216 protein-coding genes, 5 tRNA genes, 5 pseudogenes and 1 riboswitch (2 of these 227 only partly in view) are annotated in these 225,262 nt (G+C 71.0%); of the genes and pseudogenes, 121 read left to right on the forward strand and 105 right to left on the reverse strand.

Features of this window, described 5'->3' with window-relative positions; genetic code table 11:
- Window positions 1-235 carry the end of a GntR family transcriptional regulator gene (locus G6N10_RS17155; RefSeq protein WP_085099560.1) on the forward strand. Its footprint begins 440 nt before the window's first position, so 235 of the gene's 675 nt are visible here — the last part of the coding sequence; the start codon falls outside the window, past its left edge; it ends in the stop codon at window positions 233-235.
- Window positions 232-1,419 (forward strand): CaiB/BaiF CoA transferase family protein, encoded by a 1,188-nt coding sequence (locus G6N10_RS17160; RefSeq protein ID WP_085099564.1) that lies wholly within the window; start codon window positions 232-234, stop codon window positions 1,417-1,419. The genes G6N10_RS17155 and G6N10_RS17160 overlap by 4 nt, the downstream gene beginning before the upstream one ends.
- Before the next feature lie 2 nt (window positions 1,420-1,421).
- On the opposite strand, the gene G6N10_RS17165 is transcribed toward G6N10_RS17160, so the two are convergent.
- The 9 genes from G6N10_RS17165 to G6N10_RS17205 are packed head-to-tail and all read right to left on the reverse strand — an operon-like array spanning window position 1,422 to window position 10,020.
- Window positions 1,422-1,916, reverse strand: a complete 495-nt coding sequence (locus G6N10_RS17165) for a nuclear transport factor 2 family protein (RefSeq protein WP_085099568.1) — start codon at window positions 1,914-1,916, stop codon at window positions 1,422-1,424.
- Window positions 1,913-2,740: a TIGR03619 family F420-dependent LLM class oxidoreductase gene (locus tag G6N10_RS17170; RefSeq protein WP_085099572.1), complete on the reverse strand. Its 828-nt coding sequence runs from the start codon at window positions 2,738-2,740 to the stop codon at window positions 1,913-1,915. The genes G6N10_RS17165 and G6N10_RS17170 overlap by 4 nt, the downstream gene beginning before the upstream one ends.
- Window positions 2,737-3,567 carry an SDR family NAD(P)-dependent oxidoreductase gene (locus tag G6N10_RS17175; RefSeq protein WP_085099575.1) on the reverse strand — a complete coding sequence of 277 codons (831 nt, stop codon included), beginning with the start codon at window positions 3,565-3,567 and terminating at the stop codon, window positions 2,737-2,739. The genes G6N10_RS17170 and G6N10_RS17175 overlap by 4 nt, the downstream gene beginning before the upstream one ends.
- Window positions 3,568-3,569: 2 nt before the next feature.
- Entirely contained in the window at window positions 3,570-4,571 is a 1,002-nt protein-coding gene (locus G6N10_RS17180; protein ID WP_085099580.1) for a LacI family DNA-binding transcriptional regulator, read from the reverse strand.
- 22 nt (window positions 4,572-4,593) lie between these two features.
- Window positions 4,594-6,111, reverse strand: a complete 1,518-nt coding sequence (locus G6N10_RS17185; protein ID WP_085099583.1) for a class I adenylate-forming enzyme family protein — start codon at window positions 6,109-6,111, stop codon at window positions 4,594-4,596.
- The gene (locus tag G6N10_RS17190; RefSeq protein WP_085099586.1) at window positions 6,101-7,564 is read right to left on the reverse strand and encodes a class I adenylate-forming enzyme family protein; all 1,464 of its coding nucleotides are present in this window, start codon (window positions 7,562-7,564) and stop codon (window positions 6,101-6,103) included. Before G6N10_RS17190 ends, G6N10_RS17185 begins: the two co-directional genes overlap by 11 nt.
- 1 nt (window position 7,565) lies before the next feature.
- Window positions 7,566-8,351, reverse strand: a complete 786-nt coding sequence (locus G6N10_RS17195; RefSeq protein ID WP_085099884.1) for an enoyl-CoA hydratase/isomerase family protein — start codon at window positions 8,349-8,351, stop codon at window positions 7,566-7,568.
- Entirely contained in the window at window positions 8,348-9,163 is an 816-nt protein-coding gene (locus G6N10_RS17200; RefSeq protein ID WP_085099589.1) for an enoyl-CoA hydratase/isomerase family protein, read from the reverse strand. The genes G6N10_RS17195 and G6N10_RS17200 overlap by 4 nt, the downstream gene beginning before the upstream one ends.
- Window positions 9,164-9,189: 26 nt before the next feature.
- Window positions 9,190-10,020 carry an enoyl-CoA hydratase/isomerase family protein gene (locus G6N10_RS17205; RefSeq protein ID WP_234810658.1) on the reverse strand — a complete coding sequence of 277 codons (831 nt, stop codon included), beginning with the start codon at window positions 10,018-10,020 and terminating at the stop codon, window positions 9,190-9,192.
- Window positions 10,021-10,105: 85 nt separating this feature from the next.
- Here G6N10_RS17205 and G6N10_RS17210 point away from each other — a divergent pair, with 85 nt between their 5' ends.
- Window positions 10,106-10,996, forward strand: coding sequence for an enoyl-CoA hydratase/isomerase family protein (locus G6N10_RS17210; RefSeq protein ID WP_085099595.1), 891 nt, complete (start codon window positions 10,106-10,108; stop codon window positions 10,994-10,996).
- On the opposite strand, the gene G6N10_RS17215 is transcribed toward G6N10_RS17210, so the two are convergent.
- A complete protein-coding gene (locus G6N10_RS17215) occupies window positions 10,993-11,682 on the reverse strand; it encodes a TetR/AcrR family transcriptional regulator (protein ID WP_085099887.1) in 690 nt (229 codons plus the stop codon). The two genes, G6N10_RS17210 and G6N10_RS17215, sit on opposite strands and share 4 nt — an antisense overlap.
- A gap of 125 nt (window positions 11,683-11,807) precedes the next feature.
- Between G6N10_RS17215 and G6N10_RS17220 the strand changes: the two genes are divergently transcribed.
- From G6N10_RS17220 to G6N10_RS17255, 8 genes are all read left to right on the forward strand, one after another.
- Window positions 11,808-12,809 (forward strand): dihydrodipicolinate synthase family protein, encoded by a 1,002-nt coding sequence (locus G6N10_RS17220; protein ID WP_085099598.1) that lies wholly within the window; start codon window positions 11,808-11,810, stop codon window positions 12,807-12,809.
- Window positions 12,810-12,891: 82 nt separating this feature from the next.
- Window positions 12,892-13,752, forward strand: a complete 861-nt coding sequence (locus G6N10_RS17225; protein WP_234810659.1) for an enoyl-CoA hydratase — start codon at window positions 12,892-12,894, stop codon at window positions 13,750-13,752.
- Between the two features lie 20 nt (window positions 13,753-13,772).
- Window positions 13,773-15,002, forward strand: a complete 1,230-nt coding sequence (locus G6N10_RS17230; RefSeq protein WP_085099604.1) for an amidohydrolase family protein — start codon at window positions 13,773-13,775, stop codon at window positions 15,000-15,002.
- 7 nt (window positions 15,003-15,009) lie between these two features.
- A complete protein-coding gene (locus G6N10_RS17235) occupies window positions 15,010-16,632 on the forward strand; it encodes an AMP-binding protein (RefSeq protein ID WP_085099607.1) in 1,623 nt (540 codons plus the stop codon).
- A complete protein-coding gene (locus G6N10_RS17240) occupies window positions 16,629-17,468 on the forward strand; it encodes an amidohydrolase family protein (RefSeq protein WP_085099610.1) in 840 nt (279 codons plus the stop codon). The genes G6N10_RS17235 and G6N10_RS17240 overlap by 4 nt, the downstream gene beginning before the upstream one ends.
- Window positions 17,469-17,473: 5 nt before the next feature.
- Entirely contained in the window at window positions 17,474-18,526 is a 1,053-nt protein-coding gene (locus tag G6N10_RS17245) for an acyl-CoA dehydrogenase family protein (RefSeq protein WP_085099613.1), read from the forward strand.
- Between the two features lie 6 nt (window positions 18,527-18,532).
- Window positions 18,533-19,723, forward strand: coding sequence for an acyl-CoA dehydrogenase family protein (locus tag G6N10_RS17250; protein ID WP_085099616.1), 1,191 nt, complete (start codon window positions 18,533-18,535; stop codon window positions 19,721-19,723).
- Between the two features lie 52 nt (window positions 19,724-19,775).
- Complete coding sequence (locus G6N10_RS17255) at window positions 19,776-21,362, forward strand: PPE domain-containing protein (RefSeq protein WP_109750617.1); 1,587 nt, start codon at window positions 19,776-19,778, stop codon at window positions 21,360-21,362.
- Window positions 21,363-21,383: 21 nt separating this feature from the next.
- On the opposite strand, the gene G6N10_RS17260 is transcribed toward G6N10_RS17255, so the two are convergent.
- The 4 genes from G6N10_RS17260 to G6N10_RS17275 all read right to left on the reverse strand — a co-directional run bounded on the left by G6N10_RS17260 (window position 21,384) and on the right by G6N10_RS17275 (window position 26,568).
- Window positions 21,384-22,595 (reverse strand): CaiB/BaiF CoA transferase family protein, encoded by a 1,212-nt coding sequence (locus G6N10_RS17260; protein WP_085099893.1) that lies wholly within the window; start codon window positions 22,593-22,595, stop codon window positions 21,384-21,386.
- 23 nt (window positions 22,596-22,618) lie between these two features.
- Window positions 22,619-24,076, reverse strand: coding sequence for an aldehyde dehydrogenase family protein (locus G6N10_RS17265; protein ID WP_085099897.1), 1,458 nt, complete (start codon window positions 24,074-24,076; stop codon window positions 22,619-22,621).
- A 67-nt stretch (window positions 24,077-24,143) separates the two neighbouring features.
- Entirely contained in the window at window positions 24,144-25,382 is a 1,239-nt protein-coding gene (locus G6N10_RS17270) for an amidohydrolase family protein (RefSeq protein ID WP_085099618.1), read from the reverse strand.
- A gap of 40 nt (window positions 25,383-25,422) precedes the next feature.
- A complete protein-coding gene (locus tag G6N10_RS17275; RefSeq protein WP_085099620.1) occupies window positions 25,423-26,568 on the reverse strand; it encodes a thiolase family protein in 1,146 nt (381 codons plus the stop codon).
- Window positions 26,569-26,624: 56 nt separating this feature from the next.
- On the opposite strand from G6N10_RS17275, the gene G6N10_RS17280 reads away from it, so the two are divergent.
- The 3 genes from G6N10_RS17280 (at window position 26,625) to G6N10_RS17290 (ending at window position 31,633) form a co-directional block, all read left to right on the forward strand.
- A complete protein-coding gene (locus G6N10_RS17280; protein WP_109750610.1) occupies window positions 26,625-28,865 on the forward strand; it encodes a molybdopterin-dependent oxidoreductase in 2,241 nt (746 codons plus the stop codon).
- A gap of 63 nt (window positions 28,866-28,928) precedes the next feature.
- Window positions 28,929-30,431, forward strand: a complete 1,503-nt coding sequence (locus tag G6N10_RS17285) for an aldehyde dehydrogenase family protein (RefSeq protein ID WP_109750611.1) — start codon at window positions 28,929-28,931, stop codon at window positions 30,429-30,431.
- On the forward strand, window positions 30,428-31,633 hold the full coding sequence (locus G6N10_RS17290) for a cytochrome P450 (RefSeq protein WP_085099626.1): 1,206 nt from the start codon (window positions 30,428-30,430) through the stop codon (window positions 31,631-31,633). The genes G6N10_RS17285 and G6N10_RS17290 overlap by 4 nt, the downstream gene beginning before the upstream one ends.
- Here G6N10_RS17290 and G6N10_RS17295 read toward each other — a convergent pair.
- Both G6N10_RS17295 and G6N10_RS17300 read right to left on the reverse strand, forming a co-directional pair.
- Window positions 31,630-32,238: a cysteine hydrolase family protein gene (locus G6N10_RS17295; protein WP_085099628.1), complete on the reverse strand. Its 609-nt coding sequence runs from the start codon at window positions 32,236-32,238 to the stop codon at window positions 31,630-31,632. The two genes, G6N10_RS17290 and G6N10_RS17295, sit on opposite strands and share 4 nt — an antisense overlap.
- A complete protein-coding gene (locus tag G6N10_RS17300; protein WP_085099630.1) occupies window positions 32,235-33,233 on the reverse strand; it encodes an aromatic ring-hydroxylating oxygenase subunit alpha in 999 nt (332 codons plus the stop codon). Before G6N10_RS17300 ends, G6N10_RS17295 begins: the two co-directional genes overlap by 4 nt.
- A gap of 88 nt (window positions 33,234-33,321) precedes the next feature.
- Between G6N10_RS17300 and G6N10_RS17305 the strand changes: the two genes are divergently transcribed.
- The 4 genes from G6N10_RS17305 to G6N10_RS17320 are packed head-to-tail and all read left to right on the forward strand — an operon-like array spanning window position 33,322 to window position 37,464.
- Complete coding sequence (locus tag G6N10_RS17305; protein WP_085099632.1) at window positions 33,322-34,932, forward strand: flavin-containing monooxygenase; 1,611 nt, start codon at window positions 33,322-33,324, stop codon at window positions 34,930-34,932.
- Window positions 34,933-34,937: 5 nt separating this feature from the next.
- On the forward strand, window positions 34,938-36,035 hold the full coding sequence (locus tag G6N10_RS17310) for an alpha/beta hydrolase (RefSeq protein ID WP_085099902.1): 1,098 nt from the start codon (window positions 34,938-34,940) through the stop codon (window positions 36,033-36,035).
- Window positions 36,032-36,421 carry an ester cyclase gene (locus G6N10_RS17315; RefSeq protein ID WP_085099634.1) on the forward strand — a complete coding sequence of 130 codons (390 nt, stop codon included), beginning with the start codon at window positions 36,032-36,034 and terminating at the stop codon, window positions 36,419-36,421. The genes G6N10_RS17310 and G6N10_RS17315 overlap by 4 nt, the downstream gene beginning before the upstream one ends.
- Window positions 36,418-37,464, forward strand: a complete 1,047-nt coding sequence (locus G6N10_RS17320; protein WP_085099637.1) for a TIGR03857 family LLM class F420-dependent oxidoreductase — start codon at window positions 36,418-36,420, stop codon at window positions 37,462-37,464. Before G6N10_RS17315 ends, G6N10_RS17320 begins: the two co-directional genes overlap by 4 nt.
- Before the next feature lie 24 nt (window positions 37,465-37,488).
- On the opposite strand, the gene G6N10_RS17325 is transcribed toward G6N10_RS17320, so the two are convergent.
- From G6N10_RS17325 to G6N10_RS17340, 4 genes are read right to left on the reverse strand one after another with little or no spacing between them, the layout of a single operon-like run.
- Window positions 37,489-38,292 carry an SDR family NAD(P)-dependent oxidoreductase gene (locus G6N10_RS17325; RefSeq protein ID WP_085099640.1) on the reverse strand — a complete coding sequence of 268 codons (804 nt, stop codon included), beginning with the start codon at window positions 38,290-38,292 and terminating at the stop codon, window positions 37,489-37,491.
- Between the two features lie 8 nt (window positions 38,293-38,300).
- Window positions 38,301-39,170 (reverse strand): hypothetical protein, encoded by an 870-nt coding sequence (locus tag G6N10_RS17330; RefSeq protein ID WP_234810660.1) that lies wholly within the window; start codon window positions 39,168-39,170, stop codon window positions 38,301-38,303.
- Entirely contained in the window at window positions 39,167-39,517 is a 351-nt protein-coding gene (locus G6N10_RS17335; protein WP_085099643.1) for a lipocalin-like domain-containing protein, read from the reverse strand. Before G6N10_RS17335 ends, G6N10_RS17330 begins: the two co-directional genes overlap by 4 nt.
- Window positions 39,518-39,534: 17 nt before the next feature.
- On the reverse strand, window positions 39,535-41,022 hold the full coding sequence (locus G6N10_RS17340; protein WP_085099646.1) for an acyl-CoA carboxylase subunit beta: 1,488 nt from the start codon (window positions 41,020-41,022) through the stop codon (window positions 39,535-39,537).
- Window positions 41,023-41,079: 57 nt separating this feature from the next.
- On the opposite strand from G6N10_RS17340, the gene G6N10_RS17345 reads away from it, so the two are divergent.
- The 3 genes from G6N10_RS17345 to G6N10_RS17355 are packed head-to-tail and all read left to right on the forward strand — an operon-like array spanning window position 41,080 to window position 44,206.
- Window positions 41,080-42,105 carry a TIGR03617 family F420-dependent LLM class oxidoreductase gene (locus tag G6N10_RS17345; RefSeq protein WP_085099649.1) on the forward strand — a complete coding sequence of 342 codons (1,026 nt, stop codon included), beginning with the start codon at window positions 41,080-41,082 and terminating at the stop codon, window positions 42,103-42,105.
- The gene (locus G6N10_RS17350) at window positions 42,102-42,977 is read left to right on the forward strand and encodes an SDR family oxidoreductase (RefSeq protein WP_085099651.1); all 876 of its coding nucleotides are present in this window, start codon (window positions 42,102-42,104) and stop codon (window positions 42,975-42,977) included. The genes G6N10_RS17345 and G6N10_RS17350 overlap by 4 nt, the downstream gene beginning before the upstream one ends.
- Entirely contained in the window at window positions 42,974-44,206 is a 1,233-nt protein-coding gene (locus tag G6N10_RS17355) for a cytochrome P450 (RefSeq protein WP_085099653.1), read from the forward strand. The genes G6N10_RS17350 and G6N10_RS17355 overlap by 4 nt, the downstream gene beginning before the upstream one ends.
- 7 nt (window positions 44,207-44,213) lie before the next feature.
- Here the strand turns inward: G6N10_RS17355 and G6N10_RS17360 are convergent, their stop codons facing one another.
- A complete protein-coding gene (locus G6N10_RS17360) occupies window positions 44,214-45,512 on the reverse strand; it encodes an amidohydrolase family protein (RefSeq protein WP_085099655.1) in 1,299 nt (432 codons plus the stop codon).
- 100 nt (window positions 45,513-45,612) lie between these two features.
- Window positions 45,613-46,431: an alpha/beta hydrolase-fold protein gene (locus G6N10_RS17365; RefSeq protein ID WP_085099658.1), complete on the reverse strand. Its 819-nt coding sequence runs from the start codon at window positions 46,429-46,431 to the stop codon at window positions 45,613-45,615.
- Between the two features lie 101 nt (window positions 46,432-46,532).
- Between G6N10_RS17365 and G6N10_RS17370 the strand changes: the two genes are divergently transcribed.
- The 3 genes from G6N10_RS17370 to G6N10_RS17380 are packed head-to-tail and all read left to right on the forward strand — an operon-like array spanning window position 46,533 to window position 49,380.
- Window positions 46,533-47,162, forward strand: coding sequence for a TetR/AcrR family transcriptional regulator (locus G6N10_RS17370; RefSeq protein WP_085099660.1), 630 nt, complete (start codon window positions 46,533-46,535; stop codon window positions 47,160-47,162).
- A gap of 11 nt (window positions 47,163-47,173) precedes the next feature.
- Complete coding sequence (gene purB / locus G6N10_RS17375) at window positions 47,174-48,592, forward strand: adenylosuccinate lyase (protein WP_085099663.1); 1,419 nt, start codon at window positions 47,174-47,176, stop codon at window positions 48,590-48,592.
- Window positions 48,589-49,380: a phosphatidylethanolamine N-methyltransferase family domain-containing protein gene (locus G6N10_RS17380; protein WP_085099666.1), complete on the forward strand. Its 792-nt coding sequence runs from the start codon at window positions 48,589-48,591 to the stop codon at window positions 49,378-49,380. Before purB ends, G6N10_RS17380 begins: the two co-directional genes overlap by 4 nt.
- A 177-nt stretch (window positions 49,381-49,557) precedes the next feature.
- On the opposite strand, the gene G6N10_RS17385 is transcribed toward G6N10_RS17380, so the two are convergent.
- Window positions 49,558-50,187 (reverse strand): hypothetical protein, encoded by a 630-nt coding sequence (locus tag G6N10_RS17385; RefSeq protein ID WP_085099669.1) that lies wholly within the window; start codon window positions 50,185-50,187, stop codon window positions 49,558-49,560.
- Between the two features lie 52 nt (window positions 50,188-50,239).
- Between G6N10_RS17385 and G6N10_RS17390 the strand changes: the two genes are divergently transcribed.
- From G6N10_RS17390 to G6N10_RS17400, 3 genes are read left to right on the forward strand one after another with little or no spacing between them, the layout of a single operon-like run.
- Window positions 50,240-51,133 (forward strand): phosphoribosylaminoimidazolesuccinocarboxamide synthase, encoded by an 894-nt coding sequence (locus tag G6N10_RS17390; protein ID WP_085099672.1) that lies wholly within the window; start codon window positions 50,240-50,242, stop codon window positions 51,131-51,133.
- Window positions 51,130-53,256, forward strand: a complete 2,127-nt coding sequence (locus tag G6N10_RS17395; RefSeq protein ID WP_085099675.1) for a S9 family peptidase — start codon at window positions 51,130-51,132, stop codon at window positions 53,254-53,256. Before G6N10_RS17390 ends, G6N10_RS17395 begins: the two co-directional genes overlap by 4 nt.
- A gap of 4 nt (window positions 53,257-53,260) precedes the next feature.
- Window positions 53,261-54,898 (forward strand): FAD-binding dehydrogenase, encoded by a 1,638-nt coding sequence (locus G6N10_RS17400; protein WP_085099678.1) that lies wholly within the window; start codon window positions 53,261-53,263, stop codon window positions 54,896-54,898.
- On the opposite strand, the gene G6N10_RS17405 is transcribed toward G6N10_RS17400, so the two are convergent.
- The gene (locus tag G6N10_RS17405) at window positions 54,895-55,551 is read right to left on the reverse strand and encodes an MBL fold metallo-hydrolase (protein WP_085099681.1); all 657 of its coding nucleotides are present in this window, start codon (window positions 55,549-55,551) and stop codon (window positions 54,895-54,897) included. The two genes, G6N10_RS17400 and G6N10_RS17405, sit on opposite strands and share 4 nt — an antisense overlap.
- Window positions 55,552-55,614: 63 nt before the next feature.
- On the opposite strand from G6N10_RS17405, the gene purS reads away from it, so the two are divergent.
- From purS to G6N10_RS17420, 3 genes are all read left to right on the forward strand, one after another.
- Window positions 55,615-55,857 carry a phosphoribosylformylglycinamidine synthase subunit PurS gene (purS, locus tag G6N10_RS17410; protein ID WP_085099684.1) on the forward strand — a complete coding sequence of 81 codons (243 nt, stop codon included), beginning with the start codon at window positions 55,615-55,617 and terminating at the stop codon, window positions 55,855-55,857.
- Complete coding sequence (purQ, locus tag G6N10_RS17415; protein ID WP_085099687.1) at window positions 55,854-56,531, forward strand: phosphoribosylformylglycinamidine synthase subunit PurQ; 678 nt, start codon at window positions 55,854-55,856, stop codon at window positions 56,529-56,531. Before purS ends, purQ begins: the two co-directional genes overlap by 4 nt.
- Before the next feature lie 70 nt (window positions 56,532-56,601).
- Window positions 56,602-57,861, forward strand: a complete 1,260-nt coding sequence (locus G6N10_RS17420; RefSeq protein WP_085099690.1) for a M18 family aminopeptidase — start codon at window positions 56,602-56,604, stop codon at window positions 57,859-57,861.
- On the opposite strand, the gene G6N10_RS20080 is transcribed toward G6N10_RS17420, so the two are convergent.
- The gene (locus G6N10_RS20080; protein WP_165757682.1) at window positions 57,858-58,454 is read right to left on the reverse strand and encodes an LGFP repeat-containing protein; all 597 of its coding nucleotides are present in this window, start codon (window positions 58,452-58,454) and stop codon (window positions 57,858-57,860) included. The genes G6N10_RS17420 and G6N10_RS20080 overlap by 4 nt on opposite strands.
- 157 nt (window positions 58,455-58,611) lie before the next feature.
- Between G6N10_RS20080 and purL the strand changes: the two genes are divergently transcribed.
- The 5 genes from purL (at window position 58,612) to G6N10_RS17450 (ending at window position 62,624) form a co-directional block, all read left to right on the forward strand.
- A complete protein-coding gene (purL, locus tag G6N10_RS17430) occupies window positions 58,612-60,906 on the forward strand; it encodes a phosphoribosylformylglycinamidine synthase subunit PurL (RefSeq protein ID WP_407664033.1) in 2,295 nt (764 codons plus the stop codon).
- Between the two features lie 112 nt (window positions 60,907-61,018).
- The gene (locus G6N10_RS17435) at window positions 61,019-61,225 is read left to right on the forward strand and encodes a DUF2191 domain-containing protein (RefSeq protein WP_085099911.1); all 207 of its coding nucleotides are present in this window, start codon (window positions 61,019-61,021) and stop codon (window positions 61,223-61,225) included.
- Window positions 61,216-61,641 (forward strand): PIN domain-containing protein, encoded by a 426-nt coding sequence (locus tag G6N10_RS17440; protein ID WP_085099696.1) that lies wholly within the window; start codon window positions 61,216-61,218, stop codon window positions 61,639-61,641. The genes G6N10_RS17435 and G6N10_RS17440 overlap by 10 nt, the downstream gene beginning before the upstream one ends.
- A gap of 4 nt (window positions 61,642-61,645) precedes the next feature.
- Window positions 61,646-62,233, forward strand: a complete 588-nt coding sequence (locus tag G6N10_RS17445) for an Rv0804 family intramembrane glutamic endopeptidase (RefSeq protein WP_085099699.1) — start codon at window positions 61,646-61,648, stop codon at window positions 62,231-62,233.
- A 4-nt stretch (window positions 62,234-62,237) separates the two neighbouring features.
- Window positions 62,238-62,624 carry a sterol carrier family protein gene (locus G6N10_RS17450; RefSeq protein WP_085099703.1) on the forward strand — a complete coding sequence of 129 codons (387 nt, stop codon included), beginning with the start codon at window positions 62,238-62,240 and terminating at the stop codon, window positions 62,622-62,624.
- A 5-nt stretch (window positions 62,625-62,629) separates the two neighbouring features.
- Here G6N10_RS17450 and G6N10_RS17455 read toward each other — a convergent pair whose 3' ends face one another.
- Window positions 62,630-63,127, reverse strand: coding sequence for a hypothetical protein (locus G6N10_RS17455; protein WP_085099706.1), 498 nt, complete (start codon window positions 63,125-63,127; stop codon window positions 62,630-62,632).
- Window positions 63,128-63,308: 181 nt separating this feature from the next.
- On the opposite strand from G6N10_RS17455, the gene purF reads away from it, so the two are divergent.
- Window positions 63,309-64,856 (forward strand): amidophosphoribosyltransferase, encoded by a 1,548-nt coding sequence (gene purF, locus G6N10_RS17460; protein ID WP_085099709.1) that lies wholly within the window; start codon window positions 63,309-63,311, stop codon window positions 64,854-64,856.
- A gap of 67 nt (window positions 64,857-64,923) precedes the next feature.
- A complete protein-coding gene (purM, locus tag G6N10_RS17465) occupies window positions 64,924-65,997 on the forward strand; it encodes a phosphoribosylformylglycinamidine cyclo-ligase (RefSeq protein ID WP_085099712.1) in 1,074 nt (357 codons plus the stop codon).
- Between the two features lie 24 nt (window positions 65,998-66,021).
- On the opposite strand, the gene G6N10_RS17470 is transcribed toward purM, so the two are convergent.
- Window positions 66,022-66,198 carry a DUF3073 domain-containing protein gene (locus G6N10_RS17470; RefSeq protein WP_085099715.1) on the reverse strand — a complete coding sequence of 59 codons (177 nt, stop codon included), beginning with the start codon at window positions 66,196-66,198 and terminating at the stop codon, window positions 66,022-66,024.
- Window positions 66,199-66,337: 139 nt separating this feature from the next.
- The gene (gene ygfZ, locus G6N10_RS17475; RefSeq protein WP_085099718.1) at window positions 66,338-67,450 is read right to left on the reverse strand and encodes a CAF17-like 4Fe-4S cluster assembly/insertion protein YgfZ; all 1,113 of its coding nucleotides are present in this window, start codon (window positions 67,448-67,450) and stop codon (window positions 66,338-66,340) included.
- A 55-nt stretch (window positions 67,451-67,505) separates the two neighbouring features.
- Here ygfZ and G6N10_RS17480 point away from each other — a divergent pair, with 55 nt between their 5' ends.
- Together G6N10_RS17480 and G6N10_RS17485 are read left to right on the forward strand one after the other, a co-directional pair.
- Window positions 67,506-68,360 (forward strand): aminodeoxychorismate lyase, encoded by an 855-nt coding sequence (locus G6N10_RS17480; RefSeq protein ID WP_179962905.1) that lies wholly within the window; start codon window positions 67,506-67,508, stop codon window positions 68,358-68,360.
- Window positions 68,361-68,596: 236 nt separating this feature from the next.
- The gene (locus G6N10_RS17485; RefSeq protein WP_109750612.1) at window positions 68,597-69,436 is read left to right on the forward strand and encodes an ABC transporter substrate-binding protein; all 840 of its coding nucleotides are present in this window, start codon (window positions 68,597-68,599) and stop codon (window positions 69,434-69,436) included.
- Here G6N10_RS17485 and G6N10_RS17490 read toward each other — a convergent pair.
- The 6 genes from G6N10_RS17490 to lmeA form a co-directional block, all read right to left on the reverse strand.
- A complete protein-coding gene (locus tag G6N10_RS17490; RefSeq protein WP_085099727.1) occupies window positions 69,433-70,089 on the reverse strand; it encodes a heme-binding beta-barrel domain-containing protein in 657 nt (218 codons plus the stop codon). The genes G6N10_RS17485 and G6N10_RS17490 overlap by 4 nt on opposite strands.
- Window positions 70,090-70,204: 115 nt before the next feature.
- Window positions 70,205-70,495: a DUF1416 domain-containing protein gene (locus G6N10_RS17495; protein ID WP_085099730.1), complete on the reverse strand. Its 291-nt coding sequence runs from the start codon at window positions 70,493-70,495 to the stop codon at window positions 70,205-70,207.
- Between the two features lie 20 nt (window positions 70,496-70,515).
- Window positions 70,516-70,977 (reverse strand): DUF4395 domain-containing protein, encoded by a 462-nt coding sequence (locus G6N10_RS17500; protein WP_085099733.1) that lies wholly within the window; start codon window positions 70,975-70,977, stop codon window positions 70,516-70,518.
- Window positions 70,978-71,103: 126 nt separating this feature from the next.
- Entirely contained in the window at window positions 71,104-71,196 is a 93-nt protein-coding gene (locus G6N10_RS20765) for a putative leader peptide (protein ID WP_407663995.1), read from the reverse strand.
- 36 nt (window positions 71,197-71,232) lie between these two features.
- Complete coding sequence (locus G6N10_RS17505) at window positions 71,233-71,658, reverse strand: thioredoxin family protein (protein WP_085099736.1); 426 nt, start codon at window positions 71,656-71,658, stop codon at window positions 71,233-71,235.
- Between the two features lie 30 nt (window positions 71,659-71,688).
- Window positions 71,689-72,504 carry a mannan chain length control protein LmeA gene (gene lmeA, locus G6N10_RS17510; RefSeq protein WP_085099739.1) on the reverse strand — a complete coding sequence of 272 codons (816 nt, stop codon included), beginning with the start codon at window positions 72,502-72,504 and terminating at the stop codon, window positions 71,689-71,691.
- Between the two features lie 90 nt (window positions 72,505-72,594).
- On the opposite strand from lmeA, the gene G6N10_RS17515 reads away from it, so the two are divergent.
- The 6 genes from G6N10_RS17515 (at window position 72,595) to pstB (ending at window position 78,236) form a co-directional block, all read left to right on the forward strand.
- Window positions 72,595-73,338, forward strand: a complete 744-nt coding sequence (locus G6N10_RS17515; protein ID WP_085099742.1) for a winged helix-turn-helix domain-containing protein — start codon at window positions 72,595-72,597, stop codon at window positions 73,336-73,338.
- Window positions 73,335-74,207, forward strand: coding sequence for a mycothiol synthase (mshD, locus tag G6N10_RS17520; RefSeq protein ID WP_085099745.1), 873 nt, complete (start codon window positions 73,335-73,337; stop codon window positions 74,205-74,207). The genes G6N10_RS17515 and mshD overlap by 4 nt, the downstream gene beginning before the upstream one ends.
- A 116-nt stretch (window positions 74,208-74,323) precedes the next feature.
- A complete protein-coding gene (gene pstS / locus G6N10_RS17525) occupies window positions 74,324-75,433 on the forward strand; it encodes a phosphate ABC transporter substrate-binding protein PstS (protein WP_085099914.1) in 1,110 nt (369 codons plus the stop codon).
- 81 nt (window positions 75,434-75,514) lie between these two features.
- Window positions 75,515-76,540, forward strand: a complete 1,026-nt coding sequence (gene pstC / locus G6N10_RS17530) for a phosphate ABC transporter permease subunit PstC (RefSeq protein WP_109750613.1) — start codon at window positions 75,515-75,517, stop codon at window positions 76,538-76,540.
- Window positions 76,537-77,451, forward strand: a complete 915-nt coding sequence (gene pstA / locus G6N10_RS17535; protein WP_085099751.1) for a phosphate ABC transporter permease PstA — start codon at window positions 76,537-76,539, stop codon at window positions 77,449-77,451. The genes pstC and pstA overlap by 4 nt, the downstream gene beginning before the upstream one ends.
- Before the next feature lie 8 nt (window positions 77,452-77,459).
- The gene (gene pstB / locus G6N10_RS17540; protein ID WP_085099754.1) at window positions 77,460-78,236 is read left to right on the forward strand and encodes a phosphate ABC transporter ATP-binding protein PstB; all 777 of its coding nucleotides are present in this window, start codon (window positions 77,460-77,462) and stop codon (window positions 78,234-78,236) included.
- A 71-nt stretch (window positions 78,237-78,307) separates the two neighbouring features.
- On the opposite strand, the gene phoU is transcribed toward pstB, so the two are convergent.
- The 5 genes from phoU to G6N10_RS17565 all read right to left on the reverse strand — a co-directional run bounded on the left by phoU (window position 78,308) and on the right by G6N10_RS17565 (window position 84,046).
- Window positions 78,308-78,979 carry a phosphate signaling complex protein PhoU gene (gene phoU / locus G6N10_RS17545; protein WP_085099757.1) on the reverse strand — a complete coding sequence of 224 codons (672 nt, stop codon included), beginning with the start codon at window positions 78,977-78,979 and terminating at the stop codon, window positions 78,308-78,310.
- 67 nt (window positions 78,980-79,046) lie between these two features.
- Window positions 79,047-81,077 carry an LCP family protein gene (locus G6N10_RS17550; protein ID WP_085099760.1) on the reverse strand — a complete coding sequence of 677 codons (2,031 nt, stop codon included), beginning with the start codon at window positions 81,075-81,077 and terminating at the stop codon, window positions 79,047-79,049.
- Between the two features lie 96 nt (window positions 81,078-81,173).
- Window positions 81,174-82,343 carry a tRNA dihydrouridine synthase DusB gene (gene dusB, locus G6N10_RS17555; protein WP_109750614.1) on the reverse strand — a complete coding sequence of 390 codons (1,170 nt, stop codon included), beginning with the start codon at window positions 82,341-82,343 and terminating at the stop codon, window positions 81,174-81,176.
- 14 nt (window positions 82,344-82,357) lie between these two features.
- Entirely contained in the window at window positions 82,358-83,356 is a 999-nt protein-coding gene (locus G6N10_RS17560; protein WP_085099763.1) for an acyl-ACP desaturase, read from the reverse strand.
- A gap of 99 nt (window positions 83,357-83,455) precedes the next feature.
- Window positions 83,456-84,046, reverse strand: a complete 591-nt coding sequence (locus G6N10_RS17565) for a TetR/AcrR family transcriptional regulator (protein ID WP_085099766.1) — start codon at window positions 84,044-84,046, stop codon at window positions 83,456-83,458.
- A 64-nt stretch (window positions 84,047-84,110) separates the two neighbouring features.
- Here G6N10_RS17565 and G6N10_RS17570 point away from each other — a divergent pair, with 64 nt between their 5' ends.
- Both G6N10_RS17570 and G6N10_RS17575 read left to right on the forward strand, forming a co-directional pair.
- A complete protein-coding gene (locus tag G6N10_RS17570) occupies window positions 84,111-85,100 on the forward strand; it encodes an oxygenase MpaB family protein (protein WP_085099769.1) in 990 nt (329 codons plus the stop codon).
- Between the two features lie 65 nt (window positions 85,101-85,165).
- Entirely contained in the window at window positions 85,166-86,287 is a 1,122-nt protein-coding gene (locus tag G6N10_RS17575) for a serine/threonine-protein kinase (RefSeq protein ID WP_085099772.1), read from the forward strand.
- Here the strand turns inward: G6N10_RS17575 and G6N10_RS17580 are convergent.
- The gene (locus tag G6N10_RS17580; protein ID WP_085099775.1) at window positions 86,278-87,957 is read right to left on the reverse strand and encodes a SulP family inorganic anion transporter; all 1,680 of its coding nucleotides are present in this window, start codon (window positions 87,955-87,957) and stop codon (window positions 86,278-86,280) included. The genes G6N10_RS17575 and G6N10_RS17580 overlap by 10 nt on opposite strands.
- A gap of 102 nt (window positions 87,958-88,059) precedes the next feature.
- Here G6N10_RS17580 and G6N10_RS17585 point away from each other — a divergent pair.
- The 4 genes from G6N10_RS17585 to G6N10_RS17600 all read left to right on the forward strand — a co-directional run bounded on the left by G6N10_RS17585 (window position 88,060) and on the right by G6N10_RS17600 (window position 88,660).
- Window positions 88,060-88,132: transfer RNA gene (locus G6N10_RS17585), tRNA-Lys, on the forward strand.
- A gap of 229 nt (window positions 88,133-88,361) precedes the next feature.
- A tRNA-Glu gene (locus G6N10_RS17590) sits at window positions 88,362-88,434 on the forward strand.
- Window positions 88,435-88,475: 41 nt separating this feature from the next.
- Window positions 88,476-88,552, forward strand: a tRNA-Asp gene (locus G6N10_RS17595).
- A 31-nt stretch (window positions 88,553-88,583) separates the two neighbouring features.
- Window positions 88,584-88,660, forward strand: a tRNA-Phe gene (locus G6N10_RS17600).
- A 38-nt stretch (window positions 88,661-88,698) separates the two neighbouring features.
- Here G6N10_RS17600 and G6N10_RS17605 read toward each other — a convergent pair.
- A pseudogene (locus G6N10_RS17605) lies at window positions 88,699-89,582 on the reverse strand (tyrosine-type recombinase/integrase); the annotation flags it as partial.
- A 33-nt stretch (window positions 89,583-89,615) separates the two neighbouring features.
- Here G6N10_RS17605 and G6N10_RS17615 point away from each other — a divergent pair.
- Window positions 89,616-90,785 carry a hypothetical protein gene (locus tag G6N10_RS17615; protein ID WP_234810661.1) on the forward strand — a complete coding sequence of 390 codons (1,170 nt, stop codon included), beginning with the start codon at window positions 89,616-89,618 and terminating at the stop codon, window positions 90,783-90,785.
- A 152-nt stretch (window positions 90,786-90,937) separates the two neighbouring features.
- Here the strand turns inward: G6N10_RS17615 and G6N10_RS17620 are convergent, their stop codons facing one another.
- Together G6N10_RS17620 and G6N10_RS17625 are read right to left on the reverse strand one after the other, a co-directional pair.
- Window positions 90,938-91,162: a hypothetical protein gene (locus G6N10_RS17620; protein WP_085099777.1), complete on the reverse strand. Its 225-nt coding sequence runs from the start codon at window positions 91,160-91,162 to the stop codon at window positions 90,938-90,940.
- A gap of 57 nt (window positions 91,163-91,219) precedes the next feature.
- Window positions 91,220-91,576 (reverse strand): VOC family protein, encoded by a 357-nt coding sequence (locus G6N10_RS17625; protein ID WP_085099780.1) that lies wholly within the window; start codon window positions 91,574-91,576, stop codon window positions 91,220-91,222.
- A 391-nt stretch (window positions 91,577-91,967) separates the two neighbouring features.
- Here G6N10_RS17625 and G6N10_RS17630 point away from each other — a divergent pair, with 391 nt between their 5' ends.
- The 5 genes and pseudogenes from G6N10_RS17630 to G6N10_RS17650 all read left to right on the forward strand — a co-directional run bounded on the left by G6N10_RS17630 (window position 91,968) and on the right by G6N10_RS17650 (window position 96,734).
- Window positions 91,968-92,237 carry a hypothetical protein gene (locus G6N10_RS17630; RefSeq protein WP_085099783.1) on the forward strand — a complete coding sequence of 90 codons (270 nt, stop codon included), beginning with the start codon at window positions 91,968-91,970 and terminating at the stop codon, window positions 92,235-92,237.
- Between the two features lie 113 nt (window positions 92,238-92,350).
- A pseudogene (locus tag G6N10_RS17635) lies at window positions 92,351-93,091 on the forward strand (mesocentin); the annotation flags it as partial.
- A 252-nt stretch (window positions 93,092-93,343) separates the two neighbouring features.
- A complete protein-coding gene (locus G6N10_RS17640; RefSeq protein WP_234810662.1) occupies window positions 93,344-94,162 on the forward strand; it encodes a chymotrypsin family serine protease in 819 nt (272 codons plus the stop codon).
- 203 nt (window positions 94,163-94,365) lie between these two features.
- Window positions 94,366-95,166, forward strand: coding sequence for a helix-turn-helix transcriptional regulator (locus G6N10_RS17645; RefSeq protein WP_085099791.1), 801 nt, complete (start codon window positions 94,366-94,368; stop codon window positions 95,164-95,166).
- A 434-nt stretch (window positions 95,167-95,600) separates the two neighbouring features.
- On the forward strand, window positions 95,601-96,734 hold the full coding sequence (locus G6N10_RS17650) for a site-specific integrase (RefSeq protein WP_085099794.1): 1,134 nt from the start codon (window positions 95,601-95,603) through the stop codon (window positions 96,732-96,734).
- Here G6N10_RS17650 and G6N10_RS17655 read toward each other — a convergent pair whose 3' ends face one another.
- Window positions 96,735-97,046: a hypothetical protein gene (locus tag G6N10_RS17655; protein WP_085099797.1), complete on the reverse strand. Its 312-nt coding sequence runs from the start codon at window positions 97,044-97,046 to the stop codon at window positions 96,735-96,737. It lies immediately after the preceding gene.
- Window positions 97,043-97,228, reverse strand: a complete 186-nt coding sequence (locus G6N10_RS17660; RefSeq protein WP_085099800.1) for a hypothetical protein — start codon at window positions 97,226-97,228, stop codon at window positions 97,043-97,045. The genes G6N10_RS17655 and G6N10_RS17660 overlap by 4 nt, the downstream gene beginning before the upstream one ends.
- 196 nt (window positions 97,229-97,424) lie before the next feature.
- Between G6N10_RS17660 and G6N10_RS17665 the strand changes: the two genes are divergently transcribed.
- On the forward strand, window positions 97,425-97,784 hold the full coding sequence (locus G6N10_RS17665; RefSeq protein WP_234810663.1) for a hypothetical protein: 360 nt from the start codon (window positions 97,425-97,427) through the stop codon (window positions 97,782-97,784).
- Window positions 97,785-97,810: 26 nt separating this feature from the next.
- Here the strand turns inward: G6N10_RS17665 and G6N10_RS17670 are convergent.
- Window positions 97,811-98,152: pseudogene (locus G6N10_RS17670) on the reverse strand (integrase core domain-containing protein); the annotation flags it as partial.
- Window positions 98,153-98,160: 8 nt separating this feature from the next.
- On the opposite strand from G6N10_RS17670, the gene G6N10_RS17675 reads away from it, so the two are divergent.
- Window positions 98,161-98,460 carry a hypothetical protein gene (locus G6N10_RS17675; RefSeq protein WP_234810664.1) on the forward strand — a complete coding sequence of 100 codons (300 nt, stop codon included), beginning with the start codon at window positions 98,161-98,163 and terminating at the stop codon, window positions 98,458-98,460.
- A 2-nt stretch (window positions 98,461-98,462) separates the two neighbouring features.
- Window positions 98,463-98,807: a hypothetical protein gene (locus tag G6N10_RS17680; protein ID WP_085099805.1), complete on the forward strand. Its 345-nt coding sequence runs from the start codon at window positions 98,463-98,465 to the stop codon at window positions 98,805-98,807.
- A gap of 209 nt (window positions 98,808-99,016) precedes the next feature.
- On the opposite strand, the gene G6N10_RS17685 is transcribed toward G6N10_RS17680, so the two are convergent.
- The 4 genes from G6N10_RS17685 to G6N10_RS17700 all read right to left on the reverse strand — a co-directional run bounded on the left by G6N10_RS17685 (window position 99,017) and on the right by G6N10_RS17700 (window position 104,687).
- Window positions 99,017-102,010 (reverse strand): alpha-mannosidase, encoded by a 2,994-nt coding sequence (locus G6N10_RS17685; RefSeq protein WP_085099808.1) that lies wholly within the window; start codon window positions 102,008-102,010, stop codon window positions 99,017-99,019.
- 9 nt (window positions 102,011-102,019) lie between these two features.
- A complete protein-coding gene (locus G6N10_RS17690; protein ID WP_085099811.1) occupies window positions 102,020-102,514 on the reverse strand; it encodes a nitroreductase family deazaflavin-dependent oxidoreductase in 495 nt (164 codons plus the stop codon).
- Between the two features lie 64 nt (window positions 102,515-102,578).
- Entirely contained in the window at window positions 102,579-103,799 is a 1,221-nt protein-coding gene (locus G6N10_RS17695) for an NADH:flavin oxidoreductase/NADH oxidase family protein (RefSeq protein WP_085099814.1), read from the reverse strand.
- 87 nt (window positions 103,800-103,886) lie between these two features.
- Complete coding sequence (locus G6N10_RS17700) at window positions 103,887-104,687, reverse strand: SDR family NAD(P)-dependent oxidoreductase (RefSeq protein WP_085099817.1); 801 nt, start codon at window positions 104,685-104,687, stop codon at window positions 103,887-103,889.
- Window positions 104,688-104,897: 210 nt separating this feature from the next.
- On the opposite strand from G6N10_RS17700, the gene G6N10_RS17705 reads away from it, so the two are divergent.
- The 3 genes and pseudogenes from G6N10_RS17705 to G6N10_RS17715 all read left to right on the forward strand — a co-directional run bounded on the left by G6N10_RS17705 (window position 104,898) and on the right by G6N10_RS17715 (window position 107,313).
- Window positions 104,898-105,548 (forward strand): TetR/AcrR family transcriptional regulator, encoded by a 651-nt coding sequence (locus tag G6N10_RS17705; protein ID WP_234810665.1) that lies wholly within the window; start codon window positions 104,898-104,900, stop codon window positions 105,546-105,548.
- A gap of 59 nt (window positions 105,549-105,607) precedes the next feature.
- A pseudogene (locus tag G6N10_RS17710) lies at window positions 105,608-105,822 on the forward strand (DUF2200 family protein).
- A gap of 513 nt (window positions 105,823-106,335) precedes the next feature.
- Window positions 106,336-107,313: a hypothetical protein gene (locus tag G6N10_RS17715; protein ID WP_085099820.1), complete on the forward strand. Its 978-nt coding sequence runs from the start codon at window positions 106,336-106,338 to the stop codon at window positions 107,311-107,313.
- Here the strand turns inward: G6N10_RS17715 and G6N10_RS17720 are convergent.
- Window positions 107,271-108,068, reverse strand: coding sequence for an amidohydrolase family protein (locus G6N10_RS17720; RefSeq protein ID WP_085099823.1), 798 nt, complete (start codon window positions 108,066-108,068; stop codon window positions 107,271-107,273). The genes G6N10_RS17715 and G6N10_RS17720 overlap by 43 nt on opposite strands.
- A gap of 189 nt (window positions 108,069-108,257) precedes the next feature.
- Here G6N10_RS17720 and G6N10_RS17725 point away from each other — a divergent pair, with 189 nt between their 5' ends.
- Window positions 108,258-108,557, forward strand: coding sequence for a hypothetical protein (locus tag G6N10_RS17725; RefSeq protein ID WP_133055182.1), 300 nt, complete (start codon window positions 108,258-108,260; stop codon window positions 108,555-108,557).
- A gap of 18 nt (window positions 108,558-108,575) precedes the next feature.
- Here the strand turns inward: G6N10_RS17725 and G6N10_RS17730 are convergent, their stop codons facing one another.
- The 8 genes from G6N10_RS17730 to G6N10_RS17765 all read right to left on the reverse strand — a co-directional run bounded on the left by G6N10_RS17730 (window position 108,576) and on the right by G6N10_RS17765 (window position 116,134).
- Window positions 108,576-109,331, reverse strand: a complete 756-nt coding sequence (locus G6N10_RS17730) for a MerR family transcriptional regulator (protein WP_085099829.1) — start codon at window positions 109,329-109,331, stop codon at window positions 108,576-108,578.
- Window positions 109,332-109,340: 9 nt separating this feature from the next.
- Entirely contained in the window at window positions 109,341-110,825 is a 1,485-nt protein-coding gene (locus G6N10_RS17735; protein ID WP_085099832.1) for a flavin-containing monooxygenase, read from the reverse strand.
- A 14-nt stretch (window positions 110,826-110,839) separates the two neighbouring features.
- The gene (locus tag G6N10_RS17740) at window positions 110,840-111,760 is read right to left on the reverse strand and encodes a reductase (RefSeq protein WP_085099835.1); all 921 of its coding nucleotides are present in this window, start codon (window positions 111,758-111,760) and stop codon (window positions 110,840-110,842) included.
- A gap of 23 nt (window positions 111,761-111,783) precedes the next feature.
- Window positions 111,784-112,641: an SDR family NAD(P)-dependent oxidoreductase gene (locus G6N10_RS17745; protein ID WP_109750619.1), complete on the reverse strand. Its 858-nt coding sequence runs from the start codon at window positions 112,639-112,641 to the stop codon at window positions 111,784-111,786.
- On the reverse strand, window positions 112,641-113,597 hold the full coding sequence (locus G6N10_RS17750) for an alpha/beta hydrolase fold domain-containing protein (RefSeq protein ID WP_407663997.1): 957 nt from the start codon (window positions 113,595-113,597) through the stop codon (window positions 112,641-112,643). The genes G6N10_RS17745 and G6N10_RS17750 overlap by 1 nt, the downstream gene beginning before the upstream one ends.
- A gap of 96 nt (window positions 113,598-113,693) precedes the next feature.
- Window positions 113,694-115,391 (reverse strand): redoxin domain-containing protein, encoded by a 1,698-nt coding sequence (locus G6N10_RS17755; RefSeq protein ID WP_085099840.1) that lies wholly within the window; start codon window positions 115,389-115,391, stop codon window positions 113,694-113,696.
- Window positions 115,392-115,400: 9 nt separating this feature from the next.
- Window positions 115,401-115,649, reverse strand: coding sequence for a hypothetical protein (locus tag G6N10_RS17760; protein ID WP_109750615.1), 249 nt, complete (start codon window positions 115,647-115,649; stop codon window positions 115,401-115,403).
- 128 nt (window positions 115,650-115,777) lie between these two features.
- Window positions 115,778-116,134: a carboxymuconolactone decarboxylase family protein gene (locus tag G6N10_RS17765; protein WP_085099844.1), complete on the reverse strand. Its 357-nt coding sequence runs from the start codon at window positions 116,132-116,134 to the stop codon at window positions 115,778-115,780.
- 89 nt (window positions 116,135-116,223) lie between these two features.
- Between G6N10_RS17765 and G6N10_RS17770 the strand changes: the two genes are divergently transcribed.
- Window positions 116,224-116,664 (forward strand): SRPBCC family protein, encoded by a 441-nt coding sequence (locus G6N10_RS17770; protein WP_085099847.1) that lies wholly within the window; start codon window positions 116,224-116,226, stop codon window positions 116,662-116,664.
- Window positions 116,665-116,667: 3 nt separating this feature from the next.
- Window positions 116,668-117,750: a CaiB/BaiF CoA transferase family protein gene (locus G6N10_RS17775; protein WP_085099850.1), complete on the forward strand. Its 1,083-nt coding sequence runs from the start codon at window positions 116,668-116,670 to the stop codon at window positions 117,748-117,750.
- 66 nt (window positions 117,751-117,816) lie between these two features.
- On the opposite strand, the gene G6N10_RS17780 is transcribed toward G6N10_RS17775, so the two are convergent.
- A complete protein-coding gene (locus tag G6N10_RS17780) occupies window positions 117,817-118,986 on the reverse strand; it encodes a pyridoxal phosphate-dependent aminotransferase (protein ID WP_085099853.1) in 1,170 nt (389 codons plus the stop codon).
- A 143-nt stretch (window positions 118,987-119,129) separates the two neighbouring features.
- Between G6N10_RS17780 and G6N10_RS17785 the strand changes: the two genes are divergently transcribed.
- The 4 genes from G6N10_RS17785 to G6N10_RS17800 all read left to right on the forward strand — a co-directional run bounded on the left by G6N10_RS17785 (window position 119,130) and on the right by G6N10_RS17800 (window position 124,686).
- The gene (locus G6N10_RS17785; protein ID WP_085099855.1) at window positions 119,130-120,341 is read left to right on the forward strand and encodes an acetyl-CoA C-acetyltransferase; all 1,212 of its coding nucleotides are present in this window, start codon (window positions 119,130-119,132) and stop codon (window positions 120,339-120,341) included.
- A gap of 29 nt (window positions 120,342-120,370) precedes the next feature.
- Window positions 120,371-122,518: a 3-hydroxyacyl-CoA dehydrogenase NAD-binding domain-containing protein gene (locus G6N10_RS17790; RefSeq protein ID WP_085099858.1), complete on the forward strand. Its 2,148-nt coding sequence runs from the start codon at window positions 120,371-120,373 to the stop codon at window positions 122,516-122,518.
- Between the two features lie 135 nt (window positions 122,519-122,653).
- A complete protein-coding gene (locus tag G6N10_RS17795; RefSeq protein ID WP_234810666.1) occupies window positions 122,654-123,685 on the forward strand; it encodes a DUF8017 domain-containing protein in 1,032 nt (343 codons plus the stop codon).
- An 11-nt stretch (window positions 123,686-123,696) separates the two neighbouring features.
- Window positions 123,697-124,686 carry an LLM class F420-dependent oxidoreductase gene (locus G6N10_RS17800; protein ID WP_085099861.1) on the forward strand — a complete coding sequence of 330 codons (990 nt, stop codon included), beginning with the start codon at window positions 123,697-123,699 and terminating at the stop codon, window positions 124,684-124,686.
- Window positions 124,687-124,696: 10 nt separating this feature from the next.
- On the opposite strand, the gene G6N10_RS17805 is transcribed toward G6N10_RS17800, so the two are convergent.
- The gene (locus G6N10_RS17805; RefSeq protein ID WP_085099864.1) at window positions 124,697-125,725 is read right to left on the reverse strand and encodes an NAD(P)H-dependent flavin oxidoreductase; all 1,029 of its coding nucleotides are present in this window, start codon (window positions 125,723-125,725) and stop codon (window positions 124,697-124,699) included.
- Between the two features lie 34 nt (window positions 125,726-125,759).
- Between G6N10_RS17805 and G6N10_RS17810 the strand changes: the two genes are divergently transcribed.
- On the forward strand, window positions 125,760-126,185 hold the full coding sequence (locus G6N10_RS17810) for a pyridoxamine 5'-phosphate oxidase family protein (RefSeq protein WP_085099867.1): 426 nt from the start codon (window positions 125,760-125,762) through the stop codon (window positions 126,183-126,185).
- 7 nt (window positions 126,186-126,192) lie between these two features.
- Here G6N10_RS17810 and G6N10_RS17815 read toward each other — a convergent pair whose 3' ends face one another.
- Both G6N10_RS17815 and G6N10_RS17820 read right to left on the reverse strand, forming a co-directional pair.
- Window positions 126,193-127,842, reverse strand: coding sequence for a DNA repair helicase XPB (locus G6N10_RS17815; RefSeq protein WP_085099870.1), 1,650 nt, complete (start codon window positions 127,840-127,842; stop codon window positions 126,193-126,195).
- 7 nt (window positions 127,843-127,849) lie between these two features.
- Window positions 127,850-130,105, reverse strand: a complete 2,256-nt coding sequence (locus tag G6N10_RS17820) for a helicase-associated domain-containing protein (RefSeq protein WP_085099872.1) — start codon at window positions 130,103-130,105, stop codon at window positions 127,850-127,852.
- A 54-nt stretch (window positions 130,106-130,159) separates the two neighbouring features.
- Here G6N10_RS17820 and G6N10_RS17825 point away from each other — a divergent pair, with 54 nt between their 5' ends.
- A complete protein-coding gene (locus G6N10_RS17825; RefSeq protein ID WP_085099875.1) occupies window positions 130,160-130,360 on the forward strand; it encodes a hypothetical protein in 201 nt (66 codons plus the stop codon).
- Between the two features lie 149 nt (window positions 130,361-130,509).
- Here the strand turns inward: G6N10_RS17825 and G6N10_RS17830 are convergent, their stop codons facing one another.
- Together G6N10_RS17830 and G6N10_RS17835 are read right to left on the reverse strand one after the other, a co-directional pair.
- Complete coding sequence (locus G6N10_RS17830; RefSeq protein ID WP_163742566.1) at window positions 130,510-131,982, reverse strand: transglycosylase family protein; 1,473 nt, start codon at window positions 131,980-131,982, stop codon at window positions 130,510-130,512.
- Between the two features lie 11 nt (window positions 131,983-131,993).
- A riboswitch (cyclic di-AMP (ydaO/yuaA leader) is annotated at window positions 131,994-132,173 on the reverse strand.
- A gap of 257 nt (window positions 132,174-132,430) precedes the next feature.
- A complete protein-coding gene (locus G6N10_RS17835; protein ID WP_085098868.1) occupies window positions 132,431-132,835 on the reverse strand; it encodes a YccF domain-containing protein in 405 nt (134 codons plus the stop codon).
- 179 nt (window positions 132,836-133,014) lie between these two features.
- Between G6N10_RS17835 and G6N10_RS17840 the strand changes: the two genes are divergently transcribed.
- A complete protein-coding gene (locus tag G6N10_RS17840) occupies window positions 133,015-133,428 on the forward strand; it encodes a cold-shock protein (RefSeq protein WP_085098871.1) in 414 nt (137 codons plus the stop codon).
- A gap of 30 nt (window positions 133,429-133,458) precedes the next feature.
- On the opposite strand, the gene G6N10_RS17845 is transcribed toward G6N10_RS17840, so the two are convergent.
- Complete coding sequence (locus G6N10_RS17845) at window positions 133,459-133,947, reverse strand: DUF2771 domain-containing protein (RefSeq protein WP_085098874.1); 489 nt, start codon at window positions 133,945-133,947, stop codon at window positions 133,459-133,461.
- Entirely contained in the window at window positions 133,944-135,542 is a 1,599-nt protein-coding gene (locus G6N10_RS17850) for an MFS transporter (RefSeq protein ID WP_085098877.1), read from the reverse strand. The genes G6N10_RS17845 and G6N10_RS17850 overlap by 4 nt, the downstream gene beginning before the upstream one ends.
- 528 nt (window positions 135,543-136,070) lie before the next feature.
- On the opposite strand from G6N10_RS17850, the gene G6N10_RS17855 reads away from it, so the two are divergent.
- The gene (locus G6N10_RS17855; protein ID WP_234810637.1) at window positions 136,071-136,811 is read left to right on the forward strand and encodes a DUF3027 domain-containing protein; all 741 of its coding nucleotides are present in this window, start codon (window positions 136,071-136,073) and stop codon (window positions 136,809-136,811) included.
- Between the two features lie 73 nt (window positions 136,812-136,884).
- Here the strand turns inward: G6N10_RS17855 and G6N10_RS17860 are convergent, their stop codons facing one another.
- The gene (locus G6N10_RS17860; RefSeq protein ID WP_085098880.1) at window positions 136,885-137,340 is read right to left on the reverse strand and encodes an SRPBCC family protein; all 456 of its coding nucleotides are present in this window, start codon (window positions 137,338-137,340) and stop codon (window positions 136,885-136,887) included.
- 38 nt (window positions 137,341-137,378) lie between these two features.
- On the reverse strand, window positions 137,379-137,657 hold the full coding sequence (locus G6N10_RS17865) for a DUF2530 domain-containing protein (protein ID WP_085098882.1): 279 nt from the start codon (window positions 137,655-137,657) through the stop codon (window positions 137,379-137,381).
- A gap of 34 nt (window positions 137,658-137,691) precedes the next feature.
- Here G6N10_RS17865 and G6N10_RS17870 point away from each other — a divergent pair, with 34 nt between their 5' ends.
- Together G6N10_RS17870 and G6N10_RS17875 are read left to right on the forward strand one after the other, a co-directional pair.
- Entirely contained in the window at window positions 137,692-138,555 is an 864-nt protein-coding gene (locus tag G6N10_RS17870; protein ID WP_085098885.1) for a TrmH family RNA methyltransferase, read from the forward strand.
- Window positions 138,552-138,833: a DUF2537 domain-containing protein gene (locus tag G6N10_RS17875; RefSeq protein WP_085098888.1), complete on the forward strand. Its 282-nt coding sequence runs from the start codon at window positions 138,552-138,554 to the stop codon at window positions 138,831-138,833. Before G6N10_RS17870 ends, G6N10_RS17875 begins: the two co-directional genes overlap by 4 nt.
- Window positions 138,834-138,957: 124 nt before the next feature.
- On the opposite strand, the gene sepH is transcribed toward G6N10_RS17875, so the two are convergent.
- Entirely contained in the window at window positions 138,958-139,830 is an 873-nt protein-coding gene (gene sepH / locus G6N10_RS17880; RefSeq protein WP_085099118.1) for a septation protein SepH, read from the reverse strand.
- A gap of 91 nt (window positions 139,831-139,921) precedes the next feature.
- Entirely contained in the window at window positions 139,922-141,037 is a 1,116-nt protein-coding gene (gene serC, locus G6N10_RS17885) for a phosphoserine transaminase (RefSeq protein WP_085098891.1), read from the reverse strand.
- Between the two features lie 207 nt (window positions 141,038-141,244).
- Here serC and G6N10_RS17890 point away from each other — a divergent pair, with 207 nt between their 5' ends.
- From G6N10_RS17890 to G6N10_RS17915, 6 genes are all read left to right on the forward strand, one after another.
- Window positions 141,245-142,303, forward strand: a complete 1,059-nt coding sequence (locus G6N10_RS17890; RefSeq protein WP_085098894.1) for an AurF N-oxygenase family protein — start codon at window positions 141,245-141,247, stop codon at window positions 142,301-142,303.
- A 15-nt stretch (window positions 142,304-142,318) separates the two neighbouring features.
- Complete coding sequence (locus G6N10_RS17895; protein ID WP_085098897.1) at window positions 142,319-143,986, forward strand: 4Fe-4S binding protein; 1,668 nt, start codon at window positions 142,319-142,321, stop codon at window positions 143,984-143,986.
- Window positions 143,987-144,104: 118 nt separating this feature from the next.
- A complete protein-coding gene (gene pdxH / locus G6N10_RS17900) occupies window positions 144,105-144,734 on the forward strand; it encodes a pyridoxamine 5'-phosphate oxidase (RefSeq protein WP_085099123.1) in 630 nt (209 codons plus the stop codon).
- A 23-nt stretch (window positions 144,735-144,757) separates the two neighbouring features.
- Window positions 144,758-145,390, forward strand: a complete 633-nt coding sequence (locus tag G6N10_RS17905; protein WP_085098900.1) for a TetR family transcriptional regulator — start codon at window positions 144,758-144,760, stop codon at window positions 145,388-145,390.
- A gap of 120 nt (window positions 145,391-145,510) precedes the next feature.
- Window positions 145,511-146,812: a citrate synthase gene (locus G6N10_RS17910; RefSeq protein ID WP_085098903.1), complete on the forward strand. Its 1,302-nt coding sequence runs from the start codon at window positions 145,511-145,513 to the stop codon at window positions 146,810-146,812.
- A gap of 36 nt (window positions 146,813-146,848) precedes the next feature.
- A complete protein-coding gene (locus tag G6N10_RS17915) occupies window positions 146,849-147,211 on the forward strand; it encodes an FKBP-type peptidyl-prolyl cis-trans isomerase (protein ID WP_085098906.1) in 363 nt (120 codons plus the stop codon).
- On the opposite strand, the gene G6N10_RS17920 is transcribed toward G6N10_RS17915, so the two are convergent.
- From G6N10_RS17920 to G6N10_RS17940, 5 genes are all read right to left on the reverse strand, one after another.
- On the reverse strand, window positions 147,208-148,578 hold the full coding sequence (locus tag G6N10_RS17920; protein WP_109750584.1) for a sensor histidine kinase: 1,371 nt from the start codon (window positions 148,576-148,578) through the stop codon (window positions 147,208-147,210). The genes G6N10_RS17915 and G6N10_RS17920 overlap by 4 nt on opposite strands.
- Window positions 148,578-149,288: a two-component system response regulator PrrA gene (prrA, locus tag G6N10_RS17925; protein WP_407663998.1), complete on the reverse strand. Its 711-nt coding sequence runs from the start codon at window positions 149,286-149,288 to the stop codon at window positions 148,578-148,580. Before prrA ends, G6N10_RS17920 begins: the two co-directional genes overlap by 1 nt.
- Before the next feature lie 87 nt (window positions 149,289-149,375).
- On the reverse strand, window positions 149,376-150,431 hold the full coding sequence (locus G6N10_RS17930; RefSeq protein WP_085098909.1) for an ABC transporter permease: 1,056 nt from the start codon (window positions 150,429-150,431) through the stop codon (window positions 149,376-149,378).
- Between the two features lie 2 nt (window positions 150,432-150,433).
- Window positions 150,434-151,273, reverse strand: a complete 840-nt coding sequence (locus tag G6N10_RS17935; protein ID WP_085098912.1) for an ABC transporter ATP-binding protein — start codon at window positions 151,271-151,273, stop codon at window positions 150,434-150,436.
- Between the two features lie 53 nt (window positions 151,274-151,326).
- A complete protein-coding gene (locus tag G6N10_RS17940) occupies window positions 151,327-152,802 on the reverse strand; it encodes a carboxyl transferase domain-containing protein (protein ID WP_085098915.1) in 1,476 nt (491 codons plus the stop codon).
- Window positions 152,803-152,828: 26 nt separating this feature from the next.
- Here G6N10_RS17940 and G6N10_RS17945 point away from each other — a divergent pair, with 26 nt between their 5' ends.
- From G6N10_RS17945 to G6N10_RS17965, 5 genes are read left to right on the forward strand one after another with little or no spacing between them, the layout of a single operon-like run.
- Entirely contained in the window at window positions 152,829-153,563 is a 735-nt protein-coding gene (locus tag G6N10_RS17945; protein WP_085098917.1) for an enoyl-CoA hydratase, read from the forward strand.
- Window positions 153,564-153,568: 5 nt separating this feature from the next.
- Window positions 153,569-154,675 carry an MBL fold metallo-hydrolase gene (locus G6N10_RS17950; protein WP_085099132.1) on the forward strand — a complete coding sequence of 369 codons (1,107 nt, stop codon included), beginning with the start codon at window positions 153,569-153,571 and terminating at the stop codon, window positions 154,673-154,675.
- Between the two features lie 38 nt (window positions 154,676-154,713).
- Window positions 154,714-157,119: a cation-translocating P-type ATPase gene (locus G6N10_RS17955; protein WP_085098920.1), complete on the forward strand. Its 2,406-nt coding sequence runs from the start codon at window positions 154,714-154,716 to the stop codon at window positions 157,117-157,119.
- A 52-nt stretch (window positions 157,120-157,171) separates the two neighbouring features.
- Complete coding sequence (locus tag G6N10_RS17960) at window positions 157,172-157,363, forward strand: antitoxin (RefSeq protein ID WP_085098923.1); 192 nt, start codon at window positions 157,172-157,174, stop codon at window positions 157,361-157,363.
- Window positions 157,364-157,420: 57 nt separating this feature from the next.
- Window positions 157,421-157,858, forward strand: coding sequence for a type II toxin-antitoxin system Rv0910 family toxin (locus G6N10_RS17965; RefSeq protein WP_085098926.1), 438 nt, complete (start codon window positions 157,421-157,423; stop codon window positions 157,856-157,858).
- Between the two features lie 13 nt (window positions 157,859-157,871).
- On the opposite strand, the gene G6N10_RS17970 is transcribed toward G6N10_RS17965, so the two are convergent.
- Both G6N10_RS17970 and G6N10_RS17975 read right to left on the reverse strand, forming a co-directional pair.
- On the reverse strand, window positions 157,872-158,978 hold the full coding sequence (locus G6N10_RS17970; RefSeq protein WP_085098929.1) for a GAF domain-containing sensor histidine kinase: 1,107 nt from the start codon (window positions 158,976-158,978) through the stop codon (window positions 157,872-157,874).
- Window positions 158,971-159,621 carry a response regulator transcription factor gene (locus G6N10_RS17975; protein ID WP_085099135.1) on the reverse strand — a complete coding sequence of 217 codons (651 nt, stop codon included), beginning with the start codon at window positions 159,619-159,621 and terminating at the stop codon, window positions 158,971-158,973. The genes G6N10_RS17970 and G6N10_RS17975 overlap by 8 nt, the downstream gene beginning before the upstream one ends.
- A gap of 199 nt (window positions 159,622-159,820) precedes the next feature.
- Here G6N10_RS17975 and G6N10_RS17980 point away from each other — a divergent pair, with 199 nt between their 5' ends.
- Both G6N10_RS17980 and G6N10_RS17985 read left to right on the forward strand, forming a co-directional pair.
- Entirely contained in the window at window positions 159,821-160,207 is a 387-nt protein-coding gene (locus G6N10_RS17980) for a phage holin family protein (protein ID WP_085099138.1), read from the forward strand.
- An 87-nt stretch (window positions 160,208-160,294) separates the two neighbouring features.
- Window positions 160,295-160,663 carry a hypothetical protein gene (locus G6N10_RS17985; protein ID WP_085099142.1) on the forward strand — a complete coding sequence of 123 codons (369 nt, stop codon included), beginning with the start codon at window positions 160,295-160,297 and terminating at the stop codon, window positions 160,661-160,663.
- 11 nt (window positions 160,664-160,674) lie between these two features.
- Here G6N10_RS17985 and G6N10_RS20770 read toward each other — a convergent pair whose 3' ends face one another.
- Window positions 160,675-162,201 (reverse strand): PTS transporter subunit EIIC, encoded by a 1,527-nt coding sequence (locus G6N10_RS20770; protein ID WP_085098932.1) that lies wholly within the window; start codon window positions 162,199-162,201, stop codon window positions 160,675-160,677.
- Between the two features lie 97 nt (window positions 162,202-162,298).
- On the opposite strand from G6N10_RS20770, the gene G6N10_RS17995 reads away from it, so the two are divergent.
- Window positions 162,299-162,769 carry a PTS sugar transporter subunit IIA gene (locus G6N10_RS17995; RefSeq protein WP_085098935.1) on the forward strand — a complete coding sequence of 157 codons (471 nt, stop codon included), beginning with the start codon at window positions 162,299-162,301 and terminating at the stop codon, window positions 162,767-162,769.
- A 3-nt stretch (window positions 162,770-162,772) separates the two neighbouring features.
- Window positions 162,773-163,213: pseudogene (locus G6N10_RS20520) on the forward strand (6-phosphogluconolactonase); the annotation flags it as partial.
- Between the two features lie 120 nt (window positions 163,214-163,333).
- Here G6N10_RS20520 and G6N10_RS20525 read toward each other — a convergent pair.
- Window positions 163,334-163,666 (reverse strand): hypothetical protein, encoded by a 333-nt coding sequence (locus tag G6N10_RS20525; protein ID WP_085098947.1) that lies wholly within the window; start codon window positions 163,664-163,666, stop codon window positions 163,334-163,336.
- A gap of 520 nt (window positions 163,667-164,186) precedes the next feature.
- On the opposite strand from G6N10_RS20525, the gene G6N10_RS18005 reads away from it, so the two are divergent.
- Complete coding sequence (locus tag G6N10_RS18005; RefSeq protein ID WP_163742572.1) at window positions 164,187-164,333, forward strand: hypothetical protein; 147 nt, start codon at window positions 164,187-164,189, stop codon at window positions 164,331-164,333.
- A gap of 62 nt (window positions 164,334-164,395) precedes the next feature.
- On the forward strand, window positions 164,396-165,781 hold the full coding sequence (locus tag G6N10_RS18010) for an amino acid permease (RefSeq protein ID WP_085098950.1): 1,386 nt from the start codon (window positions 164,396-164,398) through the stop codon (window positions 165,779-165,781).
- Window positions 165,782-165,793: 12 nt separating this feature from the next.
- Here G6N10_RS18010 and G6N10_RS18015 read toward each other — a convergent pair whose 3' ends face one another.
- Both G6N10_RS18015 and G6N10_RS18020 read right to left on the reverse strand, forming a co-directional pair.
- Window positions 165,794-166,144, reverse strand: coding sequence for a hypothetical protein (locus tag G6N10_RS18015; protein ID WP_085098953.1), 351 nt, complete (start codon window positions 166,142-166,144; stop codon window positions 165,794-165,796).
- 40 nt (window positions 166,145-166,184) lie between these two features.
- Window positions 166,185-166,260: transfer RNA gene (locus G6N10_RS18020), tRNA-Arg, on the reverse strand.
- Between the two features lie 132 nt (window positions 166,261-166,392).
- On the opposite strand from G6N10_RS18020, the gene G6N10_RS18025 reads away from it, so the two are divergent.
- Window positions 166,393-167,193 carry an SDR family NAD(P)-dependent oxidoreductase gene (locus G6N10_RS18025; RefSeq protein WP_179962852.1) on the forward strand — a complete coding sequence of 267 codons (801 nt, stop codon included), beginning with the start codon at window positions 166,393-166,395 and terminating at the stop codon, window positions 167,191-167,193.
- 310 nt (window positions 167,194-167,503) lie between these two features.
- Here G6N10_RS18025 and G6N10_RS18035 read toward each other — a convergent pair whose 3' ends face one another.
- The 4 genes from G6N10_RS18035 to G6N10_RS18050 form a co-directional block, all read right to left on the reverse strand.
- Window positions 167,504-168,322: a TIGR03621 family F420-dependent LLM class oxidoreductase gene (locus G6N10_RS18035; protein ID WP_085098956.1), complete on the reverse strand. Its 819-nt coding sequence runs from the start codon at window positions 168,320-168,322 to the stop codon at window positions 167,504-167,506.
- Window positions 168,323-168,347: 25 nt separating this feature from the next.
- Window positions 168,348-169,586, reverse strand: coding sequence for an Nramp family divalent metal transporter (locus tag G6N10_RS18040; RefSeq protein ID WP_234810635.1), 1,239 nt, complete (start codon window positions 169,584-169,586; stop codon window positions 168,348-168,350).
- Between the two features lie 66 nt (window positions 169,587-169,652).
- Window positions 169,653-169,916, reverse strand: coding sequence for a hypothetical protein (locus tag G6N10_RS18045; protein WP_085099151.1), 264 nt, complete (start codon window positions 169,914-169,916; stop codon window positions 169,653-169,655).
- An 88-nt stretch (window positions 169,917-170,004) separates the two neighbouring features.
- Window positions 170,005-170,796 carry an SDR family oxidoreductase gene (locus G6N10_RS18050; protein WP_085098959.1) on the reverse strand — a complete coding sequence of 264 codons (792 nt, stop codon included), beginning with the start codon at window positions 170,794-170,796 and terminating at the stop codon, window positions 170,005-170,007.
- A 173-nt stretch (window positions 170,797-170,969) separates the two neighbouring features.
- Here G6N10_RS18050 and G6N10_RS18055 point away from each other — a divergent pair, with 173 nt between their 5' ends.
- Window positions 170,970-171,962, forward strand: coding sequence for a phosphotransferase enzyme family protein (locus tag G6N10_RS18055; protein ID WP_085098962.1), 993 nt, complete (start codon window positions 170,970-170,972; stop codon window positions 171,960-171,962).
- A gap of 6 nt (window positions 171,963-171,968) precedes the next feature.
- On the opposite strand, the gene G6N10_RS18060 is transcribed toward G6N10_RS18055, so the two are convergent.
- From G6N10_RS18060 to G6N10_RS18075, 4 genes are read right to left on the reverse strand one after another with little or no spacing between them, the layout of a single operon-like run.
- Window positions 171,969-173,843: a propionyl-CoA synthetase gene (locus G6N10_RS18060; protein WP_085098965.1), complete on the reverse strand. Its 1,875-nt coding sequence runs from the start codon at window positions 173,841-173,843 to the stop codon at window positions 171,969-171,971.
- A gap of 32 nt (window positions 173,844-173,875) precedes the next feature.
- Window positions 173,876-174,742: a TIGR03619 family F420-dependent LLM class oxidoreductase gene (locus tag G6N10_RS18065; RefSeq protein ID WP_085098968.1), complete on the reverse strand. Its 867-nt coding sequence runs from the start codon at window positions 174,740-174,742 to the stop codon at window positions 173,876-173,878.
- 21 nt (window positions 174,743-174,763) lie between these two features.
- The gene (locus G6N10_RS18070; protein ID WP_085098971.1) at window positions 174,764-175,426 is read right to left on the reverse strand and encodes a DUF4873 domain-containing protein; all 663 of its coding nucleotides are present in this window, start codon (window positions 175,424-175,426) and stop codon (window positions 174,764-174,766) included.
- Window positions 175,423-176,358, reverse strand: coding sequence for an AurF N-oxygenase family protein (locus tag G6N10_RS18075; RefSeq protein WP_085098974.1), 936 nt, complete (start codon window positions 176,356-176,358; stop codon window positions 175,423-175,425). Before G6N10_RS18075 ends, G6N10_RS18070 begins: the two co-directional genes overlap by 4 nt.
- Before the next feature lie 134 nt (window positions 176,359-176,492).
- Between G6N10_RS18075 and cobF the strand changes: the two genes are divergently transcribed.
- The 3 genes from cobF to G6N10_RS18090 are packed head-to-tail and all read left to right on the forward strand — an operon-like array spanning window position 176,493 to window position 178,884.
- A complete protein-coding gene (gene cobF / locus G6N10_RS18080) occupies window positions 176,493-177,236 on the forward strand; it encodes a precorrin-6A synthase (deacetylating) (protein ID WP_085099154.1) in 744 nt (247 codons plus the stop codon).
- Between the two features lie 18 nt (window positions 177,237-177,254).
- Entirely contained in the window at window positions 177,255-178,118 is an 864-nt protein-coding gene (locus G6N10_RS18085; protein ID WP_085098977.1) for a DNA-formamidopyrimidine glycosylase family protein, read from the forward strand.
- Between the two features lie 19 nt (window positions 178,119-178,137).
- A complete protein-coding gene (locus G6N10_RS18090; RefSeq protein ID WP_085098980.1) occupies window positions 178,138-178,884 on the forward strand; it encodes an SDR family oxidoreductase in 747 nt (248 codons plus the stop codon).
- Between the two features lies 1 nt (window position 178,885).
- On the opposite strand, the gene pgi is transcribed toward G6N10_RS18090, so the two are convergent.
- Window positions 178,886-180,553, reverse strand: coding sequence for a glucose-6-phosphate isomerase (gene pgi, locus G6N10_RS18095; protein WP_085098983.1), 1,668 nt, complete (start codon window positions 180,551-180,553; stop codon window positions 178,886-178,888).
- A 52-nt stretch (window positions 180,554-180,605) separates the two neighbouring features.
- Here pgi and G6N10_RS18100 point away from each other — a divergent pair, with 52 nt between their 5' ends.
- Window positions 180,606-182,054 (forward strand): NAD-dependent succinate-semialdehyde dehydrogenase, encoded by a 1,449-nt coding sequence (locus tag G6N10_RS18100; RefSeq protein ID WP_085098986.1) that lies wholly within the window; start codon window positions 180,606-180,608, stop codon window positions 182,052-182,054.
- A 141-nt stretch (window positions 182,055-182,195) separates the two neighbouring features.
- Here G6N10_RS18100 and G6N10_RS18105 read toward each other — a convergent pair whose 3' ends face one another.
- The gene (locus G6N10_RS18105) at window positions 182,196-182,453 is read right to left on the reverse strand and encodes a chorismate mutase (RefSeq protein WP_085098988.1); all 258 of its coding nucleotides are present in this window, start codon (window positions 182,451-182,453) and stop codon (window positions 182,196-182,198) included.
- Window positions 182,454-182,812: 359 nt separating this feature from the next.
- On the opposite strand from G6N10_RS18105, the gene G6N10_RS18110 reads away from it, so the two are divergent.
- Window positions 182,813-185,179 carry a UvrD-helicase domain-containing protein gene (locus G6N10_RS18110; RefSeq protein ID WP_085098991.1) on the forward strand — a complete coding sequence of 789 codons (2,367 nt, stop codon included), beginning with the start codon at window positions 182,813-182,815 and terminating at the stop codon, window positions 185,177-185,179.
- On the opposite strand, the gene G6N10_RS20775 is transcribed toward G6N10_RS18110, so the two are convergent.
- The 3 genes from G6N10_RS20775 to G6N10_RS18125 are packed head-to-tail and all read right to left on the reverse strand — an operon-like array spanning window position 185,174 to window position 187,480.
- Entirely contained in the window at window positions 185,174-185,818 is a 645-nt protein-coding gene (locus G6N10_RS20775) for a sulfur globule family protein (protein WP_133055175.1), read from the reverse strand. The genes G6N10_RS18110 and G6N10_RS20775 overlap by 6 nt on opposite strands.
- A gap of 9 nt (window positions 185,819-185,827) precedes the next feature.
- Window positions 185,828-186,460: a hypothetical protein gene (locus tag G6N10_RS18120; RefSeq protein WP_179962853.1), complete on the reverse strand. Its 633-nt coding sequence runs from the start codon at window positions 186,458-186,460 to the stop codon at window positions 185,828-185,830.
- Window positions 186,461-186,463: 3 nt separating this feature from the next.
- The gene (locus tag G6N10_RS18125; protein WP_085098996.1) at window positions 186,464-187,480 is read right to left on the reverse strand and encodes a M23 family metallopeptidase; all 1,017 of its coding nucleotides are present in this window, start codon (window positions 187,478-187,480) and stop codon (window positions 186,464-186,466) included.
- Window positions 187,481-187,752: 272 nt separating this feature from the next.
- On the opposite strand from G6N10_RS18125, the gene sucC reads away from it, so the two are divergent.
- The 13 genes from sucC (at window position 187,753) to G6N10_RS18190 (ending at window position 204,212) form a co-directional block, all read left to right on the forward strand.
- Complete coding sequence (gene sucC, locus G6N10_RS18130) at window positions 187,753-188,916, forward strand: ADP-forming succinate--CoA ligase subunit beta (protein ID WP_085098999.1); 1,164 nt, start codon at window positions 187,753-187,755, stop codon at window positions 188,914-188,916.
- 15 nt (window positions 188,917-188,931) lie between these two features.
- On the forward strand, window positions 188,932-189,834 hold the full coding sequence (gene sucD / locus G6N10_RS18135) for a succinate--CoA ligase subunit alpha (protein ID WP_085099002.1): 903 nt from the start codon (window positions 188,932-188,934) through the stop codon (window positions 189,832-189,834).
- A 97-nt stretch (window positions 189,835-189,931) separates the two neighbouring features.
- Window positions 189,932-191,467, forward strand: coding sequence for an acetyl-CoA acetyltransferase (locus tag G6N10_RS18140; RefSeq protein ID WP_085099005.1), 1,536 nt, complete (start codon window positions 189,932-189,934; stop codon window positions 191,465-191,467).
- A gap of 14 nt (window positions 191,468-191,481) precedes the next feature.
- Window positions 191,482-192,339, forward strand: a complete 858-nt coding sequence (locus tag G6N10_RS18145; RefSeq protein ID WP_109750587.1) for a sensor domain-containing protein — start codon at window positions 191,482-191,484, stop codon at window positions 192,337-192,339.
- Window positions 192,339-193,175, forward strand: coding sequence for a sensor domain-containing protein (locus tag G6N10_RS18150; RefSeq protein WP_085099011.1), 837 nt, complete (start codon window positions 192,339-192,341; stop codon window positions 193,173-193,175). Before G6N10_RS18145 ends, G6N10_RS18150 begins: the two co-directional genes overlap by 1 nt.
- Before the next feature lie 138 nt (window positions 193,176-193,313).
- Window positions 193,314-194,186, forward strand: a complete 873-nt coding sequence (locus G6N10_RS18155) for a DUF5336 domain-containing protein (protein ID WP_085099014.1) — start codon at window positions 193,314-193,316, stop codon at window positions 194,184-194,186.
- Between the two features lie 23 nt (window positions 194,187-194,209).
- On the forward strand, window positions 194,210-195,664 hold the full coding sequence (locus tag G6N10_RS18160) for a cell division protein PerM (RefSeq protein WP_085099017.1): 1,455 nt from the start codon (window positions 194,210-194,212) through the stop codon (window positions 195,662-195,664).
- Between the two features lie 132 nt (window positions 195,665-195,796).
- Window positions 195,797-196,438: a phosphoribosylglycinamide formyltransferase gene (purN, locus tag G6N10_RS18165; RefSeq protein WP_085099020.1), complete on the forward strand. Its 642-nt coding sequence runs from the start codon at window positions 195,797-195,799 to the stop codon at window positions 196,436-196,438.
- Entirely contained in the window at window positions 196,435-198,000 is a 1,566-nt protein-coding gene (gene purH / locus G6N10_RS18170) for a bifunctional phosphoribosylaminoimidazolecarboxamide formyltransferase/IMP cyclohydrolase (RefSeq protein WP_085099023.1), read from the forward strand. The genes purN and purH overlap by 4 nt, the downstream gene beginning before the upstream one ends.
- Before the next feature lie 37 nt (window positions 198,001-198,037).
- The gene (locus tag G6N10_RS18175) at window positions 198,038-198,946 is read left to right on the forward strand and encodes a bestrophin family protein (protein WP_234810636.1); all 909 of its coding nucleotides are present in this window, start codon (window positions 198,038-198,040) and stop codon (window positions 198,944-198,946) included.
- A gap of 276 nt (window positions 198,947-199,222) precedes the next feature.
- Complete coding sequence (locus G6N10_RS18180) at window positions 199,223-200,650, forward strand: toll/interleukin-1 receptor domain-containing protein (RefSeq protein ID WP_163742575.1); 1,428 nt, start codon at window positions 199,223-199,225, stop codon at window positions 200,648-200,650.
- A gap of 216 nt (window positions 200,651-200,866) precedes the next feature.
- Window positions 200,867-202,258 carry a sigma 54-interacting transcriptional regulator gene (locus tag G6N10_RS18185; RefSeq protein WP_085099029.1) on the forward strand — a complete coding sequence of 464 codons (1,392 nt, stop codon included), beginning with the start codon at window positions 200,867-200,869 and terminating at the stop codon, window positions 202,256-202,258.
- A complete protein-coding gene (locus G6N10_RS18190) occupies window positions 202,251-204,212 on the forward strand; it encodes a vWA domain-containing protein (RefSeq protein ID WP_085099032.1) in 1,962 nt (653 codons plus the stop codon). The genes G6N10_RS18185 and G6N10_RS18190 overlap by 8 nt, the downstream gene beginning before the upstream one ends.
- Before the next feature lie 9 nt (window positions 204,213-204,221).
- Here the strand turns inward: G6N10_RS18190 and G6N10_RS18195 are convergent, their stop codons facing one another.
- Together G6N10_RS18195 and G6N10_RS18200 are read right to left on the reverse strand one after the other, a co-directional pair.
- On the reverse strand, window positions 204,222-205,076 hold the full coding sequence (locus G6N10_RS18195) for a 3-hydroxyacyl-CoA dehydrogenase (protein WP_085099035.1): 855 nt from the start codon (window positions 205,074-205,076) through the stop codon (window positions 204,222-204,224).
- Window positions 205,077-205,220: 144 nt separating this feature from the next.
- Complete coding sequence (locus G6N10_RS18200; RefSeq protein ID WP_085099038.1) at window positions 205,221-205,643, reverse strand: DUF6188 family protein; 423 nt, start codon at window positions 205,641-205,643, stop codon at window positions 205,221-205,223.
- A gap of 270 nt (window positions 205,644-205,913) precedes the next feature.
- On the opposite strand from G6N10_RS18200, the gene G6N10_RS18205 reads away from it, so the two are divergent.
- Complete coding sequence (locus tag G6N10_RS18205) at window positions 205,914-207,125, forward strand: hypothetical protein (protein ID WP_163742577.1); 1,212 nt, start codon at window positions 205,914-205,916, stop codon at window positions 207,123-207,125.
- Between the two features lie 58 nt (window positions 207,126-207,183).
- Here G6N10_RS18205 and G6N10_RS18210 read toward each other — a convergent pair whose 3' ends face one another.
- The 7 genes from G6N10_RS18210 to G6N10_RS18240 are packed head-to-tail and all read right to left on the reverse strand — an operon-like array spanning window position 207,184 to window position 216,273.
- Complete coding sequence (locus G6N10_RS18210) at window positions 207,184-207,777, reverse strand: DUF1707 SHOCT-like domain-containing protein (RefSeq protein WP_085099043.1); 594 nt, start codon at window positions 207,775-207,777, stop codon at window positions 207,184-207,186.
- Between the two features lie 54 nt (window positions 207,778-207,831).
- Window positions 207,832-208,638 (reverse strand): enoyl-CoA hydratase family protein, encoded by an 807-nt coding sequence (locus tag G6N10_RS18215; protein WP_085099045.1) that lies wholly within the window; start codon window positions 208,636-208,638, stop codon window positions 207,832-207,834.
- Window positions 208,639-208,652: 14 nt separating this feature from the next.
- Window positions 208,653-209,819, reverse strand: a complete 1,167-nt coding sequence (locus G6N10_RS18220; RefSeq protein WP_085099048.1) for an acyl-CoA dehydrogenase family protein — start codon at window positions 209,817-209,819, stop codon at window positions 208,653-208,655.
- A 23-nt stretch (window positions 209,820-209,842) separates the two neighbouring features.
- Window positions 209,843-211,822, reverse strand: coding sequence for an acetyl/propionyl/methylcrotonyl-CoA carboxylase subunit alpha (locus G6N10_RS18225; RefSeq protein ID WP_085099051.1), 1,980 nt, complete (start codon window positions 211,820-211,822; stop codon window positions 209,843-209,845).
- Window positions 211,823-211,832: 10 nt separating this feature from the next.
- Entirely contained in the window at window positions 211,833-213,428 is a 1,596-nt protein-coding gene (locus G6N10_RS18230; protein ID WP_085099054.1) for an acyl-CoA carboxylase subunit beta, read from the reverse strand.
- Window positions 213,425-214,582, reverse strand: coding sequence for an acyl-CoA dehydrogenase family protein (locus G6N10_RS18235; RefSeq protein ID WP_085099057.1), 1,158 nt, complete (start codon window positions 214,580-214,582; stop codon window positions 213,425-213,427). The genes G6N10_RS18230 and G6N10_RS18235 overlap by 4 nt, the downstream gene beginning before the upstream one ends.
- Window positions 214,579-216,273: an acyclic terpene utilization AtuA family protein gene (locus G6N10_RS18240; RefSeq protein WP_109750588.1), complete on the reverse strand. Its 1,695-nt coding sequence runs from the start codon at window positions 216,271-216,273 to the stop codon at window positions 214,579-214,581. Before G6N10_RS18240 ends, G6N10_RS18235 begins: the two co-directional genes overlap by 4 nt.
- A 227-nt stretch (window positions 216,274-216,500) precedes the next feature.
- On the opposite strand from G6N10_RS18240, the gene rpmF reads away from it, so the two are divergent.
- From rpmF to G6N10_RS18275, 7 genes are all read left to right on the forward strand, one after another.
- On the forward strand, window positions 216,501-216,674 hold the full coding sequence (gene rpmF, locus G6N10_RS18245) for a 50S ribosomal protein L32 (RefSeq protein WP_085099163.1): 174 nt from the start codon (window positions 216,501-216,503) through the stop codon (window positions 216,672-216,674).
- Window positions 216,675-216,748: 74 nt separating this feature from the next.
- Complete coding sequence (locus G6N10_RS18250; RefSeq protein WP_085099062.1) at window positions 216,749-217,435, forward strand: response regulator transcription factor; 687 nt, start codon at window positions 216,749-216,751, stop codon at window positions 217,433-217,435.
- A gap of 80 nt (window positions 217,436-217,515) precedes the next feature.
- Window positions 217,516-218,970 carry a HAMP domain-containing sensor histidine kinase gene (locus G6N10_RS18255; RefSeq protein WP_085099166.1) on the forward strand — a complete coding sequence of 485 codons (1,455 nt, stop codon included), beginning with the start codon at window positions 217,516-217,518 and terminating at the stop codon, window positions 218,968-218,970.
- Window positions 218,971-219,066: 96 nt separating this feature from the next.
- The gene (locus G6N10_RS18260; protein ID WP_085099065.1) at window positions 219,067-220,458 is read left to right on the forward strand and encodes a S1C family serine protease; all 1,392 of its coding nucleotides are present in this window, start codon (window positions 219,067-219,069) and stop codon (window positions 220,456-220,458) included.
- Window positions 220,458-221,009 carry a MogA/MoaB family molybdenum cofactor biosynthesis protein gene (locus G6N10_RS18265; protein WP_085099067.1) on the forward strand — a complete coding sequence of 184 codons (552 nt, stop codon included), beginning with the start codon at window positions 220,458-220,460 and terminating at the stop codon, window positions 221,007-221,009. Before G6N10_RS18260 ends, G6N10_RS18265 begins: the two co-directional genes overlap by 1 nt.
- Before the next feature lie 687 nt (window positions 221,010-221,696).
- Complete coding sequence (locus tag G6N10_RS18270) at window positions 221,697-222,353, forward strand: porin MspA (RefSeq protein WP_085099070.1); 657 nt, start codon at window positions 221,697-221,699, stop codon at window positions 222,351-222,353.
- 51 nt (window positions 222,354-222,404) lie between these two features.
- Entirely contained in the window at window positions 222,405-223,061 is a 657-nt protein-coding gene (locus G6N10_RS18275) for a porin MspA (RefSeq protein ID WP_085099073.1), read from the forward strand.
- Here G6N10_RS18275 and G6N10_RS18280 read toward each other — a convergent pair.
- On the reverse strand, window positions 223,034-225,262 hold the 3' portion of the coding sequence (locus G6N10_RS18280) for a SulP family inorganic anion transporter (RefSeq protein ID WP_085099076.1). 63 nt of this gene lie beyond the right edge of the window; the window shows 2,229 of its 2,292 coding nt (coding positions 64-2,292); its start codon lies off the right edge, out of view; the stop codon is at window positions 223,034-223,036. The two genes, G6N10_RS18275 and G6N10_RS18280, sit on opposite strands and share 28 nt — an antisense overlap.

The following is a 225,262-nucleotide window of genomic DNA, read 5'->3' on the forward strand; positions in this document are numbered from 1 at the left end:
GTCCCCGAAGCTGGCCCAGCTGATGTCCCAAACCACCCGCTACGCACTGGAATCGGTGTACCCCACGGTGGCGGGCTGGCCCGAGCAGTCCAACCACGACCACCGCCGGGTGCTGGCGGCGCTGCGCGGCCGCGACCCGCAGGCCGCCCGCACCGCGATGAACGAGCACCTGTGCGCGGCGGTGCACCCGCTGCTCGAGCACCTGCAGCGCACCGGTGTCCTGGAGGACCAGTGACGGGCGTGCTTGAGGGAATCCGGGTGCTGGACTACGGCCGGTTCATCGCCGCGCCGTGGTGCAGCGCGATCCTGGCCGATATGGGCGCCGACGTGCTGCGGGTGGAGAAACGCGAGGGCGGCGAGGACCGCTGGGTGCAGTCGGTCACCGACAGCGGCGAGGGTGGCACCTTCCTGCAGTGCAACCGCAACAAGCGCTCGCTGACCCTGGACTCCACCACCGAGCAGGGCGCGGAGATCACCCGGCGGCTGGTGGCCCGCTCCGACATCGTGATCGCCAACATGCCCGCCGCCGGCATGCGGGCCAGCGGCCTGGACTACGACACGCTGCGCGCCATCAAACCCGACATCATCCTGGCCAGCGCCACCGCCTACGGCGAGGGCGGCCCGTACAGCGACCGGATCGGCTTCGACGGGGCCGGCCAGGTGATGTCCGGCGCGGTGTACCGGCAGGGCCTGCCGGAGCTGCCGATCCGAACGGTGGTGCCCTACGCGGACTTCGGCACCGCGCTGACCCTGGCGATCGGGGTGATGATGGCGCTGTACCACCGGGACCGCACCGGGACCGGCCAGCACGTGGAGAGCGCGCTGCTGCCGACGGCGATGATGCTGTCCAACGCGCACCTGATCGAGCGCGACCTGCTCGGCATCGACAAGCCGCGGATGGGTAACCGCGGCGCCTCGGTGGCGCCGTGCGACCTGTACCGCACCGCCGACGACCAGTGGGTGCTGCTGCAGATCGCCGGGGCGCCGATGTTCAAGCGCTGGTGCCGGCTGGTCGGCCGCCCGGAGCTGTTCGAGGATCCGCGGTTCGCCGACGACGACCTGCGCTGGCAGCACGGGGACCTGCTCAACGACCTGATGGCGGACTGGTGCGCGCAACGCACCAAGGCCGAGGTGCTGGCCGCGCTGATGGACGCGAAACTGCCTGCCGCGCCGCTGCATTCAACCCAGGATGTGCTCGACGATCCGCATGTCGCGGCGATGGGCTATCTGCAGCGGGTGCCGTTTCCCGGCGCCGCCCACGACGTGCCGATCATCGAGACGCCGTTTCGGATGTCGGGGACCCCGGGCAGCATCCGCCGCCGGGCCCCGCTGCTCGGCGAGCACACCGACGAGGTGCTCGACGAGATCGGCTACGACCCGGGGCAGGTGGCGCGGCTGCGGGCCGACGGCATCGTCTGAGCTCAGCCGGCGGGGCCGGCGGCACGGCCCAGCAGCTCGCGACCGGCCGGGTCGCCGTCCAGCGCCCGGGTGCTGCGGGCGGTGATCTGCCAGCGGCCGTCGCCGCGGGCCAGCCGGAAATGGTTGGCGCTGGCGCGGGCCACCACCCAGCCGCGGTCCCGGTGCCGGATCAGCAGTGACTCGCAGACCGCCTCGGCCTCGTCGCCGTCGACCCGGATCCGGGCCGGGCCCAAAAAGTGCGCGCTGCCCGCGGTGATCAGCGACTGGTGCGCCGCCGAGTTCACCATCGCGGCCAGCTCGGCGCGCCCGTGCATCGCCCAGCCCTCCACCAGGTAACTCCCGTCCGGGCTCCACAATTCGGCCACCGCGGTGGCGTCCCCGGCGTCCACCAGCGGCCCGTAGGCGGCCAGCAGCTGCTGGATCTCCAGCAGGTCGGCCAGCTCGCGGACCCGCCGCTCCAGCCGGTCCAGCCGCTGCTCGGCCGATTCGCCGGTCACAGCGCACCGGCGATGGTCTGCAGCTCGGCGAGCTGATCGCAGTAGTGCCCGGCGTCGGTGGCGCGGATCGGGCAGGTCGCGATGGTCGCCCCGGCGGCCCGCAGCCGGCTCAGCGCCCGCTCGGCTGCCGCGGCGTCACCGAGCGGATCCAGCGCGCGGCCGGGGGACAGCACCACCTCGAAGCCGGCCGGCGGTTGCTGCCGCCGCAGGTACTCCGCGACGGTGTCGGGGGCCAGCCCGAACGGGGCCCAGCCGGTGCCGAGGGTGACCGCCCGGCGCAGCGAGCGCAGCGTCCGCCCGCCCACCCACATGGTCAGCTCGGTGGAACCGGCGTGCGGTTCGACGACCATGCCGTCGACCTCCCGGCGTCCCCAGGCCGCCCGCAGCGCGACCATGGCGTCGTCGGCGGCGGCGCCGCGGTCCTGCCACTGCGCGCCGAGCAGGGCGAACTCCTCGGCCAGCGAGCCGACCCCGACGCCGAGGATGACCCGCCCGCCGGACAGCCGGTCCAGGGTGCCGTAGCTCTTCGCGATCGCCAGCGGATGGTGGTAGCCGAGCACCAGCACCGAGGTGGCCAGCCGGATCCGCCGGGTGTGCGCGGCCAGAAAGGACAGCGTGGCCAGCGGATCCCAGTACACCGTGCCGCGCGAATCGGCGGCCTCGGCCGGGACGGCCACATGCTCGGCGCAGGTCAGGTGGGTGTAGCCGAGTTCGTCGGCGGCCGCGGCGATCCGGGCCAGCTGCTCGGGCCCGGCGGTGGCCTCCCACGGCGAGGCGACCCCGGGCTGCTGCAGGACCACCGGGGTGGCCAGCCCGAGCCTCACTCGGGCTTCCGGTTCATCAGCCGGCGCATCGCCGCGTCGTTGCCGGCGACGGTCGCGGTGCGGTCCGGGTTGCCGTGCGCCTCGGCGAGCCGGGCGTGCCGGGCGACGACGTGCACCGGCCCGCTGCCGAGCGCCGCGAGCCCCTCGGCGGCCACCTCGTCGGGCTCGGACACCCGCAGGCCGGGGGCCTCGAAGTTCAGCCCGACCCGCGACATCGCCGGGGTGCGGGTCACCCCCAGGACCAGCTCCAGGACGTCCACGCCGTGATCGCGCAGCTCCAGCCACAGCCCCTCGGCGAAGATCCGGCCGAACGCCTTCACCCCGCCGTAGACGGTGTGCCGCACCGAACCGAGGTAACCGGCCAGCGACCCGACCAGCAGGATGCCGCCGCGGCCGCGCTCGCGCATCGGTGCGCCGAAGTGCGCCACCAGGGCCAGCGGGGTGGTGATGTTCAGGTCGATGACCCGGCCGAACGCGGCCAGGTCCCCGTCGAGGAACTCCGCGCTGTGGGTGTTGGCGCCGGCGTTGTGCACCAGCAGCCCGACCTGCACGTCGGCGACCGCTTCGGCCACCGCGTCGGCGGATGCCGGATCGGACAGGTCCACCGACAGTTCCCGCACCTGCACCCCGAGTTCCCGGCATTCCCGGGCGGTTTCGGCCAGCGGACCGGGTTTGCGGGCCACCAGCAGCAGGTTCAGGCCGGCCTCGGCGAGCCGGCGGGCGAAGGCCCGGCCGACGCCCTCGGAGCCGCCGGTGATGACCGCCCACGGCCCGTAGCGGGCGGCGTCGAACTCGGCGGGCGGCGGGGTGGATTCGGTGCTTGTCATGTTCAGGCCGATTCTCGTAGGACCAGTCGGGCGATGTCGGTGGGGGTTGGCGGGGTCGGGGAGGGGTAGCCGAGTTCGCCGCGGACGGCGGCCAGCGCGGCGTCGGCGACCGCGCCCGGGTCGAACTCGACGGTGGTCAGCGGCGGCGAGGCGATGGCGCCGGCCGGGCCGGCGTCGACGCCCATCACCGCCAGGTCGGCCGGGCAGCGCAGCCCGGCCGCCCGGATGCCGTGCAGCACCAGGCAAGCGATCTCGTCGCTCTGCCCGCAGACCGCGGTGATTCCGTCGCGGTGCCAGCCGGCGACCACCTCGGCGGCGTTGTCGACGGTGACCGCGGCCGAGGCGACCGGCGGCAGCCCGCCGGCCTCGGCGGCCCGGGTGATGCCCTCGAACCAGAAGTCGCCCAGCGCCCGCCACTTGTCGACCCCGGTGTAGGCGAACGCGATGCGCCGGTGCCCCTGGGACATCAGGTACTGCACCCGCAGCGTGCCGATCCACAGGTGCGGATCGCCGAGCGCGGGCAGCGTGCCGATCTCGATGTAGGCGACCCCGGCGGCGGCCACCGCCCGGCGCGCGGCCGGGCTCAGCGGGAACAGGCTGGTCACCGCGATCGGATCGAGATTGCGGATGGCCTCCACGACGTGCTGGTCGTCCTCGGTCTCGAACACCTGCACCTGCAGCAGCCCCAGCTTGGCCAGTTCGGTGGTCATCCGGCTGCCCGCCAGCATCGGCATCTCACCGACCGCCACCCGCGGGATGACGTAGAGCACCACCCCGCTGCGGCCGCTGGCCAGGTTGCGCGCCGCGGCGTGCGGCCGGTAGCCGAGTTGGTCGGCGGCGCGCTGCACCGCGGCCCGGGTCCGCTCGGAGATCCGCCGGCCGACCGAGTGGTTGAGCACGTAGCTGACCGTCGCCGTCGAGACGTTGGCCAGCCGGGCCACATCGGCGTGGGTGGGCCGGGGCGGCCGGGTCACCCCGGCCGCCTCACCGTCCACATCGGCCATGCCTCATGGTGGCACAGCACGCTCAGCTGTCGGCCAGCAACCCGCGCAGCGCGGGCAGGTCCGGCTTGCCGCTGGCCAGCAGCGGAATCTCGGCGGGCCGGCAGAGCAGGAACCGGCGCGGCACCTTGTAGGCCGACAGCTCTCGGCGCAGCGCCGCCCGCAGCGCGGGCAGGTCGACACCGGCCGGATCCTCGGTGGCGATGACGGCGGCGACCAGCTCGCCGCGCTCGGCGTCGGGCAGGCCCAGCACGTACACCGCGGCGGCGTCGCCGAGCAGTCGCAGCACCGCGTCCTGCACCTCGGTGGGGGAGACGTTGGCGCCGGCGGTCTTGATCATCGCGCCGCGCCGGCCCAGGAAGTAGTAGTAGCCGTCCGGGTCGGTGCGGACCAGGTCGCCGGTGTGGAACCAGCCGTCGGCGTCGAAGCAGTCCGCCCGCGGCACCCGGTGATAGCCCTGCATCAGGTACGGCCCGCGCAGGCACAGCTCGCCGGGCGCGCCGACCGGTACCGGGGCGCCGGTCCGCGGGTCGAGCACCGTGGCCTCGAAGCCGGGTGCGGGCCGGCCGAAGGAGCCCCGGCGGTGCTCGGGCTGATCGCGCTCGTCGCCGTCGATCAGCACCACCGAGCCGGCCTCGGTCATCCCGAGCAGGTTGTGCCGCAGCGCCGGGTCGGCGGGCCGCAGCTCCGCGGGCATCAGCGGATACAGGTTGCCGCGGCGCAGCGTGGACAGGTCGCGGCCGGCGAAGCTGGGGTGCCGGGCCAGCTGCGCGACCCCGGCGGCGAAGCCGTTGCCGACGGTGGGCCGCTCGCGCTCCAGCAGATCCAGCGTGGCGCTCGGGTCGGTGGCGTTCGAGCAGATCAGGGTCGCCCCGGCGGTCAGGGTGGCCAGCAGCGCGAACGCGAAGCCGCCGACCCAGCAGAACGGCGAGTTGCAGAACAGCCGGTCCGCGGCGGTCAGGCCGCGGACCGCGTTGAGCCGGCGCTGCTGCGCCAGCAGCCCGGCCTGGCCGAGCAGCACGCCCTTGGGGTGCCCGGTCGAGCCGGAGGTGTAGATGAGCGCCATCGGATCCTCGGGCGTCACGGCCGCCTCGGCGGCGGCCAGCGCGTCCGGGCCGGCGGCGGGCGCCCGGGCGTCGAGGTCGAAGCACACCGGCAGCTCGGGGGCGGCCTCGGCGAGCCTGCGGCGGTAGTCGTTGCCGCGGAAGGCCGGCGTGGCCAGCATCAGGGTGATGTCGGAATGGCCGATCTGGTAGCGCAATTCGGCCGGGGCGGCCAGGGTGGAGAAGCCGACGGTGACCGCGCCGATCCGGGCGGCGGCGAACGCCGCGACGACGAACCGCGGGCCGTTGGGGTGCAGTACCCCGACGTGGTCGCCGCGGCCGATGCCGCGGGCCAGCAGGATCCGGGCCAGCGCCGCCGAGCGGCGCTCGGCCTCGGCGTAGCTCAGCTTCTCGTCGTCGCAGACCAGCAGCGGGTGCCCGCCGCGGGCGGCGGCCCGGGCCCGCAGCAGCGGGGCCAGCGTGCCGGGGTCAGCCGCCATGGCCGGCGAAGTGGGCCCGCACCGCGCCGAGATCGGGTTTGCCCGACGGGGTGCGCGGAATGTCGGCGACGACGGCGAACTCCGCGGGGATCTCGTAGCGGGCCAGCCGCTGGCCCAGGTAGTCGGCCAGCGCCTCCGGGCCGGGGATCGGCTCGGCGTCCTCGCGCAACTCGACCATGGCGACCGGGATTTCGCCCAGCCGCGGGTCGGGCCGGGCGACCACGGCCGCGCCGCGCACCGCCGGATGGGTCTCCAGGGCGGCCCGCACGTCGTCGGGCAGCACCTTGAACCCGCCGCGGATGATCGCCTGGTCGGCGCGGCCGAGGATCCACAGGAAGCCGTCGGCGTCGATCCGGGCCAGGTCGGTGGTGCGCAGCCAGTCGGCGCCGGCGCCGAGCTGGGCGGGGATCACCTCCAGCACCCCGACGGTGTCGGCGGGCAGCACCGCGCCGGTCTCGTCGACCACCCGCAGCCGGGCGCCCGGGTTGGCCCGGCCCACGCTGCCGCGCTTGGCGGCCCAGTGCTGCCGGTGATCGGCCAGCGTCCAGCCGGCCACCCCGCCGCCGAATTCGGTTGCGGCATAGGAGGTCAGCACCGGGATGCCGAACTTGTCGGCGAACGCCTCGGCGTCCTCGGCGGACAGCGGCGCGGTGCCGGAGGTCACCACCTGGACCCCGGCCAGGTCCGCGCGGGTCAGCTCCGAGTGCAGCACCATCCGCAGTGCGGCGGGCACCAGGGAGACCGCCCGCGGCCGGTGCTCGCGGACCGCGGCGATCCATGGGCCCAGCTCGAAGCGGTCCAGCAGCACGAACGGCCGGGCCTCGCTGAGGCACAGCAGCACCCGGAACACCCCGCCGACGTGTACCAGCGGCGAGTTGACGATCGCCACCCCGCGGCGCGGCGCGGTGGGGGCCGGGGCGGTCTCCGGATCCGGGCCGATCACGCTGCGGGCCAGCATGTCGTAGCCGAGGTCCACCCGCTTGGGCGGGCCGGTGGTGCCGCTGGTCAGCATCCACACCGCCACCCCGGGCCGGCCCGGATCCGGCGCCGGATCGGTGGCGGGGTGCACCGCGGGGGCCTGGCCGAGCTCGCCGAGGCCGATCGTGGTGGTGCCCGGCGCGCCGGTGCCCAGGGCGGCCAGGTCCTCGGCCGACCCGATCAGCACCGGCAGGCCCAGGCTGCGCAGGTCGGCGCGGGTCCGCTCGTCGCCGCGGGACGGGTTGATCACCACCACGGTGCCGCCGGCCGAGAGCACCCCGAGCAGCGCGGCGACGTGCGCGGGCCGATTGCGCAGCATGATGCCGACCCGGGCGCCGGGGCCGACGGCGTCGGCGATCGCCGCGCCGGCCGCCCGCAGCTCGCCCCAGGTCGACCAGGCGCCCCGGTACTGCAGCGCCGGGGCGGCCGGGTCCAGGGCCAGCACATCGAGGATGCGCCTGCTGAGCGGGTGCACGTCAGCGGATCCGGGGTGCGGTCTTGGGCGCGGGCGGCCCGGCGGCCAGCTCGGCCTTGCCCAGCGGATTGCCGAGCCGGGTGTAGATCAGCCCATGGTCCAGGGCGGCGCGGTACGGCTTGTCCAGCGACTCCCAGATCGCCTTGACGGTGCCCTGGGTCGCCGACGGCGGCTTGGCGGCGATGGTCGCGGCGATCTGGTGGGCGCGCTCCCACAGCTGGCTGCGCTCGACGATCTCGGTGACCAGCCCGATCCGCAGCGCGGTGTCGGCGCCGACCCGTTCGTCGTTGCCCAGCAGCGCCATTCGCAGGGTTTCGCCGAGCCCGATCCGGCGCATCAGGCCGATCGGCTCCAGCGCGGAGACCAGTCCGGCGCTGACGTGCGAGTCGAAGAAGGTGGCCTCGGTCGAGCAGATCACCACGTCGGCCTCGTTGACGAAATACAGCGCCCCCGCGGTGCAGATGCCCTGCACCGCACAGATCACCGGCTTCCACATCTTCTGCCATTTCGGGCTGAGCAGTTCGCCGGGATCCTCGTGGTTCCACACGTTGTCGGGCTGGCCGTAGCTCGACTTCACGTCCAGCCCGGCGCTGAAGGCCCGGTCCCCGGCGGCGCGCAGCACCACCGCGTTGGTGCCCTCGTCGAGCTTGACGATCCGCCACGCCGCGGCCATCTCCTGACACATGGTGCGGTTGAAGGAGTTCAGCCGGTCCGGGCGGTTGAGCGTGATGGTGGCGACCCGGGCGTCCCGGTCGAAGTCCAGCCCGATCGTCTCGAAGTCGGTCATCGGCACTTCCAGACCGGTGCGCGCTTCGCCACGAATGCCCGCGGGCCCTCGGCGGCGTCCTCGGTGCGCACCACCCGCTCCCGGAACGCCTCGGCCAGCATCTCGCCCTCGTGCAGCGGCAGGTCCAGGGTCTTGTGGATCGCCAGCCGGGTGCCGCGAACCGCCAGCGGCGCATTGGAGTTCACCACGGCGGCGATCTCGTGGGCGCGTTCCAGCAGCCGGTCGTGCTCGACGATCTCGGTGATCATGCCGAGCTCGTAGGCGCGCTGCGGGGTCATCCGCTCGTGCTTGCCCATCAGCGCCATCCGCAGCGCGACGGTGCGGGGCAGCACCCGGGCCAGCCGCACCATCTCGCGGGCGGCGACCAGGCCGATGGACACGTGCGGGTCGAAGAAGCTGGCCCGGTCCGAGGCGATCACGATGTCGCCGGTGGTCACCCAGTCCAGGCCGGCGCCGCAGCAGATGCCGTTGATCGCGGCGAGCACGGGTTTGGCCATCCGGCGAAACGGTGGGGTGCCCTCCTGCGGGGCCTCCCACTGGTCGTAGCTGGACAGGTACGGCCGCGAGTAGACGACCTTGCCGTCGTCGGGGATCTCGGTGACGTCGGCGCCGGTGCAGAACGCCCGGCCGGTGCCGGTGACGATGATCAGCCAGACGTTGTCGTCGCCCTCGGCCTGCTCGTAAGCCGCCCGCAGTTCCTCGATCATGTGCGGGGACAGCGCGTTGAGCGCCTGGGGGCGGTTCAGCGTGATGGTGGCGGTGTGGTCGGTGACGTCGTAGCCGATGGTGTCGTAGGCCGGTGGTGCCGACATGTGGGGTTCCCTTCGGTGGTGGTGGCTCAGCGGCCGGTGAAGTCGGGCGCGCGGCGTTCCCGGAAGGCGGCCAGGCCCTCCTTGAAGTCCGCTGTGCGGCAGGCGAGTTCGAGGTTGGACAGTTCGCGGTCCAGGCTGGCCGACAGCGGTGCGTCGGCGCCGAAGGCCAGCGCGGCCTTGGTCAGCCCGAGCGCGACGGTGGGGCCGCCGGCCAGCCGGTGCAGCAGCGCGTCGGCGCGCACGTCGAGCTCGGCCTCGGGGGCGTGGTCGTGGATCAGCCCCCAGTCGGCCGCGGTGGTGCCGTCCACCCGCTCGCCCAGTAGCAGCATCCGGCGGGCCCGGGCCACCCCGACCAGCCGCGGCAGCAGCCAGGTGGCCCCGGAGTCCGGGCCGAACCCGCGCTCGATGAACGGTTCCCAGAGCGTGGCGGTGTCGGCGGCGACGGTGAAATCGGCGGCCAGCGCCAGGTTGGCGCCAAGGCCGGTGGCCCAGCCGCGCACGGTGGCGACCACCGGCAGCTGGATGCCGGCGATCAGTTCGATGACCCGGTGCGCGGTGTGCGGGATGCGGCGCACCAGGTCGCCGGTGCGCGGCCGGGTGGCGCCGGCGTTGGTGGCGACCCAGTCCGCGCCGGCGCAGAAGTGCGCACCGGCCCCGGTGATGCCGATCGCGCGCAGCGAATCGTCGTAGGCGGCCGCCGAGAGCGTCGACACCAGGGTGTCGATCATGGTGTGGCTCAACGCGTTGCGCCGCGATGGCCGGTCCAGGGTGATGCGCAGGATGGCGCCGTCGCGTTCGGTGCGGATCGCACCGTCGTCGCTGCGATCGGCCTCGGTGTCCGCTGCCAAGGTCAGCACCCGCCTTCCGGAACAGTTACGGTGACCCATACAGTATGCGATACGATTACCGCCCGAGTGCAAGTCAGCAAGGAAGGGCCGCATCATGGCCGTCAGCGCCAACACCGACCCGCGCGTGCTCTTCGAGGTCGACCGGGACACCCGCATCGCCACCATCACGTTGAACAATCCCGAGCGGCGCAACTCCTACGACGCGAGCATGCGCGACGCGCTGGAACGCTGCCTGGATACGGTGGCCGACGACGACGACCTCACCGTGGTGCTGCTGCGCGGGGCCGACGGCATCTTCAGCACCGGCGCGGACATGAACAACGCCTACGGCTGGTACGGCGAGGCAGCCGCGCCGGCGGGCGCCAAGCGGTCGCGGCCCAGCCAGCGGCGCCGACTCACGGTGGACCGCAAGACATTCGGCTTCTACCACAATCTGATGGGCTTCCCGAAGGTCACCGTCGGCGAGATCGGCGGCTACGCCCTGGGCGGCGGCTTCGAGATGGCGCTGATGATGGACATCGCCGTGGTCGGCCGCGACACCCGGCTCGGCATGCCGGCCACCCGGTTCCTCGGCCCGGCGCTGGGCAGCCTGCACCTGTTCTTCCACCGGCTCGGCCCGGTGCTGGCCCGGCGGATGCTGCTGACCGGCGACATCATGACGGCCGGCGAGCTGGAGCACCTGGGCGTCTTCACCGAAACCTGCGAGCCGCAGGCCATCGGCGCCCGGGCCCGGTACTGGGCGGCCAAGGCCGCCAAGATGCCCGCCGACGGGGTGGTGATCGCCAAGGAGGCGTTCCGGCTGGTCGAGGCGGCTCAGGCCTACCAGGGCGAGGAGGTCTGCAGCTACCTGTTCCACGCCTACGGCACCAACCTGCAGTTCGCCCCCGGTGAGTTCAACTTCGTCAAGACCCGCGCCGAGCACGGCACCCGGGAGGCGTTCCGGCTGCGCGACGAGCACTTCCACGTGCCCGAGCCGGAGGTCTAGGAGGCCCGGATCCGGCGCTGCGCGTTGTCCAGGATGCAGTTCAGCGTGTAGTCGAAGTTGGTGTCGTCGGCGGCGATGATCTGGTGCCCGGCGGCGCTGACCTGCGCCAGCAGCGGGGTCCGGTCGGCGTCGACGACCATGGTGTCCTCCAGCGCGGTGCCGTCCTCGGCCTTCTGGTGCAGCCGCTGCAGCACCACCGATCCGCGCACGTGCACCGACACCGCCGAGTAGGTGTCGAAGGCGTCCTCCGGCGACAGCCCGGCCTCCACCAGGCTGGCGATCGCCTTCTCCACCTCGAGCACGCCGAGTTCGGCGGCCCGCGGGCTCAGCGCCGAGCGGATCAGGATCAGGTCGCACAGGATCGGGTTGCCCAGAAAGGTGGCCCGCATGGTGCGGGCGTGGTTGCTCAGCGTCTCGCGCCAGTCCCGGGACTCGACGTAGGGGGTGGCGAACGCGTACTGCCGCAGCGCCCGGTCGGTCATCGCGTTGAGCAGGTCATCCTTGCGGCGGAAGTACCAGTAGATGCTCGTCACGCCGACGCCCAGATGCTTGCCCAGCAACGGCATGCTCAGGTTGTCGATGCCGACCTGCTCGGCGAGCTCGAAGGCCCCGGCGATGATGTCGTCGGGGTTGATGGAACCGCGTTCACGCCGTTGCCGCTTCTCCGCGGTGGGCTGTTTTGCCACGCCGGGCACCTCCATTGCCGTGTTCCGTCACATCGATGCGGGATACCGAAATCAATATAGTAGCGTTTTCCGTGGCGCCGCCGGTTCGCGCGTGAGCGCCGACACCCGCCCGGGAGGTTCCATCCATGGCAAACGCACGCGAGGCGCGCGACTGGGCGGCGGAGGCGTTGCGGGGCATCGGGGACTCGCTCTACACCCCGTTCGCCGGGGCCGACGGCGAGGATATCGACTACGACGCCTATCGCGAACTCGTGCGCCACTGCGTCGCCGACCTGGGCCACCCGATGCTGTGGTGCACCAGCGGGGTGGGGGAGTTCTGGTCGTTGACCATCGCCGAACGCAAACGCCTGCTGGAGGTGGCCATCGAGGTCGGCCGGGCGATCAACCCGGATCTGGTGGTGCAGGCCTGCACGGCGGCGACCTCGCCGCTGGATTGCCTGGACCTCACCCGGCACGCCGAGCGGGCCGGCGCCGACATCGCCTATATCCAGACCCCGATGATGGAGACCCACGGCGGGGCCGGGACGCTGCGGTTCGTCAACTACGTCGCCGAGCGCACCGACATCGCGCTGGGCCTGTTCAACTCACCGTCCTCGGGCTATGTGCTCAGCGCCGCGGAGAGCGCGGCGATCTACGCCGCGGTGCCCGCGGTGTGCGCCAGCAAGGAGGGCGCGTTCCGGCCGCGCAACAGCCGGGCGCTGCACGAGCTGGCCCCGGGGCTGGTGATCTGGGAGTGCGACCTGCTGGTCTACCGGGCCGGCTGGCTGGCGCAGGGCATCGTCTGCCCGGCGCAGCTGGGCACCGTCGGGTACCTGCACGAGACCCCGGACCGGCCGATCCTCACCGAGTACTGGGAGCTGATCTACGCCGGCCGGCTGGCCGAGGCCATCGCGCACGCCCGGGACGCCGGGATGGACCGGCTCGAGGCGGACCTGGGTTCGGTGTACACCAGCTACCCGGGCCGGCCGGACTACTTCACCCACTGGGGCGGGGCGTTCAAGCACGCCGCCGCGGTGCTGGGCCTGCCGGTCGGCGACCACCCGGACTCCCGGCCGCCGCAGGACCGGCTGCCGGCGGAGGCCAAGGCCCGGATCGAGCGCGCCTACCTGCGGTCCGCGCTGGTCTGAAGCAGCGCCGCGGCCGGCTTGCGGAAGGTGCTACCGATAGGGGTACAGTATGTATATCCATCGGTCTTCGGAGGAGTGCCGCTTGAGCGTTTCTGAACATCGCGACGACCCCGGCGCGCCCGGGTCCGATGAGGCGGTGCTCTACCAGGTCCGCGACTCCGGGGTGGCGGTGCTGACCTTCAACCGGCCCGAGCGGATGAACGCCTGGGGGCAGGGCCTGTCCACCGGCTTCTACGCCTGCATCGAGCGGGCCGAGGCCGATCCGGCGGTGCGGGTCATCGTCGTCACCGGCAAGGGCCGGGCGTTCTGCGCGGGCGCGGACATGGGCAACCTGGACAGCATCTCGGCCACCACGGTGGAATCGGCGGGCAAGACCGACATCAGCGCGCTGGTGGCGGCCAAACACCCGTATTTCCTGACCCAGCTGAGCAAGCCGGTGATCGTCGCGATCAACGGCTCGGTCGCCGGGATGGGCCTGTCCCAGGCGCTGTTCGCCGATATCCGGTTCGCCGCCGCGGGCGCCAAGTTCTCCACCTCGTTCGCCCGGCGCGGCCTGATCGCCGAGTACGGCATCTCCTGGATCCTGCCGCGGTTGATCGGCTGGGCCCGCGCGGTCGAACTGCTGCTCAGCGGCCGCACCTTCCTCGCCGAGGAGGCCGCCGAACTCGGCCTTCTCACCCGGGTGCTGCCCGCCGAGGAGCTGATGCCCACGGTGCTCGGCTACGCCGACGAGATGGCGCGCAACTGCTCGCCGACCTCGCTGGCGGTGATGAAACAGCAGCTCTACGCCGACGCCGCGATCGGCATGGTGGAAACCAGCGTCAAGGCCGAAGCGCTGATGCACGACTCGATGCGGCGCACCGATTTCATCGAGGGCATCACCGCGTTCTTCCAGAAGCGCCCGCCGAACTTTCCGCCGCTGGCCGACCACCTGACCGCATAGCCACCCGAAAGGACACCCCGATGACCGCAGTGGACACGGGTCCGGAGACCAAGCTGGACTACCGGGCCGTCGACGTCGACAACCACTACTACGAACCGGTGGACGCCTTCACCCGGCACCTGCCCAAGGAGTTCCGCAGCCGCGGCGTGCAGATGGTCCAGGACGGCAAGCGCACCCTGGCGGTGTTCGGCGGGGTGGTCAACCACTTCATCCCGAACCCGCGCTTCGACCCGATCATCGAGCCGGGCTGCCTGGACCTGCTGTTCCGCGGCGAGATCCCCGAGGGGGTGGACCCGGCGTCGCTGATGAAGGTCGACCGGCTCGCCGATCACCCCGAGTACCAGAACCGCGACGCCCGGGTGCAGATCCTCGACAAGCAGAACCTGGAATCGGTGTTCATGCTGCCGACCTTCGCCTGCGGCGTGGAGGAGGGCCTCAAGAGCGACATCGAGGCCACCATGGTCTCGATGCACGCGTTCAACCTGTGGCTCGACGAGGATTGGGGCTTCGACCGGCCCGATCATCGGGTGTACAGCGCCCCGATCATCTCGCTGGCCGACCCGGAAAAGGCCGTCGCCGAGGTCGATTTCGTGCTGAGCCGGGGCGCCCGGCTGGTCTGCGTGCGCCCGGCCCCGGTGCCCGGCGCGGTCCGGCCGCGCTCGCTGGGCGACCCGAGCCACGACCCGGTCTGGGCCCGGCTGGCCGAGGCGGGCATCCCGGTGGTGTTCCACCTGTCGGACTCCGGCTACATGGCCATCCCGGGACTGTGGGGCGGCAGCGGGGTGTTCAAGGGCTTCGGCAAGCGCGACCCGCTGGACATGGTGATCATGGACGACCGCGCCATCCACGACAGCATCGCCGCGATGATCGTGCACCAGGTCTTCACCCGGCACCCCAAGCTCAAGGTGGTCAGCATCGAGAACGGCTCCTACTTCGTCTACCGGCTGATCAAGCGGCTGAAGAAGTCCGCCAACAACGCGCCGCACCACTACAAAGAGGACCCGATCGAGCAGCTGCGGAACAACGTCTGGATCGCGCCGTACTACGAGGACGACGTGAAGCTGCTCGCCGACACCATCGGCGTGGACAAGATCCTGTTCGGCTCGGACTGGCCGCACGGCGAGGGCCTGGCCGACCCGACCTCCTTCACCGCCGACATCCCGCAGTTCCCGGAGTTCAGCCACCAGGACACCCGAATGGTGATGCGGGAGAACGCGTTGACGCTGCTGAGCACGAACTACCCGGCCTGAGGTCCAGATGCCGGAATGGACGGTGGGGGCGGTCCTCGACGAGATCGCCGCGGCGGCGCCGGACCGGGTGATGACGGTCTCCGGTGCGCGCCGCAGCAGCTACGGCGAGACCGCGCAGCGCACCGGCAGGCTGGCGAACTTTCTGGCCGGCCGGGGCTTCGGCGCGCACCGCGAGCGCGCCGAGCTGGCGAACTGGGAGTGCGGGCAGGACCGGGTCGCGCTGATCATGTACAACGACCAGTACCTGGACATGGTGATCGGCGCCACCAAGGCCCGGGTGGTGCCGGTCAACGTCAACCACCACTACACCCCGGCCGAGGTCGCCGAACTGCTGGCCTACCTGCGCCCGCGCGGGGTGATCTACCACCGCGGGCTGGGCGCCAAGTTCGCCGAGGTGCTGTCCGGCGACGGCGGGCTCGAGCTGCTGATCAGCGTCGAGGACGGCAGCGACGCGGAGCCGCTGCCGGGGGCGCTGACCCTCGACGACGCGCTGGCCGCCGGCGGCCGCGACGCCGACATCACCCCGTCGCCCGACGACCTGATCATGGTGTGCACCGGCGGCACCACCGGCCGGCCCAAGGCGGTGATGTGGCGCCAGGGCGACGCCTACGTCAACTCGATGAACGGCGCCGACCACGACGACCCCGCCGAGATCCGGCAGAAGCTGGGCTATCAGGGACCGCCCTGGTTCGCGGTGTCCCCGCTGCTGCACGCCGCCGGGCTGTGGACGGCGCTGGCCGGGGTGCTCAACGGCCTGACCGTGGTGCTGCACGACACCGCCACGCGCTTCGATCCGCGCGAGGTGCTGACGACCGCGCAGCGCGAGGGGGTCGGCCTGATGACCATGGTGGGCGATGCCTACGCCGGGCCGATCGCCGCCGAACTGGCCCGCGCCGACTACGACCTGTCCGCGCTGTACGCGATCGGCACCGGCGGCGCGGGCACCAACGTCGCCAACCAGGAGGCGCTGCTGCGCCGGCTGCCGGCGATCACCCTGATCAACGGCTACGGCTCCTCGGAGACCGGGAACGTCGGGTTCGGCCGCAGCCAGGTCGGCGAGCGCACCGACACCTTCACCTTCCGCGACGGCGGGCGGGTGCTGTCGGCCGACCGGACCCGGTTCCTGCAACCCGGCGACCCGGAGATCGGCTGGGTCGCGCGATCCGGCCGAATCCCGTTGGGCTACTTCGACGATGCCGACGCCACCGCCGCGACGTTCCCGCAGATCGGTGGGCTGCGGGTGGTGATCGCCGGGGACCGGGCCGCCCTGGAGACCGACGGCACCCTGCGGCTGCTCGGCCGGGACTCGATGGTGGTCAACACCGGCGGGGAGAAGGTCTTCGTCGAGGAGGTCGAGGAGGTGCTGCGCGGGCACCCCGGCGTCGCCGACGCCCTGGTCGTCGGCCGCGACAGCGCGCGCTGGGGCCAGGAGGTGGTGGCGCTGGTGGCCGTCGGCGACGGGGTCGACCCGGACGCTCTGACCGCGGCGCTGGACCGGGCCTGCACCGACCGGCTGGCCCGGTTCAAGGTCCCAAAGCAGCTGCTCTTCGTCCCGGCGATCCGCCGGCTCGGCAACGGCAAACCCGACTACCGGTGGGCCAAACAACAAGTGATGCAGGGAAATTCATGACAGCACCGCAACGCGTGATCGACTGCCTGGTCAACGTGCACTTCGGTGAGACCGCGGTGCAGCCGCAGTTCATGACGAAGGTCCGCGACGACTACTTCAAGGGCCCCAAGTCGATGTTCGACCCGGTCGACCTCGGCGAGCTGCTCGAGGAGATGGACGCCAACGGGGTGGCGCGGGCCATCCTGATGGACAACCTGGCCAAGCCGTCGGCCACCGCCCGGTCCTTCGTCGAGCAGCGCCCGGACCGGTTCTCGCTGGCCATCGGCGGGGTGAACCTGCTGCGACCGGTCGGCCCGCTGCGCGAGCTGACCGCGCTGGCCGCCGACCTGCCGGTCAGCTACGCGGTGGTCGGCCCCAGCTTCTGGGGCGACGGCCAGTACCCGCCCAGCGACGCGGTGTACTACCCGCTGTACGCCAAGTGCGCCGAGATCGGGCTGCCGCTGTGCGTCAACACCGGTATCCCCGGCCCGCCGATCCCCGGCGAGGTGCAGAACCCGATCCACCTGGACCGGGTCTGCGTGCGGTTCCCCGAGCTGAAGCTGTGCATGATCCACGGCGCCGACCCGTGGTGGGACATCGCGATCCGGATGCTGATCAAATACCGCAACCTGCGGCTGATGACCTCGGCCTGGTCGCCCAAGCGGCTGCCCGACGAACTGCTGCACTACATGCGCACCCGCGGGCCGGACAAGGTCATCTTCGCCTCCGACTGGCCGGTGCTGCGTCAGCACCGCGTGGTGCCGGAGGCCGCGGCGCTGGACCTGCCACCGGAGGTCCTGGACAACTACCTCTACAACAACGCCCAGCAGTTCTTCTTCGAAACCCAGGAGCAGTGACCGGAATGGATCGCTACGAGTTGCGCCGGCTGGACTACAGCCTGACCGAGGACCACCGGGACCTGGTCACCGCCTACCGGCAGTTCTTCGACGCCCACTGCGGCATCGAAACCGTCTGGGCGGCCGAGGAATCCGGCTTCGACAAGGCGCTGTGGGAGCGGCTGTGCGCGATGGGCGCGGCGTCGATGGCGGTGCCGGAATCCGCCGGCGGCGACGGCGCCACCCTGGTGGATCTGGCCCTGGTCGCCGAGGAACTCGGCCGCGCGGTCGCCCCGGTGCCGTGGATCGACCATGTCTGCGCGACCCGGCTGTGGGCGCGCCTGGGCGGGGTCGACGCCGAGGCCGTCGACGGATCGCGAATCGTCGGGCTGGACCCGCGGCTGGAGGTCACCGCCGGCCGCCGGCTGATCGGCACCGCCGCGGTCGCCGATCGGCTGATCCTGCGCGACGGCGACGACGTCGTGCTGCTGGAGTTCGACACCGTCGGCCCGCGGGTGGACAACCTGGGCCGGCTGCCGATGGCCTGGGTCGACCCGGCCGAGGCCAACCGGCGCAGCGTGCTCGGCTCCGGCCCGGCGGCGATCGCCGAATATCAACGCGCGCTGGACGAATGGCGGATGCTGACCGCCGCCGCGCTGGCCGGGCTGGTCGAGCAGACCATGACCATCGCCGCCGAGTTCGCCAAGTCCCGCTACACCCTCGGCGTGCCGATCGGCACCCTGCAGGCGATCTCGCACCCGCTGGCCAACATGGCGATCGTGGTGCAGGGCGGCCGCAACCTGGCCCGCCGGGCGGCCTGGTTCCTGGACAACGAGCCGCAGGCCCGGCCGGAGCTGGCGGCCTGCGCATTCGTCTTCATGGCCGAGGAGGCCGGCAAGGCCGCCACCATGGCGGTGCACATCCAGGGCGGGCTGGGCGTCTCCACCGAGGCCGCCGCCACCGCCTACCTGGTGCGCGCGCGGGCCTGGCCGCTGGCCGGCGGCGATCCGGCCGCCAGCGCCCGGCACATCGCCGGGATCATCGCCACCCGTGAGACCGAACTCGCCGAAGGGGCCTGAGCCAGCATGGATTTCTCCACCGTAGAACTTGACGCGGACGACGCCGCCTTCCACGCGCAGGTCCGCGAGTTCCTGACCGCGACGGTCACCGACGAGGTGCGCCGCCGGGACCGGGAGACCGGCGACAACTTCGACGAGGCCGTGCACCTGGCGATCGGCGAGCGCGGCTTTCTGGAGCAGGAGTACCGCACCAAGTCCGGTGCCGGGTTCTCCCGGGTGCGGCGTCGGATCTGGGAACTGGAGAAGCGCCGGGTGCACACCCCGTGGGTCACCTGGGGCACCACCCAGCTGGTCGCGCACGCGGTGGAGATGTTCGGCAAGCCCGAACTGGTCGCCGAGGTGCTGCCCGGGGTGTTCACCGGCGAGGTCCGGATGTGCCTGGGCTACACCGAACCCGAGGGCGGCTCGGACATCGCCACCTGCAAGACCCGTGCGGTCCGGGACGAGGGCGGATCGGGCTGGATCATCAACGGCGCCAAGATGTTCACCACCGGCGCGCACAACTGCCAGTACGTCTTCCTGATCACCAACACCGACCCGGAGGCCCCCAAGCACAAGAGCATCTCGATGTTCCTGGTGCCGCTGGACACCCCCGGCATCGAGATCCAGGGCATCCGGACCGTCGACGGCGACCGCACCAACATCGTCTACTACAGCGACGTCCGGGTCGACGACAAGTACCTGCTCGGCGAGGCCAACGGTGGTTGGACGGTGCTGCGCGGGCCGCTGGACGCCGAGCACGGCGCGGTCGCCGCCGACGCCGACGGCCTGGCCGACCCGGCGATCATGGCGCACCAGGCCGGGTTCATGTCCGCCGCGGTGGACGCCGTGGCCGCGCACGTCGGCACCCCCGGGCCGGGTGGCACCCGGCTGGTCGAGGAGGGCTCGGTCGGTTACCGGCTGGGCCGCAGCGCCGCCCGGCTGGAGGCCGCGCTGTCCACCCCCGGCATCTTCGGCCGGGTGGCCCAGGCGCAGACCATGCGGGAGATCGGCCCGGATCTGATGGATCTGGCCGGACCGGCGAGCGTGCTGCCACTGGGGACCGCCGGCGCCGCCGACGGCGGCGCCGCGGAGTACCTGTACCGGTTCGCGCCGCTGGCCGGGATCTACGGCGGCACCCTGGAGGTGTTCCGCAACATGATCGCCCAGCACGTGCTGGGACTGGGCAAGCCGAACTACTCGCCGCCGCGGAGGTGACGCTCGCCACCATCAAGTAAGGTAAGGCTTACCTGATGGTATGGTCGGGCCCATGACGACGCCGGTGTGGATGGCGGCGCCCCCGGAGGTTCACTCGGCCCTGTTGTCGGTGGGTCCCGGGCCCGCCCCACTGCTCGCCGCCGCGACCGCGTGGGCCGGGCTGAGCAGTGCATATGCCGACACGGCCGCCGAGCTGGCCGCGGTGCTGGGCGCCGTGGAGGCCGGCGGGTGGGACGGGCCGAGCGCCGCCCAGTACCTGACCGCGCACCTGCCGTATCTGGCCTGGTTGGCCACCAACAGCGCCCAGAGCGCGATGCTGGCCGCCCAGCACGAGGTGGTCGCCGCGGCATACTCCGGGGCGTTGGCGACGATGCCGACGATGGCCGAGATTGCCGCCAACCACGCCACCCGGGCGGTGCTGGTCGCCACCAACTTCCTCGGCATCAACACCATCCCGATCGCGGTCAACGAAGCTGACTACCTACGGATGTGGGTCCAGGCGGCGACCACCATGGCGACCTATCAGAGCATTGCCGGGGCCGCCCTGTCCGCGGCCCCCGCCGCCGCGGCGGCCCCGCCGATCCTGGCCCCCGGGTTGGGGGAGGTCGGCATCGCCGCCGCGGCGATGCCGACCTCGGCGCTGTGGGAATCGGCCCAGTCCGGTCGGGCGCTGTCGACCGCCGACGCCGGCGGCAACCGGCTGATCCCCAATCCGATCTACGAGTGGCTGGCGGCCAACGACCCGATCGACAACTGGCTGGCCGGCACTTCCGAGCACTTCCACGGCATGTACCTGATGCTGCGGGACATGATCTTCGACCCGGTCAACACCACGATCGGGCTGGGCCAGGCGATCGCCCAGGAGGGCATCGGCGCGATCCTGCCCGGCGGCAGCTTCCAGAACATGTTCTTCGTGTTCGCCTACGCCGGAGTGTTCGCGGTGATCGGCACCCCGCTGTACTCGGTGCTGGCGGCACCGGCCATGGCGGTGATCCCGCTGACGCTCGGACTGGCCGGGATGGGCAACTATCTTCAGGCGCCGGTCCCCGAGGCTGCCGGAATCCCGCCGGGCGCGCAGGACCGGATCGATCCGGTGGCCCCGATCGGGACCGCGCCGGCCGGGATGGCCGCGCCGACCGCGGCCCCGGCCGCGCCGGCTCCGGCACCCGCCCCGGCACCCGCTCCGGCGCCCGCTCCGGCGCCGGCGGGTGTCGAAGCCATCGGCTACGGCGTCGGCCCCGGCGGTCCGGGGGTGGGATTCGGGCCCGGTCTGCGCGGCGCAGCAGAGGCGACGTCGCCGGTGTCCGCGGCCGCCGCCGCAGCAGCGCCGGCCGCTGCTGCGGCGGCGCACCGTCGTGCCGCCAACGCCCGCCGCCGCCGCGGCGCCGCTGCCACCCAGCGCGGGTACCGCGACGAGTACATGACGCTCGATGACACTCCGGACGGAAACAGCGCGGCACCCCCGCCGCGGCCGGTGACCATCGCCGCCTCGGGAAATGGTGCCGGAACACTGGGTCTTTCGGGCGCCACCGCCGAACCGGATGCGGCCGCCGGGCTGGCCACACTGGCCTCGGACGGCTACGGCAACGGGCCGACCGAACCGATGCTGCCGGCGGACTGGAAAGCCAAAACCGACTGAGCTTCGACGTCCGCTGCGCACTCAGGCGATCGCGCCGGACTCCTTGAGCTCGGCGATCCGATCCCAGTCCAGCCCGAGGTCCATCAGTACCAGCTCGGTGTGCTCGGAGGCCTGCGGGGCCCGGGTGGTCTGCAGCGGTTCATGGTTGAACTGCACCGGCCCGCGGACCACCTTGAACGGCTTGCCGCCGTCGGTCGCCTCGACCTCGACGACCATGTCGTTGGCCAGGGCTTGGGCGTCGGCGCCCAGATCCACCAGGCTCTGAAACGGTGCCCACTGCCCGCGCATGGTCTTGAGGTGCTCGCGCCAGTGCTCAAACGGCCGGGCCCGGATCGCCTCGGCGATCAGCCGGACCCCGGCCTCGGCGTTCTCGATCAGCGGCAGCACGTCGTTGAACCGCGGATCGTCGGCCAGCTCGGCCAGGCCGAGATGCTCCCAGGTGTCCCGGATGTAGCCGGTCGGGCTGACGATGCACAGGTTGATGATGCCGCCGTCGGCGGTCAGGTAGTTGGCCATGAACGGGTTCACCGAGGTGGCGTTGTCGGGCAGCACCGAGCGCATCGTCTCGCCGGACTCCAGGCCCTGGGTGACGCTGGCCCCGGCCGCCCACCACGCGGTGCTCAGCAGCGACACGTCGATCTCGGCGGTCTCCCCGGTGCGTTCGCGGTGCAGCAGCGCCGCGGCGATGCCGCCGGCGATGTTCATCCCGCCGATCGAGTCGCCGAACGCCGGAATGCCCTGGGACAGTGCGCCGCCGAGCTCCTCGGGGGTCAGCGCGTGCCCGATGCCGCTGCGGGTCCAGAACGCGGTGCCGTCGAAGCCGCCGGTGTCGCGCTCGGGCCCCTTGTCCCCGTATGCGCTGCCGCGGGCGTAGACGATGTCCGGGTTGACCGCGCGGATGTGCTCCAGGTCGAACTTGTGCCGTTGCCGCTGTGCGGGCAGGTAATTGGTCAGGAAGACATCGGCGGTGCGGGCGATCTCGTAGAGCACCTGCTGGCCGCCGGGGGTGGACACGTCGACGCCGACGCTGCGTTTGCCCCGGTTCGGGTGCTCGATCAGCGGGTGCCGGTTCGGGTCCATCGCGAAGCCGCCCATGTTGACGAAGCCGCGCTGGGTGTCGCCGCGCACCGGGTGCTCGATCTTGATGACGTCGGCGCCCCAGTCCGCCAGGATCGCCCCGGCGGCCGGCACGAAGGTGAACTGGGCAACCTCGAGTACCCGGATGCCCTGCATGGGTTTGTACACGCGCGTCCCTCTCAGGCCGGATGGCCGATTGTCTTGATCTCCAGGTATTCCCGGAAACCCTCGTCGCCATTGCGCCGGCCCAGCCCGCTTTGTTTGGTGCCGCCGAACGGGCTGGTCAGCCCGAAGTGGCTGCGGCCGTTGACCGTGACGTTACCGGTGCGCAGCCGCCGGGCGATCGCGAACGCCCGGTCGGCGTCGGCGCCGGACACCTCGCCGGACAGCCCGTAGATGGAGTTGTTGGCGATCGCGACGGCCTCGTCGTCGGTGTCGTACGGCGTCACGGTGAGCACCGGACCGAAGATCTCCTCCTGGGCGATCCGGCTGTTCGGGTCCACCTCGGCCAGCAGGGTGGGCTCGGTGTAGTAGCCGACCGGCAGGTTCGCCGGGATGCCGCCGCCGGTCACCAGTCGGGCGCCGTCGGCGACGCCGGAGGCGATCAGGCCCAGTACCTTTTCGCGCTGGGCTTCGGAGATCTGCGGGCCCTGCAGCACCGACGGGTTCCACGGGTCACCGACCGAAGTGGCCGCCATCGCCGCCTGGAGAATCTCGATGCCCTCGTGGTAGCGGCTGCGCGGCAACAGGATCCGGCTGGCCATGATGCAGGCCTGCCCGGACATCACGCAGGCCACCATCGCCGACATCGGCAGCACCCGCTCCAGCTTCGCGTCGTCGAGCACCACATGCGCCGACTTGCCGCCGAGTTCCATGATGGTTTTCTTCACCGTCGGGGCGGCGGCGGCCAGGATGGCCCGGCCGGTGGCCGTCGACCCGGTGAAGGTGATCATGTCCACCCGCGGATCGGCCGACAGCGCGGCGCCCACCGCGTTGGCGTTGGACGTGACCACGTTGAACACCCCGGCCGGGATGTCGGTCTCCTCGGCGACGATCCGGCCCAGCTCGCTGCCCGACCACGGGGTCAGCTGCGCGGGCTTGAGCACCACGGTGTTGCCGGCCATCAGCGCCGGCACCGTCTGGGCGATGTTCAGGTAGAACGGGACGTTCCACGGGGTGATCGCGCCGACCACGCCGACCGGTTCGAAGGACAACGTCCGGCGCGCGGTGCCGATCACCGCCCGGTGCACGCCGGTGTCGACCAGGTAGTCGAAGTCACGGCCGTAGTCGGCCCAATGTTTGACCTCGGCGATCGGGTCCTCGATCTGGCTGCCGGTCACGCTGATCGGGCAGCCCACCTCGGTGACCACGATGCGGCGCAGCCGCTCCTTGTTGCGCTCCAGTGCGTCGTGCAGTTGCATCAGGCAGTGCTGGCGGAAGGCGACATCACCCGACCAGTCTCCGGTGTCGAACGCGGTGCGGGCCGCGCCGATGGCGCGTTCCAGGTCGGCCACGGTGCCGTCGGCGGCGGTGCCCACCACCTGCGCATTGCCGGGGTGGATCACCTCGAACCGGGCGCCGCCGGTTGCTCCGGTCAGCTCGCCGTCGATGAGCAGGCGCGGGTCCCCGGCGAGAATGCCGGTGGCGCCGGCGGTTTGGGGCGCTGCGGGCTGTTGGGTCGCTGTGGGCTTTTGGGTCACGGGCTCAGCTTCCGGTCGCGGTGCGTTGGGGCGGGTGGATCGCGGCGGGGTCGGGGTTGGCGATCGGCAGGCCGATGAACCGCCGCGCGTTGTCGCCCATGAAGTCGTAGCTGCGCCGGGTGTCCATGCCCTCGGCGTAGCGCCAGAAGCCCTTCGGCTCGGCCAGGCCCTCCGGGTGCGGATAGTCCGAGCCGAACAGCACCCTGTCCCAGCCGACGGTGTTGACCACGTCGGACACGCAGCCCTCCCAGAATGGGCTGACCCAGATGTTGCGGCGGAACACCTGGTGCGGATGCTCGGGGAAGTTCTGCGGCATTTTCTTGTAGAGATCCTCGAAATCGTTGAACAGCGGGATGATCCAGCCGCTGCCGTTCTCCACGCTGGCGATCCGCAGTCCCGGGAACCGGGTCAGGGTGCCGTGACAGATCAGCGCGGTGATCATGTCGGCGATCTCGCGATGCCCCAGCACCATCCAGCGGAACGCGCTCTGGGTCATGAAGTTCTGGGTGTGCGGCGGTTCCCAGCGCCCGACGTAGTCATCCAGCGGCGGGTAGCTGGCGTGCAGCACGATCGGCAGCCCGGCGGCCTGCACATCGCGCCAGAACGGGTCGAACTCGGTCAGCGCGGGGGAGCGCCAGCCGTGCAGGCCGTTGACCGGCCCGGGTTTGATCAGCGCGGCCTTGGCGCCGCGCTCCAGCACCCAGGCCAGTTCCCGCTGCGCGGCATCGACCTCGGAGAGGTTGATGATCGGGGTGCTGAACACTCGGTCGGCGTGGTTGAACCCCCAGTGCTCGGCGATCCACGCGTTGAGCGCGTGGACGATCGCCAGGGTCAGCTGCGGGTCGTCGGCGCTGGAGTGCTCGACCAGGCTGCCGAGGGTGGGGTAGTTCAGTGCCTCGCGCACCCCCTGGCGGTCCAGTTCGGCGATCCGGTCGGCCGGGTTGCGGGTGGCCGCCGGGGCCTCGATGGCCGCACCCTGCATCTCTCGCAGCGTCAGGCCCTCGACGTTGCGACCGGCGAAGAACTTCTCGTGCGCGCCGGGGGCGGCGACCCGCTCGAAGGTCGGGTTCGGGATGAAGTCGGTGACCCGGTTGTTGATCACCACCCGGGTCTGCCTGCCGATCTGGGCGTACTGCACCGCGCGGGCGTAGCGCTCGGGCAGGAACTTGGTCAGCGCGTCGACCGTCTCGTACATGTGCTGGTCGGCGTCGAAGATCGGTGCGCCGGTGAACTGTTCGGACATCGGGGTCCCTTCCGGGGTGCGGCGGTCAGCGGGGCGGCGGTCAGAGGGTCAACACCGTGGCGGCTGCGGTGCCCGGGGCGCCGTAGAGCTGGGTGAAGCCGACTCGCGGATTGCCCGGTACCTGCCGGGCGCCGGCCTGGCCGCGCAGTTGCCGGACGATCTCGTGGATCTGACGCAGACCGGAGGCACCGATCGGCTCGCCGTTGGCGATCAGCCCGCCGTCGGTGTTGATCGGCATCGCGCCGCCGATCTCGGTGGCGCCGGTGGCCAGCAGCCGCTCCTGCTCGCCGTCGGGGCAGAAGCCGCATTCGGCCATGTGGATGATCTCCGCGCCGGCGTCGGTGTCCTGCAGTTGGATGACGTCGACGTCTTCCGGGCCGACGCCGGCCCGTTCGAACGCGGCGCGGGCGGCGTACACCGTCGGGGCGACGTCCTCGGCGACCGGGGCGAAGGTGGTGTTGACCTCGTAGGCGCCGTAGTTGCGGGTGCGTACCTCCACCGCCCGCAGGTACACCGGCGTGCTGGTGTAGCGGTGCGCGATGTCGGCGCGGCACATCACCACCGCGGCGGCGCCCTCGTCGGGGGCGCAGAACATGTACTGGGTCAGCGGGTAGTTCAGCATGGCCGAGCCGAGGATGTCGTCCTCGGAGATTTCCTTGCGGCGGAACGCATTCGGGTTCAGCGCGCCGTTGCGGAAGTTTTTGTTGGCGACCTTGGCCAGGGTGCGCTGGGAGATGCCGTGGCTGTGCAGGTAACGGTTGGCCTTCATGCCGAAGAACTGGGTGGTCAGGTACTGGCCGTTCTCGGCGTACCAGCGCGGCATGCCGACCAGCGCCGGGTCCTCGGTGAACGCGCCCTTGGGGTGTTTGTCCAGGCCGACGGCGATGCCGATGTCGTAGTCGCCGAGCCGGATGCCGTCGGCGCAGGCCTTGGCGGCGCTGGCGGCCGTCGCGCAGGCGTTGAACACGTTGGTGAACGGGATGCCGGTCAGGCCCAGCATTCCGACGATGGCGTCCGGGTTGGCCACCGTCCAGCTGCCGCCCGCGGCGGCCTGGACGTCGCTCCACCGCAGGCCGGCGTCGGCGACGGCGGCGAGCATCGCCTCGACCCCCATCGCCATGGCGGTCTTGCCCTCGAACCGGCCGAACGGGTGCAGGCCCACGCCGATGATCGCCACGTCGTTCACGCCGGCTCCCTCTGAATTGACTACCTAACCGTAATGCTTACAGTAGCCTATCTGGTGTGGTGTCCCGCGTCGAACACAAGACCACCTTCTGCCGCATCTGCGAGCCGCTGTGCGGCATGGTCGCCACCGTCACCGATGGCCGGCTGACCGAGCTGCGCCCGGACCGCGAGCATCCACTGTCGGCCGGGTTCGCCTGCCCGAAGGGCATCGCGTTCACCGACATCGTCAACGACCCGGACCGGGTGCTGACCCCGCTGCGCCGCGGTCCGGGCGGCTTCGAGCCGGTTGACTGGGACACCGCGCTCGACGACATCGCCGCCCGGCTGGCCGCGATCCACCGCAGGCACGGCTCCGGGGCGATCGGCTGGTACTTCGGCAACCCGGCCGCGTTCAGCTACGCCCACCTGATGGCGGTGTTCCCGTTCGTCAAGGGCCTGGGCCGGCGCACCCACCTGTTCAGCTCCTCCTCGCAGGACACCAGCAACCGGCTGCTGGCCAGCCAGCTGCTCTACGGCGCGCCGCTGGCGGTGCCGATCCCGGACCTGTCACGCACCGACCTGCTGGTGATGATGGGCTCCAATCCGGTTGTCTCGCACGGCAGTTTCCTGACCGCCCCGCGGATCAAGGACCGGATGAGCGACATCGTCCGGCGCGGCGGGCGGGTGCTCGTCGTCGACCCGCGGCGCACCGAGACCGCCGCCGCCTTCGAGTGGCAGCCGATCGCCCCGGACGGCGACGCCTACCTGCTGCTGTCGCTGCTGCAGGTGCTGTTCGACGAGCACCTGGTCGACGAGGCCGCCGTCGCGTCTCGCGCCGACGGACTGGACTGGCTGCGCGGGCAGTGCGCCGGCTTCACCCCGGAGGCCACCGCCGCGCGCACCGGCATCGATCCGCCCGCGGTGCGCGCGCTGGCCCGGGAATTGGCCGGCACGCCGCGCGCCGCGGTGTACGGCCGGTTCGGCACCTGCGTGGGCCGTCACCCCACCCTGACCGCGTACCTGATCGACGTGGTCAACCTGGTCTCCGGGCACCTCGACGAACCGGGTGGCAGCGTGTTCGCCACCATGGGCGCCCCCGGCCAGCGGCTGTCGATGGCGCTGATGGGTGCGGTGCTGCGCCGGTCCTACCGCCGGCGCAGGTCCCGGATCGGGGGTTTCCGGCAGGTGGTGGGCGCCGAGCCCGCCGCGATCATGGCCAAGGAGATCGCCACCGAGGGCCGCGACCGGATCCGCGCGCTGTTCGTCAGCGCCGGCAACCCGGTGCTTTCGGTGCCCAACGGCGACGAGTTGGAGGCGGCGCTGGCGGGCCTGGAACTGATGGTCGGCCTGGACCTCTACGTCACCGAGACCACCGCGCACTGCGACTACCTGCTGCCGGTCACCACCATGTACGAGCGTGACGACTTCGCCGTGGTCTTCCAGAACTTCCAGACCACCCCGTTCCGGCAGGCCACCGAGGCCGTCGTCGCGCCGTACGGGCAGTGCCGCAGCGAATGGGACATCATCGCCGGGCTCACCGGGCGACTCTGGCGGCGCGCGCCGGTGCTGGCGGTGCTGGCCGGGGCCCGCCGGCTGGCGGGCCGGCGCTGGAGTCCGCGGCCGCTGGTGAACGCGATGATCCGCACCGGCCAGGGCGGTGACCGGTTCGGGCTGCGCCGCGGCGGCCTGACCTTCGACCGGCTGACCCGCGAGCATCCGCACGGGGTGGTCCTCGACGACCACGTGCGCACCCCGATGCTGAGGTCGCTGGTGACCTATCGGGGGCGCCGGATCCGGTTGGAGCACCACGACATCGGTGCCGAGATCGCCGCGGCGGCGGGCCACCGCGATCCGCCGGAGTTCCCGATGCGGCTGATCGGGATGCGCCAGGTCCGCTCGGAGAACTCCTGGATGCACAACTCCGCGGCGCTGATGGGTCCGGTGCTGCGGCGCGGCGGGGCGGCGCAGGGGGCTCGGATGCAGACCGCCCCGCAGGGGGCGCTGATGCATACCGCCGATGCGGCCGAGCTCGGCATCGTCGAGGGCGACGCGGTGCGGATCAGCTCGGCGACCGGGTCCATCGAGATCCCGGTCGGCCTGACCGACGAGATGGTGCGCGGGGTGGTGGCCGTCGCGCACGGCTGGGGCCATCGCGGCAGCGGCGGCTGGCGGCTGGCCAACCGGCTCGGCGGGGTGAACGTCAACCGGCTGAACTCCACCGAGCTGGCCGACATCGAGCCGCTGGCCGGGATGTCGCGGCTCTCTGGGGTGGCGGTGCGGGTCGAACGGATCGACGCCGGGCTGGCGCCGGATTGCTGAACTGTACTACTGTAACCATTACAGTTGACCGTCCCGAATAGAGCTACAGGAAAGAGGCGCCGGGTGGCCGAGCCGGGGAGTGACCGCGCCGCACTGCAGGCGATCCTGGACGCCCAGCGGGCCGCATTCGTGGCCGAGGGGCCGGCGTCGCTGGCCGTCCGGCTGCACCGGATCGACCGGCTGTCGGCCCTGCTGCTGGAGAACACCGAGGCGTTCGCCGAGGCGACGGGCACCGACTTCGGCACCCGATCCCGCTCGGCGTCGCTGTTCACCGAGATCATCGGCATCCTGCCGCTCATCGAGCACACCCGCAAGCACACCGGCCGGTGGATGAAACCGACCCGGCTGATGCCGGCCGGCCGGCTGTTCGGGCTGCGCGGCGAGGTTCGGCCCAGCCCGCTGGGGGTGGCCGGCATCATCGGGCCGTGGAACTTCCCGGTGCACCTGGTGGTGCTGCCCGCCGTCGCGGCGTTGGCCGCGGGCAACCGGGTGATGATCAAGATGTCCGAAATCACCGGGCGCACCGCCGATCTGATGGCCGAGCTGGCGCCGCGGTACTTCGACGAGACCGAGCTGGCGGTCGTCACCGGCGGCCCCGAGGTCGCGGCGACGTTCGCCGGGCTGGCCTTTGACCACCTGTTCTTCACCGGGTCCCCGGAGGTCGGCAAGCGGGTGCAGCGCGCGGCCGCCGACAACCTGGTGCCGGTCACCCTGGAACTCGGCGGCAAGAACCCCGTGGTGGTGGCGCCCGGGCAGGGCGCCGCCGACATCGCCCGCGCCGGCGCCCGGATCGCCACCGCCCGGATGGTCAACGGCGGTCAGGTGTGTGTCTGCCCGGACTACGTGCTGGTGCCCGATCAGCAGGTCGACCGGTTCGTCGCGGCGGCCCGCGACCGACTGCGCGCGATGTTCCCCGCCATCATCGACAACCCGGACTACTGCTCCTCGGTCGATGAGCCCAACTTCGATCGGGTGCTCGGGCTGATCGAGGACGCCCGGGCCCGCGGCGCCGACGTCGAATCGGTGGCCCCGGCCGGGGAACGGCTGCCCGATCGCGGCACCCGCAAGATCGCGCCCACCCTGATCCGGGGCGTCACCGACGGCATGCAGATCGCCGAGCAGGAGGTCTTCGGCCCGGTGCTGGCGGTGCTCGGCTACCGGGACCTGGCCCAGGCGATGGACTACATCAACGCCCGACCCGCGCCGCTGGTGGCCTACTGGTACGGCCCCGGCGACCACGCCTTCGAGCGTTTCGTCCGCGGCACCCGCTCCGGCGGGGTGGCGCGCAATGATTTTGCCGCCCAAATGATCCCGGCCGACGCACCGTTCGGCGGGGTCGGCCGCAGCGGCACCGGCGCCTACCACGGCAAGGCCGGGTTCGACGCGTTCAGCCATTACCGGACGGTGGTCGGCACCGACCTGCCGTTCTCCCTGACCGGAACGGCCGCGCCGCCGTTCCGGCTGCCGATGCGGCTGTACGCCGACGCCGCGCTGGCCCGGGCCCGGCGCAAGGCCCGGCGCCGACTCAACCGGTCCGGCGATCACCGAGCAGGAGGGCAGCGATGACCGCGACCGCGGTGGTGTTCGACCCGTTCTCGCAGGACTTCTTCAACAGCCCGCACGAGATCTACCGGCGGCTGCGCGACGAGGCACCGGTCTACTACAGCCCGGAGTACGACTTCTACGCGCTGTCCCGGCACGACGACGTCGCCGCCGCGTTCAAGGACCACGACACCTACTCCTCGGCCTACGGGGTGGACCTCGCGCAGGTGCGCAAGGGCGAGGTCACCAAGCACGGCGGGATCATCGCGATGGACCCGCCGGCGCACCGGCGGATGCGCAGCCTGCTCAACAAGGTGTTCACCCCGCGGGCCATCGAGGCCCGCCGTGAGCTGGTCACCAGCACCATCGACGCGGTGCTGGGGCGGGTGAACCCGGCCGGCTTCGACTTCGTGCAGGACTTCTCGGCGCGGTTCCCGGTCGAGGTGATGACCATCATGCAGGGCGTGCCGGAGGCCGACCGCCAGCAGATCCGGCTGTGGATCGACGACTTCCTGCACCGTGATCCCGGCCAGGTCGAGATGAGCGAGGGCGGGCTGAAGTCCGCCATCGAGATGTCGGTGTACTACTACCAGCTGATCAAGGCGCGGCGCAAAGACCTCGGTGAGGATCTGCTGTCGAAGCTGATCGAGTCGGAGATCGAGCGCGAGGACGGCGAGCTGACGCCGCTGAACAGCCTGGAGATCACCGAGTTCGCCGTGCTGCTCGGCGGGGCGGGCGCCGAGACGGTGACCAAGCTGCTCGGCACCGCCGCGGTGGTCTTCGCCCGCAACCCCGAGCAGTGGCAACTGCTGCTGGAGGACCGCGCCCTGGTGCCGTTGGCGGTCGAGGAACTGCTGCGGTACGAGGCACCGGCCCAGTACAACGTGCGCCGGTCGATGCGCGAGGTGACCCTGCACGGGGTGACCATTCCGGCGGGCAAGCCGGTGTTCCTGGTCGGCGGCTCGGCCAACCGGGACCCGCGGGCCTGGACCGACCCGGACACCTTCGAGCTGCGCCGGGATCGCGCCGAGGCGCAGAACCTGGGCTTCGGCTACGGCATCCACAGCTGCCTGGGGGCGGCGCTGGCCCGGATGGAAAGCGTTGTCGCGCTGCAGAAGATGCTGGACTTCATGCCGCGTTACCAGGTCGACTGGGCGGGCTGTCGCCGGGTGAACATGCAGAACGTGGCGGGTTGGAGCAACGTCCCGGTTCGGGTGCTCGACTAATCGGTTGCCAGCGCGTCGATCAACGCGTCGGTGCTGGTGACCGTCGTCAGCAGCGCCAGGGTGTTCGTGATGACCGCCGCCCCGTACTCGGTGGGGATCCCGGCCACCGCGTCGCGGGGCAGCACCACCCGGTAGCCGGCATTGACCGCGTCCATCACCAGATTGGGGATCGCGACGTTCAGGGACACCCCGACCGCGACGATGGTCTGCACACCCAGGTTGCGCAGCACGGCATCCAGATCGGTCCCGCCCATCGGGCCGAGTCCGTGCCAGCGGGCCAGCACCAGATCGGTTGGCTCCGGACCGAACTCGGGCAGCAGCGTGGCACCCTCGGTGCCCGGGGTGATGTCCACGCCGGCTTGGCCGATGGCGAACAGTTTGGCGTTGTGGTTGGAGCCGCGCCCGTCGGGGCGGCGCTGCACCAGGCAGTGCACCACCTGCGTTCCCGCGGCCCGGGCGATCGGCAGCAGTCGGGCGATGTTGGGCAGTGCCTCGCGGCGCGCCTCCTCGGCGAGTGCCGCCAGCCCGGCGTTGGGTCCGACCACCGCACCCTGAAGTTCCTGGGTGATCACCGCGGTGGTCGCCGGGTCCAGCCGCAGGGTCATGTCGCCGGTTCGACGTCGTAGAACTGGGTCGCCCACTTGCGCAGCGCCATATAGTGTTTGGCGTCGACCCTGGCCAGTGGCGGGCGCTCGATGTAGATCTGGTGTTCCCAGATGTCGACGTCCTCCCACACCGTCTTGAGGAACTTGCGCTCGACGGTCTCGCGGACATGCGGCGGCGGGACGTCGGAGGTTTCGCCGGGCTCCTTGGGCCACCAGATCGAATAGAACATGTCCGAGGTCTCGTCGTCGACCGGGGTGCAGGCGAAGATCAGCCGGTGATTGGAGGCGCCCTCGAAGGCGCTCATGGCGAAGCCCAGGCCCGAGTAATGGCTGTGGATCCGCATCGCCATCTTGTCCGGGTCGTCGCTGCGGGCGTCGGGCCAGCCGGTCAGGAACCGCCATTCCTCCCCGACGCCGGCCCACTCCAGGCAGACCGGGGTCACGGTGGCCTTGTGCACGTACCGGAAATGCGAACTGTCCGGGGCGTTTTCGGCGACGATCTGCGGGTGCACGTGGATGCCGTCGGCGCGCCGAGAGAACTCCGGATACGGCCGGTAGTAGGCGTTCGGGTCGGTCTCGAACTGCGGGAACTTGCCGAAGATGTCCGGCAACTCCCACTGCGGCGGCTCGCCGTGCGGGTGGTGCCAGAGGAAGATCGCGCCGTATTGCTCGGCCACCGGGTAGCTGCGCAGCTTGAGCGCCCGGTTGGGGCGATCGGGCTGATACGGGATGTAGGTGTTGTCGCCGCACGGGCCCCAGCGCCAGCCGTGGAACGGGCACTCGATGCAGTCGCCGACCACGGTGCCGCCGTGACCGATGTGCGCGCCGAGGTGCTTGCAGTGCGCCTCCAGCACGTGCAGGTCGCCGGCCTCGTCGCGGTAGGCCGCCAGGTCCTCGCCGAAGTAGCGCAGCGCCTTGACGTCGCCGGGGGAGTACTCGGCGGACCAGCCGATCATGAACCAACCGGTGACTTTCCAGGTGAACGGCACCTTCACGGAGTCGGCCTTTCTCGATACGAAGAGTTACGGAATAGATTACAGTAGCGGTTTCAGGGAATCGACCGGATCGGGAGGAACCCCGCGGATGACACGGCTGGACGTGCTGGTGATCGGCGCCGGATTCTCCGGGCTCTACATGCTGCACCGGCTGCGCGAATCCGGGCACCGGGTGCTGGCCGTGGAGGCCGAATCGGACCTGGGCGGCACCTGGCAGGTCAACCGCTACCCGGGTGCGCGCTGCGACATCGAGAGCATCGAGTACTCCTACAGCTTCTCCGAGCAGATCCAGCAGGACTGGGTGTGGACCGAGACGATGGCCGCCCAACCGGAGATCCTGGCCTACCTGAACTTCGTCGCCGACCGGCTGGACCTGCGCCGCGACATCGTGTGCAACACCCGGGTGGTCGAGATGCGCTTCGATCCGGGCGCCGCGGCGTGGCAGGTCGGCACCGACACCGGGCAGCGGTTCACCGCCTCCTTCGTGGTCGCGGCCTCCGGCATCCTGTCGGTGCCGCTGCAACCCGACATCGCCGGGGCCGACAGCTTCGCCGGGGTCTCGCTGCAGACCAGCCGGTGGCCGGCCGAGGGGGTGGACCTGACCGGCAAACGGGTCGGGGTGATCGGCACCGGATCCACCGGGGTGCAACTGATCCCGGTGGTCGCCCGGCAGGCCGCCCAGCTCACCGTCTTCCAGCGCTCGGCGGCCTTCACGCTGCCCTGGGAGGTCCGCCCGATCGACGCCGCCGAACTCGCCGAGCTCAAGGCCGACTATCCGGGCATCCGCGCCGCCCAGCGCGCCCATCCGGTCGGTGCCGCCCGGCTCAGCGCGTTCTCCCTGCTGCTCGACATGCTGGCCAAGCCGCCGATCGCCACCGCCAGCCGGGAGGATCGGCTGCGCGCCATCGACGAGCGCGGCATCCTCGGCGCGCTGGACTGGGGCGATGTGTTCTTCGACATCGAGGCCAACCGGCAGGCCACCGAGCTCTACGGCGAGGCGATCGCCCGCATCGTGGCTGACCCGGACACCGCCGCGGCGCTGGTGCCCAGCCACCCGTTCGGCTGCAAGCGGCCGATCATCGACCAGGGCTACTACCAGAGCTTCAACCGCGCCAACGTCACCCTGGTGGACCTGCGCCGCGGACCGATCACCACGGCGATCCCGACCGGAATCCGCACCGAGCAGGGCGATTTCGAGCTCGACGTGATCATCTACGCCACCGGATTCGATGCCATGACCGGCGCGCTGAGCCGGATCGAAGTGGTCGGCACCGACGGCCGCACGCTGGGACAGGTGTGGCGCGAGGACGGGCCGGGCGGCTATCTGGGCCTGATGGTGGCCGGCTTTCCGAACCTGTTCATCATCCAGGCCCCCGGAAGCCCCTCGGCGGCAACCAACTTCATCGCCGCGATGGAACAGCACGTGGAGTGGATCGGCGACTGCCTGGACCACCTGCGCGCGGCCGGTTACCGGCGGATCGAGGCCCGCGCCGAGGCGCAGCGCGACTGGATCGAGCACACCGCCGCGCTGGTCGAGCCGACCGTTCTGGCGCACCCGGACTGCAATTCCTGGTACAACGGTGCCAACGTGCCCGGAAAGAAACGCCGCTATCTGGCCTACGCCGGCGGCATCCCCGAATACCGGCGGCGCTGCGACGAGGTCGCCGCCGCCGGCTACACCGCGTTCGACCTGGAGTGAGCACCATGGACCCCCGTGACCGTGCCCGGCTGATCGCCCGCGAACTCGGCAGCGTGCTGCCCCGTTCGGTGGACTTCCTCGGCCACGAACGCGACTGGACGCCCTGGTCCGGCCGGGGACTGCGCCGGCTCGGCGAGGTGGCCCTGGACGAGATGGTGCTGACCGGCATGACGCTGACCTCCCCGCCGCCGCGGGTGCGCACCGAGGTCGCCGAGCTGCCCCGGATCACCGCCGAGCTGGCCGAGCTCGGCACCGCGGGCTGCTATCGGCAGCCGGAACCGTTGCGGGTCAAGCGGGTTCGCCGTCGGCTGACCGGGCCGCTGGCCTTCGAGGAGATCCGCTACCAGCACGACCCCCGGCTCCCGGCGGTGTTCGGCGAACTCGGCCGCCCGACCACCGCGGTGGTCAACGTGGTCCGGCACCCCGGCGGCCCGCGGCCCTGGCTGATCTGGGTGCACGGCGCGGGCCAGGGCAACCTGACCGACTTCGCGGTGGCGCGGGTCGGCCGGATCCACCGCGAGCTGGGCTACAACATCGCGATGCCGATCCAGCCCGGCCACGGGGTGCGCCGACGCTGGCCGCCGACCTACCCGGACCTCGACCCGGTCGGCAACGTGGCCGGGATGATGCGGGCGGTGTCGGAGGTGCGCGCGGTCACCCGGTGGGTGGCGCCGCAGGCCGAGGCGGTCGCGCTGTCCGGGCTGTCGCTGGGCACCGGGGTGGTCGCGCTGGCCGCCGGGCTGGAGGACGACGTCGACGGGGTGGCGCTGTACACCCCGATCTTCGGGCTGAACTCGATGATCGCCGCGCACCTGCACCGCTGGGGTGCGGCGGCCGACGAGGTCACCGCGCTGCTGTCCGCCCCGGAGGTGGCCGCGCTGACCGGCGTCATCGACCCGCTGTCGCTGGAACCCCGGGTCCCGGCCGAGCACCGGATGATCGTCGGCGCCTGGAGCGACCGGATGGCCATGCGCGCCCCGGCCCAGGCGCTGCACGAGCGCTGGGGCGGCCGGCTGTTCTGGCACGACGGCAGCCACGTCGGGCAGCTGATGTCCGGCCGGGTGCAGGCCATCACCGAGGCGTTCCTGGCGGGACTACGATGAGCGGCGGGCCGAGCACCCGCACCGCCCGCGAGGTGGTGGAGCTCTACAACCTGGTGGTGTGGAACACCCGGGACTTCGCGCTGGCCGAGGAACTGATCGGCGAGCGCGTCATCCGGCACGACGTCGGCGAGTCGGTGGTGCTCAGCCACCAGCAGGCCGTCGCCCGGATCGTCGAGCACTGCGCGATGTTCGCCGACATCCGCTTCGAGCTGAACCTGGTGGTCGCCGGGGACGACGACGAGCACGTCGCCATCGTCTACCAGTCGCCGATGCGCACCGCCGATGGCACCGAGTTGACCATCGCCAGCATGGAGATCTTCCGGGTTGTCGACGGGCGGATCACCGAGGTGTGGAATTGCGGCTACAAACAGGGAGAGTGGCAGTGAGCGAACGCGTCCTCGACGAACTGGGCTACTACCTGCTGGCCGGCGCCGGTGGGCAGGGTCCGGCCACCCTGGTCGACGAGGCCCGCCGCGGCGAGGAGCTCGGCTTCGGCACCGCGTTCATCTCCGAACGGTGGAACGTCAAGGAGGCGTCGTCGCTGAGCGGCGCGGCCTGCGCGGTCACCGAACGGATGCAGATCGCCACCGCGGCAACCAATCACAACACCCGGCACCCGCTGATCACCGGATCCTGGGCGACCACCATGCACCGGCTGTCCGGCGGACGGTTCACCCTGGGCATCGGGCGCGGCATCGCCGCGGTGTACGGCGCGTTCGGGGTGCCGGCGGTGACCACCGCGCAGCTGGAGGACTTCGCCTCGGTGATGCGCCGGCTCTGGCGCGGCGAGCTGATCGTCGGGCACGACGGCCCGATCGGCAACTACCCGCTGCTGTTTCTGGACCCGGATTTCAACGAGGACATCCGGCTGGCGCTGGTCGCGTTCGGGCCCAACACCCTGGCGCTCGGCGGCCGGGCGTTCGACGACGTCATCCTGCACACCTACTTCACCCCGGAGACCCTGGCGCGCTGCGTGCGCACCGTCAAGGACGCCGCCGAGGCGGCCGGCCGCGACCCGGATGCGGTGCGGGTGTGGTCGTGCCTGGCGACCGTCGGCGACCACCTGCCCGAGGAGCTGCGGCTGAAGAAGACCGTCGCGCGGCTGGCCACCTACCTGCAGGGCTACGGCGATCTGCTGGTGCGCACCAACGATTGGGATCCGGCCGTGCTGACCCGGTTCCGGGCCGACCCGGTGGTGCAGTCGGTGCCCGGCGGCATCGACCACAAGGCCGACGCCGAGCAGATCGCGCACATCGCCACGCTGATCCCCGACGAGTGGCTGGCGGCCGCGGCCACCGGCAGCCCGCAGCAGTGCGCGCAGCGGATCCGTGCCGAACTCGGCTACGGCGCCGACGCGGTGATCCTGCACGGCGCCACCCCCGACGAGCTGGAACCGGTGCTCGCCGGCTACCGGGCCGCGGATGGCTGACCCGAGCGGGGCGGCGCCGGCGGCTCAGATGAAGTCCGAGCCGCCGTCGACGTTGACCGTCGCGCCGGTCACGTAGCCGTTGCGCCGCGACGCCAGGTAGCAGGTGATCGACGCGATCTCCTCGGGCAGCCCGGCCCGGCCCAGATCGCAGGGATGGCCGAAGCTGCGCTCCACCCAGCGCATCACGTCGTGCGGGTCGGCCGAGTCGAAGCCCTCGGCGGCCAGCGTCGCGTGCAGATTCTCGGTGAAGCTCGCCGTCACGATGGTGCCCGGGCACACCGAGTTCACCAGAATGCCCTCCGGCCCCAGCGATTTCGCCAGGTTCTTGGTCAGGCTGGACAGCGCGGCCTTGGCGGCGGTGTAGGCCACCAGTCGCGGGCTCTGCCGCTGAATGGAATGCGCCGACAGCGTGACGATCCGCGCCCACGGCGCCGCGCGCAGCGACGGCAGCGCCGCCCGCACACTGCGCACCGCGCTCATGGTGCCCAGGTCGAAGGCGGTCTGCCAGTCGACGTCGGTCAGCTCGGCGAAGGTGCCCGCCGGTGGACCGATGGTGTGCACCAGCACGTTGAGTTCGTCCCAGCGCCCGGCCAGCTGCGCGAAGGCCGCCGCGATCGAGTCGGCGTCGGACATGTCCGCGCTGATCGCCAGCGTCTCGGGGGCGCCGGCCGCGCGCACCCGGGTTGCGGCGGCCTCCAGCGCGGCGCGGTCCCGGGCCAGCAGTGCCACCGAGGCGCCCTCGGCGCCAAGGCATTCCGCGATCGCCAGGCCCATCCCTTTGCTGCCGCCGGTCACGACGGCGCGTGCGCCGGCCAGTCCCAGATCCATAGTTGTCCTTATCGTTGGGCGCGCCGGGGCGCGGGGGCGAACTGGTAGCTGCCGACGCTGACCGGCCGGTCCCCGGCGCCCTCGTCGACCATTGTCACCCGGGCGGCGAGCAGCCCGCCGGCGCCGGGCAGCGCCGCCCCGGACACCCGGAACGGCCCGACCTTGCCGCGGGCCAGGAACATCACATGCGAGGAGATCGCCTGCAGCCGTTCGGTTCCCGCGCAGCGTGCGGCCAGGTCGGCCGCCGCGGTCTCCAGCGCCACGAACTGCGGGCCGATGTGCAGCGCGGCGTCGGGGGAGGCCACCTCGACGGTCAGCTCCGGCAGCACCCAGTCCGCGCCGCGGCGGACGACGCCGAACACCTCGCGCAGCGGCGGCAGCCCCGGCCCGTCCTCCACCGCGATCGGGTCCACCGGCATCTTCGGCAGTCCGGCGGGCGGGGTGCCGATCGCGATGCCCTGCCCCTCGGTCAGCGCCAGCACCCGCTCCGGCTGCTCGGCGTCGACGATCCGGGACCGGCTGTAGCCCAGCTGCCTGCCGCGGCGCAGCGTCTCGGAGATCACCTCGATGCGGGTGACGTCCCGGCCCGGGTCGAGGAGCTGGCAGGAGTGCACCACCGGGTTGGGCACCGCCTCCAGGTCGGACATCCCGCCGCCCTCCGGCGAGCAGATCCCGAGCACCGCCAGCAGCAGCCCGCCGGTGGGGTTGCGCATGTCCCGGCGCAGCGTGACGGTGTTGTCGACCGGGCCCAGATCCATGCTGGGATAGCTGCGGCCCAGGTAGCGATAGCTGAGCAGGCCACCCCAGCGCCGGCGCAATTCGGCGGCGTAGGCCTCCGGATCGCCGGCCAACTCCCGGATGTCGCGCAGCCCGCTCACCGGGACCGCCGCCAGGTCAGCACCGCGTCGTCGGTGGACAGCGTCAGCACGTCGCCGTCGATCCGGGCGTTGCGCAGCTGCGGGCGCTCCAGCAACTCGGGCAGGGTGGACAGCGTCACCTGGTGGTGCAGCACCGCGGTGGCCTCGTCGAGCCGGTACCGGCCGCAGTAGGCGATGCCCGGCTGCCCGGGCTCGGCGCCCGGGCCCGGGGCCAGCTGCGCCGACATCCAGCCGTCGGCGGTGTACAGGATCAGCCCGCGGGGCTGCTCGCCGAACGGCCGGCGCGCGCCGACGTCGAAGGACTCCAGCTGCCAGCCGCCGAGCAGCGCCGAGCGGGTCACGGACATGGTTCTCCTTGGAGTGTTCACGGGGTGATGACGGTGCGGGCGACCGGGCCGGCCGGGGACTGCCGGGCGCCCAGCCCGCGGTTGAGCGCATCGAGCAGGGCGTCGCGGGTCTCCCGCGGATCGATCAGCTCGTCGAAGCCGAGATTCTCCGCGGAGCCGAACGACGCCTGCAGTTCGGCGGCGGCCAGCGCCGCGGCCGCCGCGGCGTCGGCCTTGGCGGCGGCGGTCAGCGCGGCCGCGCTCATCGCGCCCATCGTCGCGCCGGGCCAGCCGAAGGTGCCGGCCTGGCCGTCGAAACCCAGCAGCGCCATCACCATTGATCCGAAGCCGTAGGCCTTGCGCAGCGTCAGGTGCAGCTTGAGGGTGCTCGCGGTGGTCTGCGCGGCGTACATCCGGGCCCCGGCGCGCAGCACCCCGGCCCGCTCGGAGGCGCTGCCGCACAACATCCCCGGGTTGTCGGCCAGGAACACGATCGGCAGGTGGAAGGAGTCGGCGACGGTGATGAAGTGCGCGGCCTTGTCGGCGGCGTCGGTGTCGATCGCCCCGGCGCGCACGCCCGGCTGATTGGCCACCACCGACACCGGGTGCCCGCCCAGATGCCCCAGCGCGCAGACCATCGCGGCGCCGAACGTGGGCGCCACCTCGAACCAGTCCGGGGCGTCCAGAACGACGTCGAGCACCCGGCGGATGTCGTAGCCCCGCCGATTGTCCCGCGGCACGATGTCGAGCAGTTCCGGGGTGGGCCGGGCCCCGGTGCCGGGGCGGTCCGGGGGATAGCACCAGGCGCTGGACGGGAAGTAGGACAGGTAGCGGCGGATGTCGGCAAGCACGGCCGCGTCGTCGGCGCCCAGGTTGTGGATCACCCCGCTGGCCAGCGCGACCGCCGGCCCGCCCAGATCCTGCTTGGACACCTGCTCGCCGGTGGACTCCCGGACCACCGGGGGCCCGGCGGTGAAGATCGCGCCCGCCTCGGTCATGATCCGGAAATCGCAGATCGGGGCGACCAGGGCGCCGTGGCCGGCCGACGGCCCGAGCACCGCCGCGACCGTCGGCACCAGCCCCGAGCAGCGCGCCTGGGTGATCAGATCGGTGCGCGAGCGGCCGTGCCGGCCGGGCCGGAAGCCGGCGCCCTCCAACAGCATCACCAACGGAATCCGGTTGCGCAGCGCCAATTCCGCGAGCCGGTCGCGTTTGGCGTTGCTGCCCGCGCCGATGGTGCCCGCCGCGGTGGTGAAGTCCTCGGCGCCCACCATCACCGGGTTCCCGTCGATGCACCCCGAGCCGGCCACGATCCCGTCGGCCGGGGTTTCCGGGCCGCCGACCAGGGTGCCGAACTCGCGGAAGCTGCCCGGGTCGAGCAGCGCCTCGACCCGGGCCCGGGCGTCGAGCTTGCCGGTGGCGTGGTGTGCGGCCAGCCGGGCCGGCCCGCCCATCGCGCGGGCCGCGGCGCGGCGCCGGGCCAGGTCGGCCAGGGTGTCCGCCCAGCCGGTCGGCGGTGTCGTCATTGCTCTCCTCACGCCCGACGTTGACCATACCGAATTACTTACTGTAGCGTCGCCAGCATGGTCGGCAGGCTGAAGATCGACCGTGGCATCCCGAGTCGGCTCGACCGCGTGCCCGACGTCGCGCGCGCCCACGAGGCGGCCGGCTACGACGGCTGCTGGGCCGGGGAGATCAACCACGATCCGTTCCTGCCGCTGACGCTGGCCGCCGAACACACCGCCCGCATCGAGCTGGGCACCTCCATCGCGGTCGCCTTCGCGCGCAGCCCGATGACCGTCGCGCAACTGGGCTGGGACCTGCAGGACTATTCCGGCGGCCGGTTCATCCTCGGACTGGGCACCCAGGTCCGCGCGCACATCGAGAACCGGTTCGCCATGCCGTGGAGCGCCCCGGTGGACCGGATGGCCGAATACGTTGCGGCACTGCGGCAGATCTGGTCCTGCTGGGCCACCGGCGAGAAGCTGGCCTTCGAGGGCGAGTTCTATCGGCACACCCTGATGACGCCGATGTTCACCCCGGAACCCAGCGGGCAGCCGGCCCCGCGGGTGTATCTGGCCGCGGTCGGCGGCGCGATGACCGCGCTGGCCGGCCAGAGCGCCGACGGGCTGATCGCGCACGCCTTCACCACCCGGCGCTACCTGGAGGAGGTCACCCTGCCCGCGCTGGCCCGCGGGCTGGCCCGGTCCGGGCGCGACCGCGCCGAGCTGGAGGTGTGCGCGCCGGTGTTCATCGTCACCGGCCGGGACGACGCCGAGCGGGCCGCCGCCGCGGCGGCCTTCCGCCGGCAGATCGCGTTCTACGCCTCCACCCCGGCCTACCGCCCGGTGCTGGACCGGCACGGCTGGGGCGAACTGCAGCCGGAGCTGCGCCGGCGGTCACTGCGGGGCGACTGGGCGGCGATGGCCGAGCTGATCGACGACGAGATGCTGGGCACCTTCGCCGTCGTCGCCGAGCCCGACCGGGTTGCCGAGGCGCTGGCCGCCCGATGCGCCGGAGCGATCGACCGGGTGCTGCCGGGCTTCGCCGCCGGCACCCCCGAGCCGGTGATCGCCGCCGTGCTGGAGCAGCTGAAGGGAGCCCGATGAGGGACCGAATCGGCGGGCGCACCGTCGTGATCACCGGGGCCGCCCGGGGGATCGGTTACGCCACCGCGACCGCGCTGCTGGACCGCGGCGCCCGGGTGGTGATCGGCGACCGCGACGTCGCCGCCCTGGCGCAGGCGCTGGCCAACCTCGGCCCGGCCGCACCGGTCAGCGGGCACCCGCTGGACGTCAGCGACCCGGCGTCGTTCGCCGAGTTCCTGGACCGGGCCCGCGCCGACGGCGGCGGGGCGATCGACGTGTTGATCAACAACGCCGGGGTGATGCCGGTCGGGGCGTTCCTGGCGCAGTCCGAACGGGCCATCGAGACCGCCATCGACGTCAACCTGCGCGGGGTGCTCAACGGCTGCCGGCTGGTGCTGCCGGAGATGGTCGCCCGCGGCCGCGGCCACATCATCAACATCGCCTCGCTGGCCGGGGTGGTGCCGGTGCCCGGCCAGGTGGTCTACGCGGGCACCAAGTTCGCGGTGGTCGGGCTGTCCTGCGCGATGGCCGACGAGTTCGCCGGGGCCGGCGTGGCGGTCAGCGTGGTGATGCCGCCGTTCACCCGGACCGAACTGATCGCCGGCACCAAGAACTCCGGCGCCAGCAGGCCGATCGAACCGGCGGTGATCGCCAAGGCCATCGTGAAAACCCTGAACCGGCCGAAAACCCATGTGGCCGTGCCGTATCCGATGCGGTTCGTGTCCCCGCTGCTGTCCCTGATGGGACCGCGAACCCGACGCACCACGAATCGGGTGCTCGGGGCCGACCGGTTGTTCCTGGACTTCGACGCCGCGGCCCGCGCGTCGTATCAACAGCGCGCCGAGTCGGCCACCGGCGTGCTCCCCGGCGAGAAAGGCCCCAACCAGCGATGACACCGACCAGCTGCGCCGACGCCGCGATGCTTGCCGACCCGCAGGCCTACACCGACGAACAACGCCTGCACGCCGGCCTGACCCGGCTGCGCGCCACCGCGCCGGTGGCCTGGGTCGAGGTGCCCGACTACGCGCCGTTCTGGGCGATCACCAAGCACGCCGACATCATGGAGATCGAGCGCGCCGACGACATCTTCACCAACGCGCCGCGGCCGGTGCTGGTCACCAAGGCCAACGACGAACTGCAGGCCGGCGTCGGCATCCGCACCCTGATCCACACCGACGACCCGCTGCACCGCGACCTGCGGGCGATCGGCGCGAACTGGTTCCGGCCCAAGGCGATGCGGGCGCTGCAGGCCCGCGCCGACGAACTCGCCCGGCGCTTCGTCGACACCATGGTGACCGCCGGACCGGAATGCGACTTCGTCCAGCAGGTCGCGGTCAACTACCCGCTGTACATGATCATGACGCTGCTCGGGGTGCCCGAATCGGACTTCGGGCTGATGCTCAAGCTGACCCAGGAACTCTTCGGCAACGACGACGAGGAGTACAAGCGCAACGTCGACCAGGCCGAGCAGGCCACCGCGCTGCTGGAAATGTTCTCCTACTTCACCGCGCTGACCGCGTCCCGGCGCGCGAACCCCACCGACGACCTGGCCTCGGCGATCGCCAACGCCACCCTGGACGGCGCACCGCTCAGTGACATCGACACGGTGTCCTACTACGCGATCGTCGCGGCCGCCGGGCACGACACCACCAGCGCCAGCATCTCCGGCGGCATGCTGGCGCTGCTGCAGCACCCCGACCAGCTGGCCCGGCTGCAGGCCGACCCGGCGCTGATGCCGCTGGCCGTCGACGAGATGATCCGCTGGACCACCCCGGTCAAGGAGTTCATGCGAACGGCCCAGCGCGACTACCGGATTCGCGGCGTGGACATCGCAGCCGGGGAGTCGGTGCTGCTGTCCTACGCCTCGGCGAACCGGGACGAGGAGATCTTCGCCGACCCGTTCCGCTTCGATGTGGGCCGCGACCCGAACAAGCACCTGTCCTTCGGCTACGGCGTGCACTACTGCCTCGGCGCGGCGCTGGCCCGGATGGAGATCAACAGCTTCTTCACCGAGCTGCTGCCGCGGCTGCGCTCGGCGGAGCTGGCCGGCACCCCGGCGTTCATGGCCACCACCTTCGTCGGTGGCCTCAAACACCTGCCGATCCGCTACGAGCTGCGCTGAGCCCCGCTCAGCGCTGCGCGGCGGTGGCGGCGTCCAGCCGGGACTTGAAGTCGGCGTAGCCGCCGCCGGCGCGGTCCTTGTGCTGGCTCAGCGCCTGGATCGAGACGTCGTGATCGACAACGGTCGCCCGCAGCGCGCCGACGGTGGCCTGCTCGCGCGGCACGTGCGTGAACGGGTCGAAGTGATACAGCCGCATGGCGTTTTCGTGGGTGATCTTGTTGATCTCGTCGTCGGGAACGGCATTGGCGGTGAACACCTCCCACAGTTCCTCCGGCGCGCCGGGCCACATCGAGTCCGAGTGCGGGTAGTCCATCTCCCAGCAGATGTTGTCCACCCCGATCAGCTGGCGGTTGGCCACCCCGACCGGATCGGAGATGAAGCAGGTCATGAAGTGCTCCTTGAACACCTCCGAGGGGAGCTTGTCGCCGAAGTTCTGATGCGTCCAGGTCGAGTGCATCTCGTAGGTGCGGTCCACCCGGTCCAGGAAGTAGGGGATCCAGCCGGTGCCACCCTCGCTCAGCGCGATCTTGACGTCCGGGTAGGCCTTGATCGGCGCCGACCACAGCAGGTCGGCGGCGGCCTGCACGATGTTCATCGGCTGCAGGGTGATCATCACGTCCATCGGCGCGTCCGGGGCGGTGATGGCGAGCTTGCCCGAGGAGCCGATGTGCACGTTCATCACCGTGTCGGTGTCCACCAGCGCGTCCCACATCGGCTTCCAGTACTCCAGGTCGTGGAAGCTGGGGTAGCCCAGGGTGCACGGGTTCTCGGTGAAGGTCAGCGAGTGCACCCCCTTGGCGGAGACCCGGCGGATCTCCTGGGCGCACAGCTGCGGATCCCAGATCGCCGGGATCGCCATCGGGATGAACCGGCCCGGATGCGAGGCGCACCACTCGTCGATGTGCCAGTCGTTGTAGGCCTGCACCAGGGCCAGTGAGAAGTCCGGGTCCTCGGTGGCGAACAGCCGGGCGGCGAACCCGGGGAACGACGGGAAGTTCATCGTCGCCAGCACCCCGCCGGCGGACTGGTCCTTGACCCGCTCGTGCGGGTCGTAGCAGCCCGGGCGGATCTCGTCGAGGCCCTGGGGCTCCAGGCCGTACTCCTCCTTGGGCCGGCCCGCCACCGCGTTGAGCGCCACGTTCGGGATCACCGTGGAGCGGAACTGCCAGGTGTCGGAGCCGTCCGGATTGTGTACCAGCCGCGGCGCGTCGTCGGCGTACTTGGCCGGCAGGTGATTGGCGAACATGTCCGGCGGTTCGATGATGTGATCATCCACGCTGATCAGGATCATGTCGTCTTTGTCCACGACGGGCCACCTCTTCCCGATAGGCATACGGTATGGCTCAACACTAGCCCGTCGGGTCGGCCCGGGGAAGATCCGGGCATTACAAACGCGACAATATTTGTCAGGCGGTGAGCAGCGGGGCCAGCCAGTCGATCTCGGCGGGCAGCTGGGAACTCCAGAACGCCCCGTCGTGCCCGCCCGGGGACGACCCGCCGGCCGGGGCGGTCGGCAGCTGGGCGATGAACGACTGCGTCGCGTCGTAGAACGGGTCGGCGGTGCCGATGTCGATCCGGATCGGGATGGCGCCGAGGGCGGGCATGCCGAACACGCTGTTGGCGGCGAAGTCCTCGGGCCCGTCGAACGCGCCGGGCGCGCTGGCCCCCGGCGACATCCACAGCGCCGGGCTGACCGCGGTGATCGCCGCGGTGCGGGCCGGGCCGAGCCGGCCGCCCAGCAGCAGCGCGCCGTAGCCGCCCATCGACCAGCCCAGGAACGCCACCCGGGAGGTGTCCAGGCCCTGCTCGGCCAGCAGCGGCAGCAGCTCGTCGAGCACCATCGCCCCGGCATCCTCGCCGGAGGACCGGCGGTGCCAGTAGCCGCCGCCGCCGTCGACGGAGACCACCGCGAACGGCGGCACACCGGCGGCCACCGCCTGAGCCAGCCCGGATTCGACGCCGCCGGCCATCACGCTGGCCGCGTCGCCGCCCTTGCCGTGCAGCGCGATCACCGGGCGCAACGACGCGCCCTGGCCGGGCGGGCGGGCGATCGCCCAATTGGTGTTGACGCCGCCGCGGGCGGCCGACACGAACGAGCCGGTCACCATCGTCGATGCGACGGGAGGTGCGGCCGGGACGCGTGGGGTGAGCGCCACCGCGCCGACGGCGCCGGCGACCCCGGCGAAACCGAGCCGCAGCGCGGCACGGCGACTGAGTTCCGGCATCGGGCAATCATGCCACCGCGGCGTCGCAGGTCCGAACCGGTGCCCGCGGTTTCGGCGAAAAGCCCCAGCGTGCCGGTAGTTTCCTGGCACCATCACTAACCGTGACCGGGGCAGTCACCCCAAAGGGGGAACGTCGACGCGACGCGCTCGTCGGCGCCGCCGCCGAGCTGCTGTGCGAGGGCGGATTCGAGGCGGTTCGGCACCGCGCCGTGGCGACCCGGGCCGGGCTGCCGCTGGCCTCGACCACCTACTACTTCGCCTCGCTGGAGGACCTGATCGCCGCCGCCGTCGAGCACCTGGCGGCCGGCGAGGAGACCGTGCTGCGGCGCCGGCTGGACGGGCTGTCCCGGCGCCGCCGCGGCGCCGAGTCGACCGCCGATCTGCTGGTGGAACTGCTCGTCGACGACGCGCCCGGCAGCGCGGCGCTGGTGTCACGCTACGAACGCGACATCGCCTGCGCCCGCCAGCCGGCGCTGCGCGACATCCAGCGCCGACTGCGCCAGCAGCGCGCCGCCGCGGTCGGCGAGGTGGTCACCCGCTCCGGCCGGCACGCCCGCACCGAACACCTCGGCGCCCTGATCGGCGCGGTGGACGGCGCGGTGGTCTCGGCGCTGGTCGACGAGCGGGCCACCCCGCGGGCCACCGCGCGGGCCACCCTGATCGACGTCATCGACGTGCTGGCGCCCTACGACGGCAACGCGCGGCACGACCGGAAAACCGGGCGCCCGTAGGCTGTCTGCCCGTGAGCATCCCCAACGTTCTGGCCAACCGCTACGCCAGCACCGAGATGGTGGACATCTGGTCCCCGGAGAACAAGGTGATCGCCGAGCGCCGGCTGTGGCTGGCCGTGCTGACCGCGCAGGCCGAGCTCGGCGTCGCGGTCCCCGACGGCGTCGTCGAGGACTACCGGCGGGTGCTGGAGCGCGTCGACCTGGCCGCCATCGCCGAGCGGGAACGGGTCACCCGGCACGACGTCAAGGCCCGGATCGAGGAGTTCAACGCGCTGGCCGGCCACGAGCACGTGCACAAGGGCATGACCAGCCGCGATCTCACCGAGAACGTCGAGCAGCTGCAGATCCGGCAGTCCCTGCAACTGGTGCACGCCCGCGGCGTCGCGGTGGCCGCCCGGCTGGCCGAGCACGCCGCCGCCCACCGGGACCTGGTGATGGCCGGGCGCAGCCACAACGTCGCCGCCCAGGCCACCACGCTCGGCAAGCGGTTCGCCTCGGCCGCCCAGGAGACGCTGATCGCGCTGACCCGGATCCGCGAGCTGATCGACCGCTACCCGCTGCGCGGCATCAAGGGGCCGATGGGCACCGCCCAGGACATGCTCGACCTGTTCGACGGCGACACCGCCACCCTCGCCGAACTGGAGCGCCGGGTCGCCGGGTTCCTCGGCTTCTCCGCGGTGCTGTCCAGCGTCGGCCAGGTCTACCCCCGCTCGCTGGACCACGACGTGCTCTCCGCGCTGGTGCAGCTGGGCGCCGGCCCGTCCTCGCTGGCCCACACCGTGCGGCTGATGGCCGGCCACGAGCTGGTCACCGAGGGCTTCGCGGCCGGACAGGTCGGCTCCTCGGCGATGCCGCACAAGATGAACACCCGGTCCTGCGAGCGGGTCAACGGCCTGCAGGTGATCCTGCGCGGCTACGCCTCGATGGCCGCCGAGCTGGCCGGCGCGCAGTGGAACGAGGGCGACGTGTTCTGCTCGGTGGTGCGCCGGGTCGCGCTGCCGGATGCGTTCTTCGCCGTCGACGGGCAGATCGAGACCTTCCTGACCGTGCTCGACGAGTTCGGCGCCTACCCGGCGGTGATCGCCCGGGAACTCGACCGCTACCTGCCGTTTTTGGCCACCACCCGGATCCTGATGGCCGCGGTCCGCGCCGGCGTCGGCCGGGAGACCGCGCACGAGGTGATCAAGGAGCACGCGGTGGCCGTCGCGCTGGCCATGCGCGAGCAGGGCCGCGACCCCGACCTGCTGGACCGGCTGGCCGCCGACGACCGGCTGCCGCTGGACCGGGCCGCCCTGGACGCCGCGCTGGCCGACAAGGAGGCGTTCACCGGTGCGGCCGCCGACCAGGTCGACGAGGTGCTCGCCGCCGTCGGCGCGCTGGTCGCCCAATACCCCGACGCCGCCGGCTACCGGCCCGGGGCGATCCTGTGACCTGGTACACCGGCAACGCCGGCTACGACACCGTGCTGACCATCGGGTTGGGCATCGCGGCCCTGGTGATCATCGGCGGGCTGTTCATGCAGAGCCCGTACGGCCGGTTCGGCGATGCCGCGGGCGGGATCAAGCTCAACCCGAAGCTGGGCTGGTGGCTGATGGAGATCCCGGCCACCGTGGTGTTCCTGGTCTTCTTCCTGTCCGGTCCGCAGCGGTTCGAGGTGGTGCCGCTGGTGCTGGCCGCGATCTGGCTGATGCACTACGGCAACCGGGGCTGGTTCTTCCCGCTGTCGATCCGGCAGGTGCCGGGCAAGCAGGCCAGCTTCGGCGTGATGGTGCTGGGCTTCGGCATGGTCATCACCGCGATGCACGGCTACCTCAACGGCGCGTTCTTCAGCCACGACTACAAGCACCTGTACGGCACCGGCTGGCTGACCGACCCGCGGTTTCTGATCGGGCTGGCGATCTACCTCGGCGGGTTCGCGCTGCTGATCTCCTCGGAGTCGATCGTGCGCAACCTGCGGGACAAGAACAACCCCGGGGCCGCCGAGTACCGGATCCCCTACGGCGGCGGGTTCCGGTTCGTCACCAGCCCGGCGTACCTGGGCGAGCTGATCGCCTGGACCGGGTTCGCGCTGCTGACCTGGTCGCTGGCCGGTGTGGTGATCCTGCTGATCACCGCGGGCAACCTGGTGCCGCGGGCGCTGGCCACCCACCGCTGGTACCGGGAGAAGTTCGACGACTATCCCGCCGGGCGCCGCGCGCTGATCCCCGGCCTGCTCTGAGCTAGCCGACCGGGGCGTTCACCATCCGGTCGAGTGCCGCGGCGATGGCGGGGAACTGCGGCAGGGTGACGAACTGCCGGTGATCTCCAGTTCCCCGACGGTGCCGCCGGTGTGGGCGATCAACACCCGGCCGCGGTAGCGGCCCTGGTGCAGCGGCCCGGCGCCGGGCCGAAAGCGTCACGATATCGCGGTCCGCGGGGTCCGCATCCCGGCCGCGCGCAATTCCAGGCCCACCAGCGCGCCGATCGCCTCCGGATCGCGGCGGCGCCAGGACCCGGCCGGATCCTCGCTGACCCGGACCAGCCGTCGCACCGGCCGGTTGGTCAGCGCCCGCAGCGCCAGCAGATCCGCCCCGGCCGGCGAGGACGCCAGCGTCAGCACCAGCCGCTTGCGCCGGAAGAACCGGATCCGCAGGTACAGCCACGGCCCGGCGACCGCCAGGATCGGCGCCGCGGCCACCGCGACGGCCAGCAGCCAGGCCAGCCAGGTCGCGGTGTCGGACAGGTTCTGCCCGGCGTCGGCGAGCTCCAGGGCGGCGGTGGCGGCGGCGTCCAGCGGCTTGGCCAGCTGATCGCCGACCAGCGGCACCCGGTCGGCGGTGTCGCCGGCCGAGCCCAGGTTCGTCGAGATGCCCGCGGCCCCGCTCTGCACCTGGCGGCCCACCTCGGCGATCGAGTCGACCGCCGCGTGCACGAAGACACCGATCAGCACCCACACCACGATCCAGCCGATGACCAGCACATCGGCGGTGAACTGGGCCAGGAATCGGTGCGGCCGGCTGGCGTAGGGCAAATACCGCGAACTCATACCGGTGATCCCAGCACGTCGGGGGCGGCGGCGGGGTCGATAGGCTGACCCGATGCGTCCCGCGTTGTCCGATTACCGGCATCTGGCCAGCGGAAAGGTCCGCGAGCTCTACGGCATCGACGAGCAGACCCTGCTGTTCGTCGCCACCGACCGCATCTCGGCCTACGACCACATCCTGGACACCACCATCCCGGACAAGGGCCGGATCCTCACCGCTATGAGCATGTTCTGGTTCGAGCTGCTCGAGGTGCCCAACCAGCTCGCCGGGCCCCCCGACGATCCGCGCATCCCCGCCGAGGTGCTGGGCCGCGCGCTGGTGGTGCAGCGGCTGGACATGATGCCGGTGGAGTGCGTGGCCCGCGGCTACCTCACCGGCTCCGGGCTGGTCGACTACCAGGCCACCGGCTCGGTGTGCGGCATCGCGCTGCCGCCCGGGTTGACCGAGGCCAGCCGGTTCGACGAGCCGATCTTCACCCCGGCCAGCAAGGCCGAGCTCGGCGAGCACGACGAGAACATCAGCTACGCCGACGTCGTCGCCCTGGTCGGCGGGGTGCGCGCCGACCAGCTGCGCGAGCACACCCTGACCGTCTACGCCCGGGCCGCCGCGCACGCGCTGACCAAGGGCGTCATCATCGCCGACACCAAGTTCGAGTTCGGCGTCGATGCGCACGGCACGCTGCGGCTGGCCGACGAGGTGTGCACCCCGGACTCGTCGCGGTACTGGCGCGCCGACGAATACACCCCCGGGGTGGTGCAGCCCAGCTACGACAAGCAGTACGTGCGCAATTGGCTGACCGCGCCGCAGACCGGCTGGGACCGGCACGCCGGCGGCCCGCCGCCGCCGCTGCCCGCCGACGTCGTCGAGGTCACCCGGGCGCGCTACATCGAGGCCTACGAACGGATCTCGGGGCGCAGCTTCGCCGATTGGCTGGGACCCCGGTCGTGAGCGCACCGAAACCGCCGGCCGCCAAACGCGTGCCGTCCCGGCGCGAGCACCACGGCGAGGTGTTCGTCGATCACTACGAGTGGCTGCGCGACAAGGCCGACCCGGCGGTGCTCGGGTACCTGGAGGCCGAGAACGCCTACGCCGACGCGGTCACCGCGGACCTGGAACCGCTGCAGCGCGCCATTTTCGACGAGATCAAGGCGCGCACCAAGGAGACCGACCTGTCGGTGCCGACCCGCCGCGGCGACTACTGGTACTACGCACGCAGCTACGAGGGCCGCCAGTACGGGCTGCAATGCCGTTGCCCGGTCGCCGATCCCGACGACTGGGTGCCGCCGGTGCTCGGCGAGGACGCCACGGTGCCCGGCGAACAGGTCATGCTCGACGAGAACGAGCTCGCCGAGGGGCACGAGTTCTTCTCCCTCGGCGCCGCCGCGGTCAGCCTGGACGGCGATGTGCTGGCCTACGCGGTCGACGTCGTCGGCGACGAGCGGTACACGCTGCGGTTCAAGGACCTGCGCACCGGCGAGCACTATCCCGACGAGATCACCGGGATCGCCGCCGGGGTGACCTGGGCCGCGGACAGTCGCACCGTCTACTACCTGACCGTCGACGACGCGTGGCGCACCGACACCGTGTGGCGGCACCGGATCGGCTCCGGCCTGCCCGGCCAGCGGGTGTACCACGAACCCGACGAACGGTTCTGGCTGGGCGTCGGGCGCACCCGCAGCAACAGGTTCGTGATGATCGCCGCCGGCTCCGGGGTGACCTCGGAGGTGTTCTACGGCGACGCCGCCGACCCGGCGGCCGAGTTCACCTCGATCCTGGGCCGCCGCGACGGCATCGAGTACTCCGTCGAGCACGCGGTGATCGCCGGCGCCGACCGATTCCTGTTCGTGCACAACGACGGCGCGGTCAACTTCGCGCTGACCGAGGCCCCGATCGAGGACCCCGCCGCCCAGACCGTGCTCATCGCGGGCAGCGACGACGTGCGGATCGACGGCGTCGACGCGTTCGCCGATCACCTGGTGGTCAGCTACCGCGGCGACGGACTGCCGCGGATGCGGCTGTGGCCGCTGACCGCCACCGGCTACGGCACCGCCGAAGACGTCCGGCTGGACTCCGAGCTGATGTCGGTGGGCCTGGGCGCCAACCCGAACTGGTCGGCCGGCCGGCTGCGGTTCGCGGCCACCTCGTTCATCACCCCGATGCGGGTCTACGACCTGGACCTGGCCACCGGTGAGCGGATCCTGCTGCGCGAACAGCCGGTGCTCGGCGGCTACCGGGCCGAGGACTATCTCGAGTACCGGGACTGGGCCACCGCCGACGACGGTGCGCGCGTGCCGATCTCGGTGATCCACCGCCGCGGGGTGAGCCTGCCCGCGCCCACCCTGGTCTATGGCTATGGCGCCTACGAGGCCTGCGAGGATCCACGGTTCTCCATCGCCCGGCTCTCGCTGCTGGACCGCGGGATGGTGTTCGCCATCGCGCACGTCCGCGGCGGCGGCGAGCTGGGGCGGCTCTGGTACGAGCGCGGCAAGCTGGCCGACAAGCCGAATACCTTCACCGATTTCATCGCGGTGGCACGCCATCTGGTCGACACCGGGGTGACCGAGCCCCGCCGGCAGGTGGCCCTCGGCGGCAGCGCGGGCGGCCTGCTGGTGGGCGCGGTGGCCAACCTGGCCCCGGAGCTGTTCGCCGGGATCCTGGCGCAGGTGCCGTTCGTCGACCCGCTGACCTCGATGCTCGACCCGTCCCTGCCGCTCACCGTCACCGAATGGGACGAGTGGGGAAACCCGTTGGCGGACAAGGACATCTACGATCTGATGGCCGGCTACTCGCCGTACGAGAACGTCGCCGCCCGGGACTACCCGGCGATCCTGGCGATGACCTCACTCAACGACACCCGGGTGCTCTACGTGGAGCCGGCCAAGTGGGTCGCCGCGCTGCGGCACGCCAAGACCGACGACCATCCGGTGCTGCTCAAGACCCAGATGACCGCCGGGCACGGCGGCATCAGCGGGCGCTACGAGCGGTGGAAGGAAGTCGCCTTCCAGTACGCCTGGCTGCTGTCGGCCGCGGGCGGATCGCCGCACCCCGGGCCGCCCGGCACGCTAGCGTGAGGTCATGGACGCGGACGTCATCATCGTCGGAGCCGGGCTGGCGGGGCTGGTCGCCGCCTGCGAGATCGTCGAGCGGGGCCGCAGCGTCCTGATCGTCGACCAGGAGAACGCCGCAAACCTTGGCGGACAGGCGTACTGGTCGTTCGGCGGGCTGTTCTTCGTGGACAGCCCGGAGCAGCGCCGGATGGGTATCCGGGACAGCCTGGAGCTGGCCGTGCAGGACTGGATGGGCACCGCGGGCTTCGACCGGGTCGAGGACCACTGGCCCCGGCAGTGGGCGCAGGCCTACGTCGAGTTCGCCGCGGGGGAGAAGCATTCCTGGCTCACCGAGCGCGGCCTGAAGATCTTCCCGGCGGTCGGGTGGGCCGAACGCGGCGGCTACGACGCCCGCGGGCACGGCAACTCGGTGCCCCGGTTCCACATCACCTGGGGCACCGGACCGGCGCTGGTCGACGTGTTCGCCCGCCGGCTGCTCGGCAACCCGCGGGTCCGGTTCGCGCACCGGCACCGGGTCGATTCGCTGATCGTCTCCGACGGCGCGGTCACCGGGGTGCGCGGGGCGATCCTGGAGCCCAGCGACACCGCCCGCGGCGTGGCGTCGAGCCGAAAGGTGTTCAGCGCGTTCGAGTTTCAGGCCCAGGCCGTCATCGTCGCCAGCGGCGGCATCGGCGGCAACACCGACCTGGTTCGGAAGAACTGGCCCAAACGGCTCGGCCGGATCCCCGGTCAGCTGCTGACCGGGGTGCCCGCGCACGTCGACGGCCGGATGATCGGCATCACCGAGGCCGCCGGCGGCCGGGTGATCAACCGGGACCGGATGTGGCACTACACCGAGGGCATCACCAACTACGACCCGGTGTGGCCCAATCACGGCATCCGGATCCTGCCCGGACCGTCGTCGCTGTGGCTGGACGCCACCGGCCACCGGCTGCCCGGCCCGCTGTACCCCGGCTACGACACCCTCGGCACGCTGGCGCACATCACCGCCTCCGGCCACGACTACAGCTGGTTCGTGCTCAACGCCCGGATCATCGCGAAGGAGTTCGGGCTCTCCGGCCAGGAACAGAACCCCGACCTCACCTCGCGCAGCGTCCGGCAGCTGCTGTCCCGGATCCGGCCCGGGGCGCCCGCGCCGGTGCAGGCGTTCGTCGACCGCGGCGCCGACTTCGTCAGCGCCGGCACGCTGCGCGAGCTGGTGGACCGGATGAACGCGCTGCCCGACGTCGAGCCGCTGGACTTCGACACGGTGTCCGCCGAGGTCACCGCCCGCGATCGGGAGGTCGCCAACCGGTTCACCAAGGACGGCCAGATCACCGCCATCCGCGGCGCCCGGGCCTACCTGCCGGACCGGCTGTCCCGGGTGGTGGCCCCGCACCGCATCACCGACCCGAAGGCCGGGCCGCTGATCGCGGTCAAGCTGCACGTGCTGACCCGCAAGACCCTCGGCGGGCTGGAAACCGACCTGGACTCCCGGGTGCTCGGCGCCGACGGGGATCCGATCCCCGGGCTGTACGCGGCGGGGGAGGCCGCCGGGTTCGGCGGCGGCGGGGTGCACGGCTACCGTTCGCTGGAGGGCACCTTCCTCGGCGGCTGCATCTTCAGCGGCCGCGCGGCCGGCCGGGCGACCGCCCGCCAGGTTTAGAAGTCCGCGGCGGCCTCCGGGGACAGCACCCGGAAGTCGGTGTCGCACATTTCGGTGAGCCGGCCGTAGAAGATCCCGCGGGCGTCCTCGGTGATGATGCCCTGATGGATCGGCACCGCGTGGCTGGGCGCCACCGCGCGCAGGTAGTCCACCGCCTCGGACACCTTCATCCACGGCGCGGCGGCCGGGGCGGCCAGCACGTGCACCGGCTCGCCCGGCAGGTGCAGCGCATCCCCGGGGTGCATCAGCTTGGCCGGGTGCTCGTCGTCGCCGACCAGGTAGGAGATGTTGTCGATCACCGGGATCTCCGGGTGGATCACCGCGTGCCGTCCGCCGGTGCCGCGGATCCGCAGCCCGCCGACGGTGAACGCGTCGCCGACCCGCACCGCGGTCCACGGCGGGCCCAACTGCGCGGCGGTCTGCGGGTCGGCGTACAGCGCCGCCCCCGGATTGGCCGCCACCAGCGCGGGCAGCCGGGCCGGGTCGGCGTGGTCGGGGTGCTGGTGGGTGATCAGAATCGCATCCAGCCCGGTGATCCCCTCGAAACCGTGCGAGAAATTACCCGGATCGAACAGGATCGTGGTGGTCGCGGCGCCCGGGGCGCCGGGGAAGCCGGCCAGCAGACAGGAATGGCCGAAATGCGTCAGTTCCATGTCCCAGATTGTGCGCCGGTAGAGTTAGCCGCGCACCCTCCCGCCGAATTCAAGGAGCCGCGCGTGGCCCGCGTCGTTGTACACGTGATGCCCAAGTCCGAGATTCTCGATCCGCAGGGCCAGGCCATCGTCGGAGCGCTCGGCCGGCTCGGCCACCCCGGGATCACCGACGTCCGCCAGGGCAAGCGGTTCGAGCTCGAGGTCGACGACAGCGTCGGCGACGCCGAACTCGCCGAGATCGCCGAGTCGCTGCTGGCGAACACGGTGATCGAGGACTGGGTGGTGCTGCGGGACGACCAGCCGTGAGCGCCCGGATCGGGGTCATCACCTTCCCCGGCACCCTCGACGACGTCGACGCCGCCCGCGCGGTGCGGGCCGTCGGCGCAGAGGCGGTGCCGCTGTGGCACGGCGATTCCGACCTCAAGGGGGTCGACGCGGTCATCGTGCCCGGCGGCTTCTCCTACGGCGACTACCTGCGCGCCGGTGCCATCGCCCGGTTCGCCCCGGTGATGGGCGAGGTGGTGGCCGCCGCCGGCCGCGGCATGCCGGTGCTCGGCATCTGCAACGGCTTCCAGGTGCTGTGCGAGGCCGGGCTGCTGCCCGGCGCGCTGACCCGCAACGCCGGGCTGCACTTCGTCTGCCGCGACATCTGGCTGCGGGTGGACAACAACAGCACCGCCTGGACGTCGCGCTACGACGCCGGCGCGGAGATCCTGATCCCGCTGAAGTCCGGGGAGGGCCGCTACCAGGCCGGCCCCGAGGTGCTGGCCGAGCTGGAGGGCGAGGGCCGGGTGGTGTTCCGCTACACCGACAACATCAACGGCTCCCGCAACGACATCGCCGGCATCAGCTCGCCCAACGGGCGCGTCGTCGGCCTGATGCCGCACCCCGAGCACGCCACCGAGGCGCTGACCGGCCCCAGCGACGACGGGCTCGGGATGTTCTTCTCGGTGCTCGACACGGTGCTGGCCGGCGTCTAACCGGGCCGCACCCGGCGCCGCGGCGACCCTCATCGCGGCGCCGTTCGGCGGCTGGCGAAAGATGGGGGCCATGACCGCCACTGCCGCCGGCCTGGCCGCCTTCATCGATGCCTCCCCGTCCCCGTACCACGTCTGCACGACGGTCGCCGAGGCGCTGCGCGCGGCAGGCTACACCGAGCTCGCCGAGACCGCGGCCTGGCCGGCCGGCGGGCGGCGCTGCTTCGTGGTGCGGGCCGGCTCGCTGATCGCCTGGGACGGCACCGGCGCACCGGGGCGCGACTTCCGGATCATCGGCGCGCACACCGACAGCCCCAACCTGCGGGTCAAGCAGCATCCCGACCGGGTGGTGGCCGGCTGGCAGCAGGTGGCGCTGGCCCCCTACGGCGGGGCGTGGCTGAACTCGTGGCTGGACCGCGAGCTGGGCATCTCCGGGATGATCGCGGTCGCCGACCCCGGCTCGCCCGGCGGGGTGGCGCACGAGTTGGTGCGGGTCGACGAGCCGCTGCTGCGGGTGCCGCAGCTGGCCATCCACCTCGCCGAGGACCGGGCCGCGGTCAAGCTGGATCCGCAGCGGCACGTCAACGCGGTGTGGGCGGGTGCGGCGCGCGGCTTTGTCGCCGAGGTGGCCGCCCGGGCCGGGCTGGATCCGGCCGCGGTGCTGTCCTTCGAGCTGATGACCCACGATCTGACGCCGTCGCGGGTGTGGGGCGACGGGGCCTTCCTGTCCGCGCCGCGGCTGGACAACCAGGCCACCTGCTACGCCGGGCTGTCGGCGCTGCTGGCCACCGAGCCCGGTGCGCGGCTGCCGGTGCTGGCGCTGTTCGACCACGAGGAGGTCGGCTCCACCTCCGATCACGGCGCCGGCTCGGACCTGCTGATCAGCACCCTGGAGCGGATCGTCGCGACCGAGGGCGGGGACCGCGCGGACTTCCTGCGCCGGCTGACCGGCTCGGTGATCGCCTCCGGCGACATGGCGCACGCCACCCACCCGAACTACCCGGACCGGCACGAGCCCGGGCACCCGATCGCGGTCAACGGCGGGCCGGTGCTCAAGGTGCAGCCGAACCTGCGCTACGCCACCGACGGGCGCACCGCGGCGGTGTTCGAACTGGCCTGCCGGCAGGCCGGGGTGCCGCTGCAGCGCTACGAGCACCGCGCGGACCTGCCGTGCGGCTCCACCATCGGCCCGATGACCGCCGCCCGCACCGGCATCCCGACCGTCGACGTGGGCGCCCCGCAGCTGGCGATGCACTCGGCCCGCGAGCTGATGGGCGCCCACGACGTCGGGGCGTACGCGGCGGCGCTGGCCGCGTTCCTGGCGCCGGGTTAGGGCGTCGGCTCCGCGCTGGGCGCGGGTGCCTCGACCACGACGGCCTCGGCCTCGCCCTCGGTCCAAGTCAGGGTGCCGTTCTGGAAGACACTCTGCTTCTGGCCGTCGGCGTTGGTGGTCTCGTCGCTGGTCGGGTAGCCCAGCTCGCCCTGCGAGCCGCCCAGCTCATTCCACTTGTCGCGGATCAGGCCCCACACCACGAAGGTGCCCGCGTCGCTGCTGATGATCACGCCACCCTTGAACGGCTGGTAGACGCCGCCGTCCTCGTTCTTCTCCTGCTCACCGAGCGGGGCGCCGAGGGCGCCCTTGGAGGTCTCGTCGAGCGCGTTGTACTTCTCCAGCAGAGCACCCTCGACGGTGTACTCGGTGCCGTCCTCGCCGGCGATCTTGGTGGGTTCGGGGGCGTTGAGGACCGAGGAGGCCACCGAACTGGCCGCCGAGGTGGCCGATGCCGCGATCGAGGAGGCCGCCGAGGTGGCCGAGTCCATCGCGTCCCTGGCGTCCTCCTTGGTGGTGTTGCAGGCGGAGCCGAACAGGGCGATGCCGAGGACCGCGGCCGAGACCGCGGCGGTGCGCTTTGCTGCTTTGTGCATGATTTCCTTTCCATTCGGACCCCGGAATCGCGGCCCGTTGGTCGGGCTGACCACGGGAAATCCTATCGAGCGGCGACGTTGCCCGTCCCGGATTCGCCGAGTTGGCCGCCGCTCGGCGCCCGGGCTCGAACCGACTCCTTAGACTGTCGGGGTGAGCATCCACGCCGCCCCGGTCGACACCGTCGAGCACGCCGCCGCCACCCCCGATCACCCGCAGCCCTACCGTGAGCTGGGTCTCAAGGACGACGAGTACCAGCGGATTCGGGAGATCCTGGGCCGTCGACCCACCGACGCCGAGCTGGCGATGTACTCGGTGATGTGGAGCGAGCACTGCTCCTACAAGTCCTCCAAGGTGCACCTGCGCTACTTCGGGGAGACCACCACCGAGGAGATGAAGGCGGCGATGCTGGCCGGCATCGGCGAGAACGCCGGCGTCGTCGACATCGGCGACGGCTGGGCGGTCACCTTCAAGGTGGAGTCGCACAACCACCCGTCCTACGTGGAGCCCTACCAGGGTGCGGCCACCGGCGTCGGCGGCATCGTCCGCGACATCATGGCGATGGGCGCCCGGCCGGTCGCGGTGATGGACCAGCTGCGCTTCGGCGCCGCCGATGCCCCCGACACCCGCCGGGTGCTCGACGGCGTGGTCCGCGGCGTCGGCGGCTACGGAAACTCCCTGGGCCTGCCCAACATCGGCGGGGAGACCGTCTTCGACGCCTCCTACGCGGGCAACCCGCTGGTCAACGCGCTGTGCCTGGGGGTGCTGCGCAAGGAGGACCTGCACCTGGCGTTCGCCTCGGGCACCGGAAACAAGATCATCCTGTTCGGCGCGCGGACCGGCCTGGACGGCATCGGCGGGGTGTCGGTGCTGGCCTCGGACACCTTCTCCGGCGACGAGTCGGCAGACGGCGGCAAGACCCGGAAAAAACTGCCCAGCGTGCAGGTCGGTGACCCGTTCACCGAGAAGGTGCTCATTGAGTGCTGCCTGGACCTGTACTCGGCCGGGCTGGTGGTCGGCATCCAGGACCTCGGCGGCGCCGGGCTGTCCTGCGCCACCTCGGAGCTGGCCTCGGCCGGTGACGGCGGGATGGCCATCGAGCTGGACCGGGTGCCGCTGCGGGCGTCGGGCATGACCCCCGCCGAGGTGCTCTCCAGCGAATCCCAGGAACGCATGTGCGCGGTCGTCACCCCGGCCAACGTGGACGAGTTCATGGCGGTCTGCGCCAAGTGGGACGTGCTGGCCACCGTGATCGGCGAGGTCACCGACGGCGACCGGCTGGTGATCAGCTGGGACGGCCAGACCGTCGTCGACGTGCCGCCGCGCACCGTCGCCCACGAGGGGCCGGTGTACCAGCGCCCGGTCGCCCGGCCGGAGAGCCAGGACGCGCTGGTCGCCGACACCTCGGCGACGCTGCCGCGGCCGCAGAACGGCGAGCAGCTGCGCGAGACCCTGCTGGCGATGCTGGCCAGCCCCGCGCTGTGCAGCCGGGCGTTCATCACCGAGCAGTACGACCGCTACGTGCGCGGCAACACCGTGCTGGCCGAGCACGCCGACGGCGGGGTGCTGCGGATCGACGAGCAGACCGGCCGCGGGGTGGCGATCTCCACCGACGCGTCGGGCCGCTACACCCAGCTCGACCCGTACACCGGTGCGCAGCTGGCGCTGGCCGAGGCCTACCGCAACGTCGCGGTGACCGGGGCCACCCCGATCGCCGTCACCAACTGCCTGAACTTCGGCTCGCCGGAGGACCCGGGCGTGATGTGGCAGTTCGCCCAGGCCGTGCGCGGGCTGGCCGACGGCTGCGCGACCCTGGGCATCCCGGTGACCGGCGGCAACGTCAGCTTCTACAACCAGACCGGCGCGACGCCGATCCTGCCGACCCCGGTGGTCGGGGTGCTCGGCGTGCTCGACGACGTGGCCCGGCGCATCCCGACCGGGCTGGGCACCGAGCCCGGCGAGACCCTGCTGCTGCTCGGCGACACCCACGACGAGTTCGACGGGTCGATCTGGGCGCAGCTGGTCGCCGACCACCTCGGCGGGGTGCCGCCGCGGGTGGACCTGGCCCGCGAGCGACTGCTGGCCGAGGTGCTGACCGCGGCCTCGCGCGACGGGCTGCTCTCGGCCGCCCACGACCTGAGCGAGGGCGGGCTGGCTCAGGCCGTCGTCGAGTCCGCGCTGGCCGGGGAGACCGGCTGCCGGATCGTGCTGCCTGAGGACGCCGACCCGTTCGTCTGGCTGTTCTCCGAGTCCGCCGGCCGGGTGCTGGTGGCGGTGCCGCGCACCGAGGAGAGCCGGTTCAAGGCGATGTGCGAGGCCCGCGAGCTGCCCTGCGTGCGGGTCGGCGTGGTCGACCAGGGTTCCGACGCCATCGAGGTGCAGGGCCAGTTCAGCGTGCCGCTGGCCGAGCTGCGCGAGGTGTGGGAGGGGACGCTGCCGAAGCTGTTCGGTTAGCGATCCGACCCGCATATCGGCAGGTGAGCGGTGTTTTTGACGACGGATGTCGGGGCCACTGTATATACTCGGTTGATAGAAAGTATATCCATTTTGCGGGGGTGTGGCAGCGGTGACGAAACGGCTGATCGACCTGGATGACGACCTGTTGGCGGCCGCGCAGGCCGAACTCAAGACCTCGGGCGTCAGTGACACCGTTCGCTGTGCGCTGCAGCAGGCCGCAGCTCGGTCCGCTCGGGCCCGCCAGATTCAGTGGCTGTGCGAAGGCGGTCTGGAAGAGCTGGCCGATGCCGACCGGCGGGGCGAGGTATGGCGGTAGTCGCCCGCTATCTGATCGACACCAGTGCCGCAGCGCGGATGAGAAACCCGGTCGTGGGCGAACGGCTGGTGCCCTTGATCGAAGCGGGTTTGGTCGCGACGACGGCCCAACTTGACGCCGAAGCCCTCTACAGCGCCCGAAACGGGGACGACTACGAGCAGCTGCGGGCAGATCGACGGCTGGCGTTCGAATACCTGCCGACCCATGACGAAGACTGGCAGACGGCGTTGGAGGCGCAGCGCAGCCTTGCCCGGCGGGGGCGTCACCGCACCGTCGGGATGGCCGACCTGCTGATCGGCACATTGGCGGCCGAACACGACCTCACGCTGATCCACTACGACGCCGACTTCGACATCGCGGCGGGGATCCTGGCCTTCCGGCATCGCTGGGTGGCGGACCGCGGCAGTCTCGACTAGCCCGATGACGTCCTCACCCGCTGGGAGCCGCGGCTGGAGTCCGGACCGCCCGCTGGTGCGGGCCGGTGTCGGCACCGCGCTGGCGTTGGCGGCGGGAACGCGGCCGGGACTGCGCGGTGCACCGGCCCGCGCGGGCGCGCGGTGGGGCGCGGCGGCGGCCGGAGCGGTCGCCCTCGGGGTGGCGGCCGGAACCCTGCTGCCGGCGGTGCGCCGCGGGATGGCCGAACGCACCCCGCCCGGGGACGGCTGGGCCTGGCTGGCCTGGCAGATCCCGGTGGGCACGGTGTGGGCCGAGGAGATGTTCTACCGCGGCGCCATCGCCACGCTGGCCCGTCGCGCCCTGGGCGCTGAGCGCGGCCGACTGCTGCAGGCCGCGCTGTTCGGCCTGGCGCACGCGCCGGGCGCCCGCCGGGCCGGCGAATCGGTGCCGGGCACCGTCGCGGTCACCGGGGTGGCCGGCTGGGTGTTCGGGCTGCTGGCGGAACGTTCCGGCTCCCTGCTGGCGCCGATGCTGGCGCACCTGGCCGTCAACGAGGCCGGGGCGCTGGCCACCCTGGCGGTGCGGCGCCGCGCGGCCGCCGTGACAGGCTGACCCGATGGCCCCGCGCAGCACCCCCGACCCGGCGACGACCCGCGCCGCGGTCCTGGCGCTGGCCGACTGGCTGCGTGACGAGGCGGCGCCGGCCCCCGCGCGGGCCGCGCTGGCCGCCGCGGTCCGGCTGACCGCCCGGACGCTGGCCGCCGCCGCACCCGGAGCCAGCGTGGAGGTGCGCGTCCCGCCGTTCGTCGCCGTGCAGTGCATCGCCGGTCCCCGGCACACCCGCGGCACCCCGCCCAACGTGCTGGAGACCGATCCGCGGACCTGGCTGCTGCTGGCCACCGGGCTGCTGGAACTCGACGCCGCGGGGCCCGCGGTGGAAGTCTCCGGGGCCCGGGCCGCGGAGATCACCGGGTGGCTGCCGGTGCTGCCGCTGGGTGGCTGACCCGGTCAGCTCAGTTGGTACTGGAACGTCCAGCCGAACGGGGCGCTGGGCGGTGTGGTGGCAAACGCTCCGGGCCAGTGGGTGCTGCACTGCAGGCCCATCTGGAGCCGCTCCCCGGCCGGCGCGCTGACCTGGCGCTGGGAGCTACCGCCGGTGGCCGGGAGCAGCTTCACGTCGTAGGCCAGGTTCAGCACCGGAACGTTGCCCGAATTGCTGCCCTCGGTCCCCTTCCGGGTGGTGGTGGAGCGTTCGGTCACCGCGCACAGCCAGTACCCATCGTCCTTCAGGACGGGGTCGATGTTTCCCCAGGTGAGGGTCAGCGTGTGGTTGCCCGAGCCGTCGTCCCCGTCGACGGTGAGCATGACACCGCCCGGCGGGTGCCCCCAGCCGTCTTCGGTGCCGGGCACCACGTCCGCGGCGGCGGTCGCGACCCCGCCGAGGCCGACGGCGACCAGCGCCGCCGCCGCAACGGCTTTCCCTCCGATACCAGCGTGAGTGCGCACGGTTGCCTCCCCCGGTCGTGCGACCCCAAGCGTATTCCGGTGCGGGCCGCCGGTACCACCGATCCGGCCCGGTATTTCGGGGGTCCGGGGCACCGCCGACGCCGGCTCATCTAGGTGAATCCGATTACCGGCCCGTAGACTGGCCCCGTCAGCCACCGCGACGTCCGGGAGCAGCCCCAACGTGACAGAGCAGCCGATAGAGCCCGACGAACAAGCCCCTCGTGAAGAGTGTGGCGTCTTCGGGGTTTGGGCACCGGGCGAAGATGTTGCCAAGCTCACTTACTACGGCCTTTATGCGCTACAACACCGTGGCCAGGAGGCGGCCGGCATCGCCGTCGCCGACGGATCGCAGATCATCGTCTTCAAGGATCTGGGCCTGGTGTCCCAGGTTTTCGACGAGGCCACCCTGGCTGGAATGGTCGGCCACGTCGCCGTCGGGCACTGCCGCTACTCCACCACCGGCTCGACCACCTGGGAGAACGCCCAGCCGGTCTTCCGGCACACCGCCGCGGGCACCGGGGTGGCGCTCGGCCACAACGGCAACCTGGTCAACACCACCGACCTGGCCGGCCGGGCCCGGGACGCCGGGCTGATGAACAACGGCGCGATGGGCGCCACCACCGACTCCGACATCCTCGGCGCGCTGCTGGCCCACGGCGCGGCCGACGCGACCCTGGAGCAGGCCGCCCTGGAGCTGCTGCCGACCGTCCGGGGCGCGTTCTGCCTGACCTTCATGGACGAGAACACCCTCTACGCCGCCCGCGACCCGCACGGGGTGCGCCCGCTGTCGCTGGGCCGGCTGGACCGCGGCTGGGTGGTGGCCTCGGAGACCGCGGCGCTGGACATCGTCGGCGCCTCCTTCGTCCGCGACATCGAGCCCGGCGAACTGCTGGCCATCGACGCCGACGGGGTGCGCTCGACCCGGTTCGCCGAGGCGACCCCCAAGGCCTGCGTCTTCGAATACGTCTACCTGGCCCGCCCGGACAGCAACCTGGCCGGCCGCTCGGTGCACTCCACCCGGGTGGAGATCGGCCGCGAACTGGCCCGGGAGATGCCGGTGGACGCCGACCTGGTGATCGGCGTCCCGGAATCCGGCACGCCGGCCGCGGTCGGCTACGCCCAGGAGTCCGGGGTGCCGTTCGGTCAGGGCCTGATGAAGAACGCCTACGTCGGGCGCACCTTCATCCAGCCGTCGCAGACCATCCGCCAGCTCGGCATCCGGCTCAAGCTCAACCCGCTCAAGGAGATGATCCGCGGCAAGCGGCTGATCGTCGTCGACGACTCCATCGTGCGCGGCAACACCCAGCGCTCGCTGATCCGGATGCTGCGGGAGGCCGGCGCGCTGGAGGTGCACGTTCGGATCGCCTCGCCGCCGGTGAAGTGGCCGTGCTTCTACGGCATTGACTTCGCCTCCCCGGCCGAGCTGATCGCCAACGCCGCCAACACCGAGGGCTCCCAGGCGGGGATGCTGGAGGCGGTGCGGCACGCGATCGGCGCCGACACGCTGGACTACATCTCGCTGGACGGGATGATCCGCGCCACCGCGCAGCCCATCGACCGGCTGTGCCGGGCCTGCTTCGACGGCGTCTACCCGATCGAACTGCCCGGTGAGGCGGCGCTCGGCAAGAACGTCGTCGAGCAGATGCTGGCCAACGCCGCCCGGGCCGGTGTGCCCGGCCAGCCGGCGCAGCCCGCAGCCGATCCGGCGTCGGCGCTGCGCAGGCCGTAGGCCGTCTTCGGGGGCCAGGCCACGCTGGGTCGGTCCCCGTGCGGGTGGACCGGTAGATTGAATGACGATGACCGAGCGTGGAACTGAACCAGGGATCTCCTACGCGTCGGCCGGCGTCGATATCGAAGCCGGCGACCGTGCCGTCGAACTCCTCAAGCCGCTGGCGCAACGCGCCACCCGGCCGGAGGTGCGGGGCGGTATCGGCGGCTTCGCCGGACTGTTCGCGTTGCGCGGCGACTACCGGGAACCGCTGCTGGCCTCCTCGACCGACGGCGTCGGCACCAAGCTGGCCGTCGCCCAGGCGATGGACATCCACGACACCGTCGGGATCGACCTGGTCGCCATGGTCGTCGACGACCTGGTGGTCTGCGGCGCCGAGCCGCTGTTCCTGCAGGACTACATCGCCATCGGCCAGGTGGTCCCGGAGCGGGTGGAGGCCATCGTCGCCGGCATCGCCGAGGGCTGCGTGCAGGCCGGTTGCGCGCTGCTGGGCGGGGAGACCGCCGAGCATCCCGGCCTGATGGCGCCGGATCACTACGACATCTCCGCGAGCGGGGTCGGCGTGGTGGAGGCCGACGAGGTGCTCGGGCCAGACCGGGTCCGCCCCGGCGACGTGATCATTGGGATGGCCGCCTCCGGCCTGCACTCCAACGGCTACTCGCTGGCCCGCAAGGTGCTGCTGGAGATCGAACGCCTGGACCTGGCCGGTCACGTGGAGGAGTTCGGCCGCACCCTCGGCGAGGAACTGCTTGAGCCGACCCGGATCTACGCCAAGGACTGCCTGGCGCTGGCCGCCGAGACGCACGTCCGCACCTTCTGCCACGTCACCGGCGGCGGGCTGGCCGGGAACCTGGAGCGGGTGATCCCGCACGGGCTGACCGCCGAAATGGACCGCGGCACCTGGGTGCCTGCCCCGGTGTTCGGGATGATCGCGCAGCGCGGCCGGATCGAGCGGGTCGAGATGGAGAAGACCTTCAACATGGGCGTCGGCATGGTGGCCGTCGTCGCGCCGGAGGACACCGACCGGGCGCTGGCGATCCTGACCGCCCGGCACCTGGACTGCTGGGTGCTGGGGACGGTCAACAAGGGCGGCAAGGACACGCCGCGCGCAACGTTGGTGGGGCAGCACCCGCGGTTCTGAGCCGACCGCGGGCGCCGGGGCGCCTCAGCGCCGCCAGTCGTCCTCGTCCGACCACTGATCGGAGGAGTCACCGTCGAACTTGTCGTTGGAGGGTGCTCCGGTCAGCTCCTGGCGGAGTCGTTCGAAATCCGTTTGCGGGGAGCTGTATTTAAGCTCACGTGCAACCTTGGTCTGCTTTGCCTTTGCCCGGCCGCGGCCCATGGGGGATCCCCCTCGCGCAATATCGGAGCGGCCCGAAGTACCGAGCGGCTCCGATGTGAATGTGTGTATTGTCCTGCGGCCAGTCTACCGTGCCCGTGGCGGTGATGTCGGCAGCCCCGGACTACCCCGTGTCCGGAGGCTAAGAGCCCAGGTCAGGACCGCTGCGCAGCCGGTCGACGGCGACCCGCCCGGCCCCCGGTGCGTCGGCCGGCGGCAGCGAATCCTCGTCGATCCGCGCCGGGGTCACCGCCCCGGCGATCAGCTCGGTGTCGGCGGGCACGCCGCGCTTGACCAACGCCAGCGCCACCGGCCCGAGGTCGGCGTGTTCGACGACGGTGCCGACCCGGCCCACCGTGCGGCCGCCCGCGGTCACCGGGTCACCGGTCTGCGGCCGGTCCCCGGAACCGTCCAGGTGCAGCAGCACCAGCATCCGCGGCGGCCGGCCCAGGTTGTGCACCCGGGCGACGGTCTCCTGGCCGCGGTAGCAGCCCTTGTCCAGGTGCACCGCCCCCACCCCGGGCCCGCCGATCCAGCCGACCTCGTGCGGGATGGTGCGCTCGTCGGTGTCCACCCCGAGCCGGGGGCGCAGCGCGGCCACCCGGTTCGCCTCGTAGGCCCAGGTGCCGGCCGGGCGCGCGCCGTGGGCGTGCAGCCGGGCCAGGGTGCCCGCCACCGCTTCCCGCGGGACCAGCAGGTCCAGCTCCGGCGGGCCGCCCGCGGCGCTGGGCATCCGGCGCAGGAAACCGCCGCCGGGCAGCGCCACCGCCGTCATCTCCGCGGGCAGCGCGTCCTGCCCGGCCGCGGTCAGCCCGAGCGCGTCGCGCAACTCCGGTTCGGCCAGCGCCGGGCCGATCAGGCTCAGCACCGCCAGGTCCGCGGCGGCCGGGGCGGCGTCGGACCAGAACACCATCCGGGCCAGGTAGGCCAGCAGCGGTTCGGCGCGCCACGGCTCGGTGTCCAGGTAGCTGGTGCCGCCCAGCTCGGACTGGATCCAGTGATCCTCGACCCGGCCCTGCCCGTCCAGGCTCAGATTCTGGGTGCTGGCGCCCTCGGGCAGCGCGGCGACGTGCTGGCTGGAGATGGTGTGCAGCCAGCTCTGCCGGTCGGCCCCGGTGATGGCCAGCACCCCGCGATGCGACCGATCGATGACGACCGCGCCGGTGGCCGCGGCTCGCTGCTCACCGAGCGGGTCGCCGTAATGCCAGGTTGCGCCCGCGTCGGGGCCGGGATCGGGAGCGGGGACGGCAGCCACGGCTCAACTCTACGGACCCCGGGACCGGCCGCGTCTACGCTATGGCCCCATGGCTGTGGTGGTCACCCTCGACGGTGTGGTGCACGATCCCGACGCGCCGCTGCTGTGCGCCGATGACCTGGCCGCGGTCCGCGGCGACGGGGTGTTCGAGACGCTGCTGGTGCGCGGCGGCCGGGCCCGGGTGGTGGACGCGCACCTGACCCGGTTGGCCGCCTCGGCGGCGATGCTGGACCTGCCCGTCCCGGACCCGCAGGCCTGGCGCCGGGCCATCGACGCCGCGGCCGCGGCGTGGGGCCCCGGCGCCGAGGGGGCGCTGCGGCTGGTCTACACCCGGGGCCGGGAGAGCGGATCGGCGCCGACGGCATACGTCACGGTGTCGCCGCTGGCGGCGCGGATCGCCGCCGCCCGCGCCGACGGGATCTCCGCGGTGCTGCTGGACCGCGGGCTGGACTCCGGTGCCCGGTCCCGGCTGCCGTGGCTGCTGGCCGGGGCCAAGACGCTGTCCTACGCGGTGAACATGGCCGCGCTGCGGCACGCCGCCGGCGTCGGCGCCGACGACGTGGTGTTCGTCAGCTCCGACGGGTTGGTGCTGGAGGGCCCGCGGTCGACGGTGGTGATCGCGGTCGCCGGGGACGACGGCCGGCCCTGCCTGCTGACCCCGCCGCCGTGGTACCCGATCCTGCGCGGCACCACCGCGGCGGCGCTGTTCACCGCCGCGCGCGACGCCGGCTATGACTGCGATTACCGCGCGCTGCGCCCGGCGGACCTGTTCGCCGCGCAGGGGGTGTGGCTGCTGTCCAGCATCACCCTCGGGGCGCGGGTGCACACCCTCGACGGCGTCGCGCTGCCGCCCGCCCCGCTGGCCGTGGAGTTCGCCGGCCTGGTCGACGCCGCGATCGGCGGCCGGTAATTCGGTCGACGGATGGCCCGGGCGGGAGTAGCGTCGCCGATACCCGGCGTGTGAGGTGACCGTCGGCCGTGCGCACCGGAGCGCGCCACGCCCGGGAGCGCCGGCCGGATCGACGGTCACCCCGGCCCCCGAGCCCCGGCTTCGCCGGATCCCAGACGTGTGGCTCGGGGGCCGTGCACCCGGGGTTTGCCGGACCTGCCCGCCGCGCCGCGGCGACGATGGACGAAAATGACCGAATGTTCCCGACGGCGGCCCGGATCGCGACGCTGGCCGCGCTGGTGCTGGCCGCGGTCGGCTGCGCCGGGCCCGACCCGGCGCCGGGCCCGCGGTGTACGCCCGGACAGCTCGACACCCTGACCGCCGGGGTGTTCACCTTTGCCACCGACCAGCCCGCCTACCGGCCGTGGTTTGTCGCCGATCAGCCGGCCAACGGCGAGGGGTTCGAATCGGCGGTCGCCTACGCCGCCGCGGAGCAGCTCGGGTACCCGCCGGATCGGGTGCGCTGGACCCGGTTGCCGTTCAGCACCGCGATGGCGCCCGGCCCGAAACCCTTCGACGCCGCGATCAGCCAGTTCTCCATCACCGACCAGCGCCGCGAGATCGTCGACTTCTCCGCGCCGTACTACGACGTCGACCAGGCGGTGCTCACCGTCGCGGGCTCGGCGGCGGCCGGCCTGCGCAGCACCACCGCGCTGGGCCGACTGCGGTTGGGCGCGGAGGCCGGCACCACCGGTGCGCTGACCGCGCGGATGCTGTCGCACGCCACCCCGATCACGGTGTACGACTCCAACGACCAGGCGATCGCGGCGCTGTCCGGCGGAAAGGTCGACGCCCTGGTGATGGATCTGCCGACCGCGCAGCGGGCGGCCGGCGACCTGCCCGACGGCGTCGTCGTCGGGCAACTGCCCAAGGCGCCCGAGCACGTCGAGCAGCTCGCGATGCTGCTGGACAAGGACAGCCCGCTGACCGGATGCCTGTCGTCGGCGGTGGAGGCGCTGCGCGCCGACGGGGTGCTGGACCGGCTGCAGCGGCAGTGGATGGCTGCGACGCCGGTGCCGATGCTGACCTCGGGCTAGCCCGCGTGGCGGGACAGTCGCGCCGACAGGTGCGGCACCAGGGCGCCGTCGGGGTCGACGCGTTCCTCGACGTAGCCCAGGTCGCCGTCCTCGACGATGCCGTAGAGCCGTTTGGCGCCGCCGACCAGCAGGCCGGACCGGCTGCGGGCGAGCGCGTCGGTGGTCAGCTCCCACGACGACGGGCCCAGCGGCCTGCCGTAGAACATCTCGATGTAGCCGGCCGAGTGCGCCAGCAGCAGTTCGATGGCCTGGGTCTCGTCCGGGTCGGCCGGATCGTTGACGAACCGCCAGAAACCGGTCTCCCGCAGGCTGTGCCCGTCGAACTCACCGTCGTCGGTCAGCCGCCAGGACCGGGCCTCCCAGTTCAGGTAGTCGGCGCCGTCGTGCGAGACGACGATCTGCTGGCCGAACCGGTAGTCGCCGTGCGCGTCGCGGCCCTCACCCTCGCCGCGCCAGACGCCGACCAGCGGCAGCAGTGCGAGCAGGGCGCCGCTCAGATCCGCGCCGAGGCGCAGGTTGGCGGTGTCGGTCAACGGCAGATCGTCGAACGTCGGAATGTTGCGCGACGAGGTGAGCTTTGCGCGTTCGGCCGCCGAGGCGACCGCACGATCACCGGACCCGGGTGCGGGGCCGTCGGGGTGCGCGTCGGTCACGACTCGTCGGTGACCAGCCGGTACAGCGCGTACAGCGCGAACCAGGTGATGACGACGACCGCCGCGACAAGCAGTAATTCGAAGAACAGGACCACGATGCGATTCTAACGTCTGCTCAGGCGACCTTGACGTCGACCTCGTGCAGGCCCGCGCCGGTCGGCGCCACCAGCGCGTCACCGTCGCCGGCGTCGGTCAGGGCGCGCAGCCGCCAGGAGCCCGGCGCGGCGAAGAATCGGAAGTCGCCGGCCGGGGTGGCGATGACCTCGGCGGCGAACTCGTCGCTGGCGTCGAGCAGCCGGACCGCGGCCCCGCCGATCGGTCGGCCCGCCCCGTCCAGGACGCGGCCGGTGATGACGGTTTCGCGGGCGATGTCGACCCCGGCGGGCAGCTTGACTGTGGTACTCATCGGTGACCTTTCGGATCGGTTCAGGAGGGCCGGACGGCGGTGCGCAGGCGGGTGACCGCCGGGTACAGCAGGCAGCCGAGGCAGATGTCGAAGGCGGCGTTCAGAAACGCCGCCAGCAGGGCGAACGCGGCGGCGGTCAGGCCGACCGCCGGGAAGCCCAGGGCGAAGCCGGCGGTGCCGACGACGGCGAACAGCATGCCGACCAGCTGAGCGAAGCGCAGCGGTGCGACGGGTTCGCGCTCGGTGACCGGGGACAGCCGGGGCGCGACGAAGGTGGCGAAGATGCGGCCGTAGGGCTGCCGGCGCGGACCCGCGACGGCGCCGATGCCGAACGCCACGGCCTGCAGCCCGAGCAGCACCGCGGCGGCGGTGGTGTTCACCCCGGCCAGCAGCACGGCGGCGATGAGGACGGCGGTGGTGACCCGGGCGGCGAAACGCGGACCGCGCACGTCGACCAGATCGGCCGCGCCGGCGGATGGCACGCCGGTGGAGGAAGTGGATGTTGTGGTCGGCACGAAAAAAGCTCCTGAGGCTGTCGATTGGCCGGGGGATGGGCGGAACCCCTCGGGTCCGCCCCGGAGCGCCGGCGCAAGAAGGTGCGCGGCGACTCAGCGACAACAACAGCGACAGCAACAACCCGCGGTCCGGCAGTAATCCACTGCGCGGCGCTTCGTCAGCAGGCGGGTCGACACGTGGGGCATCGTACCAAGCCGGCGCGTCCGGGGGCCAGCGCCGGTTCAGGCGTCCAGCAGCGGGGCCAGCACGGCGCGCAGGTCGGCGGCCGTCGGCACCCCGGACGTCCGGTACCGCGGATGGCCGCCGGCATCGAAGACGATGGTGGTCGGCAGCGACAGCACCGACAGCCGGCGGGCCGCCTCCGGGTTGGCGTCCATGTCGATCTCGACGTGCCCGATCCGGGGGTCCGCGGCGCACACCGCGTCGACGACCCGGCGGACCTGGGTGCACGGGCCGCACCACGGCGCGCTGAAATGCAGCACCGTCGGACCGGTCTCGGACAGCCCCAGCCCGGAGGTGTCGACGTTGGCCGCGGCCTCGGCCGAACGCAGCATGCCCTGGCGCAGCGTCAGCAGCCGGCCGATCAGGTAGCCCAGCGCCAGCACGGCGACGACCACGACGATCGCGATGCCCATCGAGGCGCTCATGACTGTTGGACCCTCATGGCTGTTGGACCCTCATGACTGTTGGAATTCGGTCAGGGTGATCGTCACGTCGATGACGATGCCCTCGATGATGACGTCGGAGCCGCGGGCGCCCTGGGTGGTCGGGGCGACCCCGAACGGCAGCTTCTGATCGGGCAGCTCGCCGGCGAACGCGGCCAGCACCGCCTCGCGCTGCTCGTCGGGGACGTCCTGGTCGGCGGTGCCGGGGCCGGTCAGCACCGCGGTCGGGGTGAAGGTCAGGGTGCTGCGCTGCGGGCCGGTCATCGACAGGTCGACCGACACGCTGACCCGCCGGTCGAAGCCGGCCGCGGTCGGGGTGCCGGTGAACACCAGGCCGCGGCTGTCGGAGATGCCGGACTCGGTGGTGCCGCCGGTGGCGTCGTTGGTGTCCGCGATCGGCGCCTCGACCATCAGATCCTTGATGCCGAGGAACCCGCCGAGGTGCCGCGAGTCGACGATGATCCGGCTTTCCAGCTTGTCCAGCGGGATCGGCGCGTCCGGCCGGATCAGCCAGGACGCCTCGGTCAGGTCCAGGGCGTGCATGGTGGCCTCCAGGGTGGCGCGCCCGACGTGCGGGTGCGCCACGTCGTGGGCCTTGATCTCCACCTCGGAGTAGCGGTGCCGCAGCGCCTGCGGGATGAACGGCAACGCCAGGATGGTGGTCGAGGGATCCCAGTCCAGCTGCGCGGCGGAACGGACTGTCCGGGACAGCCGGTACTCGGCGTAGATGGTGGCGCCGAAGTCGACCGCGACCAGCGCGACGACGACGGCGACAACCGCCCCGATGGTGGCTTTCCACACCTTGCTCACCCCGACATTGTGGCCTATCGGGCCCGCGGCGCTATCGTTATACGCTCCTGGTCGGTTACGGCGCTGTGTCGGCTATTGCTCCGCTCCTCTTCAACGATGGAGGCAAGCGTGGATCTACTGCTGCTGACCGCCGATCCGCATCCCGAGGCCGTGCTGCCGTCGCTGATGCTGCTGCCGCACGTGTTGCGCAGCGCCCCCGCCGACGTGTCCTCGCTGCTGGACACCGGCAACGCCGACGTGGTGATCGTCGATGCCCGCACCGATCTGGTCATCGCGCGCGGGCTGTGCCGGCTGCTCGGTTCGACCGCCGGCTCGGCGCCGGTGGTCGCGGTGCTCACCGAGGGCGGGCTGGTCGCGGTCAACGCCGAGTGGGCGCTGTCCGACATCCTGCTGCCCGGTACCGGGCCGGCCGAGCTCGACGCCCGGCTGCGGCTGCTGGCCGGCCGGGCCGGGGCCGCCGCCCAGGTGACCGACGGCGACGTGATCACCCTCGGCGAACTCGCCATCGACGAGGGCACCTACACGGCCCGGCTGCGCGGCGAACCGCTGGATCTGACCTACAAGGAATTCGAGCTGCTGAAATACCTCGCCGCGCACGCCGGGCGGGTGTTCACCCGGGCCCAGCTGCTGCAGGAGGTGTGGGGCTATGACTTCTTCGGCGGCACCCGGACCGTCGATGTGCACGTGCGCCGGCTGCGCGCCAAGCTCGGCCCGGACTATGAATCGCTGATCGGCACGGTCCGCAACGTCGGCTACAAGGCGGTCCGCCCGCCGCGCGGCAGGGGCGCCGCCGAGGCCCCCACCGAGGCCCCCACCGAAGCCTCCGACGAGGCGATCCCGGCGGCGCCATGACCGTCCTGAGCTGGGTGCAGGTGCCCACCCCCGGGCAGCGCCGGGCGATTCGGGCGATCATCGCCGACGCCGAGGCCGCCGACGGGGTGGCGCCGGTCGGCGAGCAGGTGCTGCGCGAGCTGGACCGGTCCCGCACCGCGCACCTGCTGGCCCTCGACGACGACGGGGAGCCGATCGGCTACCTGAACCTGAACCCGCAGATGGCCGAGCTGGTGGTGGCCCCGGCGGCCCGCGGCGCCGGGGTCGGCACTGCGCTGGTCGGCGCGGTGGCCGGCCGCGGGGTGTCGGTGTGGGCGCACGGCACCCTGCCGGCTGCCGAGGCCGTCGCCGCCCGCTGCGGGCTCACCCCGGTGCGCCGGCTGCTGCAGATGCGCCGCGGCCTGCGCGACCTGCCCGCGGTGCCGGAGCCGGCCGGGGTGGTCGTCCGCGGCTACGCCGGCCCGGACGACGACGCCGAGCTGCTGCGGGTCAACAACGCCGCCTTCCACTGGCATCCCGAGCAGGGCGGCTGGACGGCCGCCGACCTGGCCGAGCACCGCGACCAGGCCTGGTTCGACCCGGCCGGGCTGTTCCTGGCCTTCGACGCCGAGGCGCCGGAGCGGCTGCTGGGATTTCACTGGACCAAGATTCACCCCGACGGCGCGGGGGAGGTGTACGTCGTCGGCGTCGACCCGGCCGCGCAGGGCCGCGGGCTGGGCGCCCTGGTCACCGCCGTCGGGTTGGCGCACCTCGCGGACCGGCTGGCCGACCGGCCGGACCCGATCGTGCTGCTCTACGTGGAGTCCGACAACGCGGCCGCGGTGCGCACCTATGAGCGGCTCGGCTTCGCCGTGCACAGCGTCGACACCGCCTACGCGCGGTCGAACTGATCGAGGTCGTTCACCGGCCGTTCACCCGGGGTCGGCATTTCGGCCATCACCGGCGCCTACGTTTCACAGGAAATCGTAAGTAGCGATTCCGTGCGGTGAACGAGAGGCCGGTTCCGGTGAACCTCAGCAAAGTCGGTCGAGCCCTGCTGGTGACCGCGTCCGCTGCGGCGCTGGCGGTCACCCTGGCCGGCTGCGGCAGCGACGACAACAGCGGCTCCGGCGGCTTCGTGGCCGGCGGCGACGCCGACTGCCAGGGCGCGGCCGGGCTGACCGCGGAGGGCTCCACCGCGCAGCAGAACGCCATCGGCATCTTCAACAAGGTCTGGGGCCAGGCCTGCCCCGGCAAGAACCTGTCCTACAACCCGACCGGGTCCGGCGCCGGCATCACCCAGTTCGTCTCCGGCAATGTCGACTTTGCCGGGTCCGACTCCCCGATGGACGCCGAGCAGGCCGCCGGCGCGGCCAAACGCTGCGACAACAACCCGGCCTGGCACCTGCCGCTGGTGTTCGGGCCGGTCGCGCTGGCCTATCAGCTGCCCGGGGTCGAGCAACTGGCGGTCAGCCCGCAGACGCTGGCCGGCATCTTCACCGGCGCCATCACCCGGTGGAACGACCCGGCGCTGGTCGCGTTGAACCCGGACCAGGAGCTGCCGGACACCCCGATCACCCCGGTCTACCGGTCGGATTCCTCGGGGACCACCGACAACTTCCAGAAGTACCTGGCCGCGGCCGCGCCGCAGGACTGGACCAAGGGCGCGGGCAAGGAGTTCCAGGGCGGCGCCGGTGAGGGTGCGCAGAAGTCGGCCGGCATTGTGCAGGCCGTGCAGGTCACCCCGGGCGCGATCGGGTACGTCGAGAAGGGCTTCGCCGACCAGGCCGGGCTGTCGGTGGCGGCCATCGACAGCGGTGGCGGCCCGGTCGCGCTGACCGGCGAATCGGCCAAGACCGCGATCGCCGGGGCGACCTTCGTCGGCGCGGGCAACGACCTGGTGCTCGACCTGGACGCGCTTTACGCCGGCACCGCGCCGGGCGCCTACCCGCTGATGCTGGTGACCTACAACATCGTCTGCTCGCGGGGATATTCGCCCGAGCTCGCCGCGGCGGTGCGGTCCTTCCTGACGGTCGCCGCCGATCACGGTCAGGCCGGCCTGGACACCATCGGCTACGTGGCGCTGCCGGAGTCGATCAAGACCCGGTTGGTCGCCGCGGCCAGGGCGATCCAGTAGCGGTCGCGGAATGAAAACGGATGACCGCGGCGGACGGCGATGACACGATTTTGGGGAGCAGACAGTGATGCGGGGACGGCGATGAATCCACCGGACCCGACCGACACGGAATCGGGGCGGGTGGTGGCAGAACCGTTGCCCGGACCGCCCGTCGTCCGGACCGACCCGTCGGGCAAGACCCGGGTCCGGCTCGGGGACCGGATCTTCGGCGGCCTGGCCCGCAGCTCGGGGATCGCGGTCATCGCGCTGATCGTCGCGATCGGGGTGTTTCTGCTCTGGCGGGCCATCCCCGCGCTGACCCGCAATCAGGAGAACTTCTTCACCTTCGGCGGCAACTGGGTCACCACCGACACCGCGGCGATGCACTTCGGGGTGGCCGAGCTGTTCCAGGTCACCGTCTTCGTCTCGCTGTTCGCGCTGGTGCTGGCCATGCCGGTGGCGCTGGGTATCGCCATCTTTTTGACCCAGTACGCGCCCAAGCGGCTGGCCGGCCCGCTGGCCTCGGTGATCGACCTGCTGGCCGCGGTCCCGTCGATCATCTACGGCGTGTGGGGCCTGTATGTGCTGGCCCCGGCGATCCGACCGTTCGCGCTGTGGCTCAACGACAACCTCGGCTGGTTCTTCCTGTTCGCCACCGGCAACGCCTCGGTCGCCGGTGGCGGCACCGTCTTCACCGCCGGCATTGTGCTGGCGGTGATGATCCTGCCGATCATCACCGCGGTCGCCCGCGAGGTGTTCGTGCAGACCCCGCACGGCCAGATCGAGGCGGCGCTGGCGCTGGGCGCCACCCGCTGGGAGGTGGTCCGCACCACGGTGCTGCCGTTCGGCATGTCCGGCTACATCAGCGGCGCGATGCTCGGCCTGGGCCGTGCGCTCGGCGAGACGATCGCCCTGCTGATCATCCTGCGCGGCACCCAGCGGGCGTTCGGCTGGTCGCTGTTCGACGGCGGCTACACCTTCGCCTCCAAGATCGCCTCGGCCGCCTCGGAGTTCAACGACCAGTACAAGGCGGGCGCCTACATCGCCGCCGGCCTGGTGCTGTTCGTGCTGACGTTCGCGGTGAACTCACTGGCCCGCGCCGCGGTGTCCGGGAAGGGGAGGTCATGACCCAGACGGTGGATCGTCCGGTCAAACGGCCGACGTTCGAGGGCCTGAGCCTGCGCCGCAAGCTCGTCGACAACACCGCGACGGTGCTGGTCACCGCGTCGGTGCTGGTGGCACTGGTGCCGCTGGCGTGGGTGCTGTGGGCGACGGTCAGCAAGGGCATCTCGGTGGTGACCTCGGTGGACTGGTGGTGGAAGTCGCAGGCCGGGATCACCGCGTTCGAGGCGGGCGGCGGCGCCTACCACGCCATCGTCGGCACCCTGTTTCAGGGCCTGGTCTGTGCGGCGATCTCCATCCCGGTCGGCGTGTTCGTCGGGATCTACCTGGTGGAGTACGGCGGCGGCACCCGACTGGGCAAGCTGACCACCTTCATGGTGGACATTCTCACCGGCGTGCCGTCGATCGTCGCGGCGCTGTTCGTCTACGCCCTGTGGGTGGCGACGTTCGGCTTCCAGCGGTCCGGGTTCGCGGTGTCGCTGTCGCTGGTGCTGCTGATGATCCCGGTGATCGTGCGCTCCACCGAGGAAATGCTGCGGATCGTCCCGATCGACCTGCGTGAGGCCAGCTACGCCCTCGGCGTGCCGAAGTGGAAAACCATCCTGCGGATCGTGGTGCCCACCGCCCTGTCGGGCATCGTCACCGGCATCATGCTGGCGCTGGCCCGGGTGATGGGGGAGACCGCACCGCTGCTGGTCCTGGTGGGCTACGCGCAGAACATCAACTTCGGCATGTTCGGCGGATTCCAGGGCTCGCTGCCCGGGATGATGTACGACCAGGTGTCCGCCGGCGGCGCCGGCAACATGGTGACCAACGACCGGCTCTGGGGCGCGGCCCTGACCCTGGTGATCCTGATCACGGTGCTCAACATCGGCGCCCGATTCGCCGCGAAATTCTTTGCCCCCAAGAAGGTTTAGGAGAACCGATGGCCAAGCACCTCGATCTCAAGGACGTCAACATCTTCTACGGCGCCTTCCACGCCGTGGCCGGAGTGTCGATGTCGGTGCCGCCCCGCAACGTCACCGCGTTCATCGGCCCGTCGGGCTGCGGCAAGTCGACGGTGCTGCGCACGCTGAACCGGATGCACGAGGTGATTCCCGGCGCCCGGGTGCAGGGCTCGGTGCTGCTCGACGGAGAGGACATCTACGGCCCGGGCGTCGACCCGGTCGGTGTGCGCAAGACCATCGGGATGGTCTTCCAGCGGCCAAACCCGTTCCCCACCATGTCGATTCGCGACAACGTGGTGGCCGGGCTGAAGCTGCAGGGCGTGCGCAACCGCGCGGTGCTCGACGAGACCGCCGAGCGCTCGCTGCGCGGGGCGAACCTGTGGAACGAGGTCAAGGACCGGCTGGACAAGCCCGGCGGCGGACTGTCCGGCGGCCAGCAGCAGCGGCTGTGCATCGCCCGGGCGATCGCCGTGCAGCCCGAGGTACTGCTGATGGACGAGCCGTGTTCGGCGCTGGACCCGATCTCCACGCTGGCCATCGAGGAGCTGATCTCCGAGCTCAAGCAGGAGTTCACCATCGTCATCGTCACGCACAACATGCAGCAGGCGGCCCGGGTCAGTGATCAGACCGCGTTCTTCAACCTGGAGGCCACCGGGCGCCCCGGCATGCTGATCGAGATCGACGACACCGAGAAGATTTTCTCCAACCCCCGGGAAAAGGCCACCGAGGACTACATCTCCGGCCGGTTCGGGTAGCACCCGCGGGGCCGGCCCGGTCAGGTGTTGGGTCCGGTCAGGTGTTGGGTCCGGTCAGGTGTTGGGGCCGGTCAGTTGTTGGGGACCGTCAGCGCGTCGTCGTTGGGGTAGGTGCCGATCGCCTGGAAGATGACCCGGCGGGCCACCTCGACGGCGTGGTCGGCGAACCGTTCGTAGAACCTGCCGAGCAGGGTCACGTCGATGGCCGCGGCGACGCCGTGCTTCCACTCCCGGTCCATCATCACCGAGAACAGGTGGCGATGCAGGTCGTCCATCGCGTCGTCCTCTTCCTGGATCTGGGCGGCCCGCTCCGGATCCCGGGTGATCAGCACATCCTGGGCGCTGTTGCCCAGTTCGACGGCGACCCGGCCCATCTCGGCGAAGTAGCCGTTGACCTCCTCGGGCAGCGCGTGCTGCGGGTGCCGGCGGCGGGCGATCTTGGCGACGTGCAGCGCCAGCGCGCCCATCCGGTCGATGTCGGCGACGATCTGGATGGCGCTGACGATGGAGCGCAGGTCCCGGGCCACCGGCGCCTGCAGCGCCAGCAGCACGAAGGCGGATTCTTCGGCCTTCGCGCTCATCGCGGTGATCTGGTCGTGGTCGCTGATGACGGCCTCGGCGAGCACCAGGTCGGCCTGCAGCAGCGCCTGGGTCGCGCGCTCCATGGCCCGCCCGGACAGCCCGCACATCTCGCCGAGCAGCGAGGAGAGGGCGTCCAGTTGTTCGTGGTAGGCGGTCCGCATGAATTCCAGGGTAGTGCGCGGAGACGAACGGCAGCGCCGGGACAGGTGAACGCGCGGTGAATGCGCGCTATTCGCAGCTGGCGTCGGCGGCGTTGGTCAGCGTCAGGCCCTCGGGCAGGTCGGCGGTCCGGGTCTCCGGGGCGCGCCGGGTGATGTGGATCTCGACCGGGGAATCGGCCGGCAGCGGCGCGCCGACGGCGGTGAAGTCGGCGCCGAGCAGCACCCGCACCTCCTGGCCGAGTCCGGTCACCCGCTCGACCCGCGGGTTGCCCAGCATCGCGGCGACGGTCACCGCGGCCGCCTCGTTGCCCGGGGAGTACCGCACGGTGGTGCTCGACAGTGCTTCGGGGTGGTCGTCGGGGGTGTCGACGGTGAACCCGTCGAGTTCGAGTTGCTCGCTGACCGCGGCGCCCAGCCCGGACCGCTCGGTGGAGTTCGACACGTGCACGCTGATGCCGGCCGGGTCGGTGGTGACCGCCTGCACCACCTCGGTGGTCTCGGGCTGCTCCTCGGTGCTGGCGGTTGCCTCGGCGTCGGCTGCCGTGCTGGTGGATGTGGTGGTCTCGGCGCTGTTGGTGATCGGGGTGGTGGTCTCGTTCTTGTCGTTCTCGCCGGGCAGCGGGTCGTCGTTGATGATCGCGTCGAACAATGCCCGGATGGCGCCGGTGTAGGGCTCCTCGTTGCCGTCCTCGTCGACGATGCCGGTGGTCGGCAACGTCACGAAGGTGATCCGGCCGGCGGCGATGCCCTGCACCGACTGGCCGAGGTCGACGAGGTCCTTGGTTTTGACGTTGTCGACGAAGGAGTCGGTGATGAAGGTGTTGACGACGTTGTTGAGCTTCTTGATCGAGAAGAAGGTTTCCGAGGAGATCATCGAACGCAGCAGTGAGGACAGGAACAGTTGCTGACGCTTGATCCGGCCGTAGTCGCCGTTGACCTCGGTGGTCACCTGGCGGGCCCGCACGTAGTTCAGCGCGGTGTGCCCGTCGATGCGCTGGTGGCCGGAGTGCTCCAGCACGGTGCCCAGTTCGTAGTCCTCCAGCGGGGTGGGGGAGCACACCTCGACGCCGCCGACCGCGTCGACCATCTTGGAGAATCCGGCGAAGTCGACGGCGATGAACCGGCTGATGGACAGCCCGGAAATCTTCTGAATCACCTTGACCAGGCACTTCGGCCCGCCGAACGAGTAGGCGGAGTTGATCTTGGTCTCGATGGTGCGGTACTCGTCGCTGTAGGTGCCGGTCTCCTCGTCGTAGACCGGGCCGTACTCGCCGGTCTGCGGGTCCCAGGCCCGGCACTCGATCGGGGTGATGGCCAGGTCGCGCGGGAAGGACACCGCCACCACCCGTTTCCGGTTGGCCGGGATGTTCACCAGGATGATGCTGTCCGAGCGCTGCCCGCCGGCGTCCTCGGTGTCCCCGGCGCCCATCTCGGCGTTCTCGCCGTAGCGGCTGTCGACCCCGACGATCAGGAAGTTTTCGTCGCCGAACTGGGCGTTCGGGTCCAGGATGTCCAGGGAATTGGGGTCGAGCGCGGCGACCTTGTTGAGCATCTGGTTCTTTGAGGCGGTCCACTGCCAGGCGCTGCCGGTGAGCAGCAGGGCCAGCACCGCGAACAGCGCGGCCAGTGAGCGGCCGGCCAGCAGCAGCGGGCGCCGGCGGGGCGGCTTGCCGGGCGTGGTCGCCGGGGGCCGGTGCGCCCGGGCCGGCGGGCCGGGCCGGGCGGCCGGTGCGGCGGTGCGCGGGATCGCCGCGGGCACCGCCGGGATCGCCTCGGTGGGGTAGTCGACGACGCCGTGCAGGGCGTCGAGGTCGGGCAGCGGCTCGGGTTCGGGTTTGGGCAGCTCGGGTTCGGGCAGCTCGGCGGGCTTGCCGGTGACCCGGGCGATCAGCTCGGCGACGGAGATGCCGTCGGTGTGGCTGCCGTAGGCCGGCGGCGCGGCGACGGCGTCGTTTTCGCCGGGGTCGGGGCCGGGGTCGGCCGCGGCGAGCCGCTCCCAGGGCGCGGCGACCGGGCCGTGGGTCTGGGCCCGGCTGATCCACGGGCTGTCGTCGGCGGGGTCGGGAGAACCAGGCGTGGCGTTGTCGCCATCCGTCATCGCTGGTCCTCACCTCGGGTACGAACGGGTTCCCATCGTACTGACCGATTTGGCCTAAACCCATTCCAGAAGGGTCTCGGTTGGGTACGGTGCCGCTCAGCCGCCGGAGTTCATCACGTCGGCGCCGACCGGAACCGTGAGGTCATCGGGGTCGTCGAGCCAGCCCTCGGGCAGTGTCACCGACCCGGGCGAACCCTGCCTGCCGCGGGGTCCGGCGGCGTGCGGGCCGAACGGCACGTCGGGGTCGAGCCCGTCGAGCAGCGTGTCGAGTTCGTCGAGCGTCTTCACCAGTGCCAGCGCCCGGCGCAGGTCCGCGCCGGCGGGGAAGCCGTGCAGGTACCAGGCGATGTGCTTGCGGATGTCCCGCATGCCCTTGTCCTCGCCGAAGTGCGCGGACAGCAGTGCGCCGTGCCGGCGGATGATGTCGGCGACCTCGCCGAGGTTCGGCGGGGTGGCCACCGGCTCGCCGTTGAACACCGCCGACAGCTCGGCGAACAGCCACGGCCGGCCCAGGCAGCCGCGGCCGATGACGACGCCGTCGCAGCCGGTCCGGTCCATCATCGCCACGGCGTCGCCGGCGTTGAAGATGTCGCCGTTGCCCAGCACCGGGACGTCGGGCAGCAGCGCTTTGAGCTCGGCGATCCGGTCCCAGTCCGCGGTCCCGGAGTAGCGCTGGGCGGCGGTGCGGGCGTGCAGCGCGACCGCGGCCGCGCCCTCGGCGGCGGCGATCCGGCCGGCGTCGAGGTAGGTGTGGTGCTCGTCGTCGATGCCGACCCGGAACTTGACGGTGACCGGGATGTCGGTGTCCGCGCAGGCCCGGACGGCGGCCGCGACGATCCGGCCGAACAGTCGGCGCTTGTAGGGCAGCGCCGAGCCGCCGCCACGCCGGGTCACCTTGGGTACCGGGCAGCCGAAGTTCAGGTCGATGTGGTCGGCCAGGCCCTCGGTGGCGATCATCCGGGCCGCGGCGTAGGTGGTGTCCGGGTCGACGGTGTAGAGCTGCAGCGAGCGTGGTGACTCGTCGGGCCCGAAGGTGGTCATGTGCATGGTGACCGGGTGCCGCTCGACCAGGGCGCGGGCGGTCACCATCTCGCAGACGTACAGCCCGCTGACGGTGCCGGCGCGGGCCAGCTCGAGTTCGCGGCACAGCGTGCGGAACGCGACGTTGGTGACCCCGGCCATCGGTGCGAGCACGACGGGGCTGGCCAAATTCATCGGCCCGATCCGCAGTGCGGGCCGGGCCGATGAGGGCAGAACGGTCGCCATGGTTGGCGTGGGGGTCACGACGATGAGGACACCAGCAGGTTCTTCATCGCCTTCTTCTCGGCGACCTTGCGCTCGCGCTCCAGGCGGCGCTCCTTGGCCACCTCGAACTTCTCGCAGGTCTCCTCGAGTTCCTCGATGAGCAGGCCCAGGTCGTCGCGCATCGCGGCGGCCTCACCGGTGAAGTCCTCGCGCTCGAAGATCCGCCACTTCTTGAGCACCGGCATCACCACGTCGTCGAGGTGGATGCGCGGGTCGTAGACCCCGCCGACGGCGATGATCACGGCCTTGCGGCGGAACTCCGGCACGGTGAACCCGGGCATCCGGAAGTTGCGCAGCACCCGGTGCAGGGACTTCATCGCCTGGTTGGGGCAGATGTCCAGGCCGGCGGCGCTGGTGTCCCGGTAGAAGATCATGTGCAGGTTCTCGTCGTTGGAGATCTTGCCCAGCAGCGCGTCGGCCACCGGGTCGTTGCACGCCTTGCCGGTGTTGCGGTGGCTGACCCGGGTCGCCAACTCCTGGAACGACACGTACATGACGGCGTCGAACAGGCTCTCGGCGAACAGGTCACCCTGGTGGTTCTGGCCGGGGGAGAAGCCGCGGGTGACCTGCTCCATCCGGGTGACTTCCAGCTCCACCGGGTCGATGGCGCGGGTCACCACCAGGTAGTCGCGCAGCGCGATGCCGTGCCGGTTCTCCTCGGCGGTCCAGCGGTTGACCCACCAGCCCCAGGGGCCGTCCATGGTGAAGTTCATCGCGATCTCGCGGTGATACGACGGCAGGTTGTCCTCGGTCAGCAGGTTCTGCACCATGGCGGTCTGCGCGACCTCGGAGAGCTTGGACTGCTCGGGATCCCAGTCCTGGCCGCCGAGGGCGTAGTAGTTCTTGCCGTCGGACCACGGGATGTAGTCGTGCGGGTTCCACTCCTTGGTCATCTTCATGTGGCGGTTGATGTTCTCCGCCACAACCGGCTCGAGCTCTGTAAGCAGCTGCAGGTCGGTCAGGTCTTTGGACACCGAGCCCTCCCAAGTTATCTGTACCCAATGGTTGCACTCAATATATCTGTGTCTGCCGGTTGCAAACAAGTTATGACGCGGCGGGTTTTGTGACGTGGCTCAACCGTTATCGGCTTCGGTGTGGCGTGCCACCAACGCGACGCAGTAGTCCACGAACTTTTTCCGGTCGACGGTCAGCCCGCCGTCGAGGTAAGCGGTGAACAGTCCGGTGAGCCCGGCGACCAGGCTGATCGCCGTCATCCGCTGGGTGGCCGGGTCGTCGATGGCGGTGAGGCGGTGCTGCAGCAACTCGATGAAGCTCGGCATCCAGGCGGCGCCGGAGCGGGCCAGTGCCGGTTCGACGGACGGGGCCAGCAGCAGCACCCGGCCGCGGGCCGGCGCGTCGACCATCAGCGCGACGAAGCCCTCGACGGCCTCGCGCGGGGTGTGCGCCGAGCTCAGCGCGGTCATGGCCGCACCGCCGACCTCGTCGTAGACCGCGCGGACGAACTCGTCGCGGTCGGCGAAGCACTCGTAGAAGTAGCGTTCGGTCAGTTCGGCGCGGCGGCAGACCGCCCGCACGGTCAGGGCGGGCCCGTCCGGGCTGCCGAGCAGGTCGATCCCGGCGGTGATCAGCTCGGCCCGGCGGCGGGCCTGGCGTTCGCTGAGCGACAGGCCGGTCCAGCGACCGCGGCGTTGACCGGACGTCACCGTGCTCCTAAAATGTCGATTGACAACGCATGTAGTCATTACTTCGATCGGAAAGAGATCGCCGGTGACTCAAGATACGTCCGCCGCGCCGCCGGCCACCAGCGCCGGCTGCCCGGTCGCGCCGGAGGGCTACCTCGCGCCGCCGATCCCGCTCGGACCGGACTCGCTGACCTGGAAGTACTTCGGTGACTGGCGCGGCATGCTGCAGGGCCCGTGGGCCGGGTCGATGCAGAACATGCACCCGCAGCTCGGCGCGGCCGTGCAACAGCACTCCATCTTCTTCACCGAACGCTGGCCCCGGCTGATGCGCTCGCTGTACCCGATCGGCGGGGTGGTGTTCGACGGGGACCGGGCGCCGGCCACCGGCGCCGAGGTGCGCGACTATCACGTCGACATCAAGGGCGTCGACGACCAGGGCCGCCGCTACCACGCGCTGAACCCGGACGTTTTCTACTGGGCGCACGCCACCTTCTTCGTCGGCACCCTGATCGTCGCCGAACGGTTCTGCGGCGGGATCACCGAGGCGGAAAAACGTCAGCTCTTCGACGAGCACAAGCAGTGGTACTCGATGTACGGCATGAGCATGCGCCCGGTCCCGGACACCTGGGAGGACTTCGAGGTCTACTGGGCGCAGATGTGCACCGAGGTGCTGGAGGACAACTGGGCAACCCGCGCGGTGCTGGACCTGTCCGCGCTGCCCAAACCGCCGTTCGCCGGCTGGCTGCCGGACTGGGCCTGGGGTCTGCAACGCCGCGTGCTGGCCCGGTTCTTCGTCTGGTTCACCGTCGGGCTGTACGACCCGCCGGTGCGACGACGGCTGGGCTACCGGTGGTCGCGCCGCGACGAGTGGCTGCACCGCCGGTTCGGTGACCTGGTGCGGGCGGCGTTCGCCGTGGTCCCGCCGCGGCTGCGCAAACACCCGCGGGCGCGGGCCGGCTGGGACCGCGCCGCCGGCCGGCTGCCGGCCGACGCCCCGCTGCCGCAGACCCCGGCGCGCAACCTCCCGCCGGTCGAGGTTCGCGGCGACGGCAAGCACTATTGCCCGGTGCGCTGAGGGGGCCCGCGCGGCGCGCGCACGTGCTGTCCGGGCCGCCCGGCCGGGCGGCTACGGTATAGCCCATGTTGGCCCCCGAACTGCTCGGCGGCCGCTACGAAATGCGTGGCGTCCTGGGTCGGGGCGGCATGGCCGAGGTGCGCGACGCCTGGGACACCGCCGCCGGCCGGCCGGTTGCGATCAAGCTGCTCTACCCCGGCTACGACACCCACCCGGACTACCTGCGCCGGTTCTGGGCCGAGGCCGAGGCCGCCGCCGCGCTCAACCACCCCAACATCGTCGCCGTCTACGACCGCGGCCTGCACCGCGGCGCCCCGTACCTGGTGATGCAGCGGCTGTCCGGCCGCAGCCTGGCCGACCTGATCGCCCAGGGCCCGGTCCGCCAGGAGTACGTGCGCACCATGCTCACCGAGGTGCTCTCGGCGCTGGCCGCCGCGCACGCCGCCGGCATCCTGCACCGCGACATCAAACCGGCCAACATCCTGCTCGGCGAGGACGGGCACGTGAAGGTCGCCGACTTCGGGCTGGCCAAGGGGCTGGACACCTACCGCACCGAGACCGGGCAGATCATGGGCACGATGGCCTACATGAGCCCGGAGCGGCTGACCGGCCGGGCCGCCACCGTCTCCGACGACCTGTACGCGGTCGGCGTCGTCGGCCACGAGGCGCTGACCGGGCGGCGGGCGTTCCCGCAGGAGAACCTGGTGGCGCTGGCCCGGGCGATCACCGAGGAGCCACCGCCCCCGGTGGCCGTGCAGCGCCCGGACATCGACCCGCAGCTGGCCGCCATCGTCGACCGGGCGATGACCTCCGAGGAGCCGGCCCGGTTCCCGAGCGCGGCGGCGATGCTGGCCGAGCTTGCCGACGTCAGCGGCGACCCGGTCACCGGCCCGATCCCGATCCCGCCCGCGCCGCCGCCGGCGACACCGCCGGCAGCCGGCCCGTCGGTCATCGTGGTGCCCCAGCCGGTGCTGGTCCGGCGGCGCAGCTGGCAGCTGGTGGCGCTGGTCGCGGTCGCCGTCGCGGTGGTGGTCGGCCTGGTGGTGGGCGCGCTGGCGTTCTTCCTCGGCGCCTCCAGCCAGCGTGAGCAGCCCCCGCCGGTGGTCACCACCGTCACCTCCACGCCGCCGGTGACGACGACCGCCCCGGCCCCGCCGGAGGTGCCGCCGCGCCGCGGTTACGGCTGATCGGAGCCGGTGCGAAACGCCGCCACCGCGGTGGCCAGCGTCGGGAAGATCCGGCCCGGCCCGAGCCGGTCGGCGAAGCCGGCGGCCTGCAGGTCGTCGAGCAGGTCCTGTTTGACCCGGGCCATCGCGAACACGATGCCGCGGTCGGTGAGCTCGCGGCGCAGCTGCTCCAGGGCCTCGACGGCGGTCAGGTCGGGGTCGACCTGGGCATCGGCGTTGAGCACGAACCAGCGCACCGGGGTGGCGTTGGCGTCGACGGCGGCCAGCGCCCGGCCGCGGAAGTCCTCGGAGTTGGCGAAGAACAACGGTGCGTCGTAGCGATACACCAGCAGGCCGGCGATCGGGGTGGCGTCGGGGTAGTCGTCGACGTCGTGCATGCCGGCCACGTCCGGGACGTTGCCGAGGACGGCGTCGTGCGGGCGGGCCACCCGGTGCAGCAGGTCCAGGATGGACACCCCGACGGCGACCAGCACGCCGTAGAGCACGCCGACGGTCAGCACCGCGACCGTGGTGGACACCGCGATGACCAGTTCGCTGCGCCGAAACGCGGCGATCCGGCGGAACTCGGCCAGGTCGATCAGCCGGATCGCGGCGTAGATGACCAGCGCGCCGAGGGCGGGCATCGGAATCTTCTCCAGCAGGCCCCGCCCGGCCAGCAGGGCAATGACCACGGTGACGAGCATGACCAGCGAGTACACCTGGGTGCGGGAGCCGACGCTGTCGCCGACGGCGGTGCGGCTGCCGCTGGAACTCACCGGAAAACCGCTGCTCAAGCCGCTGCTCAGGTTGGCCACGCCCAGGGCGCGCAGCTCGGCGTTGGCGTCGATGTCCTCCCGGCGGCGGGCGGCGAAAGTGCGGGCGGTCAGGGCGTTGTCGGAGAACGCGACGACGGCGATGCCCAGTGCGGCGACCAGCAGGGTGCCGATGTCGGCGAGGGTGACCTCCGGCAGCGTCGGGCTGGGCAGTCCGGCGGGGATCGGGCCGACCACCGCGATGCCGCGTTCGGTGAGGTCGAAGACCGCGACGATCACCGCCGCAGCGACGACGGCGATGAGCGGCCCGGGGAACCGTGGTGCGAACCGGTAGCCGAGCAGCAGCGCCGTCAGCACCGCCGTCGAGAGCAGCACGGTCGGGAGGTGGTACTGGTCCAGGCCGGTGAGGAAGGACCGGATTTCGTCGAGGAACTCGACGCCGCTGACCGGTACCCCGGTGGCGCGGCCGAGTTGGTCGGCGATCATGATCAGCGCCACCCCGGTCATGTAGCCGACCAGCACCGGGTGCGACAGCAGGTCGGAGAGGAACCCGAGCCGGGCCAGCCCGGCGATCAGGCAGATCACCCCGACCAGCAGGGCCAGCAGCGCGGCCAGCGCGGCGTAGCGGGCCGGGTCGGCGATCGCCAGCGGCGCCAGCGCGGTCGCCGTCATCAACGCCGTGGTCGATTCCGGGCCGACGGACAGTTGCCGCGAGGAGCCCAGCAGCACGTACACCGCGATCGGGCCCAGCGCCGCCCACAGTCCGGCGATCGGCGGCAGGCCCGCGACGGTGGCGTAGGCCATCACCTGGGGGATCAGGTAGGCAGCGACGGTCAGGCCGGCCAGCACATCGCCGCGCAGCCAGGACCGCCGATAGTGCCGCAGCCGGTTCCAGCCGGGCACCCAGTCGTCGAGCATGAGCACTGATTGTTCCCCTCGGGTCGGTCGTGCGCGCAGCGGATCCCCGCGTTGGCCGGTCGGTCGTTGGCGGCTGCGCGCGGTCGGTATTCTGTCTCGCACGCCCCTATAGCTCAGTTGGTAGAGCTACGGACTTTTAATCCGCAGGTCCCAGGTTCGAGCCCTGGTGGGGGCACAAAAATGGCCGATTCGCACCAGCCTGAGCGCTGGGCGGGATGCCGCTGGCCGGTCGCGGCTGCTCCGTACGCTCAGGTCCGTGACGGCTGGAGCGCGATGTCATCGCAGCTCAGGCCGGCTTTCCGGGGTCGAGGCGGGGACCGGTTTGGGGATTGGGCATCCGGTGCCCTAAGCTATCGAAGCTCCCAACGGAAGCGTTGCGAGTACCCCGGAGAGATTCGGCTCTGGCCCCCTTCGTCTAGCGGCCTAGGACGCCGCCCTTTCAAGGCGGTAGCGCGGGTTCGAATCCCGTAGGGGGTACGCGTAACGACGTACGTCGGTACGCACAGCAGTACAAGCAAGGCCCTGTGGCGCAGTTGGTTAGCGCGCCGCCCTGTCACGGCGGAGGTCGCGGGTTCGAGTCCCGTCAGGGTCGCCATTTTTGTGGTGAGGCACCAGGTGTGCCTTCCGGCCAGGTAGCTCAGTTGGTACGAGCGTCCGCCTGAAAAGCGGAAGGTCGCCGGTTCGATCCCGGCCCTGGCCACCACGTTCTACCTGCGTAGACACGATTCTTGCACTCAGTTATCAGTTTGATTCGTCCGGTTCTTGTCCGGTCTTCGGTGTGTGAATCTCGGTTGCGTGAAGCTGATCGAGGTTTGTTGCCACTTGGTCTAGTTCGTCGGCATAGAGATCGCTGTAGATGTTCGCGGTGACGGTCGGTGTCGAGTGGCCCATCGTTTTCTGGACGTAGCGAAGATCAGCGCCGGACTTCCGGGCCAGGCTCGCGTAGGTGTGGCGCAAATCATGGATGGTCAGGGTGCCAGGCCCGTCTTCTCTAGTGCCTTCTTCCAGTGCGTGTGCCTCCGCCAGTTGTTCGATCGGAGCATGGTGCCGCGGGGCGACGTGATGTCCGGTTCGTCACGATCCCGTCCGCCGATCCGGGTCTTGAGGATGTCGACAACGACTTGGGGGAGCGGGACTGTTCTGATCCCCGCACGAGTCTTTGGCGGCCCGATTTCGAGGCGTCCTTCGACTTCGGGCGCTGCACGTCACACGTAGAGCCGGCGGGCAACGAGGTCGACGTCCTTGACGCGGAGACCTACCAGCTCGGACCAACGCAGACCCGTGTAGGCGAGAACGGTCACAACATCACCCTGGTCGCCACATGCAACAGCCAGCGTCTGGACTTCCTGCGCGGTGAGGTAGCGGTGACGTTCGCGCTCGGGAATGCGGCCCGCCGAGACACCGAGTGCCGGATTGCGGTGGATCCGGCCATCCTGGTGAGCGACGTCGAGGATGGACCGCAGAAGTCGCAGCGTGGACACCTTCGCCCACGGCCCAACCGCCAAGCCGTCAACGAACGCCTGGACATCGGCGCGGGTGATCTCGTCCACGGGCACATGACCGAACCTCGGCCCGATGCGGAGGTCCCAATGTTGGGTGTAGCCACTCCAGGTCTTTGGTGACACGGGTCTGCCCCCGGTCTGGTTGACACTCGGGGTGTGCAGGGTTCAGGCCGCGTCTGCGGCCGTGTAGATCATCTCAAACTGGACCGGGGTGAGTTTGCCGAGGGCGCGCTGACGGCGGCGCCGGTTGTACTTGGTGACCTGCTCCGGTCGCTGAACCAGAAGACCGCGGCGCCCACCACGCCGAGCACCCCGAACCTGGGTACCGGAGGGCTCGGCGGTGGGTCGCCCCTGGGCAACACCGGCGGCAGCCCGCTCAGCAACTCCCCGAGCAAGCCCCTCAGCACCGACGGTGACCGCAAGCTCGACGACGGCAGGAAGGGCGAGGAGAAGAAGGAGGAGCGCAAGCTCGCCGAGCCGAAGAAGGAGAAGTCCGAGACCAAGCCGTCGCTCGCGGCGTCGAAGACGGACAACGCGAAGGCCCCGGAGTCGAAACTCGCGACCGCGGAGAAGCCGGGCGCTCACACCGCCGCGGTGCCTGCTCAGCCCTCCGCCGCTACCGCCGCGAACCCCGCCGCGCCCGCCGCGCAGGGACAGTCCGCACCTCCCGAGCAGAGCAAGCAGGTCGACGTGAAGGGCACGCGGGTCGAGTTCCCCGACGCGAAGACGGCGAAGCTGGCCTCCTTGCTCGCCAACGCCGATCCCGCGCACCCGCTCTCGCTGGCCGACGCCGCGGCGCAGGCCGGCCTCACGCCTCCTGTGCCCGGGCAGGACCCCGGCAGTCAGGTCGCCCCGGCGCAGGCCAAGCCCGGCGACCTGCTCGTGGCCGGCGACAGGTCGTACCTGCTGCTCGGCGATGGCCGCTTCTACGACCTGACCGAGTACAAGGTCGTGACTTCGGACCAGCTCCCGCAGGACGCCGGCAGCAGGGGTGGTTACTTCCACCTCAACGATCCCAGCCCGAACGGTGCACCGGGTACGCAGCCGGTGTCGGGACAGACCGCGGGCGTGGAGCAGCAGGTGCCGGGAGGAACGTCTCCGGCCGCGACGCCCACCGATGCGAGCACCCCGCCGAAGCCTGCCGATCCCGCTCCCGGTGCTCCGGCACCGGCCCCGGCAGGTGGAGTCCCGTCGGCGGGCACTCCTGGTGCACCGAAGCCCGCCGCGAGTGGTGGACCGAGCTCGGCGGAGGCTACGCAGACCGGCATCGGGCAGACGTCGCCGTCACCGTCGACCAGCGCGCTCGACCCGTCGGCCGTGCGCTGAGCCCAGGTACAGCAACACCCCGCAGCCGTGAAGGTTGCGGGGTGTCTCTGTGTCGGGGTCGGGGTGTCGCGCTCAGTCCCGGTCGTGCTCCTCGTCAGGCCACTGCTGACCGTCGTCGCGGTGGTCCTCGTCGTCGTACACCGGTCCGGTCGTCATGCGCCCGTCCCTTCCCGCTGCGCCGCGACGAAGGCGGGATCAGACGCGGCCACCGCAGCGGCCATCGCGTCGCGGGCCACCCGCAGCGCGGTCACAGCTTGGTGGTACCCGTCGGCGGACGGGGCGAGCTGTTCGAACTCGGCGAGCAGGGCTCGTACTTCATGGAGCAGTTCCGGGGGCTCGTCCTCGGCGGCGGGCTTGGGCCAGTTCATGTCGTTCATGCGGACACCATGTCGGCGGTGCCGACAAGATGGTGCACGCGGCGCGGGTAGCTGCTCTCAGCTCGGCGTAGGCTCCGGCAACAGCACCACGGTGTTGCCGATGGGATCGCTCACCCACCAGCCCGTGCCGTCCTTCGTCTTCTCAGGCAGCGCGAAGGCGCGATCGATCAACCGCTGCACCGCGGCGTCGACATCTGAGCCGTGGAACGCCAGACGCGTTGCGGTGTGCGGCCGTGAGGTGGCCGGGTACAGCTCCATCACGAGGCCGGTCTCGGCGGACGTGACCGACCAATGCTCAGGCCCGTCACCGTGCTGCTCGGCGACGGGCTCCGCGTCGAGGACCGCCCCGTAGAAGCGAGCTGCGCGGTCAACGAGCGGCTCCGGCGCGTATAGGACGATCAGGCTCAGGCGCATCAGTCGAGCCCCGGCAGTCGCATCTCGGCCTGTGGAGCGATCCGTAGCTCACCGCCGGCCTCCTGCTCCCGCAACTTCCGCTGCTTCTCCTCAGGCAGGGTGTCGGCCTACGACATGGATCGAACGGTTTTGGAGCTAGCCCCAGGCGGACACCGCAGTTGCGAGCACCCCCGCCAGCCGTGGAGGTCCCGGGGTGTTCGGAGCAGAGTTACGTGTTCGGATCCCGGCCGGAGCGTGCTGACGTCCAACTCGGTGGTGGCCCGCGCCCGTCTCGTTTTTCGAAAGCTGTCACTTTCCTGAAAGCCCGCTGTCGACGCTTTGGATACGGTGCGGCGTGGGCCTCTGGGTTATCCGTCCAGAGGCGGTGTCGGCTGCTGGAAGGACAAGGACGATGAGATCACTGATCGCGGGGGCGGCAGCAGCCGCTGCTCTGATGTTGGGCACCGCAGGTATGGCCTCGGCAGACGACGTGATCGTCTACGACGGCGAGACGGGAATCCCGTGGAGTTGGCCTACCAAGGGCGCCTGTATCTCCGACGGTCCCGACATGCACCTGGATAACGTCGGCGAGGACAACCTCTACCAGTACTGGTACTGCCTCCAGCACGACGACGGCCTGTGGTATCTGCACAACAGCGACCAGCCGACCCACGACGAGTAGCACGCCGCGCCGGCCAGAGACGAGGGGTTCGCGGCGCCGGAAACTTCACGGTTGCGGGCGCTTCGGTGCATCGAGGTCAGCACGTGCTGGGGGATGGAAAGGGAAGTGAAGTAGTGCGCAGACTCATAACTGTTCTCAGCGGACTCGCGGCGTTGGTGCTGCTGTCGGCGTGTGGTTCCGGACCGTCGAATTCGCCCACCGGTTCGCACACGTCAGCCAAGCCCGGAACGGCGGCGAACGCACAGTACTGCGCGCAGAACCGCGACCCGAAGTGTCCGAAGGGCAGCTATCACGGCACCCACGTCGTCCTCGCGTCGAATGGGGGCTACTGGGACGCCAGCGGCACGCCGGTCAACGGTGGACCGATGGGAGCCAACGGGTCCACTAGCAACAACCTCACCCAGGAGTACTGCGCGCGCAACGAGGATCCCGGGTGCCCGATGGGCAGCTACGTTGCTCCCAACGCCATCAAGAACCCGGATGGCAGCCCCACCTACGTGGTCTGTGAAGGCAGCATCTGTACCAACCCCAACCACGGCGCCGCGGATCCAGGCGGGTTCTGGGACGCCAACGGCAATCCGATCGATGGCGGGCCGATGGGAGCCAACGGGTCCACCAGCAACAACCTCACCCAGGAGTACTGCGCGCGCAACGAGGATCCCGGGTGCCCGGTGGGCAGCTACGTCGCCCCGAACGCGATGCGAAACCCAGACGGAAGTCCCGGCTATGTCGTCTGCGAAGGCACCGTGTGCACCAACCCCAACCACGGAGCAGCGGATCCAGAGAGTGTCGCTCCTGCGCCGGACGACGAATCGGGCAGGCCTGGCAACGATCCTAACGACGCGCCTGAACCTGATACCGATCCCGGCGGTGATTCTCAGATCGATGTGCCGGCGCCGGAACAACCACCGGTGCCTGAGCAACAGCCGGATGAAGGTGGAGTCGAGGACCCGGGTTCAGTCGACGAAGGTGACTGGCCGAGTGTCGACGGAGGTGACTGGCCGAGTGTCGATGAACCGTGACCCCGAGGTGTTCACGTGACTAGGCATGATGACTCTGCCCCGCCACGTGACCCGGCGCCGGTACCGACGAGGCCGCGCCGGCGAGTGTTCCGCCGCTTCCTCATCGCCGGGGCAAGCATCGCCGCGGTGCTCATCGTGACGGTCGTGGCGATGGTGCTGTGGCCGAACCCCACTGTGCCGGCCGACCAACCGAACATGACGCGGGTGATGTCAGGCACCAACAACGACTGGTTGTCCTTCGATGACTACGTTCCCGGCACGGCGATCGCCGCCGACGGTCCCGACAACGACGAATACGAGTGCACGCTGGCGTTTCTCGGACGTGACGGTTCCGGCACGCCGATCGCGTTCACCGCAGGCCATTGCGACCGGCCCGGCGACGACCCACCACATTTCACCCGTAAGGCCGATGAGGACACCCCCGTCCAACTGGGCCGTTTCACCACCGTGCAGACCGCCGACACACCGGACAAGGTCGTCACGACAGGCTCGGACGGCTGGTCGGACTTCGCCGTGATTGAGATCGATCCCGCACTGGCCGAGGCGGCCGAAGCCAACGCGGCGATCGCGGGGGTGTACCGGGTGACCAAGGTGCTCGACTACGAGTACCTGGTGAACAACAACGTGACACTGTGCAAGTTCGGCTTCATCAGCGGCGAAACCTGCGGCAAGGTGACCGAGTTCAACAACCTCACGGTGGAAGCCGAGCTGTATTCCGCGTCGGGGGATTCGGGTTCGCCGGCGTATGTGAAGCTCGGCAACGACGAAGTCGCTGCGGTCGGGATCCTGCGAGGATCGCCGCAGGGTGAGGACAACGTCACCGAGTTCTCGCTTCTCGCGCCAATACTCAAGGCGACAGGCTCAACCCTGTTCTGCGACGACCCGACATGTCGCGGGAGCTGAACGTCGCGCGGACCGCAGGCACTTACAGGCCCTTGCCCAGAGGGCGGTCGTGTAGCCGACGCTCTCTGCCGATCTGCGGTCACGACGGCACCCCGCCGATACACTTTCCGGCGTGTTAGCAGAGTGTGCCGACGAGTCGGCGCGATGAGCCGCCAACGCTCGAGCCCGGCGGACGAAACACCGGCACGTAAGGCCGACGTCAGATGAATCTCGGCGTTGCAGGGCACGGAATCGGTATCGCGTTCGTCAGCCAGGCGTTCGCTGAGGCCGTTGACTGGTCGGTCTGCGAGCCGAAGCACGAGGTGCGAGTGTGGCGCCGGGGCAAAGCGAGCTTGAAGGAGGTTGTGTTCGACCGCGGCCCCAGCGGGTACATAACCCCGGGAGTGAGCAACGTGTGGGTCATCCCTGCAGGATCGCAGTCCGCTGCATCGGCCCGGAATGTCGTCTGCGAATTCGCTCAGCTGACCTTGCCCCCCTCGCTGACCGTATCGGCGACCCTGCGCCCGGTCGTCGGCCGCCGAGACCCGTTGCTGCATCACATGGTGGAGCGGATCGCTGACACCTTGGGGCGCACCGATCTCGTGGGGAAACTGCTGCGGGACTCCCTGGCCGACTCGCTGCGCCTGCACATCCTCGACTCCTACGGGGAGCGGTCATCTACACCGCGGCGTGCCGGCCGCGTGCTCGACCAGGCCGCACAGGGGCGTCTCGTCGACTTCCTTCGCGATGGTCTCGACGATGAGATCGATCTCCCAACGATGGCCGAGCTCACCGAGATGAAGGTGGACGCGTTCCGGCGGGCATTCATCCGGACCTTCGGCACGACGCCGTACCAGTACGTGCTCGACCTGCGCATCGAGAAGTCGAAGACCCTCTTGACCACCACTGACCAGTCGATGACTGAGATCAGCATCGCCGCCGGGTTCTCGAGTCCGAGCCACTTCGCAACTACCTTCAAACAGCGCGTTGGGGTCACACCCACCGTGTATCGCAACGGGCTGTGATCACACCATGTCGAGGCAGGTGCCTACTCCTCGGTGGCACCCCCACCTGCAGAACAAGACGCACGAGGCCGCAGGTTGACCGTCGTACGTGAGGCAGGCACCCTGCGCCCCGTTACTCACAAGTCCCAGTCCTCAACTCGCAGCTCAAACCCAACCCGCGTTACCGACGAGAAATTCGTCCGACCAGTCGCCGAGGCCCCTCCCACCCCCGTTCACCCAGGCCGAAACCCCCTCTCCACCAGCCCCCGCACAGTCACTCGCGATGGATGCGCGCGAGCCGACGAGAATTTCAGTTCCCGCACATGGCAGGCCGGTGAGCTGGGGAAACGGGCGGGGAAGCGAGTGGATTCTCGGTGGTCGCGGCGCCTGTTCCGGGTGTTGCTACTCGCGCCCTGTACCGCCTCTGCAAGGGTGTCGGGCCTACGTTGCCCGCCATGATCCTTCCCGCAGTGACAGCCGCAGCAGAGGTACCCGCCCTCCCAGTCGATGTGGTGGAACGGATCCGCGTGGCCACGATCGACTCGCAGTCGGAGGGCACTCGCCGCGCATACAGCTCGGCCTGGCGACGGTTCGAGGGCTGGTGCCGGCGCAGCGGGTACGAGTCGTTGCCGGCGCACCCGACGGTGATCGCCGCCTACCTGGTCGACGCCGCCGAGACGGTCGCCGAGAACGGGGAGCGCGCGTACTCGGCGGTGACGCTCAGCAAGTGGTGCGCGGCGATCTTCGATCGGCACCGCCGCGCGGGCATGGACCCGAACCCCGCAGCGCACGAGTTGGTTCGGCAGACGATGAGCGGTATCCGGCGGCAGTACGCAGCGCGTGGTGACCGCCCACGGCAGCCCCGGACTCCATTGCTCACCGATGACGTGATGCTGCTGGTCTCCACGGCGCGGGAGCAGGCAACGGGCTGGGCGTCGCAGGTGTGCGAGCGACGAGACTCGGCGCTGCTCCTGATGGGCTTCGCCGGCGCGTTCCGACGATCCGAACTGTCAGCGCTGACGGGAGCCGACGTGGAAGTGCATGCCGCGGACGGTGTCCATGTGCACCTGCGCAAGAGCAAAACGGATCAGCTGGGCGAGGGCGCCACATACCCGCTGCCGCGAACGCAGGACGCGCTGCGCTGCCCCGCGTGCGCGTTCGTCCGTTGGGCCGCAGTGGTTTCCGAGTACGACGCCGGAGGCAAGGATGCGGTGATCCGGCTGATCACCGACGCCCCGGAGTTCGGGAGCCGGCACACGTGCCGGTCGCGCGCACCGAAGATCGGCCGCCGAGCGCCCGTGTTCCGGTCGTGCCGCAACGGGGTGCTGTCGGAGGGGCCGCTGTCAGGTGCCGGTATCCACGCGGTCATCAGGCGGAGAGCGTCGAGGGCCGGATTCGAGCCGGAAGCGGTCGAGCGACTCGGTGGGCACTCGCTGCGTGCCGGGTTCGTGACGCAGGCCGCGCGGGCTGGCGCCGATCACCACAGCATCATGCGGCAGACCGGGCATCGGACACCGGCGATGGTGACCCGGTACGTCCGGGAGTCGGCACCGCTGATCGGGAACGCGGTCACGGTGCTGGGTCTGTGACTAGGGTTGCACTAGGAGCACGGTGTTGTCGCAGCCGTTCACGTCCACGGCCTGGCTCCCGTCCTCCGCCACCTCGAATCCCAACGCGCGCAGTCGATCCGCCGCACCGGAGTCCACGGCGACGGTGAGGTCGACGTAACGGCTGATCGTCTCGACCACCCGTGTCGTGGACACCACCACGACAGGACCGGCAGCCGGGGTGATGCGCCAGCGACTGTCGCCAAGTTCCTCGGCCGGCACACCGAAGATGGCCGACCAGAACGCTGCCGTGATCTCCGCTGAGTTGGAGTTCAGGCCGATCTCCGTGATCACGCCGCGCCTCCCGTCTCCGCGACGATCATCACCAGGTGCGGTTCCGCCGGTGCGGCTACCACTTCATCCGACGCCGTGATCATCACCGGCGCGTCGAACAGCAGGCTCAGGAACTCGGCCAGCGCGGCGATGTCTGCGGTGCTGGCGCGGATCACGGGACGGGTAGCTGTGGTGTTGCTCATCCAACGAAGACTGCCATGTCGAACTGACATCGGGTGGATTGAATCTCAAGCGGCGCAGACTGGTTCGGCGATCCTGCATCACGCCGAGGGGTCGCCGCACGTCCAGTGGATGTTGCTGGTTCCGTTGCACATGCATCGGCACGCGCATCGGGGAAACGGGTCGCGCGGTGTTAGTTTCAGCGTCCATCATCAAGGCATGAGCAGCGATGACGACCTGGAGATGACCGACGCCGAGCGGGCCAGCCTCGCCGCCTCGCGCGCGGCGATCGGTGACTTGGCGCATGCGCTGGTCGAGGGCGCCGACCCCGAGAGCACTGAGGCCGCCCTCGCCGCGGCGCGGCAGGCGAACACGAAGCTCGACCTCGACTCGTTGCGCGACAAGCTGCACATCCCCGACGACGCCGGCGAGCACGAGGACGGCCTGCGAGCGATCATGATGCGGATTCCCGACGGGTGGGGCCGATGGATCTCGTGCAGCAGAGGCTGGTACCCCATCGTCATCGAGCTCGACGAGGCCCTCGCCGTGATCGACCCTTCGTACGAGGCGCATCAGTGAATCGCCCCGGGTTTGATGCACACCGGTTACTGGTGTGCAGCCCCTGATAGGGCTGTGTTTGTAGCGTAGTGGACGGCCTCGTGGTCGACCGGTGGGATGCGGCCCAGGCGGTGCATGAGCCGGTCGGTGTTGTACCAGTGCACCCATTCGGCGGTGAGCAGTTCAACATCGGCAAGGCGGTGCAGTGGCCCCCGGCGGAACGGCGAGTCCTCACGGACCGCTTCGGTCTTGTACAGCCCGATCGTCGTCTCCGCCAGCGCGTTGTCGAAGGCGTCCCCAACTGATCCGATGGAGGCCACCATCCCGGACAGTGTCAGAGTCTCCCCACAGCGCACAGAGGTGTATTGAGACCCGGCGTCGCTGTGGTGAAAACCGCATGCTCCAGTTCGCCGCGCAGTTCATCGGCGCCGCGGTGAGCGACGACCGGCCGCTTGCCGATCGTATGTCCCGGGCGTTCCCCTGGATGCTCGCCTTGTCGCCAGAGGACCGCGCTACCTGCGCTCAGGATCTCGTCGACGCCCCGCGGGCGTCATTCTCCACCGACCAACCGCACCGGGTACTCGCGGAGCTGACCTCGTGGCGGGAGACGGCGACCGCGATCGCTGCTGGCCTCGGCCAGGCCGAGTTGGAGTGGCTGGGCGACGACGATGACGACACCGTCGTCGAGCGTCCGTAGCGGTGGCAGGCAAGGGGGAGCTCGTCCCGCGGCCGCCGAAGAAGATCGAGTACGAGAACCGCTTCGCCACCACCAACGCGAAGATGGGGTGGCAGGATCTCGCCGCGACGATCCGCAACCCGTTGGCCGACGCCTGGGACTTCTTGACTCGAACCCCGCTGGTGAGTGTCCCCACGAACTACCCGCTCAAGGGCGAGCTCGGGACCATCACCCGCGGCGGCAAGACGTATGAGCGGTGGCAGCACAAGCCGACCAAGCAGGGTGACGCCCGCATCTGGTTCTACGTCGAGGGCCGCACGGTGTACCTGGAGCAGGTGCACACCCGCCACCCGAACGAGACGAAGTAGGCGCGGTCCCCACGTTGCAGCTAGATCGCCGGCCAGGCCGCTGAGGTCCACTAATCGGATCGTGCCAGCTGCCGAGCGAGCTTTTCACCCGTCTCGGTGAGATCCAGCCAGACCCGCCAGATCCAGGCGTCCACGTCGTCGTAGCGGTCGACCTAGACCCGTTGCAGGTGTCGCTGCTCGGTGGCAAGACCCTGGTCGACGAGCTGGTGTCAGCCGCGGCCTGAGGCCTGACCGCCGGCCACCGAAAACCGCAGCGTCACGATCTTGAACGGCCGCAGCGTCAGCCGCACCGGGCCGGGTCCGCGGGGGTCCTCGATGGCGCGCTCCAGCAGGTCGGTGAGGACGACGCCGCCGTGGGCGAAGTTCGGCTGCACCGTCGCCGCCGCGCGGCCGCCGCGGGACTCATACAGCCGCACCACCACGTCGCCGCTGCCGTCCTGGGCCAGTTTGACCGCTTCGACGACCACCGCCGGATTGTCGACGGCGACAAGCGGTTCCACCGATGCGGCCGAACCGGCCACGACGCGGGGCGCCAGGTTGCGCCGGTAGCCCTGCTGAACGGCATCGCCGATCGCCGCCCCAGGTCGCACCGACACATTGAGCCGGTGCCTGCCCTGGTCGGCCTGCGGATCGGGATAGCGGGGCGCGCGCAACAGCGACAGGCGCACCACGGTCGCGTCGTCGCCGCGGCGGGAGATGTCGTGCCCGTAGGTGGCGTCGTTGGCGACGGCCACGCCGTAGCCGGGCTCGCCGACATGCACCCAGCGGTGCGCGCAGATCTCGAACTTGGCCGCATCCCAGGAGGTGTTGGCGTGGGTGGGGCGAAAGACGTGGCCGAACTGGATCTCCGAGGCGCTGCGGTCGGCGAGCACATCGAACGGGAAGGACAGCTTGAGCAACTTCTGCTGCTCATGCCAGTCGATGTCGAACTCGAGGTCCAGCGCGGGCGATCCGGTGGCCAGCGAAATCCGTTCCAGCACAGTCGAATCACCGAAGGCGCGCCGGATCTCCACCGCGCCGTCACGGATTGTCACCGACGACGCGTCGGTCAGGTCGACGACGTTGTGCCGGTAGAACTCGTCGATGTCCCAGGCCTCCCAGTGATTCGGGATGTCGCGGTGCAACTGCAGCAGGTTTCCGGGGGCGGCCATCGCCTCCCGGCCCGAGGCGGCATCGACCAGCGACACCAGTAGGCCGCTGCCGTCGATCCGGGCGGCAATGACGCCGTTGTCCAGCAGGAAACCGTCCGCGGTCGGCACCGGCGGCACCGCCGCCGCGGGCGCGACGGCCGCCGCACCCAGGGCGGGTACGCCGTCGCGGGCGTGCGGAGCGGCGTTGAACACCAGGTCCACCGTCCCGGAACCGGCCAGCGCGGCGGTCGCGTCGTCGATGATCGCCCGCAACCGCGCCGCCACCGCCGCGTAGTTGCGTTCGGCGTCGCGGTGCACCCAGGCGATCGAACTGCCCGGCAGGATGTCGTGGAACTGCTGCAGCAGCACCAGCTGCCAGATCTCCTCGAGTTCGGCTGCCGGATAGTCGAATCCGGTGCGCACGGCGGCGGTTGCCGCCCACAGCTCGGCCTCGCGCAGCAACGCCTCGCTGCGGCGGTTGCCGGCCTTGGTGTTGGCCTGCGAGGTGTAGGTGCCGCGGTGGAACTCCAGGTACAGCTCACCGGACCAGCGCGGCGGGTTCGGGTACTCGGCGCGGGCCCGGGTGAAGAACTGCTCCGGGGTGCCGACGGTCACCGTCGGGGAGCCCTCCAGGGATGCGGTGCGCGCGGCGGCGGCCAGCATCTCCCGGGTCGGTCCGCCGCCGCCGTCGCCCCAGCCGAACGGCACCAGCGAACTGTTGGCCTTCCCCGATTCTCGGTAGTTGCGTTGCGCCCGAGCCAGATCCTGGCCCGACAGGTTCGAGTTGTAGGTGTCCACCGGCGGGAAGTGGGTGAACACCCCGGTCCCGTCGATGCCCTCCCAGATGAAGGTGGAGTGCGGCATCCGGTTGGTCTGGTTCCAGGACAGCTTCTGGGTCAGGAAGTACTGCGCCCCGGCCGCGGCGACGATCTGCGGCATTGCCGCGGAATAGCCGAACGAGTCCGGCAGCCACACCTCGGTGGTGTCGATGCCGAACTCGTCGAGGAAGAACTGCTTGCCGAGCACGAACTGGCGGGCCATCGCCTCGCCGCCGGGCATGTTGGTGTCGGCTTCCACCCACATGCCGCCCACCGGGATGAACTGTCCGGCGGCCACCTTCTCGGTGATCCGCGCGTACAGGTCCGGGTGGCGCGCTTTGACCCAGGCGAACTGCTGCGCCGAGGAGCAGGCGAACCGGAACCCTGGATCGCGGTCCATCAGGTCGACGACGTTGGCGAACGTGCGGGCGCACTTGCGGGCGGTCTCCCGCACCGGCCACAGCCACGCCGAATCGATGTGGGCGTGGCCCACCGCGGTGATCCGGTGCGCACTCGAATAAGCCGGGCGGGCAAGGCATTCGGTCAGCGCGGCCCGGCCGGCGCCCGCCGTGCCGGGAATGTCGTCGGGGTCGACGACGTCGAGCATCCGCTCCAGGGCGCGCAGGATGTCGAGCCGGCGGGGCAGGTCAAACGGCAGCTCGTGCATCAGCCCGCTGAGCGTCCAGATGTCCTGCTGCAGTTCCCACACGGTCAGGTCACGCTGGGCCAGGTCGATGCGGCCCAGCCGGTACAGCGGGGCGTCGCCGGCGGTGGCCTTGTCGCCCAGCGGGGTGGGGGAGACGAAGTCGCCACCGAGATCGGGGTTGGCGGCGGCCTCGATGTAGAAATCCACCGGCTCGCCCGGTTCCACCGCGACGTAGGCGTTGAACGGCGAGATCCCCTTCACCAGGGTCCCGTCGGCCCGGTGCACCAGCCCCTCGGCGTTGAATCCGGGGCCGCCGGTGAAGCCGAGCTCGACCCGCAGCTCGGTGCCGCGGCCCGGCGCCGTGGCCCACTCGGCCGGCGCGGTGCCCGTCACGTGCAGCCACATCGTCGACCACGGGGCGCCCCACGCGGTGCCCTCGGTGATCGGTTCGAAACGGTTCGCCACCGCCTCGCCGAACGGGACCGGTTCCCCCGGGGCGAACCAGGCACGCGCCTCGACCGGCGCCGTGGCGCCGTACACCGCGCCGCCCAGAAACCCGTTCACGAACCGGTCGAGACGTTCCTCGGTCAGCCGCCGATCGTCATGCATGCGCCGACCCTACGACGACGGCGCCGCATCGGAGGGGGTACCGGCCGGGGTCAGTGACAACGCGACCATCGGCAAGGCGTCCACCGATGTGCCGCCGGCCTGCTCGATCACCCCGCGCAACTGACGCCACGCCATCGGGTGGACCTGCTGGTAGCGCGCCAGCGTCGCGGCGGATTCCTCGGGGGACAGTGTTCGCGCGGTCGCGGGCAGGTTGCGCTTGGCGCCGATGCTGAGCTTGCAGTTGGGGTTGGCCCGCAGGTTGCGGTACCACTGGGACCGCTCGCCGAACCCGCTCGCGACGATCAGCACGTCGGGTGCGGGCCGGTCGACGACCTCAAGGCAGACGTAGCGCGGCAGCCCGGTGCTGCGCCCGAGGTGCTGCAGCATCAGCATGCGATGCCCGAACAGCCACCCGAATCCGTGCCGGTAGGCCGCCAGCGGAGCGCGCGCGAAGCGCGGGTTCTGCAGCAGTCGGGCGCCCCAGCGGTCCAGCACAGACGTCATTCCTTCGACCGTACGCCGCCCCGCGGTTCCGGGCCTGCCGGGCAGCGCGCGGCCTCGGGCCGCGCTAGCGGCGGGACCGCGGAACGCTGATCTGGGTTGCCCCGGCCACCCCGATGCGGGTCAAGGCCTTGATGACGGTGCCGATCCGGGTTTTGCGCTGCGGGTCCAGCCCGGCTGCCATCCGGTGGAATTGATGGTTGTGGCTGGCCAGTTGCAGGTAGCCGTCCAGCGGGCGGTATCCGAGGGCGCGCGGACCGGCGGGCAGCGCGGGTTCGGTCCCGTCGGCCAGGATCCGGGCGGGGTAGTCGGGTACGAACGCCATCGGGCGGGCAATCCCGACCATGTCGATGCCTGCCGCGACGACCTCGCGCATGGCCGCGCGGGTGCGCAGCCCGCCGGTGAGCATCAGCGGAATCGGCACGGCCGCGCGGACTTTCGTGGCGTAATCCTTGAAGTAGCCCTCGTCGCCGGCGCCATGCGCGACGCCCTCCATCGCCGGAACGGCATAGTTGCCACCGGAGATCTCCAGCAGGTCGACCCCGGCGTCGGCCAGTGCCCGGGCCACGTCGAGGGATTCCTCCTCGGTGAACCCGCCGTGCTGGAAATCGGCGGAGTTCAGCTTCACCCCGACGGGCACCGCCGGGCCGACCGCCTCCCGCACGGCGGCGACGGTCTCCAACAGCATGCGGCGGCGCCGCGCGGCGTCACCGCCGTAGCGGTCGCTGCGGGTGTTGGCCAGGGGAGAGAGGAACTGCGACAGCAGAAATCCGTGTGCGGCATGGATCTGCACGCCGTCGAAGCCGGCCTCGACGGCCAGCGCCGCGGTACGCGCGTAGCCGGCGATGAGCGTCTCGATGTCGGCGACCGTCAGCTCACGCGGGGTGCGCAGGTTGAAACCGGGCACCGGTTCACGCAGCGCGGACGGGCCCACCGGACGACGGGTGAACGGCACCGTGGCGACCCGGCCGGGATGGTTGATCTGCATCCACAGCGCGGTCGGGGTTTTCTGCACGGTGTCGGCCCAGCGGCGCAGTCCGGGCAGTGCGGCGGCGCCTTCGACGATGACATTGCGGGGTTCGACCAGTGCGGCGCGGTCGATGACGACGTTGCCGGTGATCAGCAGACCGGCGCCGCTGCGCGCCCACCTCTCATACAGTCGGATCAGTTCGTCGGTGACGGCGCCGTCGCGGCCCGCCAGCTGTTCACTCATCCCGGCCTTGGCGATGCGGTTGGAAAGTGTTGCGCCACAAGGCAGTGTGACGGTTTCCTGGAGCAGATCGGTCATGGTCAGAGCACTCTCGGTCGTAGGCGGCTGATGGTGAACAGGGGGGTCAGCGGGCGCAGCGGGATCGGGAGGCGGGTTGCCAGTCCATCAGGTGATCTTCCGGTAGACCGCGCGCAGCACCGGACCGATCACCGCGCGGGGGGTGTACTGGCCGCTGACCGTCTGCGCCTTGGCAAACGCGCCCGGCACCACCCGGCGTTTGCCCTTGGCCAGGCCGGCCAGGGCCGCCTCGGCGGCATCCTCGGCGGTCACCCACAGTGCGTCGGGCAGCAGCTTGTCGAGATTCGACAGTTCCGCGACGTCCCCGAACTCGGTGCGCACCGGGCCGGGTGCGAGCAGCGTGCAGCCGACGCCGGTGCCGGACAGCTCGGTGCGCAGTGACTCGGCGAAGGTGTTGGCGAAGGCCTTGGTCGCGGCGTAGGTGGCGTTGCCGGGGCCGGGCTGATTGCCGGCGGTGGAGCCGGTGATCAAGATGGCACCGGCGTTGCGCTGCACCATCCCGGGCAGGACCGCGAGGGTGAGGTGATGTACGGCCACGGAATTGAGCTCAACCTGGTCGGCTTCGCGTTCGGGGTCGAGCTGGGCCAGGTCGCCGTAGCTGGCGAATCCGGCGTTGTTGCACAGGATCGCGATGTCGCGCGAGGCCAGTTCGTCGGCGAGTTGGCGGCGTTGATCGCGATCACCCAGGTCGCAGCCGCGTACCTCCACGGTGACACCGTGTGCGGCGCTGAGCCGGTCGGCGAGTGTGCGCAGCCGGTCCGCGCGGCGGGCGACCAGGATCAGCGAGTATCCGCGTCGGGCCAGACCCTCGGCGAGCGCGGCGCCGATCCCGGAGGACGCGCCGGTGACCACGGCGCGGTTGCCGGGGGTGGGTGTGGGCAGGCTCATGTGGTCTCCGTTGGGGTGGCGGGTCGCGGTCCCGGCTTCGGGCGGCGGTGGCCGAGGCGTCCGGGCGGCCGGGCCGGTGGCGGACGGCGGTCGTGGCCGGGAACTCCCGGTGGTCACCGTGGCGCAGCCATTTCCTACATGACTGTAGCTACAGTGGTGTAGCTTGCGCAAGACGAGCGGAACGGCCGGGGCCGACGGGAGCGAGGCGACATGAGTGAGACCGCCACGCGGCGCAACAGGCCGTATGCCGCGCGGATGGCGCCGGCCCAGCGCCGCGAACAGCTGCTGGATTCGGTGCTCGACATCATCACCACCGACGGTGTCGGTGCGGTCAGCATGGACGGGGTGGCCCGGCACGCCGGCGTCAGCCGCCCGGTGGTCTATGGCCTGTTCGCCGATGCCGATGACCTGCTGCGCGGCTCGCTGAACCGGGAAGAGCGCCACGCCCTCGCCCAGTTGGCCGACGCGCTACCCCTGCCGGCCCACGATGCGGCGCCGCCGGCCCGCGGCGGGCTGACAGCTGCACTGACCGGGCTGGCGGACACCTTTCTGCGCGCGATCGCCGAAGCCCCGCAGCGGTGGCGGGCCATCTATCTGATCAGTGACAGCGGAACCCCCGCACTGCACAAGCGGGTGCAGCGGGCCCGCGCGGCCGTCATCGGCCAGGTCGAGCAGGCGATGCGCGCGGCCGACGCCGTCGACCCGGCCGCCGACCACGACCTGCTCGCGCACTATCTGTTGGCCGCCTTCTGGGATTCCGGCCGGCTGCTGCTCACCGATCCCGGCGACTACCCACACGAGCGATTGCTCGACGCACTGCGGCAGCTGATCACCGCACTGCTTGCGTCGGCCGCCGAGTGATGCCCGGGGCCGAGCGGCTCGTGCACCGCGTCGACCCCGTCGATCCGTAGCCTCGAGGCATGGGACACCGCATCTTCGGCACCGCGGTCGCCGCGGTGTATCCGCACTATCTGGCGAAGGTGCAGCGCAAGGGCGGCCGCACCCAGGCCGAACTGGACGAGGCCATCTGCTGGCTGACGGGGTTCGACGAGTGCGCAACATCCGCCGTCTCGACAAGCTCGTCGATGAGTTGGCCCGCGGCAAGCCGATGAACAAGGTGCTGCGCGCCGGGTAGCCGGGCTCGTGGTGGCCGCACTGGAGTCGTCGCACAGGGCTGTCTCGCAAGTGGCCGAATCCGCTGCGCCGCAACGACTACGCCGCGCATTTCGGCGGGCCTCACGTACCGGTATTGGGCCGCTTTCGCGACGGTGACACTTTTGGTGGTGAAATTCAGCGACGGTGACACTTCCGGTGGGCCGCCTCGCGACGGTGACACTTTTGGTAGTGAAAATCGGCGACGGTGACACTTTCGTTCGTCGCACTTCGTGACAGTGACGCTTTTGGTCGCAGAATCGCATTCTCGCTACCAAAAACGTCACGGTCGCAAAATTCGCACTGCAAGAAGTGTCACCGTCGCGCAAAAAACAGCAAAAAGTGTCACCGTCGCTGTATCCGGCGGCCCGAGCGCCCGCGACGGTGACACTTTTTGCAGTCCCACAGTCCGCCCGCGGCCGGGCTTCGGAAGCCTATGCCCGGGCCGCCGCAGTAGGGTGATGCCGATGCCGATGCCGATGCCGGAGCCGACGAGATGACCGACGCCGAACCGACGCTGGATCCGCTGGCCGCCCGTCTGCTCGAGGCGCAGGTGCAGTTCTCCCTGGAGCAGCTGCGCGGCGAGAACTACCACGCGCTGGTGTTCGACGAGGTGGACCATTTCCTGACCGAATCCACACAGATCACCCTGGCCGAGTCCGTCACGCCGGCGATGATCAAGGACACCGCCGCCAAGTACGCGGTGCAGGTGCCGGTGGAGGGCGCCATCCCCGAGCTGGTCGGCGAGATCGCCGCCCGGCTCTACGCGCTGACCGTCGCGGCCGAGACGCCGATCGGAGAACTGCTCGATGGCCCCCGCTTCGGCGAGCTGGCCGCCACCGTCGCCGAGATGGAAGCCACTCACCGGGTCCTCGACCGGGTGCTGAACAGCGAGGAGTTCGCCGACCTGTGCGCGACGCTGGTTCGGCACGCCATCGCCGACGGGGCCCGCGAATCGGGCGGGCCGCTGGCCCGGATCGGGGCGCGGCTGCTGCGGGCCGGTGACCGGTTCGGGCACCGCACCGAGCGGCTGGCCCGCCGGGGTACCCGGTTCGTGCTGGCCCGGATGCGCGCCGACGAGGACCTGCTGGTCGACACCGTCACCGAGCTGTGGCGGCGCAACCTCGACGCCCCGGTCGCCTCGGTGCGTTCGGTGCTCACCGGCGCCGACATCGAGGACGTCATCGTGCTGGTCTTCGAGTTCTGGCGGTCGTTCCGCGACACCGAATATTTCCGGGCGCTGCTGGACGCGGGCATCGACGGATTCTTCGACAAGTACGGCGACACCAGCCTCTATGAGCTGCTCGCCGAGCTCGGCGTCGGGCGCGAGGACCTCATCGAGGAGGGCCTGCGGTTCGGCCCTCCGGTGCTCGGGATGCTCGACGAGCGGGGCTTCCTGGCGCAGCTGCTGCGCCGCCGGCTGCGCCCGTTCTACGCCTCCGAGGGGTTCCGGGCCGCGCTGGCCGGCGACTGATCCGGCAGCCGGTAGAACCGCGCCGCGTTGTGCCACAGCACGTCGGCGAGCTGCTCCCCGGCGGCCTCGGCGACCAGGTCCAGATCGTCGTCGCGGAACGGCCGCGGTGCCCGGGTCGAGGGCAGATCGGTGCCGAACATCAGCGCGTGCGGGTCGACGTCCAGGACCGCGCGCATCGCGGTCACCGGGTCCAGGTCGGCCCGGCCGAATCCGGTGGCCTTCACCCGGGCGCCGGATTCGACCAGGCGCAGCAGCGCCGGCAGGCCCGCGGCGCTCAGGCCGAGGTGGTCGACGCTGACGGCGGGCAGTCCGGCGAGCGTCGGCGCCAGCGCGTCGAGGTCGCGGGAATCGATGTACAGCTCGGCGTGCCAGCCGGCCAGATCGTGCACCCGGCGGGCCAGCGCCGCCAGGTCGTCGATCGACGCCGACCCGCCGCGGCGCACGTTGAACCGCACCGCCCGGATCCCCAGCCCGTCGAGCTCGGTGATCCGCCGGTCCGGGGTGTCGGCCGGGATCTGGGTGACGCCGACGAAGTCGCCGGGCAGTGACCGCAGCGCCTCGATCAGGCAGGCCTGGTCGAACGCCTGGAACGACCCGGACACCACCGCCCCGCCGCAAACCCCGAGGTCGTGCACCCGGCGCCGATAGTCGGCGACGGTGAACTCCGGCGGCAGGTAGCCGTCGTTGGGCACCAGCGGGAATCGTGGATCGACGATGTGCAGGTGGGCGTCGAACACCCGGCGGCCGGTCGTCACGATCCCAAGCTAGCGCATCGATTTTGGTATTCGGGAATGAATTCCGGGGGCGTGCTGTTCTCCTGTTTACGGATGCCCGAAATCACCGCGCAGGCGGGGACTAGGTGACATTCGATGCAAAATAAATAGAAAATTGTGAATTGCTGTCTGCGGTCGGCGAGGGCCGGCGCAGACGAGGAAGTGCCCGAAATGAATACCGTCCGTACCAACCGTTTTCCCGCCGCGCCGATGGCCATCGGCGCGCTGGTCACAGCACTGGCCCTGAGCCTGGGCGGCGGGGTCGCGGCCGCCGAGTCCCTCAATGGTGGATTCGACCTGATCGCGCCGGAACCGACGCCCGCAAAGACCCTGCCGCTGGGCTCGGTCCACCAGTCGAAGGCGCCGCAGGCGACCCAGATGGTCCCCAACAGTCAGCGTGGCCGCTACGGCAGCTGGCACAACTCCGAGACCGTGGACACCGACTCCTCCGCGGGTGCGACCCGGCACTGACGTGCCCGCTGGGCGGGCTCAGTCCGTCCCTTTGGCGGCGGCCGCCTCGTTGTAGCGCTGCAACTCGGCGCGCACGGCGACCTCCAGTGCCCGATCCAGGCTGGCGTGCGCGGACCGGGCGGCGACCCGGCGCATCACCGCGATGATGTCGGCCGCCCAGGCGATTTCGGCGTCGTCGGCCGGATACCAGCCGTCACCGCGTTGCCGGGCGATCTCGGCACGGCCGTGACCGACGATGGTGCGCGCGGCGGCGTCAAGCTTCCTGTCGGTCGCCGCGGCGGCCTTCAGCGCCTCCGTCAGCGGCATGCCGCGGGAGATGAGTGCGGCGTAGTCGTCGATCGCCCGGTGGTCCGGCACCAGGTAGTCGGTCCCGTCGCCGATCGGTTCGATCGCCCCGCTGCTGCACAGTCGCCGCAGGATGGCCGGCGGCAACTCGCCGAGCTGGTCCTGCAACTGCGCCAGCGACATCGTCCGGGACTCCGGCTGCGACCACGGCGAGGTGACCAGTTCCTCCAGGTCGGCCAGGTTGAGCACCTCCACCAGGGGCTGCCCGCGCTGCAAGCCGGTCAGGAACTTCAGAATGTGCTTGACGGTGAAGCCCTCGCCGAGCAGCCGGGTGATGGCCTGCAACTGGCGCAGGTGCCGGTCGGTGTAGATCGACACCCGGCCGCGGCGCTGCGGACGGGTCAGCAGGCCGTTCTCCTGATACACCCGCACGTTGCGGGTCGTCGTGCCGGCCTCCCGCGCCAGGTCGTCGATCCGGTACTCGGCCACCGTCGAATCCTATCCGGCGGTGGCGGTGGCAGTTTCGGTTCGCGCGGCGGTGATCCTGAAATCCTGCAGGTCCAGCGTCTTGAGCTGGTTGACGTACTGGGTGGCGAAGCCGGGGAACATCGTCGCGTTGAAGCCGTCGTCGGTCAGATACCAGCTCTGGCAGCCGGAATTCCAGGTAGTGGAGCGCAGCCGCCGCTGGATGTCGGCGTTGAAACGGTCCTGGGCCTCGCGTCGCACCTCGAGGGACCGCCAGCCGAAGTTCTGCAGCCGGGAGATCGCCTCGACGATGTAGTCGATCTGGGCCTCCATGTACACCAGCGCGGAGTTGTGGCCCGGGCCGGAGTTCGGTCCGAAGGTGAAGTACAGGTTCGGGTACCCCGACACCGCGACGCTGCGGTAGGCGAATGCGCCGCCGCTCCACTCCGATGCCAGGTCCCGGCCGTCGACGCCGGTGACCGGGAACGGGGTCCCGGCCTTGGAGACGTCGAATCCGGTGGCGAACACGATGGCGTCGAACCGGTGCTCGATGCCCTCCACGGTGCGGATGCCGTGCTCGGACATCCGGGCGATCGGCCAGGTCACCAGCTTGCAGTTGTCGGCCTGCAGCGCCGGGTAGTAGTCGCTGGTCATCAGCAGGCGCTTGCAGCCGGCGGAGAAATCCGGGGTCAGCTGCCGGCGCAGCCACGGATCGGCAACCTGCAGGCGCAGGTTGAGCGCGCTCACCGCCTCGACGAGGCGGGTGAACGGGGTGTCCCAGACCAGGCCCACGGCCATCGACTCGTGACCCCAATACCAGGCCGACCGGATCAGCTTCGGCAACAGCGGCACGTCCGAGAACATCTTCCGGACCGCGCCGCTGGTGTGCCCGTTGACCCGGGGCAGTACCCAGCCGGGGGTGCGCTGGAACACCTTGACCGACTCGGCGACCTTCACCAACTCGGGGATGATCTGCACGCCGCTGGCGCCGGTGCCGACGACCGCGACGCGTTTGCCCGCGAAGTCGTAGTCGTGGTCCCAGCGCGCGCTGTGAATCTTGTTGCCCCGGTAGTCGTCGATGCCGGGGATGTCCGGAAAGCTGGCGTTGGCCAACGGGCCGGAGGCGACGATGACGCTGCGGGCCCGCACCGGATCCCGGTCGGCGAAGCTCACGGTCCACTCGCCGGCCTGCGCGTCGTAGCTGATCCCGGTCACGGTGTGCCCGAAGCGCAGGTGCGGGCCGATGCCGAAGGTGTCGACCATCTCGTCGATGTAGTCGAGGATCTCGGCGCTGCCGGAGTAGGTGCGCGACCAGTCCGGCTTGGGCGCAAAGCCGTACGAGTAGAGGTGCGACGGGATGTCACATGCCGCACCGGGGTAGGTGTTGTCCCGCCAGGTGCCGCCGACGCGGGTGTCGCGCTCGTAGATCTCGAAATCGGTGATGCCGCGATCCCTGAGCCGGATCGCGGCGCCGATCCCGGCGAACCCGGCGCCGATGATGGCCACGGACAAAGTCATGGTGCGCAACTCCTTCAGGCGACCGGCTCGTAGGTGAGTTCCTGCGACCAGGTGGGGGTGTTCTGCACCAGCGACATCGGGATGACGCTGGTGACCTTGACCAGCGAGTCCGCCAGCCAGTGGTACTTGGAGCCGCGGTCGATGACCTTGCGGGCCTGCCACGAGACGATCCGGTACATCGGCAGCCGGCGGGCGAATGCGCTGCGCTCACCGACGCTCTGGAAGCGGCGCATGGCCTGGTACAGCCGCTCCTCGTTGACGCCCATGTCGACGATGTTGTCGCGCATCTTGTTCAGCAGCGGGAAGTAGCTCAGCACCCCGATCAGGAAGGTGGGATTGATCCAGCCGCCGACCAGCTCGATGAGCAGCTTGTGCATATCGGACTGTCCGAGCAGGTCCATCACCTCGAAATCGACCGCGAGGTGCCGGGATTCGTCGGAGTTGATCCGCTTGAACACTTCCTGGGCCACCGGGTCGTTGACCTCCTCGGTGATGAACTTGATCAGCGCACCGTCGAGCGCCACCTCGAGCATCGGGATGACGGTGCCCAGGAACGTCAGACCCATCCCGTCGGAGTGCTTGTCCAGCCAGTTGATCACCAGCTGCACGTTCACGTTGGGGCTGGGGATCTCGTCGTCGTCGAGCATGCCCCACCGGCGCATCAGCGCCAGCTCGGCGTTGGCGTGCTTCTGCTCCTCGGCGTGGAAGTGCTCGTAGATGCTCTTGAGCGTCGGGGTCGGCGCCTTCTTGGCCAGCGCGGCGAAGCCCCGGGCGCCGACGTTCTCGATCCACATCAGATCGGACATGAACGGCTTGAGCTTGGCCCACAGCTCGGGTTCGATCAGGTCGGCACCGGGGGCGTCCCAATCGATGTCGGCCAGCGCCCACTGCCGGTCCTTGATCATCTGCAGCATGCTGTCCAGATCCATCGCCACGGTCGGTTCCTTTCGATGGGGTGTCAGTGCGCGGGCAGCAGCCGGCCGAGCAGGCCCGCGCCGCGCGCGTAGAGCGCGGGGAAGTGTCGTTTCAGGTGCCAGATGACGGTGGCGTCGAGCTGCGGCAGGACGTAGAGCCGGCCGGCGTTGTGCGCGTCGAGGGTGCGAGCCGCGACGTTGTCGGCCGACAGCCCGGTCCAGCGGGCCAGCTGCTTGCTCAGGTTCATCGAGCCGGGCGTGATGCGGCCGTCGTCGAACACGTTGGTCTTGACGAACGTCGGGCACAGCACGGTCACCGCGAGGTCGGTGCCGTCGAGCTCGGCGGCCAGGGTTTCCGACAGCGACATCACCCCGGCCTTGGACACGTTGTAGGCGGCCATCGACGGTGCGGCGGCGAAGCCCGCGGCCGACGCCACATTGATGATCCCGCCGCGGCCGGCCGCCCGCAGCAGCGGGGTGAAGACCTCGCAGCCGTAGACCACGCCCCACAGGTTGATCCCCAGCGCCCAGTCCCAGTCCGCAAAACCGATGTCGCCGACGGGTTTTCCGCCGATGCCGACGCCGGCGTTGTTGATCACCAGGGTGGGTGGACCGCCGAAGATCTCGTCCGCCGTCGCGGCCAGTTTCTGCACCGCCGCGCGGTCGGACACGTCGCACTGCACGGCGTGCCCGGAGCCCGTCGGGAGCGCATCGATCAGGGCCACCGTTTCCGCGGCCCGGGTGGGATCGATGTCGGCGCAGATCACTTCGCCGCCGCGGCGGGCGAGTTCCAGCGCGAAGGATCGGCCGATGCCGCTGCCGGCGCCGGTGACCACCGCCCTGGCCCCGGTGCACCGTCGGTCGGTGCGCAGCACGTTGCGCAGGCCGTCGAGGACAAACATCAGCACACCTCTTCTCGGCGATCGGAGCGGCCGCCGGGCGCGTCGGCGAGAAACGCCGCGGCCCGGTGCAGCGCCGGCCGGGCCTCGGGCACCAGGCGCGGCAGCGCCTGGAAGACGTGCACCATGCCCGGCCAGACCTCCAGCACGCTGGTGCCGCCGGCGTCGGTGATCCCGGCGTGCAGGTGCCGGGCGTCGGCCCGCAGCATCTCGAATCCGCCGACCTGGGTCAGCACCGGCGGCAGCTTCGCCGCCTGGGTGAAGTCCAGCCGCAGCCGCGGGTGGTCGTGATCGTGGCCGTCGGTGTACAGGCTCACCAGTCGGTGCGCGGCGGTCGCCGACATCGCCGGGTCGCGGCGCACCTGCTCGGCGCCCCGGGCCAGCCCGAGGGTGAGGTCCACCAGCGGGGAGAACAGTGCGACCGCGGCCGGCTGGAAGTTCGGCTCGTCGGCGTGGGTCAGCAGCAGGTCCAGGGTCAGGTGGCCGCCCGCGGAGTCGGCGCCGATCACGATGTCGGAGGCCGCGTAGTGCTGCGACAGCAGCCAGCGATAGCCGGCCTCGACGTCGTCGGCGGCGGCCGGGAAGCGGGCTTCCGGCGCCAACCGGTAGTCGACGACGAACATCGGCAGGCCGGTGGCCTGGGACAGTCGGGCGACGAGTTTGCGGTGCGTGCGGGCCGAGCAGATCGCGTAGGCGCTGCCGTGCACGTAGTAGCCGGCCCGGGGACCGAACTCGACGCCCGGTGCCAGGACCCATTCGCCGCGCAGGCCCGGGGCACGGACCGGGATGACCCTGGTCCCTGCGGGCATCGACCCGAGCGTGCCCATGATGGTGGCGACCAGCCCGCGGCTGAACTGCACGCCGGGCCGGTTCATCGGGACAACGTCGGTGAGGCTGCCCAGCGTCCACCGGGTGGCGGTGGCCGAGGCCACCGCCCGCGGCGATGCGCGGTCGGGCACCGGCGGTAGGGCCGGACGAGCGGATGTGGTCACAATCGTCAGCACACCATCAACTGTGCCATTTGTCAATGGCGCAGTCTTTGGTGGTTGATCGGCTCAGCCGAAGGTGAACGAGTAGACGCTCAACCCCGGTGACACCGCGATCCGCAGCGTTCCGGGGCCGGCGGCCGAGCGGTCGAGCACCGGATGGATGTTCGGCACCCCCGCCACGTTGAGCGTCGCGGTGTGCCCACCGTCGCTGGTGGTGAGGGTGCCGGTGCCCGAGGTGTTCAGGTACACCTTCGCGGCGTGATAGCTCAGCGTGATCGCCGCATCCTCGCCGGCGGTCAGGGACTCCTCGCCGACCGTCCAGGTGCCGGAGAGGGCGAAGGTGTTCGGCGCCGGGGGCGCGGTTGCGGTGAAGGCATCGGTGCCGAGCGGCAGCGTGCCGCCGGCGAACGCCCGGGCCCGGTTGGCGCCCAGGTAGAGCTCCGGGGTCTGGCGGCGGTCGCGCGGCGTGGTGTCCGGCAGATCGGTCGGCGCCGGCAGCTCGACGCCGGGGTGCGCGGCGGCCAGCAGCGCACGGATGTCGGACTCGGTCTCGGCGTAGTCACCCTCGCCGAAGTTGACCCGGCGGATCACCCCGGCGGCATCCACCAGGTAGCCGGCCGGCCAGGCGATGTTCTGGTAGGCCGTCCAGGTGCGGTAGTCGTTGTCGACGGCGACCGGGAAGGTCAGGCCGAGCCGGGCCGCGCCGTCGGCGATGTTGGCCGGGACCCGCTCGAAGGCGTACTCGGGGGTGTGCACGCCGACGACCTGAAACCCCAGCGGCCGGTAGCGCTGGTACCAGGCCTGCACATGCGGCAGTTCGCGCTGGCAGTTGATGCACGAGTAGGCCCAGAAATCGATCAGCACCACCTGCCCGCGCAGCCCGGCCATGGTCAGCGGTCCGCCGCCGAGCCAGCGCTCGATCCCGGCGAACTCCGGGGCCGGCCCGCAGTCGCTCAACGCGGAGGTGCCCCGGTAGGCGTCGTCCTGGCAGTCCTGCAGTGAGCCGGTGCCGCCGACCCGCGGCGCCGCGACCACCGCCGCGGGCAGCGCCGCCCCGATCGCCTTGGTGTAGTCGGGCACCTTGCGTGCGATCACGTCGGTCAGGTTCGCGGCCAGCGCGACCGCCAGCGCGATCATCGCCACCCCGGCCACCGCCCGCACCGCGCGGGCCCGGGTCGCCAGGAAGCGGGCCCGGGTCCGCAGCCGGCCGCCGGCCAGCGCGATCGCCAGCAGCGGCACCGCCGTCCCGGCGGCGAATCCCAGGGTCAGCGCGAGGGTGGGCCAGCCGAGTTGCCCGCCCGCCCCGGCGATCGCGATCGCCGCGAGCACCGGCCCGGCGCACGGCACGTACACCGCGCCGAGCGCCAACCCGAGCACGAAACCGCCGCCGACGCCGCCGCGGGTACGGGCCAGCCGGGCCTGCGGGATCAGCGCGAACGGGCGTTCCAGCAGCCGTTCAACGGCCGGCACCAGCATCGCCACCCCGAGCAGCGCCAGGGTCCCGATGCCGAGCCAGCGCAGCAGCCCGGCCGGCAGGTGCAACAGGTGCAGCAGCACGGCGCCGAACAGGGTGAACAGCGTGAAACTCAGGGTCAGGCCGGCGACGATGGCAACCGGTCGCGCCCACGGCCGGGGTGCCGGATCCTCCGGTGCCCCGTGGCTGCCGGTCGCTCCGCCGAGCAGCACGATCGGCAGCACCGGCAGCACGCAGGGGGAGATGGCCGCCAACAGTCCGCCGACGAAGCCGACCAACAGCAGGGTCACGGCGCCGGGCTACCAGGTGGTGCCGTTGACCCCCGGGAAGACGCAGCGGCCGTCGCGGTCCACCCGGCCGATGATCATCCCGTCGTAGCCCGTGCAGGAGACGTTGATGTCCTCGCAGGTGTTGATGGTGGTGATCACCCGGTTCGGGCCGCAGGGGCTGCCGGGGCCCGGGGGATCGGCGCCGGCGACGCCGCCGCCCAGGCTCAGTGCCAGGGTGGCGCCGGAAACGATGATGACGGTGCGGGCGAGACGATTCATGGTCGACACCTCCGGTCGAGGACCCCGACGATCCTCGACGCTACTCCCGACCGGTGACCTGCGCCACTGTGCAGCGGGAAGGCTGAGCGCCCTGGCGAACCCCTCGGTCGGCCGGGGCGCTCAGCGGTCTATTTCCCGGCGTCGGCGAATTCGCAGAACGCGGCGAAGGCGCGCGGACCGAAGACGGTGGAATGTCCGCCGTTCATCAGGATCGCGACGCCGAGCGCCTCGGCGACCTCCTCCTTGGTGGCGCCGGCGCGCGCCGAACCGCGCGCGTGCGAGGCGATGCAGCCGTCGCAGCGGTTGGTCACGCCGATCGCCAGCGCGATCAGCTCCTTGGTCTTGGTCGGCAGCGCGCCGTCGGCCATCGCGGCCTTGTGGGTCGCGGCGAAGCCCTGGTAGACGCCCGGGATCAGGGCGCGCAGCGCCCGGCCCTGGGCGTTGACGGTGGCGAGCAGGTCGTGGTTGTGGGTTTCATCGCTCATACCTCCTTTATACCCCTCGGGGTATAAATATGCGCGGCTTCGGCAAAATCGTGGCCATCGTCACCGGCGCGGGCGCTAGGGTGCCTGCCATGGCTGTCAGTGATTCCCGCGAAGTGCTCATCGAGGCCACCCCGGCCGAGATCCTCGACGTCATCGCCGACGTCGAGGCCACCCCCGACTGGTCCCCGCAGTACCAGAGCTCCGAGGTGCTCAGTCGGTACGACGACGGCCGGCCCCGTGAGGCGAAGATGGTGATCAAGGCCGCCGGCCTGACCGACACCATGGTCATCGAATACACCTGGACCGACACCTCCTGCAGCTGGACGCTGAAATCGGCCACGCAGGTCCGGGCCCAGGACGCCACCTACACGCTGACCCCGGCCGGCGACAAGACCAAGGTGCGCTTCGAGCTGGCCGTCGACCCGAAGGTGCCGCTGCCCGGCTTCATCCTCAAGCGCACTCTCAAGGGTGGCATGGAAACCGCCACCGACGGGCTGCGCAAGCAGGTGCTCAAGCTCAAAAAGGGCTGACCCGTGCCGCCGAGCACCGGGCCGCTGGCCGGGCTGAAGGTCATCGAACTCGGTGGCATCGGCCCCGGCCCGCACACCGCGATGATGCTCGCCGACCTCGGTGCCGACGTGGTGCGGGTGCGCCGCCCCGGCGGGCTGACGCTGCCCGCGGAGAACGTCGATCTGCTGCATCGCGGAAAGCGCGTCGTCGACCTGGACGTCAAGGCCGACCCGGCCGCGCTGCTGGACCTGGCGGCCCGCGCCGACGTGCTGCTGGACTGCTTCCGTCCGGGCACCTGCGAACGGCTCGGCATCGGGCCGCAGGACTGCGCGGCGGTCAACCCGCGGCTGATCTACGCCCGGATCACCGGCTGGGGTCAGCACGGCCCGGCCGCGACCACCGCCGGCCACGACATCAACTACCTGTCGATGACCGGGGCGCTGAACGCCATCGGCTACGCCGACCGCCCGCCGGTCGCGCCGCTGAACCTGGTCGCCGACTTCGGCGGCGGCTCGATGCTGGTGCTGGTCGGCATCATCACCGCGCTCTACGAGCGGGAACGCTCCGGGGCCGGCCAGGTGGTCGACGCGGCGATGGTCGACGGGGTCAGCATGCTCGCCCAGATGGCCTGGACCATGCGGTCCACCGGCGCGCTGCGCGACGAGCGGGAGTCCTGGCTGCTCGACGGCGGGGCGCCGTACTACCGCTGCTACGCCACCGCCGACGGCGGGGCGATGGCGGTGGGCGCCATCGAACCGCAGTTCTTCGCCCAGCTGCTGGCCGGGCTCGGACTCGATCCGGCCGAGGTGCCGGGCCAGTTCGAGATGGGTCGCTACGACGAGCTGCGCGACATCCTGACCGCCCGCTTCGCCGAGCGGACCCGCGACGAGTGGGCGGCGGTCTTCGCCGGCACCGACAGCTGCGTCACCCCGGTGCTGAGCTGGGCCGAGGCCGCCGACAACGAGCACCTGCGGGCCCGCGACACGCTGATCGAGGTCGACGGGGTGCTGCAGGCCGCGCCGGCACCGCGGTTCTCCCGCACCCCGGCGGGCCGGCCGGGCCGGCCGCCGCAGGGCCCGACCGGCCTCGACGAGATCGGCTGGTAGCTCAGCGGCGCAACTGCTGCAGCCGTTCTATCGCTGGGTTTCCGGCCGGCCAGGGTGGTGGCTGGGTCAGCCGCGCAACTGCTGCAGTCGTTCGATAGCGGCACCGAGGGTGTCGTCGCGCTTGCAGAACGCGAAGCGCACCAGGTGGTTCCACTCGTCGATGGCCGGGGACCCCGGATCGCAGAACGCCGACATCGGGATGGCGGCGACGCCGACCCGGTGCGGCAGTTCGGCGCAGAACCGGGCGCTGTCGTGGTAGCCGAGCGGGCGCGGATCGGCGCACAGGAAATAGGTGCCGAAGCTGTCGTGCACGCCGAAGCCGATGTCGGCCAGCGCGCCGGCCAGCCGGTCCCGGCGCCCGGCCAGGGTCTCGCGCAGCTGACCGACCCACTCGTCGCCGGTGTTCAGCGCCGCGGCGACGGCCGGCTGGAACGCCGACCCGCCGACGTAGGTCAGGTACTGCTTGGCCGCCCGCACCCCGGCGATCAGCTCGGCCGGCCCGCAGGCCCAGCCGATCTTCCAGCCGGTGCAGTTGAACATCTTGGCCGCGCTGGAGATCGTCACCGTCCGGTCGAACATCCCCGGGTAGCCGGCGACCGGCCGATGCACCCGGCCGTCGAACACCAGGTGCTCGTAGACCTCGTCGGCGATCACCAGCAGGTCGCGCTCGACGGCCAGCTCGGCCAGCCCGCGCAGCTCCGCATCGGAGGCCACCCAGCCGGTCGGGTTGTGCGGTGAGTTCAGGATCAGCGCGCGGGTCCGGTCGCTGACCGCCGCCCGCACCGCGTCGAGATCCAGGGCGAAGCCGGTGCCGTCGGGCACCATCGACACGCCCACCCGGTGCGCGCCGGCCATCGCGACGACCGGGGCATAGGAGTCGTAGAACGGCTCGATCAGCAGCACCTCCGAGCCCGGTTCGACCAGGCCGAGCACCGCCGCGGCGATCGCCTCGGTCGCCCCGACGGTCACCAGCACCTGGTCCTCGGGGCGGTAGTCGATGCCGTGCCGGCGCAGCCGCTGATCGGCGATGGCGTCGCGCAGCGCCGGGATGCCGGCGCCCGGCGGGTACTGGTTGGCCCCGTCGGCGATCGCCCGGCGGGCCGCCGCGAGCATCTGTGGCGGGCCGTCCTCGTCGGGATATCCCTGGCCCAGGTTGACCGCGCCGAGCTCGGCGGCCAGCGCCGACATCTCGGCGAAAATGGTGGTGGCGTAGGGCCGCAGCCGGGAGACTGTCATGGTCCTTCACGTTACGTCTTGCTCTCCCAACCAAGCGGTTGGGAGAGGCTGCTACGCTGGGCGGCACGAGGACGACCCTCCAGCGGACCCGGTCCGGCCGGAACTCCGCGACCCCAACCTGAACATGGACCTGGAGCAACCACATGTCCGAAGAAGCCTTCATCTATGAGGCCATCCGCACCCCGCGCGGCAAGCAGCGCAAGGGCGCACTCAACGAGATCAAGCCGCTCGACCTCGTCGTCGGCCTGATCGAGGAGATGCGGCGCCGGCACCCCGACCTGGACGAGACCCTGATCAGCGACGTGCTGCTGGGCTGCGTGTCCCCGGTTGGCGACCAGGGCGCCGACATCGCCCGCACCGCGGTGCTGGCCGCGGGCATGCCGGACACCACCGGCGGCTACCAGCTCAACCGGTTCTGCGCCTCCGGCCTGGAGGCCGTCAACACCGCCGCGCAGAAGGTGCGTTCGGGCTGGGACGACCTGGTCTACGCCGGCGGCGTGGAGTCGATGAGCCGGGTGCCGATGGGGTCCGACGGCGGCGCGATGTTCTCCGACATCCCGTTCACCTTCGACAACTACATCGCCCCGCAGGGCATCGGCGCCGACCTGATCGCCACCATCGAGGGCTTCACCCGTGACGACGTCGACGCCTACGCCGCGCGGTCCCAGCAGCGCGCCGCCGACGCCTGGTCCGGCGGCTACTTCGCCAAGTCGGTCATCCCGGTCCGCGACCAGAACGGCCTGGTCGTGCTGGATCACGACGAGCACATGCGGCCCGGCACCACCGCCGCGGACCTCGGCAAGCTCAAGCCGGCCTTCGAGATGCTGGCGGCGATGGGCGGCTTCGACGACGTGGCGCTGCAGAAGTACCACTGGCTGGAGAAGATCAACCACGTGCACACCGGCGGCAACAGCTCCGGCATCGTCGACGGCGCCGCGCTGCTGCTGATCGGCAGCGAGAAGGCCGGCACCAGCCAGGGCCTGACCCCGCGCGCCCGGATCGTCGCGACCGCGACCAGCGGCGCCGACGCCACCATCATGCTGACCGGGCCGACCCCGGCCACCCAGAAGGTGCTCGACCGGGCCGGCCTGACCGTCGACGACATCGACCTGTTCGAGCTCAACGAGGCGTTCGCGTCGGTGGTGCTGAAGTTCCAGAAGGACCTGAACATCCCCGACGAGAAGCTCAACGTCAACGGTGGCGCCATCGCGATGGGCCACCCGCTGGGCGCCACCGGCGCCATGATCACCGGAACCATGGTCGACGAGCTGGAGCGTCGCGGCGCCCGGCGTGCCCTGATCACGCTGTGCATCGGCGGCGGCATGGGCGTGGCCACCATCATCGAGCGCGTCTGAGCCGCGGCGAAGCAAAGGACTACAGGAACATGGCAGAGAACACCATCAAGTGGGACCAGGATGCCGACGGCATCGTCACCCTGACGCTCGACGACCCGACCGGTTCGGCGAACGTGATGAACGAGCACTACAAGGAGTCGATGCACAAGACCGTCGAGCGTCTTGTCGCCGAGAAGGACGCCATCACCGGCGTGGTGATCACCAGCGCGAAGAAGACCTTCTTCGCCGGCGGTGACCTCAAGGGCATGCTGGCCGTCGGCCCGGAGAACGCCGCCGAGGCGTTCGCCGAGGTCGAGTTCATCAAGGCCGACCTGCGCGCCCTGGAGACCCTCGGCCGCCCGGTCGTCGCGGCCGTCAACGGCGCCGCACTCGGCGGTGGCCTGGAGATCGCGCTGGCGTGCCACCACCGGATCGCCGCCGACGTCCCCGGCTCGGTCATCGGCCTGCCCGAGGTCACCCTGGGCCTGCTGCCCGGCGGCGGCGGGGTGACCCGCACCGTCCGGATGTTCGGCATCCAGAAGGCCTTCATGGAGGTGCTGGCCCAGGGCACCCGGTTCAAGCCGGCCAAGGCCAAGAGCACCGGCCTCATCGACGAGCTGGTCGGCAGCGTCGATGAGCTGGTCCCGGCCGCCAAGGCCTGGATCAAGGACAACCCGGAGGCCGGCGAGCAGCCGTGGGACAAGAAGGGCTACAAGATGCCCGGCGGCACCCCGTCCAGCCCGGCGCTGGCGGCCATCCTGCCGTCGTTCCCGGCACTGCTGCGCAAGCAGCTCAAGGGCGCCCCGATGCCGGCGCCGCGGGCGATCCTGGCCGCCGCCGTCGAGGGCGCGCAGGTCGACTTCGACACCGCCAGCCGGATCGAGAGCCGCTACTTCACCTCGCTGGTCACCGGCCAGACCGCCAAGAACATGATTCAGGCGTTCTTCCTGGACCTGGCCACCATCAACGGCGGCGGCAGCCGCCCCAAGGGCATCGAGAAGACCCCGATCACCAAGATCGCGGTGCTGGGTGCGGGCATGATGGGCGCGGGCATCGCCTACGTCTCGGCCAAGGCCGGCTATGAGGTGGTGCTCAAGGACGTCAGCCAGGAGGCCGCCGAGCGGGGCAAGGGCTACTCGGAGAAGATCGAGGCCAAGGCGCTGGAGCGCGGCCGCACCACCGCCGAGAAGTCCCAGGCGCTGCTGGCCCGGATCACCCCGACCGCGGACCCGGCCGACCTCAAGGGCGTCGACTTCGTCGTCGAGGCGGTCTTCGAGAACCAGGAACTCAAGCACAAGGTGTTCCAGGAGATCGAGGACGCCGTCGACGCGAACGCGGTGCTGGGCTCCAACACCTCCACCCTGCCGATCACCGGTCTGGCCACCGGGGTGAAGCGCCAGGAGGACTTCATCGGCATCCACTTCTTCTCGCCCGTCGACAAGATGCCGCTGGTGGAGATCATCAAGGGGGAGAAGACCTCCGACGAGACCCTGGCCCGGGTGTTCGACTACGTGCTGGCGATCAAGAAGACCCCGATCGTCGTCAACGACAGCCGCGGCTTCTTCACCTCCCGGGTGATCGGCACCTTCGTGCAGGAGGCCATCGCCATGCTGGGCGAGGGCATCGCCCCCGCGTCGATCGAGCAGGCCGGCTCCCAGGCCGGTTACCCGGCCGCGCCGCTGCAGCTGTCCGACGAGCTGAACCTGGAGCTCATGCACAAGATCGCGGTCGCCACCCGCGCGGGCGTGGAGGCCGACGGCGGCAGCTACACCCCGCACCCCGGTGAGATCGTCGTGGAGAAGATGCTCGAGCTGGGCCGCGCCGGCCGGCTCAAGGGCGCCGGGTTCTACGACTACGTCGACGGCAAGCGCACCACCCTGTGGCCGGGCCTGGCGGAGACCTTCAACTCCGGCTCGACGTCGATCCCGCTGCAGGACATGATCGACCGGATGCTGTTCGCCGAGGCGATCGAGACCCAGAAGTGCCTCGACGAGGGCGTGCTGACCTCGACCGCGGACGCCAACATCGGCTCGATCATGGGCATCGGCTACCCGCCCTACACCGGCGGGTCGGCGCAGTTCATCGTCGGCTACGAAGGCCCGCTGGGCGTCGGCAAGGCCGCGTTCGTCGCGCGCGCCCGGGAACTGGCCGCCAAGTATGGCGACCGCTTCCTGCCGCCGGCCTCGCTGGAGAGCTGAGCCCGGCCGGTAGCACCGCGAGTACCCCCGAGATTCTCTCGGGGGTACTCGTGTCTGTGGCCGAAAAGCCGCGCTGAGCCGCCGCCGGGGGCTGTTATGTTTGCCGGGCAAACGACTTTTCGGGAGGTCTTTTCCGTGAGCTATCCACCACAGGGGTACGGCTCCGGCGGCTACGGGGGCGAGCAGTCCGGCGGCTACGGGGGCCAGCAGCCCGGTTACGGGGGCCAGCCGTGGTCCGGGGCCCAGCCGGGCGGCGGGCAGCAGGATCCGTTCTTCCCGGCCTACGGCGAGGCGCCGGCACTGGACAGCTACGCCACCCCCGGTGGGCCCGGTGGGCCGCCGCCGGGCGGGACCAGCCGGGGCCTGGTGATCGGGCTGACCGCCGGGGCGGTGGTGGCCGTGCTTCTCGTCGTCGGCGCCGTGCTGTGGGGCTTCGGCCGCGGCGGTGACTCGTCCAACGAGGCCGCCACGGCCACCACCACCAAGGCCGTCGTCACCGGAAACCCGGCGCCGTCGACCACCGAGCCGGCGTTCCCGTCGACCTCGGTCGACATCCCCAAGCCGACCGGCGACACCTGCACCGGCACCGCCGCCCCGACCACCCCGACCGGCTGGCAGACCGTGGCCGCCAAGCGCGGCCTGTCCTACGACGTGCCGCCGGAATGGCAGGTGCTCAGCTGCGGAACGATGGTCGGCTGGGAGAAGAAGTGCCCGGACGGGCCGTTCGGAACCTGCCCGATCCGGGTGATGAGCGGTGCCTCCGAACTGGTCAGCCCGACGTGCTCGGACAGCTCGGTGGCGGTCGCCGGGGTGCCGGGATTCTCCGACGTCTCCGACATCACCGAGGCGGTCAACGCCGAGTCCGACAACGTCGTCGACATCTACACCTCCGACGACGGCCAGGTGCCGACCGTGTCGCTGAGCCCGCCGAAGAACCTCACCGTCGGCGGTCAGGCGGCGGTGCAGGTGGTCGCGACGGTGACCGGGATCAAGGCCGACGAATGCACCGGACCGTCCGCGCTGCACAGCATGGTCGCCACCACGGTGCCCGGCCAGCCCGGCACGGTGCTGTTCGTGATCAGCATGGACCAGGGCATCGACGGGGCGGCCGGCCCGGAGGTCATCGACCAGATGGTCGCCTCGCTGCGGTCCTCCGACGCATTCTGAGGGGCGGGCGCATGCACTTCGGGCTGTTCATTCCGCAAGGCTGGCGCCTGGATCTCGTCGGCATCGACCCGAGCGAGCAGTGGGCGGTGATGAACGGGCTGGCCCGCTACGCCGACGACGGCACGGCCTGGGAATCGCTGTGGGTCTACGACCACTTCCACACCGTCCCGGTACCCACCGACGAGGCCACCCATGAGGCCTGGACGCTGATGGCGGCGTTCGCGGCGAGCACCTCCCGGATCAAGCTCGGCCAAATGTGCACCGCGATGAGCTACCGCAACCCGGTCTACCTGGCGAAGGTGGCCGCCACCGTCGACGTCATCTCCGGCGGCCGCACCCAGCTGGGCATCGGTGCCGGCTGGTACGAGCACGAGTGGCGGGCCTACGGCTACGGCTTCCCCTCGGCCGGGCAGCGGTTGGCCCGGCTCGACGAGGGCGTGCAGATCATCCGGGACGCCTGGCGCGACGGCCGGGTCAGCTTCGACGGCGAGCACTACCGGGTCGACGGCGCGATCGTGGCGCCCAAACCCCTGCAGGACGGCGGCATTCCGCTGTGGATCGCCGGGGGCGGGGAGAAGGTCACCCTCAAGATCGCCGCCCGCTACGCGCAGTACACCAACTTCTCCGGCGAGGCGGCCGAGTTCGCGCACAAGTCGGCGGTGCTGGCCGGGCACTGCGCCGACGTCGGCACCGACTACGCCGCGATCGTGCGCTCCACCAACGTCAACCTGGTGCTCGGGCAGACCGAGGCCGACGTCGAGGCCCGGCTGGCCCGGCTGCGCGCGCAGTGGGCGCCGCTGGCCGGCGAGGCGCCGGCCGAGTCGATGATCGCCTCGCTGCGCCGCGGTCCCGGCGTCGGCACCCCCGCCCAGGTCATCGAACAGCTGGCCCGGCTCAAGGAACTGGGCTGCGGCTACCTGATCTGCTACTTCCCCGAAGCCGCCCACGACCGGGCCGGCATCGAGGCGTTCGAGCGCGAGATCATCCCCGCGTTGCGCTGACGGCCGCGGCTCAGCGGGCCCCGGGGGTCAGGCCGGCGAGGATCTGCGCGGCGGGCCCGGACCGGGCCTGCCGGTGACCACTGCCCGCCCACAGGTGCACCAACTCGGCGTCCCCGGCCGCCGCGGCGGCCCGGCGCAGCGGGCCGGTCAGGAAATGCAGCGCCGGGTAGCCCAGCGGCGCCGCAGCGGCGTAGTCGTCGGTGAACCGGTTGCCCAGGGCGCGGGCCGGGCGGCCGGTGAAGGCGTGCGTCAGCACCGTGTCGCGCCGCGACGGATCCCGCAGCGCGGTTTGGTGAATCGCCGAGGTACCGGCCTCCTCGGCCAGCAGCAGCGCGGTGCCGACCTGCGCGGCGATCGCCCCCGCGCGCAGCACGTCGGCCACCTCGGCGGCGGTGCTCAGCCCGCCCGCGGCGATCACCGGCAGCGACACCGCGGCCCGCACCGCCGCCACCAGCTCGATGATCGGCAGCGGGTCGGGCATCCGCTGCGGGGTGAAGGTGGCGCTGTGTCCGCCCGCGGTATGTGCCTGCGCCACCAGGCAATCGACTCCCCGCTCGGCGGATGCCCGGGCTTCGGCCACCGAGGTGACGGTCTGAATCACGGTGGTTCCGGCGCGGCGCAGGCCGTCGATCACCCCGGCGGCGGGCAGGCCGAAGGTGAAGCTGACCGCGGGCACCGGGTCGGCGATCAGCGCGTCGATCTTCGCGGCGAAGTCGTCGTCGTCGGAGACCGGTTCGGCCGGCAGGGCCAGCCCGAATCGGTCGGCCTCGCGCTGCATCAGCGCCGCGTACCGCCGGTAGTGCTGCGGGTCAACCGGGACCGGATTGGGCGCAAAAAGGTTGACGCCGAACGGGATTCCGGCGCCGCGGACGGTGTCGATCTCGGCGGCCAGCGCCGCCGGGGACTTGTAGCCGGCGGCCAGGAACCCGAGCCCGCCCGCCCGGCCGGTGGCGATCACCAACGCGGCGGTGCTCGGGCCGCCGGCCATCGGTGCGGCGATCAGCGGGATGGCCGCACCGGGCAGCGCGGAGGAGGACATGCTCTCGACCCTACGGCCCGGTTAGCCTGGGGCCATGGCCCTGTCCCGAGCTGACCGCGAACAGTTCCTTGCCGAGCCGCACATCGCCGCGCTGTCGGTCAGCGCCGGCGCCGCGCGCGGCCCGCTGAGCGTGCCGATGTGGTACCAGTACGCGCCGGGCGGGCAGCCCTGGGTGCTGACCGGGAAGGGCTCGCGCAAACATCGGCTGATCGAGGCGGCCGGGCACTTCTCGCTGATGGTGGACCGCGAGACGCCGTCGGTCCGCTACGTCGCGGTCGACGGCGACGTCGACCGGATCGAGCCGGCCACCGACGAGCAGCTGGTCGAGCTTGCCACCCGCTATCTGGCCGCCGAGCACGTCGAGGCGTACCTGGCGATGGCCCGTCGCGAGCACGGCGAGAACGTGTTCATCGCGATGGCGCCCCGGCACTGGAACTGCGCGGACCTCGGCGCGCTCTGACGGGCGCTCAGATGGCCGGACCCAGCAGGTCGTCGGCGTCCTTGATGATGTAGCCGTAGCCCTGCTCGGCGAGGAAGCGCTGCCGGTGCGCGGCGTACTCGGCGTCCAGCGAATCGCGGGCCACCACGCTGTAGAACACCGCGCCGCCGCCGTCGTGCTTGGGCCGCAGCAGCCGGCCCAGGCGCTGGGCCTCCTCCTGGCGCGACCCGAAGGTCCCCGACACCTGCACCGCCACCGACGCCTCGGGCAGGTCGATGGAGAAGTTCGCCACCTTGGACACCACCAGGGTCTTGATCTCGCCGCGCCGGAACGCGTCGAACAGCTGCTCGCGTTCGGCGTTCTTGGTGGACCCCTGGATCACCGGGGCGTCCAGTTCGGCGCCGAGTTCGTCGAGCTGATCGAGGTAGGCGCCGATCACCAGCGTCGGTTCCCCGGCGTGCTTGGCCAGGATGGACTTGACCACCGCGATCTTGGTCCGGGCCGTCGAGCACAGCTTGTAGCGGTCCTCCGGTTCGGCGACCGCGTAGCTCATCCGCTCGTTGTCGGTCATGGTGACCCGGACCTCGACGCACTCGGCGGGTGCGATCCAGCCCTGCGCCTCGATGTCCTTCCACGGCGCGTCGTAGCGCTTCGGGCCGATCAGCGAGAACACGTCGCCCTCCCGGCCGTCCTCGCGGATCAGCGTCGCGGTCAGCCCGAGCCGCCGGCGAGACTGCAGATCGGCGGTCATCCGGAACACCGGCGCGGGCAGCAGATGCACCTCGTCGTAGACGATCAGGCCCCAGTCGCGGGAGTCGAACAGCTCCAGGTGCTTGTACTCGCCCTTGGTGCGACGGGTGATCACCTGGTAGGTGGCGATGGTGACCGGCCGGATCTCCTTGCGCTCGCCGGAGTACTCGCCGATCTCCTCCTCGGTCAGCGACGTCCGGGCGATCAGCTCCCGCTTCCACTGCCGGCCCGCCACGGTGTTGGTGACCAGGATCAGCGTGGTCGCCCCGGCCTTGGCCATCGCCGCGGCGCCGACGATGGTCTTGCCGGCGCCGCACGGCAGCACCACCACCCCCGAGCCGCCCGCCCAGAACGAGTCGGCGGCCAACTGCTGGTAGTCGCGCAGCTCCCAGCCGTCCTGGCGCAGCTCGATCGGATGCGATTCGCCGTCGACGTAACCGGCCAGGTCCTCGGCCGGCCAGCCGATCTTGAGCAGCATCTGCTTGATCCGGCCGCGCTCACTGGGATGCACGATCACGGTGTCGTCATCGATCTGGGCGCCGAGCATCGGGGTGATCTTCTTGTGGCGCAGCACCTCGGTGAGCACCGCGCGGTCCAGGCTGACCAGCATCAGGCCGTGTGCCGGATGCTTGACCAGCTGCAGCCGGCCGTAGCGGGCCATGGTGTCGACGATGTCGACCAGCAGCGGCTGGGGCACCGGGTAGCGCGAATGGGTCACCAGGGCGTCGACGACCTGCTCGGCGTCGTGGCCGGCGGCGCGGGCGTTCCACAGCGCCAGCGGGGTGATCCGGTAGGTGTGCACGTGCTCGGGCGCGCGCTCCAGCTCCGCGAACGGGGCGATCGCCGCGCGGGCCGCGCCGGCCTGCGGGTGGTCCACCTCCAGCAGCACGGTCTTGTCGGATTGGACGATCAGCGGTCCGTCGGTCATGACCCCATTATCCCGCCGGGTCCGACAGCACCGAGGTGATGCGGTGCACCGCGAACTCCCGGACCCGGCCGGACGCCTCGTCGAAGGCGTTGAGGATGCCGCCGCGGACGCTCACCGGGGTCACCACCCGGCGACTGGCCATCCCGGAGGCGTCCAGGTAGCCGATCAGCACGTCGGCCCGGTCGATGGCGGCCTGCAGCAGCAGCCGGGTGGCCCGGGTCGGGTCGATGGCGGCGCCGTCGTCGGGGGTGCTGTCCACCCGCCGCAACACCGACACCAGCGCGGCCAGGCCCTCGCGGTTGGACGCCGGGACAGCCGAGCGGTAGGAGCGGCGGTGCGGGGTGGCCGTCACCCGGGCGCCGCGGGCGGCCAGGTCGACGATCACCCCGGAGGCGTCCTCGGCGGCCGGGGCCAGCCCGGCCTCGCGCAGCGCGGCCAGCAGCTCGCCGATCGGGGCCTGGGCGATCGCCACCGTCGGCGCCAGCAGCCGCAGCTCCAGCCGGCGCACCGCCGGGGCGGCCACCGCCTGGGCCAGCAGCGCCGGGTCCTCGCACCGCACGAACGCCGAGGCCATCCCGACCCGCAGCTGACCGTGCCGACGGGCGACGTCGTCGATCAGGTAGGTCAGCCCCTGCGGAACCGGGGTCTTGGAATGCCGGGAGAAGAATCCGTGCAGTTCACCGGCGGTGCGGCCGCTGTCCAGCGCCCGTCGGATCGAGGCCTCGGAGATCCGGTACACCGTCGCCGCGCCGGCCGATTCGATGTCCGCGGCGGCGCCGAGCTCGTCGGCCAGCTCGCGCTCCAGCGGGCCGGGCACCACCACCGTCAGGTCGGCCTGCAGCAGGAAGTGGTCCACCGGGTCGGGCAGTGCCTGTGCCATCGCCGCGGTGGCCGCCTCGGGGCCGTCGAACAGCAACGCGCGGGCCGGGCCGGTCAGCGCGCCGCGGCCGACCAGGCCGAGCGCCGCCGCCTCCTCCAGCAGGTGGCCGACGGGTTCGGGCGCCAGCCGCGCCGCCCAGCGCGGCCGGCGCCAGATCAGCGCCACCGACGCGGCCACCGCGTCGGTGCCGGTCCCGGGTTCCAGATCGGCGAGCATCGCCAGCAGCAGCCGCCGATCCAGCGGTGCGGCCGAGGAGTGCAGCGCATAGGACAGCGCGGCAAACGGTTTGCCGTCCGGGCCGCGCAGCCCGACGAGTCCCGGGCGGGCGGGCAGGTCCAGCCAGGTCTCGGCCAGCTGCTGCCAGCGCCCGGCCGCGGTGGCCTCCCGGAACCGGTCGGCGGCCACCGTCGGCGCCCAGTACGGCGGGTTGCCGTCCGCGGGCTCGGGGTCGGGGATGCCGGCGGCGATCAGCCCACCGGCGGCGCACACCTCCAGGAGCAGCACCAGCCGCTGCTCGCCGATGCCGGTCAGCTTGGTCAGCCGGCGCAGCTCGCGCACCCCGACGCCGCCGCTGCGCAGCTGTGAGATCGGTGCTGCGGACAGCGCGTCGAGCACCGCCTCGACCTCGCGCAGCAGGTCGATGACGGCGACGGCGGCGGCCCCGTCGGCCGCGGCGGGCGACGCCGTCGCGACGGCCGGGTCCGGCGGGGACAGCCGGATCGGGTCGGGCTGCTGACCGCGCAGCAGCTGGGCGACCCGGCGCGGCAGCAGCACGGTCTCGTCGTCGATCCGCAGCAGCAGCCCGGCGGCCAGCAGCCGCGGCACCGGCCGCTCGGCGGGGGCGTCGGGCGCGGCGTCGCGGGTGCGGCCAAGCGGGGAGCCCTCCACCAAACGGTCCAGCAGCTCGGCCGCCTCGGCGTGCAGGCCGTCGAGCAGGGCCCGCAGGTCGTCGTCGGACCGGTCGCCGGGGTCCAGGACCACTTGGCCCGGAAACCAGGGCAGCCCGGCGGCGGCCTCCGAGGTCACCCGCACCGGGTCGCCGCCCCAGACCAGGGCGCGGTCGGACAGGTCGGCGACGGCGGCGGTGATGGTGTCCGAATCCGAGCGCGGCCCGATCAGCGCGATCAGGTCGGCGAGCGGGACCGGGGCGATGTTCGCGCGCAGCACCAGCAGCGCGTCCACGACGGCCAGTCGCAGCAGGTCGAGTTCGTCGGTGGCGGCCTGCACGGACTGCCGGGCCTGCGCGCGCGAGGCCAGCGCCGCAACGCTCGTCGGCGCCGGCTGTGCCAGGTCCGGGCGCAGCTGCAGCAACCGGATCAACCCGTCGTCGGGCAGATCCGAAAGCCAGGCGCCCAGCGGGATGCCCCGGGTCTGCTTCGTCATCGCGACCAGCGTAATTCAGGCTCAACTACACGTGAGTTGACCATGGCTGTCACAATGACATCCGTGGCTGACAACGCGAACACCAACAAGCACTATGTCGACCCGGGCTGGCCGGAGGTGCCGCCGGGCGAGCACGCCGTCAGTGAACTGGTCACCGACCGCACCGGCTCGCTGTCGCCGTTCGGCGAGCTGACCTTCCCGCTGCCGGCCGACGAGGTGCCCTACGTGCACCCCGTCACCGTCATCAACAAGTAACGACTCCTCACCGAAACGGTCCGCGCGCATCGCGCCGCGGGCCGTTTCGGCACGTTCGACCCGCGCAGACGGCGCGACACAACGACGCCGGCCCGGAGGGAAATCCCTCCGGGCCGGCGTCGTTGCGTTGTCGATCGTTGCGTTGTCGATCAGGGCGCGGGGACCGGGGCGGCCTCCGGCGCGGGGGCCTCGACCGGCGCGGGCGCCGGGGCGACCGGGCTGTTGGCGGCCGGGCCCGAGGTCATCGGGCGCTGACTCAGTGCCAGCAGCATGTCGTTGCCGCTGATCTCCTGGGTCTGCACCGCGTGCCACAGCTCCTTGAGGTAGCTGAGGTTCGGCCGGGTGCTGTCCCGGTTGGGGGTCACCGTGGTGCCCGGGGGCAGGTTCTCCGGGCTGCTCAGGTGCGGAATCCCACCGTTGGTGATGAGCTCGTTGGCAGCGTCGTAGGCCGGTGCCGGGACCGCGATGTTGGTCACCTCGCCCAGCGGGTTGTCGACGGGCGGGGCGGCCGGGGCCGGGGCCGGGTCGACGGCGTCGGCGGGGGCCAGCGGCACGTCACCGCGCAGCGACCAGGTCTCCGGACCCTGCGGGGCCTCGCCGAAGTTCCAGTCGGCCGCCGGGGCGACCGGGTGCTGCGCCGAGGCGCCGACGGTGATCGGTTCGCCCTCGGGGGCCGGCGGGGCCTCCGGGGCGATCGGAGCGTCGGGGGCGGCCAGGATCTCGACCGGGGCCTCCGGTGCCGGGGGCACCTCGATCGGGGCGTCGGGCGCCGGGGCGGGGGCCTCGGGGGCGGCCAGGCTCTCGACGGGGGCCTCCGGTGCCGGCGGCAGGTCGATCGGGGCGTCGGGCGCCGGGGCCTCGGGGGCGGGCGCCTCGGGTGCGGCGACGAACTCGACCGGGACGATCTCGGGAGCCGGGGCGACCTCGGGCGCCGGGGCACCCTCGGGCGCGGCGACGAAGTCGGCCGGAGCGTCGGGCGCGGGCGGGAGATCGACCGGAGCGGGTGCCTCGGGGGCCGGCGGCAGCTCGCCGATCGGAGCCTCGGGGGCCGGCGGGGCCTCGGGGGCCGGAGCTTCGGGGGCCGGCGGGGCCTCGGGGGCCGGAGCTTCGGGGGCCGGCGGCAGGTCCGCGACGGGAGCCTCGGGGGCCGGGGGAGCCTCGGGGGCGGGGATCTCCAGGTTGACCGGGGCGACGTTCATGTCGTTGCCGTCGATCGGAGCGTCCTGGGCAGGGGCGTCGTTGACGACGTTGCGCGGGGTGGGGCCGGACAGGCCGCGACCGCAGGTCGGCCAGGCGCCGCGGCCCTGGCTGGCGAGCACGCGCTCGGCGACGGCGATCTGCTGCTCCTTGGTCGCCAGGTAGGCGGCCGGGGCGAACTCGCTGCCACCGGCTCCGCGCCAAGTGCTGGGGGAGAACTGCAGGCCACCGTGGTAACCGTTGCCGGTGTTGATGGCCCAGTTGCCGCCGGACTCGCAGCGCGCGACGGTGTCCCACTCGCTGTCCGGGGCGGCGCCGGCCTGACCGGCCAGCACCAGGCCGGCTCCACCGAGCACGGTGCCGGTGACGGCGATCTTGGCGACGCTCTTGGCCGATGAAGTGGGCTTGCGGTGCCGACCACTCATATGTGCGCTCGTTCCTCTCTGATACGCGCCCACGAGGTCAGCTGTCGGGTTCGGGCGAGAGAGGCTGCCCGGCCGTCGTTGTTCCCGAAGGAACCGCGTCGGCTTCACCCCAAGGGGCCGCTGGGCCCCAGGTCCGTATCGGTGGACCGGTGGGTCCCCCGTCTCCATCCACGGGTTGGTGGAACCCCCACCTGGCGGATGGAGCTCGGCGCGGCCAGATCGGGGTGTGCTCGCCGGTCATCGATGACCAACACGCACGAGAGGAGACGGTAATGCCTGCCAGTTATCCCGTCACCTCGGTGTGGTTTCGGCGTTTCGGCGTCCAGCAAACATTAAGAGAGTAGTAAAACGCCACTTCGCCGCCGCGTTCCCGCAGGACGCGGCCCCGACATCTCGGCCGCCGGACATTTTGTGACCATATCGTTATGTGATGTAAATCACGTAGAGATCAGGAAGTGGGTCGCGCGGTGGCCCCGCCGTCGGGCACCGGCACGATCTCCTTGCCCAGCGGGACCAGCGACACCGGGATCATTTTCAGATCGGCCAGCGCCAGCGGAATGCCGATGATGGTAGCGGCCATCGCCACCGCGCTGACCAGGTGCCCCAGCGCCAGCCACCAACCGAAGAAGATAATCCAGATGATGTTGCCGACCAGGGCGCCGGGGCGGGTGCCCGGCTTGGCGACGATGGTCCGGCCGAACGGCCACAGCGCATACGACGCGATCCGCAGCGACGCAAACCCGAACGGGATCGTGACGATCAGCACAAAACACAGCAGCGCCGCCAGCAGGTAGCCCAGCGCCAGCCAGAGGCCGCCGAAAATCAGCCAGATGATGTTGAGAATGATGCGCATGGTTCCTCCCCGGACCGGCGCGGCCGTCGCGCCCCGGGCCCGGTCAGCCTACCGATAACTCAGCTGCCGGCTCAGAACGCGGCCGAGTACGATGTGTGCGATGGCGTCTCGCGAGGGCGGGGCGCTTTGTGTTGTGAAGAGCCACTTCGGTGTGGCCGCGAGATGAGCAGGTGACGACAGTGCCGACCGGCAAGGTGAAGTGGTACGACGCCGACAAGGGCTTCGGCTTCCTTTCCCAGGAAGAGGGCGAGGACGTCTACGTGCGGTCCTCGGCGCTGCCCGCCGGGGTCGAGACCCTCAAGGCCGGGCAGAAGGTGGAGTTCGGCATCGCCTCGGGTCGTCGCGGCCCGCAGGCGCTGCAGGTGACGCTGCTGGAGGCCCCGCCGAGCCTGGCTCGGACCCGTCGTGAGGCCGCAGGCCCCGCCGAGCACAAGCACAGCCCCGACGAGCTGCACGGCATGGTCGAGGACATGATCACCCTGCTCGAGGGCACCGTGCAGCCCGAGCTGCGCAAGGGCCGCTACCCCGACCGCAAGATCGCCCGTCGGGTCTCCGAGGTGGTCAAGGCCGTCGCGCGCGAGCTCGACGCCTGACCTCTTACTTCGGTCGCATCCCCGCGGCCGTCACTGCTCGGGCCAGTGCGTCTCGACGGTCCACTCGGCGTGATACGTCTCATGCAGCTCGCCGGTCTCGTCCTGCACCACGGTCGGCAGCTGCACGACGATCTTCTCCAGCTTGCCCTGCTGCGGCTCGACCGTCGGGATGGTGACCGCCAGCCGGGCCTTCGGCCGGTAGATCGCCTCGGTGAACCCGCCCTCCCGGATCACCAGCAGCCGCCACGGGGCGTAGCCGATCGCCTCGGGCACCGACAGCTGCACCACGTTGGCGGAGTCCACGGTCAGCTCGCCGACGTTCTCCGGCCGGACGCAGCTCTCGAATCGGGGATCGCAGTACGCGAACGGGCCGACCCGCGCCAGCTGGCCCCGGGTGTACGCGCTGATCTGCGGGTACAGCGTGCCGTCGGGGCGCACCGCCAGCCAGGCCAGCACGCCGGCGCCGGCGGCGGCCAGCACCACCGCGACGGTCAGCAATGTCGCGATTCCACGTTTCATCGGTGACTCCCCGAGCTTGGCCTGGTGCCGGAACCGGAATCCTCCGGCCCGACCATCACCGGGCGGTTGCCGCCGAGTCCGGGGATCAGGGATCCGCCCTCGAAGCTGACAATGGTCTGCGCCAGCCCCGGGATCAGCAGCGCGGTGATCGCCGTGAACCCTACCCACAGGTCGGTGTAGACCAGCACCCCGATCGCCCCGCCGAGCACCCAGGCCAGCTGCAGCAGCGACTCCGAGCGGCCGAACGCCGAGGCCCGGGACCGTTCCGGCAGGTCGTCCTGCAGCGCGGCGTCCAGGGAGGCCTTCGCGATGGCGCTGCAGCCGGAGGTCACCAGGGTCGCGATGGCGGCGAACAGCAGATTCCCGGCGATCGCGGCGGCCAGCGCCAGCGCGGTCACCGCCATGGTGGCGCGCACCACCAGCATCGACGGGCGGCCCAGCTTGAGCCGCGCGGCGGTGAAGTTGCCGGCGAAGTTGCCGATCCCGGCCGCCGCACCGATCACCCCGAGGATGGCCAACTGTCGCCAGCCGTCGGCGTCGTGCGCCTTGGCCACGAACGCCGGGTAGAGGAACAGGAAGCCGACCATCGCCTTGATCGTGCAGTTACCCCACAGCGAGGTGATGATGTTGCGGCCCATCGGCTGGCGGGCCGCCTGGTCGCCGGGGTGCGGATGACGGCGCAGCGGATCGGACTGGTCGTGATAGCTCAGCGTGGTCGGCACCTCGCCCGCGGTGACCTCCACCCAACTCGGTATCCGCATCGCCAGCGCGGCGCCGACCAGGGTCATCACCAGCACGACGAACAACGCGCCCGGCAGCGCGAACAGGGACGTGCCGACGTACTCGATGCCCGCGGCGATGCCGCCGCCGATGATGGTCCCGCCGATCAGCCCGAACATGGTGAGCCGGGAGTTCACCCGCACCAGGTCGATCGACGGTGGCATGACGCGCGGGGTGACCGCGCTGCGCAGCACCGAGAACGATTTGGACAGCACCATCATCGCCAGCGCCGCCGGATAGAGCACCCAGGCCGGGAAGCTGCCCGTCGCGCTGTCGTAGTTGGCGATCAGAATCAGCGCGAGCACCGTCCGCAGCCCGAAGGACATCGCCAGCGCCACCCGGCGGCCGTGCTGCAGCCGGTCCAGCGCGGGCCCGATCACCGGGGCGATCACCGCGAACGGGGCGATGGTGATCAGCAGGTACAACGCCACCCGGCTCTTGCTCTCGGCGGTCGCCGCGGCGAAGAACAGGGTGTTGGCCAGCGCCACCGCCATCGCCGCGTCGACGGCGAAGTTCGCCACCACCGGCCAGGTCAGCGCGGTCAGCCCGGACTTGTCGGCGCCGTCGGCGGTGGCGGCCCGGTGCACCAGCCCGTACATCCGCGAACCCATCTCGCGGCTGCGCATCGCCGCCGCACGGGTCACGGTGATCCGGTAGGCGCCGTCCCGGGCCTGGTCGGGGTCGGTCCGCGCGTCGTCCGGATGACGGGCCGCCCAGTCGTCGTCCAGCGGCGGCAGGTACCGGTTGTTGCTCGGGCCGGTGTAGGCGACCCCGGGCCGGATGTGCCCGGCACCGTCGGCGGGGTAATGGGCCATGCCGGGATGCTCGCCTCGGTGACCGTTGCCCGGGCGAGCCCCCGGATCCTCACGCCGCCGACTGGACACACCCAGATTGTTCCCTATCGACGACGGTGCGGACCGTTGTGGCGGCCGGTGTGGCTAAGTCCGGTCGGATTCGGGCAAGATGGAGGCGCCATGAACAGCACCAGCGCCAGCGAAATGACCGAGTCGGACGCCGCGGACCTGCCGGAGGGCCGGGCCGACGCGCCGACGGCCGTCGAGACGCCGGAACCCGAGGTCGCCGCGGACGGCGGCCCGACCGAGCCGGCCGACGGCGCCGAGCAGACCTCGGGCGTCGGGGATGAGGTCGGTGTCACCGAGGACGCTGAGGGCGCTGTGGACATGCCGGCCGTGGACATCGCGGCGGTCGGGGACGCCGCGGTGGAAGAGACCGCCGAGGCCGAGTCCGAGGCCGAAGCCGTCGAGGACGTGCAGGTCGGGGACGTGCAGGTCGAGCCGGAACCCGAACCCGAGCCGGAACCCGAGCCCGAGCCGGACCCCGCCGTGCTGGAGGCGCTGCGCGCGCTGCTGGCCGGCGCCGCAGAGGAGGCCCGCGCCGCGGTCGTCGAGTTCAGTGGCGACACGGTCGGCGACTACCTCGGCGTGAGCCTGGAGGATCCGAGCGCGGCCACCCATCGATTCCTGGCCGACGTGCCCGGCTACGGCGGCTGGCAGTGGGCCGTGGTGGTGGCCGGCTACCCCGGCGCCGGTCACGTCACGGTCAGCGAGGTTGTGCTGGTCCCCGGCCCGACCGCGCTGCTGGCCCCGGAATGGCTGCCCTGGGCGGAGCGGGTGCGCCCCGGCGACCTGAGCCCCGGCGACCTGCTGGCCCCGCCGGCCGACGATCCGCGGCTGGTGCCCGGCTACACCCTCAGCGGTGATCCCGGCGTCGACGAGTCCGCGCCCGAATTCGGCTTCGGCCGCAAACAGGTGCTCAGCCCGTGGGGCCGGGCCGTCGCGGCCGAACGCTGGCACGAGGGTGAGTACGGCCCGGAGTCGGCGATGGCCCGCTCCACCAAACGGGCCTGCCGGGACTGTGGCTACCTGGTCCCGCTGTCGGGCAGCCTCGGCACGCTCTTCGGCGTCTGCGTGAACGAACTCTCCGCCGACGGCCAGGTCGTCGATTTCGGCTACGGCTGCGGGGCGCACTCGGACACCCCGGCGCCGGCCGGAACCGGATCCCCGCTGTACGAGCCGTACGACGACGGCGTCATCGAGGTCAGCGAGAACCCCGCCCCGGCCTGACGCCTGCGGGCTTCGCCCTCAGCCGCGCTCCGCGGTGTTGACTGGCGCTGAGCGCGGCCTGCGGGCTTCGCCCTCAGCCGCGCTCCGCGGCTGCCTTGATCCGGGCCAGCGAGGTGTTCATGCCCTCGACGAGTTCCTGCTCGAAGTTGGGCACCCCGCCCAGCACGCTGTTGGTCAGCACCCGCGAGACGGTGCTGACGCCGTTGGGGGCCAGCCGGGACTCGGTCACCCGGGTGCCGGTGTCGGTGGCCTCCAACTCGTAGGTCCACACCGAGCCGTTGGCGTCGACCTTGAATGCCAGCTTCTGCTCCGGAACCACCTCGGTCACCGTGCAGGTTGTCGGCCAGAACAGCAGCCCGCGCCGGTTCAGGTTGAAGGTCCGGGTGCCGGGCTTGACCGCGCCGAGCGGCTTCATCAGCCGGCACTGCGGGCTCCACTCCGGCATCCGGCGGAAGTCGCTGATCAGCGACCACACCCGGGCGGGCGGGGCGTCGATGTCGATCTGGGCCTGCAACAGCGGTGCTGACATTGGGTTCTCCATTTTCCGGTTGATCGAATGCCGGGCCGTCAGTCGACGGTCAGGCCGGTCTGAGCGCCCTTGGAACCGCGGCGGGCGGCGCTGCGCTGCCACAGAAAGATCGCGCTGCCGACAGCCCCGACGCCGAGGCCGGCGACCGTCACCGGCCGCCAGTCGGCCAGGTCCGCCACGGTGAACGACGCGATGGCCGCCAGCAGCCACAGTGCCGCCCCGACCAGCACCATCGGCACCGGATTGAGCAACGCCGCGGGCAGCGGCGGCGCTTCGATCGGCGGCTGCGCGGCGGGTGACGGGTCGGCGGGTGGCATCGGCGCTCATCCTACCGATCGGTATCTTGTCCGGATGCCGTGCCCGCCCGACGCCCCCGCTGCACCGGGCGCCGACGCCACCGTCATCGACATCGACGATCCCAGCGACCCGCGACTCGACGATTTCCGCGACCTCAACAGCGTTGACCGCCGCCCCGACCTGCCCAGCGGGCGCGGCCTGGTGATCGCCGAGGGGGTGCTGGTGGTGCAGCGAATGCTGGCCTCCCGGTTCATCCCACACGCGCTGCTGGGCACCCAGCGCCGGCTGGGCGAACTCGCCGAGACCTTGGCCGCGGCGAACCGACCGGACCTGCCCTACTACCGGGTCGACGCCGACGTGATGGCCGAGGTGGTCGGCTTTCACCTGAACCGCGGGGTGCTGGCCGCCGCCCGCCGCCCCCCGGTGCTGGACCCCGCCGCGCTGCTCGCCAAGGCCCGCACGGTGGCCGTGCTCGAGGGCGTCAACGATCACGAGAACCTGGGCTCGATCTTCCGCAACGCCGCGGGCCTTGGCGTCGACGCGGTGCTGTTCGGTCCCGGCTGCGCCGATCCGCTGTACCGCCGCGCGGTGCGGGTGTCGATGGGCCACGTGCTGCTGGTGCCGTTCGGCCGTGCCCCGGACTGGCCGGGCGGCCTGACCATGCTGCGCGAACACGGCTTCACCCTGCTCGCGATGACTCCGGGCCCGGGATCAGTACCGCTGGCCGAGGCGATGACCGGCGCGGCAGAAGCCCGGGTGGCAATCCTGGTCGGCGCCGAGGGCCCCGGCCTGACCGAGACCGCGATGCGGGCCGCCGACGCGCGAGTGCGCATCCCGATGTCGCGCGGCACCGACTCACTCAACGTCGCCACCGCCGCGGCGCTGGCCTTCTACGAGCGGGTTAGGGTCGGGTCGTGACCGACCAGCGGACGCCGTGGGGGACCGGACTGACGCTGGCCGGGTTTGTCGCGGTGGTGACCGCGATCGCGGTGGTGGTGCTCAGCACCGGGCTGGTCCGGGTCCATCCGTTGCTGGCGATCGGGCTGAACCTGGTGGCCGCGGGCGGTCTGGCGCCGACGGTGTGGGGCTGGCGCACCACCCCGGTGCTGCGCTGGGTCGTTCCGGGCCTGATCGTCGGGGTGGCGGCGGGTTGGCTGGCGATGCTGGCGCTGGCCGCCACCGGTGCCGTCATCTGACGCCGTAGCCGAGCGGACCGTTTGGTGGCCGTGTGGCCGCAGTGGCCGGTGATGCGGCCTCGGCGTGGGTCGGCCGACGATTGGTACGTCTGGCTACGACGCCGTGGATCCAGGCGGCGTGGATTCAGCGGTCGCTGCCGGAGCGCACACCCAGCAGCACGTCCTCCCAGCCGGGAACGGCGGGATGGGCGCGGCCGCGGCCGCGCGGCTTGGCGGCGGGCTCGGCCGGTGCTGCGGCCTCCGCTGCCGGGGCCTGGACGGGTGCGGCGGCCGGGGCGGTGACCGGCGGTACCCCGGCCGGTGCCGGCCGCGGTCCGTCCACGGGCGCGCGGCGCGGTCGTGGCTCGGCGGGCGGCAGGCCCAGCTGCGCGATCGGGGCGACCTGGCGCAGCGGCCGGTCGAAGGTCGGGTCGACCAGTTCGAAGGCCGCGTCGTCGACGGCCGCCACCGTGCCGCCGTGCGCGCCGGGGGCGAAGCGGAAGTGCGCGACATTCTCCGAGCGGCCGGCCCGCCAGACCAACTGCACGGTCCAGCGGCCGTCCTCGTTGCGCCAGGCGTCCCACGCCAGATTCTCCGGGTTCAGCCCCCGGCCGATCAGCGTGCCGGTGATGGTCTCCAGCAGGGTCAGCACCGACGGGCCGTCGGGCAGCATCGGATGCGCGGCGGTGGCCAGTTCGGCGGCCCGGGCGCGCTCCAGCAGCACCGGGTCGGCGAATCGCTGGATCCGGTCGTGGTCCCCGCCGCAGGCCGCGGCGAGCTGCTCCACCGAGGCGCCGGCGCGAATGCGGGCCTGAATGTCCTTGGGGCGCAGCTTGGTTGAGAGCTCGATCTCGATCTCGGTCTGGCCGGCACGCGCCTGCTCGCCGCGGCAGGCAGCGCGCAGCTGATCGTTGAGCGGCAGCCGGAACTTGTCCGGGGAGCCGGCGTCGGGGCGGTCGGCCTCACAGATCACGTGCCGACCGGAGACGTCGAGCCCAACTACCTTCAGATCTCGCATGTCGACCTCCCCGGGGCCACCGCGCCGGGCCCACTTCCAGCGCACCTTACTTGAGTAACGATGCGATAACGCGGTGACACGCGGGCGGTGCTCAAAGGCGCTCGACGACCCAGTCCACGCAGGCCGTCAGCGCGCTCACGTCATCGGGCTCGATGGCCGGGAACATCGCCACCCGCAGCTGATTGCGGCCCAGCTTGCGGTACGGCTCGGTGTCGACGATGCCGTTGGCGCGCAGGGTTTTGGCGACCGCCGCGGCGTCCACCGCGTCGTCGAAGTCGATGGTGCCCACCACCGCGGAGCGCAGCGCCGGATCGGCGACGAACGGGGTGGCGAACGAGGATGCCTCGGCCCAGCCGTAAAGCCGCCGGGCCGACTCGGCGGTGCGCGCGGTGGCCCAGTCCAGGCCGCCGTTGCCGTTGAGCCAGTCCAACTGCTCGGCCATCAGCAGCAGCGTCGCGATCGCCGGGGTGTTGTAGGTCTGGTTCTTCAGGCTGTTGTCCACCGCGACCGGCAGCGACAGGAACTCCGGAACCCAGCGGTCGGAGCCGCCGATCTCGGCGACCCGCTCCAGCGCGGCCGGGCTCATCACGGCCAGCCACAGTCCGCCGTCGCTGGCGAAGTTCTTCTGCGGCGCGAAGTAGTAGGCGTCGGTGTCGGTGATGTTCACCGGCAGGCCGCCCGCGCCCGAGGTGGCGTCGATCAGCACCAGCGCGTCCCCGGCGCCGGCCGGTCGCTGCACCGGCACCGCGACACCGGTGGAGGTCTCGTTGTGCGCCCAGGCGATCACGTCGACGCTCGGATCCGAGGTCGGCTCGGGGGCGGTGCCCGGGTCGGTGGCGATGACGATCGGGTCCCCGACGAACGGGTTCTTGGCGACCGCGGAGGCGAACTTGGCGCTGAACTCGCCGTAGGTCAGGTGCAGGGAACGGTCCCGGACCAGGCCGAACGCGGCGGCGTCCCAGAACGCGGTGGCCCCGCCGTTGCCGAGGATGACCTCATAGCCGTCCGGGGCGCCGAACAGCTGCCGGACCCCGTCACGCACCCGGCCGACCAGGTTCTTCACCGGTGCCTGGCGGTGCGAGGTGCCGAACAGTGCGGCATTGTCGGCCAGTGCGGACAGCTGCTCGGGGCGGACCTTCGAGGGTCCGCAGCCGAATCGGCCGTCGGCGGGCTTGAGGTCTGCGGGGATGGTCAACGCGTCTGCCATGGACAACAGCGTAATCGCCGGTCGGCGGCCCTTCCAAGGCCGCCCGGCGGGCCCTTCCTTGCGGATGTGATCGTCGCCACAGCCGAGTAGGCTGGGGTGATAAGTCACGGGATTTGCCGTCCCGACGACCTGGGTTGCGGACGATACCTGCGGTACCGTCTACCAAATTCAACGCCCAGGAATGTGGCCGCATTGGAGGTTACCGAGATGGCACGCACGAAGATGATCCGCCGCTGGCGTCGGAACATGGAGGTTCGTGACGACAATGCCTACGTCGAGCGGTTGGCCACCCTCTCCGAGGGGTCGGTCAATCGGAACTTCAGTCCCTACCAGGACATCGAGTGGGACGACCCGGCGTTCGACGTCATCCCGAACGACCCGCGCTGGGTGCTGACCAACAGCGACCCGGTCGGCCGGCATCCCTGGTATCAGGCGCAGCCGCTGGAGAAGCAGATCGCGATCGGCATGTGGCGCCAGGCCAACGTTGCCAAGGTCGGCCTGCACTTCGAGTCGATCCTCATCCGCGGCCTGCTCGGCTACGCGTTCTGGGTGCCCAACGGCTCCCCGGAATACCGCTACTGCCTGCACGAATCGGTGGAGGAGTGCAACCACACCCTGATGTTCCAGGAGATGGTCAACCAGATCGGCATGGACGTGCCCGGCATGCCGCGGTTGCTCAAGTGGATCTCGCCGATCATTCCGCTGTTCGCGGTACCCACGCCGCTGCTGTTCTTCTTCGGTGTTCTCGCCGGCGAGGAGCCCATCGATCACGTGCAGAAGGCGATCCTGCGCGAGGGCGCCGACCTGCATCCGATCATGGAGCGGGTGATGGCGATCCACGTCGCCGAGGAGGCCCGGCACATCTCCTTCGCCCATGAGTACCTGCGCAAGCGCGTCCCGACGCTGCGGCGCCGGCCGCGGTTCCTGCTGTCGCTGGCCGTCCCGGTCACCATGCGGGTGCTGTGTTCGGCGATCGTCAAGCCGCCGCGGTCCTTCTGGCGCGAGTTCGACATCCCCAAGCAGGTGAAGAAGGAGATCTTCTTCAAGTCGCCGGAGGCCCGGCAGATGCTCTCCGACGTGTTCGGCGACGTCCGGATGCTGTGCCACGACACCGGTCTGATGAACCCGCTGGCCCGGCTGATCTGGAAGATCTGCCGGATCAGTGGCGATGCCTCGCGTTACCGCAGCGAGCCCAACCGCACCCACCTGCCGATCGCCGCGCGGCCGCTGGCCGCCGCGCCCCAGCCCGAGTCGATCCCGGCCTAGGAGTCGAACCGCTCGATGCCTCACGTCATCACCCAGTCGTGCTGCAGCGACGGGTCGTGTGTCTACGCGTGCCCGGTGAACTGCATCCACCCCACTCCCGACGAGCCGGGTTTCGCCACCGCGGAGATGCTCTACGTCGACCCGGACGCCTGCGTCGACTGCGGCGCCTGCGTCAGCGCCTGCCCGGTCGGGGCGATCGTGCCGGACACCAAGCTGGTCGCCGAGCAGTTGCCCTTCATCGAGCTCAACGCGGCCTTCTACCCGGACCGCCAGGGTAAGAAACTGCCGCCGACCTCCAAGCTGGCCCCGGTGCCGCCGGCCCCGGAGATTCAACGTCACGGCATGCCGTTGACGGTGGCGATCGTCGGCTCCGGCCCGGCGGCGATGTACGCCGCCGACGAGTTGCTGACCCAGCACGGCGTGCGGGTCAACGTGTTCGAGAAGCTGCCCACCCCGTACGGGCTGGTGCGGGCCGGGGTCGCCCCCGATCACCAGCACACCAAGCAGGTCACCCGGCTGTTCGACCGGATCGCCGACCAGCCGGGCTTCCAGTTCTTCCTCAACGTGACGATCGGCAAGCACCTCAGCCACGCCGAACTGCTGGCACACCACCACGCGGTGCTCTACGCCGTCGGCGCCCCGAACGACCGCCGGCTGGAGATCGAGGGTATGGACCGCCCCGGCGTGCACACCGCCACCGAGCTGGTGGCCTGGTACAACGGGCACCCGGACTTCACCGACCTGCCCGTCGATCTGAGCGCGCAGCGCGTGGTGATCATCGGCAACGGCAACGTCGCGCTGGACGTTGCGCGGATCCTGACCGCCGACCCCGACGACCTGGCCGGCACCGACATCGCCGACCACGCCCTGGCCGCGCTGCGCGAGTCCAAGGTGCGCGAGGTCGTCATCGCCGCCCGGCGCGGCCCGGCCGACTCGGCGTTCACCCTGCCCGAGCTGATCGGCCTGACCGCGCACCGGCTGGTGGTGCTCGACGCCGCCGACCGGGACCTGGTGACCGCCGACCTGGCCGGCGAGCACGACGCGCTGACCCGCAACAAGCTGGACATCCTGGCCACCCTCGGTGATGCGGCCGAACCGGCGCCCGCGGGGGCCCACCGGATCCGGCTGGCCTACCGGCTCACCCCGGCGCGGGTGATCGGCGACGACGCGGTGACGGCGGTGGAGTTCGTCCGCACCGGCACCGACGAGGTGTGCCGGGTCGATGCCGGCCTGCTGGCCACCTCCATCGGCTATCACGGCAAGGCCGTCGCGGACCTGCCGTTCGACGCGGCCGCCGGCGTGGTGCCCAATGACGACGGCCGGGTGACCGGCGCGCCGGGCAGCTATGTCGCCGGCTGGATCAAGCGCGGCCCGACGGGCTTCATCGGCACCAACAAGACCTGCGCGCAGCACACCGTGCATCAGCTGGTCGAGGACTTCAACGCCGGGGTGCTGACCGATCCGGCCGAGAGCCGCGGGGCGTTGGAGCGGCTGGTGGCCCAGCGTCAGCCGGAGCTCGTCGACCTGCACGGCTGGCATGCCATCAACGCCGCCGAAATCGCCCGCGGCGACGGAATCCGGCCGCGGGACAAGTTCACCAGGGTCAACGCGATGCTGGCGGTCGCGGCGATGGCGCCGCGGCCCACCCTGCGCGACAAGCTCCGCGCGGCGCTTCGGGTCTGAGCGGCGTTGCGGGCCTGTGCGGCGTTGCGAGCCTGAGCGGTACGAAACGCCGGGAGCGGGCTGCCCGCGCGTAGCGTGATCCTCCGTGAGCGACTCGGAGGCCGGCCGGCTGGCGGCGATGCGTGTGGAATACGGCTCGCCGGACCGCGACGGCAGCACCGACCTGGATCTCGACTGGCTGGCCGACGGCTGGCTGGCGCTGCTGCACGGCTGGCTGGCCGACGCGCAGCGCGCCGGGGAGGCCGAGCCCAACGCGATGGTGCTGGCCACCGTCGCCGACGGCCGCCCGGTCACCCGGTCGGTGCTGTGCAAGAGCGTCGACGCCGACGGGGTGACGTTCTACACCAACTACGACTCCGACAAGGGCGCGCAGCTGGCCGCCGTGCCGTACGCGTCGGTCACCTTCCCCTGGTACCGGCTGGGCCGACAGGTGCACATCCGCGGCCCGGTCACCCGGGTGGACCGGGCCGACACCGAGGCCTACTGGGCGACCCGGCCGCGCGGCGCCCAGCTGGGCGCCTGGGCATCGGAGCAGTCCAGGCCGATCGCATCGCGCGCGGCGCTGCTGGACCGGTACGCCGCGGTGACCGACCGGTTCGCCGCCGACGAGCAGATCCCGGCCCCGTCGCACTGGGGCGGCTACCGGATCGCCCCGGACGTCGTCGAGTTCTGGCAGGGCCGCGCCGACCGGGTGCACAACCGGATCCGCTGGACCGAAACCGGTGGCGCCGTGCGCCTGCAGCCCTGATGCGAGCCGGATAGCATTCTGGGGTGCGTGAACAGGACAGCCTGGGCCGGCGGGAACGCCGGATGGCGCTGACCCGGGCGCAACTGATCGACGCCGCGGTGCGGCTGTGCCTGGAACAGGGCTACGAGCAGACCACGGTCAGCCAGATCGCCGACGCGGTCGGGGTGTCGGAGCGGACCTTCGCCCGGTACTTCCCGGCCAAGGAAACGGTGCTGCTGGCGCTGGTCGACGACCTGACCGCCGCCGTCGCCGACGAAATGACCCGAATCCCGCCGGAGGTGCCCGCGCTGGGGGCGCTGCGCGACGCGCACCTGGCGGTGCTCGGCAGGGTGCGGTCCGGGGGGGTGCCCGGGCTGACCGTCGGGGGGATCGCACAACTGCTCAGGGTGCTCAACGCGGCACCGGAACTGCGGGCGTCGGCGCTGACCACCCGGCTGGGCATCAGTGCGGTGATCGCCGCGCGCACCGGTGCGCCGCCGGGGCACCGCGATCACGAACTGGTGGCGTGGGCGTGGGCGGCGATCACCGCGGCCGCCAGCGGTGACCACGAGGAGCACGAGGCCGCCACACCGCTGGGCCCGGAACTGTTCGCCGAGCGTCTCGACGGGGCATACCGCCTGTTCACCGGGCTGGCCGCGGGGATTGCACAGCCGTAGGGTGTTGGCGGTGACCGGGCAGGTTGCCTCGGCGGTAACCCCCGTTGGGTGTTCCCGGGGGGAACCGACTAACTTCTAATACGCAGCGCCGGTGCTGCCGGAAGCTCAGAAGGGGTTTTTGTGGCCGACGAATCATCCTTGGACACCGCCACCCTGCACTACCCGGGTGGCGAGCTGGATCTGCAGATCGTCCGCGCAACCGAGGGTTCCGACGGGATAGCCCTGGGCTCGATGCTGGCGAAGACCGGTTACACGACCTTCGACGGCGGGTTCATGAACACCGCGCCGACCAAGAGCTCCATCACCTACATCGACGGTGACGCCGGGATCCTGCGCTACCGCGGCTACCCGATCGAGCAGCTCGCCGAGAAGTCGACCTTCATCGAGGTCAGCTACCTGCTGATCTACGGGGAGCTGCCGACCGCCGAGCAGCTCGCCGCGTTCACCAACCAGATTCAGCGACACACCCTGATCGACGAGGGCCTCAAGCGGTTCTACGACGGCTTCCCGCGCAACGCGCATCCGATGCCGGTGCTGTCCTCGGCGGTGAACGCGCTCAGTGCCTACTACCCGGATTCGCTGGACCCGATGGACCGTGAGCAGGTCGAGCTGTCCACCATCCGGCTGCTGGCCAAGATGCCGACGATCGCCGCCTACGCCTACAAGAAGTCCGAGGGGCAGCCGTTCCTGTACCCGGACAACTCGCTGACGCTGGTGGAGAACTTCCTGCGGATGACGTTCGGGTTCCCCGCCGAGCCCTACGTCGTCGACCCGGAGATCGTCCGGGCGCTGGACATGCTGTTCATCCTGCACGCCGACCACGAGCAGAACTGTTCGACGTCGACGGTGCGGCTGGTCGGCTCCTCGCAGGCCAACCTGTTCACCTCGATCTCCGGCGGCATCAACGCGCTGTGGGGTCCGCTGCACGGCGGCGCCAACCAGGCGGTGCTGGAGATGCTGGAGCGCATCCGTCGCGACGGCGGCGACGCCAAGGAATTCGTCCGCAAGGTCAAGGACCGCGAGGACGGCGTCAAGCTGATGGGCTTCGGCCACCGGGTCTACAAGAATTACGACCCGCGCGCCCGCATCGTCAAGCAGCAGGCCGACAAGCTGCTGGCCAAGCTCGGCGGGGACGACGAGCTGCTGGACATCGCCAAGGCGCTGGAGGAGATCGCGCTGACCGACGACTTCTTCGTCGAGCGCAAGCTCTACCCGAACGTCGACTACTACACCGGCGTGATCTACCGCGCGATGGGCTTCCCGACCCGGATGTTCACCGTGCTGTTCGCGCTGGGCCGGCTGCCCGGCTGGATCGCGCACTGGCGCGAGATGAACGGCGAGCCCACCAAGATCGGCCGGCCGCGCCAGATCTACACCGGCTACACCGAGCGCGACTACGTCGGGCTGGCCAGCCGGGGCTGACCCCGAGACGCCGGCCTGCGGGTAGGGTCGATGCCCATGGCGACCAAACCCGAGATCGACTTCCCCGACGGCCCGGCTCCCACCGAGCTGGTGATCGAAGACCTGGTGATCGGCGACGGCGCGGAGGCCGTGCCCGGCGGACACGTGCAGGTGCACTACGTCGGCGTCGAGTACGACACCGGCGCGGAATTCGACAGCTCCTGGAATCGCGGCGAATCGATCGAGTTCCCGCTGCGCGGGCTGATCCAGGGCTGGCAGGACGGCATCCCCGGGATGCGGGTCGGCGGCCGCCGCAAGCTGACCATCCCGCCGGCGCAGGCCTACGGCCCGGCCGGATCCGGGCACCGGCTGTCCGGCAAGACGCTGATCTTCGTGATCGACCTGCTCGGCACCGCTTAGTCGGACTGGCCCGGCTGCGGAATGCCGGGCAGTTTCAGCAGCAGTCGCGCCCCGCCCAGCGGGCTGGACTCCAGCGCGGCGGTCCCGCCGTGCAGGTCGGCCTGCTGGGCGACCAGCGCCAGGCCCAGACCGGAACCGGACACCGAGGCCGTCGACCCGCGGGAGAACCGCTCGAAGACCACGGTGCGTTCGGCCTCGGGCACCCCGCTGCCGTTGTCGTCCACGGCGATCTCCACGCCCTCCCGCGACGGCACGGCCGACAACTGGATCCGGGTCGCGTTGCCGTGCTTGACCGCGTTGGCGATGGCGTTGTCCACCGCCAGCCGCAGCCCGGCGGGCAGCCCGATGATCAGCACCGTGGGCGCCGGAACCAGTGACACCTCCAGGTCGGGGAAGGTGCGCATGGCATCGTGGGCCGCCCGGTCCAGCAACTCGGTGATGTCGACGGGCACGTGGTCCTCGGAGGTGGACAGCTCACCCTGGGCCAGCCGCTCCAGCGCACCGAGCGTCGACTCGATGCGCGACTGCGCGCGGATGACGTCGTCGAGCACCTCGTGGCGCTGATCCTCGGGCAGCTCCAGGGTGGCCAGCACCTCCAGGTTGGTGCGCATCGCGGTCAGCGGTGTGCGCAGCTCGTGGGCGGACACCGCGGCGAAGTCGCGCGCGGATTCCAGCGCCGCCTTGGTGCGCTGCTGCTCGTCGCCGAGCCGGGCCAGCACCCCCTCGACCGCCTCGGCGATCTCGACCGCCTCCCACACCCCGTGCACCTGCACCTCGTCGGGCTTGGACTGGGCGTTGATGGCGCGGGCCTGCTGCGCCAGCACCCGGAACGGGTTGATCATCACCACCCACATCAGCCCGCCGACCAGGAAGGTGCCCAGGATGACCAGGCCGCAGATGACGATCACCCGGGTGTGCTGATCGGCGATCCGCTGCTGGGTGTAGGCCAGCGGCTCACCGAGCGCGATCGACGCCTGCCCGGTGGTGAAGGTCCGTACCCGGTAGGGCACCCCGTCGATGCTGGTGTCGGCGTACCCGTTGGGCAGCTCCGGCAGCACCACGTCGCCGGGAATCGACACCGTCGCCGGCCCCAGCCGCACGGTGCGCACCAGGCTGCCCTTGGGGGCGGGCTCGTCGGCGTCGGCGTCCATCGCGGTGCGCAGCAGGGTGGACACGTCGCCGAGGCTGCTGACCGAGTCCAGCCGGCGGTCCAGCTGGCTGTACTGCTCCTTGGTGATCCCGATCCACACCCAGGTGCCGATGGTGAGCACGGTCAGGATCACCGAGAAGGCCGCGACGATCACGATGCTGCGCAGCGACAGCAGCGGCAGCCGCAGCGGCCGGAACAGTCGTTGCTGGCCGGCCACTACTGGGTCCGCAACACGAAGCCGACGCCGCGCACGGTGTGCAACAGCCGCGGGGCGCCGTTGGCCTCCAGCTTGCGCCGCAGGTAGCCGATGAACACGTCGACGACGTTGGTGTCGGCGGCGAAGTCATAGCCCCACACCAACTCCAGCAACTGGGCCCGGGACAGCACCGCGGTCTTGTGCTCGGCGAGCACCGCCAGCAGGTCGAACTCCCGCTTGGTCAGGTCCACGTCGACGCCGTTGACCCGCGCCCGGCGGCCCGGGATGTCGACCTCAAGCGGCCCGACGGTGATGGTCTCCGAGGAGAACGTCGCGGTGGCGCCGCGGCGGCGCAGCAGCGCCCGGACCCGGGCCACCAACTCGGCCAGCACGAACGGCTTGACCAGATAGTCGTCGGCACCGGCCTCCAGGCCGGCCACCCGGTCGTCGACCGAACTGCGCGCCGAGAGCACGCAGACCGGCACGTCGTTGTCCATTGCCCGCAGCGCCGTCACCACGCTGACCCCGTCGAGCACCGGCATGTTGATGTCCAGCACGATCGCATCGGGCCGGTTCTCGGTGGCGCTGCGCAGCGCTTCGGCACCGTCGACGGCGGTGGCCACCTCGAACCCGGACAGCCGCAGCCCGCGCTCCAGCGAGCTCAGCACGTCCGGGTCGTCGTCGACGACCAGCAACCGGGGGGAACCTCCGCCATTGTCCATGGTGGTCATTTTGCCCGATGGTCGCGCGCGGACCCGGTTCCGACGCCGGGGAGGGGCGGCGTGACCTCTTCCTCGCGGAAAGCGCCGCTCGTCGAGTCACGCGAGCCGCACGCCCCGGGGCAGCTTTCCGACCGGCACCCGCAGCCTGCGGGCGGCCAGCGTGAACGCGCCGGCGCCGAGCATCAGGTTGATCCCGAGACCCCAGTACCAGCTCCGGCCCAGGTAGGCCTCGTCGTGATCGCGCCGGCGATGCCAGGCCTCATCATCCAGGTCCGCGCACCGCTGCCCGTCCAGGTAGGGCCCGGACCGGGCCTCCGACAGCAACGACGCCATGTCGAAGGTCGGCGAGTCGTACAGGTCGCGGTCCGGCCGGGGCTCATTTCCCCCGACGATGTCGGCGACGATCAGAAACGGATTCGGCGCCAGCAGCCACCAGGTCCGCTCGGTGTGCTCAACGGTGCGTTGCCGAGTGACTTCCCGGCACAGCGGCTCCGCGCCGCTCGGTGTGTACATGACGTCGGTGCCTGGTACCCGGTGGCTCTGCTGGATGGCCGGCACCAGCAGGCCGAACAGCGCGGGCAGGCCGAGCACCAGGAACAGCACCGCCAACTGCGTCAGCACCGCCGAGGTGGTGGGCCGAGCAGACACCGCGGAAAACCCCAGCCCGATCGCGCAGAAGCAGCCGAACAGCAGCGCGACGACGACGGCGCCCAGCAGGCACCATCCCACGGCGGTGGCGCTGGAGACGCTGGCCCAGATCAGGTACGGCGTGCACGCCAACGGCAGCGCCATGCTGGCCGCCCAGCTGCCCAGCAGCTTGCCGGTGGTCAGCTGCCAGTTGGTGATCGGGGTGGCCTGCACCAGCGCCAGGGTGGCGTCGCGGCGGTCGCCGCTGATCGACGTCGCGCTCAGCGTCGGGGCGATGATGATCCCGAAGAACAGCACCACGCCGACGACCAGGAGATACAGGTACTCCGCCCACTCCACGTACCGGGCGCCGCCGGCCGATACCGCCAGGTACAGCGACCCGAACACGAACACCGAGACCGTCGCGAACAGCCCGGCCAGGCTGGCCCACCACCGCGTCGACCGCACCCGCTGGCGCAGCTCCAACCCGGTGACCACCAGCACCGCTTCCCACCACGACCGCATGCTCAGATCCGTTCCGTGGTCGCCGACAGATACAGCGACTCCAATTCGTTGCCCACCCTGCTGAACTCGGCCACCGCGACGCCCGCGCCGATCAGCCCGGCCAGATACTCGGCGGCGGCCTTGTCGTCGGGGAAGGAGCGGGTCTCGGCCTGCAGGTCGGACTGGCCGACCAGCCGGATCCGCCAGGCGTCCCCGGCGTCGGTCACCGGTGCCGCGGTCCGGCCCGCGGTCATCACCACGATGTCGTCGGCCAGCTCCGAGAGCTCGGACAGAATGTGCGAGGACACCAGCACCGCGGCGCCGTGGCCGGCCAGGATGCGCAGCTGATCCCGCAATTCGATGCGGGAGCGCGGATCCATCCCGGAGGCCGGTTCGTCGAGCAGCAACACCGGTGGCTGGTGGACCAACGCCCGGGCGAAACTCAGCCGCTGCTTCTGCCCGCGGGACAGCTCGTGGGCGGGCCGGTCGGCGAACTCGCTGAGATGCACCAGGGCCAGCAGCTCCCGAGCCCGGGCCCGGGCTCGCGGGGCCGGCAGTCGATGCAGCCGGGCGAAGGCGGTCAGAATCTCGGCGGCGGTCAGGCCCTCCCAGGTGCCGATGGTGTCGGGCATCCAGCCCACCAGCGATCGCAGCTGCCGGGCGGGCAGCGGCCGGCCGTCCCACAGCAGCGCGCCGCGGTGCGGCGCCAGCAGCCCGGCGAGCAGCAGCAGCAAGGTCGTCTTGCCTGCCCCGTTCGGGCCGACCAGGCCGGTCACCCGGCCCGGTGTCAGGGTCAGATCCGCGTGCGCCACCGCGACGTGCGAGCCGAACGAGCGACTCAGCCCCACCGCCTGAAACGTCATGGTCGGCAGCCTAACCGCGCCGCGCGGGGCCGACGGCCGCCGATTTCGGGCCGCTACAACCCGATCCGCCGATACCGGCGCAGCCGCGCGGCCATCCGATCGTCGCCCGGGACCGCCCGCAGGCCGGCCACCTCCGCGGCGATGGTGTCGGCGAGCCGCCGCAGGAACGCCGCCGGTTCCTCGGCGGCGTCGGGCAGCTCGGGCACGATGACGTCGACGATGCCGTTGCGCCGCAGGTCCGCCGCGGCGACGCCCTGGGCGGCGGCCAGCTCGGGTGCGTGCGCGGTGTCGCGGAAGACGATCGCGCTGGCGCCCTCCGGCGGCAGCGGCGCCAGCCAGCCGTTGCGGGCGGCCAGCACCCGGTCGGCGGGCACCATCGCCAGCGCCGGACCGCCGCTGCCCTGACCCATCAGCACCGACACCGTCGGCACATCGAGGGTGACCAGATCGGCCAGGCAGCGGGCGATCTCGCCGGCCAGCCCGCCCTCCTCGGCCTCCCGTGACAGCGCCGGTCCCGCGGTGTCGATCACCAGCACCAGCGGCAGCGCCAGGCCCTCGGCCAGCGCCATGCCCCGGCGGGCCTCGCGCAGCGCGGCCGGGCCGGTCAGCCCACCGGTCACCCGGCGTTGACCCAGCAGCACCACCGGCTGGCCGGCGAACCGGGCCAGCGCCAGCACCGTGGTGCCCGACTCCCCGCGCCCGGTGCCGCTGAGCAGCACATGGCCGTCGGAGGCCGCGCGCAGCAACTGGTCGACGCCGGGCCGATCCGGCCGGCGCGAGGCCAACACGCAGTCCCAGGCCGAACCGTCGGCGCCGGGGACCGCCGGGGCGGTCTCGGTTGGCGGGATCCCCGCCGGCGCGTCCCCGATCACCGCAAGCGCCCGGTCCAGCGCCCCGCGGACCGCGGCGGGCGGCAGCACCGCGTCGACGACGCCGTGGCGCTGCAGGTTCTCCGCGGTCTGCACGCCGGCCGGGAACGGATGGCCGTAGAGCTGCTCGTAGACCCGCGGGCCCAGGAACCCGATCAGCGCGCCCGGCTCGGCGACGGTGATGTGCCCGAGTGACCCCCACGACGCGAACACCCCGCCGGTGGTCGGGTGCCGCAGATACACCAGGTAGGGCAGGTGCGCGGCCTTGTGCCGGGCGACGGCGGCGGTGATCTTGACCATCTGCAGGAACGCGACCGTGCCCTCCTGCATCCGGGTGCCACCGGAGGCCGGCGAGGCCAGCAGCGGCAGACCCGCATCGGTGGCACGAGTGATCGCCTCGGTGATCCGCTCGGCGGCGGCCACCCCGATCGACCCGGCCAGGAAATCGAACTCGCTGGCCACCACCGCCACCGGCCGCCCGGACACCGTGCCGGCCCCGGTGAGCACCGATTCGTCGCAGCCGGTGGCCGCCCGGGCGGCGGCCAGCTCCGCGGCGTACTCCGGCCCGGCCGGCACCGCCAGCGGTTCGGTGTCCCAGCTGACGAATGAGCCGTCGTCGAGGATGAGGTCGCAGAGTTCACGGGCGTTGGTCCGGGCCATAGTCAGAGGTTAGTTACGCTGGCCCGATGATCGGTATCTCTCGTGACGGCAATGTCATGACCCTCACCATGCAGCGCGAGGAACGACGCAACGCGTTGAACTGCGAACTCGTCGACAGCCTGCGGGAGGCGGTCGAGCACGCCGCCGAGCAGGATGTCCGGGCCATCGTGCTGACCGGGGCCGGCCGGGTGTTCAGCTCCGGCGCCGACCTGACCGACCCCGGCGGCATGGCCGAGAAGCTGCCGGACAAGGCGCTGGCGCTGAACCAGGCGATCGACCGGGCCCCGATGCCGGTGATCGGTGCGATCAACGGCCCGACGATCGGTGCCGGGGTGATCCTGTCGATGATCTGCGACCTGCGGGTCGTCGCGCCGGAGGCCTACTTCCAGTTCCCGATCGCCAAGTACGGCCTGGCCCTGGACAACTGGAGTATTCGACGGCTGACCTCGCTGGTCGGCGCCGGGCGGGCCCGCGGCATGCTGCTGGCCGCCGAGCGGCTGACCGCCGACACCGCGCTGGCGACCGGGATGGCCAACCGGATCGGCACGCTGGCCGACGCGCAGGCCTGGGCCGCCGAGATCGCCGGCTTCGCGCCGCTGTCGCTGCAGCACTCCAAGCGGGTGCTCAACGATGACGGCGCCTACGAGGAGACCTGGCCCGAGCACAAGGCGCTCTTCGACAAGGCCTGGCAGAGCAAGGACGTGATCGAGGCCCAGGTGGCGCGCATCGAGAAGCGCGCCGCCAACTTCATCGGCGGCTGATCATGCTGCGCCAGGCGCTCCGGGTGGTCGGCGGCACCGCCGCCGCCGTCACCGGCGGGTGGGCGGTCCGCGCGCTGCACGGCGTGCCCGACGCGCTGGGCGCCAACCCCGCCCGAATCGCCACCGTCGCCGGTGGATCGCCGAACTACCGCGACGGGGTGTTCCACAACCGCGAGCCGTCGTCCACGCTGAGCATCACCCGGGCCGACATGTGGAAGGTCGCCCACGACATGTTCGGCGGCACCGACCACGCGGTGCCCGCACAGATCCCGGTCCTGGCCCCGGATCCGAGCGTGCCGGCCGCCGACCTCGCGGTCACCTGGTACGGGCACTCCTCGGCGCTGATCGAGCTGGACGGCTACCGGATCCTGACCGACCCGGTGTGGAGCGAGCGGTGCTCGCCGTCGCGCGCGGTCGGCCCGGCGCGGTTGCATCCGGTGCCCGCGCCGCTGGACGCGCTGCCGTCGGTCGACGCGGTGATCATCAGCCACGACCACTACGACCACCTCGACATCGACACCATCCGGGGCCTGGCCCGCAGCCAGAACGCCGTCTTCCACGTGCCGCTCGGCATCGGCGCGCACCTGCGCCGCTGGGGGGTGCCCGACGGCCGGATCGTCGAGCTGGACTGGGGGCAGCAGGTCCGGTTCGCCGAACTGCGGATCGTCTGCACCCCGGCCCGGCATTTCTCCGGGCGGTTCCTGACCCGCAACACCACGCTGTGGTCGTCCTGGGCGCTGATCGGGCCGCGGCACCGGGCGTTCTTCGGCGGCGACACCGGCTACACCGCGGCCTTCGCCGGGATCGGGCAGGACCACGGGCCGTTCGACCTGACCCTGATGCCGGTCGGCGCCTACCACCCGAGCTGGCCGGACATTCACATGAACCCGGAGGAGGCGATCCGGGCGCATCGCGACATGTCCGACGCCGGGCTGTTCGTGCCGATCCACTGGGCGACGTTCCGGCTGGCGCCGCACCCGTGGGCCGAGCCGATCGAACGAATGCTGGCCGCCGCCACCGAGGCCGCGGTCACCGCGGCGGTCCCGCGGCCGGGCCAGCGGGTGCGCCGCACGGCGGCCGATCCGGCGACCGACGCGTGGTGGCGGCTCTGAGCACCGACTTCCCACCGGTCAGCGGTTAGAGTCCTGGCGTGACGACATCAGCCGCGACCTCGGCCGGGCTCACCGATCAAGAGGTCGCCGCCCGCATCGCCGACGGCCGCACCAACGACGTACCGACCCGGGCCGCGCGCAGCGTCGCCGAGATCGTCCGGGCCAACGTCTTCACCCGGATCAACGCGATCCTCGGGGTGCTGTTCCTGATCGTGCTGTCGACCGGGTCGCTGATCAACGGCATGTTCGGCCTGCTGATCATCGCCAACAGCGGCATCGGCATCATCCAGGAGCTGCGCGCCAAGAAGACCCTCGACGAGCTGGCCATCGTCGGGCAGGCCCGCCCGACGGTGCGCCGGGTGTCCGGGACCGCGGCGCGGCCGCCCAACGAGGTGGTGCTCGACGATGTCATCGAGATCGGCCCGGGCGACCAGATCGTCGTCGACGGCGAGGTGATCGAGGCCGCCAACCTGGAGGTCGACGAGTCGCTGCTCACCGGCGAGGCCGACCCGATCGACAAGAGCGTCGGCGACCCGGTGATGTCGGGCAGCTTCGTGGTGGCCGGCACCGGTGCCTACCGGGCCACCAAGGTGGGCCGGGAGGCGTACGCGGCGAAGCTGGCCGAGGAGGCCAGCAAATTCACCCTGGTGCACTCCGAACTGCGCAGCGGCATCAACACCATCCTGCGGTTCATCACCTACCTGCTGTGGCCGGCCGGGCTGCTGACCATCTACACCCAGCTGTTCACCAGCGATCTCGGCTGGCGCGAATCGGTGCTGCGGATGGTCGGCGCGCTGGTGCCGATGGTGCCCGAGGGCCTGGTGCTGATGACCTCGCTGGCCTTCGCCGTCGGCGTCATCCGGCTGGGCCGGCGGCAATGTCTGGTCAACGAGCTGCCCGCGATCGAGGGTCTGGCCCGCGTCGACGTGGTGTGCGCGGACAAGACCGGCACGCTGACCGAGAACGGCATGCGGCTGCAGGAGGTCATCGGCCTCGGTGACGACGCCGGTGACGGCTCCGCAGACGCTGCGCTGGCCGCCCTCGCCGCCGCCGATGCCCGGCCCAATGCCAGCATGCAGGCCATCGCCGAGGCGTACCCGGTGGATCCGGGCTGGACCGAGACCGGGTCGGCGCCGTTCAAATCCGCGACCAAGTGGAGCGGCGCCTCGTTCGGGGACAACGGCAACTGGGTGATTGGCGCGCCGGATGTGCTCGCCGATCCGGGTTCGGGCGCCGCAGCGGAGGCCGAACGCATTGGCGCCCAGGGTCTTCGGGTGCTGCTGCTGGGCAGCTCCGACCGCAGCGTGGACACGCCGGATGCCCCGGGCGTGGTCACCCCGGTGGCGCTGGTGGTGCTCGAACAGAAACTTCGTCCCGACGCCCGGGCCACCCTGGAGTACTTCGGGGAACAGCACGTCACGGTGAAGGTGATCTCCGGGGATAATGCGGTGTCGGTCGGTGCGGTGGCCAATTCCCTTGGGTTGCAGGGGGAAACCCTCGACGCCCGGCAGCTCCCCGACGATACCGAGCAGCTGGCCGGGGTGCTGGAGGAGTACACCACCTTCGGTCGCGTTCGGCCCGACCAGAAACGCGCCATGGTCGGCGCGCTGCAGTCCCGCGGCCACAACGTCGCGATGACCGGCGACGGCGTCAACGATGTACTGGCGCTCAAGGACGCCGACATCGGTGTGGCGATGGGCGCGGGCAGCCCGGCCACCCGCGCCGTCGCGCAGATCGTGTTGCTGGACAACAAGTTCGCCACCCTGCCGTACGTGGTGGGGGAGGGCCGACGGGTGATCGGCAACATCGAGCGGGTCTCCAACCTGTTCCTCACCAAGACGGTGTACTCGGTGTTCCTGGCGCTGCTGGTCGGGGTGGTCGGGTTGGTCGCCCAGCTGACTGACGCCGAGCCGCTGCTGTTTCCGTTCCAGCCGATCCACGTGACGATCGCGGCCTGGTTCACCATCGGCATCCCGGCCTTTGTGCTCTCGCTGGCGCCCAACAACGAGCGGGCCAAAACCGGTTTCGTGCGGCGGGTGATGACGGCGGCGCTGCCCTCGGGGCTGGTGGTCGGCATCGCGACCTTCGCCAGCTACCTGATCGCCAACCCGGGCAGCCAGGCTCCCGCGCAGTTGCAGACCCAGGCCTCCACCGCGGCGTACGTCACCCTGTTGATCAGTGCGTGGTGGGTGCTGGCCACGGTGGCCCGGCCCTACCAGTGGTGGCGGGTGCTGCTGGTGGCGGCATCGGCGCTGGCCTACCTGATCATTTTCCTGGTGATCTTCCTGTCCGAGTGGGTCCGGGAAAAGCTGATGCTCGACCCGTCGAACCTGGCGATGATGTCCACCGCGGTGGCGATCGGGGTCGCCGGCGCGGCGGCCATCGAGGGGCTGTGGTGGCTGCAGGGCCGCATCCTCGGCGAACCCCGCCGGTTGTGGCGGTAACGCTGAGTCCGCACAATTGGCGGGCAACAGCAATCCCGGGAAAGGGGACGATATGTCGTTCATCGACAAGGCCAAGGATCTGATCGGCCAGAACGTCGACAAGGTGGAGGCCGCGATCGAGAAGGCCGGCGATGCCATCGACGCGAAGACCGAGGGCAAGTTCGCCGGCGCCGTGGACAAGGCGCAGCAGGCGGCCAAGGACGCCGCGCAGAAGCTGCAGGGCGAGGGCGACACCTCGGCCTGACCCGCCGTCGGGCGGCCTGCCCTCACCCGGGGGCGGGCCGCCTGCCAGAATTGCGCCATGGCGAAGCTATCGGTCTCGGTGGACGTGCCGTTGGATCCCGAGCAGGCCTGGGATCGCGCGGCCGATCTCACCCGCTACAAGGACTGGCTGTCGATCCACCGGGTGTGGCGCAGCACCCTGCCGGAAACCCTGGAGAAGGGCACCACCCTCGACTCGATCGTCGAGGTCAAGGGCATGCCGAACCGGGTGCACTGGACCCTGGTGAATTACAAGCCGCCGCAGTCGATGACGCTCAACGGCGACGGCAAGGGCGGGGTCAAGATCAAGCTGATCGGCCGGGTCACCCCCACCGACGGCGGTTCCATCGTCACCTTCGACATCCACCTCGGCGGCCCGGCGCTGTTCGGGCCGATCGGAATGATTGTGGCCGGCGCGCTCAAGGGCGACATCCGCCAGTCGCTGGACCAGTTCAAGGCCCTCTACGCACCGAGCTGACCGCCGCCCGGCGCTACGGCAGCGGCACCGTCCAGTCCAGCCGGGTGCCGCAGCTGGTGCCCGGCGCGACGACCAAATCGCCGCCGCACTCCTCGGCCCGGCTGGCCAGATTCGCCAGCCCGCTGGGGGTGATGTCGGGGCCGATCCCGACGCCGTCGTCGACGACGGTCACGGTGAGGTTGTCATCGACGGTGACGCTGACGGTGACCGTCGCGGCGTCGGCGTGCCGGACCGCATTCGAGATGGCCTCCCGGACCACCGCCTCGGCGTGGTCGGCCAGCCCGGCGTCGACCACCGACAGCGGGCCGGTCACGTGCAAGGTGGCCCGCAGCGGCGAGTGCCCGGTCATCTGGGCGACCACCTGCTCGAGGCGCTGGCGCAGTCGGGTCACCGTGCCGCCGTGCAGATCGAAGATGGTGCTGCGGATCTCCTGCACCACGCCCTGCAGGTCGTCCAGGGCGGTGGAGATCCGGCGGTGCTGCTCCTCGTGCTCGGCCGACAGCGCGCCCTGCAACGACAGCCCGACGGCGAAGAGCCGCTGGATCACGTGGTCGTGCAGGTCGCGGGCGATCCGGTCGCGTTCGGAGAGCACGTCGAGTTCCCGGGACCGGCGGGCCAGCCGGGCGTTGTCGATCGCGATGCCGGCCGCCGAGGCCAGCGCCAGGATGAGCATCTCGTCGTCGGCGCTGAACATCGCGCCGTCGGCCTTCTCGGTCAGGTACAGGTTTCCGTAGATCTGGTCCCGGCAGCGGATCGGCACCCCGAGGAAGGTCCGCATCGGCGGATGGTGCGGCGGGAAGCCCACCGAGGACGGATGCTGGGACACGTCGGCGATCCGCACCGGTTCGGGCTCGTCGAGCAGCACCCCGAGCACACCGCGGCCCTCGGGCAGCGGCCCGATCTTCCTGCGGGTGTCGTCGTCGATGCCCTCGTAGATGAACCGCTCCAGCATTTTGCCGGACTGTCCGATCACCCCGAGCGCGCCGTAGCGGGCGTCGACCAGCCGCATCGCGGTGTGCACGATCGTGGCGAGGGTCTGCTCCAGGTCCAGCCCGGTGGTGACGGCCAGCATCGCGTCGACGAGACCGTCGCGGATCAGGCCCGGGGCGGCCTCAGCCATGGTTGCGGGGCAGCACCTCGGCCGCCAGCAGCGCGGCCTGGGTACGCCGGTGCAGGCCGAGCTTGGCCAGCAGTCGGGACACGTAGTTCTTGACGGTCTTCTCGGCCAGGAACATCCGCTCGCCGATCTCCCGGTTGGTCAGCCCCTCGCCGAGCAGTTCCAGCAGCGTGCGCTCGGTGGGGGACAGGCCGCGCAGCCGGGCGTCTTCGGGTTCGGCGTTGTCGTCGCGGCGCAGCTTGGACATCAGCGCGGCGGCGGCCCGATTGTCCAGCAGCGACTTGCCGGCGCCAACATCCTTGATCGCCTCGGCCAGTTCCATCCCGCGGATGTCCTTGACGACGTAGCCGCTGGCCCCGGCGAGGATGGCGTCGAGCATCGACTCCTCGTCGGTGTAGGAGGTCAGGATCAGGCAGCGCAGCTCGTCGTGGGCGGCCAGCAGGTCGCGGCACAGGTCGATGCCGTTGCCGTCGGGCAGTCGGACGTCCAGGACCGCCACGTCGGGCCGGGCGGCCGGAATACGGGCCTTGGCCTCGGCGACCGATCCGGCCTCGCCGACCACCTCCAGGTCGGGGTCGCCGCCGAGCAGATCGACCAGGCCGCGGCGCACCACCTCGTGGTCATCGACCAGAAACACCGTGATCACAGCGAACACAGTAACCCGATGCCCGATCGGGGACCTTCGTCTTGGTGTCGGTGACGTTTGCCGGTGGCGCGGCGGCCCCCGCACGGTGACGGTGGAAGGTGGTGGGCCGCCGGTCCGTGACCGGGCTCCGCGGGGGAAGCCCGAGGTCGCCGTGGGCGGCCTGCCGAGTTTTCCCGGCTGCGCGCCGTACGCTGACACCGTGATCAGGTTGCTGCTGAAATTCGTCGTCTTTCTGGCCTCGTCGGCCATCGGGTTGCTGGCGGCCAACTGGCTGGTCGACGGGGTGTCGGTGCATCCGCGGGGGTTTGTCACCGCGGTGCTCATCTTCGCCCTCGCACAGGCCATCCTGTCGCCCTTCTTCGCCAAGATGACCAGCAGGTACGCCTCGGCGTTCCTCGGTGGCGTGGGCCTGGTCTCGACGCTGGTCGCGCTGGCCTTGGCGGCCTGGTTCACCGGCAGTGCTGGTCTGAGCATCGCCGGCGCCGGTTCCTGGATCGCCGCGACGGTGCTGGTGTGGCTGGTCACGGCGCTGGCCACGGTGCTGCTGCCGAAACTGCTGATTGGTAAGAAGGTCGCCGGCCGCTAGCAGCGCGGGCGGCCGGTGCCGTCGGCCCGTACCATCGGCGCTGTGATTCGCCCCGGTTGGCTGGTCGCGTTGTCCGCGACGGTCGTGATGGTGTCCGCCTGGCTGCCCTGGCTGACCACCCAGGCCGGGGGCGGCGGCCGGGTCAGCGCGGCCGGCGGCGCGGTCGGTTCGCTGGCCGCGCCGGACGGTTTCGGCGCCGGGCAGCTGATCCTGCTGCTGTGCTCGGTGTTGCTGGTCGCCGCGGCGATGGCCGCCCGCGACCTGATGCCGCTGACCGCCGCGATCGCCACGCTGGTGCTTTCGCTGGGGTTGTGCGTGTTGATCTGGTGGTACCACCACAGCTCCGTGGGCGGCGCGGTCGGCGCCGGATACGGCTGGTACCTCGGGGCGACCGGCGCGGGTGCCGCGGCGGCGCTGTCGGTGTGGACCCTGGTCGGCGCGCTGCGCTCGCGCTGAGGCGGCGGCCCTCAGCGGGCCTCGTTGATGGCGTTCTTCAGCGCCTCGGAGCGGGTGCCGAACACCGCCTGCACGTTGCTGCCGACGACGATCACCCCGGCGGCGCCGAGTTCCCGCAGCCGGTGCTGGTCGACCGCGGCGGTGTCCCCGACCTCCATCCGCAGCCGGGTGATGCAGGCGTCGACGTTCACCAGGTTGGGTCGCCCGCCGAACGCGGCGATGAGCTGCTCGGCGAGGCTGTCCGCGGCCCCGCCGGCGGTGGGACCGGGCACCGGGTCGGCGAGGTTGGCGCGCTGCTCGGCGTCGAACTCGGCCGCCGGCTCGCGGCCGGGGGTACGCATGTTCCACCGGGTGATCGCCAGCCGGAACAGCAGGTAGTAGACGACGGCGAAGGCCAGCCCCGTCACCAGCAGCAGCGGGACGTTCTTCGCGGCGGGCGCGTTGCCCCACAGCAGCAGGTCGATCAGGCCGGCGGAGAAGGAGAAGCCGAGGTGGATGTCGAGCAGGTACGCAATCGCCAGCGACAGCCCGGTCAGCACGGCGTGCGCCACATACAGCGGGAACGCCACGAACATGAAGGCGAACTCCAGCGGCTCGGTCACCCCGGTCAGAAACGCGGTCAGCGCCGCCGCCGACAGGATGCCGACGGCCACCTTGCGCTGCCGCTTGTTGGCCACGTGGATCATCGCCAGCGCGGCGGCGGGCAGCCCGAACATCAGCACCGGGTAGAACCCGGCGGTCAGCTGCCCGCCGGTGGGGTCGCCCGCGGCGAATCGGGCGAGCTCGCCGGTGACGACGTCGCCGCCGGGCGCCGGGTAGTCGCCGTAGATGAACCACACGTAGGAGTTGACGATGTGGTGCAGCCCGAGCGGAATCAGCATCCGGTTGGCGAAGCCGTAGACGAAGGCGCCCAGCGCGCCGGAGCCGCCGATGAAATGCCCCAGCCCGGTCAACCCGGCGTCGAACAGCGGGTAGCAGTAGCTCATTGCGAACGCCAACACCAGGCACGTCACCGAGACCACGATCGGGACAAACCGGCGGCCGCCGAAAAAGCCGATGTAGGAAGGTAATTCGATGGTGTGATAGCGGTCGAACAGCCAGGCGGTGACCAGGCCGACGACGATGCCGGTCAGCACGCTGTAGTCGATCTGGGCCTGCTCGCCGGCCTTGTCGAGCACCCCGTTGAGCACCACCGGGGACATGCTGGTGAACACCGCGTCCATCACCAGGTAGCCCACCGCGGCGGCCAGCGCGGTCGAGCCGTCGGCCTTCTTGGCGAACCCGATCGCCACGCCGACGGCGAACAGCAGCGGCAGGTGGGTGAACAGCGCCCCGCCTGCCGCGCTCATCGCGGTGAAGAACGGCCCGATCACCGGTGTCTCGATGCGGCCGAGCAGGTCGTCCTGACCGAGCCGGAGCAGGATGCCCGCGGCGGGCAGCACCGCGATCGGGAGCATCAGGCTCTTGCCGAGTCGCTGCAACTGCGCGAAACCGGGGATCTGCAGACCGGATTTCGGTGCCGGCGCGGAGGTGCTCATCCGCGGGAGCTTATGCAGATGCGGTGAAATGGTGCCATTCTTCCGCCAGAGTTGGGGCGGTCGAGAACGAACCCCTTGCCGGATTGGAGCCCGCCGTATGACTGTCACCCCCGTCCTGGCGCCGGTGTCCGGGCGCGCGGTCGCCCTCGCGGACGTCCCGGATCCGGTGTTCTCCCAGGGCATGGTGGGCTGGGGTGCGGCGGTGCAGCCCCGCGCGGGGCTGGTCGACGCGCTGGCGCCGGTGGACGGCAAGCTGGTCCGGCTGATGCCGCACGCCTATGTGGTGCTCACCCCCGGCGGGGTTGGGCTGCTGGTGCACCTGGGCCTGGACACCGTCGCGCTGGACGGTGCGGGCTTCACCCCGCTGGCTTCCCAGGGCGACCAGGTTCGCGCCGGGCAGCCGGTGATCCGCTGCGACGTCCCCGCCGTGCTGGACCGGGGACTCAACCCGATCGTGCTGGTGGTGGTGCTGGACGAGCGGGACCCGGCGCACATCGCGGCCTCCGACCCGGTGCGCACCGGCTCGGACATCGAGGCGGGCGCCGTGCTGTTCGAGGCGACGAGCTAGCCGATGGAAGTCATCCTCGTGCCCGACCCGGCTGCGGCGGGCGCCGTCGCCGCCGACGCGATCTGCGCGCTGCTGGACCGCAAACCCGATGCGGTGCTTGGCCTGGCGACCGGCGGCTCGCCGCTGGCGATCTACGACGAGCTGGCCCGTCGGCACCGCGCCGGGCGGGTGTCCTTCGCCGCGGCGCGCGGATTCACCCTCGACGAGTACGTGGGCCTGCCCGCCGATCACCCGGAGAGCTACCGCAACGTGATCGACCGGGACTTCGTCTCCCGGGTCGACTTTCCCCCCGGCGCCGTGCAGGGGCCCGACGGCCTGGCCGTCGACGTCGAGGCCGAATGCGCGGAATACGAGGCGGCCATCGGCCGCGCCGGCGGCGTGGACCTGCAGATCCTCGGCATCGGTACCGACGGGCACATCGCGTTCAACGAGCCCGGCTCGTCCACCCTACTGGGGTGCAGGCCCGATCGCCGAGCGATATATCCGAATGGCGAGTCCCGTCGGGGCCCCGCTGGCCGCTTGCGCCTGGTACAACCGCGATGTGATCTGGATCATTCCCGGGGCTCATGCCCCGGCGGATCTGGCCGAGGGGTTCTGGTTTGCGTTTGGGCGGCCGGGGATCGGCAGGTCGCTGTTGGCGTTCCAATCCTTGCGCCGGCTGCGCGGGCTGAGTTGGGTGCCGGTCTTCTGTGGGGTCGCGGCGGTGAGGCCGGGCAGCGTCGCCGCGGGCGTCGGAGTCTCCACGGTGAGCTCGAATCCGCCCTGGCCGCTGTTGCCGGTGGCCTCGGCGGCCGCGACGGCGGTGCCCAGGTCGCCGACGGTGATGACCATCGCCATCGCTGCGGCGGCGATTCCGGCCATCGCGGTCCGCGCGGCGGCGTCGCGGATCGTCTTCATGGTGCGACCACATCCTTTGCTCGGTCCGATGGACCGTTTGCTCGATCGGGGCCCGGAGGGCCCCGAGTTGTTCCATTGCCATGGATCAATCCCGGCTTATCTGGATTCATTCCAAATTTTCGGCAAACGTGAGGGGGCTCACGGAAAGCGGGTCGCGGGGTGCGACGGGCGGTCGCCGCAGCCGACGGATACCGGCCGTTGCCGTCGGGTGAAACCGCACCTTAGGAGCGAAATGTGCAGGTCGCGGTCGTGTATCGGTTTGACGGATCGGCTTTTCGCGGCTCTAATGGAAGGCACGAGGCGGCCCCCGGCATCGGAGGCCGAGTGTTCGACTGCCGCCTAATCGACCAGAGGAGGTGAGGTCGCGATGAGTCCCAGCGACGGCGTTAAACGCAATCCGCTGCGACAGCACCGGTCCACCCTGACCCGCTTCCCGGCGGTTTCCTGACCCGCGGCATCCCTTTTCGGATTCGCTGCGGCACCGCCGGTCGAGGTCGGTCCCGTTCTCAGGAGTACCGAGATGACCAACACCGATTTCCGTTCCCGCCTGCGCGCGGCCCTGGACCGCACCCGGGCGCGTTTTCAGCTCAGTGCCGACGAGCGGCACGCCCTGCAGCTGAGCCACACCCCGGTCGCCGTGCTGACGCCGGTGCGCTGGCGCTACTGACCCGCCGCGCCAAACGGCGCCCTCCCTAGCGCCCGGCCGCGACGGTGTGAGACAAAGTTCGGGTGAACCGCGCCGAGCCGGAAACCGCGAACCCCGACGCCGGATACGAGCGGGGACTGTCCGCGCGCACCGTGCAGATGATCGCCATCGGCGGTGCCATCGGCACCGGATTGTTCTATGGCGCCGGCGGCGCGATCGAGCAGGCCGGCCCGGCGCTCATCCTGGCCTACCTGGTCGCGGGGCTGGCGATCTTCATCGTCATGCGGGCCCTCGGCGAGTTGCTGGTGTACCGGCCGGTGTCCGGCAGCGTCTCGGAGTACGCCGAGGAGTTCCTCGGGGTGTTCGCCGGGTTCGCCAGCGGCTGGACGTACTGGGCGGTGTGGACCACCACCTGCATGGCCGAGATCACCGTCGCCGGGGTCTACATCCAGCACTGGTGGCCGGTGATCCCGCAGTGGGTCACCGCGCTGACGGTGCTGGTGGTGCTGTTCGGCGCCAACCTGATCTCGGTGAAGGTGTTCGGCGAGGCCGAGTTCTGGTTCTCGATGATCAAGGTGACCGCCATCGTCGGGATGATCATCATCGGCCTGATCGTGCTGCTGCCGATTTCGGGGTACGGACCGGCCGCCGGCTCGACCCCGGCCAACCTGTGGAATGACCACGGGGTGTTCCCGATGGGGCTGGGCCCGGCGCTGCTGAGCCTGCAGATCGTGGTTTTCGCCTATGTCGGCGTGGAGCTCGTCGGCGTCACGGCGGGGGAGGCGGAAAACCCGAAGGTCACGCTGCGCAAGGCGATCAACACGCTGCCCTTCCGGATCGGGCTGTTCTATGTCGGCGCGCTGCTGGTGATCCTGTCGGTGCAGGGCTGGCGCAACTTCCACCGCGACGAGAGCCCGTTCGTCGCGGTCTTCGAGTACCTCGACATTCCGGCCGCCGCGAGCATCGTGAACTTCATCCTGCTGACCGCCGCGTTGTCGTCGTGCAACTCCGGCATTTACTCCACCGGCCGGATGGTCCGCAGCCTGTCCGAGCGCGGTGACGCGCCCCGCGCCCTGCAGGCGCTGAGCCGCAGGCACGTGCCGCTGCGGGCGATCGCGCTGTCGGCGGCGGTGATGGTGGTCGGGGTGATCGTCAACCTGGTTTCGCCCAAGGAGGCGTTCGCCTACATCACCTCGGTGTCGACGATCGGCATCATCTTCGTCTGGGGCAGCATCCTGGTTGCGCACCTGGTGTACCGGCGCCGGGTGGCCGACGGGCTGCTGCCGGCGTCGGACTACCGGCTGCCGTGGGCGCCCTACACCAACGTTGCGGCGCTCGGCTTCTTCGCGCTGGTGGTGGTGCTGCTGTTCTTCACCGCCGACGGCCGCACCGCGATCGCGGTGGGGGTGGCCTGGTTCGCGCTGATCAGCGGCGCCTATCTGGTCCGGCGGGCCCGCCGGACCGGGTAGCTCGCCGGGTGCTCAGGCCGACGGCAGGTCCCGGATCAGTGCGCCGCCGGCCTGCCACGCCGCGATCACCGAATCCAGCGGGCCACCGTCATAGGCCAGCACCGCGGCGGTCGTCCCGTGCGACAGTTCGGCGGTGATCGCGTCGAGTTCGGCGCGGTCGAACAACCCGGAGGCCGCGCCGTCGAGACCGGCCAGCGCCGGGTCGACGCGGTCGGCGGCCACCGTGCTGGCGACCCCGTGGATGCTGTGCACGAACTCCAGATCCCGGATCTGGACCTGCCCGGCGCCGGCCAACTCGACCAGCAGGATGAAACCGGGGCGAACCGGGTGGGAATCCTTGAACTCGATCGCGATGCGCTGCATCGCTCGTTTGTACCAGGTCCGCTGAACTGGAAAAACGCTGTGGTGCCCCCGGCAGGATTCGAACCTGCGACACCGGCTTTAGGAGAGCCGTGCTCTATCCCCTGAGCTACGGGGGCGCGAGGCGAGCCTACAGCGGCCACCAACCGGAGGTGAACAGCCGCGCTCGCGGTGCCGATGCCCGAGAATGCGACCAACATTGACGCGCGGACCCACGCAGGTGGCCGCCCAGGCGCAAGGAGCACACCAGCGTGAACCGTCGTGGCCCGCTGAACTACCCGGGCAGCACCGTGCTGATCACCGGGGCCAGCTCCGGACTCGGCGCCGAGTTCGCGGTGCAACTGGCCGCCCGCGGCGCGAACCTGGTCCTGGTCGCCCGGCGCGAGGGCCGACTGCGCGAGTTGGCCGCTGCGCTGGCGGCCCGGCACTCGATCACCGCGACCGCCATCGGCGTCGACCTGGCTGTCCCGGGGGCGCCCCGGGTGCTGGCCGATGCCCTGCAGGATCGGGGCATCGCCGTCGATTCGCTGATCAACAACGCCGGGTTCGGCATGGTCGGGGACTTCGCGGAGGCCGATCCGGACCGGCTGGCTGAGCTGGTCGCCGTCAACGTCGCGGCGCTGACCGACCTGTCCCGGCTGCTGCTGCCGGCGTTGCTGCGCTCCGGGCGGGGCATGCTGCTCAACATCGCCAGCACGGCGTCGTATCAGCCGACGCCGGGGATGGCCGCCTACGGGGCGTCCAAGGCCTACGTGCTGTCGCTGACCGAGGCCATCGGCTACGAGGCCCGCGGCAGCGGGTTGCGGGTGCTGGCCTTCAGCCCGGGCCCCACCCGCACCGAGTTCTTCGACGTCGTCGGAGGCACCGAGGGGGCGGCGGTCGGCCGGTTCCAGAGCGCGGCGCAGGTGGTCGCCGCCGCGCTTGCCGAACTGGATCGCACCCACCGGCGCCCGAGCGTGGTCTCCGGCCGGGCCAACGCCGCCACCGCGATCCTGGCCCGCCTGGCGCCGCGCCGCTTCACCCTGTTCGCGGTCGCCCGGGCACTGCGGTGAGGCCTGCGGGATCCGCCCGCCGATCGGGTCAGTGCGCGAAGCTCCCGCGACGGCCCTGGGCGAGTGCGAGCAGGGGCAGATAACCGTGCCGCGGCGCTGCGACCGGATAACCGGTTCGCACCCAGCTCACCGCCCTGTTGACGAATTCGATCATTGGCGTTCCTCGGTCCAAGTGTCGTGCCTCGACGGTGTCACAGTTTCGGGCCGAAGTCGAATTACTTGCCGGTAAGTTCGCAGTTGAGAGTGTTTTTTCCAGAATGGCGGGGACGTTTCGGGGCAAATTGGAATTTGCCGCGCATTGCGTCCGGAATTACCGGAGCTCGGCGATCACCCGGGCGAAACTCTCGGCGTGTTCGATCTGCACGGTGAAATAGCTCAGCCCGTAGCGGGTGCGGTATCCGCGCAGCGTGTCGGCGATCTCGGCCGGCGACCCGGACAGCACGCTGGGCAGCGCCCGCAGCTGGTCGTCGCTGCGGCCGGGGGAGAACCGCCGGGTCAACCGCAGATCCGGTTGGCCGGAGGCGTCGGTGGGCACGGCGGTGATCGCCAGGTTGAGCACCAGGTCGTCGAACCGGTCGCCGGCGGCGTCCCGGATCCCCTGGATCCGGGTGGCCAGCGGGTCGGGGCCGGGCCCGTCGTCGGAGCCGGTCAACCCGATCAGTCCGGCGTGCCGGGCCGCCACCCGCAGCACCCGCGGGCCGTTGCCGGCGATCAGGATCGGCAGGTCGGGCAGCTCGCGGCGCAGATAGCCGGCCACATGCTCCAGGTAGTCCACCCGCGCGCCGGCGGGCGGGAAGGCCAGTTCGGCGGCCTCGAACTCCTCGCGCACGTAGCCGGCGCCCAGCCCCAGATCCAGCCGGTTGTCGCTGAGCGCGGCCAGGTCGGCGGCGTCACGGGCCAGCAGCGCCGGCTTGTAGAAGCAGGCGTTGAGCACGAAGGTGCCGAGCCGGATCCGGCTGGTGACCGCGGCCGCGGCCGCCAGCGCCGGGAACGGCGCGATCGCCCCGAGATGATCGGGCACGTTCAGCACGTCGAACCCGAGATCCTCCAAATACCGTGCGCCGTCGGCCCATTCGCGACTCGAGTCAACCGCACGCACCCCGACACCGAACCGGAAGTCCTTGTCCACCGTGCCGACCCTACGCGGGCGCCGGTCAGCCCAGCAGGGTCAGATACACCAGCATCGCGTTGAGCCCGGTGATCAGCAGCGCAACGGCCCAGCCGAGCGCGCTGGTGATCCGGCGGTTGGCCTGATCGCCCATCAGCGCCCGGTCGCTGGTCAGCCGGACCAGCGGCAGCACCGCGAACGGAATGCCGAAGGACAGCACCACCTGGGACAGCACCAGCGCCCGGCTCGGGTCGACGCCGACGGCCAGCACCACCAGCGCCGGGGTCAGGGTGACCAGTCGGCGGGCCAGCATCGGCACCGACACCCGCAGCAGGCCGTCCATGATCATCGCCCCGGCGTAGGCGCCGACCGAGCTCGAGGCCAGCCCGGAGGCCAGCAACCCGATCGCGAACAACAGCGCCACCGTCGGCCCCAGCGCGTCGCGGACCGCGTAGTAGGCGCCCTCGATGGAGTCGGTGCCCTCGACGCCCTGCAGGTGGGCGGCGGCCACCAGCAGCATCGCGATGTTGACCGCGCCGGCGATCAACATCGCCAGCGCCACGTCCCAGCGGGTGATCTTCAGCAGCCGAGCCCGGTCCGGGCCCGGCTCGGGCCGGCCGTGCCGGTCCCGGACCAGCCCGGAATGCAGGTACACCGCGTGCGGCATCACCGTCGCACCGAGCATGGCGGTGGCCAGCAGCACCGATTCGACACCCTGGAACCGCGGCACCAGGCCGCCGGCGACCTCGGAGGCGGTCGGCGGGTCGACGAACAGGCTGGAGAGGAAGCCGAGCGCGATCACCAGCAGCAGGCCGCCGATCACCCGCTCGAAGGTGCGTTGGCCGCGCCGGTCCTGCACGACCAGCAGCAGCAGCGAGACCGCGCCGGTGATCAGGCCGCCGACCAGCAGCGGCAGGTCGAACAGCAGGTACAGCGCGATGGCGCCGCCCACCACCTCGGCCAGGTCGGTGGCCATCGCGACGAACTCGGCCTGCAACCAGAACATCAACCGGGTGCCCCGGCCGCAGCGGTCGGCGACCGCCTCGGGCAGGGTCCGGCCGGTGACCAGGCCCAGCTTGGCCGACAGGTACTGCACCAGGCCGGCCATCACGTTGGCGGCGACGATCACCCACAGCAGCAGGAAGCCGAACTGGGAACCCGCGCTGACGTTGGCGGCGACGTTGCCCGGGTCGACGTAGGCGATCGCGGCGACGAACGCCGGACCGAGCAGGTATGCGGCGGGCAGCCGGGACCTGCGCGCAGCGGCGGGTGCCTGTCGCGTCACACGCTGCCTTCCTGCCTCGGTCTACCGAAACAGAAAATCTACCGGGCCGGGTATCCCGGCCGGTCATCACATCATGAAGAAGCCGTCATCCCACGGGAACATGCCCGCGCCCATCGGCGGGTACACCGACGGCCGCGAGTCGATCTGGGCGTTGCCGGGCGACTCGCACACCGTGGTCTGGCCGCCCGCCATGCCGCCGCCGGCCTCGGTCGCCTCGCACTGGGGCAGCAGGCCGGGCTCGGCGGCGGCCGCCGGTGCCAGCGTGACGGTCAACGCGGCTCCCGCGGCGATCAGGAACCCCGAAACCACTCCGGCTCGAATCTTGCTCATCGTCATCCTCCAGGTTTCGTCCGGGCAGTCAGTCGGCAGAGTGCAACCCTGCTGCTGAATACCAGGGTAGTTCGGTACACCGCGGCCGTCACAGATCGGGCAGCGGCAGATCCAGGTTCGGGAACGTCAGCCCGCCGTCGACCTCGAGCACCTTTCCGGTCAGGTAGGACCCGGCCGGGGACGCCAGGTACACCGCGGCCGCGGCGACATCCTCGGGATCGCCCAGGCGACGCAGCGGGGTGGCCCGTTCCATCGGGGTGCGCAGCGCCTCGTTCTCGGCGACGACGTCGAGCGCCGAGGTCAGCATGGACCCCGGGGCGATGGCGTTGACCCGGATCCGCGGGGCCAGGTCCAGGGCGGCCAGCTTGGTGTAGTGCGCCAGGGCGGCCTTGGCGGTGCCGTAGGCGGCGAAGCCGCGCCCGGCCAGCCGGCCCATCGTCGAGGTGATGTTGATGATCGACCCGCCGCCGGAATGCTCCAGCATCACCGGGACCGCGGCCGCGGTCAGCGCGTGCGCGGTCGCGACGTTGAAGGTGAACGCGTCCCGCATGCTCTTGGCCGTGGTGCTCAGCAGCGGTCCCGGCATGGTGCCGCCGACGTTGTTGACCACGATGTCGAGCCGGCCGAAGGTTTCCAGCGCGGCGGTGGCCAATTCGGCGGTGGCCTCCGGGTGGGCGAGGTCGGCGACCACGACGTGCGCGCGGCGGCCCAGGCCGTGCACGACCTCGGCGACGGCACCGAGCTCGGCGCGGGTGCGGGAGGCGATCAGCACGTCGGCGCCGGCCTCGGCGAAGGCGGTCGCGATGGCGGCGCCGAGCCCGCGACCGGCGCCGGTGACCACCGCCACCCGGTCGTCGAGACGAAATCTGTCCAGAATCATGGCGCGACGCTATCGCGAACCCGGCGGGACCGGAACGGATTGGGCGGGCGCACCGCGGCGGCCGCCGGCGATCTACTCTCGATGGGCCCAACCAGGACGACGGGCCCAACCAGGACGACGGGCCCAACCAGGACGACGGGCCCAACCAGAACTCGGACGACGGGAGCAACGCGGTGGCCGACGGCCAGGACGGTGAGCGGGCGGTCGCGGTCGCGGCCGGCGTCGACTACGGCCTCGCGCCCGATTCGGAGCTGGAGCTGTTGATCCGGTCGGAGAACACCACCTTCTGCCACACCGACGCCGGCTCCGGTCTGCGCTCGATCCTGCGGGTGCACCGGCGGGGCTATCACCGCCTCGATCAGATCGAGTCCGAGCTGGACTGGCTGGCGGCGCTGCACAACGAGACCGAAATCGTCGCTCCGGTGGTACTTCCCGCGCGCGACGGGCGGCGGGTGGTGACCGTGCCCGTCGACGGGGTCGCGCGGCACGTCGTCCGGTTTGCCGTGATCGCCGGCGCGCACCCCGACGACACCGCGCTGACCGCAAGCGATTTCGCCGAGCTGGGCCGGATCACCGCGCAACTGCACCGGCATTCGCTGGGCTGGCGCCGGCCGGCCGGGTTCGACCGGTTCCGCTGGGATTGGGAGCACAGCCTCGGGTCGCGGCCGCGCTGGGGCCGCTGGCAGGACTCGGCGGGCGTCGGCCCCGATGAGCGGCGCACCCTCGCGGCCGCCGCCGCCCTGCTGGCCCGGCGGCTGGCCGAGTACGGCCAGGGCCCGGACCGGTTCGGGTTGGTGCACGCCGACCTGCGGGCGGCCAACCTGATGGTGGACGGCGCCCGGACCGCCGTCATCGATTTCGACGACTGCGGATTCGGTTGGCTGTTCTACGATTTCGCGACCGCGGTGTCCTTCGTCGAGCACGACCCACGGCTGCCGCAGTGGCAGGACGCCTGGCTGTCGGGCTATCGCGGCCTGCGGGACTGCCGGGCCGCCGACGAGGACATGCTGGCCTCGTTCGTGCTGCTGCGCCGGCTGCTGCTGCTGGCCTGGATGGGCACCCGCGGTCACTCGGTGGAGTCGCGGACCAGGCTGGTCAGCTACGCGGTCGGCAGTTGCGAGCTCGCCGAGGCATACCTGTCCTCGGCGAGTCGTACGGTGTGCTGAACCGGCTCAGCCGCGGGTCAGGATCGCGCGCAGCGCGGCGAGCACGGAGGCGTCCTCGATGGTGGAGGGCATCGGCTCGTCACGCCCGGCGGCGATGCCGCGCAACGTCTTTCGCAGGATCTTGCCGGACCGCGTCTTGGGCAGCGCGGGCACCACGTCGACCAGCCGGAACGCGGCGACCGCGCCGATCTCGTCGCGCACCATCTTGACCAGGTCCGTCACCAGGTCCTCGTCGTCGGCTCCGGCCTTGAGCACCACCAGGCCGCGGGCGGCCTGGCCCTTGATCGCGTCGGGCACCCCGATCACCGCGCATTCGGCGACGCTGGGGTGGGTGGCCAGCACCTCCTCGATGGCGCCGGTGGACAGCCGGTGCCCGGCGACGTTGATCACGTCGTCGGTGCGGCCCATCACGAACAGGTAGCCGTCCTCGTCGATCCGGCCGCCGTCGCCGGTCAGGTAGTAGCCGGGATGCTCGGACAGGTACGACGACACGTAGCGGTCGTCGGCGTCCCAGAGCGTGGCCAGGGTGCCCGGGGGCATCGGCAGCTTGATGCAGATCGCGCCCTCCCGGCCGGGTTCACTCTCGGTGCCGTCTTCGGTCAGGATCTGGACGTCATAGCCGGGCATCGGCTTGGTCGGCGAACCGGGCTTGACCGGAAACTCCTGCAGGCCCATCGGATTGGCCGCGATGGCCCAGCCGGTCTCGGTCTGCCACCAGTGGTCGATGACGGGGATCTGCAGGTGCTCGACCGCCCAGTGGTAGGTGTCGGGGTCCAGCCGCTCGCCGGCGACGAACAGGTTGCGCAGGCTGGACAGGTCCCAGCCGGCCAGGTGGTTGGCGTCGGGATCCTCCTTGCGGATCACCCGCAGCGCGGTGGGCGCGGTGAACAGCGCGTTGATCGAGTAGTCGTTGATCATCCGCCAGAACGCGCCCGGGTCCGGGGTGCCGACCGGCTTGCCCTCGTAGAGCACCGTGGTGGCGCCGGCCAGCAGCGGGCCGTAGACGATGTAGGAGTGCCCGACCACCCAGCCGACGTCGGAGGCGGCCCAGAACACGTCGCCGGGGGAGATGTCGTAGATGTGCCGCATGGTCCACTGCAGCGCCACCGCGTGCCCGCCGTTGTCCCGCACGATGCCCTTGGGCTTGCCGGTGGTGCCCGAGGTGTAGAGCACGTACAGCGGATCGGTGGCGGCCACCGGCACCGGATCGACCGGGCTGGCCTCGGCCATCATCTCCGCCCAGTCCACGTCGCGGCCCCGGGCGATGTCGCGGTGGTAGCCGTTGCGCTGCACCACCACGCAGTGCATCGGCGGGTGGGTGGCCAGCCCGATGGCATCCTCGATCATCGGCAGGTACTCGATGACCCGGCTCGGCTCGATGCCGCAGGACGCGGTGATGATCAGCTTGGGGCGCACGTCGTCGATGCGGACCGCCAGCTCGTTCGGGGCGAAGCCGCCGAAGACCACCGAGTGCACCGCGCCGAGTCGGGCGCAGGCCAGCATCGAGATGACCGCCTCGGGGATCATCGGCATGTAGATGACCACCCGGTCGCCGCGTTCCACCCCCAGCGCGCGCAGCGCGCCGGCGCAGCGCGCGGTCTCCTCGAGCAGTTCGGCGTAGCTGTAGGTGCGCCGGATCCCGGTCACCGGCGAGTCGTAGATCAGCGCGGCCTGCTCGCCGCGGCCGGCCTCGACGTGCCGGTCCAGCGCGTTGGCGCAGGTGTTCAGCTCCCCGTCCGGAAACCAGCGGTAGAACGGCGGCCGGCTGTCATCGAGGATGCGCTGCGGTTTGCGAGTCCAGTCCACCGCGGTGGCGGCCTCGGCCCAGAACGCCGACGAGTCGGCGAGGCTGGCGGTGAACACGTCCTGATATGCGCCCATGCGGGAAACTTAACAGGATCGGGCAAGCCGGATCAGAGCTTGGCGATGACCCGTTCGGCGAACCGCTCCAGGTTGTCGATCTTGTTCTGCAGCGGCTCCGGATCCGGCCCCTTGATGTAGGGCAGCCGGAAGCCGACGATGACGTCGGTGACGCCCTTGTCTTCCAGCCGTTTGATGCCGTCGGGGGTGTAGGCGTCCATCGAGATGACATGGATCTCGAAGTCGCCGGTGCGGCCGGCCTCGGCGCGGTAGCGCGCCAGGGTCGTGAGCATGGTGTCGAGTTCCTCGCCGTCACCGCCGCCGTGCATCCAGCCGTCGTTGCGGGCGGCGCGGCGCAGCGCGGCGTCGGCGTGCCCGCCGATCAGGATCGGGATCGGGGCGCTGGGCGCCGGGCTCATCTTGGTCTTGGCGATGTCATAGAACTCGCCGTGGTACTCGAAGTAGTCGCCGCTGGTCAGCCCGCGGATGACGTCGATGCACTCGTCCATCCGCTTGCCGCGGCGGGCGTAGGACACTCCCATCAGGTCGTAGTCCTCGGGCCAGGGGCTGGTGCCCACGCCGAGGCCGAGCCGATTGCCGAACATGGCGGCCAGCGAGCCGGCCTGCTTGGCGACCAGGGCGGGCGGGCGGATCGGCAGCTTGAGCACGAAGAAGTTCAGCCGCAGCGTGGTGGTGACCGCGGAGATCGCCGAGGCCAGCACGAACGCCTCGATCATTTCCTTGCCGTCGAGGAATTCCCGGTTGCCGTCGGGGGTGTAGGGGTACTTGGCGTCGGACTCGAACGGGTAGGCGACGCTGTCGGCGATCGTCATGCCGTGATAGCCGGCGGCCTCGGCGGCGCGGGCCAGCGGCAGGTAGTAGGAGGGCTCGGTCATGGACTCGGCGAAGGTGAATCGCATGAGCCGATGCTAGAACACGTTCTAGTTTCCTGTCCCGGGCATGGCCAGACCGGCCGGCAGATACGGCGGGGCGCCGGCCCCGGTGATCATGAAGGTGCCCTGCGCGGTCCGCTCGGTCAGCCGGGCGTCGACGGTGTGCGCGCCGATCGTCAGCCGCGCCGGCCCGGCCCGGTCGATCCCGGCGGTCTGGAAAACGCTGCCCTGCCAATGGAACCGGCCATCGACCGGGTGCAGGTTGCCGGTCAGCCGGATCCGGGTAGCGATCTCCCGGTCGGCGACGGTCAGCACCGCGGGACCGTCGTACACCTCGTCCTCGATGTTCTCCGAACCCGACAGGTAGAACAGCCGGGCCAGCCCGCCGGGGTACCAGCGCCGCGCCGGCACCCGGGAGCGGGCCTCGATCCGGCCGACCCCGGTGCGCGCGACGAGCTCCAGGCAGCGGGCCACCGCCCGGGTTTGGCCCGCGACATCGGGGCCCGCGATGCTGAACCAGTTCGGGCGCCCGTGCACGGCGATCAACGGGTCGCCCGAGGGCCGGGTGTCGACCACCAGCGGCGCGGTGACCCCGGTGTCCGTCGCGATCCAGCGGTCGGCGTCGAACCGCGGCCGGGGGTCCCCGGAGATGACTGCTGCCGGCTCGGGCAGCCCGGGCAGCGGCCCCGCGCCGATCAGCAGGTAGCTCACAGGAACCCGGCCCCGCGCCACATCCGCCGGCTGAGCCGGCCCATCAGGCCGACCTCGGTGAAGAACTCGGTCAGCGGTTCGGCCGAATCCCGGCAGGACCGCAGGAAGTTCGGGTTGCTGCGGGCGACCCGGCGGGCCTGCCGGGGATCGAGCCCGGCGCGGGCGTAGATCGCCGGGTGGGTGAGCAGGAACCGGTAGAACGGGCCGCCGACCCCATGCAGGTTGGCCACCACGACCCGCCGGTACCACGGCATGGCCGGGGCGGTCTTGCGCAGATCGTCGCGGGCGAACTGAATGTGCCGGGCCTCCTCGGTGACATGAATGCGCATCAGCCGCAACACGAACGGCTGCACCTCGGCGCCCTCCAGGATCTGCCGCTGCAGCGCGTCGAAGATCTCCTCGCCGACCAGCGCGGCGCCCCACAGGATCGGGCCGCGGAACAGCAGCGGCAGCAGGTTGATGATCATCCGCTGGTAGAGCCGCGGCCGGATCGGAATGCCGCCGACGTGATCGATGGCCTTGCCGAACATCACCATGTGCCGGGTCTCGTCGCCGAGCTCGGTGAGCTTGTAGTGCGAGCTGGCGGCGGTGGGATTGCGGTGCATCAGATCGCGCAGCAGCGCCTGGTTGAGGATGTTCTCGAACCAGATGCCGGCCGACAGCACGTTCACCAGCTCCTGGCGCGACTGCTCGATCTGCTGCGCGCGGGACAGCGAATCCCACAGCTCGGTGCCGTAGATGCTGATCAGCTCCGGCGGCAGGAAGAACATGTCCGGCTCGATCGGGGCGTCCCAGTCGATGTCGACGACGGGGGCGTAGGACTTGCGCACCGAACCCTTGAGCAGGCGATTGGCAAGTTCCTCGCGAGACCGGCCGCCCTGGGCGGGGCGATCGTCGGTCCGGGTCGGTACCGCGGTGACGGAGCGTGTCATTGCCGAACGTCCTTCTCTTCCAGCGTCTTACAGTCCTAGACTCAAACGTAAAGCCGGCCCCGACAGTTGTCAATACCGGCGGTACCGGGTATTTCCAAATCGTGATCCGCCCGGCCCCGGACTACCGTGTCGGGATGCGCAAGATCCACGTCATCGGCATCGGCGCCGGGGATCCGGACCACGTCACCGCGGCGGCCGTCGCCGCCCTCAACGAGACCGACGTGTTCTTCGTGATGGACAAGGGCCAGACCAAGTCCGACCTGGTCGAGCTGCGCCGACGGATCTGTCAACGGTTCATCGACGACCCCGGCTACCGGTTCGTCGAACTGCCCGACCCGCCGCGGGCCGCGGCCGAGGACGGTCCCGGCTACCGGCAGGCCGTCGCCGACTGGCACGACGCCCGCGCCCGGATCTGGGCCGCGGCGATGGCCGCCGAGCTCGGCCCCGACGGCGTCGGCGCCTTCCTGGCCTGGGGGGACCCGTCGCTGTACGACAGCACGCTGCGGATCCTGGCGCGCGTCGGCGCGCACCTGGACTTCGACTACGACGTCATTCCCGGCATCACCGCGATCCAGGCGCTGACCGCTCGGCACCGGATCCCGCTCAACGACGTCGGCGAGCCGGTGCAGATCACCACCGGCCGCAAACTGCGTGAGCACGGGCTGACCGGCGACGCCGTCGTGATGCTCGACGGCGAATGCTCGTTTCTGGGCTGCGCACCGTCGACCCGGATCTGGTGGGGCGCCTACCTGGGCACCGACGACGAACTGCTGGCCGCCGGCACCGTCGGGGCCGACGGGGAGCGGATCGCCGAGCTGCGCGCGGCCGCCCGGGCCCGGCACGGCTGGATCATGGACATCTACCTGCTGCGGCCCTGAGCCGGGCACACTGGGGTCATGCCGGAACTCCCGGAGGTACAGGCGCTGGCCGTGCACCTGCGCGAGCATGCCCTGGGCCGCGAGATCGGGCGGATCGACGTCGCCGCGCTGTCGGCGCTCAAGACCTTCGACCCGCCACCGACCGCGCTGCACGGCCGGCCGGTGACCGGCGCGACCCGGTGGGGCAAGCATCTGGGACTGCAGGTCGGTGAGCTGCATTTGATCACCCACCTGTCCCGGGCCGGCTGGCTGCGCTGGTCGGACCGGCTGGCGGCCGCCCCGCCGCGGCCCGGCAAGGGGCCGATCGCGCTGCGCGTGCACCTCGGTACCCCGGGCGAGGCACCCGGATTCGACCTCACCGAGGCCGGCACCCAGAAGCGGCTGGCGGTCTGGCTGACCGCCGACCCGACCGCGGTGCCCGGCATCGCCGCGCTGGGACCCGATGCGCTGGGCCTGTCGGCCGATGACCTGGCCGCGGCGCTGGCCGGTAACACCGGCCGGATCAAGACGGTGCTCACCGATCAGCAGGTGATCGCCGGAATCGGCAACGCCTACAGCGACGAGATCCTGCACGTGGCCCGGCTGTCACCGTTCGCCACCGCGGGCCGGCTCTCGGATTCGCAGCTCGCCGCGCTGCACGACGCGCTGCACACCGTGCTCACCGACGCCGTCGGCCGGCTGGTCGGGCAACGCGCGGCGATGCTGAAGGGGGAGAAGCGCTCCGGGTTGCGGGTACACGCCCGGACCGGCCTGCCGTGCCCGGTCTGCGCCGACACCATCCGCGAGGTGTCCTTCGCCGAGCGGTCCTTTCAGTACTGCCCGGGCTGCCAGACCGGCGGCAAGGTGCTCGCCGACCGCCGGATGAGCCGGTTGCTGAAATAGCCGGCGCTACGCTGCTGGGATGCGCAAGAGGATCCTGATCACCGGTGCCAGCTCCGGCCTGGGCGCCGGCATGGCCCGTGCCTTCGCCGCCCAGGGCCGCGATCTGGCGCTGTGTGCCCGCCGGGTCGGGCGGCTGGAGGAGCTGCGCGACGAGCTGACCGCGGCGCACCCCGGCTGCACGGTGGCGATCGCCGAGCTCGACGTCAACGACCACGCCGCGGTGCCGACGGTGTTCGCCGACCTGGCCACCGAACTCGGCGGCCTGGACCGGGTGATCGTCAACGCCGGGCTGGGCAAGGGCGCGGCGCTGGGCACCGGCAGGCTCGATGTCAACATCGCCACCGTCGAGACGAATCTCGTTGCCGCCCTGGTACAGATCGAGTCGGCGCTGGAGATTTTCCGGGCCGCCGGCGACGGCCACCTGGTGTTGGTCTCCTCGGTGCTGGGCAACCGCGGGGTGCCCGGGGTGCGCGCGGCCTACGCGGCCAGCAAGGCCGGGGTCTCCTCGCTGGGTGAGTCGCTGCGCGCCGAGTTCGCCGGCGGCCCGATCGCCGTGACGGTGCTCGAGCCCGGCTACATCGAATCGGAGATGACCGGGCGGGCCGGCGGGTCAAAGATGATGGTGGACAACGCAACCGGTGTCGCCGCGATGGTCGCCGCGATCGAGCGTGAGCGCGGCCGGGCGATCGTTCCGTCCTGGCCGTGGACGCCGGTGGTCGCCGCGATGAAGCTGGCGCCGACCCGGCTGGTCAAGTACTTCGCCTGAGTCAGTGCGCGCGGCCGCGGGCCGAGCGGTACTGGCGTACCAGTGCGTCGGTGGAACTGTCGGACTGGGCGGCCGGGGACTGCGCGTCGGCGATCACCGGCAGCAGCGCGATCGCCTGGGTCTTGCCGAGCTCCACTCCCCACTGGTCGAACGAATCGATGCCCCAGATCACGCCCGCGGTGAACACCTGATGCTCATACAGTGCGATCAGCTGGCCCAGCGCCGACGGGGTCAGCCGGGTCGACAGGATCGACGTCGACGGGCGGTTGCCCGGCATCACCTTGTGTGCAACGAGTTCGGCGGCGGTGCCCTCGGCGGCGATCTGCTCGGCGGTCTTGCCGAACGCCAGCACCTGGGTCTGCGCGAAGTAGTTGCTCATCAGCAGATCGTGCATCGAGCCGTCGCCGTCGGCGGTCGGCAGGTCATCGACCGGCTGGGCGAACCCGATGAAGTCCGCCGGAACCAACCGGGTGCCCTGGTGCAGCAGCTGGTAGAACGCGTGCTGGCCGTTGGTGCCCGGCTCGCCCCAGAAGATCTCGCCGGTGTCGACGGTGACCGCCGAGCCGTCCGTGCGCACCGACTTGCCGTTGGACTCCATCGTCAGCTGCTGCAGGTAGGCCGCGAACCGGGCCAGGTCATCGGAGTACGGCAGCACCGCCCGGGACTGCGCGCCAAAGAAGTTCGCGTACCAGACCCCGATCAACCCGAGCAGTGCCGGCGCGTTGGCCTCCAGCGGCGCGGTGCGGAAGTGCTCGTCGACCAGATGGAATCCGGACAGGAAATCGGCGAACGCCTCGCGCCCGATCACCGCCATCACCGACAGCCCGATCGCCGAATCCACCGAGTACCGGCCGCCCACCCAGTCCCAGAAGCCGAACATGTTGGCGGTGTCGATGCCGAACTCGGACACCAGCTTTGCGTTGGTGGAGACCGCGACGAAATGCTTGCCCACCGCGTCGTCGCCGAGCGCGGCGGTGAGCCAGCGCCGCGCCGCCGTCGCATTCGTCAGCGTCTCCAGGGTGGAGAACGTCTTTGATGCGACGATGAAAAGTGTTGTGGCCGGGTCTAATCCATCGAGCGTCGCGACCAGCTCGGCCGGGTCGACATTGGACACGAAGCGCGCCGAGATGCCGGCGTCGGCGTAGTGCCGCAGCGCCCGGTACACCATCGCCGGCCCCAGATCCGAGCCGCCGATGCCGATGTTGACCACCGTGCTGATCCGCTTGCCGGTGGCACCGGTCCAGGCCCCGGTCCGCAGCCGATCGGTGAAATCGCCCATCGCGTCGAGCGTCGCGTGCACGTCGGCGACCACGTCGTGGCCGTCGACCGCCAACTGCGCGCCGCGCGGCAACCGCAGCGCGGTGTGCAGCACCGAACGGTCCTCGGAGGTGTTGATCCGCTCCCCGGCGAACATCGCGTCCCGGTGGGCCTCCAGACCCGCGGTGCGGGCCAGCTCGCACAGCAGGGTCAGCGTCTGGCGGGTGACCCGGTGCTTGCTGTAGTCGACATAAAGGTCACCGACGGTGAGCACCAGCTCGCGGCCGCGCTCCGGATCGTCCGCGAACAGCTCCCGCAGGTGGGTGTTGCCGACCGCGCGGTGGTGTGCGGCCAGCGCGGCCCAGGCCGCGGTGCTGGCGATGTCGGGGACGGCTGGCGGTTCGGCGGTCATGTTTTCAAACCCTAGTGCGAATGGCGCTGCGCTGCAGTCAATGATGGAGGGCATGGATATCGCGAAGCTGCTGTCGGGCGTCCCCACCGGACTGTGGATCGGCGGCGAGGAACGCGCCGGGTCGTCGACCTTCGAGGTGCACAACCCGGCCACCGACGCGGTCATCACCGCCGTCGCCGACGCTTCGGCCGCCGACGGCATCGCCGCACTCGACGCCGCCGAGGCCGTCGCCGCGGACTGGGCCGCCACCCCGGCGCGGGCGCGCAGCGAGATCCTGCGTTCGGTGTTCGAGACCATCATCGCCCGCACCGAGGACCTCGCCGCGCTGATGACGCTGGAGATGGGCAAGGTTCTCGACGAGAGCCGAGGCGAGGTCCGCTACGGCGCCGAGTTCTTCCGCTGGTTCGCCGAAGAAGCCGTGCGCATCGGCGGGCATTACGGTCAGAGCCCGGCCGGGACCGGACGGATCCTGGTCACCAGGGCGCCGGTGGGGCAGTGCTACGCGATCACCCCGTGGAACTTCCCGCTGGCGATGGGCACCCGCAAGATCGGCCCGGCGCTGGCCGCCGGCGCCACCATGATCGTCAAGCCCGCCCAGGAAACCCCGCTGACGATGCTGCTGCTGGCCCGGTTGATGGACGACGCCGGCCTGCCCAAGGGCGTGCTGTCGGTGCTGCCGACCAGTCGGTCCGGCGAGCTCACCGCCGCCCTGATCGACGACGGTCGGCTGCGCAAGCTGACCTTTACCGGATCCACCGGCGTCGGCAAGACGCTGATCCGTCAGGCCGCCGACAAGGTGCTGCGGACCTCGATGGAGCTCGGTGGCAACGCGCCGTTCCTGGTGTTCGACGACGCCGACGTCGATGCCGCGGTCGAGGGCGCGGTGCTGGCCAAGATGCGCAACGGGGGAGAGGCGTGCACCGCGGCCAACCGGTTCTACGTCGCCAACTCGGTGCGGGCGGAGTTCACCGAGAAGCTGGTGGCCCGGATGAGCGCGTTCACCCTCGGCAACGGCCTGGACGAGGGCACCCGGCTGGGGCCGCTGATCAACGCCCGGCAGGTCGGCGTCGTGGTCGACCTGGTCTCCGACGCGGTGGCCCGCGGGGCGAAGGTCGCGGTCGGTGGGGTGGCGCCCGGCGGGCCCGGCAGCTTCTACCCGGCCACCGTGCTCGCCGATGCGCCCGCCGACGCCCGGATCTTCCGCGAGGAGGTGTTCGGGCCGGTCGCGCCGATCACCGGGTTCGACGACGAGGCCGAGGCCGTCGCCGCCGCCAACGGCACCGAATACGGGCTGGCGGCCTACATCTTCACCCGGTCACTGGACCGCGCGCTGCGCGTCGCCGAGGCGCTGCAGGCCGGGATGGTCGGGGTGAACCGCGGGGTGATCTCCGACCCCGCCGCCCCGTTCGGCGGCATCAAGGAATCCGGCTTCGGCCGCGAAGGCGGCAGCGAGGGCATCGAGGAGTACCTGGACACCAAGTACATCGGGCTCACCAGCTGAGCCGGCCCCTTGCGGGCTTCGCCCTTCAGTGGCCGAGCCGGCGGTGCTGTTGGGTCGGCGCGGCCCCTTGCGGGCTTCGCCCTTCAGTGGCCGAGCCGACGGTGCTGTTGGGTCGGCCCGGCCCCTTGCGGGCTTCGCCCTTCAGTGGCCGAGCCGGCCGCGGCCCATCCTGAGCAGGAGCATCGCGAGATCCTTGCCCTCGGGACCGAGGTCGCTGTAGCGATCGATGACCACCATCTCGCGGCTGTGCACCAGCTTGGTGCCGCCGGAGGCCATCCGCAGCTGACCAATCTGCTGAGAAACCTCCTTGCGGCGTTTGACCGCAGCCAGGATCTCCGCGTCGAGCCGATCGATCTCGACGCGCAGGTCGTCGATGTCGGCCTTGGTTTCGGCAGTCATTCCCTGATTCTCCTTGAGTTAGGTTCTGGTCGAATCCGGTCCAGGCCCCACCAAAGAAACAAGCCCCGGAACGCGGATGCGGACCCGGGGCGGCAAGCAGCTAGACCACGGGGACCGCGATGCGGTACCCGTAAAAAAATCGATGCTGCGAACAATGCACGCACCGAGTGTGCCACCGGGGCGGCCCTTGGCGCAAAGCCTGCACAATTGTCCGCTGTGGGCGCCGCGAAGTGGATTATCCATCTGGCGGCGCCCACAGCGGACAATTGTGCAGGCCGACGCCGGGCACACCCCCGGATCGGCCCGGTTCTCGTGCCCCGGTCGGGCTGTCGGGCCGCAGCGGTAGGTTTGAACCCGCTATGACCGGTGATCTTTCCCTGCTGCCCAATGCCAGCCCGCACGGCGACGCCGACGATCTGCTGGCCGGCCTGAACTCCCAACAGCGCCGCGCGGTGCTGCATGAGGGCGCGCCGCTGCTCATCGTGGCCGGCGCCGGATCGGGCAAGACGGCGGTGCTGACCAGGCGCATCGCCTATCTGCTGGCCGCCCGCGACGTCGGCGCCGGGCAGATCCTGGCGATCACCTTCACCAACAAGGCCGCCGCCGAGATGCGCGAGCGGGTCGCCGAACTGGTCGGCCCGCAGGCGCGCAGCATGTGGGTGTCGACGTTCCACTCCACCTGCGTGCGGATCCTGCGCAACCAGGCTTCGCTGCTGTCCGGGTTGAACTCGAACTTCTCCATCTACGACGCCGACGACTCGCGCCGCCTGCTCGGCATGATCGCCCGCGACATGGGTCTGGACGTCAAGAAGCATTCGCCGCGGCTGCTGTCCAATGCCATCTCGAATCTGAAGAACGAACTCATCGACCCCGACCGGGCGCTGGCCGACCTCACCGATGAGTCCGATGACCTGACCCGGCTGGTGGCCTCGGTCTACGCCGAATACCAGCGGCGGCTGCGGGCGGCCAATGCGCTGGACTTCGATGACCTGATCTCCGAGACGGTCGGCATCCTGCAGAACTTCCCGAACATCGCCCAGTACTACCGGCGCCGATTCCGGCACATCCTGGTCGACGAGTACCAGGACACCAACCACGCGCAGTATGTGCTGGTCCGCGAGCTGGTCGGGCACAACATTGCCGCCGACGACCCGGTGCCGCCGGCGCAGCTGTGCGTGGTCGGCGACGCCGATCAGTCGATCTACGCCTTCCGCGGCGCCACCATCCGCAACATCGAGGATTTCGAGCGCGACTACCCCGACGCCGCCACCATCCTGCTGGAGCAGAACTACCGGTCCACCCAGAACATTCTGACCGCGGCGAACGCGGTGATCGCCTACAACGCCGGCCGCCGGGAGAAGCGGCTGTGGACCGACTCCGGCGCCGGCGAGCTGCTGGTCGGCTACGTCGCGGAGAACGAGCACGACGAGGCCCGGTTCGTCGCCGGGGAGATCGACGCGCTGGTCGACGGCGGGGACATCACCTACAACGACGTCGCGGTGTTCTACCGGACCAACAATTCCTCGCGCGCGCTGGAGGAGGTGTTCATCCGGTCCGGGATCCCCTACAAGGTGGTCGGCGGGGTGCGCTTCTACGAGCGCAAGGAGATTCGGGACATCGTCGCCTACCTGCGGGTGCTGGACAATCCCGGCGACGCGGTGAGCATGCGCCGGATCCTCAACACCCCGCGCCGCGGCATCGGCGATCGCGCCGAGGCTTGCGTGGCGGTGCATGCGGAGAACACCGGGGTCGGGTTCAACGACGCGCTGCGCGACGCTGCGGAAGGCAAGGTTCCGCTGCTCAACACGCGTTCGGAGAAGGCCATCGCGACGTTCATGGCGATGCTCGACGAGCTGCGCGGTGGGCTCGGCGAGGAACTCGGCGATCTGGTCGAGTCGGTGCTGGAGCGCACCGGTTACCGCCGCGAACTGGAGTCCAGCAACGATCCGCAGGAGCTGGCCCGGCTGGACAACCTCAACGAACTCGTCTCCGTCGCACACGAATTCAGCACCGACCGGGCCAACGCGGCGGCGTTGCGGGCGGAGCAGGGGCTGGCCGAGGCCGACGAGGATGTGCCCGACGCCGGGGTGCTCGCCGAGTTCCTGGAACGGGTGTCGCTGGTGGCCGACTCCGACGAAATCCCCGAGGAGGGCGACGGCGTCGTCACCCTGATGACCCTGCACACCGCCAAGGGCCTGGAGTTCCCGGCGGTCTTCGTGACCGGCTGGGAGGACGGCATGTTCCCGCACATGCGCGCGCTGGGGGACCCGCGCGAGCTCTCGGAGGAGCGCCGGCTGGCCTACGTCGGCATCACCCGGGCGCGACAACGGCTGTACCTGAGCCGGGCGAAGGTCCGCTCGTCGTGGGGGCAGCCGATGCTCAACCCGGAGTCCCGGTTCCTGCGCGAGATCCCGCAGGAACTGATGGACTGGCGCCGCACCGACACCGACGAGTCCGCCGGCCGCGGCTGGGGCCGCAGCGCCCCGGTCGGGCGCGGCGGCGGCTTCGGATCGGCGCGGCCGGCACCCGGCCGGGCCGGCGGCGCGCCGCGCAACCGGGCCGTCGTGACCCTGTCACCCGGGGACCGGGTGACGCACGACAAGTACGGGCTGGGCCGGGTGGAGGAGGTCTCCGGGGTCGGCGAATCGGCGATGTCGCTGATCGACTTCGGTTCGGCGGGGCGGGTCAAACTGATGCACAACCACGCCCCGATCACCAAGCTATAGCGCGCAGTGCCGCCGGGTCGGGGCGACCAGGGCCAGCACCAGGGTGGCGATCGGCAGCATCAGTTGCATCGCCGTGACCACGTGGCTGCCGGCGGAGCTGACCAACCCGTAATCCCCGACGAGTTCGTTGGCCATCGCGATGGTGGCGACCAGCGAGACGATGCTGAACACGATGGTGCCCCCGGCACCCACGGCGACCAGGGCCGGACCCTTGCGCTTGCGCTTGAGCGTGAAGACGCCGCCGGTGATCAGCAGCGCGCCCAGGGCGAGGTTGGCCAACCCGACGATCAGCATCGTGGCGGTGAACCAGCCCGGAAAGATGTCGACGCCGTAAATTGTCGAGGAGGTCAGTGCGCCGCCGAGCAGGGCTCCGAAGGCGCCCCAGAGGCAGGTCGCGCTGGTCAGGAACGCCAGGATCGCGGCGATGACGGCGGTGGTGTTGTTCGTGCCCGCCACCGGGTAGCCCGGCGCACCGTAGGGCGCGGCACCGTAGGGCGTGGCACCCGGCTGGGCGTACGGCGCGCCGTACCCCGACTGCGGTGCGCCATAACCCGCTCCGTAGCCGGGCTGTGGTGCGCCATAACCCTGCTGGTACGGCTGCTGCTGGTAGGGGTTGCCCGGCGGGGGATACGGATTCACCCGAGCAGCCTAACCCGTGCTTTGGGCCCTCGGCGACGGGGAAGTCCAGCGCCGGGTCGACGGCAGCAGCGCGAGGATCAGGGTGGCCAGCGGCAGCAGCGGCATCGCGTAAACGATCCCGGCCAGCCGCGCCCCGGCGATGAAGACGCCGCAGAACGTCAGCAGTGCCACCACCGCGCCGGCGGTCAGCAGATACGGGCCCCAGGCGCGTCGGCGCAGCGTGAGCAGCACCCCGGCGATGCTGGCGGCGCCGAGCACCAGGGCGAGGAATCCGATCGCCAGGCAGAACAGCCGGTCGGTGGCCCACCAGCCGGTGACCAGGTTCGTCGAGACCACCGCGGCGGCCCAGCCGCCCAGGATCGCGGTCACCACGGCGGCCTGCGCGGTCAGCGAGCCGGGTTCCGGCTGTGCCGGGGCGACGGCAATGATGCCGGTGGGTGCATCGATGCCGGTGGGTGGGGTATTGGCGACCGGGATGGCGCCGGTCGGGAACCGCCGGATGATGCCGCTGCGGCCGGTATCGGCGGTAGTACCGGTTTCGGCGGTAGTGACGGGATCCGGCCCGGCAAGCGGTTGCCGGCGCAGAATGCGGGTCTGCTCGCCGTCGTCCGGCGCAGGATGACGGCCGACGGGGCCGGTCATCGGTCAGCCGACGTAGGAACCGACGCTGACTCCGCGGGCGGCGAGCCACGGCACCGGGTCGATGCGGCTGCCGCCGCCCGGCATGACCTCGAAGTGGCAGTGCGGCCCGGTGGAGTTGCCCCGGTTGCCGACGGTGGCGATCTGGTCGCCGGCCATCACCTGCTGGCCAATGCTGACCACCCAGGTGTTGATGTGGCCGTACAGCGTGACGGTGCCGTCGCTGTGCCGGATCTTGACCAGGGCGCCGTACCCGGCGGCCGGGCCTGCCTCGATCACCACACCGTCGGACACCGCATAGATCGGGGTGCCGATCGGGGCGGCGATGTCGATGCCGCCGTGCAGCGCGCCCCAGCGGTAGCCGTAGCCGGAGGTGAAAATTCCCTGGGTGGGCTGGACAAACAGCGGGCGGGCCAGCCGGGCCTCACGCTCGGCGCGCTCCTGGGCGAACGCCGCGCCCTTGGCGAGCTCCTCGTTGTGGCCGGTGACGTTCAGCGCCGGGGTCATCGCGACCAGCTGCATGCCCTTGGAGGTGCCGGTGATGGTGGCGCCCTCGGAGTGGCTGGCGGGGTCGGCGGCGACGACGGTGTTGGTCACCTCGGAGGCCTGACGCGGGGTCAGCGCGGTGTAGGCCGCGGCCGCGGCGGCACCGGCGGCCATCGCCGCGACCAGCACCCGGCCCTTGACCGGACCGGTCTCGACCTTGCGGTGCTGGCCGAGGCGAGGCATGACCTCGGTGATCTCATCGGCGGTCTCGAACCGCTCCGGCAGATCGCTGCGGCGCTCCAAACGGATCGCGACGAGGTTGTCGGTATCGGCCAGATCGTCGAGCTCGGGGGCGTCCAGAACAACGGCGCCGGCGTCGAAGGCGCAGTGGCGAAAGTCCAGGTCAGCGAGGGCGCCGAACTCGTTGAACGGGGTGATGTCGGTGACTTCGGCGGGGCCGGGGCGACGGCTGCTGGGGCGACGCGAATCCTGCGGCGCTCCGGACGACGGAGCTCCTGAAGACCTTTGCTGCGGCAACCTAAAACTCCACGTGTCGTGACCAAAGCGTTATGTAGACCAGGGAACGGTAGCTAAACCTCCTCAATGCTGGCAAGCCGGCCGAGATTTCGCGCCCCTTTGTGAGGGGTATCACCGTCATCTGTCGGTGAGGTTTACCACAACCGCCGGTGCAGTGTGAATGCGGCGACCGGCGGGTCGATATGGTTTACCCGGGCGACGCTCGCCATGGGTGCATCCGGCCATTGGAAACAGCTGCGCCGCCGACCAAGCCGAACAGACAGTGAGTTCACATGGATCTTTTCGAGTATCAGGCGAAGGAACTGTTCGCCAAACACAACGTACCGACGACGCCCGGCCGGGTCACCGAGTCGGCCGACGACGCCAAGGCCATCGCCGAGGAGATCGGCAAGCCGGTCATGATCAAGGCGCAGGTCAAGGTCGGTGGCCGCGGTAAGGCCGGCGGCGTGAAGTACGCCGCCACCCCCGACGACGCGCTGACCCATGCCACCAACATCCTGGGCCTGGACATCAAGGGGCACGTCGTGAAGCGGCTGCTGGTCGCCGAGGCCAGCGACATCGCCGAGGAGTACTACATCTCCTTCCTGCTCGATCGCGCCAACCGCACCTACCTGGCCATGTGCTCGGTCGAGGGCGGCATGGAGATCGAAGAGGTCGCCGCGACCAAGCCGGACCGGCTGGCCAAGGTGGCCGTCGACCCGATCGCCGGTGTGGACGTCGCGTTCGCGCGCTCGATCGCCGAGCAGGGCCACCTGCCGGCCGAGGTGCTCGACGCCGCCGCGGTCACCATCGCCAAGCTGTGGGACGTCTTCGTCGCCGAGGACGCCACACTGGTGGAGGTCAACCCGCTGGTCCGCACGCCCGACGACCAGATCCTGGCGCTGGACGGCAAGGTCACCCTCGACGAGAACGCCAGCTTCCGGCACGCCGACCACGAGGCGTTCGTGGACCGCGATGCCACCGACCCGCTGGAGCTCAAGGCCAAGGAGAACGACCTCAACTACGTCAAGCTCGACGGGCAGGTCGGCATCATCGGTAACGGTGCCGGTCTGGTGATGTCGACGCTCGACGTCGTCGCCTACGCCGGGGAGAACCACGGTGGGGTCAAGCCCGCCAACTTCCTGGACATCGGCGGCGGTGCGTCGGCCGAGGTGATGGCCGCCGGCCTGGACGTGATCCTGGGCGACAGCCAGGTCAAGAGCGTGTTCGTCAACGTCTTCGGTGGCATCACCTCCTGTGACGCGGTGGCCAATGGCATCGTCAAGGCGCTGGAGATCCTCGGTGACGAGGCGAACAAGCCGCTGGTGGTGCGCCTGGACGGCAACAACGTCGAGGCCGGCCGCAAGATCCTGGCCGACGCCAACCATCCGCTGGTCATTCAGGCCGAGACCATGGACGCCGGGGCCGACAAGGCCGCCGAGCTGGCCAACAAGTAAGGGAGCCAACGCAACATGTCTGTCTTCCTGAACAAGGACAGCAAGGTCATCGTCCAGGGCATCACCGGCGGTGAGGGCACCAAGCACACCGCGCTGATGCTCAAGGCCGGCACCCAGGTGGTCGGCGGTGTCAACGCCCGCAAGGCCGGCACCACCGTCAGCCACGTCGACAAGGACGGCAACGGCGTCGAGCTGCCGGTGTTCGCCAGCGTCGCCGAGGCGATGGAGAAGACCGGCGCCGACGTGTCGATCGCCTTCGTCCCGCCGGCGTTCTCCAAGGACGCCATCGTCGAGGCGATCGATGCGGAGATCCCGCTGCTGGTCGTCATCACCGAGGGCATCCCGGTGCAGGACACCGCCTACGCCTGGGCCTACAACGTCGACAAGGGCGCCAAGACCCGGATCATCGGGCCCAACTGCCCCGGCGTGATCACCCCCGGCGAGGCGCTGGTGGGCATCACCCCGAACAACATCACCGGCAAGGGGCCGATCGGCCTGGTGTCCAAGTCCGGCACCCTGACCTACCAGATGATGTACGAGCTGCGCGATCTCGGTTTCTCCACCGCGATCGGCATCGGCGGCGACCCGGTCATCGGCACCACCCACATCGACGCCATCGAGGCGTTCGAGAAGGACCCGGAGACCAAGGTCATCGTGATGATCGGCGAGATCGGCGGCGACGCCGAGGAGCGGGCCGCCGACTACATCAAGGCCAACGTCACCAAGCCGGTCGTCGGCTACGTCGCGGGCTTCACCGCGCCGGAGGGCAAGACCATGGGCCATGCCGGCGCCATCGTGTCGGGTTCCTCGGGCACCGCGCAGGCCAAGAAGGAGGCACTGGAGGCCGCCGGCGTCAAGGTCGGCAAGACCCCGTCGGAGACCGCCAAGCTGGCCCGGGAGATCTTCGAGAAGCTGTAGGTTCCCCGTCTCGGCCCGAACACCTTCGCGAGCGCTCATTCCGGTTACGGATTTCCGTACCGGGGTGAGCGCTCGCCGCATTTGAACAGGGAGTGACATGGCATTGGACCCTCGGACGCCGGTCGTCGTCGGCGTCGGGCAGTTCACCGAACGCATCGACGACGACGGCTACCGCGCCCGCTCGTCGGTCGAACTGGCCACCGAGGCGGTGCGCGCGGCGCTGGCCGACACCGGCGCCGACCCGGGTGTCGTCGCCGCGGCCGCGGACACCTTCGCCGGGCTGCGCCAGTTCGAGATCTGCATCCCCGCACCGCCGCCGCTGGGCGCCTCGGACAACTACGTGCGGTCGGTGGCCGGGCGGGTCGGTGCCGACCCGGCCCGGGCGGTGCTGGAGCAGATCGGCGGCAACGGTCCGCAGCAGCTGTTGACCGAATTCGCCGGCCGGATCGCCGCGGGCGACGCCGAGGTGGTCGTGCTGCTGGGCTCGGAAAACGGTTCCACCCTGCGGTATTTCGCGGGTCGCGAGGACAAGCCCGACTTCACCGAGCAGGTCGGCGGGCAGTTGGAGGACCGCGGCTACGGCTACGAGTACTACATGACCGAGTACACCGTGGCGCACGGGCTGACCGGCGCCCCGGTGCAGTACGGGCTGCTCGACAACGCGCGCCGGGCCCGGCTCGGTCTCGGCGTGGCGGACTACCGCACCGCGATGGCCGAGCTGTTCGCCCCGCTTTCGGAAGTCGCCGCCAAGAACCCGTACTCGTCGTCGCCGACGGTGCGCAGCGTGGCCGAGATCGCCGCCGTCGGCGACGGCAACCGGATGATCGCCGACCCGTACCCGCGGCTGCTGGTGGCCCGTGACCAGGTCAACCAGGGCAGCGCGGTGGTGGTGATGTCGGTCGCCGCGGCGCGCCGGCTCGGGGTGCCCGAGTCCCGGTGGGTCTACCTGCACGGCCACGCCGACCTGATGGAGCAGCCCTTCTTGGACCGGGAGAACCTCGACGTCAGCCACGCCGCCACCGCCGCGGTGACCGAGGCGCTGGCGGTGGCCGGGATTGGGCTCGACGAGGTCGCGACGTTCGATCTGTACAGCTGCTTCCCGTTCCCGGTGTTCGCGGTGTGCGACGGCGTCGGGCTGGCCCCCGACGATCCGCGCGGTCTGACCCTGACCGGCGGGCTGCCCTACTTCGGCGGCCCCGGCAACAGCTATTCGCTGCACGCGATCGCCGAAACGGTCGTCGAAATGCGTTCCCGCCCCGGTCAATACGGGCTGGTTGGGGCCAACGGCGGGATCATGAGCAAGTACTCGGTGGGGGTGTACTCCAGCACTCCCGCGCCGTGGCGGCCGGATGGCAGCGCGGCGCTGCAGGCCCGGATCGACGCCCGCCCGCGGGTCGCCGGCACCCGCGACGTGGACGGGCCCGGCACCATCGAGACCTACTCGGTGCGCTACGACTGGCCGGTCCGCACCGGCATCATCGTCGGCCGGCGCGACGCCGACGGCAGCCGGTTCCTGGCCGTCACCACCGACGACGAACTGGTCGCGCTGATGTCCGACGGCGACCCGCTGGGCGCCCGCATTCAGTTGCGCTGCAGCGACGGAATCAACCGCGCGGCAGCGCTGCCGCGCTGAAATAGGCTGAGCCCATGACAGCTGGCGACTTTTGGGATCGGGCGGGTACCGGCGCGGCGCCGCCGGCCGCACCGGGTCCGCGTGCGGGCGGCGGTCCCGGCGAGGGCCCCGGCGGCGGGGGTGGTCGGCTGATCGCGGCGGTGGTCGGCTCGGTGCTGGCCGCACTGCTGGTGACGGCGCTGGTGATCGCCGGTGTCTCGGGTAAGACCGTCGACGGCCGGGCGGTCGCCGACGGGCAACCGGCCACCACAACAACAGCCACCACAGCCACCACCAGCGCGACGCCCATGCCGCGGGCGCTGACCGTCGACGGGCTGCCGTCGCTGCTGTCGCCGCCGGATCAGGTGGCCCGGCTGGTCGGGGTGCCCAGCATGCGGGTCGGTCACCGGGTGCAGGACCTCGATGAGCCCAATCCCGGTCAGAGCTTCAGCCCCGCGGAGTGTATCGGCGCGCGGTTCAGCGGCATGGCGGCCGCACTGGGCAGCAGCGGTCAGCTGGGTTTCTATGAGCTGCGCACGAAAGACGATGACTCGGGCGCGATCCTAGTAGACCAGGGCGCGCTGCTCTACCCGTCCCCGGCGGCCGCTGCGGACGCGCTGGAGAACTACCGGGCGTTGTGGCGCCGCTGCGCGGGCACGGTGAACACGACCGAGAGCGGGCGCGACTACACCATCGATGTCGGCCCGATCGTCGATGCCGGCGACGGGATCAGCACGCTGACCACCACGGCGGGCGTCGGTGACCGATTTGGCCAGCGCGGCATCGCGGCGAAGGGGCCGGTGCTGGTGGACTGCCAGTTCCTTGCCGACCAGCAGCCGTCCGCCGACGTGGCGGCCGTGGTGCGGGCGATCCTCGCTAGGATCCCGGCGTGATGTCGGCACCGGGCGGGGATTTCTGGAACAGCTTGCCGTCCGGGGGCGCCCCGGCGCCGGGGCCAGGCAATCCGGCACCGGCCGAGCAGCCGCGGGCCGGCCGGCGCGGGCCGATCATCGCGGGGCTGGCCGTGCTGGCGGCGGTCGCGTTGATCGCCGTGCTGGCGGTCTCCGGGGTGGCCGACCGGGTGCTGGCCGGGCGGGCCGTCGCGGCCGAAGCGCCGGCGACGACGAGTGTTGCCGCACCGCCCCCGCCGCCGGCGATCACCGCCGAGGGCCTGCCGGCGCTGCTGTCCGGCCCGGAGCAGGTCGGCGACATCATCGTGGCCACCGGCATGAAGGTGCGGCAGGTTTACGACAAGCCCGACGATATCGACGCGGGCACGACCTACAACCCGCTCGAATGTGCGTCGGCGCTCTACAGCGGCATGCCGCCGGCGCTGAGCGACACCGGTTTCCAGGCCGCCTATCAGACCAGCATGGAGCAAACCGGGCTGGAGGCCGGCCTGTCCGCCGACCAGGGCGTGTTCCTGTACCCGACGGCGGCGGACGCGCAGCGGGCACTGGACGGGTACCTGGCGCTCTGGCAGCGCTGCGCCGGCACCATGACCGTGAGCTGGGGCGGTCCCACCCTCACCGTCGACGTCGTGGCGCCGGCCCGGACCGATGACGGCATCAGCACTTTGGACAACTCCGGGCGGGAGGCCGCCTTCGCGGTCAACCGGGCCATCGCGGTCAAGGGTCCGGTACTGGTGGACTGCCAGGTGATCGGGACCACACCGCAGAGCACGGCCGCCGAGCTCGCGCGGCAGATCCTGGCGCGTATCCCGGCCTGACACGCCATATCGACGGGCGGTACCGCCGGGTTCGTGCGCTAGCGTGGAACACCGAGCCGGGTCCGGTGCCGCCGCAGGCGCGCGCAGACCCGGAACGTCAGCGCCGCAGCTCGGCGCCCAACAGACATAGGAGAGGCCATGACCTACTCGCCAGGGGGCCCCGGTGGTTACCAGCCGCCGCAGCCGCCGTCCTACGGCGCGCCCACCTCGGGTTCCTTCGCGGCGCAGGGCCAGGCCCCGGCGGCGGCCGGTGAAAGCCAGCTGCCGTTCTACCTGAAGATCGCGGTCGCCGCCCTCGGTGTGCTCGCCTACCTGGCCAGCTTCGGTCCCACCCTGGTGTACTCCAGCGAGAGCCTCGGCAGCAGCAAGGGCACCGACATGTGGCTGGTGCTGTTCGCGCTGATCGCCGCGCTCGTCGCCGGGGTCAGCCTGCTGCCCAAGGCCCGGGACACCGCGGCACCCGTCGCGGTGCTGTCGCTGACCGCGGTGTTCATGGTGATCTCCGAGGTCGTCAACAAGTCGGATCTCTACAGCTACGGCTGGGCGATCTGGATCGTGCTGCTGCTGGTCATCGGCCAGGCCGCCGCGGCGGTCATGGTGCTGCTGTACTCCGCCGGGGTGCTGACTCCGCCGGTGCCGCAGCCCCGCCAGCCCGAGCCCAGCCAGTACGGCTCCTACGGTGCCCCGGCCCCCGGCTACTACGGCCAGCAGCCCGGCGCCGAGCAGCGTCCCGGCTACCCGTCGCAGTACGGCGGCTACACCCCGCCGTCGGCGCCCGGTTCCTTCGGTGCGCCGGGACAGCAGCCGCAGCAGCCGCCGCAGCCCACGCAGGGCGGCCAGCACGGCACCCCCACCCCGCCCACCGGTTTCCCGAGCTTCAGCCCGCCGCCGGCCGTCGGCTCCGGCGAGTCCGCCGCCGCGCCGACCACCCAGATCCAGCCGGGGCAGCCGTACCAGCCCGGTCAGCAGCCGGAACAGCCGTCGGGCCCCGGACAGCCGCCGACCGCCTGAACCGGTCCGCGGACCGGATCTGAATGGAGGACAACCGTGCCGTGGGGGCAAGGCAGGCCCGTGACCTAGTCCGGGTCGCCTTTGCCCCCGCGCTCGTCGCGCTGGTCATCATCGCGGCGGTGGTGCTGCTACAGCTGCTCATCGCCAACAGCGACATGACCGGCGCCTTCGGCGCTATTGCCAGCATCTGGCTCGGCGTGCATCAGGTCCCGATCTCGATCGGCGGGCAGACCCTCGGCGTGCTGCCGTTGCTGCCGGCCGCTCTGATGGTGTGGGGCACCGCGCGGACCACCGCGGCGGCCACCGCGCCCAACTCCTCCTGGTTCGTCACCCGCTGGGTGGTGGCCTGTGCGCTCGGCGGCCCGCTGCTGATCGCCGCGCTGGCGCTGGCCGTCGTGCACGACGCCTCCTCGGTGCTCAGCCAGCTACAGACTCCCGACTCGCTCAACGCCTTCACCTCGGTGCTCGCCGTGCACGGCATCGGCGCGGTCCTCGGGGTGGGCAGCAAGCTGGAGCGACGGCGGCTGCTGGCCGGCACCCGGCTGCCGCACTGGACCTTCGATGCGCTGCGGGCGGCGCTGGCCGGCGTGCTGGCGCTGTTCGGGCTGTCCGCCGCGCTGACCGCGCTGTCGCTGGTCGTGCACTGGGGCAGCATGCACGACCTGTTCGGCATCACCGATTCGATGTTCGGGCAGCTCAGCCTGGCCCTGCTGTCGGTGTTGTACGCGCCCAACGTCATCCTCGGGATGTCGGCGATCGCCGTCGGATCCAGCGCCAACATCGGCTTTGCCACCTTCAGCGCCTTCACCGTCTACGGCGGCGACATCCCGGCGCTGCCGGTCCTGGCCGCCGCCCCGACCCCGCCGCTGGGGCCGATCTGGGTGGCTTGGCTGATCATCGGTGCCGCCTCGGCGGTGGCCGTCGGGCAGCAGTGCGCGCGCCGACCGCTGCCGATCGGGCCCGCCGCCGCCAAGCTGGCGACCGCGTCGGCGCTGGGTGCGCTGGCGATGGCGCTGCTCGGCTACGCCGGGTCCGGCGAGCTCGGCAACTTCGGCTTCGTCGGCGTCGACCAGGCCACCTTCGGGCCGGCGGTGTTCTGCTGGTTCTTCGGCATTGGGGCGCTGACGGTCGCGATGGCCGGCGGCCTGACTCGCGCGCCCAAGCCGGTCGTTGCCCCGGCGGCCGACGACGGCCCCGACGCCTCAGGCGAGCCCGACGAGGACGAGCGCGCCGAGGGTGAGCGCGCCGAGGGTGAGCCTGAACCCGGGCCGGAGTTCGCCGAGCAACGGGCGGACGACGCGGACTCCGCGGCCTGGTCTTCGCCGGTCACCGAGCCGATCGCCGTGCCACCCGGTGAGCCGCCCGGCGAGCCGGCGCCCGCCGAGCAGGCCTCCGACCAGGGGCCGGGACTGCGGCTGGGCCCCCACGACGACCTGCCCGACGCCGAGGACCTCTTCGACGTCGACGGCGACCACTGACGGAACTACACCGCTCGTCGAACCGGCCGGTGTTGGTGCGGCCGGTCTCTTCCTCGCGGAACTACACCGCTCGTCGAACCGGCCGGTAACCCACGCGGCGGGAGGCGGGAACGGGCAGATTAAGCTGCTCACGTGCCGGAATCGCTGCGTGTGCCCTCGTCTGAGCCGGCGCGGCTGGTGGTGCTGGCCTCCGGTACCGGATCGTTGCTGCAGGCCTTGCTCGAGGCCGCCGTCGGCGACTACCCGGCCCGAGTCGTGGCCGTCGGCGTCGATCGGGACTGCCGGGCCGCCGAGATCGCCGCGGCCGCCGGGGTTCCGGTGTTCGACGTCCGCTTGCGCGCGCACCCGGACCGGGCCGCCTGGGACGGCGCGCTGGCCGCCGCGGCCGCCGACTACGCCCCGGACCTGGTGGTCTCCGCCGGCTTCATGAAGATCCTCGGCCCCGACTTCCTGAGCCGGTTCCCCGGTCGCATCATCAACACGCACCCGGCGCTGCTGCCGGCTTTCCCCGGGGCGCACGCGGTGCCCGACGCGCTGGCCTACGGGGCCACGGTAACCGGCACCACCGTGCACGTCGTCGACGACGGGGTGGACACCGGCCCGATCCTGGCGCAGTGCGCGGTGCCGGTGTTCGACGGCGACGACGTCGACGCGTTGCACGAGCGGATCAAGACCGAGGAACGACGACTGCTGGTGGATGTGCTTGCCGCGGTGGTCACCCGCGGTGTGAGTTGGGATGGCCGCAGGGCCAGGTTCGGAGGAGAAGGCCAATGACCGCGAAACGACCGATTCGCCGGGCGCTGATCAGCGTGTACGACAAGACCGGGCTGGTCGAACTCGCCCGCGGACTGCACGATGCCGGGGTCACCCTGGTGTCCACCGGGTCCACCGCCAAAAACATTGCCGACCAAGGTATTCCGGTCACCCCGGTGGAGGACGTCACCGGCTTCCCGGAGGTGCTCGACGGTCGGGTCAAGACCCTGCATCCCAAGGTGCACGCCGGGTTGCTGGCCGACACCCGCAAGCCCGAACACGTCGCCGCGCTCGCCGAGCTGGGGATCGAGGCGTTCGACCTGGTGGTGGTGAACCTCTACCCGTTCACCCAGACGGTGGAATCCGGTGCGAGCGAAGACGACTGCGTCGAGCAGATCGACATCGGTGGGCCGTCGATGGTGCGCGCGGCCGCCAAGAACCATCCCAGCGTCGCTGTCGTGGTGGACCCGCTGGGCTACGACGGCGTGCTGGCCGCGGTGCGCGCCGGCGGCTTCACCCTCGACGAGCGGAAGCGCCTGGCGTCGTTGGCCTTCCGGCACACCGCCGAGTACGACGTCGCCGTCGCCTCCTGGATGGGTGCGACGCTGTCGGCGGAGGGCGATGGAAATAACGCTCTGCCGCAGTGGTTCGGCGGCGTGTGGCGTCGTTCGGCGGTGCTGCGCTACGGCGAGAACCCGCACCAGCAGGCCGCGCTCTACACCGACAATGCCGGTTGGCCGGGCCTCGCGCAGGCCCAGCAGCTGCACGGAAAAGAGATGTCCTACAACAACTTCACCGACGCCGACGCGGCGTGGCGTGCGGCGTTCGACCACGAAGAGACCTGCGTGGCGATCATCAAGCACGCCAACCCGTGCGGCATCGCGGTCTCCGCGGTGTCGGTGGCCGACGCGCACCGCAAGGCCCACGACTGCGATCCGCTCAGCGCGTTCGGCGGCGTGATCGCCACCAACACGACCGTCAGCGTCGAGATGGCCCGCACCGTCGCCGACATCTTCACCGAGGTCATTGTGGCGCCCGCCTACGAGCCGGGTGCGGTCGAGGTGCTCTCCGGCAAGAAGAACATCCGGATCCTGGTCGCCGCCGAGCCGATGCCCGGTGGCGCGGAGTTCCGCCAGGTCAGCGGCGGGCTGCTGGTGCAGACCCGCGACGTGCTCGACGCCGACGGCGACGACCCGAACAACTGGACGCTGGCCACCGGCGAGCCCGCCGACCCCGCCACCCTGGCGGACCTGGTGTTCGCCTGGCGGACCTGCCGCGCGGTGAAGTCCAACGCCATCGTGATCGCCGCCGACGGCGCCACCGTCGGGGTCGGGATGGGCCAGGTCAACCGCGTCGACGCCGCCCGGCTGGCGGTGGAGCGGGCCGGCGAGCGGACCCGCGGCGCGGTGGCCGCATCCGATGCCTTCTTCCCGTTCCCCGACGGCCTGCAGACGCTGACCGCCGCCGGGGTGAAGGCCATCGTGCACCCGGGCGGATCGATGCGCGACGACCAGGTCACCGAGGCGGCCGCGAACGCCGGCATCACCCTCTACCTGACCGGGGCGCGGCACTTCGCGCACTGACCCGCCGGTGGGATGAGACCGAAAGCGAGGCGCAGCGATGATCCTCAAACCGCGACTGCCGCTGCGGCTCGTGGTGCGCCGAACCTGGGACGAGGCGGTGTGGATCCTGCTCGCCTGCGCCGCCGCCTATTTCGGTGACCGCTACCTGCTGGACGACCATTTCGAGCTGCCCGCGGTGGTGCCGCCGCTGTTGGGTACGGCGCTGGCGTTCTTCATCGGATTCAGCAACGCGCAGGCCTATGGCCGATGGTGGGAGGCGCGCACGATCTGGGGCGCCATCGTCAACGAATCACGGTCCTGGGCCAGGGAGTGCATCTACTACGTCCGCGACGACGAGGAACTCGGGATCGCGCGGCGGCTGACCTACCGGCATATCGCATTCGTCTACGCGCTCAAGGCATATCTGCGTGACGAGCCGCCCGGCTCGTGCGACGAGGTGTTCCGGCGTTACCTCGACGAACCGGAACGCGCCCAACTGCAGGGCAAGCAGAACAAGCACAACGCGTTGTTGGACTGGCAGAGCCGGGATCTGCAGCAACTCTGCGACGAGGGCCGCATCGACGGGTACCGGTTCCTGCAGCTGGACCGGCGGATCACCAACCTGTGCGATGAGATGGGCAAATCCGAGCGCATCCGGAACACCGTCTTCCCGCCGACGTACAACTACTACACCCAGATGTTCGTCTGGGTGTTCATCGTCAGCGTCACCATCGTGCTGGTGAATGGGGTCGGCGCCTACGGCATCCTGCCCGCATTCGTGCTGGGTTATGTGTTCGTGGTTACCCAGGGCATCGGGCTGAGGCTGTTGAACCCCTTTGAGCACCTGATGTCCGGCACTCCGCTGGATCAGATCTCGCGCGGCATCGAGATCACCCTGTTGGAGATGCTCGGCGAGACCGATCTGCCCGAACCCGTGCGCAGCGTCGACGGCATGTATGTGACCTGACCGGCGTTGGGCATGTGCACCGGCCCGGGCTGTGCGCACCGGTCCGGGGCGCGCGCCCAGCGCGCAGCTGGGTACGCGCCCATCGGCGCGTCGTGTACCAGGTTGAGCCCTCGCCACCAGCCCCTCCGCCGAGCGCTCGTCCTTGGACAGTTTTCCGGCGTGTTGTGTACCCAGGTGAGCGCTCGGCGAGGGGACGGGGAACCGGACCGGTTTTACCGCCATACCAGCGGGCAGCGGTGCAGGATTGAGCTGACTCGATCCGATCGGAGGGCTACGGTGGCCGTCTTCATCAGCTATTCGAGCCGCGACGCGCAGATCGTCGGGGAACTGTCGGCCGCGCTGCGCCGGGCGCACCACGACCTGTGGATCGACGACCAACTGCGCGGCGGCGACGCCTGGTGGCGCGCGATCCTCGCCCAGATCCGCGACTGCGACGTCGTGCTTGCGGCCCTGTCGCAGAACATGTTGGCGTCCAAGGCCTGCCAGGCCGAACTCCGTTACGCCCAGGCGCTGGGCAAGCCGATCCTGCCGGTCCAGGTCGGTCCGCTGACCAGTGTCCGCACCAACCCGCTGGCCGGGATGCAGATGATCGACTTTCAGGACCGCAGCATCGACGCCTGGATGGCGCTGGACGAGGCGGTCCGGGCCAAACGCAGCGCCCCGCCACCGCTGCCCGACCCGCTGCCCAGCGAGCCGCAGATGCCGTTCGGCTACCTGATGCGACTGGGCGGCCAGATCGGCGAGCCCGACCTCACCGCCCAGCAGCAGTTGCTGATCGTCGCCGAACTCAAGGCGGCGCTGGAGGAGGACGGCGACGACGACGGCGCCCGCCAGGACATCCGCGAACTGTTGGCCCAACTGCGCGACCGCGGCGATGTCACCTTCCGCACTCGCTCGGAGATCGACGCGCTGCTGTCCGGCGCCGGGGCGTCGGTGGCCACGCCGCTGCCCGCCGAGCCGGCTTCGGCACCACCGAGCGCGGCGCCGAAGAGTCGCCGTCCACTGGTGTTTGCCGCCGTGGCGGCCGCGGCGGTGATCGCCGTCGTGGCGGCGGTGGTGCTGCTGTCGGGGGGCGACCCGGCGCCGACGGCGGCGCCGGGCCGGGCCGGGCCAACCCAGTCCGCCGCCGCTGAGCCCGCGGCCGAACCCGCCGGGGACGTCGTCGTCGGTGACCCTGCCGTCGGTGACACCGCCTGCGCGCGCGCCGATGCGCCGTTGGCCCTGATCGCCACCGATGCCAACGAACCGGTGCTGCGTATCCCGCGGCCGGCCGGCTGGGAGCCCAACGAGTGGATGGCTTCGGACGGCATCTTCCGCTACGCGCTGTACAACAACGCCCTGATGCAGGACGGTATCGCCCCCAGCGCCCTGGTCGCGTTGGACGAAGAGCGCGGCCGCACCGACCCGAACAGCATCTTCCTGCTCAAGCGCGGCGCGCTGTCGGCGATCGGCGCCACCGACGTCACCGTCGAGTCGCACACGGTGTGCGGGCTGCCGGCCGAGACGGTGCGCTATCGCACCGCGGCGATCGCCGGCCTGGCGTCGCACCCGGCGACGGCGTTGTTCGTGGCGCTGCAGACCGCCGATCGGACCTACACGGCAACGCTCACCCTCGAGGCCGTCGACAGCGACAACCCGACCTTCCAACAGGATTCGGCGAACATGCTCACCGGCTTCCAGATGCTGCCGCCGGCCGGCTCCTGAAACCTGCCGTCCCTGCCGCCGCGCGCACCGGCCCGGCGCCAGCGCGCACGTGGGTACGCCCGCACCGGCGGGTCGGGTACCAGGTTGAGCCCTGGCCGCCGGCCCCTCCGCTGAGCGCTCATCGGTGGACACATTCGACGGCGGGTCGTGTACCCAGGTGAGAGCTGGGCGTGCCTGCCGGGGACAGAACCGCGCATCGGTCGTAGCGTGGGGGGCGTGAGCACACCGAACAACCTGCCCCGCACCGTCGGCGAACTGCGCGCATCCGGCCACCAGGAGAAGGGCGTCAAGTCCGAAATCCGGGACAACCTGCTGGCCGCGCTGGCCGCTGGGAGTACCGCCGAGAACATCTGGCCCGGCATCCACGGCTTCGAGGACTCGGTGCTGCCGCAGCTGGAGCGCGCCCTGATCGCCGGACACGACGTGGTGCTGCTCGGCGAGCGCGGCCAGGGCAAGACCCGGCTGCTGCGCTCGCTGACCAACCTGCTCGACGAGTGGACCCCGGTCATCGCCGGCTCCGAGCTCGGCGAGCACCCGTATTCGCCGATCACCCCCGAGTCGATCCGCCGGTGCGCCGAATCCGGCGACGACCTGCCGATCGAGTGGCGCCACCGCAGCGCCCGCTACACCGAGAAGCTCGCCACCCCGGACACCAGCGTGGCCGACCTGGTCGGCGACATCGACCCGATCAAGGTCGCCGAGGGCCGCAGCCTGGGCGATCCCGAGACCATCGCCTACGGCCTGATTCCCCGCGCGCACCGCGGCATCGTCGCCGTCAACGAACTGCCGGACCTGGCCGAACGCATCCAGGTCGCGATGCTCAACGTGATGGAGGAGCGCGACATCCAGGTCCGCGGCTACACCCTGCGACTGCCGCTGGACGTGCTGGTGGTGGCCAGCGCCAACCCCGAGGACTACACCAACCGCGGCCGGATCATCACCCCGCTCAAGGACCGCTTCGGCGCCGAGATCCGCACCCACTACCCGCGGGAACTCGACGCCGAGGTGGGCGTCATCGCCCAGGAGGCGCACCTGTCCGCCGAGGTGCCGGGCTACCTGCTGCAGATCATCGCCCGCTTCGCCCGGCTGCTGCGCGAGTCGACCTCGGTGGATCAGCGGTCCGGGGTGTCGGCGCGCTTCGCCATCGCCGCGGCCGAGACCGCCGCCGCCTCGGCCCGGCACCGCGGCGCGATTCTCGGCGAGCCGGATCCGGTCGCCCGGGTGGTCGACCTGCCCGGCATCATCGACGTGCTGCGCGGCAAGCTGGAGTTCGAGTCCGGCGAGGAGGGCCGCGAGCAGGCGGTGCTGGAGCACCTGCTGCGCCGCGCCACCGCCGACACCGCGGCCCGGGTGCTCGGCGGCCTCGACGTGGCGCCGCTGGTCACCGAGATCGAGGCCGGGCATCCGGTGACGACCGGCGAGCGGGTCGGCGCCAAGGACCTGTTGGCCTCGCTGCCCGAGGTGCCGGTGCTCGACCAGATCGCCGAACGCGTCGGCGCGGTCAGCGACGGGCAGCGGGCCGCGGCCGCCGAACTGGCGCTGGAGGCGCTGTATCTGGCCAAGCGGATCGACAAGACCACCGGCGAGGGCGAGACCGTCTATGGCTAGAGTCCGGTACTCGCGCTACACCGGGGGCCCCGACCCGCTGGCGCCGCCGATCGACCTGCGGGACGCGCTGGAAAGCATCGGCGAGGACGTGATGGCCGGCGCCTCGCCGCGCCGCGCGCTCTCGGAGCTGCTGCGCCGCGGCATGCCGGGGCTCAAGGGCACCGACGGGCTGGCCGCCGCGGCCAACCGCAAACGCCGGGAACTGCTGCGCGACCACAACCTCGACGGCACCCTGGCCGAGGTCAAGCGACTGCTCGACGAGGCCGTGCTGGCCGAACGCAAGGAACTGGCCCGCGCGCTGGACGACGACGCCCGGTTCTCCGAACTGCAGCTGGGTTCGCTGCCGTCGTCGCCGGCCAAGGCGGTCGCCGAACTGTCCGGATACGACTGGCGCAGCGCCCAGGCGCGGGAAAAGTACCGGCAGATCAAGGATCTGATGGGCGCGGAGCTGCTCGGCCAGCGCTTCGAGGGGATGAAGGAGGCGCTCGCCGGCGCCACCGACGAGGACCGCCGGGCGGTCAAGGAGATGCTCGACGACCTCAACGCGTTGCTGGACAAGCACGCCAACGGCGAAGCCTCCCAACAGGATTTCGACGCGTTCATGGCCAAGCACGGGCAGCACTTCCCGGAGAACCCGTCGAACATCGAGGAATTGCTGGACTCGCTGGCCCGCCGCGCGGCCGCTGCGCAGCGCTTCCGCAACAGCCTGTCCCCGGAGCAGCGCGCCGAACTCGACGCGCTGGCCCAGCAGGCCTTCGGATCCCCGGACCTGATGGACGCGCTCGGCCGGCTCGACGACCACCTGCAGGCCGCCCGTCCCGGCGAGGACTGGACCGGCGAGCAGCGGTTCTCCGGCAACGACCCGCTCGGGATGTCCGAGGCGACCCAGGTGATGGCCGACATCGGCGAACTGGAGGACCTCGCCGAGCAGCTGTCCCAGGAGTACGCCGGGGCCTCGATGGACGACGTCGACCTGGACGCGCTGGCCCGGCAGCTCGGCGAGGAGGCGGCGATCAACGCGCGCACGCTGGCCGACCTGGAGAAGGCCCTGATGGATCAGGGATTTCTGGACCGCAGTTCCGACGGCAGCTGGCGGCTGTCGCCCAAGGCGATGCGCCAGCTGGGCAAGGCCGCGCTGCGCGACGTGGCCGAACGGCTGTCCGGCCGGCACGGTGAGCGCAACACCCGCCGGGCCGGGGCGGCCGGTGAGCTGACCGGCGCGACACGGTCCTGGGAGTTCGGTGACACCGAGCCGTGGAACGTCACCCGCACGCTGACCAACGCGGTGCTGCGCAGCGCGGGTTCGCCCGCCGACGGCCCGCTGCGGATCACCGTCGAGGACGTCGAGGTGTCCGAGACCGAGACCCGCACCCAGGCCGCGGTCGCGCTGCTGGTGGACACCTCGTTCTCGATGGTGATGGAGGACCGCTGGCTGCCGATGAAGCGGACCGCCCTGGCGCTCAACCACCTGATCAGCACCCGGTTCCGCTCCGACGAACTGCAGATCATCGCGTTCGGCCGGCAGGCCCGCACGCTCAGCGCCGCGGAGCTGACCGGGCTGGAGGCGGTCTACGAGCAGGGCACCAACCTGCACCACGCGCTGCTGCTGGCGCTGCGGCATCTGCGCCGCCATCCCAATGCCCAGCCGGTGGTGCTGGTGGTGACCGACGGGGAACCGACCGCGCACCTGGAGGACTTCGGCGACGGTGCGGAATCCTTCTTCGGGTATCCGCCGCACCCGCGGACCATTGGGCTGACCGTGCGGGCGTTCGACGAGGTCGCCCGACTGGGCGCGCAGATCACCATCTTCCGGCTCGGCGACGACCCCGGGCTGGCCCGGTTCATCGACCAGATGGCCCGCCGGGTCGGCGGCCGGGTCATCGACCCCGACCTCGACGGGCTGGGCGCCGCCGTCGTCGGGGACTACCTGAACGCCCGACGACGGCGCCGCTGACGGCGTGGCTCAGACGTACTTGTAGAAGCCCTCGCCGGACTCCAGCCCGAGCTTGCCCTTGTCGATGTAGTTCTGCTTGAGCCAGACCGCGAGCCGCTGCTCCTCCTCGTCGCCGTGGCTCATGATGTTGTAGCCGGTGCGCATGCCGACCACATCCCAGATCTGGCACGGCCCGGCGGGTGCGCCGGTGCCGATCCGCCAGGTCTGGTCGACGTCGCCGGGCTCGGCGTAGCCGCCGGCGACCAGTTCCAGCCCGGCCCTCAGCAGCGGCACCAGCAGTGAGTTCAGCACGTAGCCGGACTTCTCCTTGTGCAGTTCGATCGGCACCATGCCAATGGCCGTGGCGAACGCGACGACGGCGGCGTGGACGGCCGGGTCGGTGTCGGCCGAACCCATCACCTCGGCGGTGTTGTGCAGCCAGATCATGTTGGCGAAGTGCAGGGCCAGGAACCGGTCCGGGCGGCCGGTGGAGTCCTTGAGGTCGCTGGGCAGCAGGGTCGAGGAGTTGGTCGCGAAGATGGTGGCGGCCGGGGCCAACTCGCCGAGCTTGCGGTAGATGTCCTCCTTGAGGGTCAGCACCTCCGGCACCGCCTCGATCACCAGGTCGGAGGCGGCGGCCGCGCTCAGGTCGCTGGTCAGGGTCAGGCGCCCCAGGGCGGCCTTTGTGGCGGCCTCGTCGACGCCGGCGACCGACTTGAGGTAGGTCGCGGCGAGCTTGTCGAAACGCACCCGGGCCGCGGCCAGGGCCTCGTCGTTGATGTCGTAGGCGGTGACCGGGAAGCCCTTGAGTGCGCTCTGGAAAGCGATCTGGGCACCCAGCACCCCGCAGCCCAAAATGGTCACGGTGCGGATCTCGGCGGTCATCGAACTCCCTTGCTGCCTGGCGTCATTGGTCCGCCCGCAACCCTACCGAGGGGCGGGAGCGCGCCGGGGTCATTCAGCAAGCGATGCGGGCGCGTTGGGACGCGGGCGATGGCGCGTCGCGGGGCCCGCTGGTGGCGGTCCGGCTCAGCTGGCCGCGGGGTGCCCCTGGTCGTCGGGCAGGTCGTGGCGCAGCACCCGCAGCCGACCGTGCGGGAGGCAGGCCAGGTAGCCGTGCCGCCGACCATAGAGCTCCCACGACGTGGTGTCGTCGGTGGGCTCGACGTCGATGCGGTGACCGCGGGAGAACTCCAGATGCAGCCGGCCGTCGTCCGTGCAGGCCGCCGCCGTGCACACCGCCCCGGACAGGTTCAGCAACGGAATCTCGGCCACCGCGACGTGCCTGGGGTCGATGCCGATCTGCTCCTCGGGGTACGGACCGACCGGCGGCAGCGTCAGCCGGATCGGGCCGACGATGACCAACTCGTTGTTGTCCTCGAAATCGAGCACCAGACCGTCACGCAACGTCAGCCGCATCACCGTGCGCTGCTCGATCCACGGAATGACCATGGCCGACTCCTTCGACCCGGGACTGTGTCACCCATGCTACGGACATTCGGGCCGCGGGAACAGGACGGTTGTCAGTGCGGTGGCGCGGGGGTGGCCGATTGACGGGGTCGGCGCTTAAGATCAGCTGAGAAGACTCCCAGGAACCCTCAGCCGTCGTCGGCCGGTTCCTGGGCAGCCGAACAAACGGGGGATCGACCGATGTACAAGACGCTGGTGTCAACGGGCATTGCACTCTGCAGCGCGGCGGCGATCGTCGCCGCGGGACCGGCGGTGCTGGCGCCGCGGTCACAGGCCGTCGAGGTGGCCGGGGCCGGTACCTCGGTGCGGGCGCTGGACCTGGACTACCGGCTGACCGCACTCAGCGACATCACCGTCGAACAGTTGTCTGCGGCGCTGTTGAGCGGCCGGGAATTCGACCTGGATTTTGAGCAGAAGTCGTACGTCTCCAACGGAACGACCTACTACTACTTCGTTGATAAGTACGACAACGAGTGGGCTTTCAGCGATGACTCCGACGCCGTGCCCGCCATCAGCGGAATCAGCGCCGTCGTGTACCACCTTGCCGACAGCATTCTGCCGGACGGGTTCCACGGCGACGATTATCTGTTCGGGCAGGGGCAGACTCAGGCGCTTCGCGTCTCCCTGTACCAGCTTTCCGGCGCCGCGCCGGATTCCCCGGAGGGTCAGCTGATCGACTTCATCACCGACCCGCTGGGGACGATCCGGTATCTGGTGGCCTCGGGCGTCGAGGAGGCCTTGCCCGGTATTGGTGAGGACCTCGTGAACTACCCGCAGGCGATGATCCAGCTGCTGGTGGCCTCGGGCGTCGATACGGCGCTGCCGGGCGCCGGCGACTTCGTGCTGGATCCGATGGGCACCGCGTTCCGCACGAGCGTGCGACTGGCCGGTGACGCCGCGAAGGCTGGCACCGGCAACGACGACGCCGACGACTTCGTCGAGAACATCTTCCTGAACGTCCTCACGAAGGTGGGCCCCGGACAGCAACCGGCTCCGCCGGCACCGGAGGAAACCGAACCCGAGGGCACCGGCGGCGGGGATGCCGGCACCCGCACCGACGGCACCGACGGCGTGCTCGCCTCGCGGTCAGCCTTCAGCGGCGATCAGAGCGGGACCGAGACGGGCTCGTCGGACGACGTGACGTCGTCGAAGACGCTGCGTGAGAAGCTGAGCCAACCGGCCACCGGCTTCACCGGGCAACTGTCGCAGGCGCGCACGGCGAGCCGGACCAAGCTCGCCGCCGCCGAGCAGCGGATCAACGACCGGGTCACCGAGGCCAGGAACACCATCGATGCCGGGGTCAAGCGAGCCGGCGCGAAGCTGAGCAAGATCGCCAACGACGGTCTCAAGCAGATCGAGCGGTCCGTTCAGCAGGTCAAGGACACCGCGGCGAAGGCGGCGCCGAAGAAGGTGGCGTCGGAGAAGGCGGCACCGAAGAAGGATGACCAGGCGAAGACCGAATGAGCTGACCCCCTGACTCAGAACGCCGAGGCCCGCGGCCTCGGCGTTTTGCGTTGCGGTGTCAGTCGCGCTGGACGTGCCGGTTCGGGCGGCGCTTCTTGCGCCGGACATTCACCCCGCCCCACAGCGAGAAGCCCTTCACGGTCACCACCGGCGCGCCGGGCGTGCCCGCACCGCTGGTCTCCTCCTCGAAGGAGCCCATCACCGAGGTGCCGTCGACGCTGAGATTGACCTCCGGCGGCAGCAGGATGGTCTGCCCGCCCATGATCGAGTACGCCTTGATCTCCACGTCGGGGGAGGTGAAGTCGGCGTAGCGCAGGTCGATCACCCCGCTGCCCCAGAACGAGAACATCGTCAGCTTGCGGGGCACGTTCCAGCGGCCGCGCCGCTCGAACCCGCTCATGAAGGCCAGCAGCGTGGTCTTCGGCGCCGGCTGGCAGGCGCCCCGGCGGGTGTTGGCGATGCCCGGGAGATCCGCCGAGAGCCGGTCGAGCTCGGCGTAGGTGGTGGCCGAATAGGCCTGGGCCAACCGGCGTTCGTAGTCGTCGAGCTCCAGCAGGCCCTCCGCGGCGGCGTCGGTCAGTAGCTGCGCAACCTGTACCCGATCGGTGTCGGCGGCGCGCGACGTGGCGGTTCGCGGAGCTGGCTCAGTCATCACCGATGAGCCTACGACGAACCGCCCGCCGGACCTAGGCGGCCGAGGCAAACCTCAGTCCTCGGGCGTGTCCGCCGCCCAGGACGGCGACCGCTTCTGCAGGAACGCCAGCATGCCCTCGTGTGCCTCCGGCGAGGTGAACAGCCGGGCCGACTCGGCGGTCAGCCGCGTCGCGTCCCGGTCGAACCCGGCCAGGATCGACGCCGTCGTCAACGCCTTAGACGCCGCCAGCCCCTGCGGTGAACCCTTGCCCAGCGCGGCGACCAGCTCATCGAGGGCGGTCTGCAGGCCCTCCGGCGAGTCGGCCGCCGCGGTGATCAGCCCGACCTCGGCGGCCGTCGCCGCGGTGAAGGTCTCCCCGGTCAGGAAGAACCGCCCGGCCGCCCGCGCGGTCAGCTTCGGCAGCAGCGTCAGCGAGATGATCGCCGGGGCGACCCCGATGCGCGCCTCGGTCAGCCCGAACGTGGACTTCGGCCCGGCCAGCACCAAGTCGCAGGCGCCGACCAGGCCCATCCCGCCGGCCCGGACGTGCCCGTCGATCACCCCGATGACCGGCCGCGGACACTCCAGCAGCGCGCGCAGCAGCGTCGTCATCTCCTGGGCCCGCCCGGTGGCGATTTCCTCGGGGGTGCCGCCGGAGGCCTCGGCCAGGTCCGCACCCGCGCAGAACGTGCCGCCTGTGTGATCGAGTACCACCACCCGCACCCGGGGATCGGCGGTCGCCTCGCGCAGCCCGTCGTGCAGCTGCTGCACCAGCCGGGTGGACAGCGCGTTGCGGTTGTGCGGCGAGTCCAGGGTGATCCGGGCGGCCCGGCCCTCCACCCGGTAGGCGACCAGGCGGTCCTGCGCGGGGCTCGGCATGTCCCTGCCCCCGCTCAGTAGGACCGCGGCAGACCGAGGGAGGTCTGGGCGACGAAGTTCAGGATCATCTCCCGGCTGATCGGGGCGATGCGGGCCAGCCGGGAGGCCGTCAGCACCGACGCGATGCCGTACTCCTTGGTCAGCCCGTTGCCGCCGAGGCTCTGCACGGCCTGGTCGACCGCGCGCACCGACGCCTCACCGGCGGCGTACTTGGCCATGTTCGCGGCCTCCGCGGCACCCCAGTCGTCGCCGCTGTCGTAGAGGGTGGCGGCCTTCTGCATCATCAGCTTGGCCATCTCCAACTCGATGTGGATGGCGGCCAGCGGATGCGCCAGTCCCTGATGGGTGCCGATCGGCTGCTTCCAGACCTGCCGGGTCTTCATGTAGTCGGCGGCCTTGTTGACCGCGAACCGGCCCATCCCCGCCGCGCTGGCCGCGCCCATGATGCGTTCTGGGTTCAGGCCGGCGAACAGCTGCGCGATGGCGGCGTCCTCGGCGCCCACCAGCGCGTCGGCGGGCAACCGCATGTCGTCGAAGAACAGCTGGAACTGGGACTCCGGGCTGACGATCTCCATCTCGATCTTGGTCCAGGACATCCCCGGGGTGTCGATCGGGACGACGAACAGCGCCGGCTTGAGGTTGCCGGTCTTGGCCTCCTCGGTGCGGCCGACGACTAGGACGGCCTGGGCCTGGTCGACACCCGAGATGAATACCTTCTGGCCGCTGAGGATCCAGTCGCTGCCGTCGCGGCGGGCGGTGGTGGTGATCCGGTGGCTGTTGGATCCGGCGTCGGGTTCGGTGATGGCGAACGCCATGGTGGTCGAACCGTCGGCGATGCCCGGGATCCAGCGGCGCTTCTGCTCATCGGTGCCGAACTTGGAGATGATGGTGCCGTTGATGGCGGGGGAAACCACCATCATCAGCAGGCCGCAGCCGGCCGCCGACATCTCCTCCATCACCATCGACAGCTCGTACATGCCTGCGCCGCCGCCGCCGTACTCCTCGGGCAGGTTCACCCCGAGGAAGCCCAGCTTGCCGGCCTCGTCCCACAGCTCGGTGGTGTGCGCGCCGGCGCGGGCCTTCTCCAGGTAGTACTCGGGGCCGTAGGCGGCGGCGAAATCCGATACCGCCTTGCGCAGTTCGCGGCGCTCGGTGCTCTCAATGAATCCGGTGTCGGTCATGGTTGGTCTCCTGTGGTTGTGGGTCAGTTGTCCGGTTCGCTGACGACGGCCAGCACGGTGCCGACATCGACCTGCTGGCCGGCTATCACGTTGAGTTCTTTCAGCACACCGTCATTCGGTGCGGTGAGGGTGTGCTCCATCTTCATTGCCTCCAGCCACAGCAGCGGCTGTCCGGCGGTCACCGCATCGCCGGCCTCGGCAGCGATCCGGATGACCACCCCGGGCATCGGGGCCACCAGCGACCCCGCGGCCAGTTGGGAACCCGGCTCGACGAACCGTGGCACCACGGCGAATTCCACGCCGCCGGTGGGCGAGTCGACGAACACCGCGTCGCCGTGGCGGCGGACGTCGAAGGCCGTCTCGGCGGCCGCGGCGCCGGCGTCGACGGCCAGCACCACCCGATCCGGGCCGGCCGCGACCACCCGCACGCCCTCGTCGTCGGGCAGCGCGATCGCGGTGCGGGTGTAGCGGTAGCCGACCCGGTATTCGGTCTGCTCCGGCCCGGCCAGCCGGAAGGTTTTGTGCTGGTCGGCGGAAACGACGTTGCGCCAGCCGGACCGGATGCCCGGCAGCGCGGTGGCCACCGCCCGGTTGTGCTCGGTTTCGGCGATCGCGGCGGCCACCGCCGCCAACCGAACCGCGGCCTCGTCGAGCAGCGGCGCGGCCAGCGCAGGCAGACCGTGGCTGTCGAAGAATGCGGTGTCGGTGTCACCGGCCAGGAAGCCCCGGTGGCGCAGCACGTTGACCAGCAGATCCCGGTTGGTGCGCACCCCGTGCAGCCGGGTGCGGGCCAGCGCGTCGGCCAGCAGCAGTGCGGCGGTGCGCCGGGTGGGGGCATACGAGATGACCTTGGCCAGCATCGGGTCGTAGTGGATGGACACCGCCGAGCCGGTGACGATGCCGCTGTCCAGCCGGATCTCGGTGCGCCCGGTGCTGTGGAATTCGGTTGCCGCGGCGGGGACCTCGAAGTGCTCGACGGTGCCGGCCTGCGGCTGCCAGTGCTGCGCGGGATCCTCGGCGTAGAGCCGCGCCTCGATGGAATGCCCGCGCGCGGCCGGCGGCTGCGACGGCAACCGCTCGCCGTCGGCGACCTGGATCTGCAGTTCGACGAGGTCCAGCCCGGTGGTGGCCTCGGTGACCGGGTGCTCCACCTGCAGCCGGGTGTTCATCTCCAGGAAGAAGAACTCGCCGTCGTCGTCGGCGAGGAACTCCACGGTGCCCGCCCCGGTGTAGCCGATCGCCTCGGCGGCCAGCCGGGCCGCCTGGAACAGCCGCTCCCGCATCCCGTCGATCCGCTCGACCAGCGGGGACGGCGCCTCCTCGATGACCTTCTGGTGCCGGCGCTGAATCGAGCATTCCCGTTCGCCGACCGCCCACACCGTGCCGTGGGTGTCGGCCAGCACCTGTACCTCGACGTGATGGCCGGTCGGCAGGTAGCGCTCGCAGAACACCGTCGGATCGCCGAACGCGGATGCGGCCTCGCGGCCGGCGGCGGCGACCTCCTCGGCCAGCGCGCCGAGCTCGGTCACCACCCGCATGCCGCGGCCGCCGCCACCGGCGGACGCCTTGACCAGAACCGGCAGCTGATCGGCGGTGACGGTGGCCGGGTCGAGTTCGGCCAGCACCGGGACGCCGGCCGCGGCCATCATCTTCTTCGCCTCGATCTTGGAGCCCATCGCGGTCACCGCGGCGGCCGGCGGCCCGATCCAGGCCAGCCCGGCGGCGGTCACCGCGTTCGCGAAATCGGCGTTCTCGGAGAGGAATCCGTACCCCGGGTGGATCGCGTCGGCGCCGGAGGCGCGGGCCGCCTCGATCAGCGCGTCGACGTCGAGGTAGCCGCGGATGTCGTCGAGACGGACCCGGGTGTCGGCCTCGGCGACGTGCGGCGCACCGGTGTCGGGGTCGGTGTACACCGCGACGGTGCCCAGCCCGAGCCGGCGGCAGGTGCGGAACACCCGGCGGGCGATCTCCCCGCGGTTGGCAACCAGAACTTTGCTGATCATGACGGGGTCCTCACATCCGGAAGACGCCGAAGTTCGACGTCCCCTCGATCGGGCCGCTGGCGATGGCCGACAGGCACATGCCCAGCACGGTGCGGGTGTCGCGGGGATCGATGACCCCGTCGTCGTAGAGCCGGCCGGACAGGAACATCGGCAGCGACTCGGCCTCGATCTGGGCCTCCACCGCCGCCCGCAGCGCGGCGTCGGCCTCCTCGTTGAACGCCTGCCCGCGGGCCTCGGCCGCCGCCCGGCTGACGATCGAGAGCACCCCGGCCAGCTGCGTCCCGCCCATCACCGCGGACTTGGCCGACGGCCAGGCGAACAGGAAGCGCGGATCGTAGGCGCGCCCGCACATGCCGTAGTGCCCGGCGCCGTAGGAGGCGCCGATCAGCATCGAGATGTGCGGCACCGTCGAGTTGGAGACCGCGTTGATCATCATCGAGCCGTGCTTGATCATCCCGCCCTCCTCGTACTCCCGGCCGACCATGTAGCCGGTGGTGTTGTGCAGGAACAGCAGCGGGGTGTTCGATCGGTTGGCCAGCTGGATGAACTGGGTGGCCTTCTGGGATTCCTCGGAGAACAACACCCCGCGGGCGTTGGCCAGGATGCCGATCGGATAGCCGAACACGCTGGCCCATCCGGTCACCAGGGAGCTGCCGTAGAGCGGCTTGAACTCGTCGAAGTCGGAGTCGTCGGCGAACCGGGCGATCACCTCCCGCGGGTCGAACGGGATGCGCAGGTCGGCCGGCACGATCCCGATCAATTCCTCGGCGTCGTAACGGGGTTCGGCGTAGGCCCGCGGGGCCGGGCCGGCCTTGGTCCAGTTCAGTCGGGCCACGATACGCCTGCCGATGCGGATGGCGTCGAACTCGTCGACGGCCAGGTGGTCGGCCAGTCCCGAGGTGCGTGCGTGCATCTCGGCGCCGCCCAGGGATTCGTCGTCGGACTCCTCGCCGGTGGCCATCTTGACCAGCGGCGGTCCGGCCAGGAACACCTTGGAGCGTTCCTTGATCATCACCACGTGATCGGACATCCCGGGGATGTAGGCGCCGCCGGCGGTGGAGTTGCCGAAAACCATTGACACGGTGGGGATCCCGGCGGCCGAGAGTCGGGTCAGGTCCCGGAACATCTGCCCGCCCGGAATGAAGATCTCCTTCTGGGTGGGCAGGTCGGCGCCGCCGGACTCCACCAGGGAAATCACCGGGAGCCGGTTCTCCAGCGCAATCTGGTTGGCGCGCAGTGTTTTACGCAGCGTCCATGGGTTGCTGGTGCCGCCCTTGACGGTGGGGTCGTTGGCGACGATGAGGCATTCGGTGCCCTCGACCACGCCGATCCCGACGATCACCGAGGCGCCGACCAAGAAGTCCGAGCCGTAGCCGGCCAGCGGGCACAGCTCCAGGAACGGGGAGTCCGCGTCGACGAGCGCCTCGATGCGCTCGCGCGCGGTCATTTTGCCGCGCTGCCGGTGCCGGGCGACGTACTTCTCGCCGCCGCCGGCCAGCGTCTTGGCCAGCTCGGTGTCGAGCTCGGCGAGCTTGGCCTCGGCGGCCGCGGCGGCGTCCCGGAAGGCCGGCGAGTCGGTGTCGAGAGCGGAGCGCAGGGCGGTCATGCCTGAAATCCCATCGTCTTGGCCGCGAGGCTGGTCAGGATCTCGGTGGTGCCGCCGCCGATCCCGATGATCCGCATGTCCCGGTATTGGCGCTCGACCTCGGATTCGGCCATGTAGCCCATCCCGCCGAACAGCTGGACGGCCTGGTTGGCCACCCATTCGCCGGCCTCCACCGCGGTGTTCTTGGCGAAGCACACCTCGGTGATCAGGTTCGTCTCGCCGGCGAGTTGGCGTTGCACCACGTGTCGCGAGTACACCCGGGCCACGTCGATGCGCCGGGCCATGTCGGCCAGGGTGTTCTGCACCGACTGGCGCGAGATCAGCGGCCGGCCGAAGGTCTCCCGGTCCCGGCACCACGCCACCGTCAGATCCAGGCAGCGCTGGGCGCTGGCGTAGGCCTGGGCGGCCAGGCCGATCCGCTCGGAGACGAACGCCTGGGCTATCTGCAGGAAGCCGCTGTTCTCCGGGCCGACCAGGTTGCCCACCGGAACTCGCACGTCGGTGTAGGACAGCTCGGCGGTGTCGCTGGAGCGCCAGCCCATCTTGTCCAGCTTGCGGCTGACCGTGAAGCCGGGCGTGCCCTTCTCCACCACCAGCAGGGACACCCCGGCCGCGCCGGGGCCGCCGGTGCGCACCGCGGTCACCACGAAGTCGGCCCGCACCCCGGAGGTGATGTAGGTCTTGGCCCCGTTGACGATGTAGTGGTCGCCGTCGCGGACCGCCCGGGTGGTCAGGTGACCGACGTCGGAGCCACCGCCGGGCTCGGTGATGGCCAGCGAGCCGATCTTCTCGCCGCGCAGCGTCGGGACGGCGAACCGCTCGATCAGCTCCCGATCGCCCGAGGCGATGATGTGCGGCACCGCGATCCCGCAGGTGAACAGCGAGGCGAACACCCCGCCGGGGACACCGGATTCGTGCAGCTGCTCGCACACCACGACGGCGTCGGCGCCGTCCCCGCCGCCGCCGCCCACCGACTCGGGAAACTGCACGCCGAGCAGTCCGGCCGCACCGGCCGCGCGGTGCAGGTCCCGCGGCAGCTCGCCGACGCGCTCCCACTCGACGGCGTGCGGCAGGATCTCCCGCTCGGCGAAGGCGCGCACCGTCTCACGCAGCGCCAGCCGCTCGGGGGTGGTCCAGATGTTCTGAGAACTCAAAGCAGTTCCTCCGGGATGTCCAGGTGCCGACCGCGGAGCCACTCGGCGAGCCCCTTGGCCTGCGGGTCGAATCGGGCGTTGTAGGCCACGCCCCGGCCGAGGATGTCGTCGATGACGAAGTTGACCGCCCGCAGGTTCGGCAGCAACGCCCGGGTGACGCCGAGTTCGGCGGTCTCGGGCAGCAGTTCGCGCAGCCGCTCGACGGTCAGGGTGTGAGCCAGCCAGCGCCACTGGGCGTCGGTGCGCACCCACAGCCCGATGTTGGCCGACCCGCCCTTGTCGCCGCTGCGGCCACCGGCGATCTGGCCCAGCGGAACCCGGCGGGTGCGGCCGGTCGGCAGCGGCTCGGACAGTTCGGGCTCGGCGGCCGGGGCCAGCGGCTGGGTCTGGGTGGCCGGGGCGATATCGGTGCGGGTGCCGTCGGGGTGCACCGCGAGGTGCGGGACCTCGGCGGCGTCGACGTAGCCGGCGGTGTACACGCCGTACACCTGGCCCTCGCCGGGCGGGGCGGTCACGTGGAAGCCCGGGTAGCTGGCCAGCGCGAGTTCGATGCCCGCGCCGGTGAAGGCCCGGCCGACCTTGGCCGGATCGGCGTCGCGGACCGTGCAGTGCAGCAGCGCGCTGGCGGTCTCCTCGGTGTCGGCGTCGGGGTGGTCGGTGCGGGCCAGCGTCCAGTGCATCTCGGCGGGCCGCACGGCCAGCACGTTGTCCAGCTGGCGTTGCAGCAGTTCGGCCTTGGCCTCGATGTCCAGCCCGGTCAGCACGAACGTGACCGAATTGCGGAACCCGCCGATCTCGTTGAGCGACACCTTCAGCGTCGGGGGCGGCGGTTCCCCGACCGCGCCGGTGATCCGCACCCGGTCCGGGCCGTCGTCGGCCAGCGTGATGCTGTCGACGCGGGCGGTGACGTCGGGGTTGGCGTACCGGGCGCCGGTGATCTCGTAGAGCAGCTGCGCGGTGACGGTGCCGACGCTGACCTGCCCGCCGGTACCCGGGTGCTTGGTGATGACGGACGAACCGTCGGCGTGGATCTCGGCCAGTGGAAAGCCCGGATAGGTCAGGTCGGGGACCTCGGTGAAGAAGGCGTAGTTGCCGCCGGTGGCCTGGGTGCCGCACTCGATCACGTGCCCGGCCAGCACCGCCCCGGCCAGCCGGTCGTAGTCGGTGGTCGACCAGCCGAAGTGTGCCGCGGCGGGACCGACGATCACCGACGCGTCGGTGACCCGGCCGGTGACCACGACGTCGGCCCCGGCGTTCAGGCAGTCCACGATGCCCCAGGCGCCGAGGTAGGCGTTGGCGGTCAGCGGGGAGCCCAGGCCCAGTTCGCCGGCCCGGGCGAGCAGGTCGTCGCCCTCCACGTGCGCGACGCTGACGTCCAGCCCCAGTCGGTCGGCCAGCTCCCGGATTCCGGCGGCCAGCCCGGCCGGGTTGAGCCCGCCGGCGTTGGCGACGATCCGCACGTTGCGGTCCTGAGCCAGGCCCAGGCACTCCTCCAGCTGGCGCAGGAAGGTCTTGGCGTAGCCGCGCTCGGGGTTCTTCATCCGGTCCCGGCCCAGGATCAGCATGGTGAGCTCGGCCAGGTAGTCGCCGGTGAGGAAGTCCAGGTCACCGCCGGTGAGCATCTCTCGCATGGCCGAGATGCGGTCGCCATAGAAGCCCGAACAGTTCCCGATCCGCACCGCAGTCGTCACACCCGCTCCCGCCGTAGACGTGGCCGTCGCCGCCAATCCGACGACCCTACCAACCAACCGACCGGTAGATTAGCGGATACCGCTGGTTCCCGGGCGAGTCCCGCGCGGGCGGGGTGGATCGCTGTTTTGGTACCCGCCGACCTGACCCGCTATCGTGATGTACAACTGTCGCCGTTGGCGTGCGTTCATCCCGCCCGACGGATCCTCGAACCAAGGAGATGCACGTCATGGCTGTGCCCAAGCGCCGGATGTCCCGCGCCAACACCCGCTCCCGTCGCGCGCAGTGGAAGACCGAGGCCCCCGGCCTGGTCACCGTGTCGGTCGCCGGCCGGCAGTACAAGGTGCCGCGCCGCCTGCAGAAGGCCGCCCGCCTGGGTCTCGTCGACCTGGACAAGCGCTGATCTCAATTTCGTGACCACCGGAGATCGGCGCGCCTCTTAGTGCGCTCTCAGGTGGTGCGATAACACTGGTTGCCGTGCGAATTCTTGTCGTTGACGACGACCGTGCGGTGCGCGAGTCACTGCGCCGATCCCTGTCCTTCAACGGGTACTCGGTCACGCTGGCCGAAGACGGGGTGGAGGCCCTGGAGGCCATCGCCGCCGACCGGCCCGACGGTGTCGTCCTTGACGTGATGATGCCGCGGCTGGACGGCCTGGAGGTGTGTCGGCGGCTGCGCAGTACCGGTGACGATCTGCCGATCCTGGTGCTGACCGCCCGCGACTCGGTGTCCGAGCGGGTCGCCGGACTGGACGCAGGCGCCGACGACTACCTGCCCAAGCCGTTCGCGCTGGAGGAGCTGCTGGCCCGGCTGCGCGCGCTGCTGCGCCGCACCATGGCCCCCGATCTCGGCGAGGCCGCCGCGATGACCTTCGTCGACCTGACCCTGGACCCGGTGACCCGGGAGGTCACCCGGGGCGAGCGGCAGATCAGCCTGACCCGCACCGAGTTCGCGCTGCTGGAGATGCTGATCGCCAACCCGCGCCGGGTGCTGACCCGTAGCCGGATCCTGGAAGAGGTGTGGGGCTTTGACTTCCCGACCTCGGGTAACGCCCTGGAGGTGTACGTCGGCTACCTGCGGCGCAAGACCGAGGCGGAAGGCGAATCGCGGCTGATCCACACCGTCCGCGGGGTGGGCTACGTGCTGCGCGAAACGCCGCCGTGACGCCCAGGGCCAAGTCGTCGCGCCGCCGGTACTACTACGGCCGGCCGTCGACGACCTCGTTGTCCCTGCGGGCGCGGGTGATGCTGCTGGCCATGTCGATGGTGGCGATGGCCGTGGTGCTGATCAGCTTCGCGGTGTACGCGGTGGTCTCCGCGGCACTCTACGACGACATTGACACCCAGTTGCAGAGCCGCGCCCAGCTGCTGATCGCCAGTGGTTCGCTGGCCGCCGACCCGGGCAAGGCCATCGAGGGCACCGCTTATTCCGACGTCAACGCCATGCTGATCAATCCGGGGCGGTCCATTTACACGGCCAACCAGGAGGGCCAGACGCTGCCGATCGGGGAGCCGGAGAAGGCGGTGATCGGCGGCGAGCTGTTCATGTCCCGGCGGACCGCGGCCCATCAGCGGGTGCTCGCGGTGCACCTGACCAACGGCAGCACGCTGCTGATCTCCAAGAGCCTGGCGCCCACCGAAGCCGTGATGAACCGGCTGCGCTGGGTGCTGCTGGCGGTCGGTGGGGTCGGCGTGGTGATCGCCGCGGTTGCCGGTGGCGCGGTGATCAGGACCGGCCTGCGGCCGGTCGCCCAGCTCACCGAGGCCGCCGAGCGGGTGGCCCGCACCGACGATCTGCGCCCCATCCCGGTGTTCGGCAGCGACGAGCTGGCCCGGCTGACCGAGGCGTTCAACCTGATGTTGCGCGCGCTGACGGAGTCCCGCGAGCGGCAGGCCCGGCTGGTCACCGATGCCGGTCACGAACTGCGCACCCCTTTGACGTCGTTGCGCACCAACGTCGAGTTGCTGATGGCCGCCCAGCAACCGGGTGCGCCGCCGATCGCCGAGGCCGACATGGCCGGCCTGCGCGCCGACGTGCTCGGGCAGATCGAGGAGTTGTCCACCCTGGTCGGTGACCTGGTCGATCTCACCCGTGACGACGCCGGCGGGGTGGTCCAGGACACCGTGGAGATGACCGAGGTGATCGACCGCTGTTTGGAACGGGTGCGGCGGCGGCGCAACGACATCGAATTCGACGTCTCGGTGATCCCGTGGCAGGTGTTCGGCGACCCGGCCGGGCTGTCCCGGGCGGTGCTGAACCTGATGGACAACGCGGCCAAGTGGAGCCCCTCGGGAGGCCGGGTGTCGGTGCGGCTGCACCGCTTCGACGCCGGCCACGCCGAGCTGATCGTGGCCGATCGCGGGCCGGGCATTCCGGAGGCCGAACGCCGACTGGTGTTCGAGCGCTTCTACCGGTCCGACGCCGCGCGGGCGATGCCCGGTTCGGGGCTGGGGTTGGCGATCGTCAAACAGGTGGTGCTCAAGCACGGCGGAGCGCTGCGCGTCGAGGCCACCGATCCCGGTGGCGATCCCCCCGGAACGACTTTCTACGTGCTGCTTCCCGGTCAGCCGGGGCCGCCGATGGCGACCATCACCGAACCGGAGGTGGCCGATGACGGCAAGCGCGGGATTTCCCTGGGGAAGTCATCGGGCCCGCAGAGCGTTGTCTCAGAGGGCTCTCAGTCGTCCCGGGCAGATTGATGGCAACGCGGTTCGCAGCGACGCGAACCCGACACCTGATCAGACGGCCGGATCCAGTCCGGCCGTTTCCGACGTAAAGGATCGGTAGCACCAGTCATGACCAGCGACCCTCGGTATCCGACGCAGCAGTACAACGTGGGTTCGGCGCCGGCACCCGGTCACACCGGCGGCTACCGCGCCGTCGACCCGGGCGTCACCGGCGGCTACCCGCGCCCGGGATACCCGGGCGGCTACCCGCAGACCGGTGCCCAGCCACAGCCCGGCTATGACTGGCGGTACCCCGCCGCCCCGGCCGCCCCCGGCACCCGCGGTGGTAACGACCCGTACCGCCGGCTGCCCCCGCCGCCGCCGAGCGCGTCGCCCGCCCCGCCGCGGCGAGCCGGTGCCGGCAGGGGGGCGCTGTTCGCGGGTGCGCTGGCACTGTCGGTGGTTTCCGCCGGCATCGGCGGCGGAGTCGCGGTGCTGGCTGCCCCGGATCAACCGGCGCAGATCGGCGCCACCGCGGCACCGGCGACCGACGGGGTGGCGCCGGGCCGGCCTGCGGCGAATCTGCCGATCGGCTCGCGGGAACAGGTGGCGGCCAAGGTGGTGCCGAGCGTGGTCAAGCTGGAGACCGACCTGGGCCGGGCCAAGGAGGAAGGCTCGGGCATCATCCTGACCTCCGACGGTCTGATCATGACCAACAACCATGTGGTGGCCGGCGCCAAGGGCGGACCCGGCGGTGCCACCACCTCGGTGACCTTCGCCGACGGCCGGACCACCACGTTCACCGTGGTGGGCACCGACCCGGCCAGCGACATCGCGGTGGTGCGCGCCGCGGACGTCTCGGACCTGACCCCGATCGCCATCGGGCGGTCCGCCGACCTGCGGGTCGGCCAGGACGTGGTGGCCATCGGCTCACCGCTGGGCCTGGAGGGCACCGTGACCACCGGGATCGTCAGCGCGCTGAACCGGCCGGTTTCGACCGCCGGCGATGCGGGTAACCAGAACACCGTGCTCGACGCCATCCAGACCGACGCCGCGATCAACCCGGGCAACTCCGGCGGCGCGCTGGTGAACATGGCCGGCGAGTTGGTCGGGGTGAACTCGGCGATCGCCACCCTGGGGGCGGGGTCCCAGCAGGGCGGTCCGGGTGGATCGATCGGCCTGGGCTTCGCGATTCCGGTGGACCAGGCCAAGCGCATCGCCGACGAGCTGATCGAGACCGGCAGCGCCTCGCACGCCTCACTCGGTGTGCAGGTCAGCAATGACCGCGCCGTCAGCGGCGCCAAGGTCGTCGAGGTGGTGCCCGGCGGCGCCGCCGCCGGCGCCGGCATGCCGGCCGGTGTGGTGATCACCAAGGTGGACGATCGCACCATCACCACCTCCGACGCGCTGGTGGCCGCGGTGCGGTCCCGGGCGCCCGGGGAGCAGATCACCCTGACGTTCCAGGATCCCGACGGCAAGTCCCAGACCATGAAGGTCACCCTGCAGAAGGCGGCGAAGTGATGAACCGAGACGGAAATGGCGCGACGCTGTCGGTCGACGGCTATACGGTGACAGCCATGGAACAACCCACCAGCCTGGTCGGCCGGGCCCTGGTCATCGTCGTTGACGACCGCACCGCCCACGGCGAAGAGGATCACAGCGGTCCGCTGGTCGCCGAGCTGTTGGCCGAGGCCGGATTCGTGGTGGACGGCGTGGTCGTCGTCGCGGCCGACGAGGTGGAGATCCGCAACGCGCTGAACACCGCCGTGATCGGCGGCGTCGACCTGGTCGTCTCGGTCGGCGGCACCGGGGTGACCCCCCGCGATGTCACGCCGGAGGCCACCGTCGACATCCTGGACCGGGAGCTGCTCGGCATCGCCGAGGCGCTGCGGGCATCGGCGCTGTCGGCCGGGGTGACCGACGCCGGGCTGTCCCGCGGGCTGGCCGGGATCTCGGGCTCCACCCTGGTGGTGAACCTGGCGGGCTCCCGCCCGGCCGTGCGCGACGGGATGGCGACGCTGAATCCGCTCGCCGCAGCGGTGATCGGACAGCTGTCCAGCCTGGACATGTGAACGCGCGGTAAACTGCAAATGGCGGCCGGGTGCGGCATTTGCGCCGGTCCACGCGCTTTCCGGGGCGACAATCGGCCCGATCCGACGGCCGCGACGGGGTTCGGCGGAGCCAGGTGGGTGTGATGTTCGTCATAGCGGGGGGTGGATCGTGGCCGACGTCGCAGAGCCCGGGCGTTTTCTAGTTAACAAGATATTCGGCTCAAGCGTTCCGCAGAAGTCATCCGATGAGTGTGATCCGGACGGCGCAGCCGACGAAAGTGACCGGGATCGCTGGATGCGGGAAAACCGCCCGCCGCACCATTACTGAGCGGTACGGTGCCGAACCCCCGGTTGTGCTGGCATTTTCGTCCGTCCGCCCAGGGCCGGGTGAACTTCGGCGCAGGTGTGTTCCGACCGGTGTGCGCGGTGGATGTCGGTGTGCCGCGGAGTTCCGGAGAATCGTCAGCAAACTCAATGATTCCTCGAGGCCCGGGTTCGCCGGCCGGGGTACGCGTTGCTGGCCAGTAGGAGCGCCGTTATGTTCCAGATGTCTCCGACGATGAAGACAACGTAAGAGCAACCTGAGGGATTTTCGTTCCGGTGCGCTTACTGCGAGGGCGGTGCCAATATGTGGTGCCAACCACGCGCGACGAGCAACTTCGGTGAACCACCTGGATCGCCGCCGACGGACGGGCTGAGGGAACGTAGATGAGAGCATTCTCGCGGGTGCTGCTGGCGATGGTCATCGCTGTTGGTGCGCTGTTTGTCGGGACGGGGACGTCCTCGGCGGGATTGGACAACTCCAACACGCTGGTCGACGGGACCGGCCGGACCCTGGTGATCGAGCAGTGGGACACCTTCCTCAACGGGGTGTTTCCGCTGGACCGCAACCGGCTGACCCGGGAGTGGTTCCATTCCGGCCGGGCGGTCTATGACGTGACCGGTGACGGCGCCGAGGACTTCGAGGGCGTGCTGGAGCTCGGCTATCAGGTCGGCTTCCCGTGGTCGCTGGGTGTGGGCATCAACTTCTCCTACACCACCCCGAACGTGGCGTTCGACGGCTATACCCCCGGAACGTTCATCTCGACGGAAGGTGGTGCTGACATCATCGGTGGCGGTTTCACCACCCCGCCGCTGTTCCCCGGTGTGTCGATCTCCGCGGACCTGGGCAACGGCCCGGGCATCCAGGAGGTCGCGACCTTCTCCGTGGACATCAAGGGCGCGCACGGCGCGGTGGCGGTGTCCAATGCGCACGGCACGGTGACCGGCGCGGCCGGCGGTGTGCTGCTGCGGCCGTTCGCCCGGCTGATCTCCAACAACGGTGACTCGGTCACCACCTACGGCGAACCCTGGAACATGAACTGACGCCGGCCCTGCCCACCCGGATCGACTGATTGCACCGTAGAAAGACACAGGATGAAAGCCTTGTTGAGGACAGTGGTGGCGATGGTGGTCGCTGTTGGTGCGCTGTTTGTCGGGACGGGGACGTCCTCGGCGGGGATGGACAACTCCAACACGCTGGTCGACGGGACCGGCCGGACCCTGGTGATCGAGCAGTGGGACACCTTCCTCAACGGGGTGTTTCCGCTGGACCGCAACCGGCTGACCCGGGAGTGGTTCCATTCCGGCCGGGCGGTCTATGACGTGACCGGTGACGGCGCCGAGGACTTCGAGGGCGTGCTGGAGCTCGGCTATCAGGTCGGCTTCCCGTGGTCGCTGGGTGTGGGCATCAACTTCTCCTACACCACCCCGAACGTGGCGTTCGACGGCTATACCCCCGGAACGTTCATCTCGACGGAAGGTGGTGCTGACATCATCGGTGAGGGTTTCACCACCCCGCCGCTGTTCCCCGGTGTGTCGATCTCCGCGGACCTGGGCAACGGCCCGGGTATCCAGGAGGTCGCGACCTTCTCGGTGGACATCAAGGGCGCGCACGGCGCGGTGGCGGTATCCAATGCGCACGGCACGGTGACCGGCGCGGCCGGTGGCGTGCTGCTGCGGCCGTTCGCCCGGCTGATCGCCAACACCGGTGACTCGGTGACCACCTACGGCGAACCCTGGAACATGAACTGACGGTTTTCCGGCCCGCCGGCCGCGACGGTCTCTGACCGGTCGCGGCCGGTTGGCGTTGGGTCCAGGATGTCGTCCTCGGTGACCCGCAGCATCCGGCCCGAGCCGATCTCGAAGAACAGCCCGACGATCTCCGGCGGCGGCGTGGCCGTCCGCACCTCCGGGTGCGCCGCGAGCCGGCGCATCTGCAGCGCGACGTTCACCGCGGCCAGCTGATCGACGATCCCGAAGCCGCGCGCCGCACCGGCGCGGGCGACCGGATGCCCGGCGAGCAGGGCGTCCCGGGACGGCAGGGCGGTGCCGATCCACCGGTCGACCGCGGCGTCCTCGCCCCCGCTGCCCCCGCGCTGCCACAGCGCGGACATCGCACCGCATCCGGAGTGCCCGCACACCACCACGGTGTCGACGGCCAGGGTGTCGACCGCGAACGCCAGCGCCGCGTCCAGCGACGGGTCCGCGCCGCGCGGGCCGACCAGGTTGCCGACGTTGCGGACGGTGAGCAGGTCGCCGGGCCCGGTGCCGGTGATGACGTTTGGCACGATCCGGGAGTCCACGCAGGTCAGCAGCAGGGCGTGCGGGTCTTGTCCGCCGGTGAGCTTGGCCAGGTGCGGCTGCAGGGTGTCGGCGTGGCAGCGGTGATAGCGGTCGATGCCGGCCAGCAGCACATCCTTGCCGGTCCGGTGGGTCTCGTCGGGCAGGCTGCTGTGGGTCTGCAGGGGCGCCAGCCCGCGGGTCAGCGCGCTGTGGTCGTGCCGGCGCGGCGGGGCGACGCGGGCCGCGTCGAGCACCGCCGCACCGATGTCGTCGATGTACACCGCGCCGCCGGCGGCCTCGTGCTGGCGGCGCCAGTCGTCGATCACCTCGAAGGCTGCGTGGTCGAGGAAGTCCACGGTGAGATCCACCGACACCGCGGTGCCGGCCGGGATGCCCGCCAGCGCGCCGCTCAGCCGCGGCAGCGCGAGGAAGCTCGCGGTGCCCTCCACCACGACGTGCCAGCACCGCCCGCCGGTCCCGGCGACAGGTTCGGCGTGCACCGAGGCGCGGGCCGAACGCCAGAGCACCAGCATGATCGCGACGGCCAGCCCGGCCAGCACACCCTGCAGCAGGTCCAGCAGCAGCACGCCCGCAACCGTCACCAGGTACACCACCAGGTCACCGGTGCGGTGCGCCAGCCGCACGTGCGCCATCTTGACCAGCTGGATGCCGATCACGATCAGCAGGCCGGCCAGCGCGGCCCGGGGGATCTGCGCGATGCCGCCGGCGAAGAACAGCGTGAACAGCAGCACCCACACGCCGTGCAGGATCGTTGCCGCCCGGGTCCGGGCGCCGGCGGTCACGTTCGTCGCGCTGCGCACGATCACCCCGGTCACCGGCAGGCCGCCGAGCAGGCCCGAGGCGGTGTTCGCCGCGCCCTGACCGATCATCTCGCGGTTGAGATCCGACCGGGGACCGGTGTGCATCTTGTCCACCGCGACGGCCGACAGCAGCGATTCCACGCTGGCGATCAGCGTGATGGTCAGCACGGCGCCGATGAACGCCAGCCACATCGTCGAATTGGGCAGCGTGGGCAGCCCGATCGCGTCGAGCAGGGATCCGCTCAGATCGAGCCGCTCGACCGAGAGCGGGGCGATCAGCGACAGCACGGTCGCCGCCAGCACCGCGACCAGCGCCCCGGGCACCCTGCGCGCCGGCGCGGGCAGGTACTTCCAGGCCAGCATGATGACGATCACCGCGGTGCCCACCAGCACGTCGGCCGGGTGGGCGGCGGCCAGCGCCGCGGGCAGGGTGACGATGTTGTCCCACACCCCGGGCGCCGAGGCGCCGCCGAGCAACACGTGGATCTGCTGGAACGCGATGGTCAGGCCGATGCCGGCGAGCATCGCGTGCACCACGATCGGGGAGATGGCCAGCGCGGCGGTGGCGACCCGACTGAGCCCGAGCAGGATCTGCAGCAGACCGGCGCCGACGGTGATCGCCGCGGTCGTCGCCCAGCCGAACGTCGCGATCATCTCCGCCACCACCACGGTCAGCCCGGCGGCCGGGCCGCTGGCCAGCAGCGGGGAGCCGCCGAGCGCGCCGCCGACGATGCCGCCGACCACGGCGGCGATCAGGCCCGCCATCAGCGGCGCCCCGGAGGCCACCGCGATGCCCAGCGACAGCGGCAGCGCAACCAGGAAGACGACGATCGACGCGGGCAGATCGTG

This window comes from Mycolicibacterium fallax (assembly GCF_010726955.1).
Lineage (GTDB): Bacteria > Actinomycetota > Actinomycetes > Mycobacteriales > Mycobacteriaceae > Mycobacterium > Mycobacterium fallax.

Bases quoted from the DNA above. Each gene is read 5' to 3' on its own strand.
- G6N10_RS17830 (WP_163742566.1), bottom strand. From the start codon at position 131,982: ATGAGTGGTCGGCACCGCAAGCCCACTTCATCGGCCAAGAGCGTCGCC.
- G6N10_RS18150 (WP_085099011.1), top strand. From the start codon at position 192,339: ATGTCGGCACCGGGCGGGGATTTCTGGAACAGCTTGCCGTCCGGGGGC.
- G6N10_RS17260 (WP_085099893.1), bottom strand. From the start codon at position 22,595: ATGCAGGGCATCCGGGTACTCGAGGTTGCCCAGTTCACCTTCGTGCCG.
- G6N10_RS17705 (WP_234810665.1), top strand. From the start codon at position 104,898: ATGAGTGAGACCGCCACGCGGCGCAACAGGCCGTATGCCGCGCGGATG.
- G6N10_RS17390 (WP_085099672.1), top strand. From the start codon at position 50,240: ATGCGTCCCGCGTTGTCCGATTACCGGCATCTGGCCAGCGGAAAGGTC.
- G6N10_RS18160 (WP_085099017.1), top strand. From the start codon at position 194,210: ATGGAGGACAACCGTGCCGTGGGGGCAAGGCAGGCCCGTGACCTAGTC.
- G6N10_RS17765 (WP_085099844.1), bottom strand. From the start codon at position 116,134: ATGAGCGATGAAACCCACAACCACGACCTGCTCGCCACCGTCAACGCC.
- G6N10_RS18120 (WP_179962853.1), bottom strand. From the start codon at position 186,460: ATGACCGGCCCCGTCGGCCGTCATCCTGCGCCGGACGACGGCGAGCAG.
- G6N10_RS17935 (WP_085098912.1), bottom strand. From the start codon at position 151,273: ATGACGTTTCAGGCGGTGGGGCTGAGTCGCTCGTTCGGCTCGCACGTC.
- G6N10_RS18215 (WP_085099045.1), bottom strand. From the start codon at position 208,638: ATGCCGAGCCCCGCGCAGGACCGCCTGGTCGCCTACCGGGTGGAGGGC.
- G6N10_RS17580 (WP_085099775.1), bottom strand. From the start codon at position 87,957: ATGCTCGACGACTGGGTGCCCGGCTGGAACCGGCTGCGGCACTATCGG.
- G6N10_RS17420 (WP_085099690.1), top strand. From the start codon at position 56,602: ATGACCGCCACTGCCGCCGGCCTGGCCGCCTTCATCGATGCCTCCCCG.
- G6N10_RS18145 (WP_109750587.1), top strand. From the start codon at position 191,482: ATGACAGCTGGCGACTTTTGGGATCGGGCGGGTACCGGCGCGGCGCCG.
- G6N10_RS17780 (WP_085099853.1), bottom strand. From the start codon at position 118,986: ATGACAGTCTCCCGGCTGCGGCCCTACGCCACCACCATTTTCGCCGAG.
- sucD (WP_085099002.1), top strand. From the start codon at position 188,932: ATGTCTGTCTTCCTGAACAAGGACAGCAAGGTCATCGTCCAGGGCATC.
- G6N10_RS18110 (WP_085098991.1), top strand. From the start codon at position 182,813: ATGACCGGTGATCTTTCCCTGCTGCCCAATGCCAGCCCGCACGGCGAC.
- G6N10_RS17800 (WP_085099861.1), top strand. From the start codon at position 123,697: ATGCACTTCGGGCTGTTCATTCCGCAAGGCTGGCGCCTGGATCTCGTC.
- G6N10_RS20765 (WP_407663995.1), bottom strand. From the start codon at position 71,196: ATGCCCCACGTGTCGACCCGCCTGCTGACGAAGCGCCGCGCAGTGGAT.
- pstB (WP_085099754.1), top strand. From the start codon at position 77,460: ATGGCCAAGCACCTCGATCTCAAGGACGTCAACATCTTCTACGGCGCC.
- prrA (WP_407663998.1), bottom strand. From the start codon at position 149,288: ATGACCACCATGGACAATGGCGGAGGTTCCCCCCGGTTGCTGGTCGTC.
- G6N10_RS18105 (WP_085098988.1), bottom strand. From the start codon at position 182,453: ATGACTGCCGAAACCAAGGCCGACATCGACGACCTGCGCGTCGAGATC.
- G6N10_RS17355 (WP_085099653.1), top strand. From the start codon at position 42,974: ATGACACCGACCAGCTGCGCCGACGCCGCGATGCTTGCCGACCCGCAG.
- G6N10_RS17290 (WP_085099626.1), top strand. From the start codon at position 30,428: ATGACCGCGACCGCGGTGGTGTTCGACCCGTTCTCGCAGGACTTCTTC.
- G6N10_RS18190 (WP_085099032.1), top strand. From the start codon at position 202,251: ATGGCTAGAGTCCGGTACTCGCGCTACACCGGGGGCCCCGACCCGCTG.
- G6N10_RS17575 (WP_085099772.1), top strand. From the start codon at position 85,166: ATGTTGGCCCCCGAACTGCTCGGCGGCCGCTACGAAATGCGTGGCGTC.
- G6N10_RS17325 (WP_085099640.1), bottom strand. From the start codon at position 38,292: ATGGATCTGGGACTGGCCGGCGCACGCGCCGTCGTGACCGGCGGCAGC.
- G6N10_RS17915 (WP_085098906.1), top strand. From the start codon at position 146,849: ATGGCGACCAAACCCGAGATCGACTTCCCCGACGGCCCGGCTCCCACC.
- G6N10_RS17495 (WP_085099730.1), bottom strand. From the start codon at position 70,495: ATGAGTACCACAGTCAAGCTGCCCGCCGGGGTCGACATCGCCCGCGAA.
- phoU (WP_085099757.1), bottom strand. From the start codon at position 78,979: ATGCGGACCGCCTACCACGAACAACTGGACGCCCTCTCCTCGCTGCTC.
- serC (WP_085098891.1), bottom strand. From the start codon at position 141,037: ATGGCAGACGCGTTGACCATCCCCGCAGACCTCAAGCCCGCCGACGGC.
- G6N10_RS17335 (WP_085099643.1), bottom strand. From the start codon at position 39,517: ATGTCCGTGACCCGCTCGGCGCTGCTCGGCGGCTGGCAGCTGGAGTCC.
- G6N10_RS17445 (WP_085099699.1), top strand. From the start codon at position 61,646: ATGACGTCCTCACCCGCTGGGAGCCGCGGCTGGAGTCCGGACCGCCCG.
- G6N10_RS18060 (WP_085098965.1), bottom strand. From the start codon at position 173,843: ATGGGCGCATATCAGGACGTGTTCACCGCCAGCCTCGCCGACTCGTCG.
- G6N10_RS17295 (WP_085099628.1), bottom strand. From the start codon at position 32,238: ATGACCCTGCGGCTGGACCCGGCGACCACCGCGGTGATCACCCAGGAA.
- pgi (WP_085098983.1), bottom strand. From the start codon at position 180,553: ATGACCGCCGAACCGCCAGCCGTCCCCGACATCGCCAGCACCGCGGCC.
- G6N10_RS17175 (WP_085099575.1), bottom strand. From the start codon at position 3,567: ATGACAAGCACCGAATCCACCCCGCCGCCCGCCGAGTTCGACGCCGCC.
- G6N10_RS17845 (WP_085098874.1), bottom strand. From the start codon at position 133,947: ATGAAACGTGGAATCGCGACATTGCTGACCGTCGCGGTGGTGCTGGCC.
- G6N10_RS17965 (WP_085098926.1), top strand. From the start codon at position 157,421: ATGGCGAAGCTATCGGTCTCGGTGGACGTGCCGTTGGATCCCGAGCAG.
- G6N10_RS17450 (WP_085099703.1), top strand. From the start codon at position 62,238: ATGGCCCCGCGCAGCACCCCCGACCCGGCGACGACCCGCGCCGCGGTC.
- G6N10_RS18175 (WP_234810636.1), top strand. From the start codon at position 198,038: ATGATCCTCAAACCGCGACTGCCGCTGCGGCTCGTGGTGCGCCGAACC.
- G6N10_RS17810 (WP_085099867.1), top strand. From the start codon at position 125,760: ATGGCCCTGTCCCGAGCTGACCGCGAACAGTTCCTTGCCGAGCCGCAC.
- G6N10_RS20525 (WP_085098947.1), bottom strand. From the start codon at position 163,666: ATGAAGACGATCCGCGACGCCGCCGCGCGGACCGCGATGGCCGGAATC.
- G6N10_RS18195 (WP_085099035.1), bottom strand. From the start codon at position 205,076: ATGACCGCCGAGATCCGCACCGTGACCATTTTGGGCTGCGGGGTGCTG.
- G6N10_RS18260 (WP_085099065.1), top strand. From the start codon at position 219,067: ATGACCAGCGACCCTCGGTATCCGACGCAGCAGTACAACGTGGGTTCG.
- sepH (WP_085099118.1), bottom strand. From the start codon at position 139,830: ATGCGAGATCTGAAGGTAGTTGGGCTCGACGTCTCCGGTCGGCACGTG.
- G6N10_RS17210 (WP_085099595.1), top strand. From the start codon at position 10,106: ATGGCCGTCAGCGCCAACACCGACCCGCGCGTGCTCTTCGAGGTCGAC.
- G6N10_RS17340 (WP_085099646.1), bottom strand. From the start codon at position 41,022: ATGACGACACCGCCGACCGGCTGGGCGGACACCCTGGCCGACCTGGCC.
- G6N10_RS17700 (WP_085099817.1), bottom strand. From the start codon at position 104,687: ATGAGCCTGCCCACACCCACCCCCGGCAACCGCGCCGTGGTCACCGGC.
- G6N10_RS17790 (WP_085099858.1), top strand. From the start codon at position 120,371: ATGGCAGAGAACACCATCAAGTGGGACCAGGATGCCGACGGCATCGTC.
- G6N10_RS18100 (WP_085098986.1), top strand. From the start codon at position 180,606: ATGGATATCGCGAAGCTGCTGTCGGGCGTCCCCACCGGACTGTGGATC.
- G6N10_RS17745 (WP_109750619.1), bottom strand. From the start codon at position 112,641: ATGTTTGTCCTCGACGGCCTGCGCAACGTGCTGCGCACCGACCGACGG.
- G6N10_RS17770 (WP_085099847.1), top strand. From the start codon at position 116,224: ATGGCTGTCAGTGATTCCCGCGAAGTGCTCATCGAGGCCACCCCGGCC.
- G6N10_RS17815 (WP_085099870.1), bottom strand. From the start codon at position 127,842: ATGACCGACGGACCGCTGATCGTCCAATCCGACAAGACCGTGCTGCTG.
- G6N10_RS17865 (WP_085098882.1), bottom strand. From the start codon at position 137,657: ATGCCACCCGCCGACCCGTCACCCGCCGCGCAGCCGCCGATCGAAGCG.
- G6N10_RS17685 (WP_085099808.1), bottom strand. From the start codon at position 102,010: ATGCATGACGATCGGCGGCTGACCGAGGAACGTCTCGACCGGTTCGTG.
- G6N10_RS17970 (WP_085098929.1), bottom strand. From the start codon at position 158,978: ATGGCTGAGGCCGCCCCGGGCCTGATCCGCGACGGTCTCGTCGACGCG.
- G6N10_RS17505 (WP_085099736.1), bottom strand. From the start codon at position 71,658: ATGAGCGCCTCGATGGGCATCGCGATCGTCGTGGTCGTCGCCGTGCTG.
- G6N10_RS17315 (WP_085099634.1), top strand. From the start codon at position 36,032: ATGAGCGGCGGGCCGAGCACCCGCACCGCCCGCGAGGTGGTGGAGCTC.
- G6N10_RS17310 (WP_085099902.1), top strand. From the start codon at position 34,938: ATGGACCCCCGTGACCGTGCCCGGCTGATCGCCCGCGAACTCGGCAGC.
- G6N10_RS17820 (WP_085099872.1), bottom strand. From the start codon at position 130,105: ATGACGAAGCAGACCCGGGGCATCCCGCTGGGCGCCTGGCTTTCGGAT.
- G6N10_RS18050 (WP_085098959.1), bottom strand. From the start codon at position 170,796: ATGATTCTGGACAGATTTCGTCTCGACGACCGGGTGGCGGTGGTCACC.
- G6N10_RS18075 (WP_085098974.1), bottom strand. From the start codon at position 176,358: ATGACACGCTCCGTCACCGCGGTACCGACCCGGACCGACGATCGCCCC.
- G6N10_RS17660 (WP_085099800.1), bottom strand. From the start codon at position 97,228: ATGAGCAACACCACAGCTACCCGTCCCGTGATCCGCGCCAGCACCGCA.
- G6N10_RS18200 (WP_085099038.1), bottom strand. From the start codon at position 205,643: ATGGTCATTCCGTGGATCGAGCAGCGCACGGTGATGCGGCTGACGTTG.
- G6N10_RS18230 (WP_085099054.1), bottom strand. From the start codon at position 213,428: ATGACCGCCCTGCGCTCCGCTCTCGACACCGACTCGCCGGCCTTCCGG.
- G6N10_RS17400 (WP_085099678.1), top strand. From the start codon at position 53,261: ATGGACGCGGACGTCATCATCGTCGGAGCCGGGCTGGCGGGGCTGGTC.
- pdxH (WP_085099123.1), top strand. From the start codon at position 144,105: ATGCGTGTGGAATACGGCTCGCCGGACCGCGACGGCAGCACCGACCTG.
- G6N10_RS17695 (WP_085099814.1), bottom strand. From the start codon at position 103,799: ATGACCGATCTGCTCCAGGAAACCGTCACACTGCCTTGTGGCGCAACA.
- G6N10_RS17835 (WP_085098868.1), bottom strand. From the start codon at position 132,835: ATGCGCATCATTCTCAACATCATCTGGCTGATTTTCGGCGGCCTCTGG.
- G6N10_RS17235 (WP_085099607.1), top strand. From the start codon at position 15,010: ATGCCGGAATGGACGGTGGGGGCGGTCCTCGACGAGATCGCCGCGGCG.
- G6N10_RS17825 (WP_085099875.1), top strand. From the start codon at position 130,160: ATGACATCCGTGGCTGACAACGCGAACACCAACAAGCACTATGTCGAC.
- G6N10_RS17785 (WP_085099855.1), top strand. From the start codon at position 119,130: ATGTCCGAAGAAGCCTTCATCTATGAGGCCATCCGCACCCCGCGCGGC.
- rpmF (WP_085099163.1), top strand. From the start codon at position 216,501: ATGGCTGTGCCCAAGCGCCGGATGTCCCGCGCCAACACCCGCTCCCGT.
- G6N10_RS17250 (WP_085099616.1), top strand. From the start codon at position 18,533: ATGGATTTCTCCACCGTAGAACTTGACGCGGACGACGCCGCCTTCCAC.
- G6N10_RS17690 (WP_085099811.1), bottom strand. From the start codon at position 102,514: ATGACGTCTGTGCTGGACCGCTGGGGCGCCCGACTGCTGCAGAACCCG.
- G6N10_RS17850 (WP_085098877.1), bottom strand. From the start codon at position 135,542: ATGGCCCATTACCCCGCCGACGGTGCCGGGCACATCCGGCCCGGGGTC.
- G6N10_RS17995 (WP_085098935.1), top strand. From the start codon at position 162,299: ATGACTGTCACCCCCGTCCTGGCGCCGGTGTCCGGGCGCGCGGTCGCC.
- purM (WP_085099712.1), top strand. From the start codon at position 64,924: ATGACCGAGCGTGGAACTGAACCAGGGATCTCCTACGCGTCGGCCGGC.
- G6N10_RS18210 (WP_085099043.1), bottom strand. From the start codon at position 207,777: ATGACTGAGCCAGCTCCGCGAACCGCCACGTCGCGCGCCGCCGACACC.
- G6N10_RS17630 (WP_085099783.1), top strand. From the start codon at position 91,968: ATGAGATCACTGATCGCGGGGGCGGCAGCAGCCGCTGCTCTGATGTTG.
- G6N10_RS17345 (WP_085099649.1), top strand. From the start codon at position 41,080: ATGGTCGGCAGGCTGAAGATCGACCGTGGCATCCCGAGTCGGCTCGAC.
- G6N10_RS20080 (WP_165757682.1), bottom strand. From the start codon at position 58,454: ATGCACAAAGCAGCAAAGCGCACCGCCGCGGTCTCGGCCGCGGTCCTC.
- dusB (WP_109750614.1), bottom strand. From the start codon at position 82,343: ATGGCGACCGTTCTGCCCTCATCGGCCCGGCCCGCACTGCGGATCGGG.
- mshD (WP_085099745.1), top strand. From the start codon at position 73,335: ATGACCGTCCTGAGCTGGGTGCAGGTGCCCACCCCCGGGCAGCGCCGG.
- G6N10_RS17715 (WP_085099820.1), top strand. From the start codon at position 106,336: ATGACCGACGCCGAACCGACGCTGGATCCGCTGGCCGCCCGTCTGCTC.
- G6N10_RS17895 (WP_085098897.1), top strand. From the start codon at position 142,319: ATGCCTCACGTCATCACCCAGTCGTGCTGCAGCGACGGGTCGTGTGTC.
- G6N10_RS18065 (WP_085098968.1), bottom strand. From the start codon at position 174,742: ATGCGATTCACCTTCGCCGAGTCCATGACCGAGCCCTCCTACTACCTG.
- G6N10_RS17930 (WP_085098909.1), bottom strand. From the start codon at position 150,431: ATGCGGTCGTGGTGGGAAGCGGTGCTGGTGGTCACCGGGTTGGAGCTG.
- G6N10_RS17240 (WP_085099610.1), top strand. From the start codon at position 16,629: ATGACAGCACCGCAACGCGTGATCGACTGCCTGGTCAACGTGCACTTC.
- pstA (WP_085099751.1), top strand. From the start codon at position 76,537: ATGACCCAGACGGTGGATCGTCCGGTCAAACGGCCGACGTTCGAGGGC.
- G6N10_RS17470 (WP_085099715.1), bottom strand. From the start codon at position 66,198: ATGGGCCGCGGCCGGGCAAAGGCAAAGCAGACCAAGGTTGCACGTGAG.
- G6N10_RS17245 (WP_085099613.1), top strand. From the start codon at position 17,474: ATGGATCGCTACGAGTTGCGCCGGCTGGACTACAGCCTGACCGAGGAC.
- G6N10_RS17185 (WP_085099583.1), bottom strand. From the start codon at position 6,111: ATGGCGGCTGACCCCGGCACGCTGGCCCCGCTGCTGCGGGCCCGGGCC.
- G6N10_RS17305 (WP_085099632.1), top strand. From the start codon at position 33,322: ATGACACGGCTGGACGTGCTGGTGATCGGCGCCGGATTCTCCGGGCTC.
- G6N10_RS17805 (WP_085099864.1), bottom strand. From the start codon at position 125,725: ATGTCCTCCTCCGCGCTGCCCGGTGCGGCCATCCCGCTGATCGCCGCA.
- G6N10_RS17405 (WP_085099681.1), bottom strand. From the start codon at position 55,551: ATGGAACTGACGCATTTCGGCCATTCCTGTCTGCTGGCCGGCTTCCCC.
- G6N10_RS17940 (WP_085098915.1), bottom strand. From the start codon at position 152,802: ATGGCCCGGACCAACGCCCGTGAACTCTGCGACCTCATCCTCGACGAC.
- G6N10_RS20770 (WP_085098932.1), bottom strand. From the start codon at position 162,201: ATGAGCACCTCCGCGCCGGCACCGAAATCCGGTCTGCAGATCCCCGGT.
- G6N10_RS17665 (WP_234810663.1), top strand. From the start codon at position 97,425: ATGAGCAGCGATGACGACCTGGAGATGACCGACGCCGAGCGGGCCAGC.
- G6N10_RS18255 (WP_085099166.1), top strand. From the start codon at position 217,516: ATGCTGCTGGCCATGTCGATGGTGGCGATGGCCGTGGTGCTGATCAGC.
- G6N10_RS17645 (WP_085099791.1), top strand. From the start codon at position 94,366: ATGAATCTCGGCGTTGCAGGGCACGGAATCGGTATCGCGTTCGTCAGC.
- G6N10_RS17200 (WP_085099589.1), bottom strand. From the start codon at position 9,163: ATGTCGGCACCACCGGCCTACGACACCATCGGCTACGACGTCACCGAC.
- G6N10_RS18265 (WP_085099067.1), top strand. From the start codon at position 220,458: ATGAACCGAGACGGAAATGGCGCGACGCTGTCGGTCGACGGCTATACG.
- pstC (WP_109750613.1), top strand. From the start codon at position 75,515: ATGAATCCACCGGACCCGACCGACACGGAATCGGGGCGGGTGGTGGCA.
- G6N10_RS18085 (WP_085098977.1), top strand. From the start codon at position 177,255: ATGCCGGAACTCCCGGAGGTACAGGCGCTGGCCGTGCACCTGCGCGAG.
- G6N10_RS17945 (WP_085098917.1), top strand. From the start codon at position 152,829: ATGATCGGTATCTCTCGTGACGGCAATGTCATGACCCTCACCATGCAG.
- G6N10_RS17725 (WP_133055182.1), top strand. From the start codon at position 108,258: ATGAATACCGTCCGTACCAACCGTTTTCCCGCCGCGCCGATGGCCATC.
- G6N10_RS18155 (WP_085099014.1), top strand. From the start codon at position 193,314: ATGACCTACTCGCCAGGGGGCCCCGGTGGTTACCAGCCGCCGCAGCCG.
- G6N10_RS17270 (WP_085099618.1), bottom strand. From the start codon at position 25,382: ATGTCCGAACAGTTCACCGGCGCACCGATCTTCGACGCCGACCAGCAC.
- G6N10_RS18275 (WP_085099073.1), top strand. From the start codon at position 222,405: ATGAAAGCCTTGTTGAGGACAGTGGTGGCGATGGTGGTCGCTGTTGGT.
- G6N10_RS17650 (WP_085099794.1), top strand. From the start codon at position 95,601: ATGATCCTTCCCGCAGTGACAGCCGCAGCAGAGGTACCCGCCCTCCCA.
- G6N10_RS18225 (WP_085099051.1), bottom strand. From the start codon at position 211,822: ATGATCAGCAAAGTTCTGGTTGCCAACCGCGGGGAGATCGCCCGCCGG.
- G6N10_RS17440 (WP_085099696.1), top strand. From the start codon at position 61,216: ATGGCGGTAGTCGCCCGCTATCTGATCGACACCAGTGCCGCAGCGCGG.
- G6N10_RS18270 (WP_085099070.1), top strand. From the start codon at position 221,697: ATGAGAGCATTCTCGCGGGTGCTGCTGGCGATGGTCATCGCTGTTGGT.
- G6N10_RS17735 (WP_085099832.1), bottom strand. From the start codon at position 110,825: ATGACTTTGTCCGTGGCCATCATCGGCGCCGGGTTCGCCGGGATCGGC.
- purH (WP_085099023.1), top strand. From the start codon at position 196,435: ATGACCGCGAAACGACCGATTCGCCGGGCGCTGATCAGCGTGTACGAC.
- G6N10_RS18015 (WP_085098953.1), bottom strand. From the start codon at position 166,144: ATGCAGCGCATCGCGATCGAGTTCAAGGATTCCCACCCGGTTCGCCCC.
- G6N10_RS17230 (WP_085099604.1), top strand. From the start codon at position 13,773: ATGACCGCAGTGGACACGGGTCCGGAGACCAAGCTGGACTACCGGGCC.
- cobF (WP_085099154.1), top strand. From the start codon at position 176,493: ATGCGCAAGATCCACGTCATCGGCATCGGCGCCGGGGATCCGGACCAC.
- sucC (WP_085098999.1), top strand. From the start codon at position 187,753: ATGGATCTTTTCGAGTATCAGGCGAAGGAACTGTTCGCCAAACACAAC.
- G6N10_RS17985 (WP_085099142.1), top strand. From the start codon at position 160,295: ATGGTGTCCGCCTGGCTGCCCTGGCTGACCACCCAGGCCGGGGGCGGC.
- G6N10_RS17220 (WP_085099598.1), top strand. From the start codon at position 11,808: ATGGCAAACGCACGCGAGGCGCGCGACTGGGCGGCGGAGGCGTTGCGG.
- G6N10_RS18220 (WP_085099048.1), bottom strand. From the start codon at position 209,819: ATGACCGACACCGGATTCATTGAGAGCACCGAGCGCCGCGAACTGCGC.
- G6N10_RS17180 (WP_085099580.1), bottom strand. From the start codon at position 4,571: ATGGCCGATGTGGACGGTGAGGCGGCCGGGGTGACCCGGCCGCCCCGG.
- G6N10_RS17195 (WP_085099884.1), bottom strand. From the start codon at position 8,351: ATGACCGACTTCGAGACGATCGGGCTGGACTTCGACCGGGACGCCCGG.
- G6N10_RS17960 (WP_085098923.1), top strand. From the start codon at position 157,172: ATGTCGTTCATCGACAAGGCCAAGGATCTGATCGGCCAGAACGTCGAC.
- G6N10_RS17550 (WP_085099760.1), bottom strand. From the start codon at position 81,077: ATGACGGATGGCGACAACGCCACGCCTGGTTCTCCCGACCCCGCCGAC.
- G6N10_RS17890 (WP_085098894.1), top strand. From the start codon at position 141,245: ATGGCACGCACGAAGATGATCCGCCGCTGGCGTCGGAACATGGAGGTT.
- G6N10_RS17255 (WP_109750617.1), top strand. From the start codon at position 19,776: ATGACGACGCCGGTGTGGATGGCGGCGCCCCCGGAGGTTCACTCGGCC.
- G6N10_RS17860 (WP_085098880.1), bottom strand. From the start codon at position 137,340: ATGTCAGCACCGCTGTTGCAGGCCCAGATCGACATCGACGCCCCGCCC.
- G6N10_RS18090 (WP_085098980.1), top strand. From the start codon at position 178,138: ATGCGCAAGAGGATCCTGATCACCGGTGCCAGCTCCGGCCTGGGCGCC.
- G6N10_RS17365 (WP_085099658.1), bottom strand. From the start codon at position 46,431: ATGCCGGAACTCAGTCGCCGTGCCGCGCTGCGGCTCGGTTTCGCCGGG.
- G6N10_RS17760 (WP_109750615.1), bottom strand. From the start codon at position 115,649: ATGAATCGTCTCGCCCGCACCGTCATCATCGTTTCCGGCGCCACCCTG.
- G6N10_RS18045 (WP_085099151.1), bottom strand. From the start codon at position 169,916: ATGAGCAAGATTCGAGCCGGAGTGGTTTCGGGGTTCCTGATCGCCGCG.
- G6N10_RS18005 (WP_163742572.1), top strand. From the start codon at position 164,187: ATGACCAACACCGATTTCCGTTCCCGCCTGCGCGCGGCCCTGGACCGC.
- G6N10_RS17385 (WP_085099669.1), bottom strand. From the start codon at position 50,187: ATGAGTTCGCGGTATTTGCCCTACGCCAGCCGGCCGCACCGATTCCTG.
- G6N10_RS17870 (WP_085098885.1), top strand. From the start codon at position 137,692: ATGCCGTGCCCGCCCGACGCCCCCGCTGCACCGGGCGCCGACGCCACC.
- G6N10_RS17675 (WP_234810664.1), top strand. From the start codon at position 98,161: ATGCTCCAGTTCGCCGCGCAGTTCATCGGCGCCGCGGTGAGCGACGAC.
- G6N10_RS18140 (WP_085099005.1), top strand. From the start codon at position 189,932: ATGGCATTGGACCCTCGGACGCCGGTCGTCGTCGGCGTCGGGCAGTTC.
- G6N10_RS17485 (WP_109750612.1), top strand. From the start codon at position 68,597: ATGTTCCCGACGGCGGCCCGGATCGCGACGCTGGCCGCGCTGGTGCTG.
- G6N10_RS17620 (WP_085099777.1), bottom strand. From the start codon at position 91,162: ATGAACGACATGAACTGGCCCAAGCCCGCCGCCGAGGACGAGCCCCCG.
- G6N10_RS17350 (WP_085099651.1), top strand. From the start codon at position 42,102: ATGAGGGACCGAATCGGCGGGCGCACCGTCGTGATCACCGGGGCCGCC.
- G6N10_RS17625 (WP_085099780.1), bottom strand. From the start codon at position 91,576: ATGCGCCTGAGCCTGATCGTCCTATACGCGCCGGAGCCGCTCGTTGAC.